General features: G+C 66.2%; 218 protein-coding genes and 2 tRNA genes (2 of these 220 cut by a window edge). 88 read left to right on the forward strand and 132 right to left on the reverse strand.

What is annotated here, in order from left to right:
• Both ON062_RS10620 and ON062_RS10625 read right to left on the reverse strand, forming a co-directional pair.
• On the reverse strand, positions 1-155 hold the beginning of the coding sequence (locus ON062_RS10620; RefSeq protein ID WP_274647116.1) for a M23 family metallopeptidase. The gene continues 793 nt to the left of window position 1, outside the view; the window shows 155 of its 948 coding nt (coding positions 1-155); the start codon lies at positions 153-155; its stop codon lies off the left edge, out of view.
• Between the two features lie 209 nt (positions 156-364).
• Positions 365-1,066 carry a metal-dependent transcriptional regulator gene (locus tag ON062_RS10625; protein WP_274647117.1) on the reverse strand — a complete coding sequence of 234 codons (702 nt, stop codon included), beginning with the start codon at positions 1,064-1,066 and terminating at the stop codon, positions 365-367.
• Positions 1,067-1,224: 158 nt separating this feature from the next.
• On the opposite strand from ON062_RS10625, the gene serC reads away from it, so the two are divergent.
• Positions 1,225-2,337 carry a phosphoserine transaminase gene (gene serC / locus ON062_RS10630; protein ID WP_274647118.1) on the forward strand — a complete coding sequence of 371 codons (1,113 nt, stop codon included), beginning with the start codon at positions 1,225-1,227 and terminating at the stop codon, positions 2,335-2,337.
• A gap of 42 nt (positions 2,338-2,379) precedes the next feature.
• Here the strand turns inward: serC and ON062_RS10635 are convergent, their stop codons facing one another.
• From ON062_RS10635 to ON062_RS10645, 3 genes are all read right to left on the reverse strand, one after another.
• Positions 2,380-2,712, reverse strand: a complete 333-nt coding sequence (locus ON062_RS10635) for a TetR family transcriptional regulator C-terminal domain-containing protein (protein WP_274647119.1) — start codon at positions 2,710-2,712, stop codon at positions 2,380-2,382.
• Positions 2,713-2,790: 78 nt separating this feature from the next.
• Positions 2,791-3,390 carry a DUF3027 domain-containing protein gene (locus ON062_RS10640; protein WP_306802488.1) on the reverse strand — a complete coding sequence of 200 codons (600 nt, stop codon included), beginning with the start codon at positions 3,388-3,390 and terminating at the stop codon, positions 2,791-2,793.
• Positions 3,374-3,757 (reverse strand): cold-shock protein, encoded by a 384-nt coding sequence (locus ON062_RS10645; protein WP_274647120.1) that lies wholly within the window; start codon positions 3,755-3,757, stop codon positions 3,374-3,376. The genes ON062_RS10640 and ON062_RS10645 overlap by 17 nt, the downstream gene beginning before the upstream one ends.
• A gap of 110 nt (positions 3,758-3,867) precedes the next feature.
• Between ON062_RS10645 and ON062_RS10650 the strand changes: the two genes are divergently transcribed.
• The 6 genes from ON062_RS10650 to ON062_RS10675 all read left to right on the forward strand — a co-directional run bounded on the left by ON062_RS10650 (position 3,868) and on the right by ON062_RS10675 (position 10,508).
• Positions 3,868-4,134, forward strand: coding sequence for a multidrug ABC transporter ATPase (locus tag ON062_RS10650; protein ID WP_274647121.1), 267 nt, complete (start codon positions 3,868-3,870; stop codon positions 4,132-4,134).
• On the forward strand, positions 4,135-5,865 hold the full coding sequence (locus ON062_RS10655; RefSeq protein ID WP_274647122.1) for a helicase-associated domain-containing protein: 1,731 nt from the start codon (positions 4,135-4,137) through the stop codon (positions 5,863-5,865).
• A 48-nt stretch (positions 5,866-5,913) separates the two neighbouring features.
• Positions 5,914-7,554: a DNA repair helicase XPB gene (locus ON062_RS10660; protein WP_274647123.1), complete on the forward strand. Its 1,641-nt coding sequence runs from the start codon at positions 5,914-5,916 to the stop codon at positions 7,552-7,554.
• Between the two features lie 66 nt (positions 7,555-7,620).
• Positions 7,621-8,313, forward strand: coding sequence for a response regulator transcription factor (locus tag ON062_RS10665; RefSeq protein WP_274647124.1), 693 nt, complete (start codon positions 7,621-7,623; stop codon positions 8,311-8,313).
• A 106-nt stretch (positions 8,314-8,419) separates the two neighbouring features.
• A complete protein-coding gene (locus ON062_RS10670) occupies positions 8,420-10,087 on the forward strand; it encodes a HAMP domain-containing sensor histidine kinase (protein ID WP_274647412.1) in 1,668 nt (555 codons plus the stop codon).
• Between the two features lie 133 nt (positions 10,088-10,220).
• On the forward strand, positions 10,221-10,508 hold the full coding sequence (locus ON062_RS10675) for a WXG100 family type VII secretion target (RefSeq protein ID WP_274647125.1): 288 nt from the start codon (positions 10,221-10,223) through the stop codon (positions 10,506-10,508).
• A gap of 93 nt (positions 10,509-10,601) precedes the next feature.
• Here ON062_RS10675 and groL read toward each other — a convergent pair whose 3' ends face one another.
• The 5 genes from groL to ON062_RS10700 form a co-directional block, all read right to left on the reverse strand.
• Positions 10,602-12,221, reverse strand: coding sequence for a chaperonin GroEL (gene groL, locus ON062_RS10680; RefSeq protein ID WP_274647126.1), 1,620 nt, complete (start codon positions 12,219-12,221; stop codon positions 10,602-10,604).
• 170 nt (positions 12,222-12,391) lie between these two features.
• On the reverse strand, positions 12,392-12,592 hold the full coding sequence (locus ON062_RS10685) for a cold-shock protein (RefSeq protein ID WP_274647127.1): 201 nt from the start codon (positions 12,590-12,592) through the stop codon (positions 12,392-12,394).
• A 159-nt stretch (positions 12,593-12,751) separates the two neighbouring features.
• Positions 12,752-13,327 carry a LytR C-terminal domain-containing protein gene (locus ON062_RS10690; protein ID WP_274647128.1) on the reverse strand — a complete coding sequence of 192 codons (576 nt, stop codon included), beginning with the start codon at positions 13,325-13,327 and terminating at the stop codon, positions 12,752-12,754.
• 9 nt (positions 13,328-13,336) lie between these two features.
• A complete protein-coding gene (locus ON062_RS10695; RefSeq protein ID WP_274647129.1) occupies positions 13,337-13,567 on the reverse strand; it encodes a DUF3263 domain-containing protein in 231 nt (76 codons plus the stop codon).
• A 9-nt stretch (positions 13,568-13,576) separates the two neighbouring features.
• The gene (locus tag ON062_RS10700) at positions 13,577-14,572 is read right to left on the reverse strand and encodes a DUF2332 domain-containing protein (RefSeq protein WP_274647130.1); all 996 of its coding nucleotides are present in this window, start codon (positions 14,570-14,572) and stop codon (positions 13,577-13,579) included.
• 85 nt (positions 14,573-14,657) lie between these two features.
• Here ON062_RS10700 and msrB point away from each other — a divergent pair, with 85 nt between their 5' ends.
• Together msrB and ON062_RS10710 are read left to right on the forward strand one after the other, a co-directional pair.
• The gene (gene msrB, locus ON062_RS10705) at positions 14,658-15,062 is read left to right on the forward strand and encodes a peptide-methionine (R)-S-oxide reductase MsrB (RefSeq protein ID WP_274647131.1); all 405 of its coding nucleotides are present in this window, start codon (positions 14,658-14,660) and stop codon (positions 15,060-15,062) included.
• A 20-nt stretch (positions 15,063-15,082) separates the two neighbouring features.
• Positions 15,083-15,613, forward strand: coding sequence for a nitroreductase family protein (locus ON062_RS10710; RefSeq protein ID WP_274647413.1), 531 nt, complete (start codon positions 15,083-15,085; stop codon positions 15,611-15,613).
• A gap of 6 nt (positions 15,614-15,619) precedes the next feature.
• On the opposite strand, the gene ON062_RS10715 is transcribed toward ON062_RS10710, so the two are convergent.
• The 3 genes from ON062_RS10715 to ON062_RS10725 all read right to left on the reverse strand — a co-directional run bounded on the left by ON062_RS10715 (position 15,620) and on the right by ON062_RS10725 (position 17,682).
• Positions 15,620-16,627: a DMT family transporter gene (locus tag ON062_RS10715; RefSeq protein ID WP_274647132.1), complete on the reverse strand. Its 1,008-nt coding sequence runs from the start codon at positions 16,625-16,627 to the stop codon at positions 15,620-15,622.
• Positions 16,627-16,702 (reverse strand) — tRNA-Thr (locus ON062_RS10720). The genes ON062_RS10715 and ON062_RS10720 overlap by 1 nt, the downstream gene beginning before the upstream one ends.
• A gap of 44 nt (positions 16,703-16,746) precedes the next feature.
• Positions 16,747-17,682, reverse strand: a complete 936-nt coding sequence (locus ON062_RS10725; RefSeq protein ID WP_274647133.1) for a thioredoxin domain-containing protein — start codon at positions 17,680-17,682, stop codon at positions 16,747-16,749.
• Positions 17,683-17,922: 240 nt separating this feature from the next.
• Between ON062_RS10725 and ON062_RS10730 the strand changes: the two genes are divergently transcribed.
• Positions 17,923-19,026 (forward strand): ABC transporter ATP-binding protein, encoded by a 1,104-nt coding sequence (locus ON062_RS10730; RefSeq protein ID WP_274647134.1) that lies wholly within the window; start codon positions 17,923-17,925, stop codon positions 19,024-19,026.
• A 68-nt stretch (positions 19,027-19,094) separates the two neighbouring features.
• Complete coding sequence (locus ON062_RS10735; RefSeq protein ID WP_274647135.1) at positions 19,095-20,402, forward strand: DUF4032 domain-containing protein; 1,308 nt, start codon at positions 19,095-19,097, stop codon at positions 20,400-20,402.
• A 6-nt stretch (positions 20,403-20,408) separates the two neighbouring features.
• Here the strand turns inward: ON062_RS10735 and ON062_RS10740 are convergent, their stop codons facing one another.
• From ON062_RS10740 to cysS, 3 genes are all read right to left on the reverse strand, one after another.
• Positions 20,409-21,050, reverse strand: coding sequence for an NAD(P)-dependent oxidoreductase (locus tag ON062_RS10740; RefSeq protein WP_274647136.1), 642 nt, complete (start codon positions 21,048-21,050; stop codon positions 20,409-20,411).
• Positions 21,051-21,119: 69 nt separating this feature from the next.
• Positions 21,120-22,109, reverse strand: a complete 990-nt coding sequence (gene rlmB, locus ON062_RS10745) for a 23S rRNA (guanosine(2251)-2'-O)-methyltransferase RlmB (protein ID WP_274647137.1) — start codon at positions 22,107-22,109, stop codon at positions 21,120-21,122.
• Entirely contained in the window at positions 22,102-23,502 is a 1,401-nt protein-coding gene (gene cysS, locus ON062_RS10750) for a cysteine--tRNA ligase (protein WP_274647138.1), read from the reverse strand. The genes rlmB and cysS overlap by 8 nt, the downstream gene beginning before the upstream one ends.
• Before the next feature lie 96 nt (positions 23,503-23,598).
• Between cysS and ON062_RS10755 the strand changes: the two genes are divergently transcribed.
• Together ON062_RS10755 and ON062_RS10760 are read left to right on the forward strand one after the other, a co-directional pair.
• Complete coding sequence (locus tag ON062_RS10755) at positions 23,599-24,528, forward strand: DMT family transporter (RefSeq protein ID WP_274647139.1); 930 nt, start codon at positions 23,599-23,601, stop codon at positions 24,526-24,528.
• Between the two features lie 20 nt (positions 24,529-24,548).
• Positions 24,549-25,037 carry a GNAT family N-acetyltransferase gene (locus ON062_RS10760; RefSeq protein WP_274647140.1) on the forward strand — a complete coding sequence of 163 codons (489 nt, stop codon included), beginning with the start codon at positions 24,549-24,551 and terminating at the stop codon, positions 25,035-25,037.
• Between the two features lie 42 nt (positions 25,038-25,079).
• Here the strand turns inward: ON062_RS10760 and ispD are convergent, their stop codons facing one another.
• Both ispD and ON062_RS10770 read right to left on the reverse strand, forming a co-directional pair.
• Positions 25,080-26,243: a 2-C-methyl-D-erythritol 4-phosphate cytidylyltransferase gene (gene ispD / locus ON062_RS10765; RefSeq protein WP_274647141.1), complete on the reverse strand. Its 1,164-nt coding sequence runs from the start codon at positions 26,241-26,243 to the stop codon at positions 25,080-25,082.
• A 72-nt stretch (positions 26,244-26,315) separates the two neighbouring features.
• Positions 26,316-26,798 (reverse strand): CarD family transcriptional regulator, encoded by a 483-nt coding sequence (locus tag ON062_RS10770; RefSeq protein ID WP_274647142.1) that lies wholly within the window; start codon positions 26,796-26,798, stop codon positions 26,316-26,318.
• Between the two features lie 133 nt (positions 26,799-26,931).
• Between ON062_RS10770 and ON062_RS10775 the strand changes: the two genes are divergently transcribed.
• Entirely contained in the window at positions 26,932-27,420 is a 489-nt protein-coding gene (locus ON062_RS10775) for a DNA modification methylase (RefSeq protein WP_274647143.1), read from the forward strand.
• A gap of 75 nt (positions 27,421-27,495) precedes the next feature.
• On the opposite strand, the gene ON062_RS10780 is transcribed toward ON062_RS10775, so the two are convergent.
• Positions 27,496-28,179, reverse strand: coding sequence for a response regulator transcription factor (locus tag ON062_RS10780; RefSeq protein WP_274647144.1), 684 nt, complete (start codon positions 28,177-28,179; stop codon positions 27,496-27,498).
• Positions 28,176-29,402, reverse strand: coding sequence for a cell wall metabolism sensor histidine kinase WalK (locus ON062_RS10785; RefSeq protein WP_274647145.1), 1,227 nt, complete (start codon positions 29,400-29,402; stop codon positions 28,176-28,178). The genes ON062_RS10780 and ON062_RS10785 overlap by 4 nt, the downstream gene beginning before the upstream one ends.
• A gap of 164 nt (positions 29,403-29,566) precedes the next feature.
• Here ON062_RS10785 and phoU point away from each other — a divergent pair, with 164 nt between their 5' ends.
• A complete protein-coding gene (gene phoU, locus ON062_RS10790; protein ID WP_274647146.1) occupies positions 29,567-30,244 on the forward strand; it encodes a phosphate signaling complex protein PhoU in 678 nt (225 codons plus the stop codon).
• A gap of 113 nt (positions 30,245-30,357) precedes the next feature.
• Here phoU and ON062_RS10795 read toward each other — a convergent pair whose 3' ends face one another.
• Positions 30,358-31,104 carry a phosphoglyceromutase gene (locus tag ON062_RS10795; RefSeq protein WP_274647147.1) on the reverse strand — a complete coding sequence of 249 codons (747 nt, stop codon included), beginning with the start codon at positions 31,102-31,104 and terminating at the stop codon, positions 30,358-30,360.
• Between the two features lie 63 nt (positions 31,105-31,167).
• Between ON062_RS10795 and ON062_RS10800 the strand changes: the two genes are divergently transcribed.
• Entirely contained in the window at positions 31,168-32,028 is an 861-nt protein-coding gene (locus tag ON062_RS10800; RefSeq protein WP_274647148.1) for a class I SAM-dependent methyltransferase, read from the forward strand.
• Here the strand turns inward: ON062_RS10800 and ON062_RS10805 are convergent.
• The 4 genes from ON062_RS10805 to ON062_RS10820 form a co-directional block, all read right to left on the reverse strand.
• Positions 32,025-33,134, reverse strand: coding sequence for an aromatic acid exporter family protein (locus ON062_RS10805; RefSeq protein ID WP_274647149.1), 1,110 nt, complete (start codon positions 33,132-33,134; stop codon positions 32,025-32,027). The two genes, ON062_RS10800 and ON062_RS10805, sit on opposite strands and share 4 nt — an antisense overlap.
• A 42-nt stretch (positions 33,135-33,176) precedes the next feature.
• On the reverse strand, positions 33,177-34,283 hold the full coding sequence (locus tag ON062_RS10810) for a folate-binding protein YgfZ (protein WP_274647150.1): 1,107 nt from the start codon (positions 34,281-34,283) through the stop codon (positions 33,177-33,179).
• A complete protein-coding gene (locus ON062_RS10815; protein WP_274647151.1) occupies positions 34,283-34,885 on the reverse strand; it encodes an FABP family protein in 603 nt (200 codons plus the stop codon). Before ON062_RS10815 ends, ON062_RS10810 begins: the two co-directional genes overlap by 1 nt.
• Positions 34,886-35,020: 135 nt before the next feature.
• The gene (locus ON062_RS10820; protein WP_274647152.1) at positions 35,021-35,311 is read right to left on the reverse strand and encodes a hypothetical protein; all 291 of its coding nucleotides are present in this window, start codon (positions 35,309-35,311) and stop codon (positions 35,021-35,023) included.
• Positions 35,312-35,440: 129 nt separating this feature from the next.
• On the opposite strand from ON062_RS10820, the gene ON062_RS10825 reads away from it, so the two are divergent.
• The 10 genes from ON062_RS10825 to ON062_RS10870 all read left to right on the forward strand — a co-directional run bounded on the left by ON062_RS10825 (position 35,441) and on the right by ON062_RS10870 (position 45,737).
• Positions 35,441-36,142, forward strand: a complete 702-nt coding sequence (locus tag ON062_RS10825; RefSeq protein WP_274647153.1) for a response regulator transcription factor — start codon at positions 35,441-35,443, stop codon at positions 36,140-36,142.
• Between the two features lie 77 nt (positions 36,143-36,219).
• Complete coding sequence (locus tag ON062_RS10830) at positions 36,220-38,388, forward strand: RNA degradosome polyphosphate kinase (protein ID WP_274647154.1); 2,169 nt, start codon at positions 36,220-36,222, stop codon at positions 38,386-38,388.
• Complete coding sequence (locus ON062_RS10835) at positions 38,385-39,323, forward strand: NUDIX domain-containing protein (RefSeq protein WP_274647155.1); 939 nt, start codon at positions 38,385-38,387, stop codon at positions 39,321-39,323. Before ON062_RS10830 ends, ON062_RS10835 begins: the two co-directional genes overlap by 4 nt.
• A gap of 415 nt (positions 39,324-39,738) precedes the next feature.
• Positions 39,739-40,854 carry a phosphate ABC transporter substrate-binding protein PstS gene (locus ON062_RS10840; RefSeq protein WP_274647156.1) on the forward strand — a complete coding sequence of 372 codons (1,116 nt, stop codon included), beginning with the start codon at positions 39,739-39,741 and terminating at the stop codon, positions 40,852-40,854.
• Positions 40,855-40,929: 75 nt separating this feature from the next.
• Complete coding sequence (gene pstC / locus ON062_RS10845) at positions 40,930-41,871, forward strand: phosphate ABC transporter permease subunit PstC (RefSeq protein ID WP_274647157.1); 942 nt, start codon at positions 40,930-40,932, stop codon at positions 41,869-41,871.
• Position 41,872: 1 nt separating this feature from the next.
• Positions 41,873-42,979: a phosphate ABC transporter permease PstA gene (pstA, locus tag ON062_RS10850; RefSeq protein ID WP_274647158.1), complete on the forward strand. Its 1,107-nt coding sequence runs from the start codon at positions 41,873-41,875 to the stop codon at positions 42,977-42,979.
• Positions 42,980-43,026: 47 nt separating this feature from the next.
• Positions 43,027-43,806, forward strand: coding sequence for a phosphate ABC transporter ATP-binding protein PstB (pstB, locus tag ON062_RS10855; protein WP_274647159.1), 780 nt, complete (start codon positions 43,027-43,029; stop codon positions 43,804-43,806).
• A 77-nt stretch (positions 43,807-43,883) separates the two neighbouring features.
• Positions 43,884-44,345: a thioredoxin family protein gene (locus tag ON062_RS10860; RefSeq protein WP_274647160.1), complete on the forward strand. Its 462-nt coding sequence runs from the start codon at positions 43,884-43,886 to the stop codon at positions 44,343-44,345.
• 50 nt (positions 44,346-44,395) lie between these two features.
• A complete protein-coding gene (locus ON062_RS10865) occupies positions 44,396-44,821 on the forward strand; it encodes an OsmC family peroxiredoxin (RefSeq protein WP_274647161.1) in 426 nt (141 codons plus the stop codon).
• A complete protein-coding gene (locus tag ON062_RS10870) occupies positions 44,814-45,737 on the forward strand; it encodes a TIGR01777 family oxidoreductase (protein ID WP_274647162.1) in 924 nt (307 codons plus the stop codon). Before ON062_RS10865 ends, ON062_RS10870 begins: the two co-directional genes overlap by 8 nt.
• Positions 45,738-45,740: 3 nt before the next feature.
• Here the strand turns inward: ON062_RS10870 and ON062_RS10875 are convergent, their stop codons facing one another.
• Both ON062_RS10875 and dapB read right to left on the reverse strand, forming a co-directional pair.
• Positions 45,741-46,181: a tetratricopeptide repeat protein gene (locus ON062_RS10875; RefSeq protein ID WP_274647163.1), complete on the reverse strand. Its 441-nt coding sequence runs from the start codon at positions 46,179-46,181 to the stop codon at positions 45,741-45,743.
• Positions 46,178-46,996 (reverse strand): 4-hydroxy-tetrahydrodipicolinate reductase, encoded by an 819-nt coding sequence (gene dapB / locus ON062_RS10880; protein WP_274647164.1) that lies wholly within the window; start codon positions 46,994-46,996, stop codon positions 46,178-46,180. Before dapB ends, ON062_RS10875 begins: the two co-directional genes overlap by 4 nt.
• A 63-nt stretch (positions 46,997-47,059) precedes the next feature.
• On the opposite strand from dapB, the gene ON062_RS10885 reads away from it, so the two are divergent.
• Positions 47,060-47,533, forward strand: coding sequence for a GNAT family N-acetyltransferase (locus tag ON062_RS10885; RefSeq protein ID WP_274647414.1), 474 nt, complete (start codon positions 47,060-47,062; stop codon positions 47,531-47,533).
• Here ON062_RS10885 and ON062_RS10890 read toward each other — a convergent pair.
• The 3 genes from ON062_RS10890 to ON062_RS10900 form a co-directional block, all read right to left on the reverse strand.
• Entirely contained in the window at positions 47,530-48,132 is a 603-nt protein-coding gene (locus ON062_RS10890) for a histidine phosphatase family protein (protein ID WP_274647165.1), read from the reverse strand. The two genes, ON062_RS10885 and ON062_RS10890, sit on opposite strands and share 4 nt — an antisense overlap.
• Before the next feature lie 135 nt (positions 48,133-48,267).
• The gene (locus tag ON062_RS10895; protein WP_274647166.1) at positions 48,268-49,293 is read right to left on the reverse strand and encodes an aldo/keto reductase; all 1,026 of its coding nucleotides are present in this window, start codon (positions 49,291-49,293) and stop codon (positions 48,268-48,270) included.
• A 260-nt stretch (positions 49,294-49,553) separates the two neighbouring features.
• On the reverse strand, positions 49,554-51,845 hold the full coding sequence (locus ON062_RS10900; protein WP_274647167.1) for a polyribonucleotide nucleotidyltransferase: 2,292 nt from the start codon (positions 51,843-51,845) through the stop codon (positions 49,554-49,556).
• A 312-nt stretch (positions 51,846-52,157) separates the two neighbouring features.
• Between ON062_RS10900 and ON062_RS10905 the strand changes: the two genes are divergently transcribed.
• A complete protein-coding gene (locus tag ON062_RS10905) occupies positions 52,158-52,334 on the forward strand; it encodes a DUF5302 domain-containing protein (RefSeq protein WP_274647168.1) in 177 nt (58 codons plus the stop codon).
• Positions 52,335-52,367: 33 nt separating this feature from the next.
• Here ON062_RS10905 and ON062_RS10910 read toward each other — a convergent pair whose 3' ends face one another.
• From ON062_RS10910 to ON062_RS10920, 3 genes are all read right to left on the reverse strand, one after another.
• Complete coding sequence (locus ON062_RS10910) at positions 52,368-54,332, reverse strand: glycosyltransferase (protein WP_274647169.1); 1,965 nt, start codon at positions 54,330-54,332, stop codon at positions 52,368-52,370.
• Between the two features lie 158 nt (positions 54,333-54,490).
• Complete coding sequence (locus ON062_RS10915) at positions 54,491-55,135, reverse strand: FMN reductase (RefSeq protein ID WP_274647170.1); 645 nt, start codon at positions 55,133-55,135, stop codon at positions 54,491-54,493.
• A 1-nt stretch (position 55,136) separates the two neighbouring features.
• On the reverse strand, positions 55,137-56,333 hold the full coding sequence (locus ON062_RS10920) for an LLM class flavin-dependent oxidoreductase (protein WP_274647415.1): 1,197 nt from the start codon (positions 56,331-56,333) through the stop codon (positions 55,137-55,139).
• A gap of 149 nt (positions 56,334-56,482) precedes the next feature.
• On the opposite strand from ON062_RS10920, the gene ON062_RS10925 reads away from it, so the two are divergent.
• Positions 56,483-57,691 carry an acyltransferase family protein gene (locus tag ON062_RS10925; protein WP_274647171.1) on the forward strand — a complete coding sequence of 403 codons (1,209 nt, stop codon included), beginning with the start codon at positions 56,483-56,485 and terminating at the stop codon, positions 57,689-57,691.
• A gap of 94 nt (positions 57,692-57,785) precedes the next feature.
• Here ON062_RS10925 and rpsO read toward each other — a convergent pair whose 3' ends face one another.
• From rpsO to ON062_RS10945, 4 genes are all read right to left on the reverse strand, one after another.
• Positions 57,786-58,055, reverse strand: coding sequence for a 30S ribosomal protein S15 (gene rpsO, locus ON062_RS10930; RefSeq protein WP_040163368.1), 270 nt, complete (start codon positions 58,053-58,055; stop codon positions 57,786-57,788).
• Positions 58,056-58,173: 118 nt separating this feature from the next.
• On the reverse strand, positions 58,174-58,740 hold the full coding sequence (locus tag ON062_RS10935; protein ID WP_274647172.1) for a YceI family protein: 567 nt from the start codon (positions 58,738-58,740) through the stop codon (positions 58,174-58,176).
• Between the two features lie 168 nt (positions 58,741-58,908).
• Entirely contained in the window at positions 58,909-59,277 is a 369-nt protein-coding gene (locus tag ON062_RS10940; protein ID WP_274647173.1) for an FKBP-type peptidyl-prolyl cis-trans isomerase, read from the reverse strand.
• A 186-nt stretch (positions 59,278-59,463) separates the two neighbouring features.
• The gene (locus ON062_RS10945) at positions 59,464-60,678 is read right to left on the reverse strand and encodes a PrsW family intramembrane metalloprotease (protein WP_274647174.1); all 1,215 of its coding nucleotides are present in this window, start codon (positions 60,676-60,678) and stop codon (positions 59,464-59,466) included.
• A 66-nt stretch (positions 60,679-60,744) separates the two neighbouring features.
• On the opposite strand from ON062_RS10945, the gene ON062_RS10950 reads away from it, so the two are divergent.
• A complete protein-coding gene (locus ON062_RS10950) occupies positions 60,745-61,611 on the forward strand; it encodes a fumarylacetoacetate hydrolase family protein (RefSeq protein WP_274647175.1) in 867 nt (288 codons plus the stop codon).
• Between the two features lie 66 nt (positions 61,612-61,677).
• Here ON062_RS10950 and ON062_RS10955 read toward each other — a convergent pair whose 3' ends face one another.
• The 5 genes from ON062_RS10955 to ON062_RS10975 form a co-directional block, all read right to left on the reverse strand.
• The gene (locus tag ON062_RS10955) at positions 61,678-62,241 is read right to left on the reverse strand and encodes a DUF4190 domain-containing protein (protein WP_274647176.1); all 564 of its coding nucleotides are present in this window, start codon (positions 62,239-62,241) and stop codon (positions 61,678-61,680) included.
• A gap of 72 nt (positions 62,242-62,313) precedes the next feature.
• Positions 62,314-63,789, reverse strand: coding sequence for an aspartate ammonia-lyase (locus tag ON062_RS10960; protein WP_274647177.1), 1,476 nt, complete (start codon positions 63,787-63,789; stop codon positions 62,314-62,316).
• A gap of 151 nt (positions 63,790-63,940) precedes the next feature.
• Entirely contained in the window at positions 63,941-64,852 is a 912-nt protein-coding gene (locus ON062_RS10965) for a phosphodiesterase (RefSeq protein ID WP_274647178.1), read from the reverse strand.
• A gap of 28 nt (positions 64,853-64,880) precedes the next feature.
• On the reverse strand, positions 64,881-65,213 hold the full coding sequence (locus ON062_RS10970; RefSeq protein ID WP_274647179.1) for a peptidase: 333 nt from the start codon (positions 65,211-65,213) through the stop codon (positions 64,881-64,883).
• The gene (locus ON062_RS10975; RefSeq protein ID WP_274647180.1) at positions 65,210-66,478 is read right to left on the reverse strand and encodes an inorganic phosphate transporter; all 1,269 of its coding nucleotides are present in this window, start codon (positions 66,476-66,478) and stop codon (positions 65,210-65,212) included. Before ON062_RS10975 ends, ON062_RS10970 begins: the two co-directional genes overlap by 4 nt.
• A 186-nt stretch (positions 66,479-66,664) precedes the next feature.
• Here ON062_RS10975 and ON062_RS10980 point away from each other — a divergent pair, with 186 nt between their 5' ends.
• The gene (locus ON062_RS10980; RefSeq protein WP_274647181.1) at positions 66,665-68,779 is read left to right on the forward strand and encodes a S9 family peptidase; all 2,115 of its coding nucleotides are present in this window, start codon (positions 66,665-66,667) and stop codon (positions 68,777-68,779) included.
• 60 nt (positions 68,780-68,839) lie between these two features.
• On the opposite strand, the gene ON062_RS10985 is transcribed toward ON062_RS10980, so the two are convergent.
• The 11 genes from ON062_RS10985 to truB form a co-directional block, all read right to left on the reverse strand.
• Complete coding sequence (locus ON062_RS10985) at positions 68,840-69,868, reverse strand: ATP-dependent 6-phosphofructokinase (protein WP_274647182.1); 1,029 nt, start codon at positions 69,866-69,868, stop codon at positions 68,840-68,842.
• Between the two features lie 109 nt (positions 69,869-69,977).
• Positions 69,978-72,131 (reverse strand): DEAD/DEAH box helicase, encoded by a 2,154-nt coding sequence (locus ON062_RS10990; RefSeq protein WP_274647183.1) that lies wholly within the window; start codon positions 72,129-72,131, stop codon positions 69,978-69,980.
• 198 nt (positions 72,132-72,329) lie between these two features.
• A complete protein-coding gene (locus ON062_RS10995) occupies positions 72,330-73,229 on the reverse strand; it encodes a glycerophosphodiester phosphodiesterase family protein (protein ID WP_274647184.1) in 900 nt (299 codons plus the stop codon).
• Between the two features lie 77 nt (positions 73,230-73,306).
• On the reverse strand, positions 73,307-74,566 hold the full coding sequence (gene coaBC, locus ON062_RS11000) for a bifunctional phosphopantothenoylcysteine decarboxylase/phosphopantothenate--cysteine ligase CoaBC (protein WP_274647185.1): 1,260 nt from the start codon (positions 74,564-74,566) through the stop codon (positions 73,307-73,309).
• A 34-nt stretch (positions 74,567-74,600) separates the two neighbouring features.
• Entirely contained in the window at positions 74,601-75,461 is an 861-nt protein-coding gene (locus tag ON062_RS11005) for an aldehyde dehydrogenase family protein (protein WP_274647186.1), read from the reverse strand.
• The gene (locus ON062_RS11010; RefSeq protein ID WP_274647187.1) at positions 75,458-76,897 is read right to left on the reverse strand and encodes an aldehyde dehydrogenase family protein; all 1,440 of its coding nucleotides are present in this window, start codon (positions 76,895-76,897) and stop codon (positions 75,458-75,460) included. Before ON062_RS11010 ends, ON062_RS11005 begins: the two co-directional genes overlap by 4 nt.
• A gap of 14 nt (positions 76,898-76,911) precedes the next feature.
• Positions 76,912-77,928, reverse strand: coding sequence for a deoxyribose-phosphate aldolase (gene deoC / locus ON062_RS11015; protein ID WP_274647188.1), 1,017 nt, complete (start codon positions 77,926-77,928; stop codon positions 76,912-76,914).
• A gap of 93 nt (positions 77,929-78,021) precedes the next feature.
• Positions 78,022-79,008, reverse strand: a complete 987-nt coding sequence (locus ON062_RS11020; protein ID WP_274647189.1) for a bifunctional riboflavin kinase/FAD synthetase — start codon at positions 79,006-79,008, stop codon at positions 78,022-78,024.
• Positions 79,005-79,433 (reverse strand): hypothetical protein, encoded by a 429-nt coding sequence (locus tag ON062_RS11025; RefSeq protein ID WP_274647190.1) that lies wholly within the window; start codon positions 79,431-79,433, stop codon positions 79,005-79,007. The genes ON062_RS11020 and ON062_RS11025 overlap by 4 nt, the downstream gene beginning before the upstream one ends.
• 77 nt (positions 79,434-79,510) lie before the next feature.
• Positions 79,511-79,879, reverse strand: a complete 369-nt coding sequence (locus ON062_RS11030; RefSeq protein WP_274647191.1) for a hypothetical protein — start codon at positions 79,877-79,879, stop codon at positions 79,511-79,513.
• Positions 79,876-80,820 (reverse strand): tRNA pseudouridine(55) synthase TruB, encoded by a 945-nt coding sequence (gene truB / locus ON062_RS11035; RefSeq protein WP_274647192.1) that lies wholly within the window; start codon positions 80,818-80,820, stop codon positions 79,876-79,878. Before truB ends, ON062_RS11030 begins: the two co-directional genes overlap by 4 nt.
• A gap of 417 nt (positions 80,821-81,237) precedes the next feature.
• On the opposite strand from truB, the gene ON062_RS11040 reads away from it, so the two are divergent.
• Together ON062_RS11040 and ON062_RS11045 are read left to right on the forward strand one after the other, a co-directional pair.
• Positions 81,238-82,098, forward strand: coding sequence for an endonuclease domain-containing protein (locus ON062_RS11040; RefSeq protein ID WP_274647193.1), 861 nt, complete (start codon positions 81,238-81,240; stop codon positions 82,096-82,098).
• 229 nt (positions 82,099-82,327) lie between these two features.
• Positions 82,328-83,194, forward strand: coding sequence for an A/G-specific adenine glycosylase (locus ON062_RS11045; RefSeq protein ID WP_274647194.1), 867 nt, complete (start codon positions 82,328-82,330; stop codon positions 83,192-83,194).
• A 30-nt stretch (positions 83,195-83,224) separates the two neighbouring features.
• Here ON062_RS11045 and rbfA read toward each other — a convergent pair whose 3' ends face one another.
• The 4 genes from rbfA to nusA all read right to left on the reverse strand — a co-directional run bounded on the left by rbfA (position 83,225) and on the right by nusA (position 87,948).
• Positions 83,225-83,689, reverse strand: coding sequence for a 30S ribosome-binding factor RbfA (gene rbfA / locus ON062_RS11050; protein ID WP_274647195.1), 465 nt, complete (start codon positions 83,687-83,689; stop codon positions 83,225-83,227).
• Between the two features lie 94 nt (positions 83,690-83,783).
• Positions 83,784-86,600 carry a translation initiation factor IF-2 gene (gene infB, locus ON062_RS11055; RefSeq protein WP_274647196.1) on the reverse strand — a complete coding sequence of 939 codons (2,817 nt, stop codon included), beginning with the start codon at positions 86,598-86,600 and terminating at the stop codon, positions 83,784-83,786.
• A gap of 56 nt (positions 86,601-86,656) precedes the next feature.
• Entirely contained in the window at positions 86,657-86,929 is a 273-nt protein-coding gene (locus ON062_RS11060) for a YlxR family protein (protein WP_274647197.1), read from the reverse strand.
• Between the two features lie 29 nt (positions 86,930-86,958).
• Positions 86,959-87,948 (reverse strand): transcription termination factor NusA, encoded by a 990-nt coding sequence (gene nusA / locus ON062_RS11065; RefSeq protein WP_274647198.1) that lies wholly within the window; start codon positions 87,946-87,948, stop codon positions 86,959-86,961.
• Between the two features lie 129 nt (positions 87,949-88,077).
• On the opposite strand from nusA, the gene ON062_RS11070 reads away from it, so the two are divergent.
• Both ON062_RS11070 and ON062_RS11075 read left to right on the forward strand, forming a co-directional pair.
• Positions 88,078-89,589 (forward strand): sodium:alanine symporter family protein, encoded by a 1,512-nt coding sequence (locus tag ON062_RS11070; RefSeq protein ID WP_274647199.1) that lies wholly within the window; start codon positions 88,078-88,080, stop codon positions 89,587-89,589.
• Positions 89,590-89,616: 27 nt separating this feature from the next.
• Positions 89,617-90,429 (forward strand): DUF1206 domain-containing protein, encoded by an 813-nt coding sequence (locus tag ON062_RS11075; RefSeq protein WP_274647200.1) that lies wholly within the window; start codon positions 89,617-89,619, stop codon positions 90,427-90,429.
• Here ON062_RS11075 and ON062_RS11080 read toward each other — a convergent pair.
• Positions 90,426-91,454 (reverse strand): TIGR00730 family Rossman fold protein, encoded by a 1,029-nt coding sequence (locus ON062_RS11080; RefSeq protein ID WP_274647201.1) that lies wholly within the window; start codon positions 91,452-91,454, stop codon positions 90,426-90,428. The genes ON062_RS11075 and ON062_RS11080 overlap by 4 nt on opposite strands.
• A gap of 28 nt (positions 91,455-91,482) precedes the next feature.
• A complete protein-coding gene (locus ON062_RS11085) occupies positions 91,483-93,279 on the reverse strand; it encodes a proline--tRNA ligase (RefSeq protein WP_274647202.1) in 1,797 nt (598 codons plus the stop codon).
• Positions 93,280-93,351: 72 nt separating this feature from the next.
• Between ON062_RS11085 and pcp the strand changes: the two genes are divergently transcribed.
• Positions 93,352-93,990: a pyroglutamyl-peptidase I gene (pcp, locus tag ON062_RS11090; RefSeq protein ID WP_274647203.1), complete on the forward strand. Its 639-nt coding sequence runs from the start codon at positions 93,352-93,354 to the stop codon at positions 93,988-93,990.
• On the opposite strand, the gene ON062_RS11095 is transcribed toward pcp, so the two are convergent.
• Positions 93,983-95,173, reverse strand: coding sequence for a benzoate/H(+) symporter BenE family transporter (locus ON062_RS11095; protein WP_274647204.1), 1,191 nt, complete (start codon positions 95,171-95,173; stop codon positions 93,983-93,985). The genes pcp and ON062_RS11095 overlap by 8 nt on opposite strands.
• 37 nt (positions 95,174-95,210) lie before the next feature.
• Positions 95,211-96,362, reverse strand: coding sequence for a flavodoxin-dependent (E)-4-hydroxy-3-methylbut-2-enyl-diphosphate synthase (gene ispG, locus ON062_RS11100; protein WP_274647205.1), 1,152 nt, complete (start codon positions 96,360-96,362; stop codon positions 95,211-95,213).
• A gap of 202 nt (positions 96,363-96,564) precedes the next feature.
• Here ispG and ON062_RS11105 point away from each other — a divergent pair, with 202 nt between their 5' ends.
• Positions 96,565-98,487: an anthranilate synthase family protein gene (locus ON062_RS11105; protein ID WP_274647206.1), complete on the forward strand. Its 1,923-nt coding sequence runs from the start codon at positions 96,565-96,567 to the stop codon at positions 98,485-98,487.
• Between the two features lie 10 nt (positions 98,488-98,497).
• Here the strand turns inward: ON062_RS11105 and ON062_RS11110 are convergent, their stop codons facing one another.
• Entirely contained in the window at positions 98,498-99,820 is a 1,323-nt protein-coding gene (locus ON062_RS11110; protein ID WP_274647207.1) for a site-2 protease family protein, read from the reverse strand.
• Between the two features lie 80 nt (positions 99,821-99,900).
• Between ON062_RS11110 and ON062_RS11115 the strand changes: the two genes are divergently transcribed.
• The 3 genes from ON062_RS11115 (at position 99,901) to ON062_RS11125 (ending at position 103,055) form a co-directional block, all read left to right on the forward strand.
• Entirely contained in the window at positions 99,901-100,506 is a 606-nt protein-coding gene (locus tag ON062_RS11115; protein ID WP_274647208.1) for a hypothetical protein, read from the forward strand.
• A gap of 83 nt (positions 100,507-100,589) precedes the next feature.
• On the forward strand, positions 100,590-101,306 hold the full coding sequence (locus ON062_RS11120; protein WP_274647209.1) for a DUF1775 domain-containing protein: 717 nt from the start codon (positions 100,590-100,592) through the stop codon (positions 101,304-101,306).
• A 93-nt stretch (positions 101,307-101,399) separates the two neighbouring features.
• Entirely contained in the window at positions 101,400-103,055 is a 1,656-nt protein-coding gene (locus ON062_RS11125) for a Mur ligase family protein (protein WP_274647210.1), read from the forward strand.
• 19 nt (positions 103,056-103,074) lie between these two features.
• On the opposite strand, the gene dxr is transcribed toward ON062_RS11125, so the two are convergent.
• Both dxr and ON062_RS11135 read right to left on the reverse strand, forming a co-directional pair.
• Positions 103,075-104,163, reverse strand: coding sequence for a 1-deoxy-D-xylulose-5-phosphate reductoisomerase (dxr, locus tag ON062_RS11130; protein WP_274647211.1), 1,089 nt, complete (start codon positions 104,161-104,163; stop codon positions 103,075-103,077).
• A 25-nt stretch (positions 104,164-104,188) separates the two neighbouring features.
• Positions 104,189-105,130 carry an FKBP-type peptidyl-prolyl cis-trans isomerase gene (locus ON062_RS11135; protein ID WP_274647212.1) on the reverse strand — a complete coding sequence of 314 codons (942 nt, stop codon included), beginning with the start codon at positions 105,128-105,130 and terminating at the stop codon, positions 104,189-104,191.
• Positions 105,131-105,324: 194 nt separating this feature from the next.
• Between ON062_RS11135 and ON062_RS11140 the strand changes: the two genes are divergently transcribed.
• A complete protein-coding gene (locus ON062_RS11140; protein WP_274647416.1) occupies positions 105,325-106,041 on the forward strand; it encodes a 1-acyl-sn-glycerol-3-phosphate acyltransferase in 717 nt (238 codons plus the stop codon).
• Here the strand turns inward: ON062_RS11140 and ON062_RS11145 are convergent.
• The gene (locus tag ON062_RS11145) at positions 106,010-106,495 is read right to left on the reverse strand and encodes an OsmC family protein (protein WP_274647213.1); all 486 of its coding nucleotides are present in this window, start codon (positions 106,493-106,495) and stop codon (positions 106,010-106,012) included. The genes ON062_RS11140 and ON062_RS11145 overlap by 32 nt on opposite strands.
• A gap of 52 nt (positions 106,496-106,547) precedes the next feature.
• Here ON062_RS11145 and ON062_RS11150 point away from each other — a divergent pair, with 52 nt between their 5' ends.
• Positions 106,548-107,537, forward strand: coding sequence for an asparaginase (locus ON062_RS11150; protein WP_274647214.1), 990 nt, complete (start codon positions 106,548-106,550; stop codon positions 107,535-107,537).
• Positions 107,538-107,593: 56 nt separating this feature from the next.
• Complete coding sequence (gene ald, locus ON062_RS11155) at positions 107,594-108,712, forward strand: alanine dehydrogenase (protein ID WP_274647215.1); 1,119 nt, start codon at positions 107,594-107,596, stop codon at positions 108,710-108,712.
• A gap of 37 nt (positions 108,713-108,749) precedes the next feature.
• Here ald and ON062_RS11160 read toward each other — a convergent pair whose 3' ends face one another.
• The 20 genes from ON062_RS11160 to prmC all read right to left on the reverse strand — a co-directional run bounded on the left by ON062_RS11160 (position 108,750) and on the right by prmC (position 131,014).
• Positions 108,750-110,291 (reverse strand): APC family permease, encoded by a 1,542-nt coding sequence (locus tag ON062_RS11160; protein ID WP_274647216.1) that lies wholly within the window; start codon positions 110,289-110,291, stop codon positions 108,750-108,752.
• Positions 110,292-110,354: 63 nt separating this feature from the next.
• Positions 110,355-113,204, reverse strand: a complete 2,850-nt coding sequence (locus tag ON062_RS11165; protein WP_274647217.1) for an FtsK/SpoIIIE domain-containing protein — start codon at positions 113,202-113,204, stop codon at positions 110,355-110,357.
• A gap of 93 nt (positions 113,205-113,297) precedes the next feature.
• Positions 113,298-114,083, reverse strand: a complete 786-nt coding sequence (locus ON062_RS11170; RefSeq protein ID WP_274647218.1) for a PP2C family serine/threonine-protein phosphatase — start codon at positions 114,081-114,083, stop codon at positions 113,298-113,300.
• A 57-nt stretch (positions 114,084-114,140) separates the two neighbouring features.
• Positions 114,141-116,189 (reverse strand): ABC transporter ATP-binding protein, encoded by a 2,049-nt coding sequence (locus ON062_RS11175; protein ID WP_274647219.1) that lies wholly within the window; start codon positions 116,187-116,189, stop codon positions 114,141-114,143.
• Positions 116,186-117,919, reverse strand: coding sequence for an ABC transporter ATP-binding protein (locus ON062_RS11180; RefSeq protein ID WP_274647220.1), 1,734 nt, complete (start codon positions 117,917-117,919; stop codon positions 116,186-116,188). The genes ON062_RS11175 and ON062_RS11180 overlap by 4 nt, the downstream gene beginning before the upstream one ends.
• A gap of 109 nt (positions 117,920-118,028) precedes the next feature.
• Positions 118,029-119,027, reverse strand: coding sequence for an aldo/keto reductase (locus ON062_RS11185; RefSeq protein ID WP_274647221.1), 999 nt, complete (start codon positions 119,025-119,027; stop codon positions 118,029-118,031).
• 73 nt (positions 119,028-119,100) lie between these two features.
• Positions 119,101-119,853, reverse strand: coding sequence for a large exoprotein (locus ON062_RS11190; RefSeq protein ID WP_274647222.1), 753 nt, complete (start codon positions 119,851-119,853; stop codon positions 119,101-119,103).
• A 145-nt stretch (positions 119,854-119,998) separates the two neighbouring features.
• The gene (locus ON062_RS11195; RefSeq protein ID WP_274647223.1) at positions 119,999-120,748 is read right to left on the reverse strand and encodes a YaaA family protein; all 750 of its coding nucleotides are present in this window, start codon (positions 120,746-120,748) and stop codon (positions 119,999-120,001) included.
• A gap of 67 nt (positions 120,749-120,815) precedes the next feature.
• Entirely contained in the window at positions 120,816-121,079 is a 264-nt protein-coding gene (locus tag ON062_RS11200; protein ID WP_274647224.1) for a F0F1 ATP synthase subunit epsilon, read from the reverse strand.
• 1 nt (position 121,080) lies between these two features.
• A complete protein-coding gene (atpD, locus tag ON062_RS11205) occupies positions 121,081-122,529 on the reverse strand; it encodes a F0F1 ATP synthase subunit beta (protein ID WP_274647225.1) in 1,449 nt (482 codons plus the stop codon).
• A gap of 21 nt (positions 122,530-122,550) precedes the next feature.
• Positions 122,551-123,450 (reverse strand): F0F1 ATP synthase subunit gamma, encoded by a 900-nt coding sequence (locus ON062_RS11210; RefSeq protein WP_274647226.1) that lies wholly within the window; start codon positions 123,448-123,450, stop codon positions 122,551-122,553.
• A gap of 20 nt (positions 123,451-123,470) precedes the next feature.
• Complete coding sequence (gene atpA, locus ON062_RS11215; RefSeq protein WP_274647227.1) at positions 123,471-125,108, reverse strand: F0F1 ATP synthase subunit alpha; 1,638 nt, start codon at positions 125,106-125,108, stop codon at positions 123,471-123,473.
• 77 nt (positions 125,109-125,185) lie between these two features.
• Complete coding sequence (locus tag ON062_RS11220; protein ID WP_274647228.1) at positions 125,186-125,977, reverse strand: F0F1 ATP synthase subunit delta; 792 nt, start codon at positions 125,975-125,977, stop codon at positions 125,186-125,188.
• Positions 125,977-126,537, reverse strand: coding sequence for a F0F1 ATP synthase subunit B (locus ON062_RS11225; protein WP_274647229.1), 561 nt, complete (start codon positions 126,535-126,537; stop codon positions 125,977-125,979). The genes ON062_RS11220 and ON062_RS11225 overlap by 1 nt, the downstream gene beginning before the upstream one ends.
• Positions 126,538-126,567: 30 nt before the next feature.
• Positions 126,568-126,801 (reverse strand): ATP synthase F0 subunit C, encoded by a 234-nt coding sequence (gene atpE, locus ON062_RS11230; protein ID WP_055967684.1) that lies wholly within the window; start codon positions 126,799-126,801, stop codon positions 126,568-126,570.
• 42 nt (positions 126,802-126,843) lie between these two features.
• Complete coding sequence (gene atpB, locus ON062_RS11235) at positions 126,844-127,638, reverse strand: F0F1 ATP synthase subunit A (RefSeq protein ID WP_274647417.1); 795 nt, start codon at positions 127,636-127,638, stop codon at positions 126,844-126,846.
• Between the two features lie 137 nt (positions 127,639-127,775).
• Positions 127,776-128,258 (reverse strand): hypothetical protein, encoded by a 483-nt coding sequence (locus tag ON062_RS11240; protein WP_274647230.1) that lies wholly within the window; start codon positions 128,256-128,258, stop codon positions 127,776-127,778.
• Positions 128,255-129,409: an MraY family glycosyltransferase gene (locus ON062_RS11245; RefSeq protein WP_274647231.1), complete on the reverse strand. Its 1,155-nt coding sequence runs from the start codon at positions 129,407-129,409 to the stop codon at positions 128,255-128,257. The genes ON062_RS11240 and ON062_RS11245 overlap by 4 nt, the downstream gene beginning before the upstream one ends.
• Positions 129,406-130,089: an L-threonylcarbamoyladenylate synthase gene (locus ON062_RS11250; protein ID WP_274647232.1), complete on the reverse strand. Its 684-nt coding sequence runs from the start codon at positions 130,087-130,089 to the stop codon at positions 129,406-129,408. Before ON062_RS11250 ends, ON062_RS11245 begins: the two co-directional genes overlap by 4 nt.
• A gap of 46 nt (positions 130,090-130,135) precedes the next feature.
• Positions 130,136-131,014 carry a peptide chain release factor N(5)-glutamine methyltransferase gene (gene prmC / locus ON062_RS11255; RefSeq protein ID WP_274647233.1) on the reverse strand — a complete coding sequence of 293 codons (879 nt, stop codon included), beginning with the start codon at positions 131,012-131,014 and terminating at the stop codon, positions 130,136-130,138.
• A 131-nt stretch (positions 131,015-131,145) separates the two neighbouring features.
• Between prmC and cysK the strand changes: the two genes are divergently transcribed.
• Entirely contained in the window at positions 131,146-132,084 is a 939-nt protein-coding gene (cysK, locus tag ON062_RS11260; RefSeq protein WP_274647234.1) for a cysteine synthase A, read from the forward strand.
• A gap of 79 nt (positions 132,085-132,163) precedes the next feature.
• Positions 132,164-132,733: a serine O-acetyltransferase EpsC gene (gene epsC, locus ON062_RS11265; protein WP_274647418.1), complete on the forward strand. Its 570-nt coding sequence runs from the start codon at positions 132,164-132,166 to the stop codon at positions 132,731-132,733.
• A gap of 53 nt (positions 132,734-132,786) precedes the next feature.
• Here the strand turns inward: epsC and prfA are convergent, their stop codons facing one another.
• From prfA to ON062_RS11310, 9 genes are all read right to left on the reverse strand, one after another.
• Complete coding sequence (gene prfA / locus ON062_RS11270; RefSeq protein ID WP_274647235.1) at positions 132,787-133,866, reverse strand: peptide chain release factor 1; 1,080 nt, start codon at positions 133,864-133,866, stop codon at positions 132,787-132,789.
• An 18-nt stretch (positions 133,867-133,884) separates the two neighbouring features.
• Positions 133,885-135,951 carry a transcription termination factor Rho gene (gene rho / locus ON062_RS11275; protein ID WP_274647236.1) on the reverse strand — a complete coding sequence of 689 codons (2,067 nt, stop codon included), beginning with the start codon at positions 135,949-135,951 and terminating at the stop codon, positions 133,885-133,887.
• Positions 135,952-136,119: 168 nt separating this feature from the next.
• Positions 136,120-137,067: a homoserine kinase gene (thrB, locus tag ON062_RS11280; RefSeq protein ID WP_274647237.1), complete on the reverse strand. Its 948-nt coding sequence runs from the start codon at positions 137,065-137,067 to the stop codon at positions 136,120-136,122.
• Positions 137,064-138,152, reverse strand: coding sequence for a threonine synthase (thrC, locus tag ON062_RS11285; protein WP_274647238.1), 1,089 nt, complete (start codon positions 138,150-138,152; stop codon positions 137,064-137,066). Before thrC ends, thrB begins: the two co-directional genes overlap by 4 nt.
• A 1-nt stretch (position 138,153) precedes the next feature.
• Positions 138,154-139,467: a homoserine dehydrogenase gene (locus ON062_RS11290; RefSeq protein ID WP_274647239.1), complete on the reverse strand. Its 1,314-nt coding sequence runs from the start codon at positions 139,465-139,467 to the stop codon at positions 138,154-138,156.
• Positions 139,464-140,885: a diaminopimelate decarboxylase gene (lysA, locus tag ON062_RS11295; RefSeq protein WP_274647240.1), complete on the reverse strand. Its 1,422-nt coding sequence runs from the start codon at positions 140,883-140,885 to the stop codon at positions 139,464-139,466. The genes ON062_RS11290 and lysA overlap by 4 nt, the downstream gene beginning before the upstream one ends.
• A gap of 156 nt (positions 140,886-141,041) precedes the next feature.
• Complete coding sequence (locus ON062_RS11300) at positions 141,042-141,854, reverse strand: DUF2993 domain-containing protein (RefSeq protein WP_274647241.1); 813 nt, start codon at positions 141,852-141,854, stop codon at positions 141,042-141,044.
• A gap of 1 nt (position 141,855) precedes the next feature.
• Entirely contained in the window at positions 141,856-143,523 is a 1,668-nt protein-coding gene (argS, locus tag ON062_RS11305) for an arginine--tRNA ligase (RefSeq protein WP_274647242.1), read from the reverse strand.
• 110 nt (positions 143,524-143,633) lie between these two features.
• Positions 143,634-144,476 (reverse strand): transglutaminase family protein, encoded by an 843-nt coding sequence (locus ON062_RS11310; RefSeq protein WP_274647243.1) that lies wholly within the window; start codon positions 144,474-144,476, stop codon positions 143,634-143,636.
• Positions 144,477-144,620: 144 nt separating this feature from the next.
• Here ON062_RS11310 and ON062_RS11315 point away from each other — a divergent pair, with 144 nt between their 5' ends.
• Together ON062_RS11315 and ON062_RS11320 are read left to right on the forward strand one after the other, a co-directional pair.
• A complete protein-coding gene (locus ON062_RS11315; RefSeq protein ID WP_274647244.1) occupies positions 144,621-145,427 on the forward strand; it encodes an SGNH/GDSL hydrolase family protein in 807 nt (268 codons plus the stop codon).
• A gap of 39 nt (positions 145,428-145,466) precedes the next feature.
• Positions 145,467-145,542 (forward strand) — tRNA-Arg (locus ON062_RS11320).
• Between the two features lie 210 nt (positions 145,543-145,752).
• Here the strand turns inward: ON062_RS11320 and ON062_RS11325 are convergent.
• The 3 genes from ON062_RS11325 to ON062_RS11335 form a co-directional block, all read right to left on the reverse strand.
• Complete coding sequence (locus ON062_RS11325) at positions 145,753-146,646, reverse strand: CPBP family intramembrane glutamic endopeptidase (protein ID WP_274647245.1); 894 nt, start codon at positions 146,644-146,646, stop codon at positions 145,753-145,755.
• Positions 146,647-147,315, reverse strand: a complete 669-nt coding sequence (gene trmB, locus ON062_RS11330) for a tRNA (guanosine(46)-N7)-methyltransferase TrmB (protein WP_274647419.1) — start codon at positions 147,313-147,315, stop codon at positions 146,647-146,649. It lies immediately after the preceding gene.
• Positions 147,316-147,445: 130 nt separating this feature from the next.
• Positions 147,446-148,303 (reverse strand): DUF3097 domain-containing protein, encoded by an 858-nt coding sequence (locus ON062_RS11335; protein WP_274647246.1) that lies wholly within the window; start codon positions 148,301-148,303, stop codon positions 147,446-147,448.
• Positions 148,304-148,492: 189 nt separating this feature from the next.
• On the opposite strand from ON062_RS11335, the gene ON062_RS11340 reads away from it, so the two are divergent.
• The 4 genes from ON062_RS11340 (at position 148,493) to ON062_RS11355 (ending at position 152,763) form a co-directional block, all read left to right on the forward strand.
• Complete coding sequence (locus ON062_RS11340; RefSeq protein ID WP_274647247.1) at positions 148,493-150,550, forward strand: TPM domain-containing protein; 2,058 nt, start codon at positions 148,493-148,495, stop codon at positions 150,548-150,550.
• An 80-nt stretch (positions 150,551-150,630) separates the two neighbouring features.
• Positions 150,631-151,389: a PspA/IM30 family protein gene (locus ON062_RS11345; protein ID WP_274647248.1), complete on the forward strand. Its 759-nt coding sequence runs from the start codon at positions 150,631-150,633 to the stop codon at positions 151,387-151,389.
• Between the two features lie 82 nt (positions 151,390-151,471).
• Positions 151,472-152,290: an arginase family protein gene (locus ON062_RS11350; RefSeq protein ID WP_274647249.1), complete on the forward strand. Its 819-nt coding sequence runs from the start codon at positions 151,472-151,474 to the stop codon at positions 152,288-152,290.
• Positions 152,287-152,763 carry a Fe-S oxidoreductase gene (locus ON062_RS11355; RefSeq protein ID WP_274647250.1) on the forward strand — a complete coding sequence of 159 codons (477 nt, stop codon included), beginning with the start codon at positions 152,287-152,289 and terminating at the stop codon, positions 152,761-152,763. Before ON062_RS11350 ends, ON062_RS11355 begins: the two co-directional genes overlap by 4 nt.
• On the opposite strand, the gene ON062_RS11360 is transcribed toward ON062_RS11355, so the two are convergent.
• The 3 genes from ON062_RS11360 to ON062_RS11370 all read right to left on the reverse strand — a co-directional run bounded on the left by ON062_RS11360 (position 152,739) and on the right by ON062_RS11370 (position 154,446).
• Complete coding sequence (locus tag ON062_RS11360; protein WP_274647251.1) at positions 152,739-153,200, reverse strand: SIP domain-containing protein; 462 nt, start codon at positions 153,198-153,200, stop codon at positions 152,739-152,741. The genes ON062_RS11355 and ON062_RS11360 overlap by 25 nt on opposite strands.
• Positions 153,201-153,262: 62 nt before the next feature.
• Entirely contained in the window at positions 153,263-153,976 is a 714-nt protein-coding gene (locus ON062_RS11365; protein ID WP_274647252.1) for a tyrosine-protein phosphatase, read from the reverse strand.
• Positions 153,973-154,446, reverse strand: coding sequence for a carboxymuconolactone decarboxylase family protein (locus tag ON062_RS11370; RefSeq protein WP_274647253.1), 474 nt, complete (start codon positions 154,444-154,446; stop codon positions 153,973-153,975). The genes ON062_RS11365 and ON062_RS11370 overlap by 4 nt, the downstream gene beginning before the upstream one ends.
• A 51-nt stretch (positions 154,447-154,497) precedes the next feature.
• Between ON062_RS11370 and ON062_RS11375 the strand changes: the two genes are divergently transcribed.
• The 8 genes from ON062_RS11375 to ON062_RS11410 all read left to right on the forward strand — a co-directional run bounded on the left by ON062_RS11375 (position 154,498) and on the right by ON062_RS11410 (position 161,954).
• Entirely contained in the window at positions 154,498-155,451 is a 954-nt protein-coding gene (locus ON062_RS11375) for an alpha/beta fold hydrolase (protein WP_274647254.1), read from the forward strand.
• Positions 155,452-155,587: 136 nt separating this feature from the next.
• Positions 155,588-157,102 carry an ABC transporter substrate-binding protein gene (locus ON062_RS11380; RefSeq protein WP_274647255.1) on the forward strand — a complete coding sequence of 505 codons (1,515 nt, stop codon included), beginning with the start codon at positions 155,588-155,590 and terminating at the stop codon, positions 157,100-157,102.
• Positions 157,099-158,049 (forward strand): ABC transporter permease, encoded by a 951-nt coding sequence (locus ON062_RS11385; RefSeq protein WP_274647256.1) that lies wholly within the window; start codon positions 157,099-157,101, stop codon positions 158,047-158,049. Before ON062_RS11380 ends, ON062_RS11385 begins: the two co-directional genes overlap by 4 nt.
• On the forward strand, positions 158,046-158,933 hold the full coding sequence (locus ON062_RS11390; RefSeq protein WP_274647257.1) for an ABC transporter permease: 888 nt from the start codon (positions 158,046-158,048) through the stop codon (positions 158,931-158,933). The genes ON062_RS11385 and ON062_RS11390 overlap by 4 nt, the downstream gene beginning before the upstream one ends.
• Complete coding sequence (locus tag ON062_RS11395; RefSeq protein ID WP_274647258.1) at positions 158,930-159,721, forward strand: ABC transporter ATP-binding protein; 792 nt, start codon at positions 158,930-158,932, stop codon at positions 159,719-159,721. Before ON062_RS11390 ends, ON062_RS11395 begins: the two co-directional genes overlap by 4 nt.
• Entirely contained in the window at positions 159,714-160,514 is an 801-nt protein-coding gene (locus tag ON062_RS11400) for an ABC transporter ATP-binding protein (protein ID WP_274647259.1), read from the forward strand. Before ON062_RS11395 ends, ON062_RS11400 begins: the two co-directional genes overlap by 8 nt.
• A gap of 53 nt (positions 160,515-160,567) precedes the next feature.
• Positions 160,568-161,623, forward strand: coding sequence for a M4 family metallopeptidase (locus ON062_RS11405; RefSeq protein ID WP_274647260.1), 1,056 nt, complete (start codon positions 160,568-160,570; stop codon positions 161,621-161,623).
• Entirely contained in the window at positions 161,616-161,954 is a 339-nt protein-coding gene (locus tag ON062_RS11410; RefSeq protein WP_274647261.1) for a protealysin inhibitor emfourin, read from the forward strand. The genes ON062_RS11405 and ON062_RS11410 overlap by 8 nt, the downstream gene beginning before the upstream one ends.
• A gap of 2 nt (positions 161,955-161,956) precedes the next feature.
• Here the strand turns inward: ON062_RS11410 and ON062_RS11415 are convergent, their stop codons facing one another.
• Genes ON062_RS11415 through ON062_RS11425 form a run of 3 tightly spaced genes read right to left on the reverse strand, consistent with a single transcriptional unit; the run spans position 161,957 to position 163,770 of the window.
• Positions 161,957-162,562, reverse strand: a complete 606-nt coding sequence (locus ON062_RS11415) for a GNAT family N-acetyltransferase (RefSeq protein WP_274647262.1) — start codon at positions 162,560-162,562, stop codon at positions 161,957-161,959.
• Positions 162,563-162,572: 10 nt separating this feature from the next.
• Positions 162,573-163,259 carry a uracil-DNA glycosylase gene (locus ON062_RS11420; protein WP_274647263.1) on the reverse strand — a complete coding sequence of 229 codons (687 nt, stop codon included), beginning with the start codon at positions 163,257-163,259 and terminating at the stop codon, positions 162,573-162,575.
• Position 163,260: 1 nt separating this feature from the next.
• Positions 163,261-163,770, reverse strand: a complete 510-nt coding sequence (locus tag ON062_RS11425) for a phosphoribosyltransferase (RefSeq protein WP_274647264.1) — start codon at positions 163,768-163,770, stop codon at positions 163,261-163,263.
• Between the two features lie 103 nt (positions 163,771-163,873).
• On the opposite strand from ON062_RS11425, the gene ON062_RS11430 reads away from it, so the two are divergent.
• Positions 163,874-165,370, forward strand: a complete 1,497-nt coding sequence (locus ON062_RS11430; protein WP_274647265.1) for an MFS transporter — start codon at positions 163,874-163,876, stop codon at positions 165,368-165,370.
• A 9-nt stretch (positions 165,371-165,379) separates the two neighbouring features.
• Here ON062_RS11430 and ON062_RS11435 read toward each other — a convergent pair whose 3' ends face one another.
• Entirely contained in the window at positions 165,380-166,162 is a 783-nt protein-coding gene (locus ON062_RS11435; protein WP_274647266.1) for an SDR family oxidoreductase, read from the reverse strand.
• Positions 166,163-166,305: 143 nt separating this feature from the next.
• Between ON062_RS11435 and ON062_RS11440 the strand changes: the two genes are divergently transcribed.
• Both ON062_RS11440 and ON062_RS11445 read left to right on the forward strand, forming a co-directional pair.
• Complete coding sequence (locus tag ON062_RS11440; RefSeq protein WP_274647267.1) at positions 166,306-167,628, forward strand: bifunctional o-acetylhomoserine/o-acetylserine sulfhydrylase; 1,323 nt, start codon at positions 166,306-166,308, stop codon at positions 167,626-167,628.
• Between the two features lie 105 nt (positions 167,629-167,733).
• Positions 167,734-168,939 (forward strand): homoserine O-acetyltransferase, encoded by a 1,206-nt coding sequence (locus ON062_RS11445; RefSeq protein ID WP_274647268.1) that lies wholly within the window; start codon positions 167,734-167,736, stop codon positions 168,937-168,939.
• A 56-nt stretch (positions 168,940-168,995) separates the two neighbouring features.
• Here the strand turns inward: ON062_RS11445 and ON062_RS11450 are convergent, their stop codons facing one another.
• Genes ON062_RS11450 through ON062_RS11460 form a run of 3 tightly spaced genes read right to left on the reverse strand, consistent with a single transcriptional unit; the run spans position 168,996 to position 171,473 of the window.
• Positions 168,996-169,334 (reverse strand): thiamine-binding protein, encoded by a 339-nt coding sequence (locus ON062_RS11450; protein WP_274647269.1) that lies wholly within the window; start codon positions 169,332-169,334, stop codon positions 168,996-168,998.
• A 14-nt stretch (positions 169,335-169,348) separates the two neighbouring features.
• Entirely contained in the window at positions 169,349-170,566 is a 1,218-nt protein-coding gene (locus tag ON062_RS11455) for a glycosyltransferase 87 family protein (RefSeq protein ID WP_274647270.1), read from the reverse strand.
• Between the two features lie 31 nt (positions 170,567-170,597).
• Positions 170,598-171,473 carry an ADP/ATP-dependent (S)-NAD(P)H-hydrate dehydratase gene (locus ON062_RS11460; protein ID WP_274647271.1) on the reverse strand — a complete coding sequence of 292 codons (876 nt, stop codon included), beginning with the start codon at positions 171,471-171,473 and terminating at the stop codon, positions 170,598-170,600.
• A gap of 29 nt (positions 171,474-171,502) precedes the next feature.
• Between ON062_RS11460 and ON062_RS11465 the strand changes: the two genes are divergently transcribed.
• On the forward strand, positions 171,503-172,567 hold the full coding sequence (locus tag ON062_RS11465; protein WP_274647272.1) for an NADH:flavin oxidoreductase/NADH oxidase: 1,065 nt from the start codon (positions 171,503-171,505) through the stop codon (positions 172,565-172,567).
• A 77-nt stretch (positions 172,568-172,644) separates the two neighbouring features.
• Here ON062_RS11465 and ON062_RS11470 read toward each other — a convergent pair whose 3' ends face one another.
• The gene (locus ON062_RS11470; protein WP_274647273.1) at positions 172,645-173,703 is read right to left on the reverse strand and encodes a hemolysin family protein; all 1,059 of its coding nucleotides are present in this window, start codon (positions 173,701-173,703) and stop codon (positions 172,645-172,647) included.
• A complete protein-coding gene (locus tag ON062_RS11475) occupies positions 173,700-175,046 on the reverse strand; it encodes a hemolysin family protein (RefSeq protein WP_274647420.1) in 1,347 nt (448 codons plus the stop codon). The genes ON062_RS11470 and ON062_RS11475 overlap by 4 nt, the downstream gene beginning before the upstream one ends.
• Positions 175,047-175,576: 530 nt before the next feature.
• Here ON062_RS11475 and ON062_RS11480 point away from each other — a divergent pair.
• Positions 175,577-176,353: a hypothetical protein gene (locus ON062_RS11480; RefSeq protein ID WP_274647274.1), complete on the forward strand. Its 777-nt coding sequence runs from the start codon at positions 175,577-175,579 to the stop codon at positions 176,351-176,353.
• A gap of 251 nt (positions 176,354-176,604) precedes the next feature.
• Here ON062_RS11480 and ON062_RS11485 read toward each other — a convergent pair whose 3' ends face one another.
• Complete coding sequence (locus ON062_RS11485; protein WP_274647275.1) at positions 176,605-178,062, reverse strand: GuaB1 family IMP dehydrogenase-related protein; 1,458 nt, start codon at positions 178,060-178,062, stop codon at positions 176,605-176,607.
• A gap of 176 nt (positions 178,063-178,238) precedes the next feature.
• Here ON062_RS11485 and ON062_RS11490 point away from each other — a divergent pair, with 176 nt between their 5' ends.
• Positions 178,239-181,931 carry a multifunctional oxoglutarate decarboxylase/oxoglutarate dehydrogenase thiamine pyrophosphate-binding subunit/dihydrolipoyllysine-residue succinyltransferase subunit gene (locus ON062_RS11490; protein ID WP_274647276.1) on the forward strand — a complete coding sequence of 1,231 codons (3,693 nt, stop codon included), beginning with the start codon at positions 178,239-178,241 and terminating at the stop codon, positions 181,929-181,931.
• A gap of 91 nt (positions 181,932-182,022) precedes the next feature.
• Positions 182,023-182,949, forward strand: a complete 927-nt coding sequence (locus ON062_RS11495) for a diacylglycerol kinase family protein (protein ID WP_274647277.1) — start codon at positions 182,023-182,025, stop codon at positions 182,947-182,949.
• Here the strand turns inward: ON062_RS11495 and ON062_RS11500 are convergent.
• Positions 182,941-183,183: a zf-HC2 domain-containing protein gene (locus ON062_RS11500; RefSeq protein ID WP_274647278.1), complete on the reverse strand. Its 243-nt coding sequence runs from the start codon at positions 183,181-183,183 to the stop codon at positions 182,941-182,943. The genes ON062_RS11495 and ON062_RS11500 overlap by 9 nt on opposite strands.
• Positions 183,180-183,776 carry a sigma-70 family RNA polymerase sigma factor gene (locus ON062_RS11505; RefSeq protein ID WP_274647421.1) on the reverse strand — a complete coding sequence of 199 codons (597 nt, stop codon included), beginning with the start codon at positions 183,774-183,776 and terminating at the stop codon, positions 183,180-183,182. The genes ON062_RS11500 and ON062_RS11505 overlap by 4 nt, the downstream gene beginning before the upstream one ends.
• A 166-nt stretch (positions 183,777-183,942) precedes the next feature.
• On the opposite strand from ON062_RS11505, the gene aroA reads away from it, so the two are divergent.
• Genes aroA through bcp form a run of 3 tightly spaced genes read left to right on the forward strand, consistent with a single transcriptional unit; the run spans position 183,943 to position 186,854 of the window.
• A complete protein-coding gene (gene aroA, locus ON062_RS11510; protein ID WP_274647279.1) occupies positions 183,943-185,310 on the forward strand; it encodes a 3-phosphoshikimate 1-carboxyvinyltransferase in 1,368 nt (455 codons plus the stop codon).
• On the forward strand, positions 185,307-186,359 hold the full coding sequence (gene rsgA / locus ON062_RS11515; RefSeq protein ID WP_274647280.1) for a ribosome small subunit-dependent GTPase A: 1,053 nt from the start codon (positions 185,307-185,309) through the stop codon (positions 186,357-186,359). Before aroA ends, rsgA begins: the two co-directional genes overlap by 4 nt.
• A gap of 27 nt (positions 186,360-186,386) precedes the next feature.
• Positions 186,387-186,854 (forward strand): thioredoxin-dependent thiol peroxidase, encoded by a 468-nt coding sequence (bcp, locus tag ON062_RS11520; RefSeq protein WP_274647281.1) that lies wholly within the window; start codon positions 186,387-186,389, stop codon positions 186,852-186,854.
• Positions 186,855-186,893: 39 nt separating this feature from the next.
• On the opposite strand, the gene ON062_RS11525 is transcribed toward bcp, so the two are convergent.
• Complete coding sequence (locus tag ON062_RS11525) at positions 186,894-187,277, reverse strand: histidine kinase (RefSeq protein ID WP_274647282.1); 384 nt, start codon at positions 187,275-187,277, stop codon at positions 186,894-186,896.
• A gap of 249 nt (positions 187,278-187,526) precedes the next feature.
• Between ON062_RS11525 and ON062_RS11530 the strand changes: the two genes are divergently transcribed.
• On the forward strand, positions 187,527-187,775 hold the full coding sequence (locus ON062_RS11530) for a WhiB family transcriptional regulator (RefSeq protein ID WP_274647283.1): 249 nt from the start codon (positions 187,527-187,529) through the stop codon (positions 187,773-187,775).
• Between the two features lie 62 nt (positions 187,776-187,837).
• On the opposite strand, the gene ON062_RS11535 is transcribed toward ON062_RS11530, so the two are convergent.
• The 3 genes from ON062_RS11535 to ON062_RS11545 are packed head-to-tail and all read right to left on the reverse strand — an operon-like array spanning position 187,838 to position 191,219.
• A complete protein-coding gene (locus tag ON062_RS11535; protein ID WP_274647284.1) occupies positions 187,838-189,319 on the reverse strand; it encodes a sensor histidine kinase in 1,482 nt (493 codons plus the stop codon).
• Between the two features lie 23 nt (positions 189,320-189,342).
• Complete coding sequence (locus tag ON062_RS11540) at positions 189,343-190,596, reverse strand: P-loop NTPase (RefSeq protein WP_274647285.1); 1,254 nt, start codon at positions 190,594-190,596, stop codon at positions 189,343-189,345.
• Entirely contained in the window at positions 190,593-191,219 is a 627-nt protein-coding gene (locus tag ON062_RS11545) for an SAF domain-containing protein (RefSeq protein WP_274647286.1), read from the reverse strand. The genes ON062_RS11540 and ON062_RS11545 overlap by 4 nt, the downstream gene beginning before the upstream one ends.
• A gap of 97 nt (positions 191,220-191,316) precedes the next feature.
• On the opposite strand from ON062_RS11545, the gene ON062_RS11550 reads away from it, so the two are divergent.
• On the forward strand, positions 191,317-191,598 hold the full coding sequence (locus ON062_RS11550; RefSeq protein ID WP_274647287.1) for a helix-turn-helix domain-containing protein: 282 nt from the start codon (positions 191,317-191,319) through the stop codon (positions 191,596-191,598).
• A 65-nt stretch (positions 191,599-191,663) separates the two neighbouring features.
• Here ON062_RS11550 and ON062_RS11555 read toward each other — a convergent pair whose 3' ends face one another.
• Positions 191,664-192,263, reverse strand: coding sequence for a hypothetical protein (locus ON062_RS11555; RefSeq protein WP_274647288.1), 600 nt, complete (start codon positions 192,261-192,263; stop codon positions 191,664-191,666).
• A 132-nt stretch (positions 192,264-192,395) separates the two neighbouring features.
• On the opposite strand from ON062_RS11555, the gene ON062_RS11560 reads away from it, so the two are divergent.
• Entirely contained in the window at positions 192,396-192,836 is a 441-nt protein-coding gene (locus tag ON062_RS11560) for an Rv3235 family protein (protein ID WP_274647289.1), read from the forward strand.
• 78 nt (positions 192,837-192,914) lie between these two features.
• Here the strand turns inward: ON062_RS11560 and ON062_RS11565 are convergent, their stop codons facing one another.
• Positions 192,915-194,141, reverse strand: coding sequence for a pyridoxal phosphate-dependent aminotransferase (locus ON062_RS11565; protein WP_274647290.1), 1,227 nt, complete (start codon positions 194,139-194,141; stop codon positions 192,915-192,917).
• A gap of 15 nt (positions 194,142-194,156) precedes the next feature.
• Between ON062_RS11565 and ON062_RS11570 the strand changes: the two genes are divergently transcribed.
• Entirely contained in the window at positions 194,157-194,309 is a 153-nt protein-coding gene (locus ON062_RS11570) for a hypothetical protein (protein ID WP_274647291.1), read from the forward strand.
• Between the two features lie 15 nt (positions 194,310-194,324).
• On the opposite strand, the gene secA is transcribed toward ON062_RS11570, so the two are convergent.
• On the reverse strand, positions 194,325-197,129 hold the full coding sequence (gene secA / locus ON062_RS11575) for a preprotein translocase subunit SecA (RefSeq protein WP_274647292.1): 2,805 nt from the start codon (positions 197,127-197,129) through the stop codon (positions 194,325-194,327).
• A gap of 210 nt (positions 197,130-197,339) precedes the next feature.
• Here secA and ON062_RS11580 point away from each other — a divergent pair, with 210 nt between their 5' ends.
• From ON062_RS11580 to ON062_RS11595, 4 genes are all read left to right on the forward strand, one after another.
• On the forward strand, positions 197,340-198,053 hold the full coding sequence (locus ON062_RS11580; RefSeq protein WP_306802491.1) for a PadR family transcriptional regulator: 714 nt from the start codon (positions 197,340-197,342) through the stop codon (positions 198,051-198,053).
• Positions 198,050-198,226 carry a hypothetical protein gene (locus ON062_RS11585; RefSeq protein WP_274647293.1) on the forward strand — a complete coding sequence of 59 codons (177 nt, stop codon included), beginning with the start codon at positions 198,050-198,052 and terminating at the stop codon, positions 198,224-198,226. Before ON062_RS11580 ends, ON062_RS11585 begins: the two co-directional genes overlap by 4 nt.
• A gap of 377 nt (positions 198,227-198,603) precedes the next feature.
• Positions 198,604-200,331 carry a DEAD/DEAH box helicase gene (locus ON062_RS11590; protein WP_274647422.1) on the forward strand — a complete coding sequence of 576 codons (1,728 nt, stop codon included), beginning with the start codon at positions 198,604-198,606 and terminating at the stop codon, positions 200,329-200,331.
• Positions 200,332-200,407: 76 nt separating this feature from the next.
• Positions 200,408-201,760, forward strand: a complete 1,353-nt coding sequence (locus tag ON062_RS11595) for a hypothetical protein (RefSeq protein ID WP_274647294.1) — start codon at positions 200,408-200,410, stop codon at positions 201,758-201,760.
• Between the two features lie 64 nt (positions 201,761-201,824).
• Here ON062_RS11595 and raiA read toward each other — a convergent pair whose 3' ends face one another.
• From raiA to mtrA, 5 genes are all read right to left on the reverse strand, one after another.
• Positions 201,825-202,484, reverse strand: coding sequence for a ribosome-associated translation inhibitor RaiA (gene raiA, locus ON062_RS11600; protein WP_274647295.1), 660 nt, complete (start codon positions 202,482-202,484; stop codon positions 201,825-201,827).
• A 143-nt stretch (positions 202,485-202,627) separates the two neighbouring features.
• Entirely contained in the window at positions 202,628-203,281 is a 654-nt protein-coding gene (locus ON062_RS11605; protein ID WP_274647296.1) for a ComF family protein, read from the reverse strand.
• Positions 203,282-203,391: 110 nt separating this feature from the next.
• Positions 203,392-205,077, reverse strand: coding sequence for a GerMN domain-containing protein (locus ON062_RS11610; RefSeq protein WP_274647297.1), 1,686 nt, complete (start codon positions 205,075-205,077; stop codon positions 203,392-203,394).
• On the reverse strand, positions 205,074-206,795 hold the full coding sequence (gene mtrB, locus ON062_RS11615; RefSeq protein WP_274647298.1) for an MtrAB system histidine kinase MtrB: 1,722 nt from the start codon (positions 206,793-206,795) through the stop codon (positions 205,074-205,076). Before mtrB ends, ON062_RS11610 begins: the two co-directional genes overlap by 4 nt.
• A gap of 7 nt (positions 206,796-206,802) precedes the next feature.
• Complete coding sequence (gene mtrA / locus ON062_RS11620) at positions 206,803-207,483, reverse strand: MtrAB system response regulator MtrA (RefSeq protein WP_274647299.1); 681 nt, start codon at positions 207,481-207,483, stop codon at positions 206,803-206,805.
• A gap of 211 nt (positions 207,484-207,694) precedes the next feature.
• Between mtrA and ON062_RS11625 the strand changes: the two genes are divergently transcribed.
• The 6 genes from ON062_RS11625 (at position 207,695) to aqpZ (ending at position 214,096) form a co-directional block, all read left to right on the forward strand.
• Positions 207,695-209,053, forward strand: coding sequence for a glycerophosphoryl diester phosphodiesterase membrane domain-containing protein (locus tag ON062_RS11625; protein ID WP_274647300.1), 1,359 nt, complete (start codon positions 207,695-207,697; stop codon positions 209,051-209,053).
• Positions 209,050-209,754: a DUF4129 domain-containing protein gene (locus ON062_RS13945; protein WP_274647301.1), complete on the forward strand. Its 705-nt coding sequence runs from the start codon at positions 209,050-209,052 to the stop codon at positions 209,752-209,754. Before ON062_RS11625 ends, ON062_RS13945 begins: the two co-directional genes overlap by 4 nt.
• Positions 209,751-210,920: a DUF4350 domain-containing protein gene (locus tag ON062_RS11635; protein WP_274647302.1), complete on the forward strand. Its 1,170-nt coding sequence runs from the start codon at positions 209,751-209,753 to the stop codon at positions 210,918-210,920. Before ON062_RS13945 ends, ON062_RS11635 begins: the two co-directional genes overlap by 4 nt.
• Entirely contained in the window at positions 210,917-211,894 is a 978-nt protein-coding gene (locus tag ON062_RS11640; protein ID WP_274647303.1) for a MoxR family ATPase, read from the forward strand. Before ON062_RS11635 ends, ON062_RS11640 begins: the two co-directional genes overlap by 4 nt.
• A gap of 4 nt (positions 211,895-211,898) precedes the next feature.
• Complete coding sequence (locus tag ON062_RS11645; RefSeq protein ID WP_274647304.1) at positions 211,899-213,200, forward strand: DUF58 domain-containing protein; 1,302 nt, start codon at positions 211,899-211,901, stop codon at positions 213,198-213,200.
• 107 nt (positions 213,201-213,307) lie between these two features.
• On the forward strand, positions 213,308-214,096 hold the full coding sequence (gene aqpZ / locus ON062_RS11650; protein ID WP_274647305.1) for an aquaporin Z: 789 nt from the start codon (positions 213,308-213,310) through the stop codon (positions 214,094-214,096).
• Between the two features lie 77 nt (positions 214,097-214,173).
• Here the strand turns inward: aqpZ and katG are convergent, their stop codons facing one another.
• The 3 genes from katG to ON062_RS11665 all read right to left on the reverse strand — a co-directional run bounded on the left by katG (position 214,174) and on the right by ON062_RS11665 (position 217,994).
• The gene (katG, locus tag ON062_RS11655) at positions 214,174-216,447 is read right to left on the reverse strand and encodes a catalase/peroxidase HPI (protein ID WP_274647306.1); all 2,274 of its coding nucleotides are present in this window, start codon (positions 216,445-216,447) and stop codon (positions 214,174-214,176) included.
• A 36-nt stretch (positions 216,448-216,483) separates the two neighbouring features.
• Positions 216,484-216,933, reverse strand: coding sequence for a Fur family transcriptional regulator (locus ON062_RS11660; RefSeq protein ID WP_274647307.1), 450 nt, complete (start codon positions 216,931-216,933; stop codon positions 216,484-216,486).
• Positions 216,934-216,998: 65 nt separating this feature from the next.
• Entirely contained in the window at positions 216,999-217,994 is a 996-nt protein-coding gene (locus tag ON062_RS11665; RefSeq protein ID WP_274647308.1) for a stage II sporulation protein M, read from the reverse strand.
• A 16-nt stretch (positions 217,995-218,010) separates the two neighbouring features.
• On the opposite strand from ON062_RS11665, the gene ON062_RS11670 reads away from it, so the two are divergent.
• The gene (locus ON062_RS11670; RefSeq protein ID WP_274647309.1) at positions 218,011-218,868 is read left to right on the forward strand and encodes an RDD family protein; all 858 of its coding nucleotides are present in this window, start codon (positions 218,011-218,013) and stop codon (positions 218,866-218,868) included.
• Here ON062_RS11670 and ahcY read toward each other — a convergent pair.
• Both ahcY and ON062_RS11680 read right to left on the reverse strand, forming a co-directional pair.
• Positions 218,862-220,337 carry an adenosylhomocysteinase gene (gene ahcY / locus ON062_RS11675; RefSeq protein WP_274647310.1) on the reverse strand — a complete coding sequence of 492 codons (1,476 nt, stop codon included), beginning with the start codon at positions 220,335-220,337 and terminating at the stop codon, positions 218,862-218,864. The two genes, ON062_RS11670 and ahcY, sit on opposite strands and share 7 nt — an antisense overlap.
• Positions 220,338-220,378: 41 nt before the next feature.
• Positions 220,379-220,585, reverse strand: coding sequence for a DUF3499 family protein (locus ON062_RS11680; protein ID WP_274647311.1), 207 nt, complete (start codon positions 220,583-220,585; stop codon positions 220,379-220,381).
• A 76-nt stretch (positions 220,586-220,661) separates the two neighbouring features.
• Between ON062_RS11680 and ON062_RS11685 the strand changes: the two genes are divergently transcribed.
• Positions 220,662-221,102, forward strand: coding sequence for a metallopeptidase family protein (locus ON062_RS11685; RefSeq protein ID WP_274647312.1), 441 nt, complete (start codon positions 220,662-220,664; stop codon positions 221,100-221,102).
• A gap of 10 nt (positions 221,103-221,112) precedes the next feature.
• On the opposite strand, the gene ON062_RS11690 is transcribed toward ON062_RS11685, so the two are convergent.
• The 3 genes from ON062_RS11690 to ON062_RS11700 all read right to left on the reverse strand — a co-directional run bounded on the left by ON062_RS11690 (position 221,113) and on the right by ON062_RS11700 (position 225,806).
• The gene (locus ON062_RS11690; RefSeq protein WP_274647313.1) at positions 221,113-222,531 is read right to left on the reverse strand and encodes a DUF5719 family protein; all 1,419 of its coding nucleotides are present in this window, start codon (positions 222,529-222,531) and stop codon (positions 221,113-221,115) included.
• Entirely contained in the window at positions 222,528-225,389 is a 2,862-nt protein-coding gene (locus tag ON062_RS11695) for a glycosyltransferase (RefSeq protein WP_274647314.1), read from the reverse strand. The genes ON062_RS11690 and ON062_RS11695 overlap by 4 nt, the downstream gene beginning before the upstream one ends.
• A gap of 90 nt (positions 225,390-225,479) precedes the next feature.
• Positions 225,480-225,806 carry a WhiB family transcriptional regulator gene (locus ON062_RS11700; protein ID WP_274647315.1) on the reverse strand — a complete coding sequence of 109 codons (327 nt, stop codon included), beginning with the start codon at positions 225,804-225,806 and terminating at the stop codon, positions 225,480-225,482.
• Positions 225,807-225,996: 190 nt separating this feature from the next.
• Between ON062_RS11700 and ON062_RS11705 the strand changes: the two genes are divergently transcribed.
• From ON062_RS11705 to ON062_RS11715, 3 genes are all read left to right on the forward strand, one after another.
• Positions 225,997-227,412 (forward strand): O-antigen ligase, encoded by a 1,416-nt coding sequence (locus ON062_RS11705; RefSeq protein WP_274647316.1) that lies wholly within the window; start codon positions 225,997-225,999, stop codon positions 227,410-227,412.
• A 4-nt stretch (positions 227,413-227,416) separates the two neighbouring features.
• Complete coding sequence (locus tag ON062_RS11710; protein WP_274647317.1) at positions 227,417-228,703, forward strand: O-antigen ligase; 1,287 nt, start codon at positions 227,417-227,419, stop codon at positions 228,701-228,703.
• A 75-nt stretch (positions 228,704-228,778) separates the two neighbouring features.
• Positions 228,779-229,394: the 5' end (the start) of an acyltransferase family protein gene (locus tag ON062_RS11715; RefSeq protein WP_274647318.1), read on the forward strand. Its footprint extends 1,427 nt past the window's final position; only the first 616 of its 2,043 coding nucleotides appear in the window; its start codon is at positions 228,779-228,781; its stop codon lies off the right edge, out of view.

The raw sequence follows: 229,394 nt of genomic DNA on the forward strand, positions 1-229,394 counted from the left end.
CTCTTCACCTTCGAGTTCGTCGCGACCTTGCGACGGGAGTTCGCTCGACGCGTAGTCAGCGCCGCCTCGTTCTCATTCTCGCTCGAGGGCGAATCGTTGTGTTCAGCCAAATCATCCTCCGGCGCCTCTGCGCCGGAGCGCTGGCTCGTCGGCATTCGATGTCGGGGCACGATATGCGGGCTTCACCACACAGACGACGAGCCAGAGAGGCAATCCGTGCGGGGTCCGTCGGCGGGCTTCTCGCCTAGTGGACCGTTCGAGGCTACCCGAAGGTAACGAATATGTCACGTTGACACGGTGCGAACGCCACGGGGATGCCACTTTCGCGGCAATTTGATATCGCGCGCGCTGCGCAGTGCGGCACTCAGACGCGGTCGTCAACCAGGAAGATATGCGAGGCCAGCTCGATGGGCAGTTCCAGGCTTTCCTCGCTGCCATCCATCTCGACGAGGACATAACCTTCGCTGTACTGATAGCTGCCGGTGGATCCCGGCATAACGCCCGCGGACTTCAGCTGTTGCAGTAGTTCAGGGTCCACCTGCGCGGGTTCGGCGAGGCGCCGGACAGTTCCAGAAACCCGCTCGCCCGCCTCATTCAGACGCTGCACGAGCCCAACGACGCCCTGCTCGAATCCGTTCGCGGCGACGTCGCCCAGCTGGTCGAGACCGGGGATGGGGTTACCGTAGGGCGATTCGGTCGGATGCCCGAGCAGTTCAACCAGTCGGCGTTCGACCTGCTCGCTCATGACGTGCTCCCATCGGCACGCTTCTTCGTGCACGTAGGCCCAGTCCAAACCAATCACGTCCGACAGCAAACGCTCGGCGAGACGGTGCTTGCGCATCACATCGACGGCCTTCTGCCGACCGGATTCGGTCAACTGCAGCGATCGATCCTCAGACACGACGACCAGCCCATCGCGTTCCATCCGACCGATCGTCTGGGACACGGTCGGGCCGGAGTGGCCGAGCCGCTCGGAAATACGGGCGCGCAACGGGACGATGTGCTCTTCCTCCAACTCGAGGATGGTGCGCAGATACATCTCGGTGGTGTCGATGAGATCAGTCATGTCGCAAGTCCTCAACAGTCGAAAGCGGCGGCTTACAGCCTATCCAATGGCGATGACACGGCGGACGCGCCGCCGTAGAACCTCGGCGCGCACACCGGCGATGTCACGCCATGTCACAGGTGACGAGCGAGCTCGCCGGCGTTCCATAGACTTGGCCCATGCCTCAGGTCGAGTTGCCCCGCGAACTTCTGCCCACTGACGGCCGCTTCGGATGCGGCCCCTCGAAGGTGCGCGCCGCGCAGCTCGAGGCGCTCGCAACTCGCGGCGCATCCCTGTTCGGCACGTCGCACCGACAAGCACCGGTGAAAAATCTCGTGGGCTCGACGCGCGAGGGCCTCGCAGAGCTGTTCCGCCTCCCCGAGGGGTACGAGATCATCCTGGGTAACGGCGGGTCGACCGCGTTCTGGGATGCCGCGGCCTTCGGCCTGATCGAGCGACGTAGCCAGAACCTCGTTTCGGGTGAGTTCGGCGGAAAGTTCGCGGCGGCTGCCGCAGCTCCGTGGCTGGAGGCGCCCGACGTACGCAAGGCCGAACCCGGCACCCGCGCGGTCGCGGAGCCGGTCGCGGGCGTCGACGTGTATGCGTGGCCTCATAACGAGACATCGACCGGTGTCGCATCCCCGGTGACTCGTGTCCACGCCGACGAAGGCGCACTCACCGTTATCGATGCCACCAGCGCTGCCGGGGGCATCGACTTCGATGTGACGCAGGCGGACGTGTACTACTTCGCACCGCAGAAGAACCTCGGGTCGGACGGGGGCCTGTGGTACGCGGCCGTGTCCCCGGCGGCCATCGAGCGGATCGAGAAGATCGCGGCATCCGATCGATACATTCCCGAGTTCCTCAGCCTGAAAAACGCCGTCGACAACTCCCGCCTGAATCAGACGCTGAACACTCCGGCCGTCTCTACCCTGTTCCTGCTCGATGAGCAGGTTCGGTGGATCCTCGACAATGGCGGACTGACATGGGCAGCCCAGCGCACCGCTGAGTCATCCGGCGCGCTCTACGAATGGGCCGAGGCCGCGACGTTCGCGACCCCGTTCGTTGCAGACCCCGCCGATCGCTCCCCCGTCGTCGTGACCATTGACTTCGACGACACCGTCGACGCGGCATCGGTGGCCAAGACTCTTCGCGCGAACGGCATCGTCGACACCGAGCCGTACCGCAAGCTCGGACGCAACCAGTTGCGCGTCGCCACCTTCGTCTCGATCGAGCCCGACGATGTCCGCCAACTGATCCGTAGCATCGACTACGTGATCGAGCACCTCTGACGGCTCGGCGGGTGTTCCCGCCCCGCACTTACGCACTCTGACTCAGTCGAAGATCGTTCGGGGTTGCGGGGCGAGCACAGCCGCAGCGATCGCTTCGATGGCGAACCGGCTAGCCTCGGCGAGCGCGACATTCTCCCTGTCGAGCAGCCACTGAACCTGAAGACCATCCATTACTGCTGTGACGGATGCTGTGGTGGCCGCAATCTGCGGCGCGTCAACGCTGCCGCGCTGCGCACAGATCTCTCCGAACGCACGCGAGATCTCCCCACGCAGGGTTTCGTAGCGCTTGCGAAAGAACTCGTGGGCGGGATGGTCGTCAGTGACCGACTCGGCCGAAAGAACGACGAACGCCTGCAGGATGCCGGCGTGTGTCATACCGACCTGGTCGGCGATGTCCCCAGCGTGCCGTTGGCGTATCCCTTGCTACCGAAGATCTCGATACCTCACCGAGGATCACTCCTCGTCGGACTCGTCGTCGTCCGAGTCGTCATCGTCCGAGTCGTCGTCGTCCGATTCATCGTCATCGTCCGAGTCGTCGTCGTCCGATTCATCGAGCTCGTCGATATCGACCCCGTCGACGTCGCCGGCGTGGAGGATCGGGGAACCGTCCTCATCGAAATCCGACGCATCGAGATCGTCAACGTCGTCGAGGCCTTCGGCGTCATCGTCACTCTCCGACTCGGCGAGCGCCTCTTGAGCCGCGTGATACTCGGCCAATCGCACGGCCCATGGCACCCAGTCGGGCGCGACGAGCGCGCCCGTGCCTGGCAGCAACTCAACCTCGAGCACGGTGGGTTCGCTGTCGTCGACCTTGGCCAACGTCACGGTCCAGAACCAGCCGGGGTAACCCGCGAGTCGATTGTGAAAGCGCAGCGACAGCACGTTCTCACCCTCGACCCGGTAGTCCGCCGGCTCCCCCACGCTCGAGGCGGGGGTGATCTCCTGCAGCGCGCTGAGCGCGAGATCGCGGGCGTCAAGCAGTACGGCCACGACATCTGCCGACATCGCGGGTACGGCAGGCGCCGTCCCCTCATCCTCAGGCGTCGAAGTCATCCGCGACCTTGCGCAGCATTGCCGCGACCTTCTTCGTGAGACCCGCATTCGGGTAGTGCCCCCGACGCAGATCGCCGCCGATCGAGTCGAGGACCTTCACCAGGTCCTCGACGATCACAGCCATGTCGTCTGCGGGCTTGCGGGAACGCTTCGACAGGCTGACCGGTGCTTCGAGCACCCGCACAGACAGCGCCTGGAGACCGCGCTTGCCATCGGCGACACCGAACTCCAGACGCGTCCCGGGCTTGGGCGCCGCGGCACCCACCGGCAACGCGGTGGCGTGCAGGAAGACGTCCTGGCCGTCGTCCGTGGCGATGAAGCCGAAGCCCTTCGCTTCGTCGTAGAACCTGACCTTGCCGGTGGGCATGGAAACCTCGCTGTAGATGGTGCCGCAGAGCGCGGGCATGACCGAATGGGGATCAATAGAATCCCACCCTCCAGCCTAGGGCACGCGCGCGGCGCGGTAGGCTGATGCGGATGAGCGCGAATCCCCCCGAGAACGATGTACCCATCCGAACCCTGGATCGGGTTCTGGCGTTCATGTCGCTCGGGTTGCTGCTGCTGTCGGTGGTGTCGTTCTTCGCCATCATGATCGGCAGCTCGGCCGGTGCCGACATGCAGACCGGCATCTGGCCAGCCATCGGTGTGCTGGTCTACTTTGCTCCGATCCTGGCGTTCGCGATGCTCCTCACCGTGCTCACCATGAGCCTCGTGCGGAGGGCTCGGGCAAACCGAGGCGACTGAATGCCTTCCGACGAGCGCGCACTGGCAACGTGGCTGGCTGCCCTCGACGACGTCGCCCTTGCCGCGACGTTCGCAGCCCGGGGAGTCGGCCTTCGTAGCGGATGGAACGATTTCTTCGACGCGGCAGAGGCGCTCCTCGATACCGCCACCCTCGAAAAACTCATCGTCACTCTCGATCGCGACACTCTCACGCTCCTCGCTGGCGACGCAACACCCTCGCCCCAAGCCCAAGACCGGGCTCAGCTACTCGCCCTGCTTTCTGAGAATCACACGCCCTTTGGCGCGGTCGCCGCAGTCGTGAAGACGTTGCAAGCCCAGCATCCCGACGCTTTCGTCGCGGCTGCGCCGCCCTCGGCGCCCGCTGTCGCCGATTCCGCCCAATCCGCGGCTGCCGCAGAGCGCGCCTTCGCTGCGTCTGGGTCGCTGGCGGACATCGTCTTGGCGTGCTTGCACGGACCGTTCACCCGCACCGGCACCGGCACCGTGAGCGCGGCCGATCGCAAACGACTCATCGACGACGGCGCCGTCGACGAAGCGGACGAGCTCGAAGACGCCCTGCTGGTCGCGTCCACCGCGGGACTCGTGCGCGCCGGCGATCGTGTGTGGACGGTGACCGATGCGGGCGAAGCCTGGCTCGAGGCGTCCACATTGTCTCGCTGGTCTCAGATCGTGGCGGGCATCCGTGATGCGCTGCCCGCCGACTTGCGCACCCCAGACGGCGGCGTGGTTGACATTCGCATGTGGGCAACGCTCAGACCACTCGACCTCGATTGGCCGGCGCAGGTGACACGCTTCCAGCGCATCGCAGAACGGTGGGGCATCATCGATGCCACCGGCGCCGAGCCGGTCTGGACGACCCCACTACGTGAGGGTGGAGACATCGACACCGCGCCGCTCGGCGCACTGCTGGCAACCGAGATCGACCGCGTCTACCTTCAAGCCGATCTGACGGCGATCGCTCCGGGTCCGTTGCAGCCCGCCCTCGATCTGCGGTTGCGGTCCGTCGCCCACCGCGAATCTCGGGCACAAGCATCCACCTACCGATTCACGGCCGAATCACTCACGGCGGGCATGACCGACGGCGAAACTGCCGCGTCGATTCGGGCCTTCCTCGGCGAATTGTCGCTCACTGGCATCCCGCAACCTCTTGAGTACCTCATCGACAGCACCGCGCAGCGGCACGGCCTCGTGCAAGTGCGAACGGATGCCGCGACCGGTCGCACCGCTGTGTCCAGCACCGAGCGATCCGTCCTGCAGACCATCAGCGTCGATCAGGCGCTCCGCTCGCTCGGACTGGTCCCCGACGGAGACGCTCTCATGTCACGGGTCGGTCGTGACGCGGTGTATTGGACGCTGGCCGACGCGCGGTACCCGGTGGTCGCGGTAGATGACGACGGTAACGCCGAACCTGTCCGCCGCCGTTCCGTCGAGGTCCCGACCGGTCCGATTCCCGATGCCACCGAACTGTACGCTCCGCTCGTCAAAACCCTGCGCACCGGACACGGAACGGATGGCGAAGCGGGCTGGCTCGAACGGGAGTTGGAACAGGCCGTGCGCGCACGCGGCGAGATCGTCGTGACCGTGCGCATGCCCGACGGCAGCGAACGCTCCTTCACTCTTGAGGCCACCGGTCTCGGTGGCGGGCGACTGCGCGGCCGGGATCGAGCCGCCGATATCGAGCGCACGCTCCCGGTGTCGAGCATTGTGAGCGTCGTTCCCGCCGATGCATAGGCGACGCTCGGGCGACACGGTCACGCAGGGCCGGTAGACTAGCTCGCTATGGCTGATGGCCCCCTGATCGTCCAAAGCGACCGCACCGTACTGCTCGAAGTCGCACACCCCGACGCAGAGAGCGCGCGCCACGAGCTCGCGATCTTCGCCGAACTCGAACGTGCTCCCGAGCACATCCACACCTACCGGGTAACCCGTCTGGGCCTGTGGAACGCCCGTGCAGCCGGTCACGACGCCGAAGACATGATGGCCACCCTCGACAGATGGTCGCGCTTCCCGGTGCCGCCGTCCGTGGCGACCGACATCCGCGAGACCGTGGGTCGCTACGGCCGCCTTGTCATCGAGCGCAACGATGACAACGAACTGGTCCTGCGATCAACGGATGCCGCGGTGTTGGCAGAAGTGTCGCGCAACAAGCGCATCCAACCCCTCCTCGTCGGACACCCCACATCCGACACCTTCCTCGTGGATGCCTGGGCGCGCGGTCACATCAAGCAGGAACTGCTCAAGATCGGTTGGCCCGCAGAAGATCTCGCCGGATACACACCGGGGACGCCGCATCCCATCGACCTCGACGAGCACGGTTGGCACCTGCGGCCCTACCAGCGCAAGGCCGTCGACATCTTCGCCGAGGGCGGCTCTGGCGTCGTGGTGCTCCCATGTGGCGCTGGAAAGACGCTGGTCGGCGCGGCCGCGATGGCTGAGACCAAGACGACGACACTGATCCTCGTCACCAACACCGTGAGCGCTCGACAGTGGCGGGATGAGTTGCTCAAGCGCACGTCCCTCACCGCAGAGGAGATCGGCGAGTACTCCGGCCAGTCAAAGGAGATCAAGCCGGTCACCATCGCGACCTATCAAATTCTCACCGCGAAGCGAAAGGGCCAGTACGCGCATCTGGCACTGCTCGATGCGCTGGACTGGGGCCTCATCGTGTACGACGAGGTTCATCTCCTCCCGGCGCCGGTGTTCAAGCTGACGGCCGACCTGCAGGCGCGCCGCCGCCTCGGTCTCACCGCGACGCTCGTGCGCGAGGACGGCCGGGAGGGCGACGTGTTCAGCCTGATCGGCCCAAAGCGCTTCGACGCCCCGTGGAAGGAGATCGAGGCACAAGGGTTCATCTCCCCCGCCGTGTGCTACGAAGTACGCGTTGACCTCCCCGAAGGAGACCGCCTCGAGTACGCCGCCGCGGCCGACGACGAACGTTACCGCCTCGCCGCCACTGCTCCGGCCAAGATCGGCGTCGTGAAGAGCCTGGTTGCCCGCCATGAGGGCGAGAGAATCCTGGTGATCGGTCAGTACCTCGATCAGATCGACGTACTTTCCGACGCACTGAACGCCCCCAAGATCACCGGCGCCACGCCCATCGAGGAGCGCGAGGAGCTGTACCAAGCGTTCCGGGTGGGCGAGATCTCGGTGCTGATCGTGTCGAAGGTGGCGAACTTCTCGATCGACCTGCCCGAAGCATCCGTCGCCATCCAGGTCTCGGGATCATTCGGCTCCCGGCAGGAAGAAGCTCAGCGTCTGGGGCGCTTGCTTCGCCCGAAGCAGACCAGCCGCACGGCGAGCTTCTACACCTTGATCGCCCGTGACACCGTCGACCAGGATTTCGCGCAGAATCGTCAGCGGTTCCTGGCCGAACAAGGGTACGCGTACACGATCCTGGACGCAGACGGCGTCGCCGCGTAGGCACGATTCACGGGCTTTCCGCGCGATATCCAGACAACGCAACGATTCCCTCGCCATAATGAGGGAATGACCGCACCGCGCATTCTCATCGTCGACGACGAGCCGAACATCCGCGACCTGCTCATCACGAGCCTCAAGTTCGCCGGATACCAGGTCAGGGCCGTGGCCAACGGCGCACAGACCATCTCGGCGGTTCTCGAGGAAGAACCCGACCTCATCATCCTCGATGTGATGCTGCCCGACATGAACGGCTTCAGCGTGACCAAACGCTTGCGCGGCGCCGGCTACACCGCACCCATCCTCTTCTTGACGGCCAAGGACGAGGTGGAAGACAAGATCGCGGGTCTCAACGCCGGCGGCGACGACTACGTCACCAAGCCCTTCTCCCTCGACGAGATCGTCGCCCGCATCCAAGCCATCCTCCGCCGCACCATGCAGGCTGATGAAGAGTCGGTCATCCGCACCGGTGAACTCACCATGGACCAGGACACGCACGACGTGCGTGTCGGCGACGTATCGATCGATCTGAGTCCTACCGAGTTCAAGCTACTCCGGTATCTGATGCTCAACCCCAACCGAGTACTCTCCAAGGCCCAGATCCTCGATCACGTGTGGGAGTACGACTTCAACGGCGACGCGGGCATCGTGGAGAGCTACATCTCGTACCTGCGACGCAAGATCGATCCGCACGCGAGTGAGGCGCTGATCCAGACCAAGCGCGGCTTCGGCTACATGCTGAAGGCAGGGAAGACCGCCTAATCCGGGCGGCAGTCCCGTGGGAGCCGCGATAGACGGCAAGACCGACGCCGTCACGACGTGGTGGCGTGGCATCAGTCTGCGCGCGAAGGTCACCGGCGTCACCGTCATGCTGCTCGCCGTAGGGCTGTTCGCCGCCGGCATTGGAACCATGGCGTTCTTGCGGAACAGCCTGGTGCTCGCCGTCGACACGCAGGTCGACGCACTCGCGCGCACCGATCTCACCTCTCCCCTGATGGACTTCTCGAGTGTCGATGGGAAGCTGAGCGTCATCCCCAAGGACAGCGCGCCGTCCACCGAGTACTTCGTCGCCGCCTACGAACCAGTGGATGGTCAACTGCTCGCCGTCGCGGGTGGACGAGGCGCCCCGCAGCCCGTGTTCCCAGAGGAATATCCCCTCGATCGTGCGCAAGCGCAGGAACTGCAGGTCAAGACGCTGACGAGCAGTGACGGCACGGCCGAATACCGTGCCGCCGTGAGCGTGCAAGAGTACGCGAACAGCGGCCTGTTCTACCCGCAGATGGTGGCCGTTCCCCTCGCGACGGTAAACCGGACGATCGCGTCCTACCTCGGCATCTACTCGGTGCTCGCGATCATGACCATCGTGGGTGGCGCGTTGCTCACGCGCTTTCTCGTCACGCTGACCTTCCGCAGCCTGGGCGAAGTGGAATCCACTGCCGATGCCATCGCTGCGGGCGATTTCAGCCAGCGAATGACGAGAGTCGGGTCATCCCGAACAGAGGTCGGCCGCCTGAAAGCGGCGATCAACGCGATGCTCGGACGAGTGGATGCCGCGATCTCGCAGCGTGACGCGACCGTGCAACAAATGCGACGCTTCATCGGTGATGCCAGCCACGAACTCCGCACGCCCCTGGTGACGGTTCGCGGCTACGCCGAGCTTTACCGGATGGGCGCCATCAACGGCGACGAGGAGATCTCGCAGTCGATGGAACGTATCGAGAAGGAAGCGGTGCGCATGGGGCTTCTGGTCGAGGATCTCCTCGCACTCGCGCGACTCGACGAGCGACGCGATGTCGTCGTCGCCCCCGTTGACCTGCGACCCATCGCACGAGATGCCGCGCTCGACGTCCGTGCGGCCTCGCCGCAGCGCCCCGTGACCGTTATCGATTCAACGAAAGACGTCGCCGCCGGCACCTCCACGCCCGAGAGCGCGGCGATCACACGGCCCACGCCCCCCACATCCCCGATCGCCCGGGCGGGCGCAACGTTCTCGCTGCTGCGTCGTCGCCCTCGAGGCGCCGGCGGACGAGCAGAGACCACAGATGCGACCTCCGCCGACACCGCACCGATCGACACCCCGGCCCCACCATCGGTGGAACGTCTCGAGCCGATCGTGAGCGGCGACGAAAATCGCATCCGCCAGGTCGTCACAAATCTGCTCGGAAACGCCAGGCGTTTTTCGCCACCGGACTCGCCGATCGAACTACGCGTGGGCGTATCCGATGCCGACCGCACCGGCTGGATCGAAATCATCGATCACGGCGAGGGAATCCCCGATCAGATCAAGGAGAAGATCTTCCAGCGATTCTGGCGTGCGGACACTTCCCGCGCGCGGGAGACCGGCGGCACCGGACTCGGGCTGTCGATCGTCTCTTCGATCGTCGAGGCGCTCCACGGATCGGTGACGGTCACCGACACTGACGGTGGTGGAGCAACTTTCCGAGTTGCATTTCCCCTCGAGCAGGCACGCGATGTTGCCGACCACGAGTACCTGGAGACTCAGCCACTCCCGCGCATCGCGCGCGAGGAGAGTTGACCCCTCCTCCCCAGGTTCGCGCCTCTCGCTTTTCATCCACCGACCCAGATGGCGATCGCGCCTGCTGCTGTCTGTCCGCCTAGCGTGGGAGACGCCGGTGAAGGAACGACCATCGCCGCAGAAAGGAACCATCATGGCCGTCTTCTCCGTCGATAGCGATGCGGTCCTCGCCAGTACCGCGACGGTCCGCGCCACCATCGACCGGTTGAACGCCGAATCGAATGCGATGCTGGCCCAGCTCACACAACTCCAGTCCACGTGGACCGGTTCAGCCTCATCGGCCTTCCACGGTGTGGTCGAGCAGTGGCGCGCGACTCAGCGACAAGTGGAAGAGTCCCTCACCAGCATCAACGCAGCGCTGACGGTCGCAGGCCGCCAGTACGCGGACGCCGAGATGGCCACGGTGAGCCTGTTCCGTTGAGCGGCGTCGCACACAACGATGGGCCCCTCCTCTCGGAGGGGCCCATCGTGTAGCCGAACAATCGGCAGGACAACATGACGTTGCCTGGCTGGATTAGAAGTCCATGCCACCCGTCGGGTCAGCCGGAGCAGCCGGAGCCTTCTCGGGCTTGTCGGCGACAACGGCCTCGGTCGTCAGGAACAGACCGGCGATCGATGCGGCGTTCTGCAGAGCCGAACGCGTCACCTTGGCCGGGTCGATGATGCCCTGTGCGAACAGGTCACCGTACTCACCGGTCGCGGCGTTGAGGCCGTGACCGATCGGCAGCTCGGCAACCTTGTTGGCAACGACGCCGGGCTCGAGGCCAGCGTTGAGGGCGATCTGCTTGAGCGGGGCGCCAATTGCGACGCGAACGATGTTCGCACCGGTCGCCTCGTCACCGCTCAGCTCGAGGCCGTCGAGAGCAACCTTGCCGGACTGGATGAGCGCGACGCCACCACCGGCGACGATGCCCTCTTCGACCGCTGCCTTGGCGTTGCGCACAGCGTCCTCGATGCGGTGCTTGCGCTCCTTGAGCTCGACCTCGGTCGCCGCGCCCGCCTTGATGACGGCGACGCCGCCGGCGAGCTTCGCGAGGCGCTCCTGCAGCTTCTCACGGTCGTAGTCGCTGTCGGTGTTGTCGATCTCACGGCGGATCTGGGTCACGCGACCCTCGATCTGCGACGCCTCACCGGCACCCTCGACGATCGTGGTCTCGTCCTTGGTGATGATGACCTTGCGTGCGCGGCCGAGCAGGTCGAGCGTTGCGTTCTCGAGCTTGAGGCCGACCTCTTCGGTGATGACCTGGCCGCCCGTGAGGATTGCGATGTCCTGCAGCTGAGCCTTACGACGGTCACCGAAGCCGGGCGCCTTGACCGCAGCCGACTTGAAGATGCCGCGGATCTTGTTGAGCACCAGGGTCGCGAGAGCTTCGCCCTCGACGTCCTCGGCGATGATCAGCAGTTCCTTGCCGTCCTGGATCACCTTGTCAACGATGGGCAGAAGGTCCTTGATGTTCGAGATCTTCTGGTTCGCGATCAGGATGTACGGGTCCTCGAAGACCGCTTCCTGGCGCTCGGGGTCGGTGACGAAGTAGGGGTTCAGGTAGCCCTTGTCGAAGCGCATGCCCTCGGTGAGCTCGAGCTCGGTGCCGAAGGTGTTGGACTCCTCGACAGTGACCACACCTTCCTTGCCCACCTTGTCGATCGCCTCGGCGATGAGTGCACCGATCTCGGCGTCTGCGGCCGAGATCGAGGCGGTTGCGGCGATCTGGTCCTTCGACTCGACCTCCTTGGCGCTGTCGAGCAGCTCAGCGGTGATCGCCGCGACGGCCTTCTCGATGCCCTTCTTGAGCGAGATGGGGTCTGCACCAGCCGCGACGTTGCGAAGACCTTCGCGAACGAGGGCCTGTGCGAGAACGGTAGCGGTGGTGGTGCCGTCACCGGCGACGTCGTCAGTCTTCTTGGCGACTTCCTTGACGAGCTCCGCGCCGATCTTCTCGTAGGGGTCGTCCAGTTCGATCTCCTTGGCGATCGACACGCCATCGTTGGTGATCGTGGGGGCGCCCCACTTCTTCTCGAGTACGACGTTGCGACCGCGCGGGCCGAGCGTCACCTTGACGGCGTCGGCCAGGATGTTGAGGCCGCGCTCGAGGCCGCGGCGGGCCTCCTCGTCGAAAGCGATGATCTTTGCCATGTGTGTGTCGTCCCTCCCGGACGTGGGCTTGCGGTATTAGCACTCTGCAAACGCGAGTGCTAAATCATTCTGGCACTCGACCCTATCGAGTGCAAGCCGCGGGAGAGGGTGTCGCAACACGCAGAAACGCCGAGGCGCATGGCATCGGCGTTTCTCTGGGGAACGGGTGGTCAGACGACGCGAACAGCTTCCGCCTGCGGACCCTTCTGCCCGGCGCCAACGGTGAACTCGACGGTCTGCCCCTCTTCGAGAACGCGGAAGCCGCTCATATCGATGTTCGAGTAGTGGACGAACACGTCCTGTCCATCGGCGACGGTGATGAACCCGAAGCCTTTCTCGGCGTTGAACCATTTGACGGTGCCCTGGGCCATGCGATCTCCTGTTGCTGGTACGACAGGCTTCATCGTACGGACGCGCAACCGTTCACAGACGGCCGCACGGCAAGTGTTGACACGCTTGCACCGAACTGTTTACCGCGGGGAAACACGAGCCATCGTTCACACCCGCTCAGGCACGCTGCTCCCCGCGAACTACGGGGTTGGCGTGGCCGAGGGCGACGCACCAGCGCCGGTGCTGTCCACACCGATCACAATCGTCAGCTGCTTCTCACCCTCGACAGAGGGTTGATACACGTCGCTCTGTTCGACGCGCGCGCCGCCGATGACGTCGGCGAGACCTACCGCTGCGGCTTCGTCCGCGGCATCCAGGTAGTACACGGTGGTTTCGGGGAAGTCATCCGACCCTGCTTCGCTGGCGAGCACAGCGTCAGAATCCCAGCCCGCCGCGACGACATCGTCCTTCAACTGCGTCGCCAAACCGCTTTCTCCGGTCGCGTTGAGGATCAGCACGTCGTAGGTCGTATCGACGACACCTTCGACTGCGGGCGTCTCGACCACCGTGGGTTCGGGCGCGGGAGCAAGCTCGATCCGCCCCGAGGCGATGAGCGTTGCGAAAATGCCCAACACGATGAGCACAATCGTGGCGAGGGCGGCCCACAGAAGCACCACCCAGCCCCGCATATGGGGGTTCTCGGCGCGGTGTGCGCCCACACGGCCAGAGTCCGGAAGGTCGTCGAAGCGATCCTTGGGGAGAGTCGATTGGGGCACCAGAGAATGCTACCCGCCCGTGCGCGCGAGCCGAGTATCGCGTTGCCGACGCAGGCGACGCACCAGCATCGGGTCGTACTCCTGCGCCTCGATGGTGTCGATCAGCCGCGCCAGTAGCTGGTAGTAGCGCGCCGGCGCCATGTTGAGCTGTGCACGAATCGCTTCTTCCTTCGCACCGACATGCTGCGTCCACTGCACCTCGAAATCCAGCAGGGCGCGGTCACGATCGTCAAGGGGCACAGCCCTACGCTAACTCGCTGCCGCCGACGAGTCCGCGCGCCACTCCATGCGAGCTCCGAGCGGGTCCACCCAAGCCATCGCCCGGTCATTCGTCAGCAACAGAGAACCCGCACGCGGGTCACGTGCCGCAGGACTCGGATCATTGCGCATCCATCCCGGCTCGATGCTGATCCACGTGACGTCGGCCGAGCGCAGCGTCTGCGCGAGCCGCTCGCGACCTGCCCGCGCGATGTGCGGCAAGACTCCTGGAGTCGTGACCACGACGGTCGCATCACGCGGGGCCTCGTCGAGCACCGAACGCAGCAATGCGGCATCCGTCGCATCCCCCGCAACGATGCGTAGCGAGTGCTGAGCCGCCAGTGAGAGCGCACCCTCGATGCGTCGACGTCGCTCGTCTTCTTCTGGCCACACGAGCGACGTCAGAAATCGTCGATCCCCCGGATCTGACGCGTCAAGAGGCGCAAGGTCGATACCTGCGCGCCATACGACCTCCGGCATCCGCAGCGGCACCGGCCCTTCGACGGCGCACATCAGCTCCACTCTGGGATCCCCGAGCGCGGGCTCGAGGCGCACTCCCGAGTAGTCATACGCGTACGCATCCGGAATCATGCAGAGGCCCGCGCTCGCGCCGATCTCAATGAGCGCGATCGGCCCCTCGACGGCGGCGAGCGCCGGCAGCAGCGCCGCACAGCGAAGAGGTTCGTTGGTTTGCAGCATCCGCCGCCCGCATTCCGCGACCACCTCCTCCGAGTGGCTGCGCAGCCACTCGGCCCATTCGGCGAATGTCTCCTCTGGCGCGCCGAGCATGCGGCTCACGCCGAAGACGAGCGGCGGCTGCCGACGAGTCGGTGCGATGCGCGCCACGATGTTCGCGATGTCGGGTGTCGCAGCGACGCCCGTAGCCCACTCCGCATACAACGCAGACCGACCGGGGGCTTCGTCACGGGCAAAACGCCCGTAGCGCTCGACGACGGCGGCCACGTCTTCGCGCGAAGCATCGGTCACTCCCCCATTCTCGCGGCTGGCCCACAGGAGCCGCGGAACAACACCGCCTCGGGTGCGGTTGAATTGAGGGAATCGAGGAGGACTCATGGACTACACCGTGAACAAGAGCGACGACCAGTGGCGGCAGGAGCTCACCCGCGAGCAGTACGCGGTACTGCGCGAGGCGGGCACCGAGCGCCCCTGGACGGGTGAGCTACTCGACGAGTCGCGCGCTGGCCTCTATGCCTGCGCAGCCTGCGGCGCCGAATTGTTCAAGAGCGGCACGAAATTCGACTCCCACTGCGGATGGCCGAGCTTTTACGAGTCGATCCGCCCCGAGGCCGTCGAACTGATCGATGACACCAGCCACGGCATGGTTCGCACGGAGGTGCGCTGCGCGAACTGCGGGTCGCACCTGGGCCATGTGTTCCCCGATGGGTTCGGCACGCCGACAGGCGATCGGTACTGCATGAACTCGATCTCGCTGTCGTTCACCCCGGAAGACGCGTGACACCCTCGGCCCGCGACGCGATGCTGGCGCGTCGGTCATTTTCACAAGTCACGGATGCCGCGCCCGATCGCGCCGAACTCGAGACGCTGATCTCTGCCGCCGGCCGCGTCGCCGATCACTCGTCATTGCACCCATGGCGGTTAATCGAGCTGCGAGGGGCCGACCGGGAAGTGCTGGGTCGTGCCATCCATAAGGCCGAGGGAAAGAAGGGCGCTTCGCACAAGACGTTGCGGGCGCCGCTCCTCATCGGCGTGGTCGCGAGCTACCGCAAGAGCTCGAAGGTCCCGAGGTGGGAGCAGGAAGCCGTCGCCTCGGGCGTCGCCCACATGCTGAGCCTGCTCCTCGACGAGGCGGGCTGGGGCGTCATCTGGCGAACGGGTCACTACACGCGAGCAAAGTCCGTCGCCAAAGCGCACGGACTCAAGAAGAACGAAGAGCTTCTGGGCTGGCTGTATGTCGGAGGCAAGCCGGAGCGCGCGCGCAACGGTCGCCTCAAGGCCGTGGACCCGAGTCGATATCTCTCACGGATGCCGCGCAAGAAACGGAAGTAAGAGGACTCACCGACGCTTGCGCACGCGCCAGTGCCGACGAGGCGAGCGCACCGACGCAACGAGGACGGACGACAACGCGATGGTCACCATCGTGAACTGGACCACCAGCGGCGGGCTGGACTGTGTCGGCCAGAACGCGTCAATGACGATTGCCGTTACCAACTGACCCGCAACCGCCCCGAGCCCGAGCACCAGCACTCCCGTATGCGGAACGAGTGCGGCCGACAAGAAGATGTAGGTAACTCCCACCGCACCGCCCGCGTACATCCATAACTCGGCGGGTACCGCTCGCGGACCACCTGTCAGTGCGAGGTTGACGGCGGCACCGAGCGCGAGCACGACAGTTCCGCCGAGAAAGTTCACGAGGGTTGCCGTCAGCGGTGTTCCCACCCGCTGCCGCAGTCGGCCGTTCGTCGCCTGCTGCCATGCGATGCCGGCACCCGCAAGGAACGGCAGGACCAGCATCCACATCGGGATCCCCTGCGCTGAATCCCCGATGAGCGCAGAACCGACCGCGGCGAGAGCGAGCGCTCCGCCCACCAGTCGCGGAAGAGTGACGGCGACGACGCCTGCAGGTCCGTACCCGGTGCGGTCGAGCACGAGTCCGCACACGGTCTGCCCGGCGACCATCCCCACCGTGAACATGGCGACACCGATGACCCCTACCGCCAGACCTTGCGTTGCGACGGTGAGCGCTCCGGCCACGCCGCCAAGCAGCATCCACCATGGAATGCGACGAGCACCGACACCGGTGACCAGCGTTCGCACGCCGCGCCGGCCGACCGGCAGCACAGCGCTGAGCACGACCAGGATTGCGAGCCCAGAAGAAAAGGAGATGAACGCCGCCGTCATGCCGTCACCCATAGCGAGTCCGAGCGCGCCGTTCATTCTCGCCTGAGTCGCGGTCAGCACGCCCACGGCGGCCGCGCCGAGAAGCGCGATCCACCGCGGCAGGTGACGCTCGGCGTCCTCGGGCGCAGAGCCGCCCGATAGCGGGCGTGTGGGCTCGGACATGGAGCCGACCACGGGACTCGAACCCGTAACCGCCCGATTACAAGTCGGGTGCGCTACCAATTGCGCCAGGTCGGCAGAACATCCATCCTAGCGTCGTAGCGACGCTCGCTCGCACGGGGCTACGAGGACGGAGTCGGCGTTGGGGTCGCGTTCTCTTGGTAGTAGGCGTCGCTGGCAATCGTGAGAACGAACTGCGCGAACTCCTTCGGGTCCCCGAGAGCACCCACATACGGCTGCCCGTTCACCAACACGGTCGGAGAGCTCGTCAGCGCGAGATCGTCGGTGTCGGGGATCGCTTCCAGCGCCCGGGCGGTGGCCTCTTTGGCCCACCCCGTGAAGTCTTCGTCCTCGATGCACTCGCGAATGACCGTGGGCTGCTTTGCGCCGGACGCGATAGCCAGAGCGGCGAGCTCGCTGTTGTTGAGCCCGTCGGTGCCGACATCGGGCTGCTGAGCAAGCAAGGCGTTATTGAAGGCGAAGAACGAGTCCGGGGCGTGGGTTCCCACGCATGCGGCGGCGGCCGCCGCGCGCTGTGAGTACTTGGTGCCGTTCGACTTCGAGGTCAGCATCGCGACCGGGTAATACGTCACCGTCGCGGCATCCTCCGAGAACCAGTTCGACAACTGCTGCACGTTGGCGAGCTGGAAGTCGCGCGCACCCGTCGAGAGGTAGTCGACGTAGACGCGAATGTCGACAGCAGGCGCATCCTCCGCAGACGCGCTGGGCGTCGGTGAGGGGCTCTCGTCGGCGCTCGCGGCGGCTGCATCATCGGGGGTCGTCTCTGTGACCAATCCAACGCCCTCCACACCGACAACGGCGAATCCATCATGGTCGGCGTTCGCCGGCTTCAAGAGTGGTCGAGAGGCTGCCGATGAGACAGTCATGGTGATCGCCACGGCACCGGCAACGATCACAGCAACGGCGCCGACCGCGATGCTCGCCGCACGAATGAGTCGCATACGCGTCTGCTGGGCGCGCACGAGTTGCGCCTTTTCGCGTACCGCGTCGCGTCGCTCGCGGGGGGAGGAAGCGTTCGGTGTCTCGTCGCTCGACATGGAACCTCTCGGTGCTGACGTGTCCGGAAAAGCGGTGACTGTGCGGGGGCACGGCCGTGGACGATGCTAGTCAGACTGGCTGGGAAATGCCCAGACGCAGCCTCCACTTCCGCACACAGACCCCCGCGCAGTCCGTGGCATACTAGGGGGTGCGCCCGATGACGGGCGCGCGGGAATGCCCCCGCTCATCCATCACAACGGATCGTCCGGCACGTACCTGCCGGTGAAGGAGAAGAAGATATGGCGTCCGTCACGTTCGACAACGCAACCCGCCTGTACCCCGGCGGCACACGCCCCGCAGTCGACAAGCTGAACCTCGAAGTCGCCGACGGCGAGTTCCTCGTTCTCGTCGGCCCCTCCGGCTGTGGAAAGTCCACGTCACTGCGCATGCTCGCCGGCCTCGAAGAGGTCAACTCCGGTGCAATCCGCATCGGCGAGCGCGACGTCACCGACGTTCCGCCGAAGGACCGCGACATCGCGATGGTCTTCCAGAACTACGCGCTGTACCCCCACATGACCGTCGCCGAGAACATGGGCTTCGCGCTCAAGATCGCTGGCGTCAGCAAGGACGAGCGCGCCGCTCGCGTCCTCGAGGCAGCCAAGCTGCTCGACCTTGAGGACTACCTCACGCGCAAGCCCAAGGCTCTCTCGGGTGGTCAGCGTCAGCGTGTCGCCATGGGCCGCGCGATCGTGCGTCAGCCCCAGGTGTTCCTCATGGACGAGCCGCTGTCGAACCTCGACGCGAAGCTGCGTGTCCAGACTCGTACGCAGATCGCCTCCCTGCAGCGCCGCCTTGGCGTCACCACGGTCTACGTCACGCACGACCAGACCGAGGCTCTCACGATGGGCGACCGGATCGCGGTCCTCAAGGACGGCCTACTCCAGCAGGTGGGAACCCCGCGTGACCTTTACGAGAAGCCGAACAACGTGTTCGTCGCCGGCTTCATCGGTTCGCCCGCCATGAACCTCTTCACGTCGAACCTGCAGGAGGGTGGCGTCGAGTTCGGTACCGAGATCGTCGGCCTCGACCGCGCCACTGTGGGCCGCGCCCACGGCAGCCAGGTCACCGTCGGTGTGCGTCCCGAGGACATCATCGTCGGACCGTCCGACGGCAAGGGTCTCGCCGTCACTGTCGATCTCGTCGAAGAATTGGGTGCGGACGGCTACCTCTACGGTCACGCCGAGGTCGGCGGAAAGCGCGCCGACCTGGTCGCCCGTGTCGATGGCCGCAACCACCCGCAAGCGGGTGAGACGGTCACCTTGGCTGCGAAGGAAGGCCACGTTCACGCTTTCGACGCCGAGACCGGCGAGCGCCTGAACGAAGAGGCCATCGCTTCGGCGTAACGATTGTCAAAGCGCGACGGCGCGGGTGGTTCTTCCTCCCGCGCCGTCTCGCATTTCCCGGAGGCATCATGTCCGACGCGTTGAGCATCACCGCCAGTCGGGTCGATCCTGCCCTGCTCGATCTGCCCTGGTCCACTCCCCTCGCAGAGTGGCCGTCCAGTCACATCGTGTTTCTCCCCAAGGGCATCTCGCGCCACCTCGTGCGTTTCGCGAGTCTGTCGGGACGTGTGGTTGCGATTAAGGAGACAACCGAAGCGATGGCCCGGCGAGAGTACGACATGCTCGGAAACCTCGCCAGACTCGACGTGCCCTGCGTCGAGCGAATTGCCGTGATCGCGGGGCGCACGGATGCGAACGGGAAGCCGCTGCCCGCAGCGCTCGTGACTTCTCACCTGAAGTTCTCTCTGCCATATCGGGCGCTGTTCACTCAAGTGCTGCGTCCCGACACAGCTACCCGCCTGGTCGACGCCCTTGCCGCTTTGCTGGTGCATCTTCACAACATCGGTTTCTTCTGGGGCGACGTGTCGCTATCCAACACGTTGTTCCGTCGGGATGCCGGGGCCTTCGCCGCCTACTTGGTCGACGCCGAGACGGGCGAACTGCACGAGAGCGGACTCACTCCGGGTCAACGTGCCCACGACCTCGATGTCGCACGCACGAACATCGCCGGGGAGATCATGGATCTCGAAGCTGGCGGACGACTCGAGGGCGGCGTCGACGCGATTGCGATCGCCGATGGCATCGTCTCCGCGTATCACGCCCTGTGGGCAGCGCTCACCGACCGCGAATCGTTTGATGCGGATGAGTCGTGGCGACTGACCGAACGCGTGCAGCGGCTGAACGAACTAGGCTTCGACATCGGCGAAATGTCGATCGAGACGACAGCGGACGGCACGACCGTCTCCATACAACCCAAGGTCGTCGATGCCGGCCACCATCAGCGACGACTGATCCGACTGACGGGTCTGGACGTCGAGGAGAACCAGGCGCGACGGCTCCTCAACGACCTGGATGAGTTCCGGGCACGGAGCACACGGTTCAGGGACGACGAAGAAATGGCAGCCCACGAGTGGCTCACTCGGGTGTTCGAGCCCGTGGTGAAGTCGATTCCCTGGGACCTGCGCTCAAAGCTCGAACCGGCCGAAGTGTTCCACCAGGTGCTCGAGCATCGTTGGTACGTCTCCCAGAACCGGGGACGCGCGGTGCCTCTTGCCGAAGCCTTGTCGAGCTATATCGACGAAGTGCTGCGACACCGCCGTGACGAGGCAACCCTCATGTCGCCCTCAACCGAAACGCTCTCGCTCCCGATTATCACGGACAGCCACGCCGTCATCGATGAAGACGACGACGGCGTGGACTGGCGCGACCTGGTCTGAGCCGCCTCAGTAGCCGACGGCGAAGCGTTCGCGCGAGTGACGCGGACGCTCGATCTCATCGATGACCGCCACGGCGAGGTCGGCACCCGAGATATACGATTCGCCGTCGGCGTCGGTCACGAGGACATCACCACCGTCCCGGTACTCACCGGTGCGCTCGCCAGGGTTCCATGCCCCGAAGCCACCCGCCGGATGTACATAGAACCAGTCTCGCGCGGCGTCGGTACGCTGCAGGTCTTCGAGGATGCCGATCGCCTCGAGCGCTTCGGGCTTGTACTCCTCGGTGAAGGATGGCTGATCAACAACGCGCCCGCCGCCCGGGGCCACCAAGCTGCCGCCTGCGCCGCCGATGACGCCCACACGCACCTCAGCAGGGAGCGCGTCGACGAGCGCCGCCACGTTCGGCCGTACCTGACCCAGCATGTCGCCGCGCGCGGGAACGGTCGAGATCACCACATCGACCCCAGTCAGTTCGCTGACGAGGCTCGGTGCATCGAGTAGCGTGCCCTCGATGTAGGTCACTCCCTCGATTCGCTCGGTGGGCAACGTGCGGGCGACCGAGACCACGGTGTGGCCTCGCTCCACCGCCTCCGCGACGATGTGCGACCCGGCGTAACCGGTTCCTCCGATGACGGCGATGCGTGTCATGTTGTGCCTTTCGCTGGGGTGTACATGGTTCCCAAGTCCGGCGACCGGCGTTTCATTCCCGGCGTTGGGTCAGCCGCGCTGCCCTCGCACCGTGGCGACTTGGTACAGCGCGACGGAGGCGGCGATGCCGGCGTTCAGAGACTCCGCTGCCGACGAAATCGGGATGGAGACGACCTGATCGCAATTCTCGGTCACCAAGCGCGACAAGCCTTTGCCCTCGGATCCGACAACGATCACAACGGGGCGATCAGCCAATTCGAGCGAGGGCAAGTCCACGTCGCCGTCGCCGGCGAGACCGAGGATGAATACGCCCTGCTTCTTGAATTCCTTGAGCGTCGTCGTCAGGTTCGGAGCGAGCGCGACCGGGATGCGCGCTGCCGCGCCGGCACTGGTCTTCCACGCCGCCGAGTTCACACTGGCGGAGCGTCGCTGCGGCACGATCACGCCGTGACCGCCGAACGCAGCCGTCGATCGAATGATCGCTCCGAGGTTGCGCGGGTCGGTGATGCCGTCGAGCGCGATGAACAACGGCACCTCGTCGCGATCAATGACCTGTTCGAGGAGGTCCTGCGGGTGCGCGTACTCATAGGGCGGAACCTTGAGCGCGACGCCCTGATGCACACCGTCGAATCCCGCCATGCGGTCCAGTTCGGGGCGTGTGACCTCAAGAACCGGGATGCCGCGATGCGTCGCGATCGACAGCATCTCCTTCACACGGTCATCCATCTCCACACGCTGCGCAATGTAGAAGGCTGTGGCGGGAATCTTCGCGCGGAGCGCCTCGAGCACCGAGTTGCGCCCGGTGACCGTCTCAGTGTCGTCCTCTTTCTTGGCGGCGCGTGGGCGCGCCCCTCCGGATCCCCCAGGCTTTCCCTTCCCGCCCGCAGCGGCGTAGCGCTCTGCAGCAGCCTTACGCTTTCCGGCCGGATGCCACGCCCGATCCTCTGCCTTCGGTGTCGGTCCACGACCCTCGAGTGAACGCTTGTTCTTGCCGCCCGTACCCTTGGTCGGGCCCTTCTTGTTTCCCTTGCTCGCGCCGGGGCGCCCTGGCTTAGCCATTCAAACTCCAATGTGTTCCGTCAACGCTGTCCTCCAGCGTGATCCCTGCCGCGGCGATCGCGTCGCGGATGCGGTCTGCTGCCGCAAAATCCTTGGTGGCCCGTGCTTCGGCGCGCTGAGCGACCATCGTGCCGACCAATCGGTCCAATGCACCCGCCTCGGCGGATGATCCCGACGCCGCCCAGTGCGCTGCCTCGGGATCGATGCCGACAATGTCACACATCGCCAACACCTCGGCACGGGCGCGCCGGGCGCCCGATTCGTCACCGGCATCCAGCGCGGCGTTGCCGGTGCGAACGGTGTCGTGCACGACGGCGAGCGCCTGTGGCACACCGAGATCGTCATCGAGTGCTTCCGCGAAGGCTGGGGGAAGGAGCGCGCCCGTGTCCGGCGTCTCCCCCACGCCCAGGCGTGCCGCGCGGTCGAGGAACCGAGAAATGCGGTCAACCGCAGCCTCGGCCTCGGCGAACGTCGACGGGGTGATATCGAGGCTCGAGCGATAGTGCGCGGCGGCGAGCGCATAACGCACGACGAGGGGATCGTGAGCGCCGAGGACGTCCGCCGCGGGAATGAAGTTGAAGAGCGACTTCGACATTTTCTGCCCGCCGACCGTCACCAGCCCGTTGTGCACCCAGTAACGCGCGAAGCCGTCTCCGGCAGCCTTCGACTGAGCAAGTTCGTTCTCGTGATGCGGGAATCGCAAATCGAGACCACCACCGTGAATGTCGAATTGAGCGCCCAGGTAGCGGCGCGCCATCGCCGAACACTCAATGTGCCACCCCGGGCGGCCCGGGCCCCACGGGGAATCCCACATCGCCGACTCCGGCTCGTCTGCCTTCGCGGCCTTCCACAGGGCGAAGTCCTGCGGGCTCCGTTTTCCACGAGGGTCGGCATCGGCGGCCGGTTCCATTGCATCTACGGATTGACGGGTCAACGCTCCGTAACGTGGCCAGGAGCGCACGTCGAAGTACACGTCGCCGGCCGCAGCATAGGCGCGATTCGCTTCGATCAACCGCTGAATGAGCTCTTGCATCTGGGTGATCGACGCGGTTGCGCGCGGCTCGTACGTGGGCGGACGAATGCCGATCGCCTCGTACGCTCGCGTGAACTCTCGCTCCATCCGATATGCGAGCGCCCACCACGGCTCGTCGTCGGTGGCGTTAGCCAGCACCTTGTCATCAATATCCGTGACGTTGCGCACGAACGTGACGCGGTCATAGCGGTGCTCGAGCCAACGGCGAAGGATGTCGAAGCTGAGCGCGCCCCGCAGGTGGCCGATGTGCGGGCCAGACTGCACCGTTGGACCGCACACATACATGGTGACGTTCCGCGGGTCGAGGGGCTCGAAGTCGCGCAACGCCTGCGCTTGAGTGTCATAGAGCCGAACCGTCACCGCACCAGCCTACCGGCGGGGACTGGATAGGAACCGGATGCCGCTGCCGAGCATTCCGGACGATGACGAGGTGCCCTCGCGATGCCGTAGAACTATATGGTGCCCTCCGTGTTCGCCGTGCTCGCCGCCGCACTCTTGTTCGGCACCACGGGAACCGCGCAAGCATTGGGACCTGACGGCACCACTCCCCTATCGGTCGGCGTGATGCGAATGGTCATCGGTGGCACCGGCTTGGCCATTCTCGCGTTCACCCTCGCTGCCAGACATGCTCGACGCCGTCCCCGCGGTGCGCCGTCACCTCGACTTTCGCCGCGAGCTGGCGCCCTCATGCTCCTCACCGGCGCCTGCCTTGCTCTGTACCAGCCGCTGTTCTTCCTCGGCACCGAGCGCAACGGTGTGGCTGTAGGAACCGTGATCGCGCTAGGTTCAGCGCCGATCCTCGCAGGGTTGCTCGAATGGGCCCTGACCCGTCGGCTCCCGAGTACCACGTGGATCATGGCGACCGCGCTCGCAACCGGCGGCGTTGTTCTTCTTGGACTCGGAGGTGAAGCGGGTTCGGTCGGCACCGACATCGCTGGCTTGGCGGGCTCCGTCGGGGCGGGCGCGTGCTTCGCGGTGATTGCAAACGCGCAACGGCGACTCCTGGACGACGGCTGGGACCCGTTCACCGTCGTCGGCGCTATGGGGGCCACGTCCGCGGCAATCTTCGCCGTGTTCCTTCCCTTCGTCGATCTCTCGTGGCTCGCACAGCCGGGGGGCTGGCCCATGGCGCTGTGGCTCGGCGTGGCAACGATCTCTGTGGCATACGTGCTCTTCACGTGGGGGCTGAACGGGCTGACAGCGGCAACCGCCGCAACGCTCACCCTCGGTGAGCCTCTCACCGCCGGCGTGCTGGGGATCACCGTGCTCGGCGAACGCCTCTCCGTTCTCGCCATACTCGGCCTCGTCGTTCTGGCAGCGGGACTGGCGCTCCTAGCCTGGGGCTCACGCAAGAGAGATCCGGGGCCTTATCCCGTCGAGGCCTGACACCCCGATACGATTCGTCCGTGTCCTTGCACGTTCAGCCCGACGATCTTTCGTCCGCCGCCACGCGAGCTCTCATCGCCATGCACGTCGACGAGATGCACGACGGGTGCCCCACCGAGAGCGTGCACGCCCTCGACGCGACTGAGCTGCAGCATCCGGCCATCAGTTTCTTCTCCGCATGGAACAACGAACGCCTCGCCGGAATCGGCGCCCTGAAACAGTGGGGCGAATCGCAAGGAGAGATCAAGTCGATGCGCGTTGCGGATGACTTCCGCGGCACCGGCGTCGGTCGCGCCATACTCGACACGCTCATCGATGTCGCGCGACAGCGCTCGCTCACGGGACTCTGGCTCGAGACTGGCTCGAGCGCTCCGTTCGCACCCGCGCGCCACCTCTACGCCCGCGCCGGATTCGTCGAATGCGATCCCTTCGCCGACTACGCGCCGGACCCGCTGTCTGTGTTCATGACGCTCGACCTGGATCCTTCCCGGAGCGCTGTGCGGACGTAGGCGACCGCGGGTTTCGCCGCGCCGAAACACCGATGCAGGGTGTCAGCGTGTGATGACCGCTACCGCAAATGCCGACAATCCCTCACCCGCCCCCGTGAAGCCGAGGCCATCGGTCGTTGTCGCTGTCACGGAAACAGGAGCCCCGCCGAGCGCATCGGACAGGACACGCTGAGCTTCCTCACGGCGAGTCGAGAAGCGCGGCCGGTTGGACTGAAACTGCACGGACACGCTCCCGATGCGCCACCCCGCCTCGGCAAGAATCGCTCGGGTGCGAGCGAGAAACACGTCGGCATGCGCACCCGCGTACTCCGGATGCGAAGTACCGAAATGCGTTCCGATGTCGCCGAGGCCCGCCGCCGCAAGGAGTGCATCGACGACCGCGTGAGCCACGGCGTCACCGTCCGAGTGGCCAGAGAGTGCAGGTTCACCCGGCCACTCCACGCCGGCCAGCCACAGATTCCCGTCGCCGCCGAAGGCATGCACATCCGTGCCGATTCCCACTCGCGGGATCGAGTCCTGCGCGAGCATGGACCGTGCCCGGGCAAGGTCGTCAGGCCCGGTGATCTTGAACGCGGACGGGTCACCGGCAACGACGCGCACCAGCCCACCGGCGGCCGCCACGAGCGCCGCATCGTCCGTGAACTCATCCATGGTTTCTGCATAGGCCCGATCAAGCACGTCGCGCCGGAACCCCTGTGGCGTCTGCGCGGCAGCGAGCGCGGCGCGATCGACGGCTGCAATCACATGCTGGCCGTCGACGCGCTTGAGGGTGTCGACCACCGGAAGCACAGGAATCGCAGCGTCGGCCCCCGCCCCCAGTTCCTCGATCACACGCTCGAACACCGCGGGTGGTGTCAGCGCGCGCGCCGCGTCATGAACGAGCACGCTGCGCACCGAGGGCCACAGGGCGGCGAGGCCAGCAGCGACGGATTGTTGCCGTGTCGGCCCACCACGCACCACTGCGACCAGATCCGCACCTGAGGGGACCGCCGATCTCGCCGCCGCGAGCGCTTCGCCTTCGCGCCCCTCAGGAGCGACGATGACAATCTGTGCGCCGGCAATCTGCCCCACGTTGCGCAAAGCGTGGTGAAGGATCGACGCGCCATCGATGCCTACGAAAGCCTTCGGAGCGCCCGCTCCTAGGCGTGTTCCAGAACCGGCGGCGACAACGACGATGCCGACAGTCGGCACAGGGGCAGTGTTCACATGCCCACGCTATCGCGGCGCACCTGCGCAACATGCAGAACGACGCCGGAGTCCGGCGTCGTTCTAGGGGGTTCAGGAAGCGAGAACCTCGTCGAGGAGCACGCTCGCCTTGTCTTCATCGGTCTTCTCGGCAAGAGCGAGTTCCGAGATCAGAATCTGCTTCGCCTTCGCGAGCATCCGCTTCTCACCCGCCGACAATCCGCGGTCCTGATCGCGGCGCCACAGGTCGCGAACAACTTCGCTCACCTTGATCACGTCACCGGAAGCCAGTTTCTCTAGGTTCGCCTTGTAACGGCGCGACCAGTTGGTGGGCTCTTCGGTGAACGGCGCACGAAGCACCTCGAAAACGCGGTCGAGGCCATCTTTGCCGATGACATCGCGGACACCGACCAAGTCGACGTTCTCCGCGGGAACTTCAATGATCAGGTCACCCTGGGTGACGTTGAGCTTCAGATACTTCTTCGTCTCGCCCCGGATGATCCGGTCCTTGACCTCGATGATCGTTGCCGCCCCGTGATGGGGGTACACGACCGTCTCGCCAACCTCAAAAAGCATGGAGTTATGTCCCTTCGGCAACCTCCAGGATACCACAGGCAACATGCGCTAAGGTTCGCCACCCACTCCCCGCATCGCCCACGTGACGGTGGCGGCTCTATCGAAGGGACGCCAACACCCTAGAATGCTGATGATGTCATCTTCAGCTTTGGGAGGATCCGTGAAATCGCGCCTCATCGCGTCACTCGCCGTCGGCGCCGCCGTCGTGCTCAGCACGACCGGATGCAACATGATCGCTCCGCAGGCGACCACCATCGAGTACGCGGCCGCGGAGGGGATCAATGTTCCCGACTCAGGCCCGGTCGAAGTACGCAACGCGTTCATCGTCGCCACCGAGGACGGCGCTCAGGGCAACTTCATTGCCGCGCTGATCAACGACACTGATTCGGCGCAGACGCTGAACATCGAACTCGACGGTGGCATCAGTGAGACGGTACGCATTCCCGCGTACACCACGATCAGCCTCGGCGCGGATGCTGAGCCTCTCCTGATCGATGGGCTCGACGCGCTGCCCGGCACCGCGATCGAGGGCTACTTCGAGTCGGGTGGTACCGGCAGCCCGCTCGTCGACGTCCCCGTGTTGGATGGCGCTCTCGACTACTTGGCTCCCCTGGTCCCCTGACGACCCCGCCGCCACATACGAATCAACGCGCCCTGTGTCATCACACAGGGCGCGTTGTCGTTCGTGCGGGAAAGATCAGTCCTCGAACCGGTAGCCCAATCCGCGCACGGTGACCAGTTTCGTAGGCGATGCCGGATCGGCCTCGATGCGTGATCGAATCCGCTTGATGTGCACGTCCAGGGTCTTGGTGTCGCCAAAGTAGTCGCTCCCCCACACCCGGTCGATGAGCTGGCCGCGAGTCAGGACGCGACCCGAGTTGCGCATCAACACCTCAAGGAGTTCGAACTCTTTGAGGGGCATGCTGATCTCGCGGCCATCGACCGCGACCGAGTGGCGATCGATATCGAGCACCACGCGGCCACCGTCGAGCACGCGCTCCTCAAGGTCTTCCTCCGCGGTTGACAGCCGGCGCAACACAGCGCGCATGCGGGCAAGAAGCTCACGCGCCGAATATGGCTTCGTCATGTAGTCATCGGCGCCGAGTTCAAGACCCACCACGATGTCGACCTCAGAGTCCTTGGCGGTCAGCATGATGATGGGTACTGCCGACGTCGTCCTGATCTGGCGACAGACTTCGGTTCCGGGCATTCCCGGAAGCATGAGGTCGAGAAGAACGATGTCGGGGCCTGTCTCCCGAAAAAGAACGAGAGCGGACGGCCCATCCTCAGCAATGTCTACCTCGTACCCCTCTCTGCGAAGCAGGTAGGCGAGAGGGTCCGAGAGGTCGGGTTCGTCTTCAACGATCAAGACGCGTGTCATGGTGCTTCTCCGTTCGGGCGACTGGGCTGCTTCGCAGCGGCCGTGGCGTCGCGTTTCTTCTTGCGCTTGCGTTTCGGGCGGGGCGCCGCCTGATCGTCGGGCGCCTCGATCTGCGGAAGGCGCACGGTGAATGTCGACCCTCTGCCGGGCCGCGACCACAGTTTCACCTCACCACCATGCAAGTGAATGGCGTGCTTCACGATCGCCAGGCCCAGGCCGCTGCCCCCGGTTCGACGTGCGCGGGCAGGATCGGCTCGGTAGAACCGCTCGAAGACACGCGCCTGGTCGGCTTCAGAGATCCCGATGCCACGATCTGTCACGGCGATCTCGACGATGTCATCGGCGGCCCTCACCCCGATGCCGACGCTGAGCCCGCTGGAGGAATAGGCGATGGCGTTGGAGATCAGGTTGCCGAGCGCCTCACTAAGCACCTGGGCGTCGCCACGAACGAACAGATGCCGCTCTCCGCCGCGGGTCAAGGTGATCTCGGCAGACTCTGCTTGCAGGGCATGCGCGTCCATCGCGTTCGCGACGACTTCGTCGATGGAGACCTCGCGCTGCGCGGTGATCACATCTCCCGATTGGAGGCGAGAAAGACTCATGATGCGCGCCGTGAGACTCGACAGGCGCGCGGCCTCAGCCAGAAGCCGCGATGCGAATATGCGCACCTGAGGCGGATCGTCAGCTGCGGACTCGATCGCTTCGGCAAGAAGGCTCACTGCCCCGACGGGTGTCTTCAACTCGTGGCTGGTGTTTGCCACGAAGTCTCTGCGCATTTGCTCGACACGCTCTTGCTCGGTGATGTCCCGCAACACCAAAAGAGTCAACCGTGGCGAGATCCTCGTCGCGCGCACGACGACCAAACGTGGTTCCGCCGGCAGCGCGCCGCGGCGCAGCCTGAGCGTCTCGGTTGTCGCCGTCTCAACGGTACGCACCGTGCGGACCACGTCGCGGAGTTCGTCTGAAGGAAGAACATCGTCCTCGTGCAGGCCGAAGGGGATCGCCGGGCGGGACGCGGCCACGATGCGCATCGATGAATCCACGACGACCGCGGCGTCATCCATACCGTGGAGTACGCCGCTCACGCCCTCGGGGATCGCGGCGGAGACCTCACTGCGCGCGCGGTCTCGCGCCCGCAACGCCGCCACGATCACGCCGGCGACCGACGCCCCGATGATGATTCCCGCAAGAAGCGCGACCAGCGCCAGTTGCGTTGTGTTCATGCTGACAGCGTATGGTGCGCGGAGGGGCGGTCGTGCGCAATTCGCTATGGCCGGGAACGGTCGGAATACTATTCACCAGGCAGGCACCGTTCGTTAACCTTCGCTGGCGAGAATCTCCGACGTCGCGCGGGCGGACGCCTGCCAGATCATGAGAGGTGCATCAGATGCGCGAAGTGTTCCATCAGTCGCTTGAGGACGTCCAGGGACGACTCGTCGAGATCTCAGAACTCGTCACAGTCGCCATCGACAAGGCGACACGAGCCTTCGGTACGAGCGACGTCGCCCTGGCGGAAGAAGTCATCGAAGCCGACTCGATCATCGATGACAAGGCGATCGAGCTCGACGAGCTCGCGATCGAAATTCTCGCGCGCCAGCAGCCGGTGGCCCGAGATCTCCGCGTTGTCGTGAGCGCTCTGCGCACGAGTGCGTCGCTCGAGCGCATGGGTGACATCGCCGAGCACATCGCCCAACTCACGCGCATGCGTTTTCCTGAGCGTGCCATCCCGAAGGGCCTGAAGTCGACGTTCCGCAAGATGGGCGAGCTCGATGTCGACGTTGCTCGATCGCTCACCGAGATCCTGCGCACACAAGACCTCTCGCTCATCGAGCAACTGCGCGACGCAGACGACAAGCTCGACGAACTGCACGCGTCGGTGTTCGAGAAGGTCCTCAGCGACAGCTGGCAGGGCGAGGCCAGTGCCACCGTGGACGCCACGCTGGCAAGCCGCTACCACGAGCGTTTCGCAGACCACGCCGTTTCCGTGGCGAAGAAGGTCGCTTACCTGTCGACGGGCGAGTGGGCCGTCACCACCGACACCATCGAGATCATCGAAGCGCCGTAACCGCACAGGGCCCGTAACCGCACAGGGCGCCGTGCCCGCACAGAACAAAGAGAGTGGATGCCCCGGGGGGAGCATCCACTCTCTTTCTGCGTGTGCGGACGGATGTCTGCGCGTTACTTGCCCTGATTGGCCACCGCTGCGGCTCCTGCCGCGGCTGCTTCGGGGTCGAGGTACTCGCCCGGGCCAGCGGGGGTGAAGTCGGCGTTCAAACGGTAGACCAGCGGGATGCCGGTAGGAATGTTCAACTCGGCGATGTCGGCGTCGCTGATGCCGTCGAGGTGCTTGACGAGTCCACGAAGCGAGTTGCCGTGCGCGGTGACAAGCACGGTCTTGCCCGCTTCAAGATCAGGAACGATGTCGCTGTGCCAATACGGCAACATGCGGTCGATCACGAGCTTCAAGGACTCAGTGTGCGGCACGTCGCCGTCGATGCCCGCGTAGCGGGGGTCGTCCACCTGGCTGTACTGATCGTCCGCGGCCAGCGGCGGCGGCGGCACGTCGAACGAGCGGCGCCAAAGCATGAACTGCTCCTGACCGAACTCCTCGAGAGTCTGCGCCTTATCCTTGCCCTGGAGCGCGCCGTAGTGACGCTCGTTCAGGCGCCACGTGCGCTTGACCGGGATCCACAGGCGATCGGCGCTGTCGAGGGCGAGGTTCGCGGTCTGGATCGCTCGGCTGAGCAACGACGTGTGCACAACGTCCGGCAGGATGCCCGACTCCGCGAGCAGCTCGCCGCCACGCGCGGCCTCGGCGCGCCCCTGTTCGGTCAAACGCACGTCCACCCATCCGGTGAACTGGTTGGTCTTATTCCACTCGCTCTGCCCGTGGCGGAGGAGGATCAACGTATACGGAGCGGTCATACGGCCCATAATATCGGCGCCCACCAACACACCACGCGAGTATGCCGATGGCATCATGGTGCGATGGCATCCGCTCATTCCCCCATCGGACGCCTGACGCGAGGAACGACGGGGACCAACCGGCTCAGACGGGTCGATCGCTGGATCGCCCGCCATACCGCGCTGCGCCGCAGCACAGACCCTCTGGTGATCGATCTCGGGTTCGGCGCGAGCGCCGTCACGACGCTCGAGCTGCACGCAAGACTGGCCCGCTCCCGACCCGACGTCGAGGTGCGGGGGTTGGAGATCTCACCCGAACGCGTCGTTCGTGCCCGCGCCCAGCTCGACGAGGTACGCGCGGGCCGCACGCCGTTCGCCTCTGATGCGCGCGTCGAGTTCGCGCTCGGGGGCTTCGAGATCCCCCTCCCCTCTGCTCGACGCCCGGTCATCATCAGGGCGCTCAACGTGCTGCGCCAATACGACGAAGGCGACGTGCGCAATGCCTGGGCGTCGATGAGTGCTCGCCTGGCCCCGGGAGGCGTACTCGTCGAGGGGACGTGCGACGAGATCGGGCGCGTCGCATCCTGGGTCGCGCTGGACGCGGCATCCACTCCCCTGACCTTGACTATCGCGCTGCGGCTGGCCGAGTTGCAACGCCCGTCCGTTGCCGCTGAACGGCTTCCGAAAGCTCTGATTCATCGCAATGTGCCCGGGGAACCCGTGCACGAGTACTTACGGGCTCTGGATGCCGAGTGGGAGCGCGCCGCGTCTGTTTCACCATTCGGGCCGGTGCATCGGTGGCGTACCGCGTTGCAGGGCATGACCAACGCCGGCTGGCCCCTGCACGAGCGCTCGCGGTGGCGCCTCGGTGAAGTCACCGTGCCGTGGGCCAGCGTCGCGCCGCGCGGCGAATCCGCACTCCCGGCCGTGGCCGATCGCACCTAGATACGCGGTACAGCGGCACGCGCGTCGGCGTGGGTCATTCCCGCGGCGACGAGCAGATCGACAACGAGCGGTCGCAGCGCGGCGACGAGGTTCTGCTCCCCCAGCGACCCATCCGGCACGACCTCACGCGGGTCGAGGTGAGCGGCGACAGCGATCAGATGCTCGCGCGCCTGCAGTTCGAGCGCGATGTCAGCAATCGATCCGCGGATGACGTCGGCACCCCGCAGAATCTCACCGATGATGTCGGCGACAACGGGCCGGGACTGGCCGTCGTCCATCAGATACAGCGCCCGTCGCGCGATCACTCGCAGGTTGCGCGTCGCGAGATCGAGAGCGCCATGCACACGTTCGTGTCGGCGAAGCTCGACCGCGCGGGCGCGCGTGAACGGGGAAATTCGCGCGACCGCCAGCCCCGATTCGATGGATGCACCCCAGGCATCGATCCCCGGTTGCAGGGCGCGCGCTTTCTCCAACCCGCGCTCCGCACGAATGCGACTGCCGCGGTGCAAGGACTGCATGATGGTGTTTGCCGCGTCGGCGAAGTCGACGAACGCCGACTCCGCGGCGCGAGCTGCCTCCCGCAGGGGGTTGCGCGGGATCAGCGACGTCACCAACAGGGCCGCCACTCCCCCGACGATGCCATCGAGCAGCCGGACGAACGGTACGCCCACGGGCAACGCCATCACGATGATCGACTGAATCGCGGCGGCGATCGCGAAGCTCGGCTTGGGCGAGAGGAATCGCGCGATGACCAAGGCAAAGGTCACCGACAACGCCAGTTGCCATACTCCTGACCCCACAAGCATCAGCAGAAGTTCAGCGACGAGGATGCCCACGAGCATGCCGAAGATCGTCTCGACCACGCGGACCGGACGCGCATCGCGTACGAGGCCCAGGCTCGACACCGTGACCGTTGCCGCAAGGAGTGGAGTCGGATGCCCGAGAACAGCCGCCGCGAACCAGTAGGCCAGGGTGGCGGCGACCACGATCTGCACGATGGCGATGCCAGAGTCACGCACTCGACGCAAGCCCGGTCGCGGGTCGAAGCGATGATGCCAGCGGGTCGGGATGCTCGTGGTGAGCGAACCGGTGGTCGGGCCGCTCATCGTCCGCGCCCGTTCACGATCACACCCGGCCGAGCAACACGGTCATGTGGCCCGAGCGCGCCGCGATAGACGGGTGATCCGGGGCACACTAGCCGTCGCGCCCGCATCGGGCGGCACGATCATCTCTTGCGCCGCCGTGATCGACCCATTCTCGGTCTCGACGAACAACACCGCATCGATGTCCGTCGTCCGCCGCACGAGCGCGAGCGCGATCGGGCCTTCTTCGTGGTGACGCGCAACCGAGGTGAGAACGCCCACCGACCGGTCGCCCTCACGAACCTCGGCACCCGGAAGAGGAAGGAGGTCACCGCTGCCATCGAGTTGCAGAGCCACCAGTCGCCGCGGCGGATGCCCCAGGTTATGCACCTTCGCCACCGTCTCCTGCCCGCGATAACACCCTTTGTTCAGATGTACCGAGGTACGCAGCCAATCGCTCTCGTGCGGCAGCGCACGTTCGTCGACCTCGGTTCGCCACCCAGGACGCCATGCCGCCACGCGGAGAGCGTCGGCTGCGAGCGTTCCCGCCACCGTCACCTCCCCGGCAACGGCTCGGGCGGCCAACGCGGTGGCCTCCTCACGCGTGACGATCGCCTCGACCCACTCACGATCGAACCCGGGGTGCCCTTCGTCGGCGGCGTAGGCCCAGCCACCGGCGCTGACCGACGGCCAGGGGTCCTCCCACACGAGCGGAACGGCGTGTGAAACCGCGGGAGAGGTGGCCGCGTGCACCCCCTCGGCTGTACCGCCGATCACCGTGTGCGACTCCGTGGCATCCACAAGCTCAACGCGCATTCGGAAGCGCATACGCGTGAGCCACGCGAGAAGTGACTGCGCATCGGCGCGATCAACGATCAACCATGTTGTCTCGCCGTCGTCGAGAACCGCCGCCGCGTGCTCGATGTGGCCGTTCGGGTCAAGGACGAGCAACTCGGTGCTCTGGCCAGCCGGGAGGTGAGCCAGAGCCTGCGACGTGACCGAGTCCAACCAACTCAGCCGGTCTTCACCGGTCGCCGTCAGCACGGCACGATCCTCGAGCGGTGCGACGGCTCGCCCACCCTGCAGCGCTCGCTGCTCAGCCATCGGGTTTCCCGTGTGAATGAGAACGCCGTCTTCGACGACGGCGCCGGGAACTGCCGAGAAAAGTGACATCACAGGGCCCGCGCCAAGCGAGCCGAGGCGTGTGACGCCAACTCGTGGCCGAGAGCGGCGATGTCCCATGCCCACAGCAGGTGCCCATCGACCAAGCCATACATGCGCGTGGCCGCTCCGTAGTTCTTCCCGCCCGCCGGACTCACGATGGCATCGGTGGCGATGTCGATCCGCGGCCCGTTGATCTGCCCGAGATACAACTCGCTCACTCCGTTGGAGTGCACGAGGGCGACTTCGATATCGAAGCCACCCCCCGTGTTGCGCATCGCCTCGATGTCGTCCACCGTGCGCGCAGCGGGGGGCTCGGATGGCGGGAGAAGCGCCGGCCCGGGTTCGGTAGAGGCCGCGGGGATTGCGACCCGCCAGAATCCTGATTCGGACACCAGCGGCGTCCGCTGATCGCCATCGCCGTGGAGCCACGCAGTGGCCGAATAGTTGAGGAACGTGCCGCCGTCATGACTGAAGCTCACGCGATGGGTGAACTCACCTGCGAAGTGATGTCCCTCGGTGTCGTAGTCGATGACGCCGGTGCCTTCCCATACGCCGATCAGCCACGAAAGGGGCGCAAGTTCAGCGGGAAGGTCGGTCGGAATCTCCAGCACGACGTGCTCGCTCAGCGCTGGCCGCGGTACAGGTTCTTCAGCACCACGACGGAGACGAACGCGATCGCGAGCGACGCGAGACCGAGCAGACCGACGAAGAAGAGTTCGAGCGCGACAAGATCCATGGGGAACACTCTAGCCGGGAACGACCGATGCCAGCCCGAAACCCAGGCTGATGACACCGAGGACCACCGCAGCACCCAGAACACTCATCGCGACGCGCGCGATGAACCCGCGCGCCTGTGCAACACCCAGTTGAATGGCGAAGGCGAGCAACAAGCATGCCCCCACCGACACAACAAGCCACTCGGCGCGCCACGCGGGCGGAACGAAAACTCCAATCGCGATGCCCCCGATTGCCGCCACCACCCATACAGCCACGACGGTGCCCATCGAGCGGCGCGGAGCGAGCGGAGTTTCGGTCACGCGACCATTGTCGCGCACTCGAGCGCGCCGTGCACGCCGCCCTCACGATGACACGCGGGATCGATGCCATCTCGCCACGCCCTACACTGGGGAATGAACGGCGCATGATCGCGCCGGGAAGGTGATCCCTTGGCACAGCTCCTGGTTCTGAGCTCCGCTCCCGGCGGCAACCCTGTGTTGCCCTCACTCGAGTTGCTGAGCCATCGCGTGCGACAGATCCCCGCAGAACCCGCTCAGCTCGTCAACGCACCCAGCGCCGATGTCATCTTCGTTGACGCGCGCATCGACCTGGTCGGCGCCAAGTCTCTGTGCAAGATCCTGAACACCACGGGGCTCGATGCTCCCCTGCTGCTGGTGGTGACAGAGGGCGGCCTGACCGCTGTGTCAACCGATTGGGGCGTCGACGACGTGATTCTCGTCACCGCGGGCCCCGCTGAGGTCGATGCTCGCGTGCGACTCGCCATCGGCCGCCAATCTGCCGAGCAAGTCTCGACCCGCATTCAGACGTCCGGCATCACCATCGATGAATCCTCGTACTCGGCGAAGGTGCACGGCAAAGCCCTCGACCTCACGTACAAGGAGTTCCAGCTGCTGCACTTCTTCGCGACGCACCCATCACGCGTGTTCACCCGCGAGCAGCTGCTCAGCGAGGTGTGGGGATACGACTACTTCGGCGGCACACGCACCGTCGACGTGCACGTGCGGCGCCTCCGCGCCAAACTGGGCGATCTCGAGCAGCTCATCGGCACGGTCCGAAACGTCGGGTACCGATTCAACGTTTACGAAGAGGATCAACTCCCCTCGGGACGTGAGTCCGCTGACGCGAAGTGATTCATCGCCGTCGTGACAACACGGCGGCAAGACCTCTCGTTCACACGGAGGTCACCTGTCCCTGCAATGATGTGGGGATGATCGAACACGAGGTGCTCGACGCTGGACTCGGCGGCGCAGACGATGATGACGACTTCGAAATGACGGAAGAGGCCGATGCGCAGCTTCCCGACCATCGCTATCTAGACCGCGAGCTGAGCTGGCTGGCGTTCAACCAACGCGTGCTCGAACTGGCGGAAGACCCGGCTCTCCCGGTTCTCGAGCGCGCGAACTTCCTCGCGATCTTCGCCAGCAACCTCGACGAGTTCTTCATGGTTCGGGTGGCTGGCCTCAAGCGCCGCATCGTCACCGGTCTGGCCGTACCGACCAACGTCGGCCGCGCCCCCGCAGACGCCCTCGCCGACATCTCCACCGAGGCCCAGCGGTTGCAGTTGCGCCACGCTGAGGCGTGGACGTCCCTCGTGCGTCCGGCACTGGTGGACGCCGGCATCGAGATCGTGTCGTTCGACTCTCTGGCCGAAGACGACCGGTCTGCGATGTACGACTACTTCCATGCACAGGTCTTCCCGGTGTTGATGCCTCTCGCGGTAGACCCCGCTCACCCCTTCCCGTACATCTCGGGACTGTCCCTGAACCTCGCGATTCGCATCCGCAACGCTCGCACCGGGCGACAGGAGTTCGCACGTTTGAAGGTTCCGCCGATGCTCCCGCGCTTCGTGCCGCTGCCGACCGTGGGCGAGTCGGAGCGGTACATCGCCATGGAAGACCTGATCGCTCAACACCTCGACGATCTCTTCCCCGGCATGGAAGTCCTGGACCACCACGCGTTCCGACTGACCCGCAACGAGGACGTCGTGATCGAGGAAGACGAATCCGAGAACTTGATCCAGGCTCTTGAGGCCGAGCTGCTGCGTCGCCGATTCGGCCCACCAATCCGCCTCGAGATCACCGACGACATGGATGAAGTGACGCTCGATCTCCTCGTGAAGGAGTTGGACATCACCACGCAAGAGGTCTACCGCCTTCCCGGGCCGCTCGATCTGCGCGGGTTGTTCGACCTCGGTCGAATCGACCGTCCCGACCTTCGCTACAAGCCGCACGTGCCCACGACGGCGATGGCGTTCCAGCCGGGCGACAACAACGAGCGCGCCGACATCTTCGCCGCCATCCGCAAAAGCGATGTGATGGTGCACCACCCATACGAGTCGTTCGCCACGAGTGTGCAGGCATTCCTCGAGCAAGCTGCGAAGGATCCCCACGTCCTGGCTATCAAGCAGACTCTCTACCGAACTTCGGGCGACAGCCCGATCGTCGAGGCTCTCATCGACGCGGCCGAGGCCGGCAAGCAAGTGCTCGCGCTGGTAGAGATCAAGGCACGATTCGACGAAGCCGCAAACATCGTGTGGGCGCGCAAGCTCGAGAAGGCCGGCGTGCACGTCGTGTACGGCCTAGTCGGCTTGAAGACGCACTGCAAGCTCGCCCATGTCATCCGCGAGGAGAACGGCGTTCTTCGTAGCTACAGCCACATCGGCACCGGAAACTACAACCCCAAGACCAGCCGGATCTACGAGGACTTCGGGTTGTTCACCGCCGATGACCAGGTCGGCCGTGACCTCACGCGCCTGTTCAACGAGCTGAGCGGATACGCGATCGAAAAGAAGTTCAAGCGCCTCCTCGTTGCCCCGCTGCACCTGCGAAAGGGCCTCCTGCGGCTGATCGACCGAGAGCGAAACAACGCTCTCGCCGGGAAGGATGCTCGGGTGCGCATCAAAGTCAACTCGATGGTCGACGAGCAGATCATCGATGCGCTTTATCGTGCGAGCCAGGCCGGTGTGAAAGTCGAAGTGTGGGTGCGTGGCATCTGCTCCCTCAAGCCTGGCGTGGAGGGCATGAGCGAGAACATCACCGTGCGCAGCATCCTGGGCCGATACCTGGAGCACTCGCGGATCTTCTCGTTCGCGAACGACGGCGACCCGGTGACATACATCGGTAGCGCTGACATGATGCACCGCAACCTCGACCGACGTGTCGAGGCGCTGGTGCGCGTCGCCGCCCCCGCACACGTGAAGGAACTGGAAGATCTGTTCGACCGCGCGATGAGCGACGCAACGAGTTCGTGGCACCTCGGTGCCGACGGCGAATGGGTGCGCCACGCCACCGACGATGAGGGCAAGCCTCTGATCGATCTGCAAGACCGCACGATGGCCAGTGTGCAGCGACGGCGGCGCGCCCGGGCGGTCCGATGAGTGAGACCGCCGTCTACGCAGCCGGAGGTGTGGTGTGGCGGGTGGTGGAGGACGTTCTTTACGTGCTCCTCATCCACCGCACGAAGTATCGGGATGTGACCCTCCCCAAGGGGAAGGTCGACCCGGGTGAAACGCTCGCCGAGACGGCCGTGCGAGAGATCTTCGAGGAGACCGGCATCAAGACTGCGCTGGGCGTCCCGGTCGGCTTGTCGAGATATCGCCTGCCGAGCAAGCGGCAGAAGATCGTGCACTACTGGAGTGCCGAGGCCACCGACGCGGCAGTGCGGGCATCCGCCTTCGTCCCAAACAAAGAGATCGCGGCGATTGAATGGGTGACGGCCAAGAAGGCGCGAAAGCGGCTGAGCTACCCGGTTGACCTCGAGATTCTTGACAACTTCCTCACGTTGGTCGAAGAAGGAGTCCTGCACACGTTCCCCCTCATCGTGCTGCGTCACGCGAAGGCCGTATCGCGCAGCGATTGGGACGGCAGCGACGAGGACCGCCCGCTGACGGACCTCGGGCGGCAGCAGGCGCGCGCGGTGGCAGGGCCCTTGCGCGCCTTCGGCGTGGAAGAACTCCACACCAGCCCAGCGAAGCGGTGCGCGAAGACGCTCGCCCCCTTGGCTCGCGTGACGGGGATCGAACCCCGCAAGACCTCTCATCTGAGTCAAGATGCCTGGGATAAGGGCAAGGCAGACGTGCGAAAGATCATCGGTCAACGAGTGCGCGCCCGTACGCCCGCGGTGCTGTCCAGCCATCGGCCGGTGCTCCCGGAGATTCTTAGCGAGGTCGCCCTCGCTACCGGCACCCTTCCTGGCTCCTACCTGGCATCGGCTGCCACGTTGGAACCGGCGGCGTTCTCGGTGATTCACCTTTCGCGAACCAATCCCGGGTCCGGCATCATCGCCATCGAGACGCACGTTCCGAAGGATTGACGAGGATCCGCGGCCTCGTACCTCCGGGGACAGATATCTCCAACCGGTGCCGTATGTGCGGCCGCCCCACGGCCCGGTGCACCTCGATGCGCGCGCGGTGCGGGCCCGCGGTCTTCGCCGCCTCATCGATCGCATCGAATGCTTTGCACTGTGCCTTTTCCGCCTTCGCCATGCGTCGCACCTTGGCGAGGACAGGTAAACGGTCGTGTCGGATCGTTCAATACGAGACCGCCGTAATTCCGCGACGTACGTGAACATCCGCGACAGATGGAGACCGGTCGTTCACCTTCCGTTTACCGCGACAGCGCACTCTCTTAAGAGTCCGCGCCTACGTTTCCCACGTGCCCCGCACCGGGCATGTACCCGAAGCCCGACCCTCGGGCCTCAATACCCTGACACGTGAAGGATTCACACAGTGAAGATCTCCCGCATCGCCCAGGTGGGCGCTGTTGCCGCAGTCGCGGCCCTTGCCCTCGCCGGTTGCGCCGCAAACGAAGGCACCACGACCACTGACGACATGGGCGACGACACCACGTCGACTCTCTCCGGCGAGCTCGGCGCGGGTGGCGCCTCGTCGCAGGAAGTCGCCGTCGCCGCATGGACCGCAGGTTTCCAGACCGCGAACCCTGATGTCACGATCACGTACGACCCGGCTGGTTCGGGCGCGGGTCGCGAGTCGTTCCAGGCTGGGGCTTTCCCCTTCGCTGGCTCTGACCGCGCGTTCAAGACCGATGAAATCGCCGCGGGACCGTTTGACGGGTGCGTCGAGGGCTCGGGAATCATCGAGCTTCCGACCTACATCTCCCCCATCGCTGTGATCTTCAACATCGACGGGATCGACTCGCTCAACCTGGATGCTGAGACGCTCGGCGCCATCTTCAACGGTGACATCGCGACGTGGGACGATGAGGCCATCGCCGCTCTCAACGAGGGTGTCGACCTCCCGAGCACCGCAGTCACGCCTGTGCACCGCGCCGATGACTCGGGCACCACCGAGAACTTCACCGACTACCTGTACCAGGCCTCGGGTGGATCGTGGGCGCACGAGCCGGACGGCGTCTGGCCGATCAACAGCGGCGAGGCTGCCCAGGGCACGTCGGGCGTCGTCTCGGCGGTCGTCGGTGGCGACGGAACCATCGGTTACGCCGACGCGTCGCGCGCTGCCGAAGAGGGCCTTGCCACCGTCGCGGTCAAGGTCGGCGACGAGTTCGTTGAGTACTCGCCGGAAGCAGCCGCCGCCGTCGTTGACGCATCGCCGTTCGAAGAGGGCCGCACCGAGGGCGACCTCGCCATCGAGTTGGCGCGCACCTCTACAGAGACGGGCGTCTACCCGATCGTTCTGGTCAGCTACATGATCGCCTGCGAAGAGTACGCAGACGCGTCCGTAGCCCCGATCGTCAAGGGCTACCTCGAGTACGTGGCCAGCGCTGAGGGTCAGGATGCCGCGGCAGCCGCCGCCGGTAACGCGCCCATCTCTGACTCGCTCCGCGAGCAGGTCAACGCCGCGATCTCGCTGATCGTCACTGAGTAATATCCCTGATACCCGATCCGGCGCGTCAGCGCCGGATCGGGTATCACCATGACTTCCCCACCGAGACAGGACCTCATGACTACGACCACAGGCACGGCCCCCCGCGCCAAGCAGCGGCCGGGTGACCGCTGGTTCTCGGGAACGGCGCTCTTCGCAGGATCAATGATTCTGGTGACGCTGGCCGCCGTCGCGCTCTTCCTCATCGTTCAGTCCGTCCCCGGTATCACCGCGAACTCCGAGACGGCGTCACTGCTGTCCGGCAACTTCTGGGACTACGTGTGGCCGCTCGCCTTCGGTACGGTGTGGGCCTCACTCCTCGCCCTGCTGATGGCTGTGCCGCTGTCGGTCTGCGTAGCACTGTTCATCTCTCACTACGCGCCGCGTCGATTGGCTCAAAGCCTCGGCTACATCGTTGACCTCCTCGCGGCCGTGCCGTCCGTCGTGTTCGGCCTGTGGGGCATCCTCGTCCTGGCGCCGGCGGTCCAGCCGGTCTACGCGTGGCTCAACGAGAACATGGGGTGGTTCCCCCTGTTCGCCGGCACCGCCTCCGCCACCGGCCGCACGATCTTTACCGCCGCGATCGTCCTCGCCGTCATGGTCACCCCCATCATCACCGCAATCTGCCGCGAGATCTTCCTCCAGACCCCGGTCCTCCACGAAGAGGCAGCACTGGCGCTCGGCGCCACGCGCTGGGAAATGATTCGCATGGCGGTCTTCCCGTTCGGCCGGAGCGGCATCGTATCGGCCTCCATGCTCGGTCTCGGCCGTGCCCTCGGCGAAACCATGGCTGTCGCGATGGTGCTCTCGGCCACGGGCGTCGTCACCTTCCAGCTGTTCACCTCGGAGAACCCGAGCACGATTCCCGCGAACATCGCGCTCACCTTCCCCGAGGCTTACGGCCTCAACATCAATGTTCTGATCGCGACCGGTCTGATCCTCTTCATCGTCACCTTTGCGGTCAACGCGCTTGCTCGTTGGATCGTCAGCCGCCGCAAGGAATTCTCGGGAGCCAACTGACATGACCATGACCTCTGCTCCCGCGCAGTCTCCGGTACCGGCCGACCTCAGCGACGCGCCGCGCTTGACCAGCGGACGCCTGCCCACCTGGGCACCCTGGGCACTGCTGGCGACCAGCGCCGCGATCAGCGGACTCTTCTTCGCCGTCGTCTCGTTCTCGGATGGCTCCGAGTTCAGTGTGGCGGGCTGGGTAATCGTCGCAGCGCTGAGTTATCTGGTGCTGATCACTATCATCTCTGCGCTTGTGGAAGGCGCTCGCAAGGGTCGCGATCGCCTCGTGACCGGAGTTGTCACTAGCGCGTTCGCCCTCGCCATGGTTCCGCTCGTGTCCGTGGCTTGGACAGTCGTCGTCAACGGAGTTGCCGGTATCAGCGCCGACTTCTTCACGATGTCGATGCGCAACGTCGTCGGCGAAGGCGGTGGCGCCCTGCACGCCATCGTCGGCACGCTGCTCATCACGCTGGCCGCCGCGGTCATCTCGATCCCCATCGGTATCTTCACCGCCATCTACCTGGTCGAGTATGGCGCCGGAAAGCGCTTGGCGAACGGCATCACGTTCCTCGTCGACGTCATGACCGGCATTCCGTCGATCGTCGCCGGTTTGTTCGCCTACGCACTGTTCGCCTTGTTCTTCGGGCCGGGCATCCGCATGGGCATCATGGGATCGATCGCTTTGGCCGTGCTGATGATCCCGGTCGTCGTGCGCTCGAGCGAAGAGATGCTGCGCCTGGTTCCCAACGAACTGCGTGAGGCCTCGTATGCACTCGGCGTGCCCAAGTGGCTCACGATCGCCAAGGTCGTGCTTCCGACATCGATCGCTGGCATCACCACGGGTGTGATGCTGTCGATCTCTCGCGTCATCGGGGAGACGGCACCTCTGCTCCTCACGGCCGGGGTCACCACGTCGATGAACTACAACCTCTTCGAGGGCCGCATGATGACCCTCCCCGTCTTCGCGTACTCGCAGTACATGAACCAGGGCATTCCCGCCCAGGCGTACATCGACCGCGCGTGGGCGGCGGCGCTGGTCCTGATCGTCATCGTGATGCTGCTCAATCTGATCGCGCGCCTGGTGGCGAAGGTCTTCTCCCCCAAAATGGGCCGCTAGCGGCATCCGTCCCCCTACTCTCCGAATCACCCCGAAACTGAGGAATCGTGTCCAAGAGCATCGAAGTCAACGACCTGCACGTCTACTACGGCGACTTCCTGGCCGTGGAGGGCGTCTCGCTCGACATCGAGCCCCGTAGCGTCACTGCGTTCATCGGCCCGTCCGGCTGTGGCAAGTCGACCTTCCTGCGCACGCTGAACCGCATGCACGAGGTCATCCCCGGCGCTCGCGTCGAGGGAAGCGTCCTTCTCGACGGCGAGGATCTCTACGGATCGAACGTCGACCCGGTCCTCGTGCGTCGGCAGGTTGGCATGGTCTTCCAGCGCCCGAACCCGTTCCCGACGATGTCGATCAAGGAGAACGTCCTGGCCGGGGTCAAGCTGAACAACAAGCGCATTGCGAAGTCGGATGCCGACGAGCTGGTCGAGAAGTCTCTCCGCGGCGCGAACCTCTGGAACGAGGTCAAGGATCGTCTCGACAAGCCCGGGTCGGGACTGTCGGGGGGCCAGCAGCAGCGTCTGTGCATCGCGCGCGCAATTGCGGTCTCCCCCGAGGTCATCCTGATGGACGAGCCCTGCTCGGCACTCGACCCGATCTCGACGTATGCCATCGAAGAACTCATCGGCGAGCTGAAGAACGACTACACGGTCGTCATCGTGACCCACAACATGCAGCAGGCCTCGCGTGTGAGCGACAAGACCGCGTTCTTCAACATTGCCGGCACCGGCAAGCCGGGCAAGCTCATCGAATACGACGAGACGCGCACGATCTTCACCACGCCGTCTGTGCAGGCCACGGAAGACTACGTCTCGGGCCGATTCGGGTGATGTCAGGTGGCGCCGCGTGCGGTGCCACCTGACACCATCTGGATTTATGCAGTCGCAAGCAGTTACGATTTGGGGTTGTGACTGTACTTGGCGTGATGGGCGCACTCGTTGTGCTTCTCGCGCTCACGGGTGTCGTTGCTGGCGTTGCCCTTCTCATACGGCGCGGAAGTCGCCGTCAACACATCGTCAATGAAGTGATTCAGCCGCATCGACTGGGGGCCACGGAACTCGGCGAGTGCGCGACGCTGCTGCAGTTCAGCACCGAAGCAGGCGCGCGTTGTCCGGACGCGCACCGCACCCTGGCCGCCGTCGCTGCCCGGCACGCAGGTGTCAGTCATCTCGACATCGACCTCACGAATCGCCCCGATATCGCACGCCACTTCCACGTCATGCAGACGCCCACCACGCTGGTACTCGACCGCTCGGGCGCGGTGCAGACACGCTTCGGCGGAGCGCCGAGCCGCCACGTCGTCGAGCTCGAACTCGCACGCCTGGGCGTTTCTGACAAGTCCGTCGCGCCGGACGGCTCGCACCGTTAGGCTGACCACAGCCCTCCGGATCCGTCGGAGCGCACGACGGGAGGTTACCCATGACGGTTACGAGCGAAGCATCCACCGCCTGGAAGGGCGGCCTGGCCGACGGGTCGGGCACCGTGACATTCACGTCATCGGGAATCGGCTCGTTCGACGTCAACTGGAAGGCGAGGAGCGAGGGGTCGACGTCCACGACGACGCCGGAGGAACTGATCGCCGCCGCACACGCCTCGTGCTTTTCTATGGCGCTCTCGCACGCCCTCGGCCAGAACGGCACTCCCCCGGAGTCGATCGACGCTACAGCGTCGGTGTCTTTCACTCCCGGCACGGGGATCACCGGAAGCCATCTGAACGTTAACGCGGTCGTGCCCGGGCTCGCCGCGGAGGATTTCGAGCGCATCGCGCAGGATGCCAAGACCGGATGCCCCGTCTCTCAGGCGCTAGCAGGAATCGACATCACCCTCGAGGCGACGCTTGCCTGAAAGCCGCGTGCGACGCGTCGTCGTCGCGGGCTCGTCTGGGCTGATCGGCCGGGCACTGGTTGACAGCCTCGCCGCCGATGGCGTGGAAGTGACGACGCTCGTGCGTCGTCCCCCGGTAAGGCCCGGCGAGGTGGAGTGGCTCACTGACAGCGACGCGTTGGATCCCGCAGTGATCGAGGGCGCCGATGCAGTCGTCGGCCTCAATGGCGCGAGCATCGGCAAGCTGCCCTGGACGGCGAACTACCGTCACACGTTGCTGTGGTCGCGTGTCACCCCCACCCGGGTGATCGCGCACGCGATGCGAGCCCTGGGCGATGGCGCACCGCATTTCGTCAGCGCGTCTGCGGTCGGTTTCTACGGAGACGCACCAGGCGTTGTGCTCACCGAGGAATCACCCCGCGGCGACACGTTCCTCGCGGACCTCTGCGGCGAGTGGGAGACCGCGGCGCTCAGCGCCGGCGACGCGGCTCGGGTGAGTCTGTTGCGGACCGCTCCGATCGTGCACCGCGAGGGCGTGCTCGCGCCCCTGCTCGTGCTGACGAGATGGGGTCTGGGCGGTCCGCTAGGACGCGGTACGCAGTCCTGGCCGTGGATCTCTCTCGAAGATGAGGTCCGCGCCATCCGACATGTCCTCGAGCATCGAATCGCCGGCCCCGTCAACCTCGTCGGCCCCACACGTGCGACAGCGAACGACCTCGGGTTCGCCGTGGCGATGCGAATGAACCGGCCCTACGTGGTCCGTGCGCCCGAGTTCGCCCTGCGCCTCGCGCTCGGGCGTGACGCAGTCGACTCGCTGCTCACCAGTGATGCCTACGTCGTTCCGACAGCGCTCGAGCCCTCTGGCTTCACGTTCCGGCATCGACATGTCACTGACGCCGTTGCAGCGGCGGTCCCGGCATCCGGCACCGCCGCGTAACCGTCAGGCTTGCGACTGCAGTCGAATAGCCCGACGAATAGCCTCTCGTGCGCGACGGCGATCACCTGCCGCATCGTAGGCGAGCCCGAGCCGGTACCACGCGCGCCAATCGCTTTCGTCCCGCTCCACAGCCTCGCGATAGCGCGGAAACACCGCGGCGGCATCCTCGCGCACGATGCGGCCGCTCGGCTGCACCGCCACCTCATCGTCGGGGAGCTCGCCCTGCTGCTGGAGGATTCGCCCCAGGGCTGCGGCCCGTACACCGAACCAGATCTCGCGACCGAGCGCCCATAGCGCGATCGCGGGCAGCACCACCAACGCGATGCCCATCGTGACCGCGATGCCATCGCCCGAGGTGAGCAACACCCACGCGCGTTGCCCGACCAACACGATGTAAAGCACGAGGAGCGCCGCCATCACCGCGACGCCGAAGCGTGCGCTCATGCGCTGGTCGCCTGCGCGACCTGACCAGGGACTCCTCCGTCGTCGAAAGGCGCGCCACTCTGGGCCTTGCGTCCCGGCCGGCGGATGCCGATGTCGAGGAAGCTGTCCAGCCCAACGATCACACCGTGTGCGTCGCGTGCTGCGTCGAGAGCCAACCGGATGCCGGGGGCATAGGCCTTCGCGGGCTCGATCGTGTCATGGACGATCGTGAGAGACTCGCCCGCACCCGAGAGCACGGTTTCTTGGCGAGCCACGACTCCTGGCCGGCGGAGCGAGTGAATCGGCACGCTCGCCACTTGCTGCCCCCGCGCCCGCTGATCGACATGCGGGGACTCGACGGGGCCAGCCTCCGACCGAGCCGCTGCGATCATCTCGGCCGTGCGCACCGCCGTCCCGCTCGGGGAATCGATCTTCGTCTCACGGTGTGCTTCGACGATTTCAATCGACGGGAAGAACGGCGCGGCGGCAGCGGCGAGCGCCGAACCCATCACCGAACCGAGCGAGAAGTTGGGGATGAAGACAACTCCGGTCTGCGCGGCGTCGACAAGAGGGCGCACCAGCGCAATGCGCTCGGCCGACCAACCCGACGTACCGACCAGCACGTTGAGCCCTCGCTCGATCGCGGCACGCACCACATCGATCGACACGGCCGGTGTCGATGCATCGACGACGAGGTCACAGTCATCGAGTTCGCTCAGGTCTGAACGGGAGGTGAGAATGGATGCCACTTCGAAATCGGGCATCTCATCGACCACCGCACGGATGATTCCGCCGAGCTTGCCGGTCCCGCCCACTATCGCCACGCGCGTCGTCATAGATCCATCCTAGGCGGGCGCCTCTGCGTGACCCCGGCCGTGGCATACGCTGAGAACGTGGTCATGCTACTCGAATCGCCCGTAAACACCGCGATCGCGCACGACCTGTTGACGGAGTACTTCCACTCGCGTGAACTGGGTTTCGCCCAGCAGAATGTCACGTACACGATCACCTTCCCTGACCCCGCGTCGTTTGTTCCGCCGCATGGCGTGTTCGTCGTCGCGTACGACGGTGAGGGCGAGCCGGTTGGCTGTGGTGGCATCCGACTCATCGACCCCGGCGCACGCGGTGTGCGCTACGAACTGAAGCACCTCTATCTGCGACCCGCGACACGCGGAAAAGGCTGGGGACGTGCGATCGTCGACGAGCTGGAAACTCGGGCGCTCGGGTTTGGAGCACGCGAGATTGTCCTCGACACCCACCATTCCCTGACGGCTGCGGGAGCCCTCTACGCCAGCGCCGGGTACACGAGCATCGAGGCATACAACAGCAACCCCAACGCGACGCGCTGGTACTCGAAGACACTCGGAGATTAGACCGGCTGAGGGTCGGGCAGGCCCGTCTGCAGCTCCTTGGGAAGGTGCGTCAAGTCGTTGTGCGACAGCAGCGTCCACGGTCGCCCCTGCTTCTGAGCGATCACGGTCAACCCGCAATGAGCTTGATTGAGCGTCATCCACCGCCAGTCGGGCGCCTGCAGCACCTCACGCACGAACCAAGCGATCACGAAGTTGTGCGTAATCAGGAGTTCATGCACCTCGCCATTCTTGCGAACCAGGTACTCGCTCACCGCGTCCGCCATCTGCGCACGGCCCGCATCGATCTCGGCCTCGGTGATCGAGCCGAAGAACGGCTCGAAAGCCGGCGGCGTGTCATCTGTCATCCCCGTGGGCACGCAGTCGAACAATAGCGCCGACGGTTGCGGTGACACCGATGGCATGCGCTCAGCGACTGCTCGTGCCGTCTGACTTGCCCGTTCGAGCGGAGAATGCCACACCGCGTCGAATGCCAACCCCGACAGCCTGTCCGCAAGAGCGGCGGCTTGACGGCGTCCGCGAGGAGAAAGGGGTCCGTCTACCAGGCCGTACTCGGCATCCTGGTGCTCACCGTGCCGCACGAGGTAGATGTAGTGCGTCACGCAACTCACTCCGTTGTCGAGGCGGTCATCCCATAATCGAGGGTGTCATTGGCCCGCGGGGGTGTCTTCACCGGCCCGCACGGCACCATTCCACCCTACGTCACACGTGAGACAGGGGCGACCGCCTGTGGATGGTCAGCTAGCCGCGCGCGCGATGTCGGCAAGCTGGGCCCGCGACAGGCGCACGCCGACGCCCTGCACGAACTCGTCGACCTGCCCGGGGGCGAACGCGTTGACGATCGGCGCCGTGATCAACTTCTGCGACAGCAGCCATGCGACCGCCACAGCGGCATCCGGCACCCCGATCTCAGCGCCAACAGCATCCAACGCACGCAGAGTGCGGTTTCCTCGCCGGTTCAGGTTCGCCGCGAGTTGCGCGCCCCTCACGGACAATGTGCTCTGGCGCCGGGTGCGCGCGTGACCCGCGAGGAAGCCGTGCGCGAGCGCGTGAGACGGGGTGACCGCCATGCCCTGCGCACCTGCGACGAGACGAAGATCGTCATCGAACTCTTGTTGACGCAACACGTTGAATGGGACGTCCAGCACGGTCAGTCGAGGGAAACCCGCGGACGCATAGATGCGAGCCTCGACCAGTTGCGCGGCCGTGTACCCCATCGCTCCAAAGCTGGTGACCTTGCCACTCTCTGCGAGCCACTCCGCGGTCGCGAGCGTGTCTTCGAGCGCGGCCGTCGAGTCCGCTGTGGCATCGAGGTAGACGAGATCGAGGCGATCCGTCCCCAACCGTGCCAGAGAGGCTTCGACCGCCCGCACGAGATTCACCGGGCCCAGCCCGGGATTGTCCGCGTGGCCCCCGATACGCACTGTCAGGACGATGTCGTCGCGCACGCCGCGCGAATTCAGCCACTGGCCGATGATGTGTTCGCTGCGGCCACTGGAGTAACTGTCTGCCGTGTGAATCGCATTCCCGCCGCGCTCGACGAATGCGTCGAGGATGTCATGGCTCGACTCAAGATCGACGTTCCACCCGAACTCCCCACCGCCGAGGATGAGCGGGAAAATGTCCGTTCCGGTCTCGCCGAATGCTACGCGGAGCGACTTTCCGAGGGGCGGCCCCTGGACGGGAATCGGCGCGGATGGGTGCACCGGGGTACTGCCGGTCGCCGAGGTCCCCGCCCCCGGCATCGCAATCGTCGAACTCACGATGTGCTCCACGTCCATCACCCCCTTCACAACGACTTCCGCGGAAGCCCTCGTGATGACACGCACCCCCCGGCGCGATATTCACAGGTTAAGGCAGGGGTCGCCGCAGAATGAGCGTTCCGCGCGGAGATCCATAAACATTCGGTAACGCTTTGCGCAGATCCCACCCGGAAACTCCGTGCGTGTCCCCCGAACGGTGGACACGCAATGAGTGATGCCCGCCTTCTCGAAAGAAGGCGGGCATCACTTCGCGGAGAGGATCAGCCCTCTGCGGGTGCCTCAGGGCCGGCGCTTGCCGCGTCGCGACCCTCCTGGTCAGCGGACTCCTCGAGAACGGGCTCGAGCGAGAGCTTGCCGCGGTCGTCGATCTTGGTGATGCGAACGAGCAGCTTCTGCCCGACTCCCAGCACGTCCTCGACGTTCTCGACACGCTTGCCGCCGGCAAGCTTGCGAACCTCGCTCACGTGGAGCAGTCCGTCCTTACCCGGCAGTAGCGAGATGAACGCACCGAACGTCGCGATCTTGACGACGGTTCCGAGGAACTGCTCGCCTACCTCGGGGTTGGTGGGGTTCGCGATCGCGTTGACCTGGGCGCGAGCGGCCTCCGCCGACGGACCGTCGGTCGCACCGATGTAGACGGTGCCGTCCTCCTCGATGGAGATCTGCGCGCCGGTCTCGTCCTGGATGGCGTTGATCGTCTTGCCCTTGGGCCCGATGAGCTCACCGATCTTATCGACGGGGATCTGCACGCTGATGACGCGAGGCGCGGTGGGCGCCATCTCGTCGGGGGCGTCGATCGCCGCGTTGAGCACGCCGAGAATCGTCAGGCGCGCCTCGCGTGCCTGCTGCAGTGCCGCCGTCAGCACCGACGACGGGATGCCGTCAAGCTTCGTGTCGAGCTGGATCGCCGTGACGAATTCCGACGTGCCGGCGACCTTGAAGTCCATGTCGCCGAGGGCGTCTTCGGCGCCGAGGATGTCCGTCAGAGCCGCGTAGCGGGTCTGGCCGTCAACCTCGTCCGAGACCAGGCCCATCGCGATGCCCGCGACGGGTGCACGCAGCGGCACACCCGCGTTCAGCAACGACAGGGTCGAAGCACATACCGACCCCATGGACGTCGAGCCGTTGGACCCGAGCGCTTCCGAGACCTGACGAATGGCGTAGGGGAACTCTTCACGGCTGGGCAGCACAGGCACGAGTGCACGCTCGGCGAGGAAGCCGTGCCCGATCTCGCGACGCTTCGGCGAGCCGACGCGACCCGTCTCACCCGTCGAATACGGCGGGAAGTTGTAGTGGTGCATGTAGCGCTTGCTCGTCACGGGCGACAGCGAGTCGATCTGCTGCTCCATCTTGAGCATGTTCAGCGTGGTGACGCCCATGATCTGGGTCTCGCCGCGCTGGAAGATCGCTGAACCGTGCACGCGCGGGATCACCTGGACCTCGGCGTCGAGCGGACGGATGTCAGCCAGACCACGACCGTCCATGCGCACGCCCTCGGCGAGGATGCGACCGCGAACGATCTTCTTGGTCACGGACTTGTACGCCGCGGCGAACTCGAGCGGTGCGGCCGCAGGCAGCTCGCCGGCTTCGGTTGCCGCGATCAGTTCGGCCTTGACGGCGTCCTTGAGCTCGTCATCGGCGTTCTGTCGATCCTGCTTGTCGGCGATCTGGTAGATCGGGACGAGCTTGTCGTAGGCACGGTGCGCGACGAAGTCGTAGGTCTCCTGGCTGTAGGGCAAGAAGACGGGGTACTCGCGAACCTCCTTGGCCGCGGTCTTGGCGACCTCGGACTGAGCTGCTACGAGCTGCTTGATGAACGGCTTCGATGCTTCGAGGCCCTCGGCCACGACCTGCTCGTTCGGCTTGACGGAACCACCCTTGATGAGGTTCCACGAGCCTTCCGTGGCCTCAGCTTCGACCATCATGATCGCGACGTCTTCATTTCCGTCAGCGTCCGTGATGACGCGTCCGGCCACGATGAGGTCGAACACAGCCTCTTCGAGCTGGGTGACCGTCGGGAACGCGATCCACTGGTCCGCGTTCTCGCCCTGACCGGGGATGAGCGCGAGACGCACGCCGGCAATCGGGCCAGAGAACGGCAGCCCCGAGATCTGGGTCGACAGGGATGCCGCGTTGATCGCGAGCGCGTCGTAGAACTCGCCGGGTGCGATCGAGAGCACCGTGACGACGATCTGGACCTCGTTACGAAGGCCGTCGACGAACGACGGGCGCAGTGGCCGGTCGATCAGGCGGCAGACGAGGATCGCCTCGGTGGAAGGACGGCCTTCACGGCGGAAGAACGATCCGGGGATCTTGCCTGCTGCGTACGAACGCTCTTCGACGTCGACGGTCAGCGGGAAGAAGTCGAATCCCTCGCGAGGGTGCTTGCCGGCGCTGGTGGCCGACAGGAGCATCGTCTCCTCGTCGAGGTAGGCAGCAACGGCTCCCTGAGCCTGCTGCGCGAGGCGCCCGGTTTCGAACCGGACGGTGCGGGTGCCGAATCGGCCGTTGTCGAGAACGGCTTCGGCGGCGGTGATTTCTGGACCTTCCAAGAGGTCTCTCCTTCTTTGTTTTGACTCGCACGCCCGTATGGCGCACGAGTGCATACGAAGGAGCAGGAACACGCAGATCTCGGCGCGCGGTCACACCGCGACGATCGCCAACGCTGGCCACCAGTAGAAGATCACCATGGCACGCAAGTGCAATGGGAACCCACCACAGGGGACCAGCTCCTGCCAGCCTGCTCCGTGAGCTCATATGGAATTGAGCGGATGCCACGAGGGCAACCCGATTCAGCCTACCAGCGACCGCGCATTTCGCCTCTTTCCTGGCCACATGCGCCGGTGCGTCCTAAGGTGATGCACATGAGCACCGAAAAGCCGGGCGCGGCATCCGAAGACATGAAGCGCAAGTTCAAGGAAGCTCTCGACAAGAAGAACGCCCAGCACCGCGAGGGCGAATCTCATCTCGACGGAGAGTCAGCGATCCATGAGACGCATGGGGCGGTCACCAAGCGGGAGTTCCGGCGCAAGAGCGGCTGAACGACGCCGTGCATGGATGTTCGCCGGGCACCCTCACGAGTTCACTCGCGCTCGATGCGGATCGCGGCCACCGACGAGCACCCAATCGTCATGCTTGGCACTGAGTCCGTCGCCAGCCGTGCGCCCGTGAATTCTCCGTAGCATCCACGGAATGACGTCGCGTCGCAGCCACGTGCCCGCGGCGACTATTTCGACGTCTTTGTGCAGCGCCGCATCAAGCTCGCCGAGCGCTTCCGCATCGGGCACGCCCAGTGCTTCCGCTGCTCGATAGGCGAGGAAGCGGTGCCCGCGCGAGCGCAAGTGCACCCGATCGTCCGCCCACAAGTCGACCTCCCCGATCGCCGGAACCGCTTCCATATCGAGGAGGATCGCGCCGGTGTCGGTGGCGATCCGGCGCAACTGAGACGCAAACGCCGCGAATCGACGCGCCAGGACCATGGCCACGCGTCGGCGAGGGAGGAACGGTGTGACGAGGAGGACATCGATGCCCGCTGCCCGCAGTGCGCGCACCGACCGCTCAACCTCGGCGGCGAGCGCGAGCGGATCGGCGCCGAACGCCACCAGGTCGTTGCCGCCCATCAGGATCGACACGAGGTCAGGCCGGAGTGCCAGGGCACGGGGAACCTGTTCGGCAGTGAGATCTCTCACCCGCCGGCTGCGCACAGCCAAATTGCGGTACTGCAGGGGCTGGTCCCCCGCTGCGTGCGCAAGCAATTCCGCCAGCCGATCCGCCCACCCTCGAAACCCGCCGTCCGCGACACGCGATGTGTCGCACAGCCCCTCCGTCAACGAGTCGCCCAACGCGACGTAGCGCCGCCAGCGCACCGGCGACGCAACAACACGAGGGGCCGCAGGGCGCGTGGCGCCTCGCGCGAGCAGTGCATCGTCCAGCGGACGCAGTTCGCGCGCCTCGGCGTAGTGCTGCACCAACTGATCCACCATCGCACTCCACGTTCGCGTGCGCACCGACTCCTGGCCTTGCGCAGCGAACGCCTGCCGCTTGCGCGGGTCACCCACGAGATCGGCGACACGGGTGCGCAGTTCGGCGAGGTCGCCCGGCCGATACAACCATCCGTCGATGCTTGAGCGTACGAGGTCGATCGGACCCCCGGCGCCCGTTGCCACCACGGGCACACCGCTGGCGAGCGCCTCTTGGATCGTCTGCCCGAAAGTCTCGCTCTCCCCGGTGTGCACGAAGACATCGAAGCTGGCCAGAGCCTCGCCCAGGTCAGGCCCCGAGAGGTGACCGGTGAAGACAGCACTCGGCAGCAGCCGCTCGAGGCCGGGCCTGGAGGGACCATCCCCGACGATCACGAGCTGCGTCCCGGGAAGGTCAGCGAGGACACGCAGGTCTTCGACCTGCTTCTCGGGTGCGAGACGCCCGACGTAGCCGATCACCGTGCGATCCTCGGCGACGCGCGCACGCCAGCGCTCGCATCGCCGGCGGGGCGAAAAGCGTTCGACGTCGACGCCTCGCCCCCACCGGCGTACCCGATCCACCCCGAGAGCTTCGAGTTGCCGTTCCGACGCCGCCGACGGCGCAAGCGTCATCGTTGCCCGCCGATGCAACCTCGCGACGTGCGCACTCACGGCCGCCGTCGCGCCGGGCACCCCGTACTTTTCCGTGTACGCGATGACATCTGTCTGATAGACCGCCACGGTCGGCACTTTGAGGGCATCAGCCGCAGCCAACCCCTGCCAGCCCAGGACGAACGGCGATGCGAGGTGAATCACGTCCGGACGGAACTCGCGCAAGGCGCCCGTCAGGTGCCCCGCACGCGCCAGTGCAACGCGAACCTCGGGATAGCTCGGCAGTGGCATGGAGCGCAGCAACTGAGTCCGGGCACCGTGCAGGTCGGCCTCAATCGGGCGCGATCCTGGCGCGAGCACCAGCACCTCGCGCCCTTGCTCGCGCAGATGGCGCAGAACGTGGAGGACGGAGCCCGTCACCCCGTTCATGTGGGGCAGGAACGATTCGGCGAGGAGTGCGACTCTCACGCCACAAGACTGACCGGTGATCACGCGCTGGATGCGCACACGCCGCAGATTCAGGCGAGAGTTCACACAGTGCTCGCCGACCGGCTACGCGCTCGTTCGCGATGCTCGCCGCGCGTTGCACAGCCGTTCATCTGGCAGACCCGCGGCCCGGACGCCTGCTACTCCCCCGTGAGTCCTCCGAGCAGATGACCGAAAGACCGGCCTTCACCGAGGTAAGTCGCGGGGTCGAAGGGGTCGTCAACTGCCGTGCTCTCGCGGCGTGCGACGGCATCCGCCAACTCCCGCGCACCCCTTGCCACGCGTTCCGCCAACGGGGCAACCTGATCGGCCGCGCCGCCCCAGTCGCTGGATGCCGCGAACACGCCAGTGCTCACCGGCTCGGCGTGCAGGTACGCGAACAGCGGGCGGATCGCGTAGTCGATAGCGAGCGAATGCCGAGCAGTCCCGGCGTTCGCGCCGATCAAAACCGGCTTTCCGCGCAAGGCATCCGGATCGAGGACATCGATGAACGACTTGAACAGACCCGAGTAGCTCGTCGAGAAGATCGGCGTGACGACAATCAGCGCATCGGCCGACACGACGGTGTTGATCATCGTCTCGAGCGCGGGCGGCGCGAAGCCGGTGAGCAGGTTGTTCGTGATGTCGTGGGCGAGATCACGCAATTCGAAGGTGTCCGTCTCGGCGGCGATATCGCGGCTCGCGAGTTCCGTCACGGTCGCCGCGGCCAGACGGTCGGCGAGCATCCGCGTCGAGGACGGGTTCGAGAGTCCCGCTGACACGACGGCGATTCTACGTGCAGTCATCTCACGCCTCCGCTCGGGCTGCGGCCGCCCCGAAGGCGGATCCGGCGGGTGCAGGCGTGTCTTGGTACGGCCGGCTGCCCGTCAGGTTGTCGCCGCGGTTAGCGTGCGGGCGCGCTTCGCGCGCCCCTCCGGCAGCGGCCACTCGCGATGCGTGAGTGGGAGCATCCGGAACCTCCTCCGGCCGATCCTTGGCCAGTTCCTTGCGCAGCACCGGCACGACTTCGCCGCCGAGGATGTCGAGTTGCTCGAGCACCGTCTTCAGCGGAAGCCCGGCGTGGTCCATCAGGAAGAGCTGTCGCTGGTAGTCGCCGTAGTGCTCGCGCATGGCGGCGTAACGATCAATGACTTGCTGGGGCGAGCCCACCGTGAGGGGTGTCATCTCGCTGAAGTCCTCGAGGCTCGGCCCGTGTCCGTACACCGGCGCGTTGTCGAAGTACGGGCGGAACTCGCGCACCGCGTCTTGAGAGTTCGCGCGCATGAACACCTGCCCGCCGAGCCCGACGATCGCCTGCTCGGGCGTCCCGTGTCCGTAGTGGGCGTACCGCTGGCGATACAGCGTGATCAGCCGCTGGTAGTGCTCCTTGGGCCAAAAGATGTTGTTGGCGAAGAACCCGTCACCGTAGTACGCCGCCTGCTCGGCGATCTCAGGCGTGCGGATGGAGCCGTGCCAGACGAACGGTGCCACGCCATCGAGCGGACGCGGGGTGGAAGTAAAGCCCTGCAACGGAGTACGGAACTGACCTTCCCAGTCGACAACGTCCTCGCGCCACAGTCGGTGGAGGAGGTTGTAGTTCTCGATCGCCAAGGGCAGCCCCTGGCGGATGTCCTTACCGAACCAGGGATACACCGGGCCAGTATTGCCGCGCCCGAGCATCACGTCGGTGCGACCGCCCGAGAGGTGCTGGAGCATCGCGAAGTCTTCCGCGATCTTCACCGGGTCGTTCGTCGTGATCAGCGTGGTCGCCGTAGAGAGCACGAGTCGCTCGGTCTGAGCGGCGATGTACGCGAGAGTCGTGGTCGGCGACGACGACCAGAACGGCGGGTTGTGGTGCTCACCGAGGGCGAACACGTCGAGCCCGACCTCCTCTGCGTGCGTGGCCATCGTGACGGTGTTGCGGATCTTCTCCGCTTCGCTCGGGGTAGTGCCCGTCGTGGGGTCCAGCGTGATGTCGCTCACTGAGAAGATGCCGAACTGCATCCCTTGCCATGCGTTGCTGTCGCTCACGATCTCTCCCGTCTCTCCCGGCTGTTCACACATACCGGTTTATATGCAAATGAATATACCGGATCCAACGTGAACGAGCCCACACTATTCCCGCCACCTGAGCGCTAAAGTGGCACTCGCCCATGACAGATGCCTCTTCTGCGGCCGAGTCCGCTCCCCCGCCAGCGCCGTCGTACACGTCGACCGGCACGCTCATCACGCCGCGCCCCAAGCGCATGCCTTTCTGGGACAACGCACGATTCGCGTGCATCGTTCTCGTCGTACTCGGGCACGCGGTCCAACGGCTGACATACGACTCGGACATCGCCCTCGGCCTGTACCTGCTGATCTACGCGTTCCATATGCCCGCGTTCGCAATCATCTCGGGCTACTTCTCCAAGTCAGATCCGCCGAATCGGCGCCAGCTCGCGCGCGTGCTGACCGACATCGTCGTGCCCTACATCATCTTCGAAGGCCTGTGGACGGTCACCAAGCTCATCGTGGAAGGGCGCGCGAACCCCAACATCACCGAACCGTCCTGGACACTGTGGTTTCTGCTCGCACTGGGGATCTTCCGCCTAATCCTCCCGTACCTCGCACTCCTGCGGTGGCCTCTCGCCTGGACCCTCCTGATTTCGATCGGCGCCGGGTATCTGCCCAACATCGACTCGACGTTCTCGCTGTCGCGCACGCTGGGCCTCCTGCCGTTCTTCGCGCTGGGCTGGTGGTTGCACGAGCGCGACATCGTACGACGGCTCGATCTGTTTCGGCGACGCGCGTGGGCAACTGCAACCGCGGCAGCCAGCTTCCTCATCGCGGGATGGGCAGCCTGGTACTTCATTGACGGATGGCGCGCGATGAACTTGCGGGAGTGGTTGTTCTACGACGACAACTACGCCGATATCGGTGGCACGCAATGGTGGGCGGGCGGCGTGCGCCTCGTTCTCATGGCGGCCGCACTGATCTTGAGCGCAGCCTTCTTCGCACTTGTACCGCGGGGCGGTCACTGGTGGACCCACTTCGGGCAGTACACGATGTACGTCTACCTCTTGCACTCATTCGTGTTGTACCCGTTCCGCGAGTCCGGCGTTCTGCGCGGGCTCGACCCCACGTGGATCTGGCTGCCCATCGTCATCGTGCTCTCGGTTCTCATCGCGCTCGGGTTGGCCACAAAGCCCGTGCGACGCATCTTCCGACCGGTGGTCGAGCCGCGTCCGAGCTGGCTGTTCGCCGACTCGTCCCTGGCTCACAAAGAGGGGCGGCGCGAGGACCCCACAGGCTCGCGACGTCCACCAGAGGCTGCTGCCTCCCCTCGACGCCACCGTCATGCCGACCCTCGGCAAAACGGCTGACTCTCACGCCCCACGCCCGCGCGCACGAAGAAGGCCGCCCCACACCTGGGGCGGCCTTCTCAAGAAGTTTTGCGCGATTGAACGCTGGATGCGATTAGCGGCGCAGTCCGAGACGCTCGATCAACGACCGGTAACGGTTGATGTCGACGTCCTGGAGGTAGCCCAGCAGTCGGCGGCGCTGACCGACGAGCAGGAACAGACCACGACGCGAGTGGTGGTCGTGCTTGTGCTCCTTGAGGTGCTCGGTGAGGTCCTTGATGCGCTGCGACAGCATTGCAACCTGCACCTCGGGGGATCCGGTGTCACCGGGGTGCGTCGCGTACTCTTCGATGATCGCCTTCTTGACGTCTGCTTCCAGTGCCATAGGTGATCCCCTCTCTCTTCGTTGCGCGGTGCCCGACACCTGATGTGCGAGCTCTCTTTATCCGCGGCCGATCAAACGGCAACCTCAAGAGTCTACCAGGAGATGGCGCGCACAGCGTTCAGTCCTGCTGGAGGGCGCCCTGCAGTTCGAGCGTGATGGTGATGTCCTTGCCAACGAGCACGCCACCGGTCTCGAGCGCGGCGTTCCACGTGAGCCCGAAGTCCTCACGGTTGATGACCGTCTTCGCGGTTGCGCCGGCCTTGTAGTTGCCCCACGGGTCGGTGCCGAATCCACCGAACTCGACGTCGAAGCTCACAGGCTTGGTGATGCCGCGAATGGTGAGGTCGCCATCGACGACAAAGTCCTCTCCCGCGATGCGGGCGCCCGTCGAGCGGAATTCCATGGTGGGGTGGTTCTCGACATCGAAGAAGTCGCCCGAACGGAGGTGGGTGTCGCGTGCATCGTCGTTGGTGTCAACCGATGCCACATCGACGGTCGCCTCAACAGTCGCATCGAGCGGGTTCTCCGGAGCGGTGATCGTGGCGCTCTTCACGCCGAACGATCCGCGGACCTTCGAGATCATCATGTGGCGCACGCTGAACGTGACCTCGGAGTGAGACGGGTCGAGAACCCAGGTGCCTGCCTTGTAGCCGGGGATGGTGGTGGTGGTGGTGGCGTCAGTCATGGTGATCCTTCTGTCTGTGGAAGCGAAAGTGAGCACGCGCTCCCCCGTCTCAACGCGCACCTGAGCAATCTATTCCCATGAATGAAAAAGTTCTCATCACGAAAACGTGCGGCTGAAACGACATGGGGTGGATGCCGCAGCATCCACCCCACTGTGTGAAACCCGTCGTCAGCCCACGGCGATCAGGTCGATGATGAAGACGAGCGTCTTCCCACCGAGAAAGTGCCCACCGGCCGGGCCATAGGCCAAGTGCGGCGGAATGACGAGCTCGCGACGTCCGCCGACCTTCATGCCCGGGATGCCGTCCTGCCATCCCTGGATGAGACCACGGAGCGGGAACTGGATGCTCTCGCCACGGTTCCACGAGGAGTCAAACTCCTCCCCTGAGGTGTACTCGACACCCGCGTAGTGCACGGTGACGGTGTCACCCGGCTTCGCCTCGGCACCGTCGCCGACGATGATGTCGCGGATTACGAGGTCAGCGGGTGCGGGCCCTTCGGGCGCGTCGAATTCGGGCTTGGTGCGATCGTTCGTCATGAGTCCATCCAAGCACTGTTCGTGCGGTCGCACATGGCGTGTTCACGACGGGTGAACATCACCCTATTGACAGCGCTCGCACACCTGGGCATCCTGGAATCAGCCAACTCAACGCTCGGGAGACACGCAGGCATCGCCGCGGCACCGAGCGTTGAGTCTTGTCTGGGCTCGTCCGGGCGTGGCAGCTCAGAGCGCAAACAGCGCAGCGCGAGCGGCGGCCGTGCGCGCCAGGAGCGCGTGCTCCTCTGCGGCCGAGTGCGGATCGCGACCGGTCACCGACCTCTGGCGCGCCGCGGCGAGCGCGGTCGCATCCCGAATGAAGCCCATCATGATGTCAGAACGGTCCCCTCGAAGGCTTTTCGCCCACGCCAGCCCTGCCTTGCGACCGGCGGGGGTTGCGAGCATGTCGGCTTCTTGCACGGTGAACCAGCCGGCCTCGGCATACTCCCCCAGACGCCTACGGGTGAGTCGCGCTTCTTCCCTTCGCAGGGCGATGACGCCGATCACGAACAGCACGAACAATGGCACCTGCAACACGAGGTACAGGGCAAAGAAGTCGCCGAACATCGCCGACCCGTTCCAGATGGCGTGCAGCACTATCGCGCCCATCATTCCGAGCACCCACGCACCGAGAATCGAACCGTTGCTCGCACCGCGGCGAGCGGCCAGCCCGACGGCGAAGCCGGTGACCGCCGTGAACATCACATGCGCAAACGGGGAGAGGATGCCACGAATGAAGAACGTCACCGACGCATCCGCCACGCCGCCTTCAATGAAGCTGATCGCGAAGTATTGGATGTTCTCGGTGAAGGCGAAGCCCGCACCGACGAGTGCACCGTAGACGATCCCATCCACAGGGCCATCGAATGCGCGGCGGGCCACCAAAAAGATCAGCAGGACGCCGACCCCTTTGCCCAACTCTTCGACGATAGGCGCCTGCACGACGACGGAGAACGCCTCGCGCAGCACTGATCCGTCGTTCCCGATCACCGCGGTGATCGCGAAGTCGACGGCCAGCGCGATGCCCACTGCCGCGATCGCACCCCATGCGGCGGCGAGCACGAGGAGACCTGTGGGCTCCGGTTCCCACCGGTCGATGATGCGCACGGCAACGACCACACCGACGAGCGGCACAAGCGCGAGGATCGCCCCGACGATCGAGGAAGCGGCTCCGAGTGCTGAGAGAAAGTAGCTGACGAGCAGCACCAGCACGATCACCAACACCCCGAACAGCCACAGCGGCGCCACGCGACCCGCACGCGGTGCCACCGGAACCTCGAGCGGCAGTGCCGTGGGTGACGGAATGGGGGCGCCCTGTGAGAGCGCGGGCTGCGCGAGCGGAGACGCGAATGCGGGCGGAGTCAGGGACGGTCGTGCACGCCCCGGCAGATCACTCGACATGTCGATCAGCCTAGGCGCGAGCGCTCTGCAATGCTCATCAGCGATCCCCATGGGTAGATTTGTGGGATGCGCTTCGCCCACGTGATCCCTGCAGGGACGAGTGTCCCCCGACTGATCGCCGTAGAACAGGACGCAGGTGCCTTCGTCGACGGGTTCTTCGCCGGGGCGCCGTCGACGCTGGACGCGCTCATCGCGGGCGGCGACGAGCTACTCGATCGCGTGCGTGACGCCGCACCCCGGGCCTCGTTCGACGTGCCGCTGCAGGACGCGGCGTTCGCCTCGGCGATCCTCGCACCGCCGGTCATCCTCGCGGTCGGGCTGAACTATGCGGCACACTCGAGCGAGCTCGGGTTGAAGACGGATGCCACCCCCACCGTGTTCGTGCTGTGGCCCAACTCGCTCTCCGGGCACGAGGGCACGACAACGTGGCCTCGTGCGCTGAGCGAAGCGGTCGACTACGAGGCAGAACTGGGCGTCATCATCGGTCGAGATGCAAAGGACGTGTCGGCCGAGGCCGCACTATCGCACGTGTGGGGCTACACGGTGGTGAACGACATCACCGCCCGCAACATCCAGTACTCCGAGGCCCAGTGGTCACGATGCAAATCGTTCGACGGGTTCACTCCGACCGGTCCGTTCGTGGTGACCGCGGACGAGATTCCCGATCCTCAAGATCTCCATATCTGGACCGTGTTGGACGGCAAGACGCTACAAGACGGCTCGACGGGCCAGATGGTCCGTACCGTCGCGACGCTGATTTCGAGCCTGTCGCAATCGGCGACGTTGCTTCCGGGCACCTTGATCTCCACCGGAAGTCCGGGTGGAGCTGGCTACTCGCGGGACCCGCAGATCTTCCTGCGGGACCGTTCCACGGTGACCGTCGGCATCGACGGCATCGGAGCGCTCACCACCCACTGCCGCATCGTCGACTGAAAGCAGAACGGCGACCCCGAGGGGCCGCCGTTCTCACGTGATCGCGGGGCTTGCCCCCGCGATGCCTCACATGTCGAGTACTTCGGTGCAGTCGATCGGCACGCCTTCGACCTCGAACACGCCGGGGCCGTTCGTGACGCAGAACTCGTACACCTGCTGGGTTCCTTCGGCGATCAGGGGGAAGAGTACCGCGAAGAAGATGATCAGGAAGATGATCCCCAGCACGAGGAGTACCGAGCTGATGATGATCGCCGCCAGCGCGAAGCCGTTCTTGGCGCCCGCCTTCTTGCTCTGAACCAGCGCCACGATGCCCAGGATCAGAGCAATCAGCTGCATGAAGAACGACAGAATGAACGCGACGATGCCCAGAGTGCGCCCGGGGACGGACGCCGAGACGGGCGCTCCGTATGCCGCCGGTGGCGCCGAAGCGTAGGGCTGCTGCCCGGGCGCTGCCCCGTACGGGGGCGCCGAAGGCGCCTGCGAGTATGCGGGCGGCGAAGGCGCCTGCGAGTATGCGGGCGGCGGCGTCGCGCCCGCGGGAGGCGGCGTCGTGCTGGCGGGCTCCGCCGGAGGTTGGGGTGCGCCGCCGCTGTTCGGGGGCGTCTGGTTGGGGTTCTGCGGGTCGGTCATTGCGATCCTCTCGGTGGTCTACGCATGACCGTAGCGCTCGCGCGCGTGGGCGTGCAACGCCCACGCGCGCGCTCACTCACGACGCTCGGCACCCTCTGGAGCCAGTTCGGGAAGAACCACAGGAATCGCAGCGGTGACTGCTTCCAATCCCGATAGTCGAGCGGGCGAGAGCTGCTTGGTGACGTCCTCGCGCGTCATGAGCCCTGCCTCGACGACCAGATCGGCGACGTTGCGGCCCGTAAGCAGAGCGGTCTTGGCCAATGCAGCCGAGGCCGCGTATCCGATGAACGGTGTGAGCGCGGTCACGACGCCGACTGACGTCCCCACCATGGTGCCCAGTCGTTCACGGTTGGCGGTGATTCCCTCTACGCAGTTTTCGCGGAGCGTCCGCATTCCGCGTCGCATCCAGGTGATGGACTGAAAGATCGAGTGCGCAATGATCGGCTCGAACGCGTTGAGCTGCAGCTGGCCGCTCTCAACCGCCATCGTCACCGTCAAGTCGGCACCGGCCACCGCGAAAGCGACCTGGTTGACGACCTCGGGAATCACCGGATTCACCTTGCCTGGCATGATGCTCGAGCCAGCTTGGCGCGGCGGAAGATTGATCTCTCCGAAGCCCGCTTGCGGGCCGGAGGACAGAAGGCGCAGGTCATTGCAAATCTTCGACAGCTTGATCGCGTTGCGCTTCAGTGTCGAGGAGAACGACATGAAGGCGCCGGTATCACTGGTGGACTCCACCAGGTCTGACGCCGTCTCAAGGTCGAGGTCCGTAATCTCGCGGAGGTGGCGCAGCACGGCGGCCCCGTACTCCGGGTGCGTCGTGATGCCGGTGCCGATCGCGGTCGCACCCATGTTGATCTCGTACATGAGGTACGCGTTCTCTTTGAGCCGGCTGTAGTCCTCACCCAGCGTGGTGGCGAAGCCGTGAAACTCTTGGCCGAGAGTCATGGGCACAGCATCCTGCAACTGGGTACGTCCCACCTTGAGAACATCGTGGAACTCCACCGCCTTTTCGAGGAACGCCTTGCGCAGAAGGTCGAGTTCGTCCAGCAGCGTCAAAAGGTCGAGACTCAGGCCGACCTTGATCGCCGTGGGATACACGTCGTTCGTCGACTGGCTGCGGTTGGTGTCATCGATCGGAGACAGGAACGCGTAGTCACCTTTCTCACGCCCTGCGAGCTCGAGCGCGATGTTGGTGATCACCTCGTTGGCGTTCATGTTGGTCGATGTGCCGGCCCCGCCTTGCACTACGCCGACGACGAACTGGTCGTGGAACTGTCCGTCGATGACCAATTGTGCTGCGCGGTCGATCAGATCGGCTTTCTCGGGGTCGAGCACGCCGATCTCACGGTTCGCGCGGGCGGATGCTTGTTTGACCATCGCAAGCCCGCACACCAGATCCTTGTACACCGAGATCGGTCGCATCGAGATCGGGAAGTTCTCCAACGCGCGCGCGGTGTGCACCCCCCAGTAAGCGTCGGCCGGGATCTCCAGCGATCCCAGGGAGTCCGTTTCGGTTCGTGTCCGCGTCGTTGCGTCCTGTGCCATGGTGATGAATCCTCGTGAGTTTCAAGGGCGATGGGATGCCACGAGCCTAGCCCTCGACACGGTGGTGGCAGCTGTACGCACGGGCCAGAATCGACCACATCCTGTACACGATGGCGCTAGCGAACAACGCAGAGCGAGCGGAGCGCTGAAGTCAGCTCACCGGCTTGCGCGAAAAGCGCTCCAAACGCTCAGCAGGCGTCAATTTGGCCATCGCGTCCACCCACTCGGGTGTGAAGTAGTCCCCGGTATCGGCGCCGGCTACCGGCACCACGGCGTGGGTGATCGTGTCGTCGTACACGTGCACGAGGTGGAAGGACTGACCGGCATCCATCCCGTTCACGTGCATCGCCGGGCGCGCGAGATTCATCGTGTAGCACGTGGCCGATGCAACGCTCACCGGGATGCCCGCAAACGTGCCGCTCGTGGAGTAGTGGAGGTGCCCAGCCAGGATCGCCCGTACGTCACTGCCGGCAATCACCGAGGCGAAGCGCGACTGATCGCGCAACTCGAGGATGTCAAAGAACGGGATATGGCTCGGCAACGGCGGGTGATGCATCGCCAGGATCGTGCCGAGCGGTGCTGGCTTCGACAACACCTCCCCCAACCACGCAAGCTGCTCGTCATCGAGGTCACCGTGATGCCACCCCGGAACAGTGCTGTCGAGCGCGATAAGGCGCAGACCCGCCAGATCCCACACTCCCGTCACCGGGTCTTCGGTGGCCGCCCGGCCGAGTAGGTCCCTGCGCATCGCTGGGCGCTCGTCATGGTTACCAGCCACCCATATGATGGGGGCGCCAAGTTCCTGAGCGACCGGCTCGACGAGGTCACGCAGTGCACGGTAGGCCTCGGGCTCGCCCAGATCGGTGAGATCGCCCGTGAACACGATCGCATCGGGGGCGATGCGCATCTCACGGACGGACTGCAACGTGCGCTCGAGGTTCGCCACCGTGTCGTATCGTCCGGCCAGTGGCACCCCACCCGCCATCAGATGCGTGTCGCTCAGATGCAGCAGCGTTCGACGCGCGGGCGCATGCTGACCGAATTGCACGGGCGTGGCATCCATAACCCCAGCCTATTCGGGGCAGAGTCGCTCAGTGATTGAAGACGATGAGCAGGATGCCGTAGAGCACCGTTGCGATACACACACCGAAGCACGCGTAGGCGAGAACGAGCGAGAACTTCTTCTGACTTTCGGTCAGCGGGCTCTTCTTCGCCGCCTTGGCCGCGGCCTTTTCTGCTCGCCGGGCCTCCTTCTCGGAAATGACGGTGATGGCGTCGGTGAACTCGGCCGGCGCCACCACAGGCGCACGACCGGCACGGACCAGCAGGCGCAGGCCCACCGCGTAGAACCCCACCAACACGACCGAGGCAAGCAGAGCGGCGGCAAACACCTGCAGGAAGGCACCCCAATCGATGGCGATCACTGCTTCGTCTCCTTACGCGCCGCCTTGGCGTCCTTCGTGGCACGGCGTTCGTGGGCCGCCGCGCGCCGCGCTTCTTCGCGGGCGAGAGCCCGCTGTCGGCGCGTCGGCGGCGGATTCCGCTTGACCTTTACGGCAGCACCCGAATCGGCGACCTCGCTCATCGCATTGCCGGCGTGTACGGCATCGCGACGTGAACGCAGGAACAGTCCGACGATGATGACCACCGCCAGAATCGCGTCGATGAGGACGCCCCAGCCGCCGAGGAAGACCACGATGAGAGCGGCCAGGCCACCCACGGCGCCGGCGGCGGGAAGTGTCAGGATCCAGCCGATCATGATGCGGCCCGCTGTGCGCCAGCGTACCTGCGAACCACGGCGCCCGAGACCCGAACCGATGACCGAACCCGAGGCGACCTGCGTCGTCGACAGCGCAAAACCCAGCGCGCTCGAGGCGAGGATCGTCGAGGCCGTCGACGTCTCAGCGGCGAAGCCCTGGGCAGGCTTGACATCGGTCAGTCCCTTGCCGAGGGTGCGGATGATCCGCCAGCCGCCCATGTACGTACCGAGGGCGATCGTGATCGCGCACGCGAAGATGACCCATGTCTGCGGGTCAGCCGAGTTCTGCCATCCGACGGTGATCAGCGCCAAGGTGATGACACCCATCGTCTTCTGAGCGTCGTTCGTGCCATGGGCGAGCGCGACGAGGGATGACGTGAAGATCTGCCCCCAGCGGAATCCATCGCGTCCGTCGGGTTTGCTGTCGTAGCGCCGTGTCAGCACGTAGGCGAGCTTTGTCACGGTGAAGGCGATGACACCCGCCGTGACCGGCGCGATGAGCGCAGGGAGGACGACCTTGCTCATGACCACGCCGAAGTCGATGCCCTGAACGCCGACGCCGACGAGCGTCGCGCCGATCAGGCCACCGAACAGCGCGTGCGAGCTGGACGAGGGAAGGCCGAGGAGCCACGTGAGCATGTTCCACGTGATCGCGCCGATCAGACCGGCGAAGATAATCGCGGGGAACAACGTCGATGAGATCTCGGCTTCGCGGATCATTCCGCCTGAGATCGTCTTGGCAACCTCAGTAGACAGGAACGCGCCGACGAGGTTGAGGATGGCGGCGAGCAAGACAGCGGTCTTGGGCTTGAGCGCGCCGGTCGCGATGGGTGTGGCCATTGCGTTCGCTGTGTCATGAAAGCCGTTCGTGAAGTCGAAGAACAGCGCGAGTGCGATGACCAGCACGATGATGAGGGCTGCGGATTCCACCGGTCGCTTTCCGTAGGGTGTGTGGAGTGAATGCCGACGAAATCGGCGTGACGAACGAAAAGTTCACCGTGTGTTCAGGAACCGGCAACCGGCCACGAAGAATCCTTACACCGCATCGCCGCGCGGTCAACTCAGCTCGGGCTCGAGGCGCGATGCCGCAGACGTCTGCTGAAGTAGCGTGGAGTCGTGACCGCTGAAAACGCCGAGCCCACGCTCGTTCCTCCCGTCGCTTCCGTTCACCCCTCCACGCGCTCCCATCACGGCGACGACGTGGAAGATCGGTACGAGTGGCTCCGTGACAAGGACGACGCCGCCGTGATCTCCCACCTCGAAGCCGAGAACGCCTACACGCACGCGCGCACCGCGCACCTGGAACAGTCGCGCGAGACGATCTTTGGCGAGATCAAGGGGCGCACCCTTGAGACCGATTTGTCCGTACCTACGCGCCGAGGAAGCTGGTGGTACTACGGGCGCACCGTGGAGGGCTCGCAATACGGCATCCAATGCCGCGCTCCCCTCGCCTCTCCCGATGACTGGACACCTCCCGAACTCACCCCCGACGTGCCGGTGGACGGAGAACAGGTTCTGCTCGATGGCAACATCGAAGCTGAGGGTCACGACTTCTTCTCCCTGGGCAGCTTCGAGGTGAGCAACGACGGCACGCGAATGCTGTTCGGCGTCGATACCGCCGGAGACGAGCGCTACACGATTCGTGTGCGCGACCTAGAAAGCGGCGAGCAACTCGCGGACGAGATCGCCGGTACCGGCGCGGGGGCGAGCTTCTCCCCCGACGGCGCGCACATCATCTACACGACCGTCGACGACGCGTGGCGCCCCGACACCGTGTGGCTGCACGAGATCGGAACCTCGACCGACGACGATGTGAAACTCTTCCACGAGCCGGATGAGCGGTACTGGGTCGGCGCGGGTTTCACCCGCAGCGACCGCTATCTCATGATCGGACTCGGATCATCGATCACCTCGGAAGAGTGGCTGCTGGACGCTGATGATCTCCGCGGCGAGCCGCGCGTCGTGTGGCCGCGCCGTGAGGGCGTGGAGTACGAGTCGGAGCACGCGGTCGTGGAAGGCGAGGACGTGCTGTACGTCCTGCACAACGACGGTGCGCTCGACTTCGAACTCGTGCGAGTTGCGGCATCCGACCCTCAAGGTACGCGAACCACCGTGATCGAACACAACCCAGGGACTCGACTGCTGGGAGTCTCGACGTTCCGCGATTGGGGCGTGGTGGGATACCGGCGCGACGGTCTGGCGCGACTGGGTCTCCTCGACTATCACTCGCACGCCGTTGACGAACTTGCGTTCGACGAGCCACTGTATTCGGTCGGCGGTGGCGGCAATCCCGAGTGGGCGCCACCCGTGCTGCGACTGTCGTACGGCTCGTTCATCACCCCGGGCAGCGTGTATGACCTCGACATCGCGTCGCGCACGCTGCACATGCGCAAGCAACAGCCTGTGCTCGGGGGGTACTCGCCCGACGACTATGCACAGGCGCGCGTGTGGGCCACGGCAACCGACGGCACCCGTGTTCCCGTCTCGCTGGTATGGAAGCGAGCGTTCGGGGAGGCCGGCTCAACCCCTCGCCCGTTGCACCTGTACGGATACGGATCGTACGAGCACTCGATCGATCCGGGGTTCTCCGTTGCCCGTCTGTCAGAACTCGACCGCGGCGTGATCTTCGCGGTCGCCCACGTGCGCGGCGGCGGCGAAATGGGCCGTCAGTGGTACGAAGACGGCAAGCTGCTGAACAAGCGCAACACCTTCACCGACTTCGTGGATGTGGCCCGCCACCTGGTAGATGCGGGATACACGACCCCGCAGCAGATGGTTGCCGAGGGAGGATCAGCCGGTGGCCTGCTGATGGGGGCTGTCGCGAACCTCGCGCCGGACCTGTTCGCGGGCATCATCGCGGACGTTCCATTCGTCGACGCGCTGACGACGATCCTCGACCCGTCGCTGCCGCTGACCGTCATCGAGTGGGACGAGTGGGGCGACCCGCTTCACAACGCCGATGTCTACGCGTACATGAAGTCCTACACGCCCTACGAGAACGTGCGCTCCGACGTCACGTATCCGCGCATCCTCGCGGTCACCTCACTCAACGACACGCGCGTGCTGTACGTCGAGCCGGCCAAGTGGGTGGCTCGTCTGCGCGAGGTGGGCGCCGACGCGCTGCTCAAGTGCGAAATGGTGGCCGGGCACGGCGGCGTGAGCGGCCGGTACAACGCGTGGCGCGAGCGCGCGTTCGAACTGGCCTGGATGTTCGACGTTCTCGACGTATAGTCAGGCGGATGCCACAAAGGGCGGCTCTTCGCAAAGAGCCGCCCTTTGTCGTCGCTGTGACTAGCCGAACAGTGCGGCTGCCTCGTCGTAGCGGTAGCGCGGAACCGTGTTGAGCTCGCCGAGCGCCTCGGCGAAGGGCACCCGCACGATGTCTGTGCCTCGCATAGCCACCATTTGACCCCAGGCCTGGTCGACGATGGCGTCGGCAGTGTGCAGACCCAGGCGCGTTGCGAGCACGCGATCGAACGCCGACGGCGACCCGCCACGCTGGATGTGCCCCAGCACGGTTGCGCGGGTCTCGATTCCGGTGATGCGCTCGATCTCGGGTGCGAGTACCTCGCTGATTCCTCCCAGGCGCGGGCGGTTGAACGCGTCCAGACCCTTGTCGCTGTATGCCTCTTCCATGCCGGTGAGCGTGAATCCTTCGGACACGACGACAAGCGGCGCGCGGCCGCGATCGTGAGCCTTCGTGACGAGGTCGGCGATCTCGTCGATGGACTGCGGGACCTCAGGGATGCAGATGGCGTGGGCACCCGCAGCCATTCCGGCGTGCAGCGCGATCCAGCCCACGTGTCGGCCCATCACCTCAGCCACCATGCAGCGCTGGTGCGAGTCGCCGGTCGTGCGGAGTCGATCCATCGCATCGGTGGCGATGTTCACGGCCGTGTCAAAACCGAAGGAGTAGTCGGTGGCGCGCAGATCGTTGTCGATCGTCTTGGGAACACCCAGCACGTTGATGCCGTCGTTCGCGAGGCGGTTGGCTGCGGCCAAGGTTCCCTCACCGCCGATGGCGATGATGCCGTCGATGCGGTGGCCGTACATCGTCTTGGCGATGTTCTCAGCGCCGCCGCGCGGACCCTCGTACGGGTTGGTACGGCTGGTACCGAGAATCGTGCCGCCGATCTTCGACAGGCCCTTCACGTCGTGGCGAGTGAGCGGGAAGAAGTCACCGTCGACCACGCCACGCCAGCCGTCGCGGATGCCGACGAACTCGATGTCGTATGCCGTCGTGCCCTTGAGCACGACGCCGCGGATGACGGCGTTGAGCCCGGGACAATCGCCGCCGCTGGTCAGGATGCCGATCTTCATTCTGTGGTCCTCGCTCGTGTCGGGTGAATCAGGTCGGCGACGCTGCCTCACCCGACATTAGCGCCGAGTCCTCCTCGGTGCTACACGGGCGGGCGGTGCCGACTCGAGGTTAATCGCCGCCCAGCGCGCGTCGCACCAGGTGCATCAGCGCGGAAAGCTGCACCGAATCGCTCGACTGAGGATCGACCGCTTCGCCATCGAGCGCACGCGCTGCCAGGCCCTGCTTGGAGTCGATGAGCTCGGCGATCTTCGTGTCGATCGTGTGCGCCGCGATGATGCGCCACGCCGTGACGGGCTCGTCTTGCCCGATACGGTGCACGCGGTCGATCGCCTGCGTCTGCTCCGCGGCTGTCCATGACAGCTCGGCGAGCACGACGTTCGACGCCGCCTGCAGGTTCACACCGACACCCGCGGCGGTCAGCGAGCACACCGCGACTCCCACGTCCGGGTCGTTATTGAACTCGTCGATCGCCTGCTGCCGCACCGCGGCCGTCTGATCGCCGCGCAGCGAGACCGATCTGACGCCGACACTGGCGAAGTGGCTCTCCGCGGCATCCATCACATCGATGTGCTTGGCGAAGAAGACCACCTTGCCCACCGAGCGCTGGAGCTGCGCGGCATAGTCGGCGGCAAGCAGCGCCTTGGCCTGGCCGATCTTGCGCACCATGGTGAAAACGTTCTCGGCTCCCGTGCCGGCGGCCTTGGACTCTTCGAGTTCGTTCTGCGCGACCAGTCGCACGATGTCGGTGTCGATCTCGCCCGGGGCCAACCCGCGATCTCCGCGAGCTTCGATGATGCGCCGGTAGCGACCCGCGAGTCGCTCCCCCAGTTCGCGCTCTGCGGCACGGATCGATCGGCCAAATTCGTCGTCCAGTTCGACGGGAAGGTCGGCGATGAGCTTGTCGGGCAGATCGGCGGCGACGTCCTTCTTCTTGCGCCGAACGATCCCCATCGAGATCACCGCATCGCGCGCCTCGGGGTAGAACGCCTTGTCGGCGGGCGTCAGGCCCGTCTCATCGAGCTTCTCCATGAGAATCGGGCCAGGCTTTTCGCCGGTGGTCCAACCGAGGAATCGCCAGATGGCGTCGAAGTCCTCGACGTCGTTGATCAGCGGCGTACCCGTGAGCGCCATGAGCAACGGATCGCGCACCTGCTCGCGAATGCGCGATGCCAGAGCGAGGACATTCTGGGAGCGCTGCGAGGTGAGGTTCTTGATGAAATGCGCCTCATCGACCACCATGCCGCGAAGCCCCAGTGCCGACAGCCACGACAGGTGCCGGTCGAGAATTTCGTAGTTGACGATGAACACATCCGCGAACGCGTCGATGCTCTCGCCGTCACCCTGAATGACGGTCGCCCGCCGCTGCGGAGTCCACCGTTCGACTTCGCGCGCCCAGTTCATCTTCACCACGTTGGGAACGACGACCAGTAAGGGGTACGCATCGGCGACGGATGCCGCGAGAACAGATTCCGCGGTCTTACCCAACCCGGGCTCATCCGCCAGCAGGAACGTGCGATGCCCCTGACGCACCGACTCGAGGAACCGCGATTGGTGCACCATGACCTCGAGCCCCTTGGGCGAGAGGCGGTCGTACTCGGGCACGGGAGGAAGTTCCATCGAGGCATGGTTACCGCCCGCGCCGGTTTCGAATGCCTTGTACAGCGGCCCCATGAGCTCCCAGCCATCGAGCCGGCGCCGCGGCGTGTCCTTGGGGGCGCGCAGCGCAAGGTCGGGCGCGAGGAAGGGATTCGACATTTGACGCGCTTCGACCTGGGCGGGAACCACCTGTCGATCTGCCAACGCGGCCGGCACCACCGGGGCGGCTTGCGGCTTCGCATCGGTGATGATCAGCTCATCCGGCGGCAGTTCGGCACCCGACTCCAGCAGCCAGTCGCGGCGCATGCGCCGGGCCACGGGCGAGGTGGCCTGGTCGACTTCGAGCAGTTGGATCAGGGAGGTGTCACGGGCCGCGGTCTTGGCGAGAATCGTCGCCACGCCGTCGAGCCGCTTGAGCAGTTCGACCCGCGCGGACTCGGCGATCTCGGTGTCAGCCTTGACACGGGCGCGCTCTTCGCGGACGAGGAACGCGATCACCTGGAACTTGACGCGATTGGTAGGCCCCAGCTTGCCGCGCTGCGACTTCGCTTCGATCTCGCGCACCTTGCGCGCGAGGATCGGGATGATGGGGGCTTCGTCGTCGCGACGCGAGGTCGAAGTCTTCCTGCGTCGTGCGGACGACTGGGCGGACGCCGTGGTCGGCATGCTCCTCCTGAGCGTGAGATTCCGGCTTCGCCGGCGGGTGCCGGCTTCGCCGACAGTGCTATGTGCATCCGCGGGCGGCGGTGCCGTCACGAACGCGGATTCGGAACCTGTACCGACGGCCGCGGGCACTCGCTTCTGCGAGCTGCGACGTCGCCTGGTGGTGTTCCGCGGCTCAGTCTAGCGGAAACACCGCGGGGTTCACTCCCGGCCCGCGTAGGCGCGCTGCCAGCGTGAGAGCGTTTCGGGATCATCGGTGACAATTCCGTCCACCCCCAGTGCCGTCATCGCCTCCCATTGACTGTCGCTGTTGAGCGTGTACACGACAACGCGCTTGCCGGCATCGTGGAGTTCGTCCACGATTTCGGGGCGGGCGTTCACCGCGCGGGAGCTCACGATGATCCCCGGCACCTGCGCCTCGTTCGTGGCGACCACGATGTCATCGGGCAGGGCACTGAGAACGAGGAGGCGAGAGATACGCTCATCCGCGGCCGCTACCTCCGCCAACGTCATGGCATCGAAGCTCGCGACGACGACCTGACGCTCGAGATCTGTTGCCACGACCGCGTCAACGAGCGACGCCGCGGCCTCAGGGGTCCACTGGCCCTTCAGTTCGAGAATCGCCCGACCGTTGTAGGCGCGGAGCAAGTCGAGCACCTCCTCGAGGGTGGGAACTCCCACGCCGGTGAATTCTGACGAGAACCACGAGCCCGCGTCGAGCGCACGCACCTGGTCGAGCGTGAGGTCGCACACGCATCCGGTTCCGTCCGTCGTCCGATCCACCGTCGCATCGTGCATGAGCACGGCGTGCTGGTCTGATGTGAGGGCGACATCCACTTCGACGTAGCCATAACCGCCGGCTACCGCCGATCGAATCGCGGGAATGGTGTTCTCCGGCGCGGTTGCACCGCCGCCGCGATGACTCGCGATGAATGCCTCGTCGCCGGGGCTCCGCGCGTCCCCCCACAACTCCCCCGGACTCACCCTCGCCGGGCTCGCACCGAGGAACGCGATGACGATGCTGGCGACGGCCAGCACGCACACCACCAGGAGCGAGTGTGCCTGCGCACGGGCGCGCGCGGGCAGCAATCGGTCGGGCATCGGGCATGTCCTCCGGGTCGTTCGCCGCGTCTTCTTCGACGCGGTGCGACCACTCTACATGCGCTGTTACCTTTTCGTTACTTTTCTTCGTCGCGATTCCTGCGAGTGGCGGCAACCGCGTCCCACAGGCCCTCGGCGGTCGTGCGTTTCGTGCCGCTGACCTGGCCCGTAACCTCCCCCGCAGCGTCGAGGAACATCAGCGTGTTGTCCTCGGCTTCGAAGGCTTGGTGCCACCCCACCTCGTTGACTGCGAGCAGATCGACACCTTTCCGGCGCGCTTTGCGGGCCGCCCGTTCGACGAGCGACTCCCCCTCCGCCGGTGTTTCAGCGGCGAACCCCACGAAGATCTGTCCGGAGCGACGTTCGGCGACCAACTCGGCCAGCACATCCTCGGTTTCGACGAGATGAAGGGTGAGTCCAGACCCACCCACCGAGTCCTTTGTGATCTTGCGATCTGCCATGTCGGCGGGGCGGTAGTCGGCGACGGCCGCGACCATCACCACCACGTCGGCAGCGCTCGCCGAGCGGCGCATCGCGACCGCGAGTTCGCTCGTCGTACCCACCCGCTGGATCTCGATCGCAGGATGACGGGATGCTTCTGCGAGCACCCCGTCGTCCACGTGCGCGGCGACAAGGGTGACCTCGGCGCCACGATCGGCGGCTGCGAGTGCGACGGCCGCACCCTGCCGTCCGCTGGACCGATTGCCCAGATAGCGCACCGGATCGAGTGGTTCCCGCGTTCCTCCGGTCGAGACCACGACACGAAGACCCGCGAGATCCTGCGCATGCTCGTCTGATACGGGCATCGCTGCGGCGCTCGCAATGACCACGGCGGCGGCGGCGATCGCTTCGGGCTCGCTCATGCGTCCCGCGCCGCTGTCTCCCCCGGTGAGCTCTCCCGACTCGGGGCCGATGACGTGCACGCCGCGCGCGCGCAGAGTGGCGACATTCGCTACCGTGGCCGGGTGTTGCCACATCTCGGTGTGCATCGCGGGGGCCACGACGACAGGGGCGCGCGTGGCGAGGAGCGTCGTGCCGACCAGGTTGTCGGCGATGCCCGCAGCCATCTTCGCCAGGGTGTTGGCCGTCGCGGGAGCCACGACGATCAGATCAGCGCGCTGCCCGAGGCTCACGTGTCGCACCTGCGCGACGTCGTCGTGAACCGACACCGTCACCGGGTTCCGGCTGATCGCCTCCCACGTCGGCAGGCCAACGAACCGCAGCGCATCCTCGGTCGGGACGACATGCACGTCGTGGCCGTCTTTGATGAGAAGGCGCACGAGATGCACAGACTTGTAGGCGGCGATCCCCCCGGTCACGGCAACGACGATGAACACTCGTCGATCTTCGCACGTACGCCGCGGGCGCGGCCTACTTCATGCTCTTCGTATGCCACACGGTCTTGGTTTCGGTGAATGCCGCGATGCGTTGCAGGCTGGGCGCGGCATCCGTCCCCGATTCGGGTGGGAGCACCCGCATCAGAGTCTGCGCAGCAGCGATCTGCAGATCCACCCAGTCGATCTCCCCCGCTCCGGCCAGATCCAGCGCATGCACGTCGGCGTGCGAAGCCAGCCAGGGCGCGATCTCGGCGGGCGAACCGGTGAGCACGTTGACCGTGCCGGGCGGCACGTCCGAGGTCGCAAGCACCTCGCTGAGGGAGATGGCGCTGAGCGGATGCTGCGAAGAGGCGATCACCACGACAGTGTTTCCCGTCACCAGCGGCGGTGCGATCACCGAAACCAGGCCGAGCAGCGACGAATCCTGCGGCGCGACCACGGCCACCACTCCGGTGGGCTCGGGTACCGAGATGTTGAAGAACGACCCTGCGACCGGATTGCCGCCGCCGGCGACCTGCCCGAACTTGTCGCACCATCCCGCGTACCAGACCCACCGGTCGATGGCCTCATCGACCTCGGCTGCGGCGACGGACTTACCGACCCCGGTCTGCGCGATGATCTCGTCGATGAACTGCCCGCGGCGCCCTTCGAGTACCTCGGCCACGCGGTACAGCACCTGTCCACGGTTGTACGCGGTTGCGCCCGACCATGCGCCGAAGGCGCCGAGCGCCGCGGCCACGGCATCCCGAGCATCCTTCCTCGACGCCTGCGCCGCATTGGCGAGAAAGCCGCCCTTCGCCGTGTGCACCTCGTACGTGCGTCCCGACTCGCTCCGAGGGAAGGCCCCGCCGATGAACAGCTTGTATGTCTTCGGCACCGACAGCCGCGTGCTCATGCTGCCCCCTTCAGATAAGCCAGCAAACCGTGGCGCCCGCCCTCGCGACCGAACCCCGACTCCTTGTACCCACCGAACGGGCTCGCGGGATCGAAGCGGTTGAAGGTGTTCGCCCAGATCACCCCCGCGCGCAGCTTGTCAGCCACCGCGAGGATGCGTGATCCCTTGTCAGACCAGACACCCGCAGACAGACCGTACGGAGTGTTGTTCGCCTTCGCGATCGCCTCGGCGGGAGTGCGGAAGGTGAGCACCGAGAGCACCGGTCCGAAGATCTCATCGCGCGCGATGCGATGACTCGTCTGCACGTCGGTGAAGATGGTCGGGGCGAACCAGAATCCCTTGTCGGGGATCACGCAGTCCGCGCTCCACCGCACGGCCCCCTCTTCTTCGCCGATGCGACTGAGCTCGCGCACCCGCTCCAACTGCTCTTTCGAGTTGATCGCACCGATGTCGGTGTTCTTGTCGAGTGGGTCGCCCAGCCGCAGGGTCGACAGTCGGGCCTTGAGCCGCTCGACCACCTCGTCGTGGATGGACTCCTGAACGACGAGGCGGCTGCCGGCGCAGCACACCTGGCCCTGATTGAAGAAGATCCCCGTGACGATTCCGTCGATCGCCTGCTCGATAGGGGCGTCGTCGAAGATGATGTTCGCCGCTTTCCCCCCGAGTTCGAGAGTCACCTTCTTGTCGGTTCCGGCCACGGCGCGCGCGATGTCTCGGCCGACGGGCGTCGAACCGGTGAACGCCACTTTGTCCACGTCGGGATGCCGCACCAAAGACGCCCCGGTCGCCCCGGCTCCCGTGATGATGTTGACGACGCCCGGCGGCAGATCTGCCTGTTGCAGAATCTCCGCGAACAACAGGGCGGTCAGCGGCGTCGTTTCGGCGGGCTTGAGCACGACGGTGTTGCCGGCGGCGAGTGCGGGCGCGATCTTCCACGCGAGCATCAGCAACGGGAAGTTCCACGGAATGACTTGCGCGGCGACGCCGAGTGCGCGGGGCGCTGGCCCCAGGCCGGCATAGTCGAGCTTGTCGGCCCACCCTGCGTAGTAGAAGAACCATGCCGCGACCAGGGGCACGTCCACGTCGCGGCTCTCTTTGATCGGCTTGCCGTTGTCGAGGCTTTCAGCAACGGCGAGTTCTCGCGCACGTTCCTGCACAAGCCGGGCGATGCGGAACAGATACTTCCCGCGATCCCGACCGCTCATTCGCGACCATGTCTTGTCGTAGGCGCGTCTCGCGGCCGCCACCGCGGCATCGACATCCTCGTCGGACGCCGCCGCGACAGATGCGATGCGCGACTCGTCGGCGGGTGAGATCGTGTCGAACGATTCACCCTGCCCTGGGCGGAATTCGCCGTCAATGAACAGTCCGTATTCGTCGCGCAGCCGTAAAATCGCGCGAGACTCGGGAGCGGGTGCGTAGTCGAGAAAGGCCATGATGTCCCGTTCGTTCAGTCGATCGTGAGGTAATCCGCGCCGGTGTAATGCCCGTGCGCCATCTTCTGTCGCTGTCGAAGCACGTCGTTGAGCAAACTCGACGCTCCGAATCGGAACAGGTGGGGTTGCAGCCATTCCTCGCCGAGCGTCTCGGCGACCGTCACGAGGTACTTGATTGCATCCTTCGAGGTGCGGATGCCACCGGCGGGCTTCACGCCGATCTTGACGCCGGTTGCGCGATACCAGTCACGCACCACCTCGAGCATCAGCAGCGTCACGGGAAGCGTGGCCGCGGGTTGGACTTTGCCCGTCGAGGTCTTGATGAAGTCGCCGCCGGCCAGGATCGCCAGGGTGGACGCGCGCCGAATGTTGTCGTAGGTCTGCAACTCGCCGGTCTCGAGGATCACCTTCAGCGAAGCCTGCGTTCCGTCTGCTCGTCGGCACGCCTCTTTCACTTGCGCGATCTGATCGAAGACCACGCCGTATCGGCCCGATAGAAACGCCCCTCGATCGATCACCATGTCGATCTCATCCGCCCCTGCGGCCACCGCGTCCGCGGTGTCGGCGAGCTTGACCGCCAGCGAAGCCCGCCCGCTCGGGAACGCGGTGGCGACGGCGGCAACGCTCACGCCGCCGTCGTCGGGGTCGCCGTGCGCCGCCCCCAGCGCCTCGCGAGCATGCTCGACCATGTCGCCGTACACGCACACCGCCGCCACACGCGGGCACGACGGGTCCGTCGCATCCGGATTCACAGCTTTGGCCACGAGCGACCGCACCTTCCCGGGAGTATCTGCGCCTTCGAGTGTCGTGAGATCGATGAGCGAAATGATGCGATCGAGGGCCCATGCCTTCGAGGTCGTCTTGATCGAACGCGTTCCCAGGTCGGCTGCGCGTGCGTCGAGGCCCACCGCGTCGACGCCCGGCAGACCGTGGAGATAGCGACGCAGCGTGGCGTCATCAGGCGAGCCGCCGAGCAGGGCGAGCGCCCTGTCAGGACGTGAAATCGTGTCGGGCGTGGACGTGGTGGCCATGATCCTCCTCGATCGTCGTGCCGCTTCGCACGACGATGCACTCGCCTTGATCGTAGGCGGGCGAGGGGTGAGCGGTCTATGCCCGCGGCGACATCACGCCAGCGCGGCGCGCACCTTTACGACGTCATCGGCGATCTGCTCGATGAGCGCCTCGATGCCGGCGAAGGCGGTCATGCCGCGCACCCGCGAGACGAACTGCACTTCGACCATATGACCGTACAGATCGAGGCCTGTCTCATCGAGCACGTATGCCTCGACCTGCCGAGTGACGACGTCGTCGAAGGTGGGATTCGTGCCGATGCTGATGGCCGCGGGGTACCGGATGCTCCGCCGCGCGTTGCGTGCGGGTGCGCGATCCGCGCCCGGGTCGACCGCTCCGTGGTCGATCAGCCAGCCCGCGTACACCCCTTCTGCCGGGACGAACCCGGCAAGATCCTCGGAGAGGTTCGCGGTGGGAAAGCCGAGCTCGCGCCCGCGCTTGAGTCCGTGAACCACTTCCCCCTCGACACTGTGGGTGCGCCCCAGAAGGCGCGACGCCGTGGCGACGTCCCCCTCGGTCAGCGCTTCGCGGATCCACGTCGATGACACACGCCGTCCCGCATCCACGGCACGCACGTCGCCGACCACCTGAACGTCGAAGCCCATTTCGGCGCCGATCTCGGTGAGGTACTCCGGTGTTCCCGCGCCTCTGTGACCGAAGCGGAAGTCTTCGCCGACCAGCACAGTGCGTGCGGCGAGCGCGTCGCGCAGGATTGTCTCGACGAACTCCCGGGGCGGCATCGACGCCAGATCGGTGTCGAACTTCAGCAGCAGCGTCGCATCGACTCCGGCGTCGGCAAGCAGGGCGAGCTTCTGCTCGACCCCGACGAGGTCCTCCGGGCACACCTCGGGGCGCAGCAGCGAGAGCGGGTTGCGGTCGAATGTGACCGCCACCACGCGCGCGCCGAGCCCCGCGGCATCCACCCGCGCACGATCGATGACGGCACGGTGGCCCGAGTGGACGCCATCGAACTTGCCGATCGCCACCACCGAGGGCCCGAACCCTGGGGGCACGTCGGCCGGGTTCTCGAAAACGATCATGCGTCCACCGAGATGCGGTGGGTCGCCGGTTGGTGCGTGGTCAACCACCAGAGCCCCAGGAAGGGCAGCACGAGCGGAACGAACAGATACCCCATGCCGTACCAGGACCACACGGTGGGGTGCGCAAACCATTCCGGCAAGACGAGGCCGAGGGTGCCGACGATCAGCACACCAGCCAGCTCGAACACGATGGCGATCCAGGCGACGCGGTACCACGCCCTCGAACCCGCGAAGACCAGGGCGAGCGTGGCGACGATGTACACCAGCGCTGCCAGTGCCGACAGCGAGTACGCCAATGGCGCGTCGGAAAACTCGCGAACGATCTGAACGAAAGAGCGACCGGTGGCGGCGAGCGCCATGATCGCGTACACGATCACGAGGACTCGGCCGATGCCGGTCATACGGGGGCGAGTATCTGGCGACATGACGTCACAATCCTACGTGGCGGCGAGCGCCATGGCCCGCGTGCGACAGGGGGCCTGCGGGGCCGAATGATCGGCGCTCAGGCGATCTGGATCGTCCAGATCACCTGCATACGCCACACCATGACTGCCACGGCCAGCGCCGCGACACCCATGATGACGGTGCTCCAGCGGCTGCGCTCGACGAGCGCCCATGCCACACCGGCCGGTGGGAGCAGCACCGCCGATACGAGATAGACCCAGTACTCGAGCAGACTTCCGGTGGGCGGGTTTCCGGCGAGTGGCGCGATGATCGCGATCACAACCTGCGCGATGAGCAGCAGCTCGAGCAGGGCCAGCGCTCCGACAGTGAAGTCGCTCGGACGGCGCCCCGCAAGACCGGCGATGATGCAGAACAATCCTCCCGCCACCGCAACAACCACCTGCACGATGGTGAACCACATGATCATCGGCTTGCCCCCTCGGGCATGTTCATCGCGCTCTTGACGTCATCGCCGCGCTTCTCCACGATGCCCACCAGAGCATCCGATGGATCGATCGCCGCGGTCGGGTTCGCCGTGAGCCGCGCTGCGGCACCACTCAGACGCTTGCCGTGGCGCAGATCGCGTGCTTCTTGCTCCGAAACATCGAAGCGTCCCAGCACCGCTGTGGCCACATCGGCCGGCGTGCGCAGGGTGAGGCGAGGCGTGCCCGCGGGTTCGGCCTGCGAGGCGGCGGCCTCGATGACATCATCCATCGACGTCGCGTCCGCCACGTCGAATGGACCGATACGGGTGCGACGCAGGGCCGTCAGATGTCCTCCGACCCCAAGCGCTGCACCCAAGTCCCGAGCGAGCGACCGAATGTAGGTGCCGCTACTGCAATCGACCACCACATCGAGGTCAATCACTCCGTGCGCTCGCCGCTCCGCTCGCACCTCGAAGCGCGACACCGTCACCCGGCGTGCCTTCAGTTCAACCTCTTCCCCCGCGCGCGCCAAGTCGTAGGCGCGCTTGCCGTCGACCTTGATCGCCGAGTAGGTGCTCGGCACTTGCGAGATCTCCCCCGACAGGGCCGCGATCGCGGCGGTGATCTCGTCGGATGCCACGGCCGAAGCATCCGACACCGCAACCGTCTGACCGTCGGCGTCGTCTGTGTCGGTAGCCACGCCAAGACGAATCGTGGCCTCGTACGTCTTGTCGAGGCCGACGATGTAGGTGAGCAGGCGCGTCGCGCCCTCGACTCCGAGGACAAGCAAGCCGGTCGCCATGGGGTCGAGGGTGCCCGCATGTCCGACCTTGCGAGTGCCAAGAGCGCGACGCGCCTTGGCAACCACATCGTGCGAAGTCATGCCCCCGGCCTTGTCGACCAGGAGGATGCCGGGCGCGGGCGTCGTGCGGGTGGGTGTCACCGAGTGTCCTTCTTTCTCGCGGCCTCCAGCCTACTTTCCGCGTGTCGGTGCGCACGCGCCTGTCGTGCGCGGGACCTCCCTGTGCCTCCCCGCGCTAGCTCCGCCCCCCATGCACCCCTGTCCGCACGCACGGGACACACGCACGCACGGGGCACGCGCACGCACGCACGGGACACGCGCACGCACGGGACACACGCACGCACGGGAGGAGATCCAGGATACGGAGGATGCTCCCCGGCCTCGGCATCCTCCCGAACCTCGATCTCCTCCGCGCGTCGCGGCTCTGCATCGCAAGCGTGTCGCCGTCGCAGCCCTGTCGCCAGCCCCGGCTCCTCCCCAAGCCCGCCAGCACGCCGCTTTCAGCACAATTCACCGGCGACTCGCTTCGCACGTGTTCCGCGACCGCATGCTGGAGCGATGACGCGCCGATCCCCCGCCCAGCAGATCGCGGAACTGACGAAAGCGCTACGCCACACCGGCGGGGTGATGCGCGCGAGCGCCGTCACCGACCTCGGCTTCAGCCCACACTGTGTGCGCGCGGCCATGGTTGCTGGAGCCGTAACGCGACCGCGCCGTGGCTGGCTCGCTGACACCGAGGCGGACCCTGAACTCATCGCTGCGGCGCGCGCGGGCGTGGTCCTGACCTGCATCACCGAGGCGCGGCGGCGCGGCCTCTGGGTGTTGGATGAACTCGAGAAGCACGTCGCTGCGCCCGCGCGCTCCGGGCGGGTCGCCGCTGATCCGAAGCGCGCGCACGTGCACTGGTGCGAGCCGGCCATCCCGCGGCATCCGGGATCGCTCGTCGACCCGATCGAGAACGTTCTGGCGATCGTCGCCGCATGCCAACCCTATGAGAAAGCGCTCGTGATCTGGGAATCTGCGCTGCGCCAGGGACTCGTCGATCGCCAGGTGCTTGCTGGCCTGCGACTTCCACCACAGGGTCGCAGACTCCTCAAGGATGCGACCCCTTGGTCGGATTCGGGACTAGAGACGCTCGTCATCCCCCGGCTGCTCTGGCTTCGACTACCCATTCGCCCGCAAATCTGGATTGCCGGACACCGCGTCGACTTTCTCATCGGAGACAGGCTCGTGCTCCAGATAGATGGCAAGCATCATGTGGGTCGGCAACGGGCTGAGGATATCGCCCACGACGCGCACCTACGGTTGCTCGGCTACACGGTCGTTCGCGTTTCCTACGGGCAGATCGTCGAACGCTGGCACGAGGTGCAGGACCAAATCATGCGGGCCGTAGCGCAGGGCCTTCACCGCGCGAGCTGAAGGCGCTTCGTGAGGAGATCGCGCTTCGGGAGGAGCTCGCGCTTCGGGAGGATGTGATGTGCCCGCGTGATCCTCCCGAAGGCACATTCTCCTCCCCCAGAATCATGGCCGGGGCGCCGTGCGCGACACGCAAGATCACACACTCCACACGCTGGCCACGCGCGCCGGGCCCCAATGCGGCGCACATGCGCGGCACCAACGCTGTCGCGCAGACGCATAGGCTGATCGGATGCCGCACCTCGCCACGCCCGTGATCGCGTGGTACCGCGAGAACGCACGGGATCTGCCGTGGCGGCATCCGGAATTCGGAGCCTGGGGCGTCCTGGTCAGCGAGTTCATGCTGCAGCAGACCCCCGTCACCCGTGTGATCCCCTTGCTCGAGAACTGGCTACTCCGGTGGCCGACGCCGACCGCACTGGCCGAGGCTTCCCCCGCCGACGCCGTACGCCAGTGGGCGAATCTCGGATATCCCCGGCGTGCCCTGTGGCTTCACCAAGCAGCCGTGCAGATCCGCGACCGTCACGACGGCGTTGTCCCGGACGACGTCGACGAACTCCTGGCTCTCACGGGAATCGGCGACTACACGGCGCGCGCCGTGTCGGTGTTCGCGTACGGCCAGCGCCACCCCGTGGTCGACACGAACACGCGTCGCGTTCTGGCGCGCGCGGTACACGGGCGGTCACAGCCGGGCAACGCGGCACGACGCGACCTTCAGGACATGGAACGCATCCTCCCCGACAGCGATGAGGACGCCGCGATCGTGAACGCGGGCATGATGGAACTCGGCGCGCTGATCTGCGTCGCGCGATCGCCCCGATGCGAGGCGTGCCCCATCGCTGGCGAGTGCGCGTGGCGCTCTGCCGGCTACCCGGATACGGGCGACGAACGCCGCAAGCAGGCGCGGTACGAAGGGAGCGACCGTCAGGCGCGAGGTGCGGTGCTGAAAATGCTGCGGGATGCCACAGACCACACGATCGCAATCGATGCGGTGATCGCCGAATGGCCCGACCCGCGCCAGCGTGATCGTGCGATCGACTCACTTATCGCCGACGGCCTCGCCGAGGCGAATGCGGGGATGCTGCGCCTGCCGCAATGAGCAGGGCGCAGGCACCCGCGCTCAGCACCCTCAGGCGCGCGCGTCGCCCTCGTCTGAGGGCTCGTCCTCGTCCGCAACGACGCGCGGCTTGACGTACGGGTCTTCGTCGCCTGCGTAGCTGGCACCCGAAGCGATGGCCGTCACCGCTTCATCGCGCTCGCGCGCCTCGCGCAGCAGATCGGCGATGTGACCGGCGTTATCGGGAAGAGCATCCAGGATGAACTCCAGCGAAGGGGTGAGGCGCACGTTCAGGTGCTTGCCCACCTCAGAGCGCAGCATTCCGGTCGCTGCTTTCAGCGCCGCAGCCGAATCGGCGCGCTCCTGGTCGGTGCCGAACACCGTGTAGAACACGGACGCGTGCTGCAGATCGCCCGTCACACGCACATCGGTGATCGTGACGAACCCGAGTCGCGGGTCGCGCAGCCCTTTCTCGAGCCGCTCTGCGAGGATCACGCGGATACGGTCGCCCAGTCGCGCCTGTCGTTCGCTTGCCATGTTCTGTCTTCTTTCTCGTTCGACGCGGGGACAACCCCGCGGCGATGGGTCAGGGTGCCGCGCTCACGAGGAGCACGGCACCCTGGACGCGGGATCAGCCGCGCGGCTTCTCCACCATTTCCGTGGTTTCGATCTCGTCGCCGACCTGAATGTCGTTGTATTTTCCGAGGCCGATACCGCACTCGAAGTCCGTGCGGACTTCGGTGACATCGTCCTTGAAGCGACGCAGCGACTCGATGGCGAGGCCATCCGCGAGCACAACACCGTCGCGGATGACGCGTGCCTTGGCGTTTCGCGTGATCGTTCCCGAGCGCACGATGACACCGGCGATGTTGCCGAACTTCGAGGAGCGGAACACCTCGCGGATCTCGGCGACACCCGACTGAACCTCTTCGAACTCCGGCTTGAGCAGGCCCTTGAGCGACTGCTCGACGTCGTCGATCGCGTTGTAGATGACCGAGTAGAACCGGACGTCGACACCTTCGCGCGATGCACGCTCGCGCGCCTTGGTGTCGGGGCGCACGTTGAAGCCGATCACGATGGCGTTGTCGATCGTGGCCAGGTTGATGTCGGACTCGGTGATCGCACCCACACCGCGGTGGATGATGCGCAGCTGCACCGACTCGTCGACCTCGATCTTGAGCAGCGACTCTTCGAGCGCTTCGACAGCACCCGAGACGTCACCCTTGATGATGAGGTTGAGCGACTCGACCTTGCCCTCTTCGAGCGCACGGGTGAAGTCTTCGAGCGAGATGCGCTTGCGGGCCTTGGCCAGCTGTGCATTGCGCTCGGCCGCTTCACGCTTCTCAGCGATCTGTCGCGCCAGGCGGTCCTCTTCGGTCACGATGAAGACGTCACCGGCACGCGGCACCGAGTTGAGGCCCTGCACCTGCACCGGGCGTGAGGGCGCAGCCTCTGCCACCGCTTCACCGTTCTCGTCGATCATGGCGCGCACGCGGCCGTACGCCGTACCCGCGACAATCGCGTCGCCGACGCGGAGCGTTCCGGACTGGATCAGCACCGTCGCCACCGAACCACGACCCTTGTCGAGCTTGGCTTCGATCGCCACACCACGCGCTGCCTTGTTCGGGTTCGCGGTGAGGTCGAGTCCGGCGTCGGCGGTGAGGAGGACGGCGTCAAGGAGATCCTGGATGCCGGTTCCCTGGCGAGCCGAGACGTCGACGAACATCACGTCGCCACCGTACTCTTCGGCCACCAAGCCGTATTCGGTGAGCTGCTGGCGCACCTTGGCCGGGTTGGCATCGGGCTTATCGACCTTGTTGACGGCCACGACGATCGGCACGTTCGCCGCCTGCGCGTGGTTCAGCGCCTCCACTGTCTGCGGCATGATGCCGTCGTCGGCGGCGACCACCAGGATGGCGAGGTCGGTGACCTGGGCACCACGGGCACGCATGGCGGTGAACGCCTCGTGACCCGGGGTGTCGATGAAGGTGATCGCGCGCTCGATGTCTTCGTGCTCGGTCCACACCTGGTAGGCACCGATGTGCTGCGTGATGCCGCCGGCCTCGCCCGCCACGACGTTCGTCTGGCGAATGGCGTCGAGCAGTCGCGTCTTACCGTGGTCGACGTGACCCATGACAGTCACAACAGGAGGACGAATCTCGAGGTCTTCGTCGCTCTCCTCGGCGAGTTCCTTCTCGAGGTCGAGACCGAAGCCCTCGAGGAGCTCCTTGTCCTCGTCCTCCGGCGAAACCATCTGAATCTTGTAGCCGAGTTCTTCACCCAGCACCTCAAAGGTGGCTTCGTCGAGAGACTCGGTCGCCGTCGCCATTTCACCCAGGTTGAACAGGATGGTGACGAGGGTTCCAGGCTGGACCGTGTAGCCCGTCAAGTTTTCGATCTTGTCGGCGAAGTCCGCGATCGACGCGCCGCGACGCATGCGGATGACCTCACCGTTACCGCGCTGAACGTTGACGCCGCCGACCGTCGGGGCATCCCGCATCTCGAATTCTTGCCGCTTCGCCCGACGCGACTTACGCTGCTTGGACTTGCCGCCGCCCTTACCGAAGGCCCCCGCGGTACCACCGCCGGGCCCACGACCACGGCCACCGCCACCGGGACGACCCGCGAAACCGCCGGGAGCGCCACCGGGAGCACCGCCCGGACGCTGGAAGCCGCCGCCGGCACCACCGGGACGACCCGGACCGCCGGAGCGCTGCTGGAACGGAGCGCCGGGACGACCGCCGCCACCGGCGCGTCCGCCGCCACCGGGTCGAGGCGCACCCGGACGGGGCGCACCGGGACGCGGAGCCTGCGGGCGCGGGATGTTGCCGGGCGTCGGGCGCTGGCCCATGCCCTGCGACGACGCGAACGGGTTGTTACCCGGGCGTGGGCCAGCGGGGCGCTGTCCCATGCCCTGCGACGACGCGAAGGGGTTGTTCCCGGGGCGCGGCGCGCCACCGGGACGCGGTGCCGACTGACCGGGAGTGGGAGCCGAGGAAGACGGCTTCGCTGCGCCGGGAGTGGGTGCACCGGGAGCCGCGGGCTTCGCCGACGGGGCGTCAGCGGCCGGAGCAGCGGGTGCGGCCTCAGCGGCCGGAGCCGCGGGCTGTGCCGCGCCGGGCTTCGCAGCACCGGGCTTCGGCGCGCCCGGAGTGGGCGCGCCCGGTTTTGCTGCACCGGGCTTTGCTGCACCGGGCTTTGCAACGCCAGGCTTCGCAGCCCCGGGGCGTGCAGCACCGGCCCCCGCTGCCGGGGCGCTGGAGGGAGCGGAAGCGCCCGCTCCGTCTGCTTCGAGGGCGGCGCGCAATTTGCGAGCCACCGGAGGTTCAATGGTCGACGCTGGGCTCTTCACGAACTCGCCGAGCTCCTTGAGCTTGGCGAGGGCCACCTTGCTGTCGACGCCGAGTTCGGAAGCGATCTCGTGTACGCGTGGTTTGGCGTTTGCCACAATTCTCCTGTCTGAGGTCTCCCCAGGCAGGGCAGACCATTAGTCGCGGACGGGTCTCATTTCGAGCCGTTCACTTTGTTTCCATAGCCGTTTAGCCGTTTCTCGATGGTCTGCGTGTCAAGCGGGCCTGACACGCGGAGTGCCCGCACGAATGCGCGGCGCCGAATGGCGGCATCCACACACTTCGCCGTCTCGTGCACCCACGCGCCGCGCCCCGGCATCACTGCGCGCTCGTCAATGACGAGTACGGAGTTGATGGATACGACCCTGAGGAGGGCCGACCGAGGAGCACGCGTGCGGCATCCGACGCACGTTCGTACGGGTTCCATCGTACACCCAGGCGGCGCGGTGCCGCCCGTCAGCCCTCCTCGAGGATGCTGTCGGGCTGGATGTCGATCTTCGCGCCGGTGAGCTTTGCTGCCAGACGCGCGTTCTGGCCCTCCTTGCCGATGGCAAGCGACAGCTGGTAGTCGGGGACGAGCGCACGAACGGCCTTGCTGGACGCGTCGAGCACGAATGACGACGTCACCTTCGCGGGAGACAGTGCGTTCGCGACGAACTTCGGCAGGTCGGCGTCGTAGTCGACAATGTCGATCTTCTCGCCCGCTAACTCTTCGGTGACGGCACGCACGCGGCGCCCCAGTTCCCCGATACACGCGCCCTTCGCGTTGATGCTCGGGTCGTTCGCCTTCACCGCGATCTTGCTGCGGTGACCAGCCTCACGTGCCAGTGAGACGATCTCGACGACGCCGGTGGCGATTTCGGGCACTTCGAGCGCGAACAGCTTGCGGACGAGGCCGGGGTGCGTACGGGACACGGTGATCTGCGGGCCCTTTTGACCCTTCGACACGCTCGTGACGTACACGCGCAAACGCGAGCCGTGAGCATATTCCTCTCCGGGTACCTGCTCTTCGGGCGGCAGGATCGCTTCGACCGTGCCGAGGTCGACATGGATCATGCGCGGGTTCGGCCCCTGCTGGATCATGCCGGCGACGATGTCGCCTTCTTTGCCACGGAACTCCCCCAGCACCGCGTCGTCGGCGATGTCACGCAGACGCTGGCTGATGACCTGCTTGGCGGCGAACGCCGCGATTCGTCCGAAGTCCTCGGGAGTGCTCTCTTCCTCGCCGATGATCACGTCATCGTCATCACGCAAAGGGATCATGACAGCGACGTGACCGGTCTTGCGGTCGAGCTCTGCGCGCGCACCCTCGGGGAGTTCACCCGCGGGCGAGGTGTGCTTGGCGTAGGCGGTCAGAATCGCCTGTTCAATGATGCGCACGAGTTCTTCGAAGGGAATCTCCTTCTCGCGCTCGACGGTTCGCAACAGTCCGAGATCGATGTCCACAGGGGCCTCCGTATTCAGCTCTCTCCAGCGCCACACGGCCGCCGGAACCCTACAACGTTACAGGATGCCGTCGCGCGACACCCTGAGAAGACACTGGTCAAAGCTCCGGGCGACCCCCATACTGACGCAATGGACGTCGTTAACGAATGGCTGCTGTTCTGGGGCGACCGGCTGTGGACGTGGCTCGTCCTCCCGGTCGTCGTGTTGCTGGGCCTCTACTTCACGGTGCGTTCGGGCGTCGTGCAGTTCCGGCTCATCCCCGAGATGTTCCGCACCCTCACAGACAAGACGCCGCGCACCACCGACGGCAAGCCGCAGTCGGTGTCCGCGTTTCAGGCGTTCACGGTGTCGGCAGCATCACGCGTCGGCGTCGGAAACATTGCGGGCGTGGGCACGGCCATCGCGATCGGCGGGCCGGGCGCGGTGTTCTGGATGTGGCTGATGGCCTTCGTGGGCGGCGCATCGAGCTTCATCGAGTCCTCCCTCGCGCAACTGTTCAAGGTGCGCGACGCTGACGGCTTCCGCGGTGGCCCGGCGTACTACATGCAGCGCGGCCTGAACGCCCGCTGGCTGGGCATCTGGTTCGCGATCATCCTGATCATCTGCTTCCCCTTCGCGTTCAGTTCGCTCCAGGCCAACACCATCGCGGCCACGATCACCGCCACCATCGGCGACGACTCCCCTGTGTGGTTGCCCTGGGTCATCGGCGGCGTCGTCGCGACGCTGACGGCGTTGGTCGTCTTCGGCGGCATCCGTCGCATTGCATCCGTCACGCAACTGCTCGTGCCCATCATGGCGCTCGCCTACCTCTTGCTTGGACTTGCGGTCGTGGCACTCAACATCGAGCGTCTGCCTGAGGTGTTCGCCTCGATCTTCACCCAGGCGTTCGGCTTCAACGAGGTCGTGGGTGCCACGCTGGGCTACATCGTGCTCACCGGTGTGAAGCGCGGCATGTTCTCCAACGAGGCGGGCTTGGGCTCGGCCCCGAACGCGGGGGCAAGCGCAGCGGTGACGCACCCGGTCAAGCAAGGCCTCGTCCAGACCCTCGGTGTGTACTTCGACACCTTCCTGGTGTGCTCGATCACCGCGTTCATCATCTTGGTGTCGGTGCCAGACCTCGCTAATGCGGAACGTGGGATCGATCTCACCCAGGGGGCACTCGTATCGTCCCTCGGCGACTGGTCGAGTATCGCGCTGAGCATCATCATCTTCTTGCTCGCGTTCTCGTCCATCCTCGGCAACTATTACTACGGCGAATCGAACATCGAATTCATCAATCCGCGCCGTGGCATCCTCACGGGCTATCGGATCATGGTTGTCCTCGCAGTCCTGGCAGGGTCTGTGGTCGGTGCCGACCTGGTGTGGAACTTCGCCGATGGCGTCATGGGTCTCATGGCGCTTACCAATCTCGTCGCGATCGCGTTGCTCTCGGGATTGGCCTTCCGACTGCTGAAGGACTACACCGAACAGCGGCGCGCGGGCCGAAACCCCGTCTTCACTCGTGATCGCATGCCTGATGTGAAGGGCATCGAGGTCTGGGAGGACGAACTGTCGGTGACCGGCCCGCTCGACATCGTCACCAAGCAACACGAAGCAGAAAAGCACCGAGACCACCTCCACGGTGCCCCGCGGAGCGAGTAAAGCGCTGCGACAACTTATGCTCGGCAGGTGACGCAGAGCGGGAACGACGCGAAAGAGCTGGCACGCGAGGCGCAGACCTCATCGGCGTTGCGCGGGCTTGCGCGCGCGGGATACGTCGCGAACGGGCTCGTTCACCTGCTCATCGGAGCGATCGTGCTCGTCGTCGCTATCGGTGGGGATGCCGAGAGCGATCAAGCCGGAGCGTTCAAGGCTGTCGCGGCCGTGCCTGCAGGCTTCATCGCCCTGTGGGCACTGGCTGTCGCGCTCTGGGGTCTAGCTGCATGGCAGGCCCTCGAAGGCATACTCGTACGAGATCGCAACATGCTCAAGAAGTGGGCGCAGCGGATCTCCCACGGGGGTCAGACCGTTATCTACGCTGCCCTCGGCGTGATCTCTGCCGCCGTCGCTCTCGGAGCGCGGCCCGACGGGGAGGCGACCACCGAGACGTGGAGCGGTCGTCTTCTCGCGCTCCCCGGCGGTCTGTTCGTCCTGGGCGCGCTCGGGCTAGGGATCGGAATCGGAGGCGTCTCGTTCGCGATCGTGGGGACGCGGCGAGGGTTCGAGAAGTATGTCGACCTTCCGCAGACGCGCCTGGGCACGGCGGTCCGAGCGTTAGGGGTCATCGGATACGTCGCCAAGGGTGTGGCACTGACCGTCGTCGGCGTGCTGCTGGTGACGGCCGCGTTCACCGTCGAGCCCACGATCGCGGGCGGTTTCGATGGCGCGATCCAGGCGCTGCTCGCCCTCCCCGCCGGTCCCGCCCTCGCGGGAATCGTGGGGGCGGGGTTTGTGGCGTACGGAGTGTTCTGCGGCTTCCGCGCGCGGTTCGCGAGGCTCTAGGCCGCGGCGTCGTTGATCGCGTCGATGATGCGATACAGCGATCCCACCTTGTAGGGGTTGAGGTGCAGAACCAGCCGCGGGAGGTCCACGCGGTCGCCATCATCGATCTCTGCGCGCAGCGCGCCGCGCGACTCGATCTGCCCTTCGGTGAGCAGGTGGCCGAAGCGCTCATTCAGCGTCGCGACCAGTTCGTCGGTCGGCTGCATACGCACGCGCAACACGAGCCGCTCGCCGACCCAGCGCAGTGAGTCATAGTTTCGCCAGAACCCCGTGATCGCCGCGGCTGCGGCATCCACCGAATCCGTCACGAGCACGCGGTCGAAGTCATCGGGAGAAATGACTCCGGATGCCGCGAGCTGCTCGTCGACGAATCTGCGCAGTCCGTTCCAGAACGTTCCGCCCGGTGCATCCAGCAGCACAATCGGCGCCGGGTCAGCCTTGCCGGTCTGCTGCAGCGTGAGGAGTTCGAACATTTCGTCCAACGTCCCGAACCCTCCCGGCACGCACACGAAACCGCGGGATTCCTTGACCAGCATGAGCTTCCGGGTGAAGAAGTACTTCATCGCCACGTTTGCGCCGGAGGCCACGATGGCGTTCGGTTTGTCCTCGAAGGGCAGGCGAATCGACACACCGATGGAGCGGGCGGCTCCTGCACCCTCGGCCGCGGCACGCATGATGCCCGGGCCTGCACCGGTGACGACCATCCACCCCTGATCGGCCAGCGCACGTGCGACCTGCGTCGCCTGTCGGTACAGCGCATCATGCGGCTGCGTGCGCGCAGACCCGAAAATCGTGACCTTCGGGATGTCCTGATACGGCGCGAAGAGCTGAAACGCGGCACGCATCTCGGTCAACGCGGCCGAGGTGATCTTGAGATCAAGGCGCGACGTATCGTCGAGCCCTAAGCCGACACCCGTCGCGAGAATGCGGGCGATCAGATCGACGTTGCCTTCGATGCCCGCATCCTCAATGAGGCGGCGCACATCATCCGTGACTTCCGGGGGGATGGCAGATCTATCGGACATGCCCCCAGCGTGTCACGTCCGTGAGCCGCTACGGGCGCAGGCGCGCGAAGACGTCACCCACGGCGATCGTGTCGCGAGTGCCCGCACGACGGTTCCACACCTCGACCTGGCCATCAGCGGCGCCGCGGCCGGCGACGACGACGTGCGGGACGCCCACGAGTTCGGCATCGCCGAACTTGACGCCCGGCGAGACCTTCGGCCGGTCGTCGTACAGGACGTCGAGCCCTGCGGCATCCAGTTCACGAGCCAGCGACTCAGCGACATCGAATGCCACCTGATCGCGACCGGCCGCGACGACGTGCACGTCGAACGGCGCAACGGATTCGGGCCAGATCAGGCCCTTGTCGTCGTTGTTGAGTTCGGCGATGATCGCGAGAATGCGCGTCACGCCGATGCCGTAGGAGCCCATCGTGACGGTGACCAGTTTGCCGTTCTCGTCGAGAACCTTCAGCCCGAGCGCCTCCGCGTACTTGCGACCGAGTTGGAAGACGTGGCCGATCTCCATGCCGCGTGCCAGCTCGACCGGGCCCGACCCATCGGGGGCGGGGTCGCCTTCGCGCACCGAGGCTACTTCGACGACGCCGTCCGCGGTGAAGTCGCGCCCGGCGACGAGCGAGTGCACGTGCTTCTGATCGATGTTCGCCCCGGTGACCCACGAGGTGCCCTCGACCACACGAGGGTCGAGGAGATAGCGGATGCCGGTGGTCGATTCCTCGCCCAGAACGGCACCCTCCGGCGACCACGGGCCGATGTAGCCCTTCACCAGACCGGGGTTCTCAGCGAAGTCCTTCTCCGTGGCCGCTTCGACCGTGGCGGGGGCGAACGCCACCTCGACGCGCTTGTCGTCGACGTCACGATCACCGGGGATGCCGACAATGACGAGTTCGCGCGTGCCGTCGAGGTGCGTCAGCGCGAGCACGACGTTCTTGAGGGTGTGGGCGGCGGTCCACTCGTGGGCGCCGTCGGTCGCGGGGCCTGCGATGCCCGATGCCGGGGCGCCGAGGTGCCCATTGCAGTGATCCACCAGTGTCTGGATGGTCGGCGTGTTCGGCGAGTCGAACACGACCGCCTCGGCCAGTCCATCGATCGGCAGAGGTTCGGGGGCGAGCGTGGTGAACGCTTCGACGTTCGCCGCGTAGCCGCCGGCGGAGCGCACAAAGGTGTCTTCCCCGACGGGGGTCGGGTGCAGGAACTCTTCCGAGCGAGATCCGCCCATGGCGCCCGCATCCGCCTGAACGATCACGTACTCCAGGCCCAGGCGCTGGAAAATGCGCTCGTACGCGTCGCGCTGCGCCATGTAGCTGGCGTCGAGGCCTGCATCCGTGTGATCGAACGAGTACGCGTCCTTCATCGTGAATTCGCGGCCACGCAGAAGACCCGCGCGCGGACGTGCTTCGTCGCGGTACTTGTCCTGGATCTGGTAGATCGTCAGCGGCAGATCCTTGTACGACGAGTACAGGTCTTTCACGAGCAGCGTGAACGCCTCTTCGTGCGTGGGCGCGAGCAGGTAGTCGGCGTCCTTGCGATCCTTCAGGCGGAAGATCCCCTCGCCGTACTCCTCCCACCGGCCGGTGGCCTCGTAGGGCTCACGCGGCATCAACGCAGGGAAGTGCACCTCCTGCGCACCCGCGCGTGACATCTCCTCGCGCACGATCGTCTCGAGGCGGTTCTTCACGCGCAGGCCCAGCGGCAGCCACGCGAAAATTCCCGGAGCCTGGCGGCGGATGTACCCGGCGCGAACGAGCAGCCGGTGGCTGATCGCCTCAGCGTCGGCGGGGTCTTCGCGGAGCGTGCGGAGGAAGAAATTCGAAAGACGTGTGACCACGAGGGTCAAGTCTACGGATGCCGCGGAGGTCCGGGCGACCCCGCTCGCTCTTCACCCCCGTAGGCTGAAATGATGGCCCGCATCCTCCTCACCGGCTTCGAACCCTTCGGCGGCGACACCGTCAATCCGTCCGGTGACGCGGTCGCGCTCGTGGCGGATGCATGGACCGGCCCCGACGAACTCGTCACAGCGACACTCCCGGTCAGCTTCCGTGGTGCGGCCGAGCAGATGAACGCTCTGCTGGACCGGCATTCCCCCGACATCGTGATCGCGACCGGCCTGGCCGGCGGGCGCTCGGCTGTCACGCCCGAGCGCGTGGCCATCAACCTCGCCGACGCCCGCATCCCGGACAATGACGGCGCTCAGCCTGTCGACCAGGAGAGCGTCCCAGGCGGGCCCCCTGCGGCGTTCGCCACCCTGCCCGTCAAGGCGATTGCCGGCGCGATCCGCGACGCCGGGATCCCCGCCGAGGTGTCGTACTCGGCGGGTACCTACGTGTGCAATCACGTCTTCGCGCACGTGATGCAGTGGGCGGATGCCGCACCCGGGCGCCGCGGCGGGTTCATCCACGTTCCCTATGCCACCGGGCAAGGCTCTCAGAACGCACCCGAGTTGCCGTTGGAAGACATCGCTCGCGCGCTCCGGATCGCGGTGCGAATCAGCGTGGACCGGTCGGTCGACATTCACGTCACCGGCGGCGCGATCAGCTGATCGGGCGGCGCCGGCCCGCGTGCATGACGAACCGCACGATCAGTCCCGCCACGAGCGCCCAGAACGCGGCGCTCACGCCTGCGATCGCGACACCTGATGCGGCGACGACGAAGGTGACGACCGCGGGAAGCCTCTCCCCCGCATCGTCGATGGCCTGCTGAATCGCTGAGCCGAAGGCTGCGAACAGCGCGATCCCCGCCACCGCGGGAATGACGCCTTCCGGCGCCAGCACCACGAGCGCGACGAACGCCGCGGACAACGCGCCGAGCACGATCGCCGACACACCGGTCGACACTCCCGCCACCCAGCGTCGGCGTGGGTCGGGGTCGGCGTCGGGCGCGGCGGCGAGCGCGGCGCTGATCGCCGCGAGGTTGATCGCGTGGCCACCCGCCGGTGCCGATAGCGCGGTACCGAGCCCGGTGACCAGCATCGACGGGCGCCAGGGCACGTCGTACGAGAAGCTGCGCATGATGGCGACACCAGGCACGTTCTGCGATGCCATCGTGACCAGGAACAGCGGGAGGGCGATCCCGATCATCGCGCCCCACGTGAACGTCGGCATGGTCAGCTCGATACTCGGGATCAGGGATGCCACCGCCAGCGCTTCGCCCGTCCGGGCCAGGTGCACCGTAACGACAATCGAGGCCGCAACGAATGCGAGGGGCACAGCCCACCGCGGCGCGAAGCGCACGAACACCAGCCACGTGAGGATCACCGGAGCCACCGCCCACGGGTCGGCGACGAGTGCTCCCACGGGCGCGAGGCACAAGGGCAGGAGCACGCCGGCCAGCATCGCTTGAGCGATCGACGGTGGAATGCGCGCGATCAGCCGCCCCAACGACGGCCAGGCCGCCGTCAAGAGGATCATGCCGGCGACGGCGAGGAAAGCGCCCACCGCCGCGGGCCACCCACCCTCGACCACGCCGGTGGCGGCGAGAAGCGCTGCCCCGGGGGTTGACCACGCCACCGTGATCGGCATGCGATACCGCCACGCGAGCACGATCGAGGCGAGCCCCATGGTCAGACAGAGCGCCAAGAGCCCGCTGGCAGCTTGTGCCGGCGTTGCTCCCGCTGCGGCGAGACCGGTGAGGACAACCGCGAACGAACTGGTGACTCCCACCAGCGCGGTGACGATGCCAGCCGTGATCGGGCGAGCCAGCGAGGTCGACGCAGATGAGGTCACTGCCACACGCTAACGCCACGCGCGGCCGTGGGGAGAATCAGGCGGTGATCACCTGTGCGGTGCCGGGTGCGGCATCCGGTCCCATCTCATCGGCCAGACGATTGGCTTCTGCGATCAGCGTAGAGACAATCTCGGCCTCGGGAACCGTCTTGATGACTTCGCCCTTGACGAAGATCTGACCCTTGCCGTTGCCCGAAGCGACGCCCAGGTCAGCGTCGCGGGCCTCGCCCGGCCCGTTGACGACGCAGCCCATAACCGCGACGCGCAGAGGCACCGTCATGTCCTTGAGCCCCTCGGTGACGCTGTCAGCGAGGGTGTAGACGTCGACCTGCGCGCGACCGCACGACGGGCACGAGACGATCTCGAGCTTGCGCTCACGCAGGTTGAGCGACTGCAGGATCTGGTGGCCGACCTTGACCTCTTCGGCCGGAGGCGCCGAGAGCGACACACGAATCGTGTCGCCGATGCCCTCCCCGAGCAGGATGCCGAAGGCTGTCGCACTCTTAATGGTGCCCTGGAAAGCCGGGCCCGCCTCGGTGACGCCGAGGTGCAGAGGCCAATCGCCGCGCTCGGCAAGCATGCGGTAAGCCTTCACCATGATCACCGGGTCATTGTGCTTGACCGAGATCTTGAAGTCGTGGAAGTCGTGCTCTTCGAATAGCGATGCCTCCCACACGGCGCTCTCTACGAGTGCCTCGGGCGTCGCCTTGCCGTACTTCTGCAGCAGTCGCTTGTCGAGCGAACCCGCATTGACGCCGATGCGCAGCGAGACACCCGCCGCCTTCGCCGCAGCGGCGATCTGCCCCACGTTCCCGTCGAACTCGCGGATGTTGCCGGGATTGACACGCACAGCACCGCAGCCGGCGTCGATCGCGGTGTAGATGTACCGCGGCTGGAAGTGGATGTCGGCGATCACCGGAATCTGGCTCTTCGCCGCGATGATCTTCAGCGCATCGGCGTCATCTTGATGCGGTACCGCGACGCGAACGATCTCGCACCCCGACGCGGTCAATTCGGCGATCTGCTGGAGCGTCGCGTTGATGTTCGTGGTCTGCGTGGTCGTCATGGACTGCACGCTGACGGGAGCATCGCCCCCGACGAGCACTTTGCCGACCTTGATCTGGCGGCTCTTACGACGCGGGGCGAGGACTTCGGGGATCTTCGGCATCCCGAGATTCACGGCTGGCACATCCCCAGCCTACGCCGCGTCGCGCGCCCAGGCCGGGAGCCGACGTGGATCTGGTGGGGGCGGGTCGGTGTGGTAGGTTCGGCGCATGTCCACGCACACGTCATGGTGGCTCACCGCATAGGCGGTGGGTTCGTGCGACCACAGACCGCCTCCGGGCGGTCTTTTTCGTAGGGCTGGCCGCCCCCACGACGAAAGATCGACGATGACCGGGTACACCCCCTCCTCTCTCTCCGAACTGGCCGCCAGCGGCGCGCCGTTCGCCCTCATCGCGCGCGATGCGACGACCGTGGAGTTGCTACTCGGCGACGTCGTCGATGTCGAGCACCTCGCCGACATTCCACTCATCGATGCTGCAGGAACGCCCCGTGAAGTCCTCGCGATGGTGCCGTTCCGCCAAGTACGCGAGCGCGGGTTCGAATGCCACGACGACGGTGCGCCCTTGCGTTGCCTTGTCGTGAACGAGCACGTCGCGATGGGCCGAGCCGCGGTGATCGAGGCGCTTCCGAACGCGTCGATCCCGCTTGATGAGCCGGGCTTCGACATCCCCGACGAAGAATACGCCGACATCGTACGGCGCGTCATCGCAGACGAGATCGGCCGTGGCGAAGGAGCGAACTTCGTCATTCGCCGCGACTTCGTTGCGGGAGTGGGGGCGGATGCCGCGACCGCCGCACTGACGTGGTTTCGCGCCCTTCTCGAGCACGAGCGTGGCGCGTACTGGACATTCGCCATCGTCACCGCCGATCACGTGGCCGTGGGCGCGAGCCCCGAGGCGCACGTCAGCGCGCAAGACGGCGTCGTCACCATGAACCCGATCTCGGGCACGTTCCGTCACCCCGCCGGCGGCGCGACAGCCGAGACACTGACAGAGTTCCTCGAGTCAACGAAAGAGACCGAAGAACTGTTTATGGTCGTCGACGAAGAACTCAAGATGATGAGCGCCGTGTGCTCGGACGGCGGGCGCATCACCGGCCCGCATCTGAAAGAGATGTCACGCCTCACGCACACCGAGTACGTCCTGCGTGGCCGGAGCCGACTCGACCCGCGCGACATCCTTCGCGAGACGATGTTCGCGCCGACCGTCACCGGCTCCCCCATGCAGAACGCATGCACGGTGATCACCCGTCACGAACGCACGGCACGCGGCTACTACTCGGGTGTCGCCGCACTGTTCACGCCGCGCGCGGTCGCAGACCCCGCAGATCCCACCCATGACCTGGACGCGCCGATCCTGATCCGCACGGCGTATCTCGTCAACGGTCGGTTGCGGGTTCCCGTCGGTGCGACCCTCGTTCGTCACTCAGATCCATACGGCGAAGTCGGCGAAACCCATGGCAAGGCCGCCGGCGTCCTTGGTGCGATCGGCGCAATTCCCCGCGAAGTTCTCGCTCCATCGCCCGATGTGATCGACGAAGACGCTCCTGCGCCCCAGCCTCGACGTCTTGCCGACGATCCTGCCATCGCCTCGTTGCTGGGATCCCGCAACGCACGGCTCGCAGCCTTTTGGCTGAATCCGCAAGAAGACGCAGCCGGCCCGTTCGCCGGCCGATCCGCGGTGGTTGTCGACGCAGAGGACCGATTCACCACGATGCTCGCCCATCAGCTGCGACACCTCGGCCTCGACGTCAGCATCGCGCCATGGAACGAGGTGACCGACGCGGCCCTCGACGCGGCCGAACTCGTCGTCGCGGGGCCCGGCCCCGGCGACCCGCGTGATCAGGCGAGCGCCCGCATGCGCCGCATGCGCGAAATCGTGGCACGTCGGCGATCGTCGGGCGCGCCCTTGCTCGCCGTCTGCCTGAGCCACCAGATTCTGGCTGACTCGCTCGGCATCGATCTCCGCCCCCTTGCTGCTCCCCACCAAGGTCTGCAGAAGTCGGTCGATGTCTTCGGTGTCCCCGCGTCGATCGGGTTCTACAACACCTTCACCGCGCACGTTACGCCCGGAACTGACCGCGTGGGCGTGGCCGAGGTGTCGGCCGACGAGGACGGCGCCGTGTACGCGCTCCGGGGGCCCGGGTTCGCATCGGTGCAGGGCCACCTCGAGTCCATCCTGTCCCGCGACGGCATGGCGACTCTCGAGCGCCTCGTCGGGGTGGCGTTCGCCCCGGCGGCCACCCGCTGAGTGCTCAGGCTCAGAACAGCGACAGCGGGTTCACCAGGTCCGAGATGATGAGCACAGCGCTCATCACGATCAGTCCGACGACCACGACGAAGGTGACAGGCACGAGTTTCGTCGCGTCGACGGGCTTGGGCGCCGGTCGGCCCGTCAGTTTCGCCCACGTTCGCTTGATGCCATCCCAGAGCGCGACGGCGATGTGACCGCCGTCCAGCGGAAGCAAGGGCACGAGGTTGAAGACGAACAGCGCGATGTTCAAGGACGCCAGAAGGGACAGTAGTCCCGCGACGCGGTTGAGCACCGGCGCGTCAGCGGCGGCGACCTCCCCCGCGATCACGCCCGCACCCACGACGCTCAGCGGCCCGTTCGGGTCGCGCTCCTGGCCGGTGACGGTAGCGACCCCCGTCTCCCAGACCTTGACCGGGAGCTGCCAGATGATTCCTGCTACGGCCTGGACGTTATCGGCAGCCATCTGGGCACCGGCCCATATCGGCTGGCGCTCGAAGCCCACCTCTTGGCGGATGCCCGCCACTCCCACTACCGCGGTCTCGGGCGTACCGTCGTCGGCAACCACGGGCTGACCGTTATCGTCGTACACCTGCTGCTCAACGGCCACGGGTGTCATCACGAGGGTGTACTCAGCGCCGTCACGAAGCACGACGATTTCCATGCGCTCATCGGGCGATGCCTTGATGGCATCAGATACCTCGGTGAACGTCGACACCGGCTCGCCGTCGACGGCGATGATCTCGTCCCCGGCAGCGAATCCGGCCGATGCAGCCGGCGCGACCGGATCGCTCGCCGCGCACTCGGTCCTGCCGGCATCGGCAGGGATCACGCACTCGTTCACGCTGGCCACGGTCGTCGTGGCGGTCTGGATTCCAATGCCGGACAGCAGGATCGTAAACAGCACGATCGCCAGCAGGAGGTTCATCACGGGGCCACCGAGCATGATGATGACCCGCTTATACACAGGCAGTCGATAGAACACGCGATCGTCATCGTCGCCGATCAAGGTTTCATCGTTCGCCGCCCGGGCATCCTGCACCATCGTCGCGAAGAAGCCTCCGCCCGCGCGCCCCTCGGCGCTGGCCGACGCAGCCGGTGGATACATGCCCGCCATCGAGATGTAGCCACCGAGCGGGATGCCCTTGATGCCGTACTCGGTCTCACCGCGGCGACGAGACCACAGCGTGGGGCCGAAGCCGACCATGTATTGCCCGACGCGCACGCCGAATTTCTTCGCCGGCACCAGGTGGCCGATCTCGTGGAGCGCGATCGAGACGGCTAGCCCCACCACGAGCAGGACGACACCGACAATGAACGCGACAATTTCCACACGCTCACGGTACCTGCCCCAACCTACGAGTTGGCCCAGACTTGCCTCGCCCACCACGTAGTCTGGGCGGGGAGGAATCGATGCACGCACGTCGTCTGCGCGCGCTCCGCGGCGCATCCGCGGGCACCGTCGCGACCCTCCTGGCCGCCACGTCTCACACGATCGCCGGGGGCGGCGCACCGTCGCCGGCCCTCGTGTTCGCGCTCGCTGTTCTGAGCGCACCGCTCTCAGTCGCGCTGGTCGGTCGCACACTTTCGGTGTGGCGCGTGGCGCTGACCGTGATCGCGAGCCAAACGCTCTTCCATGGGGTGTTCTCCCTCACCGCGGCTGGTGTCAGGGGTGACGACGCGGCGGGAATCTCTCATCTGCATAGCGGTGCCCACCACAGCCTGGTGACGTTCGACGCGTCGTCGAAGGCGTTCGTGATCCCCGACTCGGCGATGCTCGTCAGCCACCTGGCGGCCGCGGTGCTCACGCTGCTCGCGCTGTACTTCGGCGAGCGGATGCTCCGCCGAATCGCCCGCGGGGTGCGATCCGTCCTGGCCCGCGCTGAGGTCGGCGCAGCGCTCGAGGTCGTCACCCGCCGACCGCTCTCCTCACCCGTCGTCGTCGCCGTCGCGATGGCGACCGCTCTTTCCGATGTCTCGCGGCGCGGGCCGCCACTCCTCGTCACCGCAGCGCACTGACGCTGCGACATACTCGGGCCGGCATCCGCCGCGCTCGCACACAGTTCGGCGCGCCCACGGCGCGCCGGTGACGAAAGACAACCATGAACACTGCATCATCGACCCCTGTCCGCCGCCGTACCCTCGCTGCCGCTGGAGTGGCCACAGGCCTCGCCCTCGCCCTCGGAGTCCCGCTCGCAGCTTCGGCCCACGTCCATGTCGATCCCAGCGAAGCCGGGGCGGGATCGTCCGAAACCCTGACGTTCTCGTTCTCTCACGGGTGCGACGGCTCACCCACCACCGCTCTGGTGATCGACATCCCCGACGCCGTTGCCACGGTGACTCCCATCGTCGACGGCGCGTGGAGTATCGACCGTGTTCTCGGCGACGACGGCATCGCCACGCAGGTGACGTTCACCGCTCTCACACCCGTCGAGGACGGCCTCAAGGCGACGGCCAGCATGGCTGTCACCTTCGGTGAGGCCGCGGCAAACTCCGATGTGGCCTTCCCCGTGACGCAGCAGTGCGCCGAAGGGGAAACGGTCTGGGGCCAGGTCGCCGCTGAGGGTGAAGACGCGGACGCCCTCGACACACCGGCACCGGTCGTCAGCGTCGGTGACTTCACCGAGGAAGACGGCCACGGCCACGCGGCAGCGGAGTCAAGCGACTCCGACGAGTCGCACGAGCACGCGGCATCCGACTCTGCGAGCGAGAGCGACGCGGCAACGACGGCCGCGCTGTGGCTCTCAGCCGGAGCACTGGCCGCAGCGGTCGCTGCACTCGTGGTCGCGCTCGTGCGCGGCCGCACGCGCCGGGGCTGACAGGCCGCCCGGCGCGGCTGGCCGATCGTGGCCAGCCGCGCCGGGCACTTCCTGCTCTTCGCGCACCAGGCGGGGTGAGAAGATAGACGAGCCATGCCGAATGACACGCCTTCGAACCTTCCGCCGGTTCTGCGCCCCCAGTCCCCGCCGACGCACGCGTTGTCTGATCTGGCGTCGCGCTTCGCGTCTGACGTACGAGGCGACGTCTCGGGCATCAACCTGACCGGCATCAGTCTCGCTACCGCTGACTTGCGCCCCGGCGACGTCTTCGTCGCCGTCAAGGGTGTCAATCGTCACGGTGCCGAGTTCGCATCGGATGCTGTCGCGCGCGGTGCGGTGGCGATCATTACGGATGCCGCGGGAGCCGATGCCGCGGGAGCCGCCGGTGTGCCCGTCCTCCTTGTCGAGGATCCCCGGGCTGCGCTTGGGGCGCTCTCGGCGTGGGTCTACTCAACGGGGCGCGACGACGCGCTCCCCACCTTGCTTGCCACGACCGGCACCAATGGCAAGACCAGCGTGTCGCACCTCCTCGAGGGCATTCTCGGCCAGTTGGGCGCCGTGACGGGCCTGTCATCGACGGCCGAGCGGCACATCGCCGGCGAGATCATCGTGTCGCGCTTGACGACACCCGAAGCCTACGAAATGCACGCCCTGCTGGCGCTCATGCGCGAGCGCGGCGTCGAAGCTGTCGCCGTCGAGGTGAGCGCCCAAGCGCTGAGCCGACGCCGTGTCGACGGCATCGTGTTCGACGTCGCGGGCTTCACGAACCTCACTCATGACCATCTCGACGACTACAGCGACATGCGCGAATACTTCGAGGCGAAGTTGCCCCTGTTCCGCGCGGATCGGTCGCGTCGAGCGGTGGTATGCGTGGATGCCGCCACCGGCGCCGAGGTCGTCGCTCGCAGCGAAGTGCCGACCGTGACCGTGGGAACGCCCGCGATCGCTTCCGATCCGGATGCCGCGGCAGCCGCCGATTGGGTCGTCGACATCGTTGAAGAACGTCAGGACGGGACGCAGTTCACGCTGACCTGCCGCGACGGCCGCGCCCTCACGACCACGGTTCCGGTGATCGGGCGCCATATGGCCGCGAATGCGGCGCTCGCGATCGTCATGATCCTCGAGGGCGGCTACGCGTGGGATCTGATCGTCGACCGTCTCGACGGCCGCCGGATCGATGCCTACCTGCCCGGACGCACACAGCGCGTCTCCGGCGAGAGCGGACCCGCCGTGTACGTCGACTTCGGCCACTCGCCCGATGCGTTCGAAAAAACACTCGCTGCCGTGCGGCGCGTGACTCCGGGCAAGGTGGTGATGCTGTTCGGTGCGGACGGCGATCGCGACGCAACCAAGCGTCACGACATGGGTCGGACCGCCGTCGAGGGGAGCGACATTCTCATCGTCACGGATCATCACCCCCGACACGAAGACCCGGACAGCATTCGCGCCACCCTCATCGACGGCGCTCGCCGCGCGCGGCCGGACGCTGATATCCGCGAGTTCTCGCCACCCGAGCGGGCGATCATCGAGGCCATCGCCTTGGTCGGCGACGGCGACGCGATTCTGTGGGCCGGACCCGGCCACCAGGACTATCGCGACATTCGGGGCGTGCGCACCCCCTATTCGGCACGGGAACTCTCACGCCGCGCACTGGCGGAAGCAGGATGGCCCGTCCCGGATCCGGTGTGGCCCGTCCCCTACCCTGACGACGAAACTCCGGTCTCCGACCCGCTGCGCCCGCGGTACTGAGCGCCGATCACCACAACGTTCAACCCTGCGCGGCGCGGATCGCAGCATCCGCCGCCGCGCGAGCCCATTCCTCCGCATCAGCGAGCGACTCCCGCGAGAGCACCTCGGGGGCCTCGTGTGCATCGACGACTCGCTCGATGATGTCGAGGATGCCGGTGAAGCTCAGTGCACCGTCGTGGAAGGCGTCCACCGCTTGCTCGTTGGCGGCGTTGAACACCGCGGGGAACGTCCGACCCGCCCGCCCGACCTTCTTGGCCAGCTTCACCGCGGGGAATGCCTCTTCGTCCAGCGGTTCGAACGTCCAACTCGTTGCCTGCGTCCAGTCCAGTGGTCTGCCGACTCCTGAGACTCGGTGCGGCCAATCCAGCCCCAGCGAGATCGGCAAGCGCATGTCTGGCGGCGAGGCCTGGGCGATGGTGGAGCCGTCCGTGAACTCGACCATCGAGTGCACGATCGACTGAGGGTGCACCACCACGTCGATCTCGCTGTAGGGCACGTCGAAGAGAAGATGCGCTTCGATCACTTCGAGCCCCTTGTTCACCAATGTGGCGGAGTTGGTCGTCACGACGCGCCCCATGTCCCACGTCGGGTGTGCAAGTGCCTCGCTCGGCGTAACTCCGTGCAGCGCCTGGCGTGTACGCCCTCGGAAGGGCCCGCCCGATGCGGTGAGAACCAGCCGACGCACTTCGAACCGTTCCCCGGCTCGCAGAGCCTGCGCAATCGCCGAATGCTCCGAATCCACGGGCACGATCTGGCCAGGCGCAGCGAGCGCCGTCACCAGGTCTCCCCCGACGATCAATGACTCCTTGTTCGCCAGCGCCAACGTTCGACCGCACTCGAGCGCGGCGAGCGTAGGCCCGAGGCCGACGGAGCCGGTGATGCCGTTGAGGACCACGTCCGCGTCGACATCGCGGACGAGCTGCTCCGCTTCGTCGGCACCCAGCGCGACGTGCTCGACGCCGAACTCATCGGCCTGCGCCTGAACGCCAGCGCGATCTGTCCCGGCGGCGAGCCCGACGACATCGAATCGTGTGGCGTGTGCCCGAATGACGTCGAGTGCCTGTGTACCGATGGAGCCAGTGGAACCGAGGATCAGGACGCGACGCATCTGCTCAGCCTACTGAGCGGCTCGCCTACGCGGCGTGCTGCGTGCCGAGGATGTCGACGACGAAGACGATGGTCTCGTCCTGCAGCTCGTGACCGTCGCTTGCCCCGTATCCGAACTCCGGCGGAATGACCACCAGAACCTGCGAGCCGACCGTCTGGCCGACGAGCGCCTGACTGAATCCCGCAACCACCCCAGATGTCGAGAACGACGTGGGTGCACCGCGATCCCAGCTCGAGTCGAAGACGGTGCCATCTGACCACTTCACACCCGTGTACTGGACCATGACCGAGTCGCCCTCGGCGACGACCTCGCCGCCACCGACCTTGAGCTCAGCAATCTCGACATCTGTCGGCGGCTCCTCGTCGGGAATCGTGATCGTGGGAGCACCGCTTTCGTCGAGCTCGACCGTCGGCATGCCCGCGACCGGCTCCTGCGGTTCGCCCCACGCAGCGGCGGGCACGACAGAGAGCAAGTCGAGAATGTAGACCTCTGCAGCAGCCCCATCGTCCGAGGCGGGGAATGCGGCGACGACACGGGTTCCCGGGGTGGCGCAGCCGAAGAGCTGGCCAAGCGGGTTGTCCGCCGTGATCTGCTGCGGCAGGGCGGTGCTGTCGTCGTATCCGAACGAGCCGATCTCATCACCCGTCTCGGCGCTGTACACCGTGAGCGCGTAGCTGACGAGGTCACCATCGCTGACCGGGTCACCTGATCCCTCGACGACCACCGTCCGCTGGAGTTCCTCGACCTCGAGCGGAGCGTCGAAGGAAAGGGTGGATGCTTCGCCCACCTCGCCCTCGACGGTGAGCGAGTCGCTCACCGAACCCGATGCGACAGCTGCGGCGCACAGGTCTCCGGCCGCGTCTCCCGTCGACGTGGGGTCTGCTTCGGTGTCAGACGCCGTGCAACCAGCCAGGACGGCGACGGACAGAGCCGCGATGGATGCGGCGGCGAGCGGGCGAATGCGCACGATGATTACCTCTTAGCTGTCAGGGGTGAGTTTCCATCCTCCCTCAGAATCCTATTCATGGGCTGAAAGTCGCCATGCCATTGCGTGCATGCGAACGGGGGTAGCCTCGATGGGTGACTTCTGACCCTGCTATCGATGGCGATCCGGCCGCTGAAGACGCCGCGTCATCCACGCCCGATGAGGCTGTAACGCGCATGGGTGCGACCTATGCGCTGGGCCGCATGGTGATCACGCCGCTCGCGCGCGTCATCTATCGCCCCCACATCGAAGGCCGCGCGGATGTGCCGAAGACCGGCCCGGTGATCTTCGCGAGCAACCACTTGTCGTTCATCGATTCCATTGCGATCCCTGTCGCCGCACCTCGCCCCGTGCACTTCTTGGCGAAGTCGAGCTACTTCGACGGATCCGGTCTGTCGGGCTGGGCGTCCAATCAGTTCTTCCGCGCGATCGGTGCGATCCCCGTCCAACGCGGTGCCGGCCAAGCCGCACTCGATGCTCTCGATCAGCAGCGACGCCTCCTTGACGGCGACCGCGCCGTCGCCCTGTACCCCGAGGGCACGCGTTCGTTGGACGGGCGCCTGTACAAGGGTCGCACCGGTGTCGCATTCCTTGCGTTGCAGACCGGCGCTCCGGTCGTGCCCGTCGGCCTCATCGGCACCGACAAGGTCATGCCTGTTGGCGCCAAAATGCCGTCGCTGCGCCACCGCATCACCGTGAAGTTTGGGAAGCCTCTCGAACTTGGACACCACGGGCCGGCGACGTCAGGACGCGCGCGTCGGCTTGCCACCGACGACATCATGGCGGCGATCCACGCACTGTCAGGCCAGGAACTCGCGGGCACCTACAACGAAGTGCCCGCACAGACCCCGATGGAACGCATCAAGCAGGTTCTGCCCCACGAACGGCGATAGTGGGCTCGTGGCGAACCGGGAAGTTGACCGAGTTCGCGATGAAGCACCACTCGTGTGCCTGAACATGGGCGGTACGCGCAGCATCCACCATCGACTCGTCGGTAACGGTCACCATCGGTCGCAGCACGACCTCTCGAAACGCACCGCCCCCGCGACCGTCTTCGACCATCGTTCCGGATGCCTCGTCGTGGTAGTCGACGACGACGACCCCCACACCCACGCATGCGTGCAGGTACGACAACAGGTGACACTCGCTGAGCGCCGCGAGCAGCAAATCTTCGGGGTTCCAGCGCGAACGGTCGCCGCGGAATGGCCTGTCGGCTGACGCCAAAAGATCCGGCTTTCCTGGAATCTCGAGGGTCACCGCACGGTCGTAGTCGCGATATCCCGACGTGCCCGTTCCGCGGTCACCCGTCCACGTCGCTCGGACGGAGTATCGGTGCTCGCCCCACATGATGCACAGTCTGTCATGACGCAGCACCACGGCACGGCGGTAGGCTGTGAGCGTGCCGCAGACTTTCGCCGCAGCCGATGCTGTCGAACTCGCCGTCGTCGAACGCAGCGGATTCGTCGAGTCACGCCACTCCGGCATCGCCATCGTCCTGAACCCTGATGGCACCATCGCCGAAAAATTCGGAGACCCTGGATCGCTGATCCTTCCCCGATCGAGCATGAAGCCCCTGCAAGCACTCGCCTGCCTGGCAGCGGGGGCACCGTTGGAGGGTGAGCGCCTGGGCCTCGCAACGGCGAGCCACTCCGGCACGGATCGACACGCGGCCGTTGTTCGCGACATCCTCGCTGTCGCCGGCCTGGGCGAGGACGACTTGCAGTGCCCACCGTCGTGGCCCGGCGATCGCACTACGCGAGACGAGATCGTCCGCGAACTGGGGGCACCCCAACGCGTGCGGATGAATTGCTCCGGCAAGCACGCGGCCATGCTTCTGGCTTGCACGACCAACGGGTGGGACACGACGAGCTATCTCGACGTTGATCACCCGCTACAGGCGTACATCCGTGAGGTCGTTGAACGCCTCACCGGGGAGAAGGTCGCTGCGACAGCGATCGATGGATGCGGCGCTCCCGTCTACGCCATGACACTGTTCGGTCTGGCCCGAGCCATTCACCGCATCGGAAACTCCTCGACCACGTCCCCGTTCGCTTTGCATCGCAGTGCCGGCACCCTGGTACAGGCCGTCCGCGATAATCCGTGGACGATTCAGGGCCCGGACTTGCCGGACTCGATCGTTACCGCACAGACGGGAGCGTTCAGCAAACACGGCGCCGAAGGCGTGCAGGTGATGGTCGCCCCCGATGGCACCACCGTCGCACTCAAGATCATCGATGGAAGCAGCCGGGTCGGCGCCGTTGTCGCCCTTCGGCTTCTCGAGCGCGCCGGCGCGCTCAACGCGGCCCACGTTTCCGCCGCGACCTCCATGCTCCCGCTGTCGATCACCGGCGGCGGACACGACGTCGGGGCCATCCGCCCCGCCTTCTAGCAACGCTCCTCCGAGGAGCCCGTTCGCTCCAACGACGGAGCGGAAAGGATCGCGACATGAGAATCGGTGTTCCTACCGAGGTCAAGAACAACGAGTACCGAGTGGCACTCACGCCCGCTGGCGTGCACGATCTCTCAGCGGCCGGGCACGAAGTGCTCGTCCAGCGCGGAGCGGGCGCAGGCTCTTCGATGCCTGACGCCGAGTACAGCGCAGCCGGCGCGGTGCTCGTGGAGGAGGCAGCCGAGGTCTGGGAGCGCGCGGAGCTTCTCTTGAAGGTCAAGGAGCCGATCGCTTCCGAGTACGGGCACTTCCGCGAGGACCTGACGCTGTTCACCTATCTGCACCTTGCCGCCGACAGGCCGCTGACCGAGCGTCTCATCGACGACCGAGTCACGGCGATCGCGTATGAGACCGTGCAAGCACCGGGCGGCGGCCTGCCGTTGCTCGCCCCGATGAGCGAGGTCGCCGGCCGCCTGGCTCCGATGGTGGGCGCTTCGACCCTGCTTCGCTCAGCCGGAGGCCTGGGATTGCTGATGTCGGGCGTTCCGGGTACACGTCCGGCCGCAGTCACAATCATCGGCGGAGGCGTTGCCGGCGCGAACGCCGCCGTGATTGCCGTGGGGCTGGGCGCCGATGTCACAATATTCGACACGAACGTGCAGCGGCTGCGGTACCTCGATGATCACTTCCAAGGTCGCGTCAAGACAGCGGCATCCAACCCTCTTGACCTCGATCGAGCCGTCGTAGGCTCAGACCTTGTCATCGGCTCGGTGCTGATCCCCGGTGCGAAGGCACCCAAGCTCGTGACGAACGAGATGGTGTCGCGGATGCGCCCCGGCTCGGTTCTTGTCGACATCGCTGTCGATCAAGGTGGATGCTTCGAAGACACACGTCCGACGACACACGACGATCCGACCTTCCGTGTTCACGACAGTGTGCTGTACTGCGTGGCCAACATGCCAGGTGCCGTCCCCAACACATCGACCTCCGCGCTCACGAACGCGACTCTCCCCTACGTGCGGCAGCTCGCACGCAAGGGGTGGCGTTCAGCCCTGCGCGACGACGCGGGACTCGCGGCGGGACTCAACACCGTCGAGGGCACCGTCGTCAATGCGGGTGTCGCGCTCGCCCACGACCTACCCGTCCACTCGCTCGCGGACGCTCTGAACCAGTAGCGACTCCGCTGCGTCGGGGAGCGTCTCGCGGGTCGACCTACCCGCGGGACTCTCCGGTGTCGCGAAGCTGGGCGCCGTCTTCGGGAACGAGCACGCGAGTATCTCTGTTGAGGCTCTCCCCGCGGAAGAACGGCCGCGCGGCGGGGAAGGCGAACCACAGCAGCATGAGCAGCACACCGACCGCCAGCGATCCGACACCGAGCACGAACGTCCCGCCGATGCCGAACAACACCGTGTACCCGTAGTCGACGTCGTACATGTCGATGGCCGACTGCACGAACGCCCCGGTCAACATGAGGGCACCCAGCAGCGGCAGCAGACCCTTGTAGAAGAAGTCGCGCGTCGATCGGAAGAGATCCTTGCGGAAGAACCACACGCTCGAGTACCCGGTGATCGCGTAGTAGAACGCGATCGCCAGCCCCAGCGAGAGGATCGAGTCCTGCAGGATGTTGTCACTGATCAGCGTCATGCCGATGTAGTAGAGACTCGCAACGATACCCATCACGAGCGTGGAGAACGACGGCGTGCGGTAGACCGGATGGACCGTCATGAACCGGCGCGGGAGCGCGCGATAGGCCGCCATCGCCAGCGTGCCGCGCGCCGTCGGCAGAATGGTCGTCTGGGTGGAAGAGACAGCCGAGATGAGTACGGCGACGACGAGCACCCAGCCGAACGGACCCAGCAATCCGTCCTTGATCGCCAGGAAGAAGTCGTCTGCGTTGGCTTCGTTGCCGAGTCCCAGGGCGTCGTCGCCGATGCCGGCATACATCATGGCGGTGACGGTGACGGTGACGTACGTGAAGAGCAGAATGACCGTGGTCAAGAGCGCCGCGCGACCGGGGATACGCTTCGGGTCCTTCGTTTCTTCATTGAGTGCCAGGCACGTGTCCCACCCCCAGTAGATGAACAGGGCGAGCAGAACAGCCTCGGTGAACCCGCTCCAGTCCGTGAACGCCGCCGGGTTGAACCACTCCCAGCTGAATGCCGTGGGATTGGGCGCGGAGCCGTCGAAGTACTGCCAGAGCGCCGCCACAACGAAGATGGCGAGCGCGATGTATTGGATCGCCAACAGAATGTTCTGCACTCGCTCGCCGATCTCGACGCCGCGCCAGCTCACCCATGTCATCGCGGCGATGAAGGCGACGCCGGTCCCGGTGACCAGCGGAACGTTCTCGCTCAAGGTGCCATCGCCGAACAACGACCAGAAGTAGATCCCCGCGATCTGCGCCAGGTTGGCCAGCACCACCATGCCTGCCACCGCGACGCCCCAGCCGCCCATCCAGCCCACCCATGGTCCGAACGCCTTCGTCCCCCACGTGAAAGTGGTACCGCAATCGGGAACCGCGTTGTTCAGCTCGCGATATGCAAAGGCGATGAACAGCATCGGCACGAATGCCAGCACGAACGCAATGGGTGCCTGCGCGCCGACCGCCAGCACGACCCATCCAAGGGTGGCGACCAGCGAGTAGACGGGCGCGGTCGATGCCAAGCCGATCACGGTGGAACCCCACAGCCCGAGCGTTCCGGTCGCGAGTCCCTTGCCACCGGTGCGGTCGAGGTCAATAGGTGATGTGGCCACGTGATGACGTTATGTGCATGCCCGTCGGCGGTCAACGGCCCCCGAACGACAGTGTGACCCAGATCAGTCTGTGGGCAGGACGATCCGCTTCGCGTCAGCTCCCGCCCGCAGCAGCCAGGCCCGACCTCGACCTGCCTCAAGGAACGGGGGAAGAGCGCGTTGCCCCGCAAGCAAACGGAACTCGGGTGCGCAGGACGCATCGATCACGAAGTCGTGCTCGCCCCGAAGCTCTGTCAAAAGTCGCCAATGACGTTGCCACTCATCCGGCTCACCGACCACCAGCACGCGCTCATCGGAGACCTCAGCCCGCTGCGCGTAATCGTCGACGCCGCACACGATCACACCATGACGTTGCCACTGGCTGAGCGCCTGTCTCGCGGCGGGCGACCTGCGCGCCACGAAACCGGTCAGCAGACCTTCTGGTGACCATTCCGGGAACGGCAACGCGACCGACTCAGTGCGCTCCCGAGGTGCGCTACGCGCCACCTGTATCGGCACGCCTCGGTGAATCGCGCGGCCGGGGGGCGCGTCCGGCGCGTAGTGCTCGGCTTCCCCTCCCGCCGCCAGGTGCTCGCCGCGCGAGGCCATAGGCAGGATCACGCGGTGCGGAAACAGATCGGCGACGCGCGCGATGGCTCCCGTGAGGCGCTGTGCGCTGGCAACGACGAGCTGTCCCCGCCCTCCCGCTCCTCGGACCACCTCTTCGAGGAGCTCTACCACTGCCGGTGCGTACTCCGCGCCGAACCGGGGAGGAATCGTGTCGAGGTCATCGATGACCACCATCGTTCCGCTCGCGGGAGGACGATCGACGAGTTCGGATAGAACATCCCATGTGTGTTCGGCCGAGCGCGGCACCCACACGACGTCGCCGGGCGCCTGCGACGCGACCAGTGCGAGCGCGTTCGATTTGCCCTTTGCCGGCGCACCGAGGAACAGGATGCCCCGATCGGTGACGTCCACGCCGACTGGCCCCTGGTGTTGACGCGCGGGCTCGTCGGCCAGGCCCAGGAGGATGCCGGGGGCATCGGGAAAGCGCGTGCGCAGCTCAGCGAGGGACACCTCACGTGGCAACTCGGGCAGCCACGGGCGCTTGGGTTGCGCACCGCCCCGGTCTCGTACCGCGTCGACGTCCGCCTGGTGGGACAGCGCGACACGAAGGCTGTGGCACCGAACGTCTGCCGCACGGCGGACGAGGGCGCGGCCGCGGCCGGATTCCCCGCCCGGCAGCGCGGCGGCATCCTCCACCCCGAGAATCGCGCGGCTATCTGCCGGGTCGGTCACACGCAAACTCACACGTAGCGGGCAGTTCGCCAGAAGGTTGTCTCGCACGACTCCTGTGATGCGCTGAGTGCCGAGGATCAAATGGATGCCGAGTGCTCGACCGCGCGCGGCCACATCTGTGAACACGGCATGCAGTTCAGGATGGTCGCCCAGCAGAGCGGCGAACTCGTCGACCACGACCACGAGTCGCGCGAGCTCGACCCGAGGGTCGCGCACATCTCGTGCCCCGGCGCGAGCGATAACCGCCTCACGCCACCGTACCTCGGCGCGCAAGCTCTCAATCGCCCTGCGTGCTCCCGTACCGTCGAGGTCGGTGATCACACCCGTCACGTGTGGCACGTCGATCAGGCAGTCGAACGCAGTCCCGCCCTTGAAGTCCGCCAGGAGAAAGTTCACCTCGGCGGTGGAGTACGTCGCACTGAGGGAAAGGACCCATGTGATCAGCAGTTCGCTCTTCCCGGAGCCGGTGACACCGGCCACCACGGCATGAGGGCCGTCGCTCACCAGGTCGAGGACGAGCACGCCCTCCTCGCCGCGCCCCAGTGCTGCAGCAAGTGTTCCGGATGCAGCGCGGGAGCCCTCCGCCAGCACATCGCCAAGCATCACCGGTGCCGCGCCGCCGACGTCCCCTGCCCACGTGAGCTCAGCTCGCTGGTCGAGGACCCGCGCGAAGGCGCCCGCTTGCTCTGCGCTCAGCGCCTCAAGCGAGAGAGATATTCGACTGCCCGCTGCTTCCAGCCAGGCCACGCGCGGTTCACGGGCGGTGACCACGGCGGCGCATCGGGGCGGGAGCGGATCACCTGGCCGCGCACGAGCGAACACGATGTCGGCGTCCGGCACGGCACCGCCGGGTGAGACCAAGGCAAGCGTCCGCTGCGCGTGGAATCGCGGATCGCAGTGAGGAAGATGTGCGGCCCACGAATGCTCCCCGGAAAGATCAGCCGTGATGCGGAGGACGTCGGGCGGCACGATCGCGCACACCTGCATCACCCACGCTCGGAGAACGGCAGCCGCAAGAGGGTCCGGCCCGAGCACCACCGCTCCCCCGCGAGTCGATGCTAGGACGGGTGCGTCCGCCAGCGAGCTTGCGCGTTGACGCAGCCGAAGGGAGTCCGGATCGCTGCCGCCCCCGCTCGTGCGGACAGAGCTCGGTACCGCACCACGGCCAATCACGAAAACGTCTGCGCGCTCGGGCGTCGCGCGCCAAATCTCTGCGTCATCGGCCGCGATCGCCGCGATGTCGGGGTGGTGAGCCCACTGACGGCGGCGCTCGTGCACGTGCCGACGTTCGATACAGGCTTCAATCTCGGCGCGGCGGGTCGCGGCATCCGCTTCAGCTCTTCGCCTTCCCCGCCGCGCGCCCCGTGCCGCATCCACCTGCGCCGCTACCGCGATCAATGGGCCCAGGAGCGCAAACCACAGCATCATCGGCGAACCCGTCACGACCCACAGCACCACGGCGCCGATCAGCGGAACGATGGAAGCGATCAGCGGCAGCGGCGGTCGCGGCGGCGCCGTCCACGGCTCTGGCAGGGCGAGGATCTCATCCTCGTGATCATCGTGTACCAGCGCGTCGAACGTCAACGAAGACGCACGATGTCCGGCGGGAGCGGGAGGGAACGAAGGAGGCACCCGCCCAGTTCAGCGGAGACGGGAACCGATGATCGGGAGTCCGTTGCCGCTGTGGATAACACGCCGCGTACGGCGCGTTGGGGAGGAGCCTGCTCAGTCGTCGGACGCGTCCGCCGACGTGGTGACATCGAGAACGATGATGGTGATGTTGTCGCGGCCACCGTTCTCCAGCGCGGCGCTCAACATCGCATCGACCGCGTCGGCGGGGTCGGTGTTCTCTTCGAGAAAGTGCCGGATGCCGTAGTCAGTGAGCTCCTTGGTGAGACCATCGGAACACACCACGAAACGATCCCCGTCGACGATGTCGAGCTTGACGTAGTCGGGCGTGACGCCGTCTGTGGGGCCGACAGCGCGAGTGATCACGTTGCCATACGGGTGGTTCTCGGCCTCTTCCGGGCTGAGCCGCCCCGACGCGATCAGCTCCTGCACAACGGAATGGTCAGTGGTGATCTGGACGATTGCGCCGTCGCGTACTAGATACACACGAGAGTCGCCGATGTTCAGAGTGACCCAGTGCGGTTGCGTGTCGACAGAATCCAAGTAGACACCGGTGACGGTCGTTCCCGTGCCGTCATCGGTCGCCTCCGGATGTGCGGCGATATCTCTGACCGCCAGCGTGAGTGCCTTCTCGATGGCTTTGGGAGTGACTGCCCCCGCGGCCGCAACGGCTTTCAACCGCTCGATCGTGCTCGCGCTCGCAATCTCACCGCCGACGTGCCCACCCATGCCGTCTGCGACGACGAAGAGCGGGTACTCCGCGAAGACTGCGTCCTGGTTCACCTCGCGACGCTTGCCCGTGTCTGTGACGGATGCCCAATTCAGGTGAACCGGTCCTCTGGCAGTCTCGACAGAGGCGGAGTGGGTGGACACTTCGGGCATGCCGTGTTCCTCCCCCTCAGTGGTCACTGCCGCAACGCCAGTCGACGCCGCGCGTCCTCACATCCTAGTGGGTACGTCTTCGCCTCCCTGGTCTGTGACGTCGTCCGGCGTGCCCACGGCTCCGGCAACGATGTCGAGCGCACCCGTGGGAGGGTCCTCCTCCATGGCGGCTTCGAACTGGGCGTTGTACAGCCGCCAGTACGCGCCGCGGGCCTGAAGCAACTCGTCGTGCGTGCCCTGCTCCACGATTGCGCCGCTCTCCATCACAAGGATGAGGTCCGCGTCGCGAATCGTCGACAACCGGTGAGCGATCACGAACGCGGTGCGATCCGCGCGGAGGCGTGACATCGCCCGCTGGATCAAGAGTTCGGTGCGAGTGTCGACCGAACTCGTCGCTTCGTCCAGGATCAGGATGCGCGGGTCGGCGAGGAAGGCACGAGCGATGGTGACCAGCTGCCGCTCACCGACGCTGAGGTTGGTCGCATCGTCGTCGAGCATCGTGTCGTACCCGTCTGGGAGGGCATGGACGAAACGGTTGACGTATGCCGCGGTCGCCGCAGCGATGAGCTCTTCCTCCGTCGCCCCGGGCCGACCGTATGCGATGTTCTCCCGAATCGTGCCTGAGAAGAGCCACGTATCCTGCAGGACCATCCCGGTGCGTGCACGTAAGTCATCGCGCGTCATCGCCTGCGTGTCGACTCCGTCCAACAAGATTCGACCGGAGTCCACATCGTAGAAGCGCATGATGAGGTTCACCAGTGTCGTCTTGCCGGCGCCGGTGGGTCCCACAATGGCGACGGTGCTTCCGGGCGTAGCCTCGAGCGACAGCGAGTCGATGAGCGGCTTGTCGGCCACGTACCGGAATGCCACGTCCTCGAACGTCAAGCGACCAGCGTCGGCCGCTGCCGTCTCCGGTTCGGCTGCGTCGGGCTCCTGCTCCGGTTCATCGAGCAGTTCGAAGACACGCTCGGCGCTGGCCACGCCCGATTGCAGCAAATTCGCCATCGACCCGAGTTGGCTGAGGGGCTGCGTGAACTGCCGAGAGTACTGGATGAACGCTTGCACGTCTCCGATCGAGATCAGGCCGCCCGCAACCTGCAATCCGCCCACAACCGCGATCGCGACGTACGAGAGATTGCCGACGAACATCATCGAAGGCATGATGATGCCCGAGATGAACTGAGCGCCGAAACTCGCCTTGTAGAGTTCTTCGTTCTCAGCGCGGAATGCTTCTTCTGCTTCTCGCTGGTGCCCGAAGGTCTTCACGATCGCGTGCCCCGAGTACGTCTCCTCGACGCGTGCGTTGAGGATGCCCGTGCTCTTCCACTGGGCAACGAAGAGCTTCTGCGACCGCCGCGCGACCAGAACGGTGATCAGGATCGTCACCGGGATCGTCACCAGCGCAATCACCGCGAGAAGCGGAGAGATGATGAACATCATCACCATCACGCCCACCACCGTCAGGAGCGATACCACCACCTGAGACAGGGTCTGCTGCATCGTCTGACCGATGTTGTCGACGTCGTTCGTGACCCGGCTGAGCAACTCGCCTCGTTGTACGCGATCGAAGTAGGACAGCGGAAGACGGTGCACCTTCTCTTCCACCTGCAACCGCAGGCGATGCATCGCTCGCTGAACGATGCCGTTGAGAATCCGAGCCTGGAGCCATCCGAACAGTGCTGCGAAGACATACACGGCAAGGACGAACGCCAGGATCCACGCCAGCGACGAGAAGTCGATTCCCGCGCCGGGAGTGAAGTCCATCGCCGACAGCATGTCGGCCTGCTCCTGCTGGCCGGCAGCTTCGAGACCTGCGATCACTTCGGCTTTCGTTGCGTTCGCCGGCACCTGCAACGACACGAAGCCCGCGAAGACGATGTTCGTGCCCTCACCGAGAAGCTTGGGTCCGGTGACGGACAGCCCGACGGAAAGCACACCAAGCACGAGGACGAGGATCACCTGCGGGAGATCCGTGCGCAGTGTCCCGAGGAGCCGCTTCGCGCTGGGGCCGAAGTTCTGCGCCTTGGAAACGGGAGCGAGGTTGGTGCTACCGGGCCCTCGGCCGCCTCCCGGGCCGCGAGCGGGTGCCGTGTTGTTGCCGCTCATGCCGCCTCCTCCGCCGCGAGCTGGGATTCGACGATCTCGCGGTAAGTCTCACACGACTCGACCAACTCCTCGTGTGTGCCCAGGCCCACCATGCGCCCGTGATCAAGCACCACGATTTGATCGGCGCCCTGCACAGTCGACACTCGCTGCGCAACAACCAGTCGGGTAGCGTCGGGAAGTTGCCGGTCCAAAGCTCGGCGGAGCGCGGCATCCGTCCGCAGATCCAGGGCTGAGAAAGAGTCATCGAACACGTACACGGCTGGCTGCTTCACAAGTGCCCGCGCAATCGCCAAGCGCTGGCGCTGGCCACCCGACACGTTGGTGCCGCCCTGTGCGATCGGCGCGTCGAGTCCCTCGGGCAACTCCTCGACGAAGTCGCGTCCTTGCGCGATCTCGAGCGCGCGCCACAACTCGTCGTCCGAGGCGTCGCTGCGTCCATAGCGGAGATTGTCGGCAATCGTGCCCGAGAACAGAAATGCCCGCTGCGGGACAAGTCCGATGCGCCGCCAGAGCTCGTCCGGGTCATACTCCCGGACATCCACGCCGTCGATGGTCACCGAACCCGAAGTGACGTCGAACAATCGCGGCACCAGGCCGATCAGAGTGGACTTCCCCGCGCCAGTGGACCCGATGATCGCGGTGGTCGTGCCCGGCTCAACGGTGAAGCTGATGCCGTGGAGAACCGCATCGTCAGCGCCCGGGTAGGCAAAGTCGACGTCGCGGAACTCGATGCGTCCCTGCACAATGGGAGTGGAGGATGCCGCGAGGGGCGCGGCCACGGACGGGGCCGTGTCGAGCACTTCGCCGATACGGTTCGCGCAGACCGCGGCGCGAGGAATCATCACAAACATGAACGTGGCCATCATCACGCCCATCAGAATCTGCATCAGGTACGTGAGAAAGGCGAAGAGCGTGCCGATCTCGACGCCGCTGTTCTGAACCTCGAATGCCCCGAACCAGATCACGGCAACGCTCGAGACGTTCATGACCAGCATGACGGCGGGGAACATCAGTGCCATCAGGTTTCCCGCCCGCAGTGCGGTGTCCATCACGTCATCACTGGCCGCCGTGAATCGCGTGCGTTCCTCGCCCTCCCGCACGAATGCGCGCACCACGCGGATCCCGGTGAGCTGCTCTCTCATGATCTGGTTGACCCGGTCGATGCGCTTCTGCATTTGAGTGAATGCCGGGACCATTCGCCAGACGATCAAGCCGACGATGATGAGCAGGATCGGGATCGCGACTGCCATCAGCCACGAGAGTCCCGCGTCCTGCTGTACCGCCATGATCACGCCTCCGATGGCCAGCATCGGCGCCGAGATCATGAGGGTCGCCGACACCTGCACGAGCATCTGCACCTGCTGAACATCGTTGGTGTTCCGCGTGATCAGTGACGGCGGGCCGAACTGGCCCACCTCTCGCTGAGAGAATGCGACCACCCGGTGAAACAGGTCACTGCGCAGGTCCCGTCCCATTCCCATCGCAAGACGCGATCCGAAGTACACGGCAACGATGGCGCATATGACCTGAACGACGCTGATCGCCAGCATGACACCGCCGGTCGACCAAATGTAGGGGATGTCGCCGGTGACGACGCCGTTGTCGATGATGTCGGCATTCAGCGTCGGCAAGAGCAGCGAGGCAATCGACTGCGCGAGTTGAAAAATGACCACGGCAACGATCAGGGGCCATGCGGGTCTGAGGTAGCGAACGAGGAGAGTGCCGAGCACGGCTATCCTTTCTCGCGCGCGTGTGCTCCGCCACTGCGGTTTGCGCGCACACAGACGTTACGCCCGTTGTCGGACATCGAACAAACGCGCCGCGCCAGATCGCGCGAGATCAGACCTTGGCGCCGGGATCCTCAGGCAGCGGGAAGAGAGCGTCGATCTCGCTCAGTTCCTCCGAGGTGGGCGTCCACGCCGTCGCCGCGGCGGCGTTGGCGCGCACCTGGTCTGCGCTCGTAGCGCCGGCGATCACGCTCGATATCGACGGTTGTGCGAGGAGCCAGCCGTACGTGGCTTGCAGCATGGTGATCCCGCGCGAATCGCAGAATGCGCGGTAGGCATCGAGCGCATCCCATGGTGCGTCCTGCCACACGTGGGGCCGCTGGCGAGAAATCCGGGAGTCCTCCGGCGCGTGCTCGCGCGTGAACTTTCCGGTGAGGAGGCCGTTGTGCAGAGGGAAGAACGGGAAGAACCCCAGGCCGAACCGGCTGACCGCAGGGAGGACTTCACGCTCCGCCGCGCGTGCCAACAGGCTGTAGTGATTCTGCGCCGAGATGAACGGCACCTCATGACGTGCCGCTGCCACGTAGTGCGCTTCCGCGATCTGCCAACCTGACAGATTCGAATGCCCGACGTAGCGCACCTTCCCCTCACGCACCAGGTCGCCGAGCACGCTCAGAGTCTCGTCAATCGGCGTGTGCGGGTCCGGAGTGTGCAATTGGTAGAGGTCGATCCACTCCGTACGCAGCCGGGTGAGCGACCCTTCGACCGCACGCCGCACGTAGCCGCGGGAAGCCTTCGCGCCAGAGGGTGGATACCCCATGTCACGGCCGAAGTGTCCGAACTTTGTCGCGATCGTCACGCGATCCCGACGCCCCACGAGCGCTTCCCCCATGAGAGTCTCAGACAGCCCCGGATCCTTGCCGTACATGTCAGCGGTGTCCAGGAATGTCACACCCGAATCGATGGCGGCATCGAGGACCGCCCGTGTGCCATCCAGGCTTTCGGACCGAGTCCCGGTGCGCCCGAAGTTGTTGCAGCCCAATCCGATCGCCGAAACGGTCAAACCCGATTCTCCGACACGGCGCAGAGGAACTTCGACGGCTTCGCTCATACCCTCACGCTACCGCGACCCGAGGCCCTCACGTCGAATGCCCCTCGCCGTGGGCGAGGGGCATTCGGTCACATCATGCCTTCGGTGGCTCGTTCGCCGGAGGCTCGGTGGCGGGCGGCTCCGTGGCGGGCGACGTCGAAGGCGGCTCTGCTGCCGGTGGCGGTGCGACCGGCGGCTCGGCGGCGGGCGGCTGATAGACCGGAGGAGCCGCCGGCGGCGCGGGAGGCTGATTTGCTGCCGCCGGAGGATATGCGCCCGGAGCCGGCGGCGGGTATGCACCGGCAGGGGGCGGATATGCACCAGGAGCGGGCGCGGCGCCGGCCTGAACAGGGATGCCGTCCCACACCGTGGTGTCTTTCAGGAACGAGTTCGCCCAGGGCGCAGGTGCGACACTCGGGTTCCAGGTCGATCGGCCGAACGCGAGAATACCCAGCCAAATCAAGGTTCCGATGCCGGGGATGATCCACAGCAGAAGCAATGGCCAGTCCTTCGAGAGCTTCAGCCCGATGCGCCAACCGGCCATGACGCCGGCGGCGACGGCAGCCAACGACAGAATCCACCCGATGGCGGGAATCTGCCCCAGCAAAGCGGACGCCGCAACGGCGCCCAGCATGACCCACGGCGACAGATCTCCGAGCTTCGCGAAGATCATCGTGTTGTACACGGGAACCCACGCCCGCCACTTCCCCTGAACGCCTGCTTTCTCAAACAGCTTCATCAAGAAAATGGCGCCGATGATGTACCCGGCAAGCGCGAAGATCAGAAGCAGTGGGATCAAGACCAGCCAGAGCGCGACCAGTCCCCCATATCCATAGTCGTATTCCATCGGAAGACCTCCCAGACGTGCGCGGTCTACGCCACGCGTGCGACGGGGCCGGCGCCCCGTGCCTCACATGCTAGCGATGCGCCCCGTAGCGTGTCAGCCCAAAACACGAATCCGGGGGCTTTCCCCCGGATTCTCCGCGGCGGTGTCAGGCGAAGAGCTCGACTTCGCCGCGGTCGTTGTCGCGTGTGCGCCAACCCGCTTCCTCTGCCCACCGATGGAAGCCGGCGCGCGTCGATACCCGCGGGCGAGACATCGCAAGCGCGCGCACGAGGGCACCCTTGGCGTGCTTGTTGAAGTGGTTCATCGCGCGCACCGCCCCGTCAGCCGACTCCGTCACCACCCGCACGTAGGCGGACGGCGTCGCGGCCGGGACCGGGCCCAACGCGACGTAGGCCTCTGATCGCAGATCCAGAATGAACCGCGACGCTTCGGCGCCCAGCGCGGCCGTCGTGGCATCCCGCCACACGCGCGCTGCAGACCCAAGGCCAGGCAACGACACACCGGCACCCAACCGGTACCGCGGAATAGCATCAAGTGCACCCACCAGGCCGAAGGGCGCAGAGTGAACGCGCACGTGGGCACCGAGCCACCGACGCGCAGGAGCGTCGAGACTGCTCGCGTCGAGCGCGTCGTACAGCACACCCGTGTACCGATCGATCGCCGGCATCGTGGGCGACGTGCGCAATGCAGCGTTCACCGCCACCTCGCCCGCCTGTGAGGGCCCCAGACGCAGAACGCGGCGGCACGCGTCCTCATCGCTCGCCAACTCGACGAGGGCGTCGACGGTGACCGAACGCGCGCCCGCAAGTGACGGGTAGTGCCACGACGTCATGTCGAGCGGTACCCGACGACCGCCGTCACGCTTGGTCTCAGAGGGGGGAAGGAGTATCAGCATCTCAGTGTCCGTACATACGCCGATCGGCCAGCCCCAAGGGACTGGCCGATCGAAACGAGAGGTTCTGTCAGGCGATGAGCGCCGCGTTGCCCGCCACGATGGTGAGTTCGTTGCCCTCCATCGAGAGGAATCCGTCCTGAGCGTTCGCGACGATCTTCTCGCCCGAGGCCTGGGTGATGCGCACCTGGCCTTCGGCCAGGATCGCCAGCAACGGCTCATGCCCGGGCATGAGGCCGATTTCACCCATCACGGTCTTCGCGACGACGAGCGACGCCTCACCGGACCAGACCTCCGCATCCGCGGAGACCAGGCTCACGTTGAGCGACGACATGTCAGTCGTTCTCCTTCTGGATCTGAGCCCACTTCTCTTCGACGTCGGAGATACCACCGACGTTGAAGAAGGCCTGCTCGGCAACGTGGTCGAAGTCGCCCTTGACGATCGCGTCGAACGATTCGATGGTTTCCTTGATCGGGACCGTCGAGCCCTCGACACCGGTGAACTTCTTCGCCATGTAGGTGTTCTGCGACAGGAACTGCTGGATACGACGCGCGCGGGACACGACGATCTTGTCCTCTTCGGACAGTTCGTCGACACCGAGGATCGCGATGATCTCCTGGAGTTCCTTGTTCTTCTGCAGGATCTGCTTCACAGCGGTCGCCACGCGGTAGTGGTCGGCACCGATGTAACGCGGGTCCAGGATGCGGCTCGTCGACGTCAGCGGGTCGACGGCCGGGTACAGACCCTTCGACGCGATCTCACGCGAGAGCTCGGTCGTGGCATCCAAGTGTGCGAACGTGGTCGCGGGAGCGGGGTCGGTGTAGTCGTCGGCGGGCACGTAGATGGCCTGCAGAGACGTGATCGAGTGACCGCGCGTCGAGGTGATGCGCTCCTGCAGAACACCCATCTCGTCTGCCAGGTTGGGCTGGTAACCCACGGCGGAGGGCATGCGACCGAGCAGCGTGGAGACCTCGGAACCGGCCTGCGTGAAACGGAAGATGTTGTCGATGAACAACAGCACGTCCTGCTTCTGCACGTCGCGGAAGTACTCGGCCATCGTGAGTGCCGACAGGGCGACGCGAAGACGCGTCCCCGGCGGCTCGTCCATCTGGCCGAAGACAAGCGCGGTCTTGTCGAAGACGCCAGCCTCTTCCATTTCGTGGATGAGGTCGTTGCCCTCACGGGTGCGCTCACCGACACCAGCGAACACCGACACACCACCGTGGTCCTGCGCCACGCGCTGGATCATCTCCTGGATGAGCACGGTCTTGCCAACACCGGCGCCACCGAACAGACCGATCTTTCCACCCAGCACGTAGGGCGTAAGCAGGTCGATGACCTTGATGCCGGTCTCGAACATCTGCGTCTTCGACTCGAGCTGGTCGAAGTTCGGGGCCTTGCGGTGGATACCCCAGCGCTCGGTGATCTCGATCTTCTCGTCGGGTGCTGCGTTGAGCACCTCGCCGATGACGTTGAACACCTTGCCCTTGGTCACGTCGCCGACGGGCACCGTGATGGGCCCCCCGGTGTCGCGGACTTCCTGCCCGCGGACGACACCGTCAGTCGGCTTGAGCGAAATGGCGCGCACGAGGTCATCGCCGAGGTGCTGTGCGACCTCGAGCGTGATCTCGTTGGACTCACCATCGATCGTGATGGTCGTCTTGAGCGCGTTGTAGATGTCGGGAATCGAGTCGTGCGGGAACTCGATGTCGACGACGGGTCCAGTCACGCGGGCAACACGCCCGACGCCCGTGGACACGGTCTTCTCTTCGGTGAGGCTCATGGCTTCTTCTCTTTCGTGTTTCTACTTGCCCGATGCCAGTGCGTCGGCGCCGCCGACGATCTCGGCGATCTGCTGCGTGATCTCGGCCTGACGCGCGTTGTTGCGCAGGCGGGTGTAGTCGGTGATGAGCTTGTCGGCGTTGTCCGAGGCAGACTTCATCGCCTTCTGCGTCGCGGCGTGCTTGGCTGCCGATGACTGAAGGAGTGCGTTGAAGACACGGCTCTGGATGTACACCGGCAGCAGTGCGTCAAGCACTGTTTCGGCGTCCGGTTCGAACTCGTACAGCGGGTAAATCTGCGCCGACGTGTCTTCTGCGTCGGACTCCACGACCTCCAGCGGAAGCAGTCGGACCGTTTCAGGCGACTGCGTCATCATGCTGACAAAACGGTTGTAGACGAGGTTGATCTCGTCCACTCCCCCGTCAACACCGCCGCGATCGTAGGCCTCCAGAAGGACGGCTGCGATCTCTTCCGCGGTAGAGAAGTGGGGGGTGTCCGTGTCACCCGTCCACTCCGCGGCACTCTGCATGCGACGGAACTGGAAGTACCCGACGGCCTTGCGTCCGACCAGGTAGAACACCGGCTCCTTGCCCTGCTGCCGCAGAAGCTCCGCCAACTGAAGTCCCTCTCGCAAAATCTGCGAGTTGAACGCCCCAGCCAGACCGCGATCCGACGTGAAGATCACAACCGCCGAGCGGTGGATCGTCTCGCGCTCCTGCGTGAGCGGGTGGTCAGTGTTCGAGTGCGTCGCCACTGCGGAGACGGCACGAGTCACGGCGCGGGCGAAGGGCGACGACGCGCGGACGCGCGTCATCGCCTTCTGGATGCGCGAGGCAGCGATGAGTTCCATCGCCTTCGTGATCTTCTTGGTGGTCTGTGCAGAGTTGATCTTCTGCTTGTAGACCCGGAGTTGTGCGCCCATGGTTCCTGCCCGACCGCGCCTTAGCGGCGGCCCTTGACGATCTTCTCCTGGTTCACATCCGCAGCCTCAGCCGCCGCGACCTCTTCGTGGCCGGGCTTCGAGATCGCCTGGCCCTTACCGGCCTGGAACTCGAGAATGAACTCGTCGGTCTTCGCGCTCAGCGCCGCCACCGTGTCGTCGTCGAGGACGTTGGTGTCGCGCAGCGTGTCGAGGATCGTGGTGTTGCGACGCAGGTAGTCGAGCAGCTCACGCTCGAAGTCGAGCACATCCTCAACCTCGATCGAGTCGAGCTTGCCGTTGGTACCGGCCCAGATCGAGACGACCTGCTCCTCCACGGGGTACGGGCTGTACTGCGGCTGCTTGAGCAGCTCGGTCAGACGCGCGCCACGGGCGAGCTGGCGACGCGATGCCGCGTCGAGGTCGGACGCGAACATTGCGAATGCTTCGAGCGAGCGGTACTGCGCCAGCTCGAGCTTCAACGTTCCGGACACCTTCTTGATCGACTTGACCTGAGCGTCACCACCCACACGCGAGACCGAGATACCCACGTCGACCGCGGGACGCTGGTTCGCGTTAAACAGGTCGGACTGAAGGAAGATCTGACCGTCGGTGATCGAGATCACGTTGGTCGGAATGTACGCCGACACGTCGTTGGCCTTCGTCTCGATGATCGGCAGACCGGTCATCGAACCTGCACCGAGTTCGTCGGACAGCTTCGCGCAACGCTCGAGCAGACGCGAGTGCAGGTAGAAGACGTCACCCGGGTATGCCTCACGACCCGGCGGGCGGCGCAGGAGGAGCGAAACGGCACGGTAGGCCTCGGCCTGCTTCGACAGGTCATCGAAGATGATGAGGACGTGCTTGCCCTCGTACATCCACTGCTGACCAATCGCCGAGCCGGTGTACGGCGCGAGGTACTTGAAGCCAGCGGGGTCGGATGCGGGAGCAGCCACGATGGTGGTGTACTCCATGGCGCCGGCTTCCTCGAGCGCGCCCTTCACCGAAGCGATGGTCGAACCCTTCTGACCGATGGCGACGTAGATGCAACGCACCTGCTTGTTGACGTCGCCCGACTCCCAGTTGGCCTTCTGGTTGATGATGGTGTCGATCGCAATCGCCGTCTTACCCGTCTGGCGGTCACCGATGATGAGCTGGCGCTGACCACGACCAACGGGGATCATCGCGTCGATGGCCTTGATGCCAGTCTGCATGGGCTCGTGCACACTCTTGCGCTGCATCACGCCGGGTGCCTGCAGCTCGAGAGCACGACGGCCGGTTGTCGCGATCTCGCCGAGGCCGTCGATGGCGTTGCCGAGCGGGTCGACAACACGACCGAGGTAGCCGTCGCCGACAGCCACCGAGAGCACCTCACCGGTGCGGGTGACCTGCTGACCAGCTTCAATGCCCGAGAAGTCGCCCAACACGACGACACCGATCTCGTGCTCGTCCAGGTTGAGCGCAAGACCTTCGGTGCCGTCCGCGAAGCGGACGAGTTCGTTGGCCATCACACCGGGGAGTCCCTCGACGTGCGCGATTCCGTCGGCCGCGTCGACGACCGTGCCGACCTCGGTCGCCGCAGCGCCGGTGGGCTCGTAGGCAGCTACGAAGTCCTTCAGCGCGTCACGGATGACGTCGGGGCTGATTGAGATTTCTGCCATTGTCTTCCCTTTATGTTCAATCTTTCTCGGTGGGGCGGTGCCCCGAAGTCTCTCCGCCAGCGGCGGGGAAGTCTGTGCTAGCCGGCCAGCCGCTGGCGAAGGTCTGCCAGTCGAGCCGACACGCTCGCGTCAATTACGTCGTCCGCGATCTGCACGCGGAGTCCACCGACGACCGTGGGGTCGACGACGGTGTTGAGCGTCACGTCAGTCCCGTAGCGGGCACTCAGGGCTGCGACGAGACGGTCGGCCTGCGCGCTCTGCAGCGGCACGGCCGAGACCACGGTTGCCACCGTGCGCCCGCGCTGGTCGGCGACGATCTGCGACGCACGAGACAGCAGCTGACGCACGCGACGCTCACGCGGCGCACGCACCAGCGCAGACACGATGGTCGTCGTCGCCGCGCTAGCCGGGCCAGACAGCAACCGCTCGATGAGAGCACCCTTAGCGGATGCTTCTCCGAGCCGGCTTCCCAGAGCCAGCTCAAGCTCCGGGTTGGCTGCCACAGTCCGAGAGAACTGGAACAGCTCCGACTCGACGTCTGCACCGGGCTCCGCGATCGCCGCAGCACGGACGGCGAGCTCTTCGATCCCATCAACGAGGTCGGATGCTGACGACCAACGCTGCGCAACAGCACTGTCGACCAATCCGACCGTCGTCGCGGAGACCGATCCGCCGAACACAGCGGCGACGACGCCCTGCCGCGCAGAGGCGGTTGCAGCGGAATCAGCCAGGGCGCCGCTGAGCTGCGACGACTCGCCGATCGTGCGCGCCACCGAGAAAAGCTCCCCGGCGACGTCGAGCGTGATGCTCGACGTCGCGCGCAGGGCGCTCGTCAGCGATTCACGTGCCTGAGTGGTCGCGCTGCCCATTAGTGAGAAGCCTTCTGCGCTTCAGACGCTTCGAGGTCCGCGAGGAAGCGGTCCACGACGGCCTGCGCCTTCGCGTCGTCGGTGAGCGCCTCCCCGATCACGCCTCCGGCGAGATCGAGTGCGAGCGTGCCCACTTCACCGCGCAGGGAGACGAGAGCCGACTGGCGCTCTGCTTCGATCTGCGCGTGTGCGGAAGCCGTGATGCGGGCGGCCTCGGTGGAGGCTGCGTCCTTTGCCTCGGCGAGGATCTTCTTGCCATCCTCACGCGCGGCGTCACGGATCTCACCGGCCTCCTTGCGAGCGTCAGCGAGCTGAGCGGTGTACTCCTCGAGTGCCGCTTCAGCCTTGCGCTGCGCTTCGTCAGCCTTGGCGATGTTGCCCTCGATGGCAGCGCCGCGCTCGTCTAGCAGAGCCTTCATCTTCGGGAGGGCGACCACCCAGAAGATGATGAGGATGATGACGAAGCAGACGGCCGACCAGATGATGTCGTACCACGCGGGGATGAGGGGGTTGTGCGTCGCACCCTCTTCCGCGGCGTACGCGACAAGAGCGTTGAGCATCCTGTCTCCTTAAGGCTGGGGGTCAGTCGATCAGACGAAGATGAAGTAGGTCGCGATGCCGATGAAGGCGAGCGCCTCGGTGAAGGCGATACCGATCCACATCAGCACCTGGAGGCGGCCAGCCAGCTCGGGCTGACGAGCGACACCCTCGATCGTCTTTCCGACGACGATGCCCACGCCGATGGCGGGTCCGATGGCGGCGAGGCCGTAGCCCATCGTTGCGACGTTGCCCTCGAGGGCGGCGATAACCGTAGTTGCGTCCACGGGGTTTTCCTTTCGGTTAAGGGCGGCTTGCGGCCGACCCGCTCAGTGCTCTTCCGCGACCGCGAGCTGGATGTAGACCGCGGTGAGGAGAGCGAAGACGTATGCCTGGAGGACGGCCACCAGGATCTCGAACAAGGTGAACACGAAGCCGAACGCGAGGCTGCCGGCGCCCAACAGGGTCCACCAGCCACCGAGGTCGACAACGAAGAACTGCGTGGCTGCGAAGAACAGCACCAGCAGCAGGTGCCCGACCATCATGTTCATGAGCAGTCGAAGCGTCAGCGTGACGGGCCGAATGATGAAGGTCGAGATGAGCTCGATCGGCGTCACGATGATGTAGATGGGCCACGGCACACCGGACGGGAAGAGCGAGTTCTTGAAGAAGTTCTTCGGACTCTTCTTGATACCGGCGTAGATGAAGGTGACGTAGCTGATGATCGCGAGCGTCAGCGGCACCGCGATGATGCTCGTACCCGCAATGTTCAGGAACGGGATGATTCCCGTGATGTTCATGAACAAGACCATGAAGAAGATGGTCGTCAGAATCGGCAGGAACCGCTGAGCGTCCTTCTTGCCGAGGAGGTCCTCGCCGATGTTGACGCGGACGAAGTCCAGGCCCATTTCGACGATGCTCTGGAATCGCCCTGGAACCACCTTCATGCGGCGCGTACCGAGCCAGAAGATCAGGACGACGGCGAGAGTCGCGAGGAACTGGATGAGATGGATTCGCGTGATCGGGACGACACCGAAAGCGTCGAAGAGAACCTCGGGGAAGAACTCTTCAATCGAGGGGCCGTGGAATTCGGCACCTCCGTCAGCGGTGGCGTGGGCGATCAGGGTCGCAGCTTGAGTAAACAGCGCGGGCTCCAGCTTCGGGGCACCGGTCTAGGACCGTTGCGACGATGGTCGGTGAGCGTCACTCCGCAAGTATCTGCGGGGCAGACGGTGGCGGGCGCGGGATTAGCCTATCAAACTCACGGAGCGGTTGAGTCCGTCTGGTCGCCCTGTTCCGGATCGGTGGGCAATTCGACGTCGCTGACATGGGGCACACGCATCTTCAGCAGCACGACCACGTCAACGACGAGCGACGCGAGGACGCTCGCAATGATGGAAAGCACGAACACCGTGGGGTTGATCCACGGCTGATCGCGCAGCACGAGCATGGCGATCAGGAAGAGGACGAACTTCAGAATCCATCCCCCCAGCACGATGCCGAAGAAGATCGGCACGTACAGCGCATCGCCATACCACCGGTTCGCGATGAGGATGCTGGCGCCGGTGATAGCGAGGAACAGCGCCGCGATGATGATGCCTGCAAGCGCGCTCCACACACCGCGCTGCCCATCGACCGCAAAACCGATGACGGATGCCGCGATGGCGAGCACCGCGGTTACTCCCCCGGACCACAGCAAGGTGGTCTTCAGGATCGGCGTACTCGAAACGGGGTTGGGGCTCACGAGGCGTCCTCCAGAATGGGCGCGGGTGCGCGATGGTGCGAGGGCATGAAGGTGACGATCAAGCAGGCGATGGTACCCAGCACACCGAATGCCACTCCGATCATGTAGTTGCCCGGCCACCCCTGCTGGGTACCGATGTACATGAGCAGGACGGCCAACGAGAACACCGTCGTCCATGAGTAGAAGATCAGGACCGCGGCGCGATCGGAGTGCCCCATGTCGAGCATCCGATGATGCAAGTGCTTGCGATCGGGAGAGAACGGCGACTTTCCTGCGGCCATGCGCCTGATCACCGCGAGCCCAAAGTCCAGCAATGGCAGCAGGACGATGACGACGGGAAGAATGATCGGGATGAAGGCACCGAGCAACTGCGAACGGCCGAACTGGTCGTTGTCGCCGATGAGTGCCGGATCCAGACCGGTGATCGCGATTGCCGAGCACGCCATTAGCAGACCCAGCATGAGTGCACCGGAGTCCCCCATGAATAGCTTGGCGGGGTTCCAGTTCATCGGCAGGAATCCCGCGCACGCGCCGATGAGCACGGCGGCGAGGAACGAGGCGAGGTTGAAGTAGCTGCTGGCGCCGATGTCTCGCACCAACATGTAGGAGTACGCGAAGAAGACGCTGTTGGCGATCAGACACACTCCTGCCACCAGCCCGTCGAGTCCGTCGATGAAGTTGACCGCATTCATGACGATCACGATCGAAAACACGGTCAGCGTGAAGCTCACCCAGCTCGACCCCACGGCCAGGCCCCCGATGGGGAGCGACACGATCTGCAATTCTCCCCACCCGGCGATGATCCCGGCGGCGAGAAACTGTGCACCGAGCTTGATGGTCCAGTCCAAGTCCCACAGGTCATCCGCCAACCCGATGCACACGATGAGCGCTGTGGCCGCGAGGATCGCCCACACGCGCTGGGGCTCAGCCCACACGATGGCAAAGTACGGATTTTGCGACGAGATCAGGATCGCGGTCAGCACCGCGAGGAACATCGCCACGCCGCCCAGTCGCGGCGTCGGCGTCTTATGCACGTCGCGTTCGCGAATACCCGGATAGAGCTTGTAGCGGATGCTCACCCGCCACACCACCCACGACAGAACGAATGTCAGCGTGGCGGTGAAGAGGATGGTGAAGACGTACTGCTTCACTCGGGATCCGGCTCCAGGAGTTCGCCAAGCACCTCGCGAAGCGCCGCGCGATCAATGGCGCCCTCACGCAACACGCGGACGACGCGCTCCGGGCCTTCGCCTGCAGCTCCGATGAGCGCGGTGGCATCGAGAATGGTCGACGCCACTCCCGTGCTGCTCGGCCCGTCATCGAGGTATACATCGACGGACTCACCCAGCATGCTGCGTGCGTCTTCGGCGCGGACCGCTGCGGCCTGACCGGTCAGGTTCGCACTGGAGACCGCCAGCGGGCCGGTCTCTTCGAGCAGCTCGAGGGCGATGCGATGGGCGGGCATGCGAACGGCAACTGTTCCGCGCGTCTCCCCCAGATCCCACGTGAGCGATGGCTGGGCGGGGAGGACGAGGGTCAGCCCCCCGGGCCAGAAAGCTTCGACAAGCCGCTCGACGGCTTCTGGCACCTCGGCGGCGAGCGCGCGCAGGGTGTTGATTCCGGGCACGAGCACAGGCGGTGGCGACTGGCGCCCGCGACCCTTCGCATCCAGAAGACGTTGCACGGCTGCGGCATCGAATGCATCCGCGGCGACGCCGTAGACGGTGTCTGTGGGGATGACAACGAGGGCGCCGCGGCTGATCGCCTGGCGCGCCTGGCGCATGCCGGTGAGGACCTGATCCTCGTCCCGGCAATCGAAGATGGGGGACATGTCGGGGCCAGTCTAATTGTGAACCTTGCCGAACACCTGATCCGCCTCAGGGACGGATCGCGGTCGTCGCGCGGTCCCGCTGGGTGAGATCGGGGTGTGTGGCTGCGGCCAACCAGCCGTCAGTCCGCAGAAGTTCGCGGATCTGCTCGCCCTGCCACTCCCCGTGCTCGATGACGATCGTTCCGCCGGAATGGGCCAACCTGAGGCCGACGCGTGAGAGAACGCGCACGACATCCAGTCCGTCAGACCCGCCATACAGGGCATGCTCGGGATCGAAGTAGCGCACTTCAGGATCGCGCGGCACCGCCTCATCGGGCACGTAGGGCGGATTGGATGCCACGACCGAAACCCTTCCGTCGAGGTCCCCGAACGCATCGGCGAGATCGATGAATGCCAGGTGCGCATTGTCGGCACCGACCGACGCGAAGTTCTCCTTCGTCCAGATGAAGGCATCGACGGAGTTTTCCGCGGCAAAGACCTGCGCATGGGCGACTTCGGTGGCCATGGCCAGTGCGATGGCGCCGCTTCCGGTACCGAGGTCGACAGCGATCGGCTCGGGGACGGCCGCGGCGCGGAGCGCATCGATCGCGAGCTGAGCGACCATCTCGGTCTCGGGACGAGGCACGAACACCCCGGGGCCCACGCGCAGTTCGAGGTGCCGAAACGGTGCCACCCCGGTGATGTGCTGCAACGGTTCGCGCGTTGCTCGTCGTGCGACGGCTTCTTCGAAACGCGACATCGAAATCTCATCGAGCGTGTCCCCGCGCACGGAAGCGGCCTGCACGCCGCCACGGCTCACTCCGAGCACGTGTGCCGCAAGAAGCTCCGCATCAACGTCCGGGTCAAGAATTCCGGCACGGCGAAGACGATCGGCCGCACGGCGCAGCGACGCCGACAGCGGGCGGGGGGAATACACAGAAGTCATGAGCGTCTTACACCCTATGCCCGCGTGCATGCGGCCGCGAAATGAATTGAATCGTCATACAAGGCCCTCGTGGGGATCGCTCCCTTAGGCTTTCTCTCGCACGCGACTCTCACCCGTGAAAGGCCTCTGACATGCCCGGAATCTACCCCGACATCACTTCCACTTTCGGAAACACCCCCCTCGTTCGCCTCAACCGCATCGCCGAAGACGTCGAGGGCAACGTGCTCGCCAAGCTTGAGTTCTACAACCCCGCCTCGTCGGTGAAGGACCGCCTCGGTATCGCCATCGTGGACGCGGCAGAAGCATCGGGCGACCTGCCTGCTGGCGGAACCATCGTCGAGGGCACCAGCGGAAACACGGGCATCGCCCTCGCCATGGTCGGTGCGGCACGCGGTTACCGGGTCATCCTCGCCATGCCTTCGTCGATGTCGATCGAGCGTCGCCTGCTTCTCAAGGCCTACGGCGCGGAACTCGTCCTCACCGACCCCGCGCTCGGCATGAAGGGTGCGGTAGCCAAGGCTGCCGAGATCGTCGCCGAGACTCCGGGTGCGGTCCTGGCGCGCCAGTTCGAGAACGAAGCCAACGCAGCGATCCACCGCACCACCACCGCCGAGGAGATCCTCCGCGACACCGACGGGCAGGTCGACTACTTCGTCGCCGGCATCGGCACGGGCGGCACCATCACCGGTGTCGGCCAGGTCCTGAAGGAGAAGGCCCCGAACGCCAAGGTGATTGCCGTCGAGCCGGCCGACTCGCCGCTGCTCACCAAGGGCACGCCCGGTCCCCACAAGATCCAGGGCATCGGCCCGAACTTCATTCCCGAGATCCTCGACCAGGGCGTCATCGACGAGGTCATCGACGTCGAACTCTCCGACGCGGTAGAGACGGCGCGCGCCGTGGGCACGAAGGACGGCATCCTCGTGGGCATTTCCTCGGGTGCGGCCGTCTGGGCAGCTCTCCAGGTTGCCGCACGTCCCGAGGCTGCCGGCAAGAACATCGTCGTGGTGATCCCGTCCAACGGTGAGCGCTATCTCTCGACGGTGCTGTTCGAAGACCTCAGCGCCGAATAATGCCTCGACGAGCGGAGCGCGCGGCCATGTCGCGTGCTCCGCTCGTCCGTTACCGGAAGGAATCAGCGTGACCGAAAGGATCGGCGTCTTCGCACGTTTCCGCGAAGATCTCACCGCCGCGAAACTCCGGGATCCTGCCGCGCGCGGCACGGCCGAGATCGCGCTGCTGTACCCGGGGCTTCACGCCCTGTGGGCGCACCGCGTCTGGCATGCGCTGTGGATCCGCCGGGCACGCTTCCTCGCACGCGCAGGTTCACAGGTCACCCGCTGGCTGACCGGTATCGAAATTCACCCGGGCGCGACGATCGGTCGCCGTTTCTTCATCGATCACGGCATGGGTGTTGTGATCGGCGAGACGGCCGAGATCGGTGACGATGTGATGTTGTACCACGGCGTCACTCTCGGCGGTCGTCAGCGCGAGGGCGGCAAGCGGCACCCCACGATCGAAGACGGCGTGGCCGTCGGGGCGGGCGCCAAAGTCCTCGGCCCGATCACCATTGGCGCGGGTTCCGTCATCGGGGCCAACGCCGTGGTGACGAAGGATGCTCCCGCAGACAGCGTTCTAGTCGGTGTGCCGGCCAAGCCACGCGCCGCGAAGAAGAACGAGGACACGCGTTCACTTCTGACCGCGCCCGAGTATCAGATCTAACGCACCGGCACCGAGCGTTCCTGAGCCCCGTACGTCCGCGAGACGAGCGGGGCTCAGCTGTCTGATGCGAGCGCAGCCAGACGCGCCTCTTCGTCGGCGTGGATCGCCGATTCGATGATCGGATCCAGCGCGCCGTCCATCACCTGATCGAGGTTGTACGCCTTGTACCCGGTGCGGTGATCCGCGATGCGGTTCTCGGGGAAGTTGTACGTCCGAATCCGCTCTGAACGGTCCATCCCGCGGATCTGCGACTTCCGTGCGTCGCTGGCCGCGGCATCCAACTCCTCTTGCTGCTTGGCCAACAGGCGTGCACGCAGCACGCGCATACCGGCCTCACGGTTCTGCAGCTGCGACTTCTCGTTCTGCATCGACACGACGATTCCGGTGGGAATGTGCGTGATGCGCACGGCCGAATCCGTCGTGTTGACCGACTGACCGCCGGGGCCCGACGAGCGGAACACGTCGATCTTCAGGTCGTTGGGGTTGATGTCGACCTCATCGGGCTCGTCGACCTCGGGGAAGACGAGAACGCCCGTCGTCGAGGTATGAATGCGCCCCTGCGACTCAGTTGCCGGTACGCGCTGCACGCGGTGCACACCGCCCTCATACTTGAGGTGCGCCCACACGCCCTGCGCAGGGTCCGACGATGAGCCCTTGATCGCGACCTGAACATCCTTGTAGCCGCCGAGGTCCGACTCGTTGCGCTCGAGAAGCTCAGTCTTCCAACCCTTCGATGCCGCGTACTGGATGTACATGCGCAGCAGGTCGGCCGCAAACAGAGCACTCTCGGCTCCCCCTTCGCCGCCCTTGATCTCCATGATCACGTCGCGCGCGTCGTCGGGGTCGCGAGGAATGAGCAACCGCCGCAGGCGTTCCTGCGTCTGCTCCACCTGTTCCTCGAGAGCGGGCACCTCTTCGGCGAATGCCGCGTCTTCCTTGGCGAGCTCGCGTGCTGCTTCTAGGTCGTCGGATGCCGCCACCCACGCGTCGTTGGCGGCAACGATCCGACTCAACTCCGCGTAGCGCCGGTTAACCTTCTTGGCGCGCCCAGCATCCGCATGAACAGCGGGGTCCGAGAGCTCGAGCTGAACGGCTTTGTGCTCTTCGATCAGCGCTTTGACGGAATCGAACACGTGGTGCTCCGAATCAGATCAGCGGATGCTGTTGTCGTTCGCGTGGGAGTGTCCGCCGCCCGATGCAGGTGCCGGGATCGACTTCTGCATCTGCACGAGGAACTCGACGTTCGACTGCGTCTCTTTGAGCTTGCCGAGCACGACTTCCAGCGCCTGCTGAGTGTCGAGGCCAGCGAGCGCCCGGCGCAGCTTCCACGTGATCTTGACTTCGTCGGTCGACAGCAGCATTTCTTCGCGGCGGGTGCTCGACGCGTTGACGTCGACCGCGGGGAAGATGCGCTTGTCGGCGAGCTGACGGCTGAGGCGAAGCTCGCTGTTGCCGGTGCCCTTGAACTCTTCGAAGATGACCTCGTCCATCTTCGACCCGGTTTCCACGAGCGCCGTCGCGAGGATCGTGAGCGATCCGCCGTTCTCGATGTTGCGCGCAGCACCGAAGAAGCGCTTGGGCGGGTACAACGCCGACGCGTCGACGCCACCGGTGAGCACTCGACCCGAAGTCGGTGCCGAAATGTTGTACGCACGACCGAGTCGCGTGATCGAGTCGAGCAGCACGACGACGTCGCGACCGAGCTCGACCAGGCGCTTGGCGCGCTCGATGGCGAGTTCAGCGACCGTGGTGTGGTCTTCTGCCGGCCGGTCGAAGGTCGAGGCGATGACTTCACCCTTGACCGTGCGCTGCATGTCGGTGACCTCTTCGGGTCGCTCATCGACGAGCACGACCATCAGGTGAACTTCGGGGTTGTTCTGGGCGATCGCACCGGCGATCTGCTGCAGAACGATCGTCTTGCCTGCCTTGGGCGGCGCGACGATGAGGCCACGCTGGCCCTTGCCGATGGGGGCGACGAGGTCGATGATGCGCTGAGTGAGCTTCTCGGGCGCCGTTTCGAGGCGCAAGCGCTCTTGCGGGTACAGCGGCGTGAGCTTGTTGAACTCCACGCGGGTCGCGGCGTCGTCCACCGACAGCCCGTTGATGGCGTCCACCTTCACGAGCGCGTTGTACTTCTGACGGCTCGACTGCTCGCCCTCGCGGGGCTGCTTGATGGCGCCGACGACGGCGTCACCCTTGCGTAGGTTGTACTTCTTCACCTGACCGAGCGAGACGTAGACGTCGCTCGTGCCGGGCAGGTAGCCCGACGTGCGCACGAAGGCGTAGTTGTCGAGCACATCGAGGATGCCCGCGATCGGGATCAGGACGTCGTCCTCGCCGATCTCGGTCTCGAACTCGTCACCGGGCTGACCGCGACGCTTGTTGCGCTGACGGCCACGACCGTTCCCCTGCCCCTGATCGTCACCTTCTTCCGACGACGCCTGAGGCTGGTTCTGGTTGTTCTGCCCCTGGTTGTTCTGGCCCTGCGCGTTGCTGTTGCGGTTGCGATTGCGGTTGCGGCTACGGCTACGGCTACGACCCGAGGTCTGACCCTCGTTCGCCTGCTCGCCCTCAGCGCTGGAGTCCGAAGAAGACGAGTCGGATGCCGCGTTCTCGGCATCCTTCGTCTCAGCATCGGACTTCTCGCCGCTGTCGGACGCAGCGTCGCCCGTGGCGGCGCTGTCGGTCGTGGCCGCATCGGCTGCCGCACTGTCGGAAGCAGCGTCGGCCGACTCCTCTACGGGTGCCTCGACGGGCTTCTTGGCGCGCGAGCGGCTCTTAGTCGCCGGCTTGCGCTTGGGTGCCGAGGCAGCAGCGTCGTCGGCTGCGGGAGCGTCGGCCGGCGAGGCATCGTCTGCGGGCGAATCGGCTGCGGCTTCTGCGGGCGCCTCCGCAGCCGCTTCTTCGGCTGCAGGCGCTTCGACGGCAGCATCCGCCTCGGGGGCGGGCGCGGCCTCGGCGGGTGCGATGTCTGCACTCTTCGCGCGGCGGGGGGCACGCTTGCGCGGCGCCTTCGCGGGTGCCGGCTCCTCAGCGGGCGCAGCCTCGGTCGCGCTCTCGGCAGGCGCCTCGGCGGCCTCTGCAGCCTCGGCGGGTGCATCCTGGACGACCTCGCCCGTCGATGCGTTGTCGGTGGTCACCGTCTCGGGGCTTTCAAGCGCGTCGGTGCGCTCGTCAGCCGAAGTGTCGGTGGTGTGGATCTCGGAGATGGACTCCACGAGTTCTCCCTATGTCAAACGAATGGAATATGCACGAACGCACGGAGCGCATGCGGGGGCATGCACCTGCTGGAGACAGCTCAGAAACCGCAGTGATGGTCAGAGTTCGTCATCAGACGGCCGTGCGGGGGTTTCGCAGATTTGCGACGGAGGCCAGAGTCACGTGATTCACGTGGAACCCTCCGCGTACTCCCTCACTGTACCACCCTTGAAGTCGACGGCGAGCATCAGCGCCTCCCACGGGGTGTCGATCGAGGTCGCCACGTATTCGGCCGCCCGCAGTCGCTGCCCAGGGCCGTCCGCCAGGACGAGCACGCTCGGCCCCGCGCCCGAAACGACCGCGGCGAAGCCCTGCGCACGCAGTGCCTGCACTAGACGATCAGTCTCGGGCATGGCCTGAGCCCGGTAGTTCTGGTGCAGTTTGTCTTCTGTGGCGGCGAGGAGTAGCTCGGGGCTCTGGGTGAGAGCTGCGATGAGCAGCGCCGAGCGCGAGACGTTGAACACGGCGTCTTCTCGCGGCACGTGAAGCGGCTGCAGGCTGCGCGCGACGCTGGTCGACATCGTGAACTCGGGCACGAACACCAACGGCGCGACGCCTCGGTGCACGAGCAGCTTCTTGTGCTGCGGCCCGGCTTCATCCACCCACGCGATCGTGAGTCCGCCGAAGAGCGCCGGCGCGACGTTGTCGGGGTGACCCTCGAGCTCGGTCGCCAACCGCAGCAGCGTGTCGTCGCCGAGCTCGACGTCTCCTTCGAGAAGACCCTTCGCCGCGAGCAGTCCTGCCACGACCGCGGCCCCCGAGGACCCCATACCTCGCCCGTGGGGAATCACGTTCGACGCCTCGAGTCGCAGACCGGGCATACGGCGCCCCACCGCCTCGTAGGCGTAGGCGATCGTGCGCACCACCAGGTGCGACGCGTCACGAGGAACGTCGTCCATCCCCTGGCCGGTGAGGACGATGTCGAGCTCACCCTCGGGCAACGAGGTGACGACAAGCTCGTCGTACACGCTCAGCGCGAGGCCCAGCGTGTCGAAACCGGGACCGAGATTAGCGCTCGTCGCCGGAACCCGCACGACAACGCGTCGCCCGGGTTCGGGTGTCAGAGCTGCGTTCACGCGGTCGCCTCGACCGGAGAAAGGCCGAGAACGGATGCCACTTCCGACGTTGCGGCGTCAACGACCGTCGGCGCCACATCGGTCCCGTCGGCGTTGCGCAGGGCCCACTGCGGGTCCTTCAGTCCGTGACCGGTGACGGTGAGGACGACCTTCGAGCCCGCCGGAACGACCCCGGCCTCTGCGCGATCGAGTAGACCCGCAACGCTGATGGCCGATGCCGGCTCGACGAAGATTCCGACCTCACCAGCGAGAAGCTTCTGAGCCGCGAGAATGCGCGCATCGTCGATGGCACCGAAGTAACCGTCAGTGGCATCCCTCGCCTCGAGGGCGAGATCCCACGACGCGGGGTTGCCGATGCGGATCGCGCTGGCAACGGTGTCGGGGTTCTTCACGACCTCGCCGCGCACGAGCGGCGCCGAGCCCTCGGCCTGGAAGCCGAACATGCGCGGCACACGCGTGGAGACGCCACGCTCTGCCTCCTCGCGGTAGCCGCGCGAGTAAGCGGTGTAGTTGCCGGCGTTCCCGACGGGGATGAAGTGGAAGTCCGGGGCCTCGCCGAGTACCTCGACGACCTCGTACGCAGCGGTCTTCTGCCCCTCGATGCGATCGGGGTTCACCGAGTTCACCAGGTGAACCGGGTAGTGGTCGGCCAACTCGCGAGCGATCTCGAGGCAATCGTCGAAGTTTCCGCGCACCTGGATCAGCCGCCCATTGTGGGCGACGGCCTGGCTCAGCTTGCCCATCGCGATCTTGCCCTCGGGCACCAGCACCGCGGCGGTGATGCCGGCGTGAGCGGCATAGGCGGCCGCGGAGGCAGAGGTGTTGCCCGTGGAAGCGCAGATGACGGCCTTCGCGCCGTGCTCCACGGCGCGCGACAGCGCGACGGTCATGCCACGGTCCTTGAACGAACCCGTCGGGTTCATTCCTTCGAACTTCACCCAGACATCCGCCCCGGTGCGACGCGACAGCGACGGTGCCGGCAGCAACGGCGTGCCACCTTCGCCCAGCGTGACGACAGTCGACGCGTCGGTGACGCCCAGACGATCTGCATACTCGCGGAGAACTCCGCGCCAGAGGTGTGCCATTTCAGTCTCCTTCTACCCGCAGTACTGATGCGACCTTTTCGACCACGCCGCTCTGGGCGAGCGTGTCGACGGTGTCGCTGAGATCTTGTTCCCGTGCCTTGTGCGTACCGATGACGAGCCGCGCGGTGCCCGCGCCCTCGATGTCGTCGCCGATGACTGTCTGCTCGACCGTTGCGATCGACACGTTGCCGTCGCTGAGGATGCCCGCAATGGTGGCGAGTACGCCCGGCTGGTCGTTCACTTCGAGCGTGATCTGGTAGCGCGTGGTGACGTGTCCGATCGGAACGATCGGAAGGTTCGCGCGTGTGGACTCTCCCACGCCCACACCACCGGCGATGTGACGGCGAGCCGCCGACACCACGTCGCCGAGCACCGCAGACGCGGTCTGCACGCCCCCGGCACCTGCACCGTAGAACATCAGCGGCCCGGCTGCCTCTGCTTCAACGAAAACGGCGTTGTTTGCGCCGTGCACCGAAGCGAGGGGGTGCTCGCGGCTGACCAGCGCCGGGTACACGCGAACCGAAATGGTCTCGTCGCCGTCGGCGACCATACGCTCGCACACGGCGAGCAGCTTGATCACGTAGCCAGCCTTGCGCGCGGCATCCATCATCGACGCGTCGATTCGGGTGATGCCCTCACGGTGAACCGCGTCCAGCGGCACGGCCGTGTGGAAGGCGAGGCTCGCGAGGATCGCGGCCTTCTGCGCGGCGTCGTAGCCTTCGATATCGGCCGTCGGATCAGCCTCGGCGTATCCGAGCGCCTGCGCATCGGCCAGCACGTCGCCGAACTCGGCGCCTTCTTTGTCCATGCGATCGAGGATGTAGTTCGTCGTGCCGTTGACGATGCCCATGATGCGCTGCACGCGATCGCCCGCGAGTGAATCACGCAAGGGCCGAATGATCGGGATCGCGCCGGCGGCAGCGGCCTCGTAATAGACCTGTGCGCCGACCTGATCGGCCGCGTCGAAGATCTCGGGCCCGTGGGTCGCGAGCAGGGCCTTGTTCGCCGTGACCACGTCGGCACCTGAGTTGATCGCCTGCAGCAGGTATTCGCGCGCGGGCTCGATGCCGCCCATGAGTTCGATGACGATGTCCGCGCCGACGATAAGAGTTTCGGCGTCGGTGGTGAGCAGTTCGCGGGGCAGGTCGACATCGCGGGGAGCATCCACATCACGTACGGCGATGCCGACGAGTTCGAGTGTCGCGCCCGCACGGTCTGCCAACTCATCGCCGTGCTGGCGAAGCAGAGAGGCGACCTGTGAGCCCACGGAGCCGGCGCCGAGCAGGGCGACGCGCAGACGGCGGTAATCGGTCATTCGTTGCCTTCCATCGGTGGTGCATGCAGGCCCGCGTCGCGGGCGAGCAGGTCATCGACCGTCTCACCGCGCACGATGACGCGCGCCTGGCCCCCGCGCAACGCCACAACGGGCGGGCGGGGGACGAAGTTGTAGTTGTTCGCGAGAGAGAAGCAGTAGGCGCCGGTCGCGGGCACGGCCAACAGGTCACCGGGCGCGACGTCGGCGGGCAGGTATTCAGCGTCAACGACGATGTCGCCGGATTCGCAGTGCTTGCCGACCACACGCGACAGCGCTGCCGGTGCGGAGCTGACGCGTGACGCGATGCGCGCCGAGTACTGTGCGCCATACAGCGACGGACGAGCGTTGTCGCTCATTCCGCCGTCGACACTCACGTACGTGCGTGTCGCGTCGCCCTCGAGCATCACCTGCTTCGTCGTGCCGACCTCGTACAGCGTCACCCCGGCGCGGCCGACGATACTGCGACCGGGTTCGAAAGCCAGATTCGGGATCGGGATGCCGCGCACCTCGCACTCGTGTGCGACAGCATCCGCGATCCCCTCGGCGAGGTCTTCGATCTCGGTCGGCTGGTCTACCGATGTGTAGGCGATACCGAATCCCCCACCCAGGTTGAGAACGGGCAGGTCGCCGCCCTCGAGGAGCGCCGCATGCAACTCGATCAACCGGCCCGCAGACTCACGGAAGCCGGCGGTGCCGAAGATCTGGGAACCGATGTGGCAGTGCAGACCGACCAGGGTAAGTCCGGGAACATCGCGCACGCGCGCGGCGGCGGTCGTGGCATCCGCCAGTGTGAAACCGAACTTCTGGTCCTCATGTGCCGTCGCGAGAAAATCGTGCGTCTCAGCGTGCACGCCGCTGTTGACCCGCAACAGCACCGACTGCGACCCGCCCCGGCGCTGCATGATTGCGGCGAGTCGCTCGATTTCGACGAGGGAGTCGATCACGATCGACCCGACACCCGCCGCGACCGCAGCCTCCAGTTCGGCCACGCTCTTGTTGTTCCCGTGGAAACCCAGGCGCGCAGGATCTGCGCCCGCGGCGAGCGCGAGCGTCAGTTCGCCGCCCGTGCACACGTCGACAGCGAGGCCCTCGTCCGTGACCCACCGCACAATCTCCGCGCTCAAGAACGCCTTACCCGCGTAGTACACGCGGGCCTGCGCGCCGTAACGGCCCGCGGCAGCGCGGAACGCATCGAGCACGCGCCGTGCTCGCGCGCGCACTTCGTCTTCGTCAATGATCCACAGCGGAGTGCCGAACGACTCGCGCAACGTTGTCACCGGGATGCCACCAAGCTGCAACACACCATCAGCGTCACGCTCGGCGTTTTGTGGCCAGACGAGGGGCGCGAGAGCGTTCGCGTCGTCCGGCGCGCTCAGCCACGGCGGAGCCGACGCGGACGAGTGCGATACGGCAGACACAGGCAGACCAATCAGTGGAATCGTGGGTTCGGCACTGCCCGAACACCCGGGACAGTGCCGATGCCGCGGCCGGTCGACGCACGCGCCGGGCAGTGCTTGAAGTCTAGAGCACCTCGTATGCCGCGCCCGCGACGTATGACGCTCGATGGCGTGGGCTCACTCGCACGTGCCGTTCTGTTGCAGTGCGGTATCAGCCAGGAGACGTGGGTCGATGTCGAAGTCGGCGGTCAGCAGGTCCCCGTCGACCGCAGCTGACGTCAGCGCGACGCCCGCCGGTAGATACGACGCGATGCAGACCGGCCAGTCCTTCAGGACGACTTCGCCCACCACACCGAACTGGTCGCGCAGGCCGTCGGCGCTCACCTCGGCATCAGCCACCGTGAACGACGCCGGGGACAGCACTAGTTCCCCGTCGACGGCAGAAGGTGTGAGCGCTGCCGAGACCGGGATCTCCAGCCCCAGGAACGACAGCTCGGTTGACATGGTCACGTTCGGATCATCGAGTCCGAGCGATTCAGAGGGGAAGCCGTCGACCGTGGCGAGCAGCGTGCGCAGCTGCTCTTCGTCCATACTCACCGTCGCGTTCGCGGATCCCATGGTGTGCGGCTCACGGATGCGAAGCTCCTGCGCGTTCACGCGAACGTCGCCCGAGATCCCGTCGAGCGCGACATCCTCCGACGAGATGTCGATCTCATCGACCGTGCCGACGATGAGCTGGGGAATCACGACACCCGCCACCGAGACGTCGATCTGCTGATCTGCCGGCAGGTCGAGCTGGTCGGTGATGCCGTCGCGGATGGTGTTCTCGACGATGTCGCGGGCCGCAGCTTCGGCGAGAAACCATGCGGCCACTCCCCCAGCAAGCACGAGGCCGAACACGATGATCCACGGCCACCGCCTCTTCTTCGGCGGCTCTGCGTACCCCCACTCGGGCAACACCTGCGTGGGCTGCGTGTCGTGGGGGCTCATGTCACATCCGTTCCGGGGCGCTCACGCCGAGAAGGTCCAGTCCGTTGCGCAGCACCTGACCGGTGGCGTCATTGAGCCACAGCCGCGTGCGGTGAATCGGTTCGATCTCTCCGTCGCCGAGCGGCACCACACGGCAGTTGTCGTACCAGCGGTGGTAGAGCCCTGCGAGCTCTTCGAGGTAGCGGGCGACGCGGTGCGGCTCGCGAACGTCGGCGGCGAACGCCACGACGCGAGGGAATTCCTGGAGCGCACCCAGCAGCGCGGACTCGGTTTCGTGCGTCAGCAACTCGGGAGCGAACTGCGAGCGGTCGACACCAGAGGCCTGCGCGTTGCGGCCGACGTTGTGCGTGCGCGCGTGCGCGTACTGCACGTAGAAGACCGGGTTGTCGTTGGTGCGCTTGCGCAAAATCTCGGGGTCGAGGGTGAGAGGCGAATCCGCGGGGTAGCGCGCAAGGGAATAGCGCAGCGCGTCTGTGCCCAGCCACTCACGCAGGTCATCGAGCTCGATGATGTTGCCGGCCCGCTTGCTCAGTCGCGCACCGTTGACCGAGACCAGCTGGCCGATGAGAACTTCGATGTCCTTTTCGGGGTCATCTCCGGCGGCACCCGCGAGGGCCTTCAGGCGGTGTACGTAGCCGTGGTGGTCAGCGCCCAGCAGGTAGATCTTGTGCGCGAACCCGCGGTCGCCCTTGTTCAAGTAGTACGCCGCATCGGCGGCGAAATAGGTGTACTCGCCGTTCGAGCGGCGGATCACGCGGTCTTTGTCATCGCCGAAGTCGGTCGTGCGCACCCACACCGCGTCGTCCTGATCGAAGACGTGGCCCTGTTCGCGCAGTCGGTCAACCGCTTCATCGACCAGGCTCGGCGCGCCATCTGGGCCGGGGGCGTGCAGCACCCGCTCACTGAAGAAGACGTCGAAGTGAACGTTGAACTTCTCGAGTGAGGCCTGCAGATCACCCAGCTGCAACTCGTACGCCCGGTCGCGCGCGATCGCAACCTGCTCGTCGTCGGGGAGCGACAGCAGGTCGGGCACGACGGCAAGAACGCGCTCGGCGAGGTCATCGATGTACGACCCCGGATAGCCGTCCTCAGGAGTGGGCTCGCCCTTCGCCGCGGCGAGGACCGAGCGTCCGAACCGCTCCATCTGTGCTCCCGCGTCGTTGACGTAGAACTCGCGCACGAGCGTGGCGCCGCTGGCGAGCAGGAGTCGAGCGATCGCGTCACCGAGCGCGGCCCAGCGCGTGTGACCGATGTGCATCGGCCCGGTGGGGTTCGCGCTGACGAACTCGAGGTTGATGGTGTTACCGCGCTGCGAATCGTTGGTTCCGAATGCCGCCCCGGCCTCGACGATGGTCTTCGCCAGCGCGCCGGCAGCCGCGGCATCCAATCTGATGTTGATGAATCCGGGACCGGCCACCTGCACGCTGGCGATTCCGTCGACGACCGTCAGCGACGCCGCGATCTCGGTGGCGAGGTCGCGCGGGTTGGCACCGACCTGCTTGGCCAGCTTCAGCGCCGCATTCGACGCCCAGTCACCGTGGTCGCGGGACTTCGGACGCTCCAGCGGGAAGTCGTCCGCCGTGAGGCCATCGCTGGCACCGGGGCGTCGCGCCTCGATCAGAGGGACGATGGCGGCGAGCAGTACGGCGGAAAGGGCATCAGGATTCATAGCCGCACCAGTCTAGTTGCGCGGCCTGGCCCTCTTCTGCGTGCGCTTCCCTCTTGCGCCGGTCACCTCGCGCGTGGGTCAGGCCGTGCGCCAGTCAGGCCGTGCGCCGCTCAAGCGATCTGCACGAGCTCCGCGAAGTCATCGTGCGCGGGGTCAGCGAGCTCGGGGAGCGTGTCGAGCCCGTCCAGCGTCGCGTCCTCGGGCATGACCCATGCGTCCACGCGCAGGTGCTCCAGACCCACATATCCACCGTGAAAGCTCAAGAATGCGCAGTCGGCTGCATCGCGACCGGTGGCGATGCGCACCAGCGAGTTGCGGTTGGACAGGCGGGTGGCGTCGATCACGTACCAGGCGCCATCGAGGTAGGCCTCGGCAACCGCGTGGAAGTCCATGGGACGCAGTCCCGGCGCGAAGCACGCGGCATAGCGCGCGGGCATATCCATCGCCCGCAGGAGCGCGATCACCACATGCGCATAGTCACGGCACACGCCCTGGCCTGTCATGAGCGTGGTGACGGCGCTATCCGTCCCCTGGCTGAGCCCTGGCGTGTAGGTGGTGCTGGTCGCGACGAACTCCGACACAGCGGCGATCAGGTCGTGGCCCGAGAGGCCTTTGAACTGCCGACGCGCCTGCTGGAACACCTCGTCCGACTGGCAGTAGCGACTGGGACGCAGGTAGGTGATCGCCTCGAGGTCGCTCGTACGGCTCGTCGCCGCTCGCCCATCGACGGTCGCCTCGTAGCGCACTTCAAGCCGGCCCGCCTCGCCCGTGAGGCGATGGAGGCGACTGCCGGACTGGTCGACGATCTCTGTCGGGGTGTAGACCCGCTCCCCCTGTGTGAAGGTCAGCAACTCGTTTGCGAGGGGCATCGACTGTGCCGCGGTCACCTGAAAAATGAGGTCGACCGATGACCCCAGTTCGAGGTCGAGTTCAGCTGTCACCACGCGTTGCACCGAAGTATCCTCGCACGCAAAATCGTGCACTCACTGCACGGGTGCTCGACGCCGGCTGGGCGCCTAGAATGGTCGGCTCTGCCGCACTCGATCGCTCTCCACATCGACGGCCCCGAGCCCTACGAATTCGCGTACTCTCGGGGAATGCGCGAACGCGGCAGACTCCACGCCCCTCGGCCGTGGCTCGTCCTGACCGCGGTGGCGTGTGCCCTCGCCGTGGTGTGCACGATGGCGCTGTGGCGCCCGTGGCTGCAGACGTCGGTGCCGGCTGCCGGCGGTGACGAACCGGTCGCCGCAGGCGCCGAACTGCTCACGATCGACGATGACGCGCAGGTGCTCGTGTTCGGAGATTCGTGGGTCTACGGTTCCGCGGCCATCGTTCCCGAGCTCGGCTTCGCCTACCGGCTAGGCGAAAATCTCGGCTGGACCGTGACCGTTGACGGCGTGCGCGGCAGCGGTTACCTCAAGCCGGGTATCGACGGCCCGGCCTACGGCGAGCGCATCGCCGCCCTGGATCCGCAGGCCACGCCCTCGCTGGTGCTCGTCGAAGGATCGATCAACGATCGCAAGCGGTACGCGCCGGATGTGTATCGGGATGCCGTGAACGCGGCATGGGACGCGCTCGCTGCGACGTACCCCCGGGCATCCATCGTCATCCTGGGGCCGGCACCGCAGGTACTGCCCGTCGAGGCCGGTACCGCCGCGATCGACCGCGACCTGGCAGATCTCGCCGCCCAGCGCGGCTGGTGGTACATCTCGCCAGTGCGGGAAGCATGGATTTCACCCGACAACTACCTCGAGGTCATCGACACCGGCGCGGGCAACGATCACCCCTCAACCGCGGGCCACGCCTACCTCGCCGAGCGTGTGATGGCGGCATTGTCCGCGATCACCGCTCCGAGCGACGTCATCGCGGACGCGCCCGTGAGCCCCACCCCGATCGCTCCGTGAACGGCGCGGCGCGGCGCGGGTGGTAATCTCGATCGGTGCGCCTCCGTAGCTCAGGGGATAGAGCGTTGGTTTCCGGTACCAAAGGTCGTGGGTTCGATTCCCGCCGGGGGCACCACCGGTGAAGGGCCGTCCATTCGGGCGGCCCTTTTTCGCGTCGCGGGTGGGCCGCTCGGTGCCTGAGGGCGGCGCGCTCGGTGTCACGTCGCGGCTGGCCACATGAGCATGAAACCTGCAGATGAGCATCCAATCTGATGCACACTTGCAGGTTTCATGCTCAGTCGCGTAGGTGGCGGGCTGCAGGTGCGGCGTGCGGGCGCGGCGCGGCTCAGACTAAGAACAGCCCGTCGAGCACGCCGGGGTTGTGCGCGTGCACCAGCACGAGGAAGACCACCGCGTCGAACAGCAGGTGCACCGTCACGACGTAGGCGAGCGAGCGCGTCTTGGCGAAGATGAACGCCTGCAGCAGCGCGAACGGGATCGTGAGCAGCGGCCCCCAGGCCTGGTAGCCGAGCTCCCACAGGAACGACACGAAGACGATGGCTTGCAGCACGTTCGCCTGCCAGAAGACGAAGTGACGGCGCAGCAACGCGAACACGGTGCAGATGAAGAAGAGTTCGTCCCAGATGCCGACCGCGCCGACCCCGACGAAAAGGCGCGCGATCAGGTCGGGAGTGTCAACGACCGGCCAGTTGAGATACACGCCCGACGTGATGAAGTAGAACGGCAGAATCAGCCAGCCGAGCACCAGCACCGCCGCCAGCCACGTCCACTGGAATGCCGTCCACCGTCCGCCGCCGCGCCACGGGAAGCGCGTCGCGCGATCCCGATACACCCAGCGCGAAATCGCGTAGGGCACGAGCACGGCTCCTCCGAGTGCGACGGTGAACCGCAACATCGCCAGGTTGTCGAGCTCGGCCTTCAGATCGATGACGCTCACGATGAGCAGTCCGACCGCGATCAGCGACAGGTCACGCAGCAGCGACGGCGAGCGCACGCCCGCGCCAGCCGCACCCGCGCCACGCGCCGCGCCAGGCTCGCCCGCGGCATCCCGCCTCGACAGCAGCCACGCGCCGATCAACCCGATGGCCAGTAGCGCCCATCCTGCCCACGGCACCCGCGATACGAAGAACGCGGGTGCGGCCAAGCACACGGCGAGCGCCGGAAGCAGGCCCCACGAGCGCGACGACGTCGACGTGTACGCGGTCGGGTGCGCGGGCATTCAGTCTCCCTGCGCGCGGCGCCGATACGCGAGGTCGCGGATGTCGCGGCCTTTCGCCGCGCCCTTCCGCTCGAAGGCGGTGACCACACGACCGTCGAACCGAGGGGCCCACTCCCCCTCGAACGCGCGCTCGAAGTCGGGTGCCGCATCGAGCACATCGCGCATCTGAAGCGCGTAGTCTTCCCAGTCGGTGGCGAGGCGTAGCATCCCTCCCTCTCGCAGGGCACCGGCCGCCTGGGCTGCGAACTCTGTCGTCACGAGCCGCCGCTTGGTGTGCTTTTTCTTGTGCCACGGATCGGGGAAGAACACCCACAGTTCGTCGAGCGATGCTTGCGGCAGCAGATGTGTGAGCACTTCGGGGGCGTTTGCCTCGACCAGGCGCAGGTTGCGCACGCCCGCGCGATCGGCGTCGAGCATCGTCCGCGCGAGCCCCGCGCGGAACACCTCGATCGCAAGGAAGTCGGTGTCGGGCGCCGACTGTGCCGCGTGCACGATCGCGTGGCCTTGGCCTGAGCCGATCTCGGCGATGAGGGGCGCACTGCGCGTCCACACCGATCCGGGCTCGATCGTGGATGAGGGGCGGATGCTGGTGGCCGCCGCGTCCCGCGGAGCATCGATCACGTAGAAGCCAGCGAGCTCTTCCCACGCGCGCTCCTGCGCGTCGGACATGCGCCCGCTTCGCCGGACGAACGAAACGGGGCGATCGCGATAGCGCGGTGTGTCGTCGGACGCGGGTACGGGCTGGCTCACCCCTCCAGGCTACCCAGTGCCGTAGACGCCGCCCGCCGCGCTGGGCGTGTCACGCCGCGGGGGACGTCGTGAAGTCGATCAATTCCTCGACCCGACCCAGCAGAGCCGGCTCGAGATCCCGATACGTGCGCACGCGCGACAGAATGCGCTGCCATGCATGGGCGATGTCGGTCTGGTCTTCGGCGGGCCACCCGAACGCACGGCAGACGCCCACCTTGAACTCGGTGCCGCGCGGCACCTCGGGCCAGCGGCTGATGCCCATCGCCTTCGGCGTGACGCACTGCCACACATCGATCCACGGGTGACCGACGATGCGAAGGTGCGCGCCGTGGGGCCCGCGCTCGATCTGCTGCGCGATGCGGGACTCCTTCGACCCGGGCACCAGATGGTCGACGAGAACGCCGTAGCGGCGTTGTGCCGAGGGCGGCTCTGCCTCGAGGAGTTCGGGGAGCAGGTCGATTCCCTGCAGGTACTCCACGACGACACCTTCGGCACGCAGGTCGTCGCCCCACACCTTCTCGACGAGTTCCGCATCGTGCCGTCCTTCGACGAGGATGCGACTGGCCCGAGCCACGCGGGCGCGACTGTCCGCGGCGGCGAACGAGCCCGATGCAGTGCGACGGGGTCCGGATGCCGCGCGCTGCGGCACGACGAGGGTGACCGGTTCGCCATCGATCAGGAAGCCGCCTCCGAGCGGAAACAGCCGGCGGCGACCACGGCCATCTTCGAGTTCGACCGTCGCAGCGGTGATGGCGGTCACGGCGCCGCAGAAGCCGTCGTCGGCGACTTCGACAACGAGATCTTTCGTCGCTTCCACTCGGGCGATCTGCTTCGCATGGCGCGTGCGCCATCCCGGCGCGAGCACATCAGTTCCGTAGCGATCCCCTGCGCCGTACCGATCGTCCATGCATCCTCCGCGCGATCTCCCAGCTCGAGAACCGAGCCCTTCGAAAGCGAAACCCTAGCGCTCCGGCGTCCATCCCGCCCGAGCGACCCGCACGACACAGTGGACTCTCGCGCGGACTACCCTGTGTCGGCGCGGCTGAATAGACTCGCTCGCGGGGGCGTCGCGCATGACCCCTCGGAGGGGAAGTTGATGCGTACGCGATGGGGAGTGACGCTCACCTTGGCGATCGGCGCCGCGATGAGCGTCGGCGGGAGCGCTGCGTGGGCGACCGACCCCGTGCCCCTCGGCTCGAGCTACGTGCTGGATGACTCGGACGTCCTCACCCCCGACGAAGAAACCGCCGCCGACCAGCGCCTGGTGCAACTGCGCGAAGAGACCGGACTCGACCTGTGGGTTGTCTTCGTCGACGACTTCACGAACCCGTCGGACTCCGCCGACTGGGCGAACACGACCGCTCAAGACAACGGCCTCGGGCCTACCCAGTACCTGTTGGCAGTCGCCACCGACGCCCGGCAGTACTACGTCTCCGGCGACTCTGAAGGCCCCCTGACCTTCGATCAGCTCGCGGCGATTGAGCAGCAGAACATTCAACCCGCGCTCCGCAACGACGACTGGGCGGGGGCGATTGACGCCGCAGCCGACGGATTCACGACCGCGAGCCTCGGCGGCGACGACGGGGAAAGCGACGGCAGCGGAACGGGGATCCCTGGGACCGGAACCGACACCGGCTCCACCGGAAGCGGGTGGTTCTTCCCTGTGCTTCTGGGGATCGTCGTGGTCGGGGGCGTGGTCTTCCTCATCGTGTGGTTGGCGAGGCGGCGCCGGGGCGCGTCGCCTGCGGCCGGTGCGAGCGCGGGCGGAGCCCCGCAAGTGCCCATCGAACAGCTCGAAAAGGACGCAGCATCCGCGCTCATCGAGACCGACGATGCCATCAAGACCAGCGTCCAAGAACTCGGCTTCGCCAAGGCGCAGTTCGGCGACCAGGCTGCCGCTGCCTTCGAAACCGCAATCGCGCAGGCACGAGAGAGCCTGGATGCCGCGTTCACCCTGAAACAACAGCTCGACGACGAGATTCCGGATGCCGCGGCCGACACGCGCGCCTGGAATGAGCGCATCATCGCCCTGTGCGAGGAGGCGAATGCCGGCCTAGACGCAAAGGCCGCCGAGTTCGACGCTCTGCGGGAACTCGAGCGCCGCGCACCCGAGGCGCTCGAGCAGGTGACGCAGCGTCGTGCCGACGTCGCCGGCGACCTCGACGCCGCAACGGCGCAGCTCGCCACCCTTCAGCAGAGCTACGCACCCGAAGCCCTCGCCACCGTCGCAGACAACCCCGAACAGGCCGCGACGCGGATCGCCTTCGCCGATGAGCAGATCGCCGCCGCTCAGGCCGCCCTGACGCAAGGTTCCCCCAGCGACGCCGCCGTCAGCATTCGTGCGGCAGAAGACGCCGTCGGGCAGGCAGCGCTCCTCGAAGAGGCGATCGTGACGCTCGCGCGCGACCTGGCGTCCGCCGAGCAGCGCGCCGCAGCCGTGCTCGCCGAACTCGACGCCGATGTGCGCGCGGCGGCCGCCCTGCCTGACGAGGGCGGCCAGGTTGCGGCCGCGATCGCGGCGACGACCCATCAGATGGGCGTCGCCCGCGCACAGCTCGAAGGCTCCGCGCGCCGCCCGCTGCTCGCCCTGCAGAGCCTCGAACAGGCGAACGCGCACATTGACGCGGTGACGCAGGGTGTGCGCGATGCGGCTGCTCAGGCACAACGTGCGCGCGCCCACGTCGGCGAGCTGATCCTGCAAGCCCAGGCCCAGGTCTCGGCCGCCGAGGACTACATCACCGCTCGACGCGGTGCCGTTGGCGCCGATGCGCGCACGCGACTCGCCGAAGCCGGAGCAAGCCTCGCGCGCGCGAGTGCACTGCAGAACAGTGATCCCGAGCAGGCCCTGCAGCACGCTCATCGGGCGAATCAGCTCGCTGCACAGGCATCGCAGCTTGCCCAGCGGGACGTCGGCGCGTTCTCCAGCAGTCCGATGGGCACAGGCTCAAACGGCGGGGGCAACATGATGGGCGCCGTCCTCGGCGGAATCGTCATCAACTCGCTCCTCGGCGGTGGCGGGGGCGGCGGCTCGGCGCGACGCAGCAGCGGATTCGGCGGTTCGTTCGGCGGCGGCTCGCGCCGTTCGGGCGGCATGCGCGCCGGAAGCTTCGGCGGCGGGGGGACCCGCGCTCGGCGAGGCGGTGGTCGCTTCTGAGCTCTCCCCCGCACACGCTGCACCGACAGCATCCCTTCGATCTCATCCGTACCCGTACTGTCCGCTAGGAAGGAAATCCCATGGCCAAACAATCCATCTTCGGTCGCATTTCGACGCTCATGAAGGCCAACATCAACGCGCTACTCGACTCTGCCGAGGACCCGCAGAAGATGCTCGACCAGTTGGTGCGCGACTACACCAACTCCATTGCCGATGCCGAGTCCGCCATCGCCGAGACGATCGGCAACCTGCGCCTGCTCGAGCGGGATCACCAGGAGGACGTGCAGGCGGCCGCAGAATGGGGCAACAAGGCCCTCGCCGCCAGCCGCAAGGCCGACGAACTGCGCCAGGTGGGCAACACCACCGACGCAGACAAGTTCGACAACCTCGCAAAGATCGCGCTTCAGCGCCAGATCAGCGAGGAGAACGAGGCACGTGCGGTCGAACCCACGATCGCATCGCAGACCGAGGTCGTCGCCAAGCTCAAGGACGGCCTCAACGGCATGAAGCAGAAGCTCGAGCAGCTGAAGTCCAAGCGCTCCGAGCTGCTCGCGCGCGCCAAGACCGCCGAAGCGCAGAACAAAGTTCACGACGCCGTCAAGTCGATCAACGTGCTTGACCCCACGAGCGAACTCGGACGCTTCGAAGAGAAGGTGCGTCGACAGGAAGCACTCGCTGCAGGCAAGCAGGAACTCGCTGCGTCGAGCCTGGACGCGCAGTTCGAGAGCCTCGAAGACGTCGGGGAACTCACCGAAGTCGAGGCGCGCCTTGCCGCGCTGAAGAGCGGCGGGACGTCGCAGGCCGCGATCAACGCTCCCAGCGCGCCGTACACCCCGTAGGACGGGTCTGACTGTGGCTCCGTTCGGCTTCGAGCGGAGCCACAGTCGTGCGTGCGGCCCTGCCGTGGGCGAAGATGGGTGAATGACCCGATTCCTGATCGTGCCGCAGTGGCAGGGGTCGCCGTCCTCACGCTCGATGCGACTGATCGACGGTGCCCAGGCGATCGCCGGTGACCTACCGCGCGCCGCCTGCACGGTGGTAGACGTCCCTGTCGAAGCCGGTGAGGCGCAAGACACCGGCATCCGTCGCTTCACCACCCTGGCTCGCGTACGCGAATCCATCGACGCGGCGCTGGCCACCCTCCCCGCGGATGAGCCTGTGTTGACGGTGGGTGGGGATTGTGGCGTCGCGATCGGCGCGATCTCCCATGCCGCGACGCGACACCCGGATCTGGCCGTGCTGTGGCTCGACGCCCACGGCGACTTCCACGCTCCGTCCACGTCTCCTTCCGGAGCGTTCGCCGGAATGGCAACGCGGGCCGCGACCGGGCAGGTCGACAAGGCGCTCAACGGCGGTATCACCGCGAGTCGAATCGTCATCGCAGGGGCCAGAGCGTGGGACGACGACGAGCGGGAGAGCGCCGCCCGCGCCGGTGTCTCGATTGTTGGCGTGGAGGAGATCTCCCGCGCCGAGGCCGTCGTCGACGCCGTCGTGGCCACGGGTGCTCGGCACGTGTACATCCACGTGGATCTCGATGTCCTCGATCCTTCGGCGATCACCGGCGTGACTGCACCGGTGCCGTTCGGCTGCAGCGTCGCGAGCGTGGTGGGCGTCATCGCGGCAGTACGCGCGCGCCTGCCGCTCGTGGGCAGCAGTCTGTGCGGATTCGCGCCCGCGTCACCGGCCGAAGCCGTCGAGGATCAGGGCTCGATCCTGCGCATCATCGGCGCACTCGCATGACTCGTACCGCTCCACCGCCCGATTGGCGCGAAACCGCCGACCTCATGCTCGAACGCGGCAGGCGTGTGGATGCTCTTATTCCGCGAGTGCTGCTCGACTCCCCCATCAGCCGCGTCGGCTACTGGTACGGAACGGCGGTCGGCTGGGTGTGGGGCACCGTGTGGAGCACGGGACGTATCGAGAAGATGAACGGGCTCTGGGTCTTTCGCGGGATGCCGGACTGGAGCTACCCTCGCGGCGGCGTGTGCGCGGGCGGTTGCTACTTAACCGGCGACGTCACGCCGTCAGCGACGGTGCTGCGCCACGAAGCGATCCACAAGCGGCAATGGGAGAAGTACGGCTTCCTGATGCCGATTCTCTACCGATTCGCCGGACGCAATCCGCTGCGCAATCGCTTCGAAATCGAAGCGGGCCTCGAGGACGGCAACTATGTGCCGCGGCGGCGTGCTCAGCGGCGCGTCGAGAGCCCGTAACGCTCGGGCGTATGAATCGCCTGCTCGTCCACGCCGAGAGCGACCAAGTGGTCGACGATGTCTGCGGTGCCGATGTACCCGCCCAGGAGCTGAATCCGCGTCTGGTCGTCTTCGTCGCAGAGCATTTCGTCTGCCCATGCGCCCACCGCGCGCGCAAGCGCTTCGCCGGTGGCGCAGCCGCGGCTGGTCCCCGGAGCACCCGAGCGAACCGACCGATCCAGCCAGGTGACGACCATGCGCGCGGGCGCGGTGATCTCGACACGCCACGACTCATCGGGAATCTCGATGAAGACCCGCCCAGTCGAACACACCGGCAGGGTCGCGAGTACCATTTCGAGTTCGCTGAGCGACGCCTCATCTGCGGTGATGAGGTGCTGCACGCGCGTGTGACGCGATGCGCGGCAGGCAGCGGCGTTGTGCTCGGAGAACGTGGTCATGACGCTCTTCACTATACGCCTTGAGCAAAGGGTTGCCTAACCTCACTCGAAACAGGCCCTGCTCAGTCGATCAGAACGCGACGCAGCTCGCTGATCTCATCGTCCCCCATGCCGTGAGCACGCAGGTAATCGCCCGCCGAGCCGAAGGTGTCGGCAACCGTGCGCAGCAGTCCCGCCATCACCGGCGCCGGCGAGCGCGTCGCGAGATCTTCGATATATCGAGCATCAGGATGCCGCGCCCTCAGGTGCGCGATGACGGCGGCGTTCCGCGACGCTGGGAGTAGGCCCTCGGTGCGCGCGTAGTCGGCGATGATCGCTTCTTCGTCCACTCCGGCCGCCGCGAGGATCAGCGCGACAGTGACGCCCGTGCGGTCTTTGCCGACGGTGCAGTGCACCAGGACCGGCTGGTCGGTGACGACGCCGCGCGCGGCAGCCACGACGCCGTCCGCTGATCCATGCACCAATTGTCGGTACATCTCGTCGAGGCTGATGTCGTTGTCAAAAATCGATGCGACCGAGCCGAGAAAGAGTGGCACCCGCTGCGTCACCGCGTCCAGACTCTCCGTTCGACTGGGCTCGTATCGCACCTCGTCGTCGGCACGCAGGTCGATGATGCGGCGCAAGCCCAGCGCATGCAGGTCCGCCACGCCTTGGTCGTCGATGCGCGCAAGATTCCCCGAGCGGTAGAGGACACCGCGGCGCGTGAGGGCGACACCTGCCGCGAGCCCACCGGTGTCACGGAAGTTCAGCGCCCCCGATACCGCCGACTGGGTCACGCCTCGCCGTTCCGCGGCGGCACCGCGTAGCGTCCGGCGATCGCAACCCGGTTGAACGCGTTGATGGACACAAGCACCCAGCACAGCGCCACGTACTCATCTTCACGCAGAATGCTTCCCACCCGGTTGTAGACATCGTCGGGAACGCCGCCGTCGTGAATGCGCACGAAGCACTCGGCAAGCTCGAGCCCGGCCCGCTCCCGTGCGCTGAACACCCCGGACTCGCGCCACACCGGGATCTGGGCGACGACGTCGGCATCCAGTCCCGCAGCGAGTGCCCGATCCACGTGCACCCGCACGCAGAAGGCGCAGCCGTTGAGCTGCGACGTATGGATTTGGACGATCTCGAGCAGCCGCGCGTCGATGCCGCCGTCTTCCGCGAGCGCGCCCACCGTCTTCGAAAACGACGCGAGTGAGGCATAGGCCGTGGGTGCGGAACGCGACAGGTGCACGCGCGGAGCTTCGGTCATGATGTCAGCCTAACGCGGCGCCCCTGTCGCGGCATGAGACACAATGGCGGGGTGGATCAGGGTATCGACGAGTTCTCCTTCCTCCCCGAGCAGGCACGGGAGGTGGGTGTCACGGGCACCTTTCCCGGGGCAGAGCGCCGCACGACGCCACTCGCAGACGGTCGCCGCCTGAGCGCACTGCACTACACCACGGCATCCGCCCCTGCACCGACGGCACGCGACACGGCGTCGCCCGTGGTATTTCTGCACGGCGCCGGACTCAACGCGCACACGTGGGATGCCACGATCCTCACCCTGGGCCTGTCGGCGATCGCGCTCGACCTCCCGGGGCACGGTGATTCGTCGTGGCGCGACGACCTCGCCTATACCGCGCGGCCATTGGCGGCGGACATCGCGGGGGGATTGGATGCCGTCTCCGGCGCTCCGTTCGTGGTCGTCGGTCATTCACTGGGCGGCTGGACGGCTGCAGCTCTGGCCGCCGCGCGCCCCGATCTGGTGCGCGCTCTGGTCATCGTCGACATCACGCCAGGCATCGACATGAGCGCCGGGCCCGCGCAACTTCAACAGTTCTTCGCGGGACCGACCGACTGGGCGAGCCGCGACGAACTCGTCGATCGCGCAATCGCCTTCGGGCTCGGCGGGGCTTCCCGCGAGAAGGTCGCGCGTGGGGTGTACTTCAATTCCCGTGTGCGCGACGACGGCCGCGTCGAGTGGAAGCACCACTTCGCCCGGTTGGCCAACGTCGCAGCAGCAGCACCGAACGACGCTCCCACAGCGCAGCGCCCGTCCGCGGCACCCGACGGCTGGGACGACCTGGACGCCGTGCGGGCACCGATCACCCTGGTACGCGCAGAACGCGGATTCGTCGGCGCAGAAGACGCCGCTGAGTTCCGACGACGGCTGCCCACGGCATCCGTCATCTCCGTCTCGGCGGGGCACAACGTGCAAGAAGACGCACCGGCTGAACTGGCGGCAATCGTACGATCTGCGGTCGCCGGCGCCTAACGCTTACATGTCGATTTCGGGGGGCACAAGCCCCCCACCACGCGGAATTGCCTAGGCTTGTCTTTTGCACCGCGCGCAGAGGACCGCGCGCCGGTGCATGCGCTGTGCGCGCACCCACCCGGAAAGGCCCCCCGACATGTTCCGTCGCACTCCCCTCGCCATGGCGATGACGATCCTCGTTACTGGCGCCCTCACGCTTTCTGCCTGCGCCGCCACGCCCGAAGCAACCCCGACCCCCACCGGGGCACCCGATCCGGACGCGTCGATCAGCATCCGACTGGTGCTGGAACCGAGCAACCTCGACATCCGTCAGACCTCCGGCGCATCGCTGGACCAAATCCTGGTTGACAACGTCTACCAGGGCCTCGCGGCTCGCACGCCCGAACAGGACATCGTGCCGGCGCTAGCCAGCGAGTGGACGATCTCACCCGACGGACTGACGTACGTCTTCACGCTGCGTGAAGGTGTCACATTCCACGACGGGCAGGAGCTCACCGCCGATGATGTCGTCTGGTCGCTGACCACACGCAAGGACACCCCGGAGTGGAGTGACTCGTCGCGCCTGCAGAATGTGACGTCGATCACTGCGGAAGGGCAGGAGATCACTCTCACTCTGGCCGAGCCGGACTCGAGCCTCTTGTGGAACCTGACCGGCCGCGCAGGCCTCGTCCTCAAGAAGGGCGACAAAGTCGACTACCAGACCGAAGCGAACGGGACCGGACCATTCGTCCTCACGTCCTGGCGCGAAGGCGACAGCATCACGCTCACTCGTAACGACGAGTACTGGGGCGACGCCCCGGGTGCCGCCGAGGTCGTCCTGTCATACATCCCCGACAACCAGGCCGCGCTCAACGCGGCGCTGGCCGGCGAGATCGACGTACTCACGGGCTTCGACGCCAATCTTCAAGAACAGATCGAGATGAACGGCGACTTCGCGCTGGTCCTCGGCCAGTCCACCGACAAGGGCACGCTCGCGTTCAACCAGACCGAGGGAAGCCCGCTCGCCGATCAGCGCGTGCGCCAGGCGATCCGTCAAGCGATCGACCACACCTCGTTCATCGAAGCCCAGGGCGCCGGCGAAGTGCAGTACGGCCCCATTCCGGCGCTCGACCCCGGCTATGAAGATCTGTCCGATGTCGCGCCCTACGACCCGGCGGCGGCTCGGGCGCTCCTGGCCGAGGCAGGCGAAGAAGATCTCGAGCTCACCCTCACCATCCCGAACTTCTACCCCACGACCGTGCCGCAGATCCTGGTATCGGATCTGAACGAAGTGGGGATCACGCTCGAGATCGAGTCGGTGGACTTCTCGACCTGGTTGAACGACGTGTACTTCAATAAGGACTACGACCTGAGTTTCGTGCTGCACACCGAAGCACGCGATTTCGAGAACTGGGCCAACCCCGACTATTACTTCACGTACGACAACCCCGAGGTGCAGGATCTGTACGCGCAGTCGCTCGCTGCAACCGATGAGGCAGAAGCCGCGCAACTGCTCGCGCGGGCCGCTCGAATCGTGTCGGAGGATGCCGCAGCCGACTGGCTGTACACGGGCGCCTCGGTACTGGCGGTGGGCACTAACATCTCGGGTATGCCCTCGACCAACGTGAACGAGCGTCTCAATCTCGCGGAAATCGGCAAGAGCGACGGGTGATTCGGTACGCGCTGACACGATCGGCCCTGTTGCTCGTCGGGCTGTTCGTCGCCAGTGCGCTGATCTTCTTCACGCTCCGCGTCCTCCCCGGGGACGTCGCGCAGCTGATCGCAGGCACGAGCGGCACCCCTGAGCAGACCGCGGCGATCCGCGAGTCCATGGGCCTGAATGTCCCGCTCTGGCAGCAATACGCCACGTGGATCGCGGGAGTGTTCCGCGGCGACCTCGGCAGTTCCCTCCTCACGGGTGCGAGTGTGACGAGCGAACTCGCTCAGAAGGCGCAGGTGACCGTCCCGCTGGGGATCATGTCGCTGATCATCGCGGTGCTCTTCAGCGTGCCGCTGGGGGTCCTCTCCGCGATGAGGCGGGGTCGTGCCGACGGCACCGCGCTCAGCGTGGGCGCTCAGACCCTTGCCGCAGTACCGGTCGTGTGGGCGGGGATGATGCTGGTCGTCGTGTTCGCCGTGTGGCTGGGCTGGCTCCCCGCGCAGGGTTTCCCGCGTGCTGGCTGGCAGGATCCTGCGGCCGCAATCCGGGCGCTCATTCTGCCGGCGCTCACCATCGGCATTGTCGAAGGCGCCATGCTGATGCGCTTCGTGCGCAGCGCCACACTGCAAGCGGCGAGCCAGGACTTCGTGCGCACGGCCGCAGCGCAGGGACGCACGCGAAACGCCGCGCTTGTGAGACACGGACTCCCCGTCGTCGGACTGTCGATCGTCACCGTCCTCGGCCTACAGGTCGCCGGGATCATCGTCGGTGCCGTCGTCATCGAGCAGTTGTACTCGCTGCCGGGAATCGGACGGATGCTGGTAGCCGACGTGGCCGCGCGTGATCTGCCCAAGGTGCAGGGTGAATTGCTGGTGCTGACCGGCTTCGTTCTCATCGTCGGCTTCCTCGTCGATCTTTTCCATCGCGCGATCGACCCCCGACAGCGGGAGGCGACATGAGCACCCAGCGACGCCCTACGCTCCTCGCGCGGTCATGGCATGTCTCGACGAGCCGTTTCGGGCTGATCGTCGTCGCGGTCATTCTCGTCACCGCACTCGTCTCTCTGCTGTGGACTCCTTTCAACCCGCAGCAGGTCGAGATCAGTGATCGGTGGATGCCCCCAGGGTGGCCCCATCTTCTCGGTACGGATGCGTCCGGTCGCGACATCCTGAGCCTGCTCATGGCGGGCGCACGCACCACGGTGCTCGTCGCTGTAGGGGCAGGCGCTGTGGCAACTGTTCTCGGCATGACGCTCGCTGCCCTCGGCGCGCTCACTCCGCGCGGGATCCGCGAGTCGGTCGCGGTGCTCGTCGACATCCTGATCGCCTTCCCGGTGCTGATCATCGCGATGATGATCGCCGCGGTGTGGGGCGGGTCGCTGTGGGTAGTCATCTGGTCGGTCGGCATCGGGTTCGGCGTCAACATCGCGCGCGTGACGCGCCCCGAACTGCGGCGCGTACTCCACAGTGACTTCGTCCTCGCCGCGCGAGCCGTCGGCCTCACCCCGGTGCAGAACCTCTGGCGTCACCTCACTCCGAATGTGGCACCGGTATTCATCGTGCAGTTGTCGTGGGGCATGGCCGTCGCTGTCCTTGCCGAGGCGGGCCTGTCGTATCTCGGCTTCGGCGCGCCCGTGACAGAGCCGTCATGGGGGCTGCTGCTCGCCGAACTGCAAAGCTATCTCACGGTCTATCCCCTGGCTGTGCTGTGGCCGGGCCTGGCCATCACGATCACCGTGCTGGGTTTGAACCTTCTCGGCGACGGGCTGCGCGAAGCATCCGACCCCACCCTCGCTCATCGACGCGGCGTCGCTCGCGCTCACGTTCCCGAGGTGGTCGCATGAGCCTAGAAGTGACCGATCTGGCGATCGATGTGAACGGTCGACGCGTCGTCGATGGCGTGTCCTTCTCGGTACCCGACGGCGGCCGCATGGGACTCATCGGCGAATCGGGATCCGGTAAATCGTTGACGGCGCTCGCTGTGCTCGGGCTCCTGCCCGATGGCGCCCGTGCCTCCGGCAGCGTCCGATGGAACGGCGTCGAGATCCTCGGCATGCCCGACGCGACTCTTGCGGCGCTGCGCGGCGACGAGATCGGCATCGTGTTCCAAGAACCACAGACCGCCCTCAACCCGATTCGCACGGTGGGTCGCCAGATCGCCGAGTCCATACGCATCCATGAACGGCTTTCTCGAGCGGATGCCGCGAAGCGGGCGATCGACGAGGCCGCGCGCGTCGCGCTCCCCCATCCTGCAGAGATCGTGCGCCGGTACCCGCATCAACTCTCGGGCGGTCAGCGCCAACGCGTGGCCATCGCCATGGCGCTGGCCTGCCGACCGCGTCTACTCATCGCCGACGAGCCGACGACCGCGCTCGATGTCACCATCCAGGCCGAAATCCTCGACCTGCTGCGCGCTCTCGTTCGCGACGACGGAATGTCTCTGGTGTTCATCACCCATGACCTTGCCGTCCTCTCTCACGTCGCCACCCACGCGGTCGTGCTCGACGAGGGTCGCGTCGCAGAATCCGGACCCGTCGAGACCCTGCTCGCCCAGCCTCAGTCGCCCGTCACGCAGGCGCTGGTGCGAGATGCGACGGCCACGCTGTGGCATCCGGGAGGACGCAATGAGTGAGGCCCTCCTGAGCGCGCGCGGACTGACCCGTCGCTTTTCGTCCCCGCGCCCGTCACTGTTCGCGCGGGGCGGCGAGACCACTGCTCTCGATGACGCCGACGTCGATGTGCGCGAAGGGTCGGCGCTCGGCGTCATCGGCGAATCCGGATCCGGCAAGTCCACGCTGGTGCGCCTGCTGTTGGGCCTGGATGTTCCGTCCGCAGGCAGTGTCACCTTCGACGGACGACCGGTAGACGCGCGATCGAGCGCGCGAAGTCTTCATTGGCTGAGGCGGCAGACGGGCATCGTGTTTCAGGATCCGTATGCGTCGCTAGATCCGCGGATGAACATCGGCCGCATCGTCAGCGAACCGTTGTGGGCGTTGGGGTTCGACGGTGATCGCCGAGCGCGCGTCGCCGATGTGTTGGTCGATGTCGGCCTCGACGCCGACATGGTCGACCGCTACCCGCACGAGTTCTCGGGGGGCCAGCGTCAGCGCATCGCGCTCGCTCGCGCTCTGGTTCATCGCCCACGACTGCTCGTGGGCGATGAACCGCTGTCTGCCCTGGATGTCACTGTCCGCGCGCAGATCCTTGAGCTGCTGGTGAAACTCCGCGCGCGCGACGGCCTCACGTTGCTCATGGTCTCGCACGACATCGGCGTCGTGCAGAACCTGTGCGACGACGTGATCGTGATGACCGAGGGGCGCATCGTCGAAGAAGGGCCGACGGAGAAAGTGCTGTGGGAGCCACAGACCGCGTACACACGCCGCTTGCTCGCCTCGATACCCGTGATCGACCCCGGGCAGCGGTGAGTATCTGCGGCCACTGCTCCTGCGACGTCGGATGCCACCACTAGCCTCGCGGTATGACCGTCGCGTTTGTCCCCCCGTATCTGCTGGCCCGCATCGCCTCGGTACAGGAGCCGGTCTACGCGCACGCCGCCACGGCCGCGCGCGCCACGCTCGCCGTCGATCTCGTCACACGCCCATCGCGCGCCCAGCTGAGACTGTCGATCGATGCGTCCGGTTCGCTGGTCGCAGAGACCGCCGCCGCGCCTGATCGCGAGATCTCGGACGCAGAGTCCCGCGAGCAGCTCCCGGGCGTGCTGGCGCGCCGAGAAGACGATCCCCCGTCGGCGGATGCCACGGTGAACCAAGCATTCGACGGACTCGGGGCGACGTTCGACCTGTACCTCACGGCGTTTGGCCGCAACAGCCTCGATGGGGCGGGGTCCCCGATGCGCGCGACCGTGCACTACGGCCGCGACTACGACAACGCCTTCTGGAACGGCGAGCGCATGGTCTTCGGCGACGGAGACGGCGAGATCTTCGTGGGGTTCGCGCACTCGCTCACTGTGATCGCGCACGAACTCAGCCACGGCGTCATCGACGCATCCGGCGGACTGATCTACCACGGCCAGTCGGGCGCCCTCAACGAATCGATCGCCGACGTCTTCGCCGCGCTGACCGACCAGCACAGGCGAGGTCACACCGCCGAGCAGGCGTCATGGCTCATCGGCGAGGACATCTTCGGTCCCACCGTGCAGGGGACGGCGTTGCGCTCACTTGTCGCCCCCGGCACGGCGTACGACGACGATGTGCTCGGTCGTGACCCACAGCCGGCGCACATGCGCGACTACGTCGTGACGCAGAACGACAACGGCGGGGTGCACATCAACTCCGGGATCCCCAACCGCGCCTTCGCCGCCACCGCTCTCGCCCTCTCGGGATACGCGTGGGAGCGCGCCGGAGCCATCTGGTATCGAACTCTCACCTCAGGCGTCCTCACCCCCACGATCGACTTCGCACAGTTCGCCCACGCCACACTTGCCACCGCACGCGCGGAGTATGGTGAGGGCTCAGAGGAGGTCGCCGCGGTTCGCGCCGGATGGCTCGACACCGGCGTCATCGACGATGCTTGACACACCGGAGGAACCGACGGCGCCGGTCGCGGTGGACGTGCGGCGGACGGGTGGGTTCGCCGGGCTCACCCGTCAGTGGTCGGTCACGGCGGGTAGCGACAGCGCGACCCACTGGACTGCGCTGATCGATGCATGCCCGTGGCCGGACGCAGAGCTCACGGCCGACACTTCTCTCGTGGACGGCGCAGATCGATTCATGTGGCACGTGCGCGCACAGCATCCGTTGTGCGACGAGCGCCAAGCTGTGCTGCCCGAAGATGCGGTGACCGGCCCCTGGGCGGCCCTGATCAACGCCGTGCGCGCCACCGAACACGAGAATCGCGCGCGCTAGCCTCAGCGCCGCCGAGACTTCTTCTTGCTCTTGAGACTCTTCTGCAGGTAGATCGTGCCGAGCCAGCGACCGAACTTGAACCCGACCTTGCCCATTCGTCCCACCTCGACGAACCCGAGCTTCTCGTGCAACGCCACGGATGCTTCGGCGCCTTTGTCGCTGATGACCGCGACCATCTGACGGATACCCTTTTCTTCGCTGGCCGCGATCAGAGCTTCGAGGAGCGCACGCCCCAGTCCCTTGCCCGCCGCCGCCTGACCGAGGTAGATCGAGTTCTCCACGGAGTATCGATACGCCGATTTGGAGGACATGGGCTGCACGAGCGCATAACCGAGGATCTGCCCGCTGGGCGACTGCGCGACCAAGAACGGAAGGTCGAGCTTCTGCAGGTAGGCCACCTTGTCCTTCCACTGCGCCAGCGTCCACTTCTTCTCATCGAAGGTGACCACAGAGTTCGTCACGTAATAGTTGTAGATCTCGCGGATGTCGGGGATGTCGCCGGGTTCGACGGGACGAATCTCATACGTGAATGGGCGTTCGGGCTCGGGCTGGCGACGCAGGTGCGCGGGCAGAACCCGGCGATCGCGGTCGTATTCCTCTTCGAGCATGATCGAAAGCCTACGCCGAGGCGACCGCGTGCCAGTCGATCGGTTCGGCTCCCTGAGCAATCAGCGCGTCATTCGCTCTCGAGAAGGGACGAGATCCGAAGAACCCCCGCCGGGCAGAGAGCGGCGAGGGGTGGGCGGATGCAATGACCGGCACTCCGGCAAGGAGCGCACCCGCGTCGGCGGCATCCTTCCCCCAAAGGATCGCGACCAGAGGCGTGCCGCGCTGCGCCAGCGCGCGAATCGCGTGCGCCGTCACCTGTTCCCACCCGCGCCGCCGATGCGAACCCGCTGCTCCCGGTGCGACGGTGAGCACGCGATTGAGCAGCAGGACTCCCTGCGCGCTCCACGCGCTGAGGTCACCATGGGCGGGCCGCGGAACACCGAGGTCGCTCTCGAGCTCGGCATAGATGTTGCGCAAGCTCGGCGGGAGGGGGCGCACGTCTCGGTCGACGGCGAACGAGAGCCCGATCGCGTGCCCGGGCGTCGGATAGGGGTCCTGACCGACGATCAGCACGCGCACCCGCTCGATCGGCTCACGGAAGGCGCGCATGATGTTTTCTTCTCGCGGAAGGACATCACCCTCCGCGCGCACCCATCCATACATCGCATCGATATCGCTCGATAACGGGGCCAGCGCACGGCCCCATCCGGCATCCACGCGCCCTTCATCTACGAGAGAGCTCAGGACATCGGGCATGTCAGACGGTCGGTTCCAGACCGTTGTCCTGTTGGACGACCGACCCTTGATACGACCACGGGAAATCGATCCACAGGTCGGTTTCTTTAAACGAATAGTCCGGTCGAATGATGGTCGTCGGCTTCGTGTAGATGACCGCGGAGCGCACATCGGCACCCTGATCGCTGAGCAGTTTCACCGACAACGCGAGCGTGCGTCCGCTGTCGGCCACGTCATCAACCAGGAGCACGCGGCGCCCGTCGAGGTACGTCATGTCGAGCGCGGGCGGCAACACCTCCGGCGCATCGAGGACCGTACCGATACCGGTATAGAACTCGACGTTGATCGCCCCGCAGTTCTTCACTCCAAGGCCGTAGGCGATCGCTCCGGCGGGCAGGAGTCCGCCGCGAGCGATCGCGACGACAACTTCGGGGACGAACCCCGAGGCCACGATCTCGCGCGCGATGTCTCGCGAGGCGGCGCCGAAACCCTCCCAGGTCAGGGTCTCGCGTTCGCTGGGCGTCGATGTCATGTACCGCTCCTCCTCCGGCCCGCAGGCTCCGGCTTCGCTCGCCGGCGTCCTCGGTGCCCGTCTCGCCACCAGACTACGGGCGCGGCGGTGTTAGTCTTCCCGCGTGTCACGCACCGCAGCCACCGCCGACCGCCTGCGCGGGTCCGCGCTGGGCATCACCGCCGGATTGATCGGCTGGTTCATCTTCGTCGAAGTCACCAGCGGCATCCTGCAGGGGTATTACGTCCCCCTGTTCAGCGACATCGTGATCGCGCTCGACGTGCACGACTCCGACGTCAACTGGTTCGAAGCCGCGCAACTGTTGCTGTCTGCGCTCGTCGTGCCCATCATGGCCAAGCTCGGCGACATGTACGGGCACAAGAAGGTGCTGCTGGCCGCCGCGATCCTGACGGCAGCGGCGAGCTGGTGGCTGGCGTTCGCCGGAGACTTCTGGAGCTTCCTCATCGCGTGGGCTCTCCAGGGCTTCTACGTCGTGTGGCTGCCGCTCGAAATCGCGCTCATCTTCGAGCGCGGTCGCCGGCAGAACCACGGTGTGTCAATCACGCGTCGCGCGGCGGGTCTACTCGTGGTCGGGCTCGAAGCAGGTGCCATCATCGGCGCGCTCGCGGCCGGCCGCATCTTCGCCGCCACCGGGGATCTCACGACGACTCTGATGGTGCCCGCGATCGCTGTGACGATCACGGCGGTGGTGATTTGGTTGGCGGTTCCCGAGTCTGAGCCGCTCCCGGGCCGACAGCTCGACACATGGGGTTTCGTGATCCTGGCGTGGGGCCTGCTACTGGCGACCGGAGCCCTGGTCTACATGCGGATGATCAACGAACTCGCCCTCGGTGCAGAAGCGTGGATCTGGGTCGCTGTGCTCCTGGCTGCCGGCGTCGCCGTGTTCGTGTGGTTCGTGCGTTTCGAGCTTCGCCGCGACGACCCCGCGATCGACATCCGCGTGCTGCGCAAGCCCGAGATGTGGCCCGTGCAAGCGACGGCATTCTTGGTCGGAATCAGCTTGCTCGGCGCTCAAGGGCCGCTGTCGACGTACGCGGGAACCGACTCGTCGCTCGGCTACGGGCTGGGCCTGGACGCGTCCGCACGTTCGAACGTGATCGGCGTGTACTTGGTGTCGCTGATCGTCGGCGCCATCATCTTCGCCCTCACGTCGCGTCGTGCCAGCCCTCGTGTGATCCTCATCGTCGCCAGCGCGCTCGTAGGCATCGGGTACACACTGTTCTTGCCGTTCCACCAGGAGCTCTGGCAAGTTCTTCTCAACCTCTCGATCGCCGGCATCGGCTCGGGCGCGCTCGTGGGCGCCCTGCCGGCAGCGGCAGCTGCCGCTGCCCCTCGCGGCCAGACGGGCGTGGCATCCGCCCTCACAAACACGACGAAGACGATCGGTGGCACGTTCGCGTCGGCGATCTTCGGTGTGGTCCTCGCCGCTGGTGCCGGAACCATCGCGAGCCAAACCGCGGCATCGCTGGGCGGCTACCTGGCTGTGTGGTCGATCTGCGCCGCCGGCGGGTTCCTCGCCGCCGTCCTGCTGTTCTTCGTGCCGAAGGTCGCCTTCGCCGACAGCACCGCCGAAGAGGCTGTGGAACCGAAGGTGCTCTGAACCGAGTCCCTACTCGACTGCCCGCGGGTGCAGCGGGCCACGTGCGAGGAGGTGCTGCGCCGACTGCGCCACCGGCCGCATGGTCACCAGATCGAGGTTGACGTGCCCCGGTGCATCCAGGGCGTACGCAATGACATCAGCCACGTCGTGCGCCCGAAGCGGGGCTTCGACACCGTCGTAGACGCGCTCAGCCGCCGCCGCGTCGCCGCGGAGTCGGTTGAGCGTGAACTCCGGCGTCAGGACCATGCCGGGCGCGATCTCCACGACCCGGATCGGCTCACCGTTGAGTTCGAGTCGCAACGCGTGGGCGAGCATGCTCTCCCCCGCCTTCGTCGCGTTGTACCCCGCACCCCCGGCGTACGCCGTCTGCGCGGCTGTCGACGTGACGAAGAGCGCATCGGCGTGCGTGCCGGTCGCGCTCGTGCGGCGCAGCAGCGGCAGGAGGGCAGCGACCAGGCGCTGCGCCGAGAGCACGTTCACCTCGAACATCCACTGCCAATCCTCGGGCTTCCCGTCTTCGACCCGATCGGCGCCGCGTGCGCCGCCGGCCACGTGCACGAGGGCGTGGACGTCGCCACTGGTGGCGAGCCACGCCGCCAGAGCGTCGACGTCAGCACCCACGGTCAGATCCGCAGCGAACGCAACGGCACCCGTTTCTTCTTGCAACGCCGCGAGCCGATCAGCACGGCGCGCCACGGCAACCACGTCCCATCCCCGCTCGCGAAGGGCGCGGGCCGCCGCCTCGCCGATCCCTGAACTCGCCCCGGTGACTACTGCGCGTCTGACTGTCATGTCCCCCACGCTACCCATCCCGCGGCGCATGAGGACTCGGCGAGGTTACGCCGCGTGTCCGATTCCTTGGCGCGCTCCCGTCGCATCCGTACTGTGAAATCGTTCCCGGCATCCGCCGGAGTCCGCAAGCACAGGAGTTGGCCATGTCCGCACCCGAGAACTGGCGTTTCGAGACCAAGCAGATCCACACCGGCGCTCAGCCTGACCCGGTGACGAAGGCGCGCGCCACGCCGATCTACCAGACGACATCGTATGTCTTCGACAACACCGACCACGCCGCGAACCTGTTCGCGCTGGCCGAGTTCGGAAACATCTACACGCGCATCCAGAACCCCACACAGGACGTCCTCGAGCAGCGCATTGCCGCCCTCGAAGGGGGCACCGGTGCCCTCCTGCTGTCGAGCGGTCAGGCAGCGGCGACGAATGCCGTCCTCAACATCGCCGAAGCCGGCGACCACATCGTGTCGTCGTCATCGATCTACGGCGGAACGTACAACCTGTTCAAGTACACCCTCGCCAAGCTCGGAATCGAGACGACGTTCGTCGAGAACCAGGACGACATCGACGAGTGGCGTCGGGCGGTTCGACCGAACACCAAGCTCTTCTTCGGCGAGACCATCGGCAACCCGAAGATCAACGTCCTCGACATCGAGCGGGTCGCCGGCGTCGCGCACGAAAGCGGTGTCCCGCTGATCGTCGACAACACGATCGCAACGCCCTACCTCATCAAGCCGTTCGAGCACGGTGCCGACATCGTCATCCACTCGGCGACGAAGTTCCTGGGCGGCCACGGCACCACGATCGGCGGCGTCATCGTCGACGGCGGCCGTTTCGAGTGGTCGAAGAACGTCGAGAAGTTCCCCGGCCTCACCGAGCCCGACCCGTCGTACCACGGCGCGAGCTACACGACGGCGGTCGGCGACGCACTCGCCTACATCATCAAGGCTCGCGTGCAGCTGCTGCGCGATCTCGGCGCCGCCATTTCGCCCAACAGCGCGTGGTTGTTGATCCAGGGCGTCGAGACGCTCTCGCTGCGCATCGAACGTCACGTGCAGAACGCCCAGGAGATCGCCGAGTGGCTCGAGAACCAAAGCGATGTCGCCTCGGTGAACTACTCCGGGCTTCCCACTTCGCCCTGGTACGCCGCCGGCAACAAGTACGCACCGAAGGGCGTGGGAGCAGTGCTGTCGTTCGAGCTCAAGGGCGGCGTCGAGGCCGGGCGCACGTTCGTCAACTCGTTGTCGCTGTTCAGCCACCTCGCCAACATTGGCGACGTTCGTTCCCTCGTCATCCACCCCGCCTCGACCACGCACTCGCAGCTGACGCCTGAGCAGCAACTGACGGCCGGCGTGACCCCCGGGCTGGTCCGTTTGTCGGTCGGTCTCGAGAACATCGACGACCTCAAGGCCGACCTCGAGCAGGCACTCGCCGCTGCGCGACGTGTGTCGGAGGCCGCGCGCCTCTAGTCCCGTGCAAGGACGGCGGATGCCTCGACCGACCCGGTCGAGGCATTCTGCCGTCCACGGTGTAACACGGACACTCGGTGTTGGTTCGTCGGAAAGAATGGTCGAATGGATTGGCAGACGTCAGAGGACACGGTGCCCTCGTCGCCGGTGACCGAAGCCGATGCACGTTTTCTGCTCGGTCGCCCGCCAGCGACGGGAGCGTGGCGGGACGGCGACCCCGCCGGTGACCGACTGTTCGCGACGTTCGGCGAGTTCACGACCGAGAGCGGCGGGACTCTGCCGTCCTTCCGGCTGGCGTACGAAACCTGGGGCACGCTCAACACCGCACACGACAACGCCGTGCTCATCCTCCATGCCCTGACCGGAGACAGCCACGTCCGCGGCGCTGCTGGCCCCGGCCATCCCACGTCGGGCTGGTGGGAGGACATCGTCGGGCCCGGCGCCCCGATCGACACCGACCGGTGGTTCGTCGTCGCGCCGAACATGCTCGGCGGCTGCCAGGGATCGACCGGTCCGGCCAGCATCGCGCCGTCGGGGTACGAGTGGGCGGCCCGCTTTCCCTACCTGACGATCCGCGACCAGGTGTCCGCTCAAGCGCTGCTGGCCGATCGCCTCGGAGTCTCGACATGGGCTGCCGTCGTCGGCGGGTCGATGGGCGGCATGCACGCGCTCGAGTGGGCGGCGGGGCTCCCGTCGCGTGTGGAGCGTCTCGCGGTGCTGTCGGCGCCCCCGACGAACACGGCCGACCAGATCGCTCTCAACTCGGTGCAGATCGAAGCGATCCGCATCGACCCTCGCTTCGCGGGTGGCGAGTACTACGACGCCGCTGACGGCGACGGACCCACGCGCGGGCTGGCGCTCGCACGGCGCATGGCGCTGCTCAACTACCGCTCCCCCACAGAACTCAACCAACGCTTTCAGCGCTCATGGCAGTCGGGCGTGAGCCCCCTCGGGCGCGGCGGCCGCTTCGCCGTCGAGTCGTACCTCGACTTCCACGGCAACAAGTTCACGCGGCGCTTTGACGCCAACAGCTACATCACGGTCGTCGAAGCGATGAACTCCCACGACGTCGGACGCGATCGTGGGGGCGTCGAAGAAGCGTTGGCCGCGGTGACCGCACGCACGCTGGTGCTCGGCATCGACAGCGACCGACTCTTCCCGATCGATGGGCAGCATCGCATCGCCCGCGGCATCCCGAACACCCTCGACGGCGACCGCGCCGTCGTGCTCACCAGTGACTTCGGGCACGATGGCTTCTTGATCGAGACCCCGCTCGTCGGGCAGCACTTGCGACGCCTGCTCGCCGACTGACTCGCAGCGGGCCTCGCACTGTCGAATCGATTCGAAGATCGTGGATGCCGCGCGCGTCACTCCGCGCGATCAGCCTCCCCCACGGCGCCGGCCTGAGCGTCGATCGCCGCTTCGAGGCGCTCGATCTTCGCATCGAGTTCACCCGAGTACCCGGGGCGAATGTCCGCCTTCAGTACGAGGGAGACGCGGGATCCGTACTGCCCGACGGCCTCGGTCGCGCGACGCACCACGTCGAACACCTCGTCCCACTCGCCCTCGATCTCGGTGAACATCGACGTCGTCCGGTGCGGCAACCCGCTTGAGCGCACGACACGCACAGCCGCGGCCACCGCGTCGTGCACGGAACCGTCTGCGTGGGGGGTACCGCTGGGAGCAACAGAGAAAGCGACGAGCATGAGAGACCTCCGAGTCAGTGGGTGGATTCGAGCAGGCGTGTGCGCCGGGCAGGCCACAAGACGCGCACCAGGCGTGCGAGCGCCCATCCGAGCATCCCGATCATCAGGAGGTTTCGGGCGGTGAGCACCGCCGCCGCGACGGGCTGGGCGAGAAGCAGTTGGTCGTAGAGCAACGGGTAGATGATCTGCGTGAGACCCGCCGCCACGAGCGCGGTCACCGCGAATCCGCGCCACCGGCGATGGTCGACGACGAGCGCAAGGACGATCGGTGCGATCAGCCACGTCAAGAACTGGGGCGAGCCGACCTTGTTGACAGCCCACAGGGCGAGCACGAGCGAGATGGCCAGGGGTGGGAACAACGTCACGAAGTGCGCGCCGCGCCACGCAGCGAACGCACCGACGCCGCAAATCGCGAGGACCACGATCGCGAGCAGGGGCGTCATGAGCGCGATCACGGGGTCGACCTGCGGCCCGGTCACCTGGAATGTCAGGATGTCAGGGTCGTAGAAGATGAACGATCCCTCGATCCCCGCGACCGCACGCCACAGGTAGTACATGCTCACCGGAGCCTCGAGTTGAAGACCGCGCTCGGTCTGCCCCGAGATGAAGCCGAACGCGTGGGCCGCACCCCCAGCGAGCGCGACGACAACCAGGGTGCAGCCGCTGACCACGAGTGCTCCGGCGACGATCAGCGCACGCCGCCGCACCGCCACCACGGCGGCGGCAAGCAGTGCTGCCGGCCACACCTTCATCCAGGTCGCAACCGACAAGAGCAGTGACGCAACGAAGGGGCGTCCGACCAGCCACAGGCAGCCAGCAACCGCGAGCGGCACGGTGATGGCATCCAATCGATACATCCCCACCGGCCCGAGCAGCAGGATGAACGCCAGCCAGAACCATGCTGCGCTGACCCGACCGACCGACCGAGCGCGACCGACCACCATGGCGAAGGCAAGCGCGTTCGCCCCGGTGACAAGCAGCGCCCAGCCGACTTCGTAGCCCGCGATCCACGCGAAACCGTGCGCGAGCACCATGGGCACCAGGGCCCATTGCGGGTACACCCACGCTTCGGTAACACCGACGATGGCTCCGCCGTTCAGGGCGCTGAGCGACCACGGCTCGTAGACGAAATACACATCGCCCATGGGTTGGCTCGGCCAGACGAAGCCCAGGATCGCGACGACGGCGTGGACGACGACGAACGCCACCCACAGCACCGCCCGCCTCGACACCCTGTTAGCTTAGGGGCCCGACCCTGTTAGCTTAGGGGCCCGCCGTGCGCGCGCCGTCCCCACGCATCGCGAGAACCCCGGCGACGACGCGGGGCAACTCCTCCGCAACGTCGAGCGCGGTTACCGGCCCACTGCTTCGCGCGACCGATGCCCGCGCCGCGGCCTGGCCGTGCAGCCACGCACCGGCGGCAGCGCAGCGCGCCACCGACGCGGCATCCATTCGCTGTTCGACACCGGCGACCACTCCCGACAGCACCGCGCCGATGACACCGGCCAAGACATCACCGGACCCGGCCGTCGCCAGCCACGACGTCGGCGCAACGACGGCATAAAGGTCACCCCCCGGCGTTGCGACGCGCGTGCGGGCTCCCTTCAGGAGAACGACATGGCCGAGGGATGCCGCGCTCTCGCGCACCGCGTCATCGAGCGCGTCGTCGGTTCGCTCGCCGACCGGCGAGAGTCCCAGCAGAGCACGCAGTCGCTCGTGCTCCCCGGCGTGGGGCGTGACGACCACGGGTGCGCTCGCTCCCACGGCGAGGTCCAGAGCACCGGCATCGATGACCACCGGAACCGTTCCGCTGGTGATGTCACGTAGTGCTCGGGACTCCTCAGGGGTGCGAGTCGCGGCATCCGTGCCCGATCCGATCACCCACGACTGCACGCGACCCGAGGCCGACACCGTCTCAGGCCGCCGCGCCCATACGAGAGACGTGGCGACGGTGGGCCCGAGGTAGCGCACCATGCCGACGCCGGTGCGCCAGGCCGCCTCGACCCCGAGGACCGCCGCCCCGGGGTACTGCTCCGAGCCTGTGCGCAGCCCGACGACTCCTCGGGAATACTTGTCATCCGCGGCCGTTGGCTCTCGAAGACACGTCGCCGTGTCTGCTGCTGTCCATTCGCCGCTCATGGCGACACCCTACCCGCGGAGATCTCCTGATGTCGCTGCTGTTCACGCCCCTCACGATCGCTGACCTTGCCGTGCGAAACCGCCTATGGGTGGCCCCGATGTGCCAGTACAGCGCGGTCGACGGCGTCCCCGGTGAATGGCACCACACCCATCTGACGCAATTCGCCAACGGTGGCGCGGGGCTCATCATCGCCGAGGCCACAGCGGTCTCGCCCGAGGGCCGCATCTCGCCCGAGGACACCGGTCTATGGAACGACACGCAGCGCGACGCGTGGGCGCCCATCGTCGCGGGGATTCGAGCGCGTGGCGCGGTGGCGGGGATCCAGCTCGCCCACGCCGGCCGCAAAGCTTCCACGTGGTCGCCGTTCTCGGGTCACCGAGGTTCGGTCAGCACCGCCGACGGCGGCTGGGAGACCGTCGCCCCCTCCCCCGTGGCCTATGAGGGCTTCGTGGCCCCCGAAGCGCTCGACCTGGCCGGTATCGATGCCGTCGTGGCCGACTTCGCGGCGGCCGCACGGCGCGCCGTATCTGCGGGGTTCCAGCTGCTTGAGATCCACGCGGCGCACGGCTATCTGCTGCACCAGTTCCTGTCGCCCCTGTCCAACCAGCGCGACGACGAGTACGGCGGTAGCCTCCAAAATCGCGCGCGCCTGCTGCTGCGCGTGATCGATGCGGTGAAGGATGCCGCGCCCGGCATCCCGCTCCTCGTGCGATTCTCGGGCTCGGACTGGGCCGATGGCGGGTGGGACGTCGAGGCGACCACCACGGTTGCCCGTTGGTCCGCCGACCACGGCGCGGACTTCTTCGACATCTCCAGCGGCGGACTCGTCGCCCACCAGCGCATCACCACCGGACCGGGGTACCAGGTCGACATCGCCGCCCACGTGCGGCGCGAAGCTGGGGTGAGGGTGAGCGCCGTCGGCATGATCGACGATGCTGCCCAAGCTGAGCAGATCCTGCAGTCAGGCCACGCCGACGCGATCATGGCGGGGCGCGAGTGGCTGCGCGACCCGCACTACGCCCTGCGCGCGGCGGGCGAACTCGGCGACGACATCGACTACTGGCCGAAGCAGTACGTGCGCGCCCGCCGCTGAGCCTTCGGCTCCGCGTGTGAGCTCGCCGGCCATCCCGGCGAGCTCACACACACGAGCAGGCCGTGCGGGACGCGACGTCACCGCAGGCCGCGACGCGTGGCATCCTGGACCTCACCGATCAACTCCTCGATGATGTCCTCGAGGAAGAGCACGGCGGTGGTCTCACCCTTCGCGTTGCGCACGCGGGCCAAATGACGTCCGGCTTCACGCATGAGCGCGAGTGCGTCCTCGAGGTCGGTCGTCTCGAGCACCGGCACCATGTGGTGAATGCGCTTGGCCGGGATCGGCGCGACAACATCCTTCGTCGCGCTCGCACCCTCTGCGGCCCGCAACACGTCCTTCAAGTGCACATACCCGAGAGGTTCGCCCTCGCCGTCGACGATCACGTAGCGCGAGAAGCCGTGTTTGGCGACCGAGCGCTCGATCTGGTCAGGCGTCGTCGATTCGTCGAGTGTGACGAGGTCTGCCAGCGGCACCGCGATGTCGCGTGCCTTTTTGTCGGTGAACTCGACCACCGCCGCCACCGCGCCAGACGTGTCGTCGAGCACGCCCTCGATACGCGACTGGTTGACGATCGTCGCAACCTCCTCGAGCGTGAAGGTCGACGCGGCCTCGTCCTTCGGCTCGACCCGGAAGAGCCGCACGATGTGGTTCGCGATCCAGTTGAGCGTGACGATCACCGGATGGAAGACCTTCGACACCCACACCAGCGGGGTTGCCAACATCAGCACCGCACGGTCGGGCACCGAGAACGCCAGGTTCTTCGGAACCATTTCACCGAAGACGACGTGCAGGTACGACACCACCACGAGGGCGATCACGAAGGCGACCGTGTCGACCGCAGCCTCAGACCAGCCCGTCAGCCCCAACGGCTCGGCGAGCAGGTGGTGAATAGCGGGCTCGGACACGTTCAAGATCAGCAGCGAGCAGATCGTGATACCCAACTGGCTGGTGGCCAGCATGAGCGTCGCGTGCTCCATGGCGTACAGCGCGGTCTTCGCCGCGCGGGAGCCCTTTTCAGCCAGCGGCTCGATCTGCGAGCGGCGAGCGGAGATGACGGCGAACTCAGCGCCGACGAAGAAGGCATTCGCGATGAGCAGCACCACGAGCCAGGCAATTCCCGCCCAATCGTTCATCGTGCACCCCCCTCGCTCACGGCATCGCCGGTGACGGCATCAGCCTCGCTGGGTGGAGCGACCGCGGTGAACCGCACGCGATCCACGCGACGCCCGTCCATTCGCTGCACCTCGAGCTTTCCGTCTTCGATGTCGACGGTGTCGCCCACGCGCGGAATGCGCTCGAGCACACTCATGATGTAGCCGCCGACCGTGTCGTACACGTCCCCTTCGGGAATTCGGATGCCGGTCTGATCGACCAGCTCGTCCGGGCGCAGTTCACCGGGGAACACGACCGCGTCCGCAACCCGCACCACCCCCGCCCGGCGCCGATCGTGCTCATCAAGCACCTCACCGACGATCTCTTCGACCAGGTCTTCGAGGGTGACCACGCCAGCTGTGCCGCCGTACTCATCGACGACGACGGCCATCTGATACCCCTTGGCGCGCAATTCCGCCATCAGGACATCGAGGTGTACGGCCTCGGGAACACGCAGCGGCTCGGTGGCGATGGCCGCAGCCGGCACGTCCGCACGGCGGTCGCGCGGCACGCTCACGGCCGCTTTCAAGTGAACGATGCCCGTGATGTCGTCCATCGAGTCGTCGTACACCGGGAAGCGGCTGTGCCCGGTACGCCGGGCAAGCTGGATGACTTCTTCGACCGAGTCCTCGACGGCGAGCGCATGGATGCTCGGGCGCGGCGTCATGACATCCGCGGCAGACAGGCGGGTGAACGTGAGGCTACGATCCAGCAGGCTTGCGGTGTCTTCCTCGAGCACACCAGCGCTCGCCGAGCGGCGCACGAGACTCGAAAGCTCTTCGGCGGTGCGCGCACCCGACAGTTCTTCCTTGGGCTCGATGCCCATGGCGCGCAGCACGCCGTTGGCGCTGCCGTTGAGGACGACGATCGCCGGCTTGAACACCGTCGTGAAGGCGACCTGGAACGGCATGACCAGCTTGGCCGTCTGCCGCGGGATCGCGAGGGCGAAGTTCTTGGGCACCAGCTCGCCGATGATCATGGAGAAGATCGTGGCGAGGGTGATGGCGATCACGACGCCGAGCGGGGTGACGATCGCCGACGGTAGCCCCCAGCCGGTGAGGACCGGACGCAGCAGGTTCGAGATCGCGGGTTCCATGGTGTAACCCGTGAGGAGCGTGGTCAGGGTGATACCCAACTGCGCGCTGGAGAGGTGCGTCGAGGTGATGCGCAGAGCACTGATAGTCAGCGCGAGGCGCGACTCACCGGCATCCCGTCGCGCTTCGAGATCGGCACGGTCGAGGTTCACCAACGCGAACTCCGAGGCCACGAACAGGCCCGTTCCGATTGTCAGGAGGAGCCCCACGCCTAACATGACGTAGTCCATCACGCATCACCTCCATTCACAGCGGAGGCAGGTCGGTGGGGCAAGCGTCTACAACTAGGAGGGTCGTCCATCGTCCTCACATCCTAAGCCACCCGCGCGGCGCCGTGCGCCGCGGTCGCCCCACCCCTCGCCCCTCGCCCCTCGCCCCTCCAAAAAATCCCGCGAGTGAGCACGAATCCTGCATCCGAGCATCCACTTTCGTACTCATTCGCAGGAAACGTGCTCGCGGACGTAGCCGCGCGCAGCGCGCGGCGCCTCCTCCCCAGCGGCGCGCCGGGGCGAAGCATCCACAAACCTCACTCAGCAGCACCTCGCACACCCGCCATACACAAGCATCAGAGCGTGAATTGGATGCTGCATCCCCCGCTCGACTCCGTCTACCGTCGCCGCGAGAACGATGGTGAGCCCGTCAACGACAGACGCGTGCGGCACCAGCTCGACGCAGGCGCTGTCGTGCGTATCGCTCCGGGCTCGTACGCCGACACCGTGTCCTGGCGCGCCCTCTCACGGGCGACCAGCACGCGCAGCGGGTGTGGGAAGCGGCCGCACGGTTGGCGCCCGGGCAGGTGTTCTCCCACCTGTCGGCCGCCGCTCTCTGGGGCATCCACATCCTCGGCGCATGGCCCGACGCCGTTGACGTCAGCGTTGATCGTTCGCGCGCCACTCGCTCCGGCGGCGCGATCCGTCGGCACAGTCGGGTCATCGACGGCGCTGCGGTTCAGCCGTGGGGCACGCACGCGGTCACGACCCCCGCGCAAACTGCGCTCGATCTGGCCGCGTGTTTGCCTTTCGTCGAGGGCGTCGCCGTCGCGGATCAGGTGCTATGGACACGGCGCCGAGGAGGCCCGCTCGCCCACCCCGCTGACCTGGCATTTCTCGCGGAGAGCACCGCCGGACGCGGCAGCGGGCGAGCCCGCCGCGTGACGGCGTTCGCGCGCGGCGGCGCCGACAGTGTGCGCGAGTCGCAGAGCCGCGTCGTGCTGGCGACGCTGGGGTTCCCGGAACCGCGGCTGCAACAACGGTTCATGCTACCCAACGGCCGCGACGCGTTCTCGGACTTCTTCTGGCCAGAGCATTCTCATATCGGAGAGTTCGACGGACTCGACAAGTACCGCGATCCCGCGTTGCTGCGGGGGCGCACTCCCGAGGAGGCGCTCATCGCAGAGAAAGATCGCGAAGACGAACTGCGTCGCCTGGTGAGTCGGTTCTCGCGATGGCGAACGCCCATGCTGACGCACCCCCAGCGGCTGTATGACACGCTGACGGGCGCCGGGCTGCCTTCGTCCCGTCCGCGCCCCGGTCGCTGAAGCCCCGCCTCGCCGCTTGCACCGCGTCCTGCGCTTGCGCCGCGTCGCGGCCCGCACGCGCCGCGACTGCGCACCCCACTGCCCTGCTCACGCACCCACTCGCGGCGCCTCCACCCGACGAATGAGCATGAAACCTGCGAAACGGACAGAAAAAGGACGCTCAGTCGCAGGTTTCGTGCTCACGAGCGGTGACCCCACAGGCCCCGACACCGCCCCGCTGAGTAGCTCGCGCAACCGCAACCGCAACGCCACTACCAACTGACGGGCAGCGCCTTGCCTTCTTCGTATCCCGCGGCTGACTGCAGTCCGACGCGAGCGCGCTCGTGAAATTCTGGAACGCTCGCCGCGCCGGCATAGGTGAACGACGAACGCACGCCCGAGGTGATCATGTCGAGCAGGTCCTCGATGCCCGGGCGCTGCGGGTCAAGGTAGATCTTCGACGACGAGATTCCTTCGGCGAACAGTTCTTTTCGGGCGAGTTCGTAGGGATCCAGCCGCCCGAACCGCTCGTGCACGGCTTTTGTCGACGCCATCCCCCACGATTCCTTGTACACGCGGCCGTCGCCATCGACGCGGAGCTCGCCCGGCGCTTCGATGGTTCCGGCGAACCAGGAGCCGATCATGACGGATGCCGCCCCCGCCGCGAGCGCCAGGGCCACATCTCGGGGGTAACGCACGCCGCCGTCCGCCCACACATGGGCGCCGTGCGCACGAGCTGCCTCCGCGGTCTCGAGCACCGCAGAGAACTGCGGCCGCCCGACCGCGGTCATCATCCGCGTCGTGCACATCGCACCCGGCCCCACGCCAACCTTGAGGATCGATGCGCCCGCCTGCACCAGGTCATCGACACCGTCCGAGGTGACGATATTGCCTGCCGCGACGGGAATCCCCAGCCCCAACTCGTCGACGGCGCGCAACGCTCGGAGCATTCCCTCTTGATGACCGTGCGCGGTATCGACGACGATCACGTCAACGCCGGCCGCGGCGAGCGCCCGGGCTTTCGCGGCGACGTCCCCGTTGATCCCGACAGCAGCGGCGACAATCAACCGGCCCGACGTGTCGACCGCGGGTCGGTACAGCGTCGAGCGGAGGGCTGACCGGCGCGAGAGCGTACCGATGACGTGACCGTGATGCACGACGCAGACCATTTCGGCCTCGGCAGCGACGAGCACGTCGAAAGCGTGCCGGGGGCCGTCGATGTCTTCCGCGTCGATGGATGCTGTGCGCCCCCGCGCAAGGTCCCCCAACCGCGCGTCGGGGAGCGCGGTCCCCAACCGAGATGCGGGAACAATCCCCTGCACGTCCGCGACGTCGAGAGTCGGGCCAGAGGAAGAAGCCACGACGATGCCGTGCCCGACCGTGGCGGGGAGGAGCTTCGCTGCCTCAGCCACGGTGGTGTCGGGCGAAAGGATGAGCGGGGTATCCCACACGACAGGTTGATCCTTGACCCATCGGATCGCCGCATCCAATTCCTGCAGCGGCATGTCCTGTGGCAAGACCCCGAGGCCGCCGCGGCGTGCGAGCGTGGCGGCCAATCGCGGGCCGGTGACCGAGTTCATGTTGGCGCTGACCAACGGCACTGTCGCCGTCGTGCCGTCGCACGGCGACAGGTCGACGTCGAGGCGGCTGGTCACCGCCGACCGGCGTGGCACGAGGAACACATCCGAGTACGTCAGATCCACACTGGGCGCTTCGCCGATGAACTTCATGACTCCACGGTACTGTCCGCTTGGTGCACAGGTAAGGATGCAGGATCTTTACAGGCTGACGGGTCCGGATGCCGGAATGGTGCGGAATAACTGGGCTACGCTTAACACGCCTACGCATGGGTGCTCAGACTCCCGGTAGGAGACCGATCTTCATCGAAGAAAGCAGGCGATCGAGAGTGTCCAGCCAGGTGACGGGCGTCGGGGTTTCGACCGAAGGAGAGTTCGGAGCCAACGAATGGCTCGTCGACGAACTGTACGAACAGTTCAAAGTCGACAAGAACTCCGTCGACAAGGCCTGGTGGCCCGTTCTCGAGGCGTACCACCCCGTCAAGGAATCGTCCGGGGATGCCGACACCGCAGCGCCGGCATCGACCGGCGACAAGCACGAGGAGCCCAAGCCCGTGACAGCCCCCGTGCCGGTGATCAGCGCTCAACCCGTGGCCCGCACGACCGCGCGCCCCGCCGCACCGCAGCCGATTCCCGCCCAGGCGCCGACGTTGGCGCCCACGGCTTCGGATGAGCCGGCGGAAGACAAGGTCACTGTCCTGCGCGGGATGCCAAAGACCCTGGCTGCCAACATGGACGACTCGCTGACCGTCCCGACGGCGACGAGCGTCCGCACAGTGCCAGCGAAGCTGATGATCGACAACCGCATCGTCATCAACAACCACATGTCGCGCACGCGCGGCGGCAAGATCAGCTTCACCCATCTGATCGGCTGGGCGCTCATTCAGGCGCTCAAGGAGTTCCCGAGTCAGAACGTCTTCTACGCGGAGATCGATGGCAAGCCGTCGGTAGTCGCGCCCGCGCACGTCAACCTGGGTATCGCGATCGACCTACCCAAGCCGGATGGCACCCGCGCGCTCATGGTGCCCAGCATCAAGCGCGCTGACACCCTCACATTCAGCGAATACCTCGCTTCGTACGAAGACCTGGTCAGCCGCGCCCGCGGCGGGAAGCTCACCGCAGCAGACTTCCAGGGCACGACGATCTCGCTCACGAACCCCGGCGGTATCGGCACCGTTCACTCCGTGCCACGCCTGATGAAGGGTCAGGGTTGCATCGTCGGCGCCGGAGCGCTCGAGTACCCGGCCGAGTTCCAGGGTGCGAGCGCGAAGACGCTCAACGAGATGGCCATCGGCAAGACCATCACCCTCACCAGCACGTACGATCACCGCGTCATCCAGGGCGCTGGCTCGGGCGAATTCCTCAAGAAGGTGCACGAACTGCTGATCGGGCAGCGCGGCTTCTACGACGACATCTTCGCCGCGCTTCGCATTCCGTACGCGCCCATCCACTGGGCCACCGACATCAACGTCGACCTCGCTGAGCGCGTCGACAAGCAGGCTCGCGTCCAGGAGCTCATCAACTCCTTCCGCGTGCGCGGCCACATGATGGCCGACACGGACCCGCTGGAGTACGTCCAGCGCACCCACCCCGACCTCGAGATCGAGCAGCACGGCCTGACGTTCTGGGACCTTGACCGCGAATTCGTCACCGGCGGTTTCGGCGGCAAGCGCCTCATGAAACTGCGCGACATCCTCGGCGTGCTGCGTGACTCGTACTGCCGCACTATCGGCGTCGAGTACATGCACATCCAAGACCCGGAGCAGCGTCGCTGGTTCCAGGAGATTCTGGAGGTCAAGTACCAGAAGCCCAGCCACGACGAGCAGATGCGCATCCTCGACAAGCTCAACCAGGCCGAGGCGTTCGAGACTTTCCTGCAGACAAAGTACGTCGGACAGAAGCGGTTCAGCCTCGAAGGTGGCGAGTCTCTCATTCCACTGCTGGACGAGGTGCTCCAGGGCGCCGCGGAAGCGGGGCTCGACGGTGCCGCGATCGGTATGGCCCACCGTGGTCGCCTCAACGTGCTGACGAACATCGCCGGAAAGACGTACGGTCAGGTCTTCCGCGAGTTCGAGGGTGCGGTTGCTATCGGTTCGAAGAGCGGATCGGGTGATGTCAAGTACCACCTCGGCACCGAAGGCACGTTCGTCGCCGACGGCGGGGAGGAACTCCCGGTCTATCTGGCTGCCAACCCCTCACACCTTGAGACGGTCGACGGCGTACTCGAGGGCATCGTGCGCGCCAAGCAGGACCGCAAGCCGATCGGCACCTTCTCGTGGTTGCCCATTCTGGTTCACGGCGATGCCGCGTTCGCAGGTCAGGGCGTGGTGGTCGAGACGCTGCAGATGTCGCAGCTGCGGGGTTACCGCACGGGCGGCACGGTGCACGTGGTCGTCAACAACCAGGTCGGCTTCACCACCACCCCGCAGGACGGTCGCTCGTCGATCTACTCCACTGACGTCGCGAAGACTGTCCAGGCGCCGATCTTCCACGTCAACGGGGATGACCCCGAAGCTGTGGTGCGCGTCTCGCAGCTGGCATTCGCGTACCGCGAGAAGTTCCACCGCGACGTCGTGATCGACCTCGTATGCTACCGCCGCCGCGGTCACAACGAGGGCGATGACCCGTCGATGACGCAGCCGCTCATGACGAACCTGATCGAGGCGAAGCGCTCCGTACGCCGCCTGTACACCGAAGCGCTCGTCGGACGCGGTGATATCACAGAAGAAGAATACGAGCAGGCCAAGCGCGACTTCCAGGACCGCCTCGAAGTCGCCTTCGCCGAAACTCATGCAGCCGAGACCGGCGCATCAGGCATCGTGGCTCCTGACACCAGCTCAGTGCAGGTTGTCGGCGCCCCCGAGACCACCGGCGTCTCACGCGAGGTCGTTCAGCTCGTCGGCGACGCGTTCGTGAACAAGCCCGACGGCTTCACCGTGCACACCAAGCTGCAGCAGCTGCTCGACAAGCGCGCTGATATGAGCCGCAACGGCAACATCGACTGGTCCTTCGGCGAACTGTTGGCGTTCGGTTCACTCTTGCTGGAGAAGACCAATGTCCGCCTCGCTGGCCAGGACGTGCGGCGCGGGACGTTCGTGCAGCGCCACGCGGTGCTGCACGACCGTGCGAACGGGCAGGAGTGGATCCCGCTCGGCAATCTCAACGACGACCAGGGGCGCTTCTGGGTCTACGACTCGTTGCTGAGCGAGTACGCGGCCATGGCCTTCGAGTACGGCTACTCAGTCGAGCGTGCCGACTCTCTCGTGCTGTGGGAAGCCCAGTTCGGCGACTTCGCGAATGGTGCACAGTCGGTCATCGATGAGTTCATCTCCTCGGCCGATCAGAAGTGGGGGCAGCAGTCGAGCGTCGTCCTGCTTCTCCCTCACGGCTATGAGGGCCAGGGACCCGACCACTCCTCGGCACGCATTGAGCGTTATCTGCAGATGTGCGCACAGGACAACATGGTCGTTGCGCGCCCGTCGACGCCCGCGTCGTACTTCCACCTGCTCCGCCGTCAGGCGTACTCGCGTCCGCGTCGGCCGATGGTCGTGTTCACACCCAAGGCGATGTTGCGCCTTCGCGGGGCAACCAGCCCCGTCGAGGACTTCCTGGACGGCACCTTCCAGCCGGTTCTCGATGATGACCGCGGCGTCGACAAGACCGCGGTGACGCGCGTCCTGCTGCACTCGGGCAAGATCCATTGGGATCTCCGCGCCGAACTCGACAAGAACCCGAACCCCGACATCGCGTTGGTTCGCGTGGAGCAGTTCTACCCCGCTCCGGTCAGCGAATTGAACGCGATCATCGACCAGTACCCGAACGCCGAGTTGGTGTGGGTACAGGACGAGCCCGAGAACCAGGGCGCGTGGCCGTTCATCGCACTCGAGGTGGTCAAGCACCTGCACGGTCGTACGATCCGCCGCGTCTCGCGCGCTGCGGCCGCTTCGACCGCGACCGGGTCACCGAAGGTACACGCCGTCGAGCACGCAGAAATCATGAAGAAGGCGCTCACCACGCGCTGATCGCCAGAGGAGGAAGTCGGCGGGGGGGCAGCCCGCCGCCGCCGGATGCCACGGCATCCGGGACTTCCTTCTCTCCCTCTCACGACCACCCATGAATCTCGCACTCCTGGTGAATCCCGCCGCCCGAGCGGGCGCGCACACGAACATCGCCGAAGAAGCCGCCCGCCATCTGCGAGGGCAGGGCGTGCAGGTGAGCATGCTCAGCGGCGGGAGCGCGGAAGAGTCTCGGCAACTGCTTCGTGCTGCCATCGCCGCAGGCGCTGATGCCGTCGCAGTGATGGGCGGCGACGGCACAGTCGGCCTTGCCATCAACGAGCTCGCGGGCACCGCGATCCCCCTGGGCATCATCCCTGCTGGCACCGGAAACGACTTCGCCCTGGCGATGGGAATCCCCGAGCGGGACGCCCATGCGGCTGCCGACACGATCGCCGCCGACCACGTCCGCACGGTAGACGTGGCACGGATCGGCTCCGCCGACGGCTCCACTCAGCGGTACGGGACGATCCTCGCGACGGGCTTCGATTCGAAAGTCAACGACCGCGCGAACACCATGCGCTGGCCCCGAGGCCGCGCTCGCTACACTCTCGCGATCCTGATCGAATTCCTGGTGTTACGAGCGAACACCTATCAGGTCGACTGGGAGCACGGCGACGGGACAACCGGCTCGTACCGCGGTGGCCTCCTGCTCGCCGCGGTGGCGAACGGACCCACGTATGGCGGCGGTATCCCCATCGCCCCTGCCGCCGAAATGGACGACGGACTGCTCGACCTCGTTCTGGTGCGACCCGCCGGGCGACTCGCCCTGCTGCGCTTGCTCGGCAAGGTGTACCGCGGTGCGCATGAGAGCGAGTCCATCGTCTCTACCTACCGGGTCCGCAGCGTCACGGTCGACTCGCCGGGGCTCGCTGGCTACGCCGACGGGGATCGAGTGGGAGAACTGCCGATCACCGTCAACGTCGAGCCGAAGATGCTGAGCGTGTTCGCCCGACCAGCACGCCCACGCACATCGTCAGTGTGACGCCTGTGCCTCACGGAGCCGTGCGATCACGAGATCGCGCAGCTCTTCGGGTGCGGCTTCTTTGCATGCTCGCGCAACGACATCGGTCAACGTCGTCGCGACGAGCGCTTCGTCACGGCACTCGGGGCAGTTCTCCAGATGCTCGGCAATGTCGGTGTGCTTGGTCTTGCACACCTCGTGCCGCAGGTACTCCTCCAGGTCACGCCGCGCCTTCTCGCAGCCGCAATCGCTCATTTCGTGCTCCTCGTGGCGGACTGAATGCCGCGCTCTTTCGCGTAGTCGGCGAGTGATTCGCGGAGCATTCGTCTGCCTCGATGCAGGCGGCTCATCACGGTGCCGATGGGGGTTTTCATGATGTCGGCGATCTCTTGGTAGGCGAACCCCTCGACATCGGCGAGGTACACCGCAAGCCGGAAGTCCTCGGGGATGGCCTGCAGCGCATCCTTCACCACGGACGCCGGCATATGGTCGATCGCCTCTGCTTCTGCTGAGCGAGTCGTGCTGGCGGTGGTCGACTCCGCCCCACCCAGTTGCCAGTCCTCGAGCTCGTCGATCGTTCCCTGGTACGGCTCGCGCTGCTTCTTGCGGTAGGTATTGATGTAGGTGTTGGTCAGGATTCGGTAGAGCCAGGCCTTCAGGTTCGTGCCTTGCGTGAAGGTCTGCCAAGACGCGAAGGCCTTGACGAACGTCTCCTGCACCAGATCGGCGGCATCCGCGGGGTTGCGCGTCATGCGCATCGCCGCCGCATACAGCTGATCCATGAAGGGCAGCGCCTGCTCCTCGAACTGACGGCGCGCCTCTTCGGCGTGGTTCTCGTGATCGCTCATCACGCGCAAGTCTATGGCCGCGCGCTCTGCGATACCGGTGAACGCTTCGTCGGGGTCGATGGTCAAGGTTTCGTCCGGCATCACCAGGGCCATGAGTTCCTCTCCTCTTCGACGATCGCGGTTCGCGCACCGGCGGGGTCGCACCGGTTCAGTAGGGTAGAACGCGATGACAGTCGACGGGTATTCCCCTGCTCCTTCCGCCGCCGAATCGACGGGCGGAGGTTGGCGCGCGCCGCTCGCGCCGCGGCCGCTCCATGCGAGCGTCACCGTCCCGGGGTCGAAGTCCTTGACCAATCGTGAGCTCATCCTCGCTGCGCTGGCCGACGGCCCGAGTGTGCTGAGCGCACCCCTGCACTCGGATGATTCCGTGCGCATGGTTAATGCGTTGCGCGCACTCGGCGTGGGCGTCGAACTCATTCCCGGCGAAGGACCCTATGGCGACGACATCGAAGTCACCCCGATCCGCCCGTTTGCTGGCGCCACGACGGTGGATTCCGGGCAAGCCGGCACGGTCATGCGTTTCGTGGCAGCCCTGGCCGGCTTCGCCGAGGGAGATGTGACCCTCACCGCGCACGAGAGTGCTCTGCACCGCCCGATGGGCGTCATGATCTCCGCGCTCCGCGACATCGGTGTCGACATCGATGACGGCGGACGCTGGACGCTGCCCTTCTCCGTCCGCGGCCACGGCCACATTCGCGGCGGCGAGGTCACGATCGACGCGAGCGCGTCGAGTCAGTTCGTATCCGGCTTGCTTCTTGCCGCGCCACGGTTCGATGTCGGTCTGCACCTGCATCACGCAGGCGAGCGCCTCCCCAGCATTCCCCACATCGATATGACCGTCGAGGCGCTCGCCCATCGCGGCGTGCATGTCGAACGTCCGAGCATCGGTGAATGGATCGTTCCAGCCGGGCCGATTCGCGGAAAAGACGTCGCGATCGAACCGGATCTATCCAATGCGGCCCCCTTCCTCGCTGCGGCGATGATCGCCGGGGGCTCGGTCACCGTCACCGGGTGGCCAGCGCACTCAACTCAACCCGGTGCAATGCTGAGCGACATCCTGCCCGTCATGGGTGCGCGCGTGAGCCGCCGCGGCGGTGCACTCACAGTCACGGCGGGCAGCGGCATCCGCGGAGTCGATCTCGACCTCTCGGCGGCCGGTGAACTCACGCCGACAATCTTCGCGCTGGCTGCGTTCGCGGATTCACCGACCACTCTGTACGGGATCGGCCACATCCGCGGCCACGAAACTGACCGCATCGCGGCACTGGTTGGCGAACTGCGGAACCTGGGCGGCGAAGCGCATGAGCTCGAGGACGGCATTCGGATCGTCCCGGCACCGCTCCGGGCGGGAACATGGCGGGCACACCATGATCACCGCATGGCCACCACGGGTGCGCTCATCGGGCTCGCCGTCCCGGGCGTGATCGTCGACGATATCGGAACTACGGCCAAGACCATGCCCGAGTTCCCCGAAATCTGGCAGCGGATGCTCGATGATTCGGCGGCCGCACCCGCCGCCGCAGAGGCACCGTGAGCTGGCTCGACGATCTCGACGACGACGAACCGGGGTTCGACGAGGCTGACGTGCGCGTCCGGCCCAACCCGAAAGCCAACCGGCCGCGCACGAAGCGCCGCCCCGCTCATGCGGACGCCCGCATTGCTCGCGTGCTTGGCGTCGACCGTGGCCGCTACACCGTGCTGGTGGACGAAGACGGACCCGAGGAACGCACGATCCTCGCCACCCGAGCGCGTGAACTACGCAAGATGCCCATCGTGACCGGCGATCGCGCACGCGTGGTCGGGGACACCTCGGGCGAGGAGGGCACGTTGTCGCGCATCGTCGGCATCGAAGATCGCTCCTCCCTGTTGCGACGCAGCGCCGACGACACCGATCAGGTGGAACGCGTGATCGTCGCCAATGCCGATCAGATGCTCGTCGTGGTCGCTGCAGCAGACCCTGAGCCGCGCGAACGCCTGGTCGACCGGTACCTGATCGCAGCGCTCGATGCGGGCATGAAGCCCCTCCTCGTCGTCACCAAGACCGATCTCGCCGACCCGAGCGAGTTCCTCGCACACTTCGACGCACTCGACGATCTGCAGGTGTTCACCAGCGGGCTTTCCACGGGGGGCATGCCGCTCGACGAGATCGGCGCTGCGCTCGTCGGGCACTCCACGGTGTTCGTCGGTCACTCCGGCGTAGGGAAATCAACGTTGGTCAACGCGCTTGTCCCTGACGCACGTCGCGCCACGGGCCACGTCAACGAGGTCACGGGGCGCGGGCGTCACACCTCGAGTTCCACGGTGTCGTTGCGGTATCGCGGTGATGCCGGCAACGGGTGGGTCATCGACACCCCGGGCGTTCGTTCCTTCGGCTTGGGGCACGTCGACACCGCGAACATCCTGCGCGCGTTCACGGACCTCGCGGAGATCGCGCTGGAGTGCCCGCGTGGATGCACGCACCTCAAGAGCGCCCCCGACTGCGCTCTACCCGAGGCTGTTGACGAGGGGCGGCTGGGACCACGTGGCGCCGCCCGCGTGGACTCCCTCCAGCGCCTTTTGCAGACGTTCGCGGACAAGACCTGACCTTCCCCACCCCGTAGGCTGGTGGACGTGACTCAGCGCCTTGCCACCGGATCCCCTGCCCCCGACTTCACCCTCGTCAATCAGGACGGCACCGCCGTTTCGGCTGCCGATCTTCGCGGCCAGGGCGTGATCTTGTTCTTCTACCCCGCCGCAATGACACCGGGCTGCACGACCGAAGCGTGCGACTTCCGCGACAGCCTCGCACCGCTTCAGGCCGCGGGATACACCGTTCTCGGCGTATCGCGCGATGAACCAGCCAAGCTCCGCGAATTCCGTGAGCGCGATGGCCTCACCTATGACCTGCTGAGCGACCCGGATCACTCGGTACACGAGGCGTACGGCGCGTGGGGCGAAAAGCAAAACTACGGCAAGACGGTCACCGGCGTCATCCGGTCGACCTTCGTCCTCGATGCGGACGGCACCGTGGTTCACGCCCTCTACAACGTCAAGGCGACAGGGCACGTCGCGCGGGTGCGCACCCTCGTCGGAGTGTGATGAACATGGTCGGATGCTGGACCCGGCATCCGACCATCATCACTCGCGCGCAGATCGCCCCGACGCTCGCACGGCGAAGATGAGAAGGGTGAGCGTAATCACAGCCGGCACCGCCAGCCACAGCGCAGTGACAGGCTCTGCGTACTGCCCCGTCGCTGCCCCGAGCGCCACAGCGAGGATCAGCAACTGAGTGACGATGCCGCCGCTGCGGCCCCAGCTCAGTCCGCGCCACAGACCGACGGCGAAGGCGATCACTGCGGCAGCGAACACAGCCGAAAGCACCAAGAGCGCCAGCGCGGTGCTGACGATGCCGGTGTCGCCCGTCACCAGTGCGACGACCTCCCACCCCACGAGGACGGCGAGCCCAAGCCCTTCGAGCGCGACCACGATCGCCGAGAGGCGATCCCAGAGTGTTGTGAGCATTCGCCGTTCTCCCTTGCCGTACTGCCGCATGAGTTGTGTGAACCCTCTAGATCACCGAGCGAATGCTCAGGTAACCGTCCAGAAACATCCCGTTCATCCCTTGATTCACGTTATGGGCTATGGGACGATTGAAAAAGCCGTGTGCTCCCACAGCGACGTGGGGCGAGCATCGCTCGCACTCCCCACAGGGTACCGGACCCGAACCGGGACTCTCGTCACACATTCACCCCGTTATCAAGGAGCACCCCCATGGACTGGCGCGACAAGGCCGCCTGCTTGACCGTTGACCCCGAACTGTTCTTCCCCGTGGGGAACACCGGTCCGGCCGTTGACCAGATCGAAAAGGCGAAGACCGTCTGCGCCAAGTGCACCGTTACCGAGGTGTGCCTGCAGTACGCACTCGAGACCGGCCAGGACTCCGGCGTGTGGGGCGGGCTCTCCGAGGATGAGCGCCGCGCCCTCAAGCGCCGCGCGGCACGCGCTCGTCGCGCCTCCTGACACACGCAGACACGCCCCTCTCGATCGGAGATCCCTCCAGATGGAGAGGGGCGTTCTTCGTGTCAGTCTTTGGCGATATAGCGCAGCGGAATCTCGATCGTGACTTCGGTCCCGCTGCCGGTCAGCGTATGCCAGTCGATCGTGCCACTTAGTTCACCCTGAATGAGCGTGCGCACGATCTGCGTCCCGAGACCGTTGCCCACTTGCCCCTCGGGCAGGCCTGATCCGGTGTCGCGCACGCGCACTTCGAGGCGTTCCTCGTCACGGTCGGCGACGATTTCCACGTCGCCCTCTTGACCCGCCAAGCCATGCTCCACGGCGTTCGTGACGAGCTCGGTCAGCGCGAGAGCCAGCGGCGTCGCGTACTCGCTGGGCAAGGTGCCGAATCTTCCCGACGAGCGCGTGCGTGCACGCGTGTTCGGTGCAGCCGCGACTTCGGCGACCAGTTTGAGCACGCGCGCGAACACATCGTCGAAGTCCACGTTCTGCGCGAGCCCCTCAGACAGCGTGTCGTGCACCACGGCGATCGCCGCCACACGACGCATCGCGTGCGTGAGAGCCTCGCGCGCCTCTTCGGAGTGCGAACGCCGCGCCTGGATACGCAGGAGCGAGGCCACCGTCTGAAGGTTGTTCTTCACGCGATGGTGGATCTCGCGGATCGTCGCGTCTTTCGTAATGAGTTCTTGCTCTTGATGGCGAATTTCTGTCACATCGCGGCACAGCAAAATGGCACCGACACGAGTGCCGTGATCGCGGAGCGGAATCGTCCGCAACGACACCGTGACGCCGCGCGCCTCCATGTCAGCCCGCCACGGAGCACGACCGGTCACCACCACCGGAAGCGATTCGTCGAACTGACGCTTGTTCGGCAGGATGCGCGTCACCACTTCGACCAGCGACTCCCCTTCGAGCTCGTCAACGAATCCGAGGCGGTTGAACGCTGACAGCGCATTCGGGCTCGCGAACGTGGTGACGCCATCGACGTCCAACCTCACCAACCCGTCCGATGCGCGCGGAGCGCCGCGTCGCGGGGACGTCGGAGCTGACATATCGGGAAACTCCCCCGACGCGACCATTCCGAACAGGTCGTCTGCGCAATCGTTGAAGGTGATCTGCTGACGCGAGGGGGTGCGTGTCTCTCCGAGGTTGGTGTGGCGTGTGAGCACGCCCAGCGTCTGTGGCGCCTGACCGCTGATCGACCGCACCACGGGCACCGCACGCACGCGGGTGGGTGTCTCTTCGAACCAGTCCGGCGACGCCGAATCAATGATTCGGCCCGTACCGTACGCTTCGCGAACCTGCGTGGTCCACTGCGGGCGCACACGGTCGCCGACGATGTCACGGTAGAACAGCGTCGCCGCTCCGCTCGGCCGGGTGTGGGCGACCGCGATGAAGGAATCGTCGGGTGTCGGCACCCACAAGACGATGTCGGCGAACGCCAGATCGGCGAGGAGTTGACCATCACCTGCCAAGCGATGAAGCCATTCGACGTCATCAGCGGTAGTGCGGCCTTGGGCGTAGACGAGGTCACTAAGTGTCGACACGAGTCCAGCCTATTGTGCCGCCCTCATGCCATCGCGGATGCGCGACGTCGCGTGCCGCGGCGACCACGGGCGGGCTCCAGAACCGGCGCGCCCACGACGTGCTCCCCCACGAAGCGCCTCAGCGCGAGAGTGAACGGCGACCGGGGCGCGATATCGGCGATCGGCCGGCTCGCGAGGAGCGCGGCATCTGCCGACCGCGGGTCTTGGGGCAAGAACGACACGTCGGTGATCCCCGCGAACCGGTCGAGCGTACGTCGCACCTGGCCACGGGCATCGATACCCAGCGATCCCGCGCGCAGCCGGTTCGCCAAGACCAATACAGGTGTGGAGCCGATCTCAGATCTCAGCTCCGCGTATCCACGCACGAATCGCGCGACGCCGACCGGATCGGCACCGACGACTGCCACCACGAGGTCAGCGCTGTGCACGGCGGCCAGTGTCGCGTCGTTGCGGCGCAGTCCGTCTACATCGCTGATGATCTCTTCGTCGCGCTCCAGCGAGGCCGCCACATCGACCACCGTATAGTCGGCCCACGCGCGGCACTGAGCCAGCGCGCCAGTGACACGTCGATGGGTGAGCTCGGGCCACCGAGACGGTCGGTTCAGTCCCGTCAGCACTTCGACATTCGTCCCGGGCAACCGCAGGCTGATTCGCGTCAGCTCCCGCGCATCGAGCGTGCCCGCGTCGAACTGTCGGCACGCCGCCGCAAAGCCTGGGCCTTCGTCGGCGAGCCCCAGGCTGAGAGCGAGCGAGGGTGAATGCGAGTCGGCGTCGATCAGCGCAACATGCCTGTCACCACGCGAGAGTTCGACAGCGAGTTCGATGGCGACGGTCGAGCGACCAGGTGCACCGCTCGCTCCCCACACCGTGATGACGCGGGGAGCGGATGCCACGGGCTCACGCATCGCAACGGGAGCAGTTCGCAACCGATCGGCAAGCACCCACGGCTCCACGTTCGCAGCGATCGGGTGCTCCAATCCGAACAGTGAAGCGATACGTTCCGCTGCAGCATCCCCGCACCGTGGCACGACCCGTACGCTCGCTCGATCGCACATGGCGACGACCTGGGCGGTGACACTGTCCTTGCTCACGTCGAGCAGCACTGCTTCGGCGTCCATTACCGCCCGCAGGACCGTTTCGGAATCCGAACCCCAAGCGACATCTTGAGCAGCGGCGGCCAGCGCGGTCGGGGCCACGATCGCCACCACCGAGACACCTTCACGCGCGAGGGCGTGGGCGACGGCATCCCCGTCGTCGATCGCGAGGACGACATTCACGAGCGCACTCCGGCCGAAACGATCGACAGCGCGGACTGATCGGCGATCGCGGAGAGTACGACGGCCACATCTGCGCGCGGAACCACGAGCTCGACCGACACCGCACCACCCCCGATCGCGGAGTCGTCGCGGGTCAGCGCGGCCACGGTGGCGTCGGCCACGAGGATTCGCGGCGTGTCATAGACGTTGCGATCGACCAAGGGGGCACTCCAGAGCTCGACGACGGCGCCGACGTCGATCGACGCGGGGACGTCCGCGCTGGTGCGCACGACAACGCTTGCCGTTCTCACGGCGTCGGCCGTAGCCACGGCTGCGTGCGGCACGAGTTCCCCCTCTTCGATGGTGCGAGTCGCGACGACTCCCTCGACGAAGACGCTGTCGATCATGTACGTGTCCGATGCCGCGCCCAGCGCCACGTCGACCACGCGCAAATCGTCGCGCGTCACCACCTCGCCGGGAACGATCGTGTGCGCGGCCGCCAGAACGGGCGTCGTCTGCCGCGCTGCGGCGACGACGAACCACACGCCAGCGATGGATGCCACCACGAGAATCACACCGAGCACAAGACGAACGTCGACCCACGCCGAACGGTGCGGCGCACGGGAAGCATCGGGAGCGGTCATGGGTCCATCGTCACGTACTTCGCAGTTGCGTCCGGAGTGTTATCCACAGGCGTGGCGGTCGCGACCCAGGTTGACGCGTGCGCGCAATAATGGGGACATGCCCGAAAACCTCGCCGACGACGCGCGCCTTCTTGCGCCCGCGCAGGTTGGCGAGCTCTTGTCGATATCGGTCGACGAAGTGATGGCGCTTGTCATGGAAGGACGCCTGCGGGGGCTGCGCGCGGGTGCGCCGGCGCGCTGGCGAATCGAAGAGGCCAGCGTCGCGGAGTATCTCGATGACCAGGCCGAAGAGGCTCGGCGGATGGCGTTGTGGCGACAATCGAGCACAGCGAGCTTTCCCGAGCTGTGGGGCCAGAACGTCATTCGCCACTCCGACTGACGGCGTGCCCACACGACGGCGGCGCCCGACCACCGCGTCAGGCGACAGCGTTGTCCGCCACGGCGTCAGATGACGGCGGGCGATTCGAGGCGCACCCACGCGATCGCGCTGAACGGAATCACGCGGAACGCGGTGACGTGACCGGATCGCCGGGGCGCCCCGGCGTCGTGCAGCGCGATATCCAGGTGGTCTGCACCCGCTCGATCAATCGTTCCGGTGAGCGGGGATCCCCCGCGACGCAACTGCACGGCGACTCCGACACGACGGCGCACCAGCCCGCGCAGCACGAAACCAAACGTCATTCTTTCGGCGAGCGCACTGCGTTCGGGAGCGGGCCGTGCACTGCGAAGGATGTCGGCGTGCGGCATCCCGACCCCTTCAATCGACGCAAGCGGCACGAGCATCTCGCCCGGGCCTGGAGGATCGAGCGCGGCCCAATCCACGCCGACGGCTGTGGCCGCGGCCTGGATCACCGTCCCGTCGCACAGGTGAAATGTCGGCGGATCGCTAGTTGCCTCGCGCGATGTCAGCATGGTGAGCCTGTCGCGCAACTCGACGCGGGAGAGGCGCAGTCGCTCTGCCTCGGTGTCGAGCGCAGCTCTCTCGGCCTCCCATTCAGAGGCGAGCTGATCTTCTAGATCATCAAAAAAGCGGTCCCAACGCACTCGCCGAGAGTAGAGCACGGATTACAAGTCGATGAGAAGTTATCCACAACCGGGGCTTTCGTCTCTCGCTGAGAGTTCGCCGTGTGTTCTACTAGCCGTCAGACGATCCCCCACTGTCGAGATAGGTATCCCATGGCAACGCTGCCCGCGGGCACTTCCCGCGCATATCGAGCATCGGATGAGGCATGGCGACTCTCTGAGTTCTTCGCCCCGCAACGAACTCCCAGCACAGATCTGCCCGAAGTCGAGCCTTTCCTTCGGAACCTGACCATCGGCGTGCTCGAGGTACTCGCCGGGGTGCGCGAGGTCGATCAACTGGCGAGGTGGCTCACGGAGGAGCCGTTTCGCAAGCTGGTCACGCGCGCCAACTTGTCAGCGCGAGCGCGCAACGCGCGCGGCGTCCCCGCGGCGCGTCCGCCGCACCGCTTGATGTCGATCCACCACACCTCCCCCGCAGACAGCGTGGTGGAAGCAACCGTCATCGTTCAAATGCCGACGCGCGTGCGTGCTGTCGCCATTCGCCTCGAGGGCATGGACGGCCGCTGGCGTGCCACCTCGGTCGGCGTTCTCTGACTTTCCTGCCGGCGACGGAACCGACCCCAACGATGTGGTCGGCTCCGTTCGTCACCTCACGCCGCGCGACAGGGCACATCACTGCCGGTAGGACGCGAGGAAGTTCCCCAGTCGTTCGATGGCCTCGGTGAGCACGCGAGCCTCGGGCAGGGTCACGATGCGCACGTGATCCGGCGTCGCCCAGTTGAAACCGGTGCCCTGCACGAGCAGCACATGCTCGGCCATGAGGAAGTCGTAGACGAACTTCGCATCATCGCGGATCTCGTGCACGTTCGGATCGAACCGAGGGAACGCATAGAGCGCCCCCCGTGGCTTGACGCACGACACGCCGGGGATCGACTCGAGGGTCTGCCACGCGGCATCCCTCTGTTCATGCAATCGCCCCGTCGGTGCGATGAGCGAATCGATCGACTGCACTCCTGACAGCGCCGCTTGAACGGCGAACTGGGCCGGCACGTTCGGACAAAGTCGAGTGGATGCCAGGAGGGTGATCCCCTCGAGGAACCCCGATGCGTGCGACTTCGGGCCGGTGATGACCAGCCAACCCGAACGGTACCCGGCCACGCGATAGGTCTTCGATAGCCCGTTGAAGGTCAGGACCAGCAGGTCAGGAGCCACGGACGCCATCGGAATGTGCTGCGCGTCATCGAAAAGAATGCGGTCGTAAATTTCGTCTGAGAGCACAAGAAGCGAGTGCTCTCGCGCAATCTCGGCGAGACCCTCCAGCACCTCACGGGAGTACACCGCGCCGGTGGGATTGTTGGGATTGATGACGACGATGGCCTTCGTGCGCTCGGTGACCTTCGAGCGGATGTCTTCGAGGTCGGGCTGCCACCCATTCTCTTCATCACAGATGTAGTGGACCGGCGTCCCGCCACCGAGGCTCGTCATCGCTGTCCACAGCGGGTAGTCGGGGGCGGGAATGAGAACTTCGTCGCCTTCGTCCAGCAGTGCCTGCATCACCATCGTGATGAGTTCCGACACCCCGTTTCCCAGGTACACGTCGTCGGGGTCGACCTTCGGGAAGGTGGGATCTTCCTCGTAGCGCGACACCACCGCGCGGCGAGCAGACATGATCCCTCGGCTATCGGAGTAGCCATGAGCCTGAGGCACCGCTTCGATCATGTCGCGCACGATCTGAAAGGGCGCCTCGAAGCCGAAGACCGCAGGATTTCCCGTGTTGAGCTTGAGGATCGAATGACCCTCTGCCTCAAGGCGGTCCGCCGCGACCAGTGCCTGCCCTCGGATCTCGTAGAGGACGTCCTTGAGCTTGCTGGACTGATCGAGAGGGCGAAGTGGACTCATCGCCTCAGGATATCGGTGACGCCGGGTGGCCAATCGACAGCGCGTGGACCGCGGCCACTCGAACGCGTACTCGACTGGATTGTGGCGCGCGGAACCCTCGTCACCGCGGTGCTGCTCTTCACCGTGGGGGCCGCCCTCCTCATCGTCGGCGTCGTGCGCGTGACATGAGGAGGGCAGCGATGCTCACTTGTTCTTGTCTGCTGCGCGGCGCTGTGCACGGTTGAGCGGAGCGGCTGCCGCGGCATCCGTCTTCTGCCCAAACGCTCCGCGCGGAGCATCTGCTTCCTGAGCCTGAGCGGGAGCGGCGGAGGCAGCGGCTGCGGCCTGGCGCACACGAGACGTCGCCGACTGCTGCACCTGCCCGCGCTCGTTGCGCACCTCGACCTCGCCGGCGTCGTTCGCTGCCGAATACTCCAGTCGCTGGCCTTCGATCGGTGTCGCGCCGAGACCCTTGGCCTCGACCTCGGTACCACCTTCGCCTTGACGACGAACCTCGACCTCGAGGTTGTAGAGGTACCCGACGGACTCTTCCTTGATCTGGCCCATCATCGACTGGAACATCTGGTAGCCCTCGCGCTGATACTCGATCAGCGGGTCGCGCTGAGCCATCGCGCGCAGGCCGATGCCGTCCTTGAGGTAGTCCATCTCGTAGAGGTGATCGCGCCAGCGGCGGTCAAGAACCTGGAGGACAACGCGACGCTCGAGCTCGCGGGTCGCGGCGGTTCCCAGCGTCTCCTCACGCTTCTCATACGCGATGCGTGCGTCCGAGAGGATCTCGCGCTTGAGACCGTCTGCGTTGATGCCGCCGCGACGACCCGCCGCTTCTGAGACGACCTCGTCGATCGTGACGTTCACCGGGTACAGGGTCTTCAGCTCTGTCCACAGCGAGTCGAAGTCCCAGTTCTCGCTGTGACCCGAACCAGTGTGGTCATCGATCACTGCGTTGATGGCATCTTCGATGAAGTGCTGCACGCGATCGGCGATGTCATCGCCCTGCAGGATGTGCCGGCGGTCCGAGTAAATCGCCTCGCGCTGACGGTTCAGCACGTCGTCGTACTTGAGGACGTTCTTGCGGATCTCGGCGTTGCGGCTCTCGACCTGGCTCTGCGCCGACTTGATCGCGCGCGAAACCATGCCCGATTCGATCGCGACATCGTCGGGGAAGTTCGTGCGCGCAAGGATCGCCTCGGCAGCACCCGACTGGAACAGGCGCATGAGATCATCGGTCAGCGAGAGGTAGAAACGGCTCTCACCGGGGTCTCCCTGACGGCCCGAGCGACCGCGCAACTGATTGTCGATTCGTCGAGACTCGTGACGCTCGGTACCCAGCACATAGAGACCGCCCGCCTCGGTGACCTTCGCAGCCTCTTCGGTTACCGTCTCCCGGGTGCTCTCGTAGACGGCATCCCATTCGGCTTCATACTCTTCGGGCGTCTCGACCGGGTCGAGACCCTTGGCCTTCATCTCCTGAACGGCGAGGAACTCGGCGTTTCCGCCCAGCATGATGTCGGTACCGCGACCGGCCATGTTGGTGGCGACGGTGACGGCGCCGTATCGACCCGCACGGGCGACGATCTCTGCTTCACGCGCGTGGTTCTTCGCATTGAGAACCTCGTGCTTGATGCCCTTCTTCGCGAGCAGGCGCGAGAGGTATTCGCTCTTCTCGACGCTCACGGTGCCGACCAGAACCGGCTGGCCCTTCTCGTGCCGACCGGCGATGTCTTCGACGACCTGGGCGAACTTCGCCTGCTCGTTCTTGTAGACGAGGTCCGGCTGGTCCTTGCGAACCATCGGCCGGTTGGTGGGAATCGGCACGACACCCAACTGATAGGTGGACATGAACTCGGCCGCTTCGGTCTCGGCGGTACCGGTCATACCCGCGAGCTTGTCGTACAGGCGGAAGTAGTTCTGCAACGTCACCGTGGCGAGAGTCTGGTTCTCGGCCTTGACGGGGACGGCTTCCTTCGCCTCGATGGCCTGGTGGATGCCCTCGTTGTACCGACGACCGACGAGGATGCGCCCGGTGTGCTCGTCGACGATCATGACCTCGTCGTTCATCACGACGTAGTCGCTGTCGCGCTTGAACAGGGCGAGCGCCTTGATCGAGTTGTTGAGGAACGAGATGAGGGGCGTGTTGGCTGACTCGTACAGGTTATCGATGCCGAGGTAATCCTCAACCTTCTCAATGCCTGGTTCGAGCACACCGACGGTGCGCTTCTTTTCGTCGACCTCGTAGTCGACGCCGACCTCGAGGGTCTTGGCGATCTTGGCGAATTCGACGAACCAGCGGTTCGCCTCACCCGAAGAAGGCCCCGAGATGATGAGCGGTGTGCGGGCCTCGTCGATGAGGATCGAGTCCACCTCGTCGACGATGGCGAAGAAGTGACCGCGCTGCACGAGGTCTTCCTTGCGCCACGCCATGTTGTCGCGCAGGTAGTCGAATCCGAACTCGTTGTTCGTGCCGTATGTGATGTCGGCGTTGTACTGCTCGCGACGGATCTCGGGAGTCTGGCCCGACACGATCGTGCCGGTCGTCATGCCCAGCGTGCGATAGATACGACCCATCAACTCGGCCTGGTAAGAGGCGAGGAAGTCGTTCACGGTGATGACGTGCACACCCTTGCCCGCGATCGCGTTGAGATATACCGGGAAGGCACCCGTGAGGGTCTTACCCTCACCGGTCTTCATCTCGGCGATGTTGCCGAGGTGCAACGCTGCACCACCCATCAGCTGGACGTCGTAGGCGCGCTGCCCCAGCGTGCGCTTGGCGGCCTCGCGCACAGCGGCGAAGGCCTCCGGCATCAGTTGGTCCAGGGTCTCGCCGGCCTCGTGCCGGGCGCGAAGCTCGGCAGTCTCGTTGCGCAGTTCCTCGTCGGTGAGTTGCGCGTAGTCCTCTTCGAGGGCGTTGACGGCCTTGACGACCTGCTGCAGCCGTCGGAGCACGCGGCCCTCGCCGGCACGAAGCAGTTTCTCGAGGGGGTTTGCCACGAAGTGTCTCCATCTGTCGGGTTCGACGCAGTTTGGCGTCGATGCCGCCCGGACCCCAGTCCAGGCATACCTGCCCATGTTATCTGCCCGTGACCTTGGCATGTGCTGGACGGTCGGAGTCGGAGCGACCAGGACATTGCGCACCCTGGGCCTACTCGGTATGTATATACTCAGCAATTACATACCCAGTATGCGCGATCGGAGACGTTGATGTCAGTGAAACAGAGCCTGTTGGCGATCCTCGACCAGGGCCCCTGCTACGGCTACCAATTGCGCACCGAGTTCGATCGCCGCACGGGGTCGACATGGCCGCTCAATGTCGGGCAGATCTACAACACGCTCGATCGCCTCGAACGCGATGGCCTGGTCGAAAAGGGTGACACCGATGACCAGGGCCACGTGTATTGGGAGATCACGGATGCCGGTTCCGCCGAAGTCCGCGAATGGTTGTCCTCCCCCGTCGAACGCGCCTCCGGCACGCGTGACGAACTCGCGATCAAGCTGGCCGTGGCATCCACTCTCCCCGGCGTCGATGTGGCGCAGATCATCCACGCGCAGCGACGCGCGTCCCTCGCGCAACTGCAGGAACTCAACCGCGCGAAGTACGCCGGCGCCAGCCCCGACGGGCCGGAAGAACTCGCATGGTCGCTCGTCGTCGACTCGATGATCTTCGCGGCCGAGGCCGAGGTGCGGTGGCTCGATCACACCGAGCAGCGGCTGGCGTTGCATCCTGAGCACACCATGGCGCTGGAACTGTCCACCGAGCGCCCGAAGCGTGGGCGCCCCGCGCGATTGCGCACTGCTTCGGGAGGAGATCTCGATTCGGGAGGATCGGATGCCACGGGCTCGCCCTCCGGGGCCGGGATCTCCTCCGAGGGCGCGATCTCCTCCGGGGCCGGGCGCTCGGCAGAGATGACTCGATGACCGCGACGGTGCTGCGACTGGTGGGCGTGACGCAGCAGTATGGCTCCGGCGAGACCGCCGTCTCGGCATTGTCCGGGGTCGACCTCACGGATCAGGAGGTCGGAGTGACCCTTGTCGCGTGGCTCGTGCCCCCGCGGCATCCGGATCTCACCCGTCGCACCGCGATCGCGTGAGCGCAACACGGGTGCGCTCAGGTGCTCCGATCCCGAAAACTCCCCCGCTCCGGAGGAAATCGAGATTCGGGCGCAGGATCGGCGCCGCCTTCGTCCTCCCGAACATGGATCTCCTCCCCCAGGGTGGGGTGGATCCCCTCCCGAAGTGTGGGGTGGATCTCCTCCCGAAGTGTGGGGTGGACCTCCTCCCGAAGTGTGGGGTGGACCTCCTCCCGAACATGGATCTCCTCCCCCAGGGTGGGCGAAGACAGGGATGCGGGCAGTTCCCGGATGCCGGGCGCGGCATCCTGTCGCCTCACAGGCGCCACCCACTACCCTGAACTGTGACCGAAACCGATTCCCCGATCGCGGCCGAGGCTCCCGAGCAGCCCGCCGAGATGACGTTCGCTGATCTCGGCCTGGGCGATGCGGTGCTGAAGGCCCTCCGTGACGTCGGCTACGAGACTCCCTCCGCGATTCAGGCGGCGACCATCCCGACGCTGCTCGAAGGCCGCGATGTGGTCGGTCTCGCGCAGACCGGCACAGGGAAGACCGCAGCGTTTGCCCTTCCCGTGCTCGACCGCCTCGACCTCGGCCAGAAGAACCCGCAGGCTCTCGTGCTCGCCCCCACGCGCGAACTCGCGCTCCAGGTCTGCGAAGCGTTCGAAAAATACGCGTCGCACCTGCGCGGCGTGCACATCCTTCCCGTGTACGGCGGGCAGGGCTACGGCGTGCAGCTGTCGGCGCTGCGGCGCGGCGTCCACATCATCGTGGGCACGCCCGGTCGCATCATGGACCACCTCGACAAAGGCACGCTCGACCTGTCGGAGCTGAAGTACCTCGTGCTCGACGAGGCCGATGAGATGCTCAAGATGGGCTTCGCCGAGGACGTCGAGACCATCCTCGCCGACACCCCCGACTCGAAGCAGGTCGCCCTCTTCTCGGCCACCATGCCCGCGGCGATCCGCCGCATGTCGCAGCAGTATCTGCACGATCCCGAAGAGATCACGGTCAAGACCAAGACCACGACGTCGGCGACGATCACGCAGCGCTACCTGATCGTGTCGTTCCAGCAGAAGATGGATGCCCTGACTCGCATCCTCGAGGTCGAGAACTTCGAGGGGATGATCATCTTCGGTCGCACCAAGAGCGTCACCGAAGAGATCGCCGAGAAGCTGCGCGCTCGCGGGTACTCGGCGGCAGCCATCAACGGCGACGTGGCGCAGCCGCAGCGCGAGCGCACCGTCAACCAGCTGAAATCGGGCAAGCTCGACATCCTGGTCGCGACCGACGTGGCAGCCCGCGGGCTCGACGTCGAGCGCATTTCACACGTGGTCAACTTCGATATCCCGACTGACACTGAGTCGTACGTGCACCGCATCGGGCGCACCGGCCGTGCGGGCCGCAGCGGTGACGCGATCAGCTTCGTCACTCCGCGCGAGCGCGGCTTGGTGCGCGCGATCGAACGCGCCACGCGCCAGCAGCTCACCGAAATGTCGCTGCCGAGCGTCGACGAGGTCAACGTCACGCGCTTGTCGCGCTTTGACGACCGCATCACCGCGGCACTCGGCGAAACCGAGCGCATCGAGCGTTTCCGTGACATCATCGCCCACTACGTGCGTCACCACGACGTGCCCGAGGTCGACGTTGCCGCGGCCCTCGCCGTCGTGGCCCAGGGCGAGTCGCCGCTCCTGCTCGAGCCGGAGCCCGAGCGCCCGAAGCGCGAGTATGCCGATCGTGGCTCGCGCTTCGACCGCCAGGAGCGTGACAGCCAGCGTGAGCGCCGGCAGCGCCCGAGCAACCCGAACATGGCGACGTACCGCATCGCGGTCGGCAAGCGTCAGCGTGTCGAACCTCGCCAGATCGTCGGCGCGCTCGCGAACGAAGGCGGCCTGAGCCGCGGCGACTTCGGCGCGATCCAGATTCGCCCCGACTTCTCGCTCGTGGAGCTTCCCGCCGACCTGTCCGCTGACACTCTGCGCCGGCTGGTCGATACCCGCATCTCGGGTCAGCTGATCGACATCCGCCTCGACACGGGCGGCCCGAGCCGTCGGCGCGACGACCGTGGCGATCGCCCGCCGCGCGAGGACCGCAAGCCGCGGCACAAGCGCAACGACCGCTACTGAGTACGGGTTTGTGGATGCCGCGCGCGGCATCCACACCCCGGGCAGACACCCCGCGAGCAAACCTTAGGATCGATGCATGGCCGGTTTTTGGGGCAAGCGCAAACGTGAGCAAGAAGAACTGCAGGCGCAGGATGCCGACCTTGCGCGCCGAGCGCGCACAGCGCTCGTAGAAGCCGACGAGCGCATCCGCACCACCACCGACGAACTCGCGTTCGCCGAAGCAGAGCTCGGGCCCACCTCGACGAAGGACCTTCGCGAGGCACTCGTCGCGGTGCGCACGCACATGGCTGAGGCGTTCCACCTGCACCAGCTGAACCACGACGAGATCCCCGATACCCCGGAAGAGTTGCGCACGCGGAACGCACGCATCGTCCAGCTGTGCGAGTGGGCAGAAGAGCTGCTCGACGACCGCACCGAAGCTCTCGCGGGACCCATCGAGCGCGCACGCCGCGCACCCGAGATCATCGCCAAAGTGCGGGCCGACGCGGCACAGCTGCGCACGCGCGTCCCGCACGCCCGTGAGACGGTGCAGCGTCTGGCCGCACGATACTCCGCCGAGGCGCTCGAGCAGGTCGATTCCAACCCCGCCGAAGCCGAACAGCTCCTCGGGTTCGCCGAACACAGCGCGGGCATCGCCGAGCGGCGCCGAGACGCGGGCCAGCGTGAGCAGGCGAACCTGGCACTCGAGGCTGCGACCGAGTCGGTGCGCCGCGCGCACACACTGATCGACGCGGTCGAGACCTTCGAGGTGGAAGCCCTGCGCGCCGAGTCCACGCTTGCCGCGATCATCGAGGATTCCCGCGAAGACCTCGTGGCCGTTCGCACGGCCCCGCAATCACCGGCGGTCGTCGAGGCGACGGCTGCGCTGCTGGCAGCATTGCGCGCTCTGCCGGCTGCGGGCGTGAACACCGATCCGTTTGCTCAGCTGTCACGGTTGCGCGAGGCCAATGCGGGGTTGGATGCCGCAGTGGCGGCTGCCCGCGAACGCGCCGCCCGTCCGGTTGTAGACCTCGCACACGTGCGGCACGCCATGGACGATGCCGCACGGCAACTCGCCGTTGCTCGCGATGTGATCGCCGGACACCGCGGATGGATCGGCGCGGATGCTCGCACCCGTCTGGCCGAGGCTGACCGCCTGAGCGCTGACCTCGACCAGTACCTCGGGGCCTCCGCGTCGATGGTGACCACGATCGACGAAGATCACCGCGAACAGGCACTCGCGATGGCCAGGCGCATCGCGTTCCTCGCCGGCGAGGCTCTGCAGCTCGCGCAGCGCGACATCAACAACTCCCGTCCCCCGGGTGGGCCCGATCAGTGGGGTGGCGGCTGGGGCGGCGGAGGTCGCCGCGGAGGAGGCGGATCCGACCTGATGGGCGGCATTCTGGGCGGTCTCGTCATTGGGAGCCTGCTCGACGGCATGTTCGACTGAGGATCTGGCATATGAGAGTGCCCCGACCACACGGCCGGGGCACTCTGTTTGAAGAAACTGGATGCTACGACGCAACAGCCGCCGGGGCTGCCTGTGTCGTCAACGAGATGACACCGTAGTCCCATCCCTTACGACGGTAGACGACGCTCGGGTGGTCGGTGCGGGCATCGACGAACAAGAAGAAGTCGTGGCCGACCAACTCCATACGGTCGACGGCTTCTTCGACGCTCATCCACTCGGGCTGGAATTCCTTGGTGCGGATCACGACGGGGGTGTAGTCGGGCTCGTCTTCGTTGCCCGTGAGGATCGGAATCTCGCCCGTGGCGACCGCGTGCAGCACATCGGCGGAGGCCGGCTGCAGATCGATGCCAGACAGCGAGCCGCTGCCCTTTTCGTACTTGGCCCCGCGCGGATGATTCCGTGCATCCACCCGCTTGTCCTTGGCGCGGCGCAACTGCTCGCACAGCTTGTCAACCGCGAGATCAAGTGCGGTGAACTTGTCGGCATCTGTTGCCTCAGCGCGCACGACGGGGCCCTTGCCCACGACGGTCAGTTCGACGGTGTCGTCTTCCATTCGACCGTTGTGGTGGGCGCGATGCGTCACCTTCACTTCGACCCGCTGCGCGCGGGGTGCCAGGTGCTCGACGCGGCCAACCTTTTCTTCGACCACTGTGCGGAATCGATCCGTGATCCCCACACCCACGCCGACGATGCTGGTTTCCATCCCTGACCTCCTTGTTCCGGTCCTCCCGGTCAAGGGCGGACCTTGAGTCGCCTTGTGCACACCACCGTAGCCGCGCCGCCCAGGGATGTCACCCACCAGTTTGTCGCGTGTCGTTCGCGGTGAGCGTATCGGCCGCGTGAAGGTCACGAGAGGCGTCGCGGGGTGGCCGCCACGGTGGCCGCACCAACGACTCTGGCTCCCGCTTTCCGCAGCGCCCGCACGGCTTCGGCCAGACTCGCCCCCGTCGTCACGACGTCGTCGACGATGATCACGCGCACTCCGTGTGCCGCGGCGTCTGCACGGAGCGTGTGGTCCACGTTCGCGGCGCGTTGCTCGCGGGTGAGGCCGCGCTGATCTCGGTTGCGCCGCACGGCACGCAGCCAACGGGCGGTCGGCCGCGCGGTGCCCCGCGCCAGCAGGTCGGGAACCCGAAAGCCTCGCGTGCGATACGACGCGCGCGAGGTGGGCATCGGAACGAGCACGGCAGTGTCGTCGATGCGGCGGATCGCGGCATCCAGCACCGGCACAAGCGCCCTCACAAGGCCGGTGCGACCGTCCTCCTTGATGGTGCGCACGATCCTGGCCGGCGCGCCCTCGAACCTCACTCCGCTCGATACGCGCACGTTGCTGGCACAGCCCGGAAGGACGCCGGAAACGAGGTCCGGCGCCAGGGATGCCACGCAGGCGTCGCAGAGCTCAACATCGGGCACCCCGCAGCCAGCACAGTCGACGGGGAACAGGAAAGTGAACGCATCGCTCAACGCCGAACGCACGAGTTCTGCCAATCGGTCGCGCATACCGCTACCGTGCCACCGTCGCGGCTGTGACGGTGGCACGTCGAGACACGTGTGGACGGACCCCCGGCACACGGATCTGGGGAGGAGGGGCTCCCGCACCTCCCCGCTCGCTACTGCGGTATGCCCTGCTGCGTGGCGAGCACCGTCACGCCGGTGGCGATCTGCTCCCAGTTCGTGCCCCGCTTGGCATAGACGGCATCGCCGTCGTGAACACGGATCACCGAAACAGTCGCTCCTCCCGCCAGCGAGCGCATGCCCTGCGCGGCCGCCGTCACCGACGAGGGGCCGCCGATCACTTGCTCGAGAACGGTGGATGCTTCCTCCCCCGCTGAGAGAGCGGCCACCGTCGACTCGTCGAGCCAGGCGATCGCCGTCCCCGACCCAGGCACCAGCCCGATCGCGATCGGCTCTCCGAGTCGTATCGGAACACCATCGGTACTGCGCACGACACCTGCGACCCAGAGGGCGTCGCGTCCCGCCGCCGACACAATCGCTGCCATGCGCGTACCGTCACGCGAGATCGCCATCGCCGAGATTGCCGTCGCCTCGGCCCACGCGCCCTCGAGCTGCACGGTGGTGCCATCCAGCTGCGAAGCGCGCACCGCGCCGGGTGCATCCTCGGGCACCGTCCACACGACGCCGAACGGGTCCATCGTCGGGGCGACCACTCCTGGGCGCTCGTCGACGACTGCCAGGGTGCCATCGGCACCCACGCGCGCCGCCGCACCACCGGGGACCGTGACCGCGGCGTAGCGGCGGTCTGGCGAGACCTGGATTGCCGAGGGAGCGGCATCCATCACCGATTCCGAAAGCCCGGGGATCTCTTCGAGCGCATCGCCGTTGAGGAAGCCGAATCCGTCGTCCGTCAGGACCAACGGCAGCGAAGCGACGCGAGTGCTGCGGGTCGTGACGGTCTGTGCGTCGATGGGGCTGGATGCCACGGTCAGCTCGACCGACGATGCACCGGCCGTCGCCAAACTCGCCGTGAGTTGAGTGAGCATCCTGTCGAGCGTGACGCTGTCGGCGTCGAGCGCGGTGGCCGACAGGTCGATCTCAGCCACCCCGCTGTCGCTGACGGGGACCGACGCCAGCAACGTCACGGTCTCGGGGAACGCGGTCGAGACCGATTCTTCAAGCCAGACGCTGCGACTGCGGTTGACGAGCGCATCAGCGATGCGGGTCGCGGCGTTAGCCGTCGGGAACCACCGAACATCAGGAACCAGGTACTGCCACGACGGGTCGAAGTAAACGACCGCGTACTCGTGGAAGACGTTGGGGAAAATGTCTCGGTCTAGCACCACACCGTCGGGCGCCGACGTGATGCGCCACTCGCCGTCGTCCTGCTGCTCGAGGGCGAACGGAAGATCCGTGGGACCCGCCTCTGCGCGCTGGTAGGAGCCCTTGTCGTCCACGGTGGCCACGGCCACCACAGAGACCGTGACGTCACCGTCATCTCCTTCCGAGTACACCCGGTCGCCCGGTGTGTCGACGGTGACGCCGGCTTCGGGGCGCCACACCTCTGCGAAATCGGGGGCGAGGAACTCGCGCGCGCGCTCCCATCGGCCGAGCGCTCCCGGGCCAGACCCGGCACGGATAAAGCCCTCGACGATCTCTTCGGGCGACGCACCGGGCTGGGGGCGATCGGGAAGAAACGAGAAGTCCGGCGTGCCCGACGAGGAATCGGGTCCGAGTCCCTGCTGGACAGGTCCGGACGAAGGCAACCCGGCGCACGCCGTCAGCGCGAGAACCGCTGTGACCAGGAGGGCCAGGGCTGCACGCATACGACGCACGCTCACGGTCGTTCCTCCTTCTCCCGTGCACGGGCGACGGCATCGCGCCTCACCGCGGCAGTGCCCAGAACTTCGAGAGGCTGCGTGAGTCCCAGATCGTCCACGGCCGCCACCGAATCGTCTCCGGGATCCACCGGCACAGGTGAAGGCGCGGCCAGCCGTACGCTCGTGCGCGGCAAAGTGAGCACGAAGTTAGTGCCGCGACCGAGCTCAGACCACACGGCCAGCTCCCCGCCGTGCAGGCGCGCGTCTCCCAGCGCGATCGACAGCCCCAGGCCGGTCCCGCCGATCGTGCGCTTGCGGGACGGGTCGGCTCGCCAGAATCGGTCGAACACACGCTCGGCATCCTCTGGTCGCATACCGAGTCCGTAGTCGCGCACTCCGATCGCGACGGACTGCTGATCGCTGTCGACCGTGACGACGATCGGCCGGCCCTCACCGTGTTCAATCGCATTGCCGAGCAAGTTGCGAACGATTCGGCGCACACGCCGCGGGTCCATGTCGACGGGGGAATATCCTCCCGGCGCCACGAGGCGCACATCGGTCCCGTGCTGCTCGGCGAGCTGCGCCATGGACTCGATCACGTCTTCGGCGAGCGCTGCCAGTGCCGTCGGTTCGAGCTCGAGTTGCACTGAGCCGGCGTCATAGCGGCTGATCTCGAGCAGGTCGGTGAGGAGCGTCTCGAACCGCTGGACCTGCGCGTTCAGCAGCTCCGCGGCGCGGGCTGTGGACGGCTCGAACTCGTCACGCTGGTCGTTGATCATGTCGGCCGCCAGCCGGATCGTCGTCAGCGGCGTACGCAGCTCGTGCGACACATCCGACACGAAGCGCTGTTGCACGAGCGACAGATCGGCAAGCTCTTTGATCTGCGATTCGATGCTGTCAGCCATCGCGTTGAACGAGCGTCCGAGCACGGCCAGCTCATCTTCGCCGTGCACCGGCAGTCTGACTCCCAGCTCCCCCGCCGCGAGCTTGGCGCTCGTGTCGGCCGCCTCTGCGATGGGCCTGGTCACCGACCGCAGGACGAACCACGCGATCGCGCCGATGAGTACGACCAGGCTGACGCCGACGATCCACAGCGTGCCGTGGATGAACCCGAGCGTCTGCGGGGCACTCGCGAGGTCGTAGGCGACGTACAGTTCGTACGGGCCGACATCCGGAACCTCGATCTGCTGCCCGACGATGATCCCTGGGATCTCTCCGTCGTCTGACGGCAAGGCGACAGACTGCCAGTACTGCTGGTCGGCGTCTGCGCGCACGCTCGCGCGCATCTGCGGCGATATGAGTTCCTCAAGCGCGGGATCGGTGGCCGAGTTCTGGGGGGCCAGAGCGGACGGCGGACCGATGCGGAACGTCGCCCAGCCGTCGTTGGACGACTGCTGGGCCAACGTCGTGCGCACGCGTGTCATGAGGTTCTGAAGCTGAACGACATCGCCTTGGACGGCGGCACTGTCGAGGGTCGTTTGCACGGCCGCCGTGGCGCGTTGCGCATCGACGAGGACTTGATCCTTGCGCGAGACGAACAGATCGTTCTGGATCGCCAGCGCCATCCACACGCAGGCGATGACGACGGCGAATGCCGTGAGCGCGAGGGTCACCAAGAGGGTGCGGAACCGCAGCGAGCGCTTCCAGAGTCGCCGCAGGCTCGCGGGCCACGTGCGCACGTCGCGCCAGCCCGTGAGCCGTACCTGCGGCGCCGAGGCTCCCGGTTGCGCGGCTGTCATCGGGCTGTCAGACCACGGCGCCGGCGCGATAGCCCACGCCGCGCACCGTGGTGACGATCTTGGGGTTGTCGGGATCGAGCTCGACCTTGGCGCGCAGGCGTTGCACGTGGACGTTCACCAGGCGCGTGTCGGCCTTGTAGTGGTATCCCCACACCTGCTCGAGCAACATTTCGCGTGAGAACACCTGCTGCGGCTTCGACGCCAACGCCACCAGGAGTTCGAACTCGAGAGGCGTGAGCGCGATCCGGTTCTCCCCGCGCCTCACCTCATGAGCCGACACATCGACCACAAGATCACCGATGCGCAGGGCATCTCCACCCGATTGCCCGCCAGGGCGGAGGCGCGTCTTGATGCGCGCGACGAGTTCTTTGGGGTTGAACGGCTTGACGATGTAGTCGTCCGCCCCGGATTCGAGGCCCTTCACGACATCAGCGGTGTCGGTGCGGGCGGTGAGCATGATGATGGGCACGCCCGATTCGGCGCGCACCTGCGTGCAAATCTCGATGCCGTCCATTCCGGGAAGCATCAGATCCAGCAGGATGAGGTCGGGCTTCTCGCTGCGCCATGTGTCCACCGCGATGGCACCGTCAGCGCAGAAGACAGGATCAAATCCTTCCGTGCGCAGCACGATGCCGATCATCTCGGCGAGAGCGGTGTCATCATCGACCACCAGGATGCGTGAAGTCATCTAACGCGTCTTCCTTTGCGTTGGGCAGGGACCGCTACCACACCGCCGTCCCCATGCGCTTGTCACAGAGTAGTCGACCCGGCCGGACCATGCGCCGAACGCGCGGGCACAACCGTGCATTCCCCCGATACTCACGGGCAGTGTCGGGGGAATGTGTCACGATAGGGGCGTCGCGCGCGCACGACCTGCCCGCGCCAGGAGGGATGAATCGGTGAGCTCGTACCCGACGTGGACGCCCGCGTCACGCCCCGGGATCATCCCGCTCTATCCCCTCGGCTTCGGCACGATCCTCGGGCGCTCCTTCGCGGCCCTGCGCGCAAACCCGCGCGTGCTGCTGGGATTCGCGCTGATCGCGCAGTCGGTGGCATATCTGGTCCTCACCGCGGTGCTTGCGGCCGTCGCGTGGGCGACATTCTCGCGACTGGATACCGTCGTCCCCGGTTCGGATGACTTCAACGCGATCATGGCAGGGTCGGTCACGATCACCGCGATCTCGGCGATCGTCCTGGGCCTGGGGGTCGGCGCACTCACGATCATCGTGCAGGCCGTGGTCATCGCCGAAGTCTCGCACTCCGCGGTGGCGGAGAAGCTCACGCTGCGCGCACTCTGGCAGCAAGTGAAACCCGTCGTATGGCGGCTGTTCGGCTACAGCGTGCTGGTGATCACGGCGGTCCTTGTGGCGATGACGATCATCGTCGGCGGACTCGTGGCACTCGGATTCGCGATCGCACCCCTGGCCGTGGTGCTCGGCATCTTGCTCGTGCTCGGCGCGATCCCGGTGTCCTGGTGGCTGATGATCAAACTGTTGCTGGTTCCCGCGGCGATCGTGATCGAGCGCCAGAGCATCACCGACGCTGTGCGGCGTTCGTGGGTTCTCACGCGCGGTCGGTTCTGGCGGACCCTCGGCCTGATCCTCGTGATCTCGCTCATCTTCGGCGCGGTCAGTCAGGTGGTCAGTCTGCCGCTAGGGCTGCTCTCCTCCGGCATCACGACGGTCATCGCCCCGACCGGCGATCCCGAGCCTTCCGCGATCGTGGCGATCATCGTCGCATCGTTGCTCGCCCAGGCGCTGACTCTGGTGCTCCAATCGGTCGCGCTCGTGGTGCAATCGACCGCGACCGCGATCATCTACATCGACGCGCGAATGCGCCGTGAAGGCCTCGACCTCGATCTCATGGCGCATGTCGAGCGGCGGGATGCCGGTGGCCACGACCTGGATGACCCGTACCTCGTGCACATCGGGCGTGAAATTGCGCCGCGCGGTGTGGCCGGGGCACCGACCGCCGCGTACCCCCAGTACGCCGCGTACCCTCAGTACGGCGCTCAGGCGCAGTACGCGCAGCCACATCAGTACGGCGCACCGCCACAGTATTCACCGCCACCGCAGTACGCGCCGCCACCGGCGTATACAGCGCCCACGCAGCAATACGCGCCGCCGCCCCCTTACACACCTCCCGCTGCCACGCCCCCGAAGACCGCCCCTGAAGAATCCGGGCCGTCGGCAACGCAGTGGGCTGCTCCGGGCACGTCCCCGTCGCCCGAACAGCCGAACGGCCAGAACACGCCGTGACGCCTCGTGCGCTGATTCTGAGCGTCTCCGCGTCCGTGCCACCGCTGGACCCGGACCGCGACGAGGCCCAGCGGTGGGCGGAGGACGAGCTGTCGAACCCGGTGTACGACATCGCGGAACCCACCCCGCTGGATCGCCTGGCACAAGCGGTAGCCGACTTCATCGCGAACCTTTTCTCCCCCGAGCTTCCGTCCACGGTCGGGCCCGCTGTCGCCATCATCGCGGCCGTGGTCGTCGTCGCGCTCATCGCACTGGCCTTCGTGATCTGGGGACGGCCGCGCGCGATTCACCGCACGAGTGGATCCAGCACGGTCCTGTTCGACGGAGATGACGAGCGCTCCGCCGACGAGCTGCGCGCCGCAGCGATCGCGGCAGCGCGCGCCGGTGAATGGGATGCCGCGATCATCGATCGCTTCCGCGCGGTCGCGCGAGGCTGTGCCGAGCGTGGAGTGGTGAATCTCCCTCCCGGCGCCACTGTCCACGCGTTTGCACGCCGCGCCGGCACCGTGTTTCCCGAGTTCTCGGCCGACCTCGAAACGGCCGCCAGCACTTTTGACGACGTCCGCTATTTGCGGCGTCCGGGTAACTCGTCGCTCTATCAGCAGGTTGCCGCCGTTGATGAGGCCGTCGCATCCTCCCGTCCTCGGCTCATCGACGACGAATCGACCGATGGTCGCCGTCCCGATCTTGAGCGCGTATGAACACGGCGATCGACCCCTCTCCGCCGCGCAGGCGCACGCGTCTAGCCATCTGGACGGCGATCGGTCTCGGTGCGCTCGTGATCGGTGCGCTGGGCGCGCTTCTCGCCGCACAGGGCCGATGGGACGAGCGGACGGTGCTTGACCCCGAATCCGCCGGCCCGAATGGGTCTCGCGCGCTGGTCGAGATCCTGCGGGATCACGGTGTGGATGTTCGCGTCGTCCGCGACCACGAGTCCGCTGAGGGCGCGCTAGGTTCAGGCACCGACACGCTCGTGATGCTCGACACTCCGGCGCTCTCCGACGACGGCGTCGAACAGTTGACCGATGCTGCGACGGATGTCGTGCTGCTGGACCCTCGCGCCCGCACGCTCGATCTTCTGATCCCGGGCTCTGCCCCGGCGGGGTACGCCGCGGATCTCCCCCTCGAGCCTGACTGTGCCTTCGACGTCGCCGCACGCGCCGGGTCGATCATTCCCGGCGCCACCTTCACCGCCGGTTCGGGCGAAGGATGCTACACCACGGATGCCGGTTGGGGGCTGGTCACGGCCCCGCACGGCGACGGAAGGGTCAGCGCGATCGATGGTCGCGTGCTTTTCACCAACGACATGCTCGCCGACGCGGGCAACGCTGCTCTTGCGCTGGGACTCATGGGCCAGCACGCGAGGCTGGTCTGGTACATTCCCGGCGCCGGCGACACCGATCTGCCGGCGACCAAGCTGTCTCTCGGCGAGCTGACCCCGGACTGGGTGAGCCCGGTCATCGTGCTCCTCCTACTCTCGGGAGTGTGTGCAGCCATCTGGCGCGGGCGTCGGTTCGGCCCGCTCGTTGCCGAACGTCTGCCGGTCACCGTACGTGCTTCCGAGACGACAGAGGGACGTGCCCGCCTCTACGCCCAGTCACGCGATGCGGCGCATGCCGCCGAACAACTCCGGCATGCGAGTGCCGCGCGATTGGCACGATCGATGTATCTGGGCGCGGCGGCCGACCGACGCGCGATCGCCGACGCCGCGGCATCCCTCACCGGCTCTGACCGCGCACGCGTCCACGCACTCCTGATCGACGATGTCCCTAACAACGACGCGCAACTCGTCACTGTCTTCGAAAGACTCTCACGCCTCGAGGCCGCGGTGAACGCCGCCGCCCACCCCGAAAGGATGAACCCATGAGCGATGCTTCCGCCGCCGTTGACGATGCGGCACTGCGCGAGGTGATGAACCGCGTGCGCGGCGAGGTCGGCAAGGCCGTCGTCGGCCAGGACGGCACGATCACCGGACTTCTTATCGCACTGCTGGCGGGCGGGCACGTGCTGCTCGAGGGTGTTCCCGGCGTCGCCAAAACCCTCCTCGTGCGCGCCTTCTCGACTGCGCTCGGCCTGGATACCACTCGCATTCAGTTCACCCCTGACCTGATGCCGGGCGACGTATCGGGCTCGCTGATCTACGACGCGCGCGCCGGCGAATTCGAGTTCCGTGAGGGACCGATCTTCACCAACATCGTGCTCGCCGACGAGATCAACCGCACCCCGCCCAAGACGCAGTCCGCACTGTTGGAAGCGATGGAAGAGCGTCAAGTGTCCACTGACGGTGTCACGCGCGCACTGCCGGATCCCTTCCTCGTCGCCGCCACTCAGAACCCCGTCGAGCACGAGGGAACCTACACGCTGCCCGAAGCGCAACTCGACCGCTTCCTGCTCAAACTGATCGTCGAACTCCCCGCACGCGACACCGAATTCGCGATGCTGCGTCGACACGCGTCAGGGTTCTCGCCTCGTGATCTCGCGGGCGCCGGGCTGAGCGCCGTGGCGACGGCCGACGACCTGCGCGCAGCGCGTCACGCGGCGGCATCCGTCACCGTCTCGGACGATGTCCTCGGCTACGTGGTCGACCTCGCTCAGGCGACGCGACGCAGTCCGTCAGTGCAACTCGGTGTTAGTCCGCGCGCGTCGACCGCACTGTTGGCTGCCGCCAAAGCCTGGGCGTGGTTAGGCGGATACCCCGCGATCACCCCTGACCACGTGCAGACCATGGTCGTGCCCACGTGGCGCCACCGCATCCGTCTGCGCGCGGACGCCGAACTCGAAGGCGTCTCGGTCGATGCCGTGCTGGGGTCTGTGATGCAGCAAACACGCGTCCCGGTCTGATCAGATGTACGTCACCGGCCGACTGCCGCTCCTGGTCGCCCTCGGGGCGGTGCCCGTGGTGCTCCTCACCACGGCTGGCGTCGCCCCGTGGTTGGCGACCCTGGTGTGGATCGTCGTGTGCGTCGCGGTCGCGGGGACGGATGCCGCGCTCGCGGCAGATCCGCGTCGCCTCACCATCACCCGTACGATACCGGGGCGCGTCGCGCTGGGGCGGGCGGTCGCCGCAGAAATGCGCGTGCGGAACACGGGCGAACGCACGATCCGCGGCCTCGTGCGGGACGCCTGGCAACCGACCGCCGGCGCCGACGGAACGCGCCATGCGGTGGTGATCCCTCCGGGTGAATCCCGGGTCGTCCGCGTCCCCTTGCTCCCACGCCGCCGCGGCGAGCTGCGCAGCGAATACGTCATCGTGCGGTCCGCAGGGCCGTGGGGACTGGCGGGCCGCCAGGGCCGCATCGACTCCCCCGGCGCGATCCGCGTGCTCCCGCCGTTCACCGCTCGCAGGCACTTGCCTTCGCGCCTCGCGCGCTTGCGCGAGCTCGACGGGAGCACGAGCGTGCAGGTACGCGGACAAGGCACCGAGTTCGACAGCCTGCGCGAGTACGTGCGCGGTGATGACGTCCGCTCGATTGACTGGCGCGCCACCGCACGATCGAGCACCACCATGCTGCGCACGTGGCGACCAGAACGCGATCGACACGTCGTCATCATTATCGACACCGGGCGCACGTCAGCCGCGCGCGTCGGTGACGGTGTCCGGCTGGATGCCGCGATGGAGGCGTCGCTGCTCCTCGCCGCGCTCGCGCAACGTGCGGGCGATCATGTGCACCTGATGATGTTCGATCGCGTAATGCGCGCGCGCGTGACCCGCGTGGACGGTCCGGGCCTTCTGCCCGCCATGGTCGACGCGATGGCACCGGTCGAGCCTCAACTGATCGACACCGATTGGGATGCGGCCTTCGGCGCGGCGCGCAGCCTCACGTCGCGCCCCAACCTGATCGTGGTCCTCACTGCGCAGGATGCGGTGGATGCCGCGCGCGGCTTTCTGGGATCCCTGCCCGCCCTTGCGCGACGCGCCACGGTGGTGATCGGCACGGCGACAGACCATCCGGCGAGCACGCCCCCGCGCGCCAGCGCCGAGGACGTCTATCGAGAGGCTGCCTACGCGCGCAGCGCGCACGACGCGGAGATCGTCGCCGCCGCGATCGCACGTGCGGGCGCCGAAGCCATCGTGGATCATCCCGACGCGCTGCCCCCGAGGATCGCCGATCGCTATCTCGCACTGAAGGCGGCCGGACGGCTCTGACCTGGGTTTTCTCTCGCTACGACGGCATGAGCACGGGGACACACGCGCGCGTTCCTGAGTATGCGCTGTAAGGCGCGCTACGCTCGCGTCGAGGAAAGGAGTCCGCCATGTCGGATACCACCACCGAGCCGAAAATGGCGACGAAGCTCGTCGCCGAGGCTCTTGGAACGCTGTTGCTCGTCTTCGGAGGCGTCGGCACCGCGCTGTTCGCATCCGCATTCCCCTATGACGACCCCGCCAATCCGCTCGGCGTCGGGTTCGTCGGCGTGGCACTCGCCTTCGGTCTGACCGTTGTCGTCGGCGCGTACGCGTGGGGCCCCGTATCGGGCGGGCACTTCAACCCCGCTATCACTCTCGGCTTGGCAGCCTCGGGTCGCTTCCCCTGGAAGGACACGATCGGCTACATCATCGCGCAGGTGATCGGTGGCGTCGTGGCGACGACGCTGATCGTCCTCATCGGTACGTTCGGCCCCGAGGGCTGGCTTTCGAGCGCGCAGAACGGCGGGTTCGCCTCGAACGGGTTCGGTGAGAGCTCGCCCGGTGGATTCGGGCTGGGCGCCGCGATTGTCGCCGAGATCCTGCTGACCGCCATCTTCGTCATGATCATCCTCGGCGTTACGCACCCGACTCGCGGAAACGCACTTCTTGCGCCGCTCGCGATCGGCCTCACGTTGACGCTTATCCACCTCATCTCGATTCCGATCGACAACACCTCGGTGAACCCGGCACGCTCGATCGCCGCCGCGATCTACGGCGGCGCCGAGCCCCTCGCCCAACTGTGGGTGTTCATCGTGTTCCCGATCGTGGGTGGCCTGATCGCGGGTCTGCTGCACCGGGCGCTTCTCGAAAAGACACCGGCACCGCCGGCAGAGGAGACTGCACGCGTCGAGCCCTGACGCTCCGTCATCGACCAACGAAGAACGGCCTGCCCCCATGGGGGCAGGCCGTTCTTCTACAACACGCGGGGTCGCGCTCAGCGCAGGTCGAAGCGATCCAGTTCGGTCACCTTGCCCCACGCGGCCACGAAGTCACGCACGAACTTCTCGTGCGCGTCGTCGCTGGCGTAGACCTCGGCCACAGCGCGAAGCTCGGAGTTCGACGCGAAGACGAGATCGGAGCGCGTGCCGACACCCACCTTGTCGCCCGAACCGTCCTTCGTACCCATGAACGCGTGCGAGCCCGGGTCGAGCGGCTTCCAGGTCGTGCCCAGATCAAGCAGGTTGACGAAGAAGTCGTTCGTGAGAACGCCCGCGCGATCGGTGAACACGCCGTACGCCGAACCGTCGTAGTTGGCTCCGAGCACACGCAGCCCGCCGATCAGCACCGTCATTTCGGGAGCCGACAGCGTGAGCAGGTTCGCCTTATCGAGCAGCAGGTACTCCGCGGGCAGTTCAGCCAGCGGGCCGTAGTAGTTGCGGAAGCCGTCGGCGACCGGCTCAAGGCAGGCGAACGAGTCAGCATCCGTCTGCTCAGCCGTGGCGTCGGTGCGTCCCGGGTGGAACACGACCTCGGCCGGCACACCGGCATCCGCCGCAGCCTTCTCAACCGCGGCGTTACCGGCAAGCACGATGAGGTCCGCGAGCGACACCTTCTTGCCGTCGGTGCGGCCCTCGTCGAACGACGCCTTCACGCCGCGCAGAACGTCGAGCACCTTCGCCAGCTGGGCGGGGTTGTTGACTTCCCAGTCCTTCTGGGGTGCGAGGGCGATGCGTGCACCGTTGATGCCCCCGCGCTTGTCGCTACCGCGGAACGACGACGCCGCCGCCCACGTGGTCGCGACCAGCTCAGAGACGGTGAGTTCGCTGTCGAGGATCTGTGCCTTCAACGCCGCTGCGTCAGCGTCATCGATCAGCTCGTGGTCGACGGCCGGCACGCGGTCCTGCCAGATGAGCGGTTCGCTCGGAACCTCGGGGCCGAGGTAGCGCTCGATGGGGCCCATGTCGCGGTGCGTGAGCTTGAACCATGCGCGCGCGAACGCGTCGGCGAACGCGTCCGGGTCTTCGGCGAATTTCTTCGAGATCGGCCCGTACACCGGGTCGAAGCGCAGCGCCAGGTCGGTGGTCAGCATGCGCGGCTCGCGACGACCGTCCGAGTGCGCGAGCGGGACCAGGTCGGCGCCGGCACCGTTCTTCGGCCGCCACTGGTGTGCACCAGCGGGGCTCTGGAAGAGCTCCCACTCGTAGGCGAACAGGATGTGGAAGAACTCGTTGTCCCAGCGGGTCGGGTGGTAGGTCCACGTCACTTCAAGGCCCGAGGTGATCGTGTCGTCCCCCTTGCCCGATGCGTGCGAGCTCTTCCATCCGAGACCCTGCTCCTCGAGACCGGCAGCCTCAGGGTTGTCGCCGACGTGCGTGTCGGATGCCGCACCGTGCGTCTTGCCGAAGGTGTGACCACCGGCGATCAGCGCGACTGTCTCCTCGTCGTTCATCGCCATGCGGCCGAACGTCTCACGGATGTCGTGTGCGGCAAGCAGCGGGTCGGGCTTGCCCTCGGGGCCCTCGGGGTTCACATAGATGAGCCCCATGTGCGTCGCACCCAAGTTGCCACGCAGCTTGCGGTCACTGCCTTCGATGAAGCGCTGATCGCTCCCCATCCACTCGGTCTCGCCGCCCCAGTACACGTCATCGTCCGGCTCCCAGACGTCAGGGCGACCACCGGCGAAGCCGAACGTCTCAAAGCCCATCGACTCGAGCGCGACGTTACCGGCGAGGATCATGAGATCCGCCCACGAGATGCTCTGGCCGTACTTCTTCTTGACCGGCCACAGCAGGCGGCGGGCCTTGTCGAGGTTGACGTTGTCGGGCCAGCTGTTCAGCGGCGCGAAGCGCTGCTGGCCAGCACCACCGCCGCCACGACCGTCGGTGACGCGGTACGTGCCTGCGCTGTGCCAGGCCATGCGGATCATCAGCGGACCGTAGTTACCGAAGTCTGCGGGCCACCAGTCCTGAGAGGTGGTGAGTACCTCGGCGATGTCTGCCTTCACCGCAGCGAGGTCGAGCGCCTCGAACGCCGCCGCGTAGTCGAACTCCTCGCCCAGTGGGTTCGCGACGGCGGGGTTCTTCGCCAGGATCTTGAGGTTCAGCTGGTTGGGCCACCACACGCGGTTCGCGTTGCCTGCCGTGGGGTGGGGCTGCGACGTGTGGACGACCGGGCAGCCACCCGCGGCGTCGGGCTCGTCGGTGACGGTGACAGCCTGGTCGACCTCGGTCTCGCCGCCGACCCCGTTCAAGGACTCGTTCTCAGTCATGTTCTTCCTTTCTGACAGCAGTGGATAGGAGTGATCTCACGCAAGGGGTACGTCATCAGCGCACGCGGGGCAGACGCCCCAGAAGGTGACTTCGGCCGTCTGCACCACGTAGCCATGACCCTGTGACGGCTCGAGGCACGGCGCACCACCGACGGCGCAGTCAACATCCTCGACGGCGCCGCACCTGGTGCACACGAGGTGGTGATGGTTGTCACTCACCCGCAGCTCATACAGTCGCGGCATCCCGGCGGGTTCTATGCGTCGGGCGAGGCCCGCATCGACGAAGTCGCTGAGCGCGTTATAGACCGACTGGAGGCTCGTCTGCGGCAAAGACAGCGCGACAACGCGGTACAGATCCTCCGCGCTCGAATGCGGCTTGACGCGCAAGGCGTCCACGACGGCAGAGCGTGAATCCGTGACGCGTAGCCCCGAGTTCCGGATGAGTGCGGCGGGCTCGAATGGCCCAAGATCCGCGGTCGACGTCATGACTCCATCATATGCCACTTTTGATTCATTCAAAAGAGCGCGTGCAGGGAGAGTGGATGCCGCGCCTACCCGGCCACCAGCGTCGGCGTGCCCGCGGACCACTCGTCGAGATCTCCGGTTTCGCCACGCCGGTGCGCGCGCCGACCGAGAACGAGCATGTACGCCAGAAACAGCGCCAGCGCACCCGCGCCGATACCGAGCTTCAGCGGCCAGGGCCACGGCTGCGGCGTGACGAAGCCTTCGACGAGCCCGGCGACTGCAAGCGCGATCACCAGCCCGATCGCGATCGTGCCGAGCGACCTTCCCGCGTGTGCGAGGGCAGCCGAGCGCTTACGCGGGCCAGGAGCGACCCACGCCCAGAAGATCTGCAGTCCGGCCGCGCCGGCGACGAAGATCGACGTCAGCTCGAGAAAGCCGTGCGGCAGGATGTACAGCAGAAAAACATCACCGCGGTCGAACGCGAGCATCACGGCCGCCGCCGTTCCCACGCCCACCGCGTTCTGGACCAACACCATGAGCGGCCAAATGCCCGTGACCCCGAAGAGGACGCACTGCGCCGCGATCCACGCGTTGTTCGTCCACACGGTTCCCGCGAACACAGCCGCCGGGTTCTCGCTGTAGTAGTTGGTGAAGTCGTTCTGCGCGTATTGCTCCAGCTGTGCTTGCGATCCAAGGCTCGCCACGAGCGCGGGGTCACCCGAGATCCAGAACGCCACCAGCGCACCGATAGCTACGAAAGCAATCGCGATGATCAGCGTCGTCCACCGCACGCGATACAGCGCCGCCGGGAGTTGATCGACGAAGAATCGCGGCACATGACGCAGCACGTTCTCCGAGGCGCCCGTAAGCCGGAGGCGCGCACGCGCGAGCATCGTCGAGATGTGATCGGCCACGCGATCACGCCCGGCGACAGTCTTGACCTCGGCGAGATCAGCCGCGGCAGCCCGGTACCGCACCACGAGTTCGTCGATCTCGCGACCCGACAGCCGATGCGCACGACTCAGTTCATCGAGCCGCTCCCACTCGGCGCGGCGTGCAGCCGCCAGGGCGTCGGGGTCCATGCGGTTAACTGTACGCATGCCGGGCGCCGAAACGACGATCACCCACGTGCATCAAGACGAGATCCTCACCGGTGAGGCCGTCGCCCTCGACGTGCAGCCGCTCGGCTTCTTCATGCGGGCGCTCGGCGTCATCATCGACATGCTGGCGAGCATCATCGTCATCCTGGCATTCGTGCTGGCAACGACCTGGCTCGGCACGCTCGGGCTGATCGGGGCCGATGTGATCCCCATTGTCACGATCGTGATCGCGGTACTCGTGATGGTCGTTGCGCCGACAACCATCGAGACTGCGACGCGGGGGCGCAGCCTCGGCCGACTCGCGGTGGGCGGGCGCATCGTGCGCGTCGATGGAGGCGCGGCGGGCTTCCGCCACGCGTTCATTCGCGCACTCGTCGGCGTCCTAGAGTTGTGGTTCACCTTCGGCGCGATCGCGGCACTCGTCGGCGCGTTCACGCCGCGATCGCAGCGGCTCGGGGACCTCTTGGCCGGCACGTACTCCGAACGCACGCGCACTCCAGCCCTCCCGCCGGCGCCGAGCGGAGTCCCCGCACCGCTCGTTCACTGGGCGAACGTCGCCGATGTGGGACGGCTCCCTGACCGGTTGTCCAGACGCATCGCACAGTTCACTCGCTCCGCCGACAAGCTCGAAGCTCCCGCGCGCAGTCGCCTCGCGACTTCGCTCGCACACGAGGCGTCCGAGTTCGTCTCCCCCGTGCCCGACGCCGACCCTGAGACGTTCCTCCGAGCCGTGGCCGCCGTTCGTAGGGCACGCGAGATCCGGGCGATCGAACTCGAGAACGCGCGCGTCGCCTCCCTGGTGGGGGCAGCGACGACGCCGCACTCTGATTCAGTGCCGCACAGACCGCCTCAGTAGCGGTAGTGCTCGAGCTTGTACGGCCCCTCCACCGGCACACCGATGTACGCCGCCTGGTCCTCGCTCAGCTGCGTGAGCTGTACGCCTAGGGCGTCCAGGTGCAGTCGGGCGACCTTCTCGTCCAGGTGCTTGGGCAACACGTAGACGCCGGTCGGATATTCGTCGGGCTTCACGTACAGCTCGATCTGGGCGAGCACCTGATTCGTAAACGACGCACTCATCACGAATGACGGATGCCCGGTGGCATTGCCCAGGTTGAGCAGACGCCCTTCGCTGAGCACGAGCACGCTGCGCCCCGTGGGCATCCGCCATTCGTGCACCTGCGGCTTGATCTCGACCTTCTCGACGCCCGCCAGCGCAGCCAGCCCCGCCATGTCGATCTCGTTGTCGAAGTGCCCCACGTTGCCGACGATGGCCAGGTGCTTGAGCGCGAGCATGTCGTCGACCGTGACGACATCCTTGTTTCCGGTGCCGGTGATCAGAATGTCGACGGTGTCTGCCACATCGGTCAGCCGTGCAACCTGATAGCCGTCCATGGCCGCCTGGAGTGCGCAGATCGGATCCACTTCACTCACGATCACACGAGCACCCTGCCCCCGCAGCGCTTCGGCGGCGCCCTTACCGACGTCACCGTAACCACAGACGAAGGCGACCTTTCCACCCATGAGAACGTCGGTGGCGCGGTTGATGCCATCGGGAAGCGAGTGGCGGATGCCGTACTTGTTGTCGAACTTGCTCTTGGTGACCGAGTCGTTCACGTTGATCGCCGGGAAGAGCAACTCCCCCGCCTCGGCCAACTCGTACAGCCGGTGCACACCGGTCGTCGTCTCTTCTGTGACGCCGAGCAGACCCGCGGCCATGCGTGTGAACCGCTGCGCGTCGTTCGCGATGCTCGCACGCAGGGTTTCGAGGATGATGGCGTACTCTTCCGGGTCGCCGGGTGCGGCATCCGGAACCGCGCCCTCGCGCTCGAACTCGACGCCCTTGTGCACGAGGAGGGTCGCATCCCCGCCGTCATCGAGGATCATGTTCGGGCCGTCGAAACCTTCGCGTGACCAATCGAAGATGCGGTCGGCGAGGCGCCAGTACTCTTCGAGCGTTTCACCCTTCCACGCGAAAACGGGCACGCCAGCGGGAGCATCCACCGTCCCGGTGGGGCCGACGACGACGGCAGCGGCCGCCTCGTCCTGGGTCGAGAAGATGTTGCAGCTCGCCCAGCGCACCTGCGCGCCGAGCGCCACCAGCGTCTCGATCAGCACCGCCGTCTGCACCGTCATGTGTAGCGAGCCCGCGATGCGCGCGCCCTTCAGCGGCTGACTTTCGCCGTACTCTTCGCGGAGCGCCATCAGCCCCGGCATCTCGTTCTCGGCCAGACGCAACTGGTGCCGACCCGCCTCGGCGAGCGCAATGTCGGCGATCTCGTAGTCGATCAGGCGTGCGGATGCCACGGGGGCTGAAGTGTTCGGCATTCCCCTATTCTCCCACCCGGCACCTGCCGGATGCACCGACCTCAGACGCGGAGCGTCTCGTGCCGAACGACGGTCCACCCGCGAGGCACCGACAAGCGTTCGGTGTGGATCGCGCACAGGTCGTGGGCGTGCGGGTTGACTTCCAGACCAAGGGGTCCCAACGCCGCCATCTGGTCGGTGTAGTCGTAGGTGAGGGTCGTCACCGCTTCGCGGGCACAGCCCACCTTGGAACACAGTCTCTGGCGCATCGGGTCCAGGCTAGTCGCTTTCAGCCTTCACTCAGGTATGCCGCGCCGCCGCCGGACGCGCGCCTAGGATGGAGCCATGGCCTGGCGACGCACACGAGGGTCGGCGGCACCGGCACGACGCCCTGACCGACACGGCCGGCATGGCCGCATCGGTCGCAGTCCGGTGGTCCGCCCGCCGTTGCCTCCCTTGGAAACGCGCATGGAGCGCTTTGATCTTGCCGTGGGTACCTCCGCCGAGTTCCTTCGGTCGGCGTGGCCGGAACTGCGCGAAGTCCGCTTCGAGGTCGCCGATATGCCGCAGGCGAGCGATGAGAAGGGCATCCCCCGGTGGACGGTGTTGCGCGATGCCCGTCGCATCATCCTGTACCGGCTCCCGATCGAGCGCCTCAGTCACCTGCACCGAAATGACGATCTTCACCGACGCATGATGATCGAGGGGTGCGTGTTCCGCGCCGCCGCCGAGTATCTCGATCGCGACCCGTGGGATCTCGGGCCCGAGCGCTTTCGGTTCTCCTAAGAGGTAGTTGTCACGGGTACACCGTGATAGGCCGCGCCGCGGCATCCGCCCCCCACACCGGGAACCCCGCGAGTGCACCGTCGCCCGACATGGACAGGCTCGCGCGGACAGCCCCCGTGCCAGGGTCGAGCTGGTACACGGTGCGTGACGTCAGCCTGACGGATGTGCTCTGCCCCGCGCCGACTCTCACTTCGAGGCGATAGGTCTCATCTGTCGAGGTGAGAATGACATCCGCGGCGTTCTCGGAGTCATTGACGAGCGTGAGCACCGGCGCGGGACCTGCCGGCGACGCGAAGAGAGTCGGCGTAGATACCTCCGGCGCGGATGTGAACCAGGCGAAGTCGTCGCTCACGGTCGATCCCGTCGACTGCCACAGGGCTGCGACCACAGGGTCCTCTGCCACCACGCTCACGGAGTAGACGGCCGCGGGGAGGGCACCGAGATCGATCGCGGCGGGCACACCTGCCGGGAGCGGGACCTCAGCGATCACAGTGGCTGGCTCGGTACTACCCGTGCGGGAAACGGTGATCGACGCAGTCGTGTCCGCGCTCGGTGAAAGCACGCGCAGGATGCTGGTGCTCTCCGTCGCATCCACATCGCCACCCCGCGCTGCGACCGGAACACCGACGATCACCTGTTCGCGGGACGGCTGCGCGATCGCGTCGACCTGATCCACACCCCCGGCGACGAGCGTGCGGGTGATGCTCGCCTGCAATGATGCGAGCACGGGAGCACCGGTAGCCGTCACCCGGATCACGGGGCTCTCTTCGCCGAGGAGGAGCCCGGCGAGAGGAAACACACGCTGACTGCCCGCGGGGATCACCTGCTGAGTCCCGCCGGGCGGCGAGACCATGCCCTCGGCGCCGAATACGGCGATATCGACCGTCGCCGCGACCTCACCCGGGTTACTCACCAGAACGAGGTCGGCCGCGCCCGTAGACGCTGAGCCGCCGACGAGCCATGACTCCAGGAGTGGTGGTCGGCACGCGGACGCGGCATACCCGCGCAGGTCGCTCCCACTCACCGTGGACGAACCCGAAGCCGCGACGTCCGTACGCACGCGATCCTGAGGCGGAGCAGTCCACGCCGACGGACCGTTGTTCCCCACGGCGGCCGACGACTCCAGCCGCACTTCCTCCGGCTCGGGATCACCCTCCCCCACTCCGACCGTCACATTCTGGCGCGCCGCCAGGGCAAGACCTGCGGCGTCCTCGGCATCCGACCCGAGAGCAAGCAATCCTCCGGTACACGCCACCAAGGTCGGTGCGGGAGCCGGTCGAGCGCTGACCGACACCGGCTCGTGGGTGATCGCCGGCCACGGCAGAGTCACCGCAGTCGCCACGGCGACGACGGCGAGGATCGAGACGATGCTTCCGGCGAGCATGCGTGTGCTCGTGCCGGCGAATCGGAACATCCGCTTGTCGCTCATCGACCCTCCTGCCAATACGGTCCGACGACACGCGGCAGTCGGCGCGCCTCGCGCCGCGTCACCGAGGTCGGCACGGCCAGCAACAAGGCGATGCCCAAAACACCGATCTGCAGCGCCATGATTACACCCGCGATACGCGTCACGTCCGCGGACTCCGGCGAGCGCTCCGCCACGGGAATCGACACGCGCCACAGCAGGCCTTTTTCGGTCTCTCCGACGGCTTCGAGACTCTCTCGTTGGTTGAGCGCCGTCGCCGCTTCGAGGCGCATCGTGCGGGCCGCCGGGGCCTCATCGTCTGAGCCCGGCGCCAGGAGCACGAAGCTGATGCCGTGGTCGGCGAGATCTTCGACGGGCGCGTTGTCGCCCGATGTCACGAGGTCTGCCGCCAGTCCACCGATCCGCACGTCATCGGGCCCGAGTGCCGTGCGCGTGTCGGCGACGGTCGACTGCCCGCCCAGTGTCTCGCTGCCGCCCCAGACGAATGTCGCCGCGAGACCCCCGTCGTCTTGAGGCGACAGAATCACGGTGCCCACGTCGGGGTCGTCATCCCCTTCGACGGCGACGTAGGCCGGCAGCGTCGAAGCATCGCCCCGATCGATGGTCGCCACGCCGCGGGCGAGCGCCGTGAGCGAAGGAATCGCCAGGACCGCGATCCCCACCACGACGACCGCGGCCACACTTGCGCGCACGATGTTGCCACGCGGCGCCACGCCCGCGTCCACGGTGACCAGCGCCGCGCCGATCGCCGCCAGCCATGCCAGGCTCAGCCCGGACCCCGGCCAGAGCGCCACCGTCTCGGACTGCGTGAACTGCACCGCCACCCCGACCGCCGCGAACGCGGTCGCGAGGCCCGTTGCGGCGACGCCGAGCAACAGAATGCCGGCCGCCCAGCGCTGGGTGAGCGGCGCCGCCAACGCCACGAGCGCGAGGGGCGCCGCGAGCAAGGGAACCCACCAACTCGGAGCACCAGAGAGGAACCCCACCCATCCGGCGATATCGTCCGTCGGAATCCCGGCTGCCAGCAGCGCGCGGCCCGACGCGGTGGGCTCGACCTGGGGTCCCGCCCACACGACTCCCGGGTCCGCGATGAGCGCCCATCCGTCGCCCACCGCGATGGCATGCCAGATGAGCGGTGCGAAGAAAACGGCCGTCGGTACCAGCAGCCAGATCAGACGTGAGGTGCCGCGCCCGTTGCGTGCCGCCAGCACCAAGATCAGCACGCCAAGCCAGATCACAACGACAGCGGGACCGACCGATGGCGACGCGGCAAGCACGCCCACGAGGAGCACGGATGCCGCTCCCGCAGCCGCCCACGAGCGATGCGCGACCGACGCCGCATAGAAGAGCCAAGGCAGCAGAAGGTGGGTCAGCACGGCTGTCGGCCGCCCGTCGACCAAAGCCACCAGAAAAGTCGGTGTCAGCGCCCAGAGGGTGCCGCCCACAATGCGCAGGCCCGCACGCTCGGTGACCCGCGTCGCGGCGAACCAGCCACCCAACGCGGCGAGCGGGAGCGCGAGGATCCACAGGGCGACGATGGCCTGTGATGGGCTCCACGGGGTCGCCGAACCGACCAGAGCGATCAGCGACGAGAACGGATCCGCCGGGGCAACGAGATCCCACCCAAGGTTGCGCTGCCCATAGGCGGCATCCGACCACAATCGTTCTACGGTCGAGCGCAGAGGTTGCAACGCGCCGCCGCCGAGGACCGGCCACGCCAAGAGCGCGGGGAACGCCGCGAGCGAGGTGATGAGTGCCCCGAGGACGAGCCATGCACCCCCTCCGGCAAAGAACCGGAGCTCCGTGCGCACCGCACCGCCCGGCGTATCTCCGTGTTCGTCCACACCGAACGCACTGCGCAATTGCGAGCCGGTCACGCGCAGCGGCGTGAGCTGCGACCAGGGCACGCGCTTGACCGCTTTCAGGCGGCGTCGCGAACGGATCAGCGCAAACGGGCGACCGATCGCAATGAAGGACGCGGCCCACTCGGGACCGATCAGCAACGGCTGCTTGCGGAACAGCAGCAGGACGGTGCGCCACACGGCCAGGGGCAGGATCGACAGCCACACCAACGGCGCGATGTACACCCGGGCGTACGCCAAACGGCGATGCAGCTGCGCGGTGCGGGTGATGAGTGCCGCTCGCTGACGCCGCGCAGCGCTCAGCGGCGCGGGAACACCGGCGACACCGTCGCCGGACGTCGCCACGCACGCGCGCGGTGCCACCGCGACGCGACCGCCTGCCAGGCGCGCGCGCACACCGAGGTCGAGACCCTGATCCGCCCCCAGCAGTGCAGGGTCGAGACCCTCGAGCTCGCGCCACGCCGAGACGCGGACGAGCAGGCCTCGCACGTCGGCCCCCATCACGTCTTCGTGCGCGTCGTGCTGACCCTGGTCCAACTGCCCCGCCGCATAGTCCACGGTGGCGCCCCAGCGTGTCATGCTGACCCCCATCGAGACGAAGCGCGAACGGTCGTTCCAGCGCACCAGCTTGGGCGCGACGAATGCCACGGACGGCGAGCGCTCCAACGCCTCACTCAGATGAGTGAGCGCGTCTACGTCGGGAGCAGTGTCCTGGGCGAGGAGCCAGAGCGCGTCGTCAGTGGTCGGTGCCGCCTCGACGGCCGCGTCGACCGCGGTGGCGTACCCGGTGGATGCGGGCAAAGAAACCACCTCGTCGACGCGGAACTCGTCCAGCGCGGCTGCGACCTCGGCGTCTTCCCCGAAGCACGTGACGATGGTCGTTCGCGCAACGGGCGTACGCTGCGCGCGGAGGGCACTGAGCGTTCGCCGCACGTGCAGGGCGGCCGGGGTGCGGCCGTCCGGTCGCACAACAATGACGGCGTGGACTCGGGCGGGCATGACCAGGTCAGACTAAGCGCACCGCTGGCGCGGACCCATGTGCCACGCGACAGTGCCGCAGATTAGAGTGCCGCAGATTTCTGCTCGCACTCAGCCGGCGAGGCGCTTCAGCTTGCGCCGCTCGCGCTCACTGAGGCCACCCCAGATGCCGAAGCGCTCGTCGTTCTGCAGGGCGTACTCGAGACACTCCGCGCGCACGTCGCACGTCCCGCAGACGCGCTTCGCATCACGCGTTGAACCGCCCTTTTCGGGGAAGAAAGCCTCTGGGTCGGTCTGCGCGCACAGCGCGTCAGCCTGCCACGAGAGTTGGCTGTCTTCGTCGGTCTCGGCAGGTCGTCGAACGCCCGGAACCCCGAGCTGAACGGGATCGACGAACCAATTGTCGGGTACACCCGATCGGTACTGCGATGTCGTCATTTCCAACTTCCCCCCGTGGTCCCCCCGATTCACGCTGGGCCGCGTGTACGAGTAATTACACCCGTGTAGTTCCCGAAGGTCAAGTCGCAGATATTAAAGCCTCAAGCATGCATTGAACCTTCGCGACGCGCCGACGGCGTGTCGCGCTGTGATAACAGTCGTGCCTCAACCCCGGTACCCTGAATGCACCATGGGCGTCTATTCGAAGCATCCGGCATCCGCTCCGCCGAGCGCTCCGATTCGCGAGACGACCCGGCACCTTCTCTTGCGCGCGTGGTGCATCTTCGTGCTCTTCAGCGCGCTCGCCGGCACGGCATGGGTGAATGCGTTCGGGATGCCGGCGGCCGTCGTGATCACCGTCGGTGGCGCACTGGTGTCCGCCGTGCTCTGGTTGACGATCCGCCCGCCGTTCAACGTGCAGCGCATGCCCTGGTACGTGGTCGCATATGTCGTGTGGGCAACCGCATCGATCATCTGGTCTGCGTGGCCGGCGGCGACGGCATCCACTCTCCTCCTGCTCTACATCACGACGATGCAGGCGCTCTTCGTCGGCAGCGTGCTGACATGGCACGAACTGGTGCGCGCGATCGCCTCGGCTCTCAAATGGGTGTTGGGGCTCTCACTCATCTTCGAATTGTGGGTGTCGATCTTCGTTGGCGTGCCCGTGTTGCCCGGCTTCGTGCCGCGTGTCGAACCCGTAGACCCGATCCTGTACTGGTCCCGTGACAACTTGCTCGACGGCGGCCGAATTCAAGGGATCATGGGCAATGCGAACCTGCTGGGAGCGGTCGCCCTCGTCGCGATCATCGTGTTCGCGTTGCGTCTCGCGTCGCGTCCTCCGCGCTCGTTCCTGCTGTGGGCCTGGCTCGCTCTGGCCGTGTACATGGAGTATCGAGCGGCATCGGCCACCGCGATCGTGGCTGGATGCGCCGCAGCCGTCGTGCTCATCACGGTCATGCTCATGCGGCGAGCGACCCGCCCCGGCGAGCGCACCCGCTACTACGTGGCATACGGCGCCGTCGCCGTCATCGCTGCCGTCGTGTTCTGGGCGTTCCGCGATTGGGTGTTCACCGCACTCGGACGCACCTCGGATCTCACCGGCCGAGAGCGAATCTGGGAGGCTGCCATCGAACGAGCGTCGGAGCGCCCCTGGACCGGCTGGGGCTTTTCTACCCCGTGGGTGACCAGCGAACCCGCATTCAGCGGATGGATCATCGACCACGACCAGAGCGTGATGCAAGCGCACAACATGTGGGTCGACGTCTACTTGCAGCTCGGCATCGTCGGTCTCGTGCTGATCGGGATGGTGTTCTTCGCTTTCATTTGGCGCGCATGGTTCTTCGCGGTCGACCGGCCACGCTGGGATCTTCGCGCCGACCGGCCGTACTCGACGATCACCCTCTTGCCGACTCTTATCGGCAGTGTGCTGCTGGTGCAGGGACTCGCGGAATCGAACCCGCTCATGCTGTGGGGCTGGATGTTTATCGTGATGTTCGGCGGCAAGATCAAGCAGTCGCCGTTCGTGGGCGAAGGCCCCATCGAGCAGCGTGTCGCCATCGAGCGCGGAGATGTGACGCACGGGCCCGACGCGCGCGACGGGGCCTGATCAGATGTCGCTGCGCAGCAGGCTGCTGTCCCTGCTCGACTCGTCGATGTTCGCGTCGGCGTACGCGCTCACCGCGATCGGGACGCTGTTCTGCTCGCATCTCCTCACGCGTCTGATCGGGGATGCCGGGTTTGGCGCGATGGTCGCGGGGCTGTGCGCTCTGGGCGTGGCGATGCTGATCGTGCGACGCCGCGAGATCCGCATCGTGCAGGTCATCCCCACGACGCTCTTGGTGTTTCTGGGCTGGCTGCTCGTCACCGTCTTCTGGGCTCGCGAGCCGCTGGAGTCACTCGCGGGGTGGGTGGCAATCGCCGCGCCGACGGTCATCGCGCTCGTGGTCGCTCACACGCGCGACACGTTGCAGATCGTGCGATCCACAGGCGATGTGCTGCGCGTGCTTCTGGTTACCTCGCTCGTGGTCGAAATCCTCAGCGGCATGCTCATCGACATGCCGATTCGGTTCTTGGGCATCGCGGGCAACCTCGCCGAGGGTGGGCCGATTCAGGGCGTGTTCGGAACCCGTACGCGGCTCGGGCTCGTGACGATGATCGCTCTCATCAGCTTCCTGGTCGAGTGGCGCACGCGATCGGTCACTCCTCGGGTCGCCGGTTTCTCCTTGGTGTTGGCGGGCATGATGGCCGTGTTCACGGCATCCCCCATCGTGTTCCTGATGGCTCTGATTGCCGCGACCGCCACCGGCATTCTGGCTGCGATTCGCCGACTGCCCGCGGCTCGACGTCGCGCGGCCCAGTGGAGCTTGGCTGCGGTGCTGGGGATCGGGGCGCTGTCGGCATACGTCTTCCGCCAGGCGATCATCGACCGCTTGAACGCGGAGCCAGACTTTCTGGCACGCTCGCGGCTACGCAACGCCGCACTCAACATGGTCGAGTTTCGCCCCGTCCAGGGGTGGGGTTGGTACGGGGAATGGCCCTCGGGAACCGTGCCGTTCTCGGTGATCAGGGCCATCACAGGTCGCGACCACGCATCCGCGCTGAACGCGCTGCTCGACATACTCTTGCAGGCCGGGTGGGTCGGACTGGTGCTGTTCGGCGCCTTCGCTCTCGTGGCGCTCTCACGAGCCTGGCTGACGGCGACCGAACGCCGCTCGACCGTTTACACGTGGCCGGCGCTGATCCTCATCGTCCTGCTGTTCGATTCGGTGATCGAGAGCGCCGTCCTTCACGACTTCGGGTGGTTCCTGCTGGTCGTATGCGCGACGAAGGCGTCGCTCGTGCGCGGCTGGCGGAGTGAAGCGCACTTGGATCGTCCCCCCGCTCCGGCGCTGCATTAGAACGCCGCGTATGATGACACGGTTCGCTGCGGGTCGTGCACGCCCGCCAGTCCCCGTCGTTTGGATCTGCCGTTCATGGCCGCTACCACCCTTCCACCCCGCCGCGCAGGCTTCATAGCCGAAATCGAGGGCGTTCGCGGCCTTGCGCTGACGCTCGTCGTCCTTTTTCACTTGTTCGGTCAAGGTCGCGTCTCAGGCGGCGTGGATGTCTTCCTCCTCATTTCTGGGTTTCTCCTCACGCGCTCGATTGTGCGCAAGGCGGAGGACCGTAGTGGACCATTTCTCACGGCGCAGTACGGCCGAGTCTTGCTGCGTCTGGTTCCTTCCGCTCTGGTGGTTCTAATCTTCACTGTCGGTGCCACGCTGGTGATATCCCCGCTCTCGACGTGGGCGCAGACTGGTCGAGAGGTCATCGCGTCAGCGTTGTACTACGAGAACTGGGAGCTGATTTCCTCACAGCTCTCGTACGGTGCGGCCGGTCCGAACACGAGCCCCCTGCAACACTTCTGGTCCCTGTCGGTCCAAGGACAGTTCTTCTTCTTTTGGCCTCTCGCAGTCGTGGGGCTAGCGTGGCTCGCCTTTCGGGCCGGGCAGAGTGTGCGCCCCTGGGTATTGGCGTTTGCATCGATCACCACGGCCGGATCCTTCGTGTACGCGATGATTCTGACTCAGCTCGATCAACCCGTTGCAT

It is taken from the genome of Microbacterium sp. C7(2022) (genome assembly GCF_028823665.1).
Classification (GTDB): Bacteria; Actinomycetota; Actinomycetes; order Actinomycetales; family Microbacteriaceae; genus Microbacterium.

Excerpts from the sequence above, each read along its gene's own strand:
- ON062_RS10625 (WP_274647117.1), bottom strand. The coding sequence starts at position 1,066 with ATGACTGATCTCATCGACACCACCGAGATGTATCTGCGCACCATCCTC.
- serC (WP_274647118.1), top strand. The coding sequence starts at position 1,225 with ATGCCTCAGGTCGAGTTGCCCCGCGAACTTCTGCCCACTGACGGCCGC.
- ON062_RS10635 (WP_274647119.1), bottom strand. The coding sequence starts at position 2,712 with ATGACACACGCCGGCATCCTGCAGGCGTTCGTCGTTCTTTCGGCCGAG.
- ON062_RS10640 (WP_306802488.1), bottom strand. The coding sequence starts at position 3,390 with ATGACTTCGACGCCTGAGGATGAGGGGACGGCGCCTGCCGTACCCGCG.
- ON062_RS10645 (WP_274647120.1), bottom strand. The coding sequence starts at position 3,757 with ATGCCCACCGGCAAGGTCAGGTTCTACGACGAAGCGAAGGGCTTCGGC.
- ON062_RS10650 (WP_274647121.1), top strand. The coding sequence starts at position 3,868 with ATGAGCGCGAATCCCCCCGAGAACGATGTACCCATCCGAACCCTGGAT.
- ON062_RS10655 (WP_274647122.1), top strand. The coding sequence starts at position 4,135 with ATGCCTTCCGACGAGCGCGCACTGGCAACGTGGCTGGCTGCCCTCGAC.
- ON062_RS10660 (WP_274647123.1), top strand. The coding sequence starts at position 5,914 with ATGGCTGATGGCCCCCTGATCGTCCAAAGCGACCGCACCGTACTGCTC.
- ON062_RS10665 (WP_274647124.1), top strand. The coding sequence starts at position 7,621 with ATGACCGCACCGCGCATTCTCATCGTCGACGACGAGCCGAACATCCGC.
- ON062_RS10670 (WP_274647412.1), top strand. The coding sequence starts at position 8,420 with ATGCTGCTCGCCGTAGGGCTGTTCGCCGCCGGCATTGGAACCATGGCG.
- ON062_RS10675 (WP_274647125.1), top strand. The coding sequence starts at position 10,221 with ATGGCCGTCTTCTCCGTCGATAGCGATGCGGTCCTCGCCAGTACCGCG.
- groL (WP_274647126.1), bottom strand. The coding sequence starts at position 12,221 with ATGGCAAAGATCATCGCTTTCGACGAGGAGGCCCGCCGCGGCCTCGAG.
- ON062_RS10685 (WP_274647127.1), bottom strand. The coding sequence starts at position 12,592 with ATGGCCCAGGGCACCGTCAAATGGTTCAACGCCGAGAAAGGCTTCGGG.
- msrB (WP_274647131.1), top strand. The coding sequence starts at position 14,658 with ATGGACTACACCGTGAACAAGAGCGACGACCAGTGGCGGCAGGAGCTC.
- ON062_RS10710 (WP_274647413.1), top strand. The coding sequence starts at position 15,083 with ATGCTGGCGCGTCGGTCATTTTCACAAGTCACGGATGCCGCGCCCGAT.
- ON062_RS10715 (WP_274647132.1), bottom strand. The coding sequence starts at position 16,627 with ATGTCCGAGCCCACACGCCCGCTATCGGGCGGCTCTGCGCCCGAGGAC.
- ON062_RS10725 (WP_274647133.1), bottom strand. The coding sequence starts at position 17,682 with ATGTCGAGCGACGAGACACCGAACGCTTCCTCCCCCCGCGAGCGACGC.
- ON062_RS10730 (WP_274647134.1), top strand. The coding sequence starts at position 17,923 with ATGGCGTCCGTCACGTTCGACAACGCAACCCGCCTGTACCCCGGCGGC.
- ON062_RS10735 (WP_274647135.1), top strand. The coding sequence starts at position 19,095 with ATGTCCGACGCGTTGAGCATCACCGCCAGTCGGGTCGATCCTGCCCTG.
- ON062_RS10740 (WP_274647136.1), bottom strand. The coding sequence starts at position 21,050 with ATGACACGCATCGCCGTCATCGGAGGAACCGGTTACGCCGGGTCGCAC.
- rlmB (WP_274647137.1), bottom strand. The coding sequence starts at position 22,109 with ATGGCTAAGCCAGGGCGCCCCGGCGCGAGCAAGGGAAACAAGAAGGGC.
- ON062_RS10755 (WP_274647139.1), top strand. The coding sequence starts at position 23,599 with ATGGTGCCCTCCGTGTTCGCCGTGCTCGCCGCCGCACTCTTGTTCGGC.
- ON062_RS10770 (WP_274647142.1), bottom strand. The coding sequence starts at position 26,798 with ATGCTTTTTGAGGTTGGCGAGACGGTCGTGTACCCCCATCACGGGGCG.
- ON062_RS10775 (WP_274647143.1), top strand. The coding sequence starts at position 26,932 with ATGTCATCTTCAGCTTTGGGAGGATCCGTGAAATCGCGCCTCATCGCG.
- ON062_RS10780 (WP_274647144.1), bottom strand. The coding sequence starts at position 28,179 with ATGACACGCGTCTTGATCGTTGAAGACGAACCCGACCTCTCGGACCCT.
- ON062_RS10785 (WP_274647145.1), bottom strand. The coding sequence starts at position 29,402 with ATGAACACAACGCAACTGGCGCTGGTCGCGCTTCTTGCGGGAATCATC.
- phoU (WP_274647146.1), top strand. The coding sequence starts at position 29,567 with ATGCGCGAAGTGTTCCATCAGTCGCTTGAGGACGTCCAGGGACGACTC.
- ON062_RS10795 (WP_274647147.1), bottom strand. The coding sequence starts at position 31,104 with ATGACCGCTCCGTATACGTTGATCCTCCTCCGCCACGGGCAGAGCGAG.
- ON062_RS10800 (WP_274647148.1), top strand. The coding sequence starts at position 31,168 with ATGGCATCCGCTCATTCCCCCATCGGACGCCTGACGCGAGGAACGACG.
- ON062_RS10805 (WP_274647149.1), bottom strand. The coding sequence starts at position 33,134 with ATGAGCGGCCCGACCACCGGTTCGCTCACCACGAGCATCCCGACCCGC.
- ON062_RS10810 (WP_274647150.1), bottom strand. The coding sequence starts at position 34,283 with ATGTCACTTTTCTCGGCAGTTCCCGGCGCCGTCGTCGAAGACGGCGTT.
- ON062_RS10830 (WP_274647154.1), top strand. The coding sequence starts at position 36,220 with ATGATCGAACACGAGGTGCTCGACGCTGGACTCGGCGGCGCAGACGAT.
- ON062_RS10835 (WP_274647155.1), top strand. The coding sequence starts at position 38,385 with ATGAGTGAGACCGCCGTCTACGCAGCCGGAGGTGTGGTGTGGCGGGTG.
- pstC (WP_274647157.1), top strand. The coding sequence starts at position 40,930 with ATGACTACGACCACAGGCACGGCCCCCCGCGCCAAGCAGCGGCCGGGT.
- pstA (WP_274647158.1), top strand. The coding sequence starts at position 41,873 with ATGACCATGACCTCTGCTCCCGCGCAGTCTCCGGTACCGGCCGACCTC.
- ON062_RS10865 (WP_274647161.1), top strand. The coding sequence starts at position 44,396 with ATGACGGTTACGAGCGAAGCATCCACCGCCTGGAAGGGCGGCCTGGCC.
- ON062_RS10875 (WP_274647163.1), bottom strand. The coding sequence starts at position 46,181 with ATGAGCGCACGCTTCGGCGTCGCGGTGATGGCGGCGCTCCTCGTGCTT.
- dapB (WP_274647164.1), bottom strand. The coding sequence starts at position 46,996 with ATGACGACGCGCGTGGCGATAGTGGGCGGGACCGGCAAGCTCGGCGGA.
- ON062_RS10885 (WP_274647414.1), top strand. The coding sequence starts at position 47,060 with ATGCTACTCGAATCGCCCGTAAACACCGCGATCGCGCACGACCTGTTG.
- ON062_RS10905 (WP_274647168.1), top strand. The coding sequence starts at position 52,158 with ATGAGCACCGAAAAGCCGGGCGCGGCATCCGAAGACATGAAGCGCAAG.
- ON062_RS10915 (WP_274647170.1), bottom strand. The coding sequence starts at position 55,135 with ATGACTGCACGTAGAATCGCCGTCGTGTCAGCGGGACTCTCGAACCCG.
- ON062_RS10920 (WP_274647415.1), bottom strand. The coding sequence starts at position 56,333 with ATGCAGTTCGGCATCTTCTCAGTGAGCGACATCACGCTGGACCCCACG.
- ON062_RS10925 (WP_274647171.1), top strand. The coding sequence starts at position 56,483 with ATGACAGATGCCTCTTCTGCGGCCGAGTCCGCTCCCCCGCCAGCGCCG.
- rpsO (WP_040163368.1), bottom strand. The coding sequence starts at position 58,055 with ATGGCACTGGAAGCAGACGTCAAGAAGGCGATCATCGAAGAGTACGCG.
- ON062_RS10935 (WP_274647172.1), bottom strand. The coding sequence starts at position 58,740 with ATGACTGACGCCACCACCACCACCACCATCCCCGGCTACAAGGCAGGC.
- ON062_RS10940 (WP_274647173.1), bottom strand. The coding sequence starts at position 59,277 with ATGACGAACGATCGCACCAAGCCCGAATTCGACGCGCCCGAAGGGCCC.
- ON062_RS10945 (WP_274647174.1), bottom strand. The coding sequence starts at position 60,678 with ATGTCGAGTGATCTGCCGGGGCGTGCACGACCGTCCCTGACTCCGCCC.
- ON062_RS10950 (WP_274647175.1), top strand. The coding sequence starts at position 60,745 with ATGCGCTTCGCCCACGTGATCCCTGCAGGGACGAGTGTCCCCCGACTG.
- ON062_RS10955 (WP_274647176.1), bottom strand. The coding sequence starts at position 62,241 with ATGACCGACCCGCAGAACCCCAACCAGACGCCCCCGAACAGCGGCGGC.
- ON062_RS10960 (WP_274647177.1), bottom strand. The coding sequence starts at position 63,789 with ATGGCACAGGACGCAACGACGCGGACACGAACCGAAACGGACTCCCTG.
- ON062_RS10965 (WP_274647178.1), bottom strand. The coding sequence starts at position 64,852 with ATGGATGCCACGCCCGTGCAATTCGGTCAGCATGCGCCCGCGCGTCGA.
- ON062_RS10985 (WP_274647182.1), bottom strand. The coding sequence starts at position 69,868 with ATGAAGATCGGCATCCTGACCAGCGGCGGCGATTGTCCCGGGCTCAAC.
- ON062_RS10990 (WP_274647183.1), bottom strand. The coding sequence starts at position 72,131 with ATGCCGACCACGGCGTCCGCCCAGTCGTCCGCACGACGCAGGAAGACT.
- ON062_RS10995 (WP_274647184.1), bottom strand. The coding sequence starts at position 73,229 with ATGCCCGACCGATTGCTGCCCGCGCGCGCCCGTGCGCAGGCACACTCG.
- ON062_RS11005 (WP_274647186.1), bottom strand. The coding sequence starts at position 75,461 with ATGAGCACGCGGCTGTCGGTGCCGAAGACATACAAGCTGTTCATCGGC.
- ON062_RS11010 (WP_274647187.1), bottom strand. The coding sequence starts at position 76,897 with ATGGCCTTTCTCGACTACGCACCCGCTCCCGAGTCTCGCGCGATTTTA.
- deoC (WP_274647188.1), bottom strand. The coding sequence starts at position 77,928 with ATGGCCACCACGTCCACGCCCGACACGATTTCACGTCCTGACAGGGCG.
- ON062_RS11020 (WP_274647189.1), bottom strand. The coding sequence starts at position 79,008 with ATGATCGTTTTCGAGAACCCGGCCGACGTGCCCCCAGGGTTCGGGCCC.
- ON062_RS11025 (WP_274647190.1), bottom strand. The coding sequence starts at position 79,433 with ATGTCGCCAGATACTCGCCCCCGTATGACCGGCATCGGCCGAGTCCTC.
- ON062_RS11030 (WP_274647191.1), bottom strand. The coding sequence starts at position 79,879 with ATGATCATGTGGTTCACCATCGTGCAGGTGGTTGTTGCGGTGGCGGGA.
- ON062_RS11040 (WP_274647193.1), top strand. The coding sequence starts at position 81,238 with ATGACGCGCCGATCCCCCGCCCAGCAGATCGCGGAACTGACGAAAGCG.
- ON062_RS11045 (WP_274647194.1), top strand. The coding sequence starts at position 82,328 with ATGCCGCACCTCGCCACGCCCGTGATCGCGTGGTACCGCGAGAACGCA.
- rbfA (WP_274647195.1), bottom strand. The coding sequence starts at position 83,689 with ATGGCAAGCGAACGACAGGCGCGACTGGGCGACCGTATCCGCGTGATC.
- ON062_RS11060 (WP_274647197.1), bottom strand. The coding sequence starts at position 86,929 with ATGGAACCCGTACGAACGTGCGTCGGATGCCGCACGCGTGCTCCTCGG.
- ON062_RS11070 (WP_274647199.1), top strand. The coding sequence starts at position 88,078 with ATGGACGTCGTTAACGAATGGCTGCTGTTCTGGGGCGACCGGCTGTGG.
- ON062_RS11080 (WP_274647201.1), bottom strand. The coding sequence starts at position 91,454 with ATGTCCGATAGATCTGCCATCCCCCCGGAAGTCACGGATGATGTGCGC.
- pcp (WP_274647203.1), top strand. The coding sequence starts at position 93,352 with ATGGCCCGCATCCTCCTCACCGGCTTCGAACCCTTCGGCGGCGACACC.
- ON062_RS11105 (WP_274647206.1), top strand. The coding sequence starts at position 96,565 with ATGACCGGGTACACCCCCTCCTCTCTCTCCGAACTGGCCGCCAGCGGC.
- ON062_RS11115 (WP_274647208.1), top strand. The coding sequence starts at position 99,901 with ATGCACGCACGTCGTCTGCGCGCGCTCCGCGGCGCATCCGCGGGCACC.
- ON062_RS11120 (WP_274647209.1), top strand. The coding sequence starts at position 100,590 with ATGAACACTGCATCATCGACCCCTGTCCGCCGCCGTACCCTCGCTGCC.
- ON062_RS11125 (WP_274647210.1), top strand. The coding sequence starts at position 101,400 with ATGCCGAATGACACGCCTTCGAACCTTCCGCCGGTTCTGCGCCCCCAG.
- dxr (WP_274647211.1), bottom strand. The coding sequence starts at position 104,163 with ATGCGTCGCGTCCTGATCCTCGGTTCCACTGGCTCCATCGGTACACAG.
- ON062_RS11140 (WP_274647416.1), top strand. The coding sequence starts at position 105,325 with ATGGGTGCGACCTATGCGCTGGGCCGCATGGTGATCACGCCGCTCGCG.
- ON062_RS11145 (WP_274647213.1), bottom strand. The coding sequence starts at position 106,495 with ATGTGGGGCGAGCACCGATACTCCGTCCGAGCGACGTGGACGGGTGAC.
- ald (WP_274647215.1), top strand. The coding sequence starts at position 107,594 with ATGAGAATCGGTGTTCCTACCGAGGTCAAGAACAACGAGTACCGAGTG.
- ON062_RS11170 (WP_274647218.1), bottom strand. The coding sequence starts at position 114,083 with ATGCCCGAAGTGTCCACCCACTCCGCCTCTGTCGAGACTGCCAGAGGA.
- ON062_RS11175 (WP_274647219.1), bottom strand. The coding sequence starts at position 116,189 with ATGAGCGGCAACAACACGGCACCCGCTCGCGGCCCGGGAGGCGGCCGA.
- ON062_RS11185 (WP_274647221.1), bottom strand. The coding sequence starts at position 119,027 with ATGAGCGAAGCCGTCGAAGTTCCTCTGCGCCGTGTCGGAGAATCGGGT.
- ON062_RS11190 (WP_274647222.1), bottom strand. The coding sequence starts at position 119,853 with ATGGAATACGACTATGGATATGGGGGACTGGTCGCGCTCTGGCTGGTC.
- ON062_RS11195 (WP_274647223.1), bottom strand. The coding sequence starts at position 120,748 with ATGCTGATACTCCTTCCCCCCTCTGAGACCAAGCGTGACGGCGGTCGT.
- ON062_RS11200 (WP_274647224.1), bottom strand. The coding sequence starts at position 121,079 with ATGTCGTCGCTCAACGTGAGCCTGGTCTCCGCGGATGCGGAGGTCTGG.
- atpD (WP_274647225.1), bottom strand. The coding sequence starts at position 122,529 with ATGAGCCTCACCGAAGAGAAGACCGTGTCCACGGGCGTCGGGCGTGTT.
- ON062_RS11210 (WP_274647226.1), bottom strand. The coding sequence starts at position 123,450 with ATGGGCGCACAACTCCGGGTCTACAAGCAGAAGATCAACTCTGCACAG.
- atpA (WP_274647227.1), bottom strand. The coding sequence starts at position 125,108 with ATGGCAGAAATCTCAATCAGCCCCGACGTCATCCGTGACGCGCTGAAG.
- ON062_RS11220 (WP_274647228.1), bottom strand. The coding sequence starts at position 125,977 with ATGGGCAGCGCGACCACTCAGGCACGTGAATCGCTGACGAGCGCCCTG.
- ON062_RS11225 (WP_274647229.1), bottom strand. The coding sequence starts at position 126,537 with ATGCTCAACGCTCTTGTCGCGTACGCCGCGGAAGAGGGTGCGACGCAC.
- ON062_RS11250 (WP_274647232.1), bottom strand. The coding sequence starts at position 130,089 with ATGTCCCCCATCTTCGATTGCCGGGACGAGGATCAGGTCCTCACCGGC.
- prmC (WP_274647233.1), bottom strand. The coding sequence starts at position 131,014 with ATGACTTCTGTGTATTCCCCCCGCCCGCTGTCGGCGTCGCTGCGCCGT.
- cysK (WP_274647234.1), top strand. The coding sequence starts at position 131,146 with ATGCCCGGAATCTACCCCGACATCACTTCCACTTTCGGAAACACCCCC.
- thrC (WP_274647238.1), bottom strand. The coding sequence starts at position 138,152 with ATGGCACACCTCTGGCGCGGAGTTCTCCGCGAGTATGCAGATCGTCTG.
- ON062_RS11290 (WP_274647239.1), bottom strand. The coding sequence starts at position 139,467 with ATGACCGATTACCGCCGTCTGCGCGTCGCCCTGCTCGGCGCCGGCTCC.
- ON062_RS11300 (WP_274647241.1), bottom strand. The coding sequence starts at position 141,854 with ATGAGCCCCCACGACACGCAGCCCACGCAGGTGTTGCCCGAGTGGGGG.
- argS (WP_274647242.1), bottom strand. The coding sequence starts at position 143,523 with ATGAATCCTGATGCCCTTTCCGCCGTACTGCTCGCCGCCATCGTCCCT.
- ON062_RS11315 (WP_274647244.1), top strand. The coding sequence starts at position 144,621 with ATGCGCGAACGCGGCAGACTCCACGCCCCTCGGCCGTGGCTCGTCCTG.
- ON062_RS11325 (WP_274647245.1), bottom strand. The coding sequence starts at position 146,646 with ATGCCCGCGCACCCGACCGCGTACACGTCGACGTCGTCGCGCTCGTGG.
- trmB (WP_274647419.1), bottom strand. The coding sequence starts at position 147,315 with ATGTCCGACGCGCAGGAGCGCGCGTGGGAAGAGCTCGCTGGCTTCTAC.
- ON062_RS11335 (WP_274647246.1), bottom strand. The coding sequence starts at position 148,303 with ATGGACGATCGGTACGGCGCAGGGGATCGCTACGGAACTGATGTGCTC.
- ON062_RS11340 (WP_274647247.1), top strand. The coding sequence starts at position 148,493 with ATGCGTACGCGATGGGGAGTGACGCTCACCTTGGCGATCGGCGCCGCG.
- ON062_RS11345 (WP_274647248.1), top strand. The coding sequence starts at position 150,631 with ATGGCCAAACAATCCATCTTCGGTCGCATTTCGACGCTCATGAAGGCC.
- ON062_RS11350 (WP_274647249.1), top strand. The coding sequence starts at position 151,472 with ATGACCCGATTCCTGATCGTGCCGCAGTGGCAGGGGTCGCCGTCCTCA.
- ON062_RS11355 (WP_274647250.1), top strand. The coding sequence starts at position 152,287 with ATGACTCGTACCGCTCCACCGCCCGATTGGCGCGAAACCGCCGACCTC.
- ON062_RS11360 (WP_274647251.1), bottom strand. The coding sequence starts at position 153,200 with ATGACCACGTTCTCCGAGCACAACGCCGCTGCCTGCCGCGCATCGCGT.
- ON062_RS11370 (WP_274647253.1), bottom strand. The coding sequence starts at position 154,446 with ATGACCGAAGCTCCGCGCGTGCACCTGTCGCGTTCCGCACCCACGGCC.
- ON062_RS11380 (WP_274647255.1), top strand. The coding sequence starts at position 155,588 with ATGTTCCGTCGCACTCCCCTCGCCATGGCGATGACGATCCTCGTTACT.
- ON062_RS11390 (WP_274647257.1), top strand. The coding sequence starts at position 158,046 with ATGAGCACCCAGCGACGCCCTACGCTCCTCGCGCGGTCATGGCATGTC.
- ON062_RS11395 (WP_274647258.1), top strand. The coding sequence starts at position 158,930 with ATGAGCCTAGAAGTGACCGATCTGGCGATCGATGTGAACGGTCGACGC.
- ON062_RS11400 (WP_274647259.1), top strand. The coding sequence starts at position 159,714 with ATGAGTGAGGCCCTCCTGAGCGCGCGCGGACTGACCCGTCGCTTTTCG.
- ON062_RS11405 (WP_274647260.1), top strand. The coding sequence starts at position 160,568 with ATGACCGTCGCGTTTGTCCCCCCGTATCTGCTGGCCCGCATCGCCTCG.
- ON062_RS11410 (WP_274647261.1), top strand. The coding sequence starts at position 161,616 with ATGCTTGACACACCGGAGGAACCGACGGCGCCGGTCGCGGTGGACGTG.
- ON062_RS11415 (WP_274647262.1), bottom strand. The coding sequence starts at position 162,562 with ATGCTCGAAGAGGAATACGACCGCGATCGCCGGGTTCTGCCCGCGCAC.
- ON062_RS11420 (WP_274647263.1), bottom strand. The coding sequence starts at position 163,259 with ATGCCCGATGTCCTGAGCTCTCTCGTAGATGAAGGGCGCGTGGATGCC.
- ON062_RS11425 (WP_274647264.1), bottom strand. The coding sequence starts at position 163,770 with ATGACATCGACGCCCAGCGAACGCGAGACCCTGACCTGGGAGGGTTTC.
- ON062_RS11435 (WP_274647266.1), bottom strand. The coding sequence starts at position 166,162 with ATGACAGTCAGACGCGCAGTAGTCACCGGGGCGAGTTCAGGGATCGGC.
- ON062_RS11440 (WP_274647267.1), top strand. The coding sequence starts at position 166,306 with ATGTCCGCACCCGAGAACTGGCGTTTCGAGACCAAGCAGATCCACACC.
- ON062_RS11445 (WP_274647268.1), top strand. The coding sequence starts at position 167,734 with ATGGATTGGCAGACGTCAGAGGACACGGTGCCCTCGTCGCCGGTGACC.
- ON062_RS11450 (WP_274647269.1), bottom strand. The coding sequence starts at position 169,334 with ATGCTCGTCGCTTTCTCTGTTGCTCCCAGCGGTACCCCCCACGCAGAC.
- ON062_RS11460 (WP_274647271.1), bottom strand. The coding sequence starts at position 171,473 with ATGAGCGGCGAATGGACAGCAGCAGACACGGCGACGTGTCTTCGAGAG.
- ON062_RS11465 (WP_274647272.1), top strand. The coding sequence starts at position 171,503 with ATGTCGCTGCTGTTCACGCCCCTCACGATCGCTGACCTTGCCGTGCGA.
- ON062_RS11470 (WP_274647273.1), bottom strand. The coding sequence starts at position 173,703 with ATGAACGATTGGGCGGGAATTGCCTGGCTCGTGGTGCTGCTCATCGCG.
- ON062_RS11475 (WP_274647420.1), bottom strand. The coding sequence starts at position 175,046 with ATGGACTACGTCATGTTAGGCGTGGGGCTCCTCCTGACAATCGGAACG.
- ON062_RS11485 (WP_274647275.1), bottom strand. The coding sequence starts at position 178,062 with ATGAAGTTCATCGGCGAAGCGCCCAGTGTGGATCTGACGTACTCGGAT.
- ON062_RS11495 (WP_274647277.1), top strand. The coding sequence starts at position 182,023 with ATGAATCTCGCACTCCTGGTGAATCCCGCCGCCCGAGCGGGCGCGCAC.
- ON062_RS11500 (WP_274647278.1), bottom strand. The coding sequence starts at position 183,183 with ATGAGCGATTGCGGCTGCGAGAAGGCGCGGCGTGACCTGGAGGAGTAC.
- ON062_RS11505 (WP_274647421.1), bottom strand. The coding sequence starts at position 183,776 with ATGAGCGATCACGAGAACCACGCCGAAGAGGCGCGCCGTCAGTTCGAG.
- aroA (WP_274647279.1), top strand. The coding sequence starts at position 183,943 with ATGACAGTCGACGGGTATTCCCCTGCTCCTTCCGCCGCCGAATCGACG.
- ON062_RS11525 (WP_274647282.1), bottom strand. The coding sequence starts at position 187,277 with ATGCTCACAACACTCTGGGATCGCCTCTCGGCGATCGTGGTCGCGCTC.
- ON062_RS11530 (WP_274647283.1), top strand. The coding sequence starts at position 187,527 with ATGGACTGGCGCGACAAGGCCGCCTGCTTGACCGTTGACCCCGAACTG.
- ON062_RS11545 (WP_274647286.1), bottom strand. The coding sequence starts at position 191,219 with ATGACCGCTCCCGATGCTTCCCGTGCGCCGCACCGTTCGGCGTGGGTC.
- ON062_RS11550 (WP_274647287.1), top strand. The coding sequence starts at position 191,317 with ATGCCCGAAAACCTCGCCGACGACGCGCGCCTTCTTGCGCCCGCGCAG.
- ON062_RS11560 (WP_274647289.1), top strand. The coding sequence starts at position 192,396 with ATGGCAACGCTGCCCGCGGGCACTTCCCGCGCATATCGAGCATCGGAT.
- ON062_RS11565 (WP_274647290.1), bottom strand. The coding sequence starts at position 194,141 with ATGAGTCCACTTCGCCCTCTCGATCAGTCCAGCAAGCTCAAGGACGTC.
- ON062_RS11580 (WP_306802491.1), top strand. The coding sequence starts at position 197,340 with ATGTCAGTGAAACAGAGCCTGTTGGCGATCCTCGACCAGGGCCCCTGC.
- ON062_RS11585 (WP_274647293.1), top strand. The coding sequence starts at position 198,050 with ATGACCGCGACGGTGCTGCGACTGGTGGGCGTGACGCAGCAGTATGGC.
- ON062_RS11590 (WP_274647422.1), top strand. The coding sequence starts at position 198,604 with ATGACGTTCGCTGATCTCGGCCTGGGCGATGCGGTGCTGAAGGCCCTC.
- ON062_RS11595 (WP_274647294.1), top strand. The coding sequence starts at position 200,408 with ATGGCCGGTTTTTGGGGCAAGCGCAAACGTGAGCAAGAAGAACTGCAG.
- raiA (WP_274647295.1), bottom strand. The coding sequence starts at position 202,484 with ATGGAAACCAGCATCGTCGGCGTGGGTGTGGGGATCACGGATCGATTC.
- ON062_RS11605 (WP_274647296.1), bottom strand. The coding sequence starts at position 203,281 with ATGCGCGACCGATTGGCAGAACTCGTGCGTTCGGCGTTGAGCGATGCG.
- mtrB (WP_274647298.1), bottom strand. The coding sequence starts at position 206,795 with ATGACAGCCGCGCAACCGGGAGCCTCGGCGCCGCAGGTACGGCTCACG.
- mtrA (WP_274647299.1), bottom strand. The coding sequence starts at position 207,483 with ATGACTTCACGCATCCTGGTGGTCGATGATGACACCGCTCTCGCCGAG.
- ON062_RS11635 (WP_274647302.1), top strand. The coding sequence starts at position 209,751 with ATGAACACGGCGATCGACCCCTCTCCGCCGCGCAGGCGCACGCGTCTA.
- ON062_RS11640 (WP_274647303.1), top strand. The coding sequence starts at position 210,917 with ATGAGCGATGCTTCCGCCGCCGTTGACGATGCGGCACTGCGCGAGGTG.
- ON062_RS11645 (WP_274647304.1), top strand. The coding sequence starts at position 211,899 with ATGTACGTCACCGGCCGACTGCCGCTCCTGGTCGCCCTCGGGGCGGTG.
- aqpZ (WP_274647305.1), top strand. The coding sequence starts at position 213,308 with ATGTCGGATACCACCACCGAGCCGAAAATGGCGACGAAGCTCGTCGCC.
- katG (WP_274647306.1), bottom strand. The coding sequence starts at position 216,447 with ATGACTGAGAACGAGTCCTTGAACGGGGTCGGCGGCGAGACCGAGGTC.
- ON062_RS11660 (WP_274647307.1), bottom strand. The coding sequence starts at position 216,933 with ATGACGTCGACCGCGGATCTTGGGCCATTCGAGCCCGCCGCACTCATC.
- ON062_RS11665 (WP_274647308.1), bottom strand. The coding sequence starts at position 217,994 with ATGGACCCCGACGCCCTGGCGGCTGCACGCCGCGCCGAGTGGGAGCGG.
- ON062_RS11670 (WP_274647309.1), top strand. The coding sequence starts at position 218,011 with ATGCCGGGCGCCGAAACGACGATCACCCACGTGCATCAAGACGAGATC.
- ahcY (WP_274647310.1), bottom strand. The coding sequence starts at position 220,337 with ATGCCGAACACTTCAGCCCCCGTGGCATCCGCACGCCTGATCGACTAC.
- ON062_RS11680 (WP_274647311.1), bottom strand. The coding sequence starts at position 220,585 with ATGCGCCAGAGACTGTGTTCCAAGGTGGGCTGTGCCCGCGAAGCGGTG.
- ON062_RS11685 (WP_274647312.1), top strand. The coding sequence starts at position 220,662 with ATGGCCTGGCGACGCACACGAGGGTCGGCGGCACCGGCACGACGCCCT.
- ON062_RS11690 (WP_274647313.1), bottom strand. The coding sequence starts at position 222,531 with ATGAGCGACAAGCGGATGTTCCGATTCGCCGGCACGAGCACACGCATG.
- ON062_RS11695 (WP_274647314.1), bottom strand. The coding sequence starts at position 225,389 with ATGCCCGCCCGAGTCCACGCCGTCATTGTTGTGCGACCGGACGGCCGC.
- ON062_RS11700 (WP_274647315.1), bottom strand. The coding sequence starts at position 225,806 with ATGACGACATCGCAGTACCGATCGGGTGTACCCGACAATTGGTTCGTC.
- ON062_RS11705 (WP_274647316.1), top strand. The coding sequence starts at position 225,997 with ATGGGCGTCTATTCGAAGCATCCGGCATCCGCTCCGCCGAGCGCTCCG.
- ON062_RS11710 (WP_274647317.1), top strand. The coding sequence starts at position 227,417 with ATGTCGCTGCGCAGCAGGCTGCTGTCCCTGCTCGACTCGTCGATGTTC.